173 protein-coding genes and 6 pseudogenes (1 of these 179 running past the window's edge) are annotated in these 177,087 nt (G+C 70.6%); 96 read left to right on the top strand and 83 right to left on the bottom strand.

Features of this window, described 5'->3' with window-relative positions; translation table 11 throughout:
* Positions 1–307: 307 nt before the first annotated feature.
* Both AB0B45_RS11100 and AB0B45_RS11095 read right to left on the bottom strand, forming a co-directional pair.
* Positions 308–886, bottom strand: coding sequence for a hypothetical protein (locus AB0B45_RS11100; RefSeq protein ID WP_358128360.1), 579 nt, complete (start codon positions 884–886; stop codon positions 308–310).
* 62 nt (positions 887–948) lie between these two features.
* Positions 949–2,148, bottom strand: coding sequence for an MFS transporter (locus AB0B45_RS11095; RefSeq protein WP_358128358.1), 1,200 nt, complete (start codon positions 2,146–2,148; stop codon positions 949–951).
* Between the two features lie 59 nt (positions 2,149–2,207).
* Between AB0B45_RS11095 and AB0B45_RS11090 the strand changes: the two genes are divergently transcribed.
* The 4 genes from AB0B45_RS11090 to AB0B45_RS11075 all read left to right on the top strand — a co-directional run bounded on the left by AB0B45_RS11090 (position 2,208) and on the right by AB0B45_RS11075 (position 3,929).
* Entirely contained in the window at positions 2,208–2,822 is a 615-nt protein-coding gene (locus AB0B45_RS11090; RefSeq protein ID WP_358128356.1) for a helix-turn-helix domain-containing protein, read from the top strand.
* A gap of 66 nt (positions 2,823–2,888) precedes the next feature.
* Positions 2,889–3,020, top strand: coding sequence for a hypothetical protein (locus tag AB0B45_RS11085; protein WP_358128354.1), 132 nt, complete (start codon positions 2,889–2,891; stop codon positions 3,018–3,020).
* Positions 3,021–3,041: 21 nt separating this feature from the next.
* Positions 3,042–3,581, top strand: coding sequence for a YrhB domain-containing protein (locus AB0B45_RS11080; protein WP_358128352.1), 540 nt, complete (start codon positions 3,042–3,044; stop codon positions 3,579–3,581).
* Positions 3,582–3,698: 117 nt separating this feature from the next.
* The gene (locus AB0B45_RS11075; protein WP_358128350.1) at positions 3,699–3,929 is read left to right on the top strand and encodes a hypothetical protein; all 231 of its coding nucleotides are present in this window, start codon (positions 3,699–3,701) and stop codon (positions 3,927–3,929) included.
* Between the two features lie 80 nt (positions 3,930–4,009).
* Here AB0B45_RS11075 and AB0B45_RS11070 read toward each other — a convergent pair.
* Positions 4,010–4,114 (bottom strand): annotated as a pseudogene (locus AB0B45_RS11070) (IS5/IS1182 family transposase); the annotation flags it as partial.
* Positions 4,115–4,356: 242 nt separating this feature from the next.
* On the opposite strand from AB0B45_RS11070, the gene AB0B45_RS11065 reads away from it, so the two are divergent.
* The 3 genes from AB0B45_RS11065 to AB0B45_RS11055 all read left to right on the top strand — a co-directional run bounded on the left by AB0B45_RS11065 (position 4,357) and on the right by AB0B45_RS11055 (position 7,124).
* On the top strand, positions 4,357–5,334 hold the full coding sequence (locus AB0B45_RS11065; RefSeq protein ID WP_358128348.1) for an AraC family transcriptional regulator: 978 nt from the start codon (positions 4,357–4,359) through the stop codon (positions 5,332–5,334).
* A gap of 96 nt (positions 5,335–5,430) precedes the next feature.
* The gene (locus AB0B45_RS11060; RefSeq protein ID WP_358128346.1) at positions 5,431–6,654 is read left to right on the top strand and encodes a styrene monooxygenase/indole monooxygenase family protein; all 1,224 of its coding nucleotides are present in this window, start codon (positions 5,431–5,433) and stop codon (positions 6,652–6,654) included.
* Positions 6,651–7,124 (top strand): flavin reductase family protein, encoded by a 474-nt coding sequence (locus AB0B45_RS11055; protein WP_358128344.1) that lies wholly within the window; start codon positions 6,651–6,653, stop codon positions 7,122–7,124. The genes AB0B45_RS11060 and AB0B45_RS11055 overlap by 4 nt, the downstream gene beginning before the upstream one ends.
* 271 nt (positions 7,125–7,395) lie before the next feature.
* Here the strand turns inward: AB0B45_RS11055 and AB0B45_RS11050 are convergent, their stop codons facing one another.
* On the bottom strand, positions 7,396–7,545 hold the full coding sequence (locus tag AB0B45_RS11050) for a hypothetical protein (protein ID WP_358128341.1): 150 nt from the start codon (positions 7,543–7,545) through the stop codon (positions 7,396–7,398).
* 45 nt (positions 7,546–7,590) lie between these two features.
* On the opposite strand from AB0B45_RS11050, the gene AB0B45_RS11045 reads away from it, so the two are divergent.
* A complete protein-coding gene (locus AB0B45_RS11045; RefSeq protein WP_358128339.1) occupies positions 7,591–7,845 on the top strand; it encodes a hypothetical protein in 255 nt (84 codons plus the stop codon).
* Positions 7,846–8,005: 160 nt separating this feature from the next.
* Here the strand turns inward: AB0B45_RS11045 and AB0B45_RS11040 are convergent, their stop codons facing one another.
* The 3 genes from AB0B45_RS11040 to AB0B45_RS11030 all read right to left on the bottom strand — a co-directional run bounded on the left by AB0B45_RS11040 (position 8,006) and on the right by AB0B45_RS11030 (position 9,291).
* Positions 8,006–8,146 carry a hypothetical protein gene (locus AB0B45_RS11040; protein ID WP_358128337.1) on the bottom strand — a complete coding sequence of 47 codons (141 nt, stop codon included), beginning with the start codon at positions 8,144–8,146 and terminating at the stop codon, positions 8,006–8,008.
* A gap of 7 nt (positions 8,147–8,153) precedes the next feature.
* Positions 8,154–8,483, bottom strand: a complete 330-nt coding sequence (locus tag AB0B45_RS11035) for a cupin domain-containing protein (protein WP_358128335.1) — start codon at positions 8,481–8,483, stop codon at positions 8,154–8,156.
* Positions 8,484–8,862: 379 nt separating this feature from the next.
* Entirely contained in the window at positions 8,863–9,291 is a 429-nt protein-coding gene (locus AB0B45_RS11030; RefSeq protein WP_358128333.1) for a MarR family transcriptional regulator, read from the bottom strand.
* A 396-nt stretch (positions 9,292–9,687) separates the two neighbouring features.
* On the opposite strand from AB0B45_RS11030, the gene AB0B45_RS11025 reads away from it, so the two are divergent.
* The 4 genes from AB0B45_RS11025 to AB0B45_RS11010 all read left to right on the top strand — a co-directional run bounded on the left by AB0B45_RS11025 (position 9,688) and on the right by AB0B45_RS11010 (position 15,675).
* A complete protein-coding gene (locus AB0B45_RS11025; protein ID WP_358128331.1) occupies positions 9,688–10,359 on the top strand; it encodes a DUF4097 family beta strand repeat-containing protein in 672 nt (223 codons plus the stop codon).
* Between the two features lie 245 nt (positions 10,360–10,604).
* Positions 10,605–12,284 (top strand): alkaline phosphatase D family protein, encoded by a 1,680-nt coding sequence (locus tag AB0B45_RS11020; protein ID WP_358128329.1) that lies wholly within the window; start codon positions 10,605–10,607, stop codon positions 12,282–12,284.
* 193 nt (positions 12,285–12,477) lie between these two features.
* Positions 12,478–14,115, top strand: a complete 1,638-nt coding sequence (locus AB0B45_RS11015) for a LuxR C-terminal-related transcriptional regulator (protein ID WP_358128328.1) — start codon at positions 12,478–12,480, stop codon at positions 14,113–14,115.
* A gap of 126 nt (positions 14,116–14,241) precedes the next feature.
* The gene (locus tag AB0B45_RS11010) at positions 14,242–15,675 is read left to right on the top strand and encodes an FAD-binding oxidoreductase (protein WP_358128327.1); all 1,434 of its coding nucleotides are present in this window, start codon (positions 14,242–14,244) and stop codon (positions 15,673–15,675) included.
* 51 nt (positions 15,676–15,726) lie between these two features.
* Here AB0B45_RS11010 and AB0B45_RS11005 read toward each other — a convergent pair whose 3' ends face one another.
* Both AB0B45_RS11005 and AB0B45_RS11000 read right to left on the bottom strand, forming a co-directional pair.
* Positions 15,727–16,164 carry a hemerythrin domain-containing protein gene (locus tag AB0B45_RS11005; RefSeq protein ID WP_358128326.1) on the bottom strand — a complete coding sequence of 146 codons (438 nt, stop codon included), beginning with the start codon at positions 16,162–16,164 and terminating at the stop codon, positions 15,727–15,729.
* Positions 16,161–17,510 (bottom strand): MFS transporter, encoded by a 1,350-nt coding sequence (locus AB0B45_RS11000; protein WP_358128324.1) that lies wholly within the window; start codon positions 17,508–17,510, stop codon positions 16,161–16,163. Before AB0B45_RS11000 ends, AB0B45_RS11005 begins: the two co-directional genes overlap by 4 nt.
* 22 nt (positions 17,511–17,532) lie before the next feature.
* Between AB0B45_RS11000 and AB0B45_RS10995 the strand changes: the two genes are divergently transcribed.
* Positions 17,533–18,204 (top strand): helix-turn-helix domain-containing protein, encoded by a 672-nt coding sequence (locus AB0B45_RS10995; protein WP_358128322.1) that lies wholly within the window; start codon positions 17,533–17,535, stop codon positions 18,202–18,204.
* Positions 18,205–18,345: 141 nt separating this feature from the next.
* Here AB0B45_RS10995 and AB0B45_RS10990 read toward each other — a convergent pair whose 3' ends face one another.
* The 3 genes from AB0B45_RS10990 to AB0B45_RS10980 form a co-directional block, all read right to left on the bottom strand.
* Positions 18,346–19,845 carry an ATP-binding protein gene (locus AB0B45_RS10990; RefSeq protein WP_358128320.1) on the bottom strand — a complete coding sequence of 500 codons (1,500 nt, stop codon included), beginning with the start codon at positions 19,843–19,845 and terminating at the stop codon, positions 18,346–18,348.
* Positions 19,846–20,121: 276 nt separating this feature from the next.
* Positions 20,122–20,442 (bottom strand): hypothetical protein, encoded by a 321-nt coding sequence (locus tag AB0B45_RS10985; RefSeq protein ID WP_358128318.1) that lies wholly within the window; start codon positions 20,440–20,442, stop codon positions 20,122–20,124.
* A 99-nt stretch (positions 20,443–20,541) separates the two neighbouring features.
* Positions 20,542–21,171, bottom strand: coding sequence for a GNAT family N-acetyltransferase (locus AB0B45_RS10980; protein ID WP_358128316.1), 630 nt, complete (start codon positions 21,169–21,171; stop codon positions 20,542–20,544).
* 562 nt (positions 21,172–21,733) lie between these two features.
* Here AB0B45_RS10980 and AB0B45_RS10975 point away from each other — a divergent pair.
* Positions 21,734–23,716, top strand: coding sequence for a tetratricopeptide repeat protein (locus tag AB0B45_RS10975; protein WP_358128314.1), 1,983 nt, complete (start codon positions 21,734–21,736; stop codon positions 23,714–23,716).
* Positions 23,717–23,987: 271 nt separating this feature from the next.
* Positions 23,988–25,793 carry a protein kinase gene (locus AB0B45_RS10970; RefSeq protein ID WP_358128313.1) on the top strand — a complete coding sequence of 602 codons (1,806 nt, stop codon included), beginning with the start codon at positions 23,988–23,990 and terminating at the stop codon, positions 25,791–25,793.
* An 84-nt stretch (positions 25,794–25,877) separates the two neighbouring features.
* Here the strand turns inward: AB0B45_RS10970 and AB0B45_RS10965 are convergent, their stop codons facing one another.
* Entirely contained in the window at positions 25,878–26,480 is a 603-nt protein-coding gene (locus tag AB0B45_RS10965) for a TetR family transcriptional regulator (protein ID WP_358128311.1), read from the bottom strand.
* 57 nt (positions 26,481–26,537) lie between these two features.
* On the opposite strand from AB0B45_RS10965, the gene AB0B45_RS10960 reads away from it, so the two are divergent.
* On the top strand, positions 26,538–27,437 hold the full coding sequence (locus AB0B45_RS10960; protein WP_358128310.1) for a hypothetical protein: 900 nt from the start codon (positions 26,538–26,540) through the stop codon (positions 27,435–27,437).
* Positions 27,434–28,666: a methyltransferase gene (locus tag AB0B45_RS10955; RefSeq protein ID WP_358128308.1), complete on the top strand. Its 1,233-nt coding sequence runs from the start codon at positions 27,434–27,436 to the stop codon at positions 28,664–28,666. The genes AB0B45_RS10960 and AB0B45_RS10955 overlap by 4 nt, the downstream gene beginning before the upstream one ends.
* Before the next feature lie 7 nt (positions 28,667–28,673).
* Here AB0B45_RS10955 and AB0B45_RS10950 read toward each other — a convergent pair whose 3' ends face one another.
* From AB0B45_RS10950 to AB0B45_RS10930, 5 genes are all read right to left on the bottom strand, one after another.
* Positions 28,674–29,294 carry a methyltransferase domain-containing protein gene (locus AB0B45_RS10950; RefSeq protein WP_358128306.1) on the bottom strand — a complete coding sequence of 207 codons (621 nt, stop codon included), beginning with the start codon at positions 29,292–29,294 and terminating at the stop codon, positions 28,674–28,676.
* 15 nt (positions 29,295–29,309) lie between these two features.
* Positions 29,310–29,831 carry a hypothetical protein gene (locus tag AB0B45_RS10945; protein WP_358128304.1) on the bottom strand — a complete coding sequence of 174 codons (522 nt, stop codon included), beginning with the start codon at positions 29,829–29,831 and terminating at the stop codon, positions 29,310–29,312.
* A gap of 90 nt (positions 29,832–29,921) precedes the next feature.
* A complete protein-coding gene (locus AB0B45_RS10940) occupies positions 29,922–30,149 on the bottom strand; it encodes a hypothetical protein (RefSeq protein ID WP_358128302.1) in 228 nt (75 codons plus the stop codon).
* 366 nt (positions 30,150–30,515) lie between these two features.
* Positions 30,516–31,619 (bottom strand): glycoside hydrolase family 16 protein, encoded by a 1,104-nt coding sequence (locus AB0B45_RS10935; protein WP_358128300.1) that lies wholly within the window; start codon positions 31,617–31,619, stop codon positions 30,516–30,518.
* 819 nt (positions 31,620–32,438) lie between these two features.
* A complete protein-coding gene (locus tag AB0B45_RS10930) occupies positions 32,439–33,050 on the bottom strand; it encodes a TetR/AcrR family transcriptional regulator (RefSeq protein ID WP_358128298.1) in 612 nt (203 codons plus the stop codon).
* Between AB0B45_RS10930 and AB0B45_RS10925 the strand changes: the two genes are divergently transcribed.
* From AB0B45_RS10925 to AB0B45_RS10900, 6 genes are all read left to right on the top strand, one after another.
* Positions 33,025–33,543, top strand: coding sequence for an SRPBCC family protein (locus tag AB0B45_RS10925; RefSeq protein ID WP_358128296.1), 519 nt, complete (start codon positions 33,025–33,027; stop codon positions 33,541–33,543). The two genes, AB0B45_RS10930 and AB0B45_RS10925, sit on opposite strands and share 26 nt — an antisense overlap.
* Positions 33,544–34,002: 459 nt before the next feature.
* Positions 34,003–35,208 (top strand): hypothetical protein, encoded by a 1,206-nt coding sequence (locus tag AB0B45_RS10920; RefSeq protein ID WP_358128295.1) that lies wholly within the window; start codon positions 34,003–34,005, stop codon positions 35,206–35,208.
* A gap of 25 nt (positions 35,209–35,233) precedes the next feature.
* Positions 35,234–37,018 carry a hypothetical protein gene (locus AB0B45_RS10915; protein ID WP_358128294.1) on the top strand — a complete coding sequence of 595 codons (1,785 nt, stop codon included), beginning with the start codon at positions 35,234–35,236 and terminating at the stop codon, positions 37,016–37,018.
* A 14-nt stretch (positions 37,019–37,032) separates the two neighbouring features.
* Entirely contained in the window at positions 37,033–38,430 is a 1,398-nt protein-coding gene (locus AB0B45_RS10910; protein ID WP_358128292.1) for a hypothetical protein, read from the top strand.
* Positions 38,431–38,453: 23 nt separating this feature from the next.
* A complete protein-coding gene (locus AB0B45_RS10905; RefSeq protein WP_358128290.1) occupies positions 38,454–39,443 on the top strand; it encodes a MinD/ParA family protein in 990 nt (329 codons plus the stop codon).
* A gap of 11 nt (positions 39,444–39,454) precedes the next feature.
* Positions 39,455–40,150: a hypothetical protein gene (locus AB0B45_RS10900; RefSeq protein ID WP_358128288.1), complete on the top strand. Its 696-nt coding sequence runs from the start codon at positions 39,455–39,457 to the stop codon at positions 40,148–40,150.
* Positions 40,151–40,273: 123 nt separating this feature from the next.
* Here the strand turns inward: AB0B45_RS10900 and AB0B45_RS10895 are convergent, their stop codons facing one another.
* Together AB0B45_RS10895 and AB0B45_RS10890 are read right to left on the bottom strand one after the other, a co-directional pair.
* The gene (locus AB0B45_RS10895) at positions 40,274–40,603 is read right to left on the bottom strand and encodes a hypothetical protein (protein ID WP_358128286.1); all 330 of its coding nucleotides are present in this window, start codon (positions 40,601–40,603) and stop codon (positions 40,274–40,276) included.
* A gap of 24 nt (positions 40,604–40,627) precedes the next feature.
* A complete protein-coding gene (locus AB0B45_RS10890) occupies positions 40,628–41,458 on the bottom strand; it encodes a hypothetical protein (protein WP_358128284.1) in 831 nt (276 codons plus the stop codon).
* 105 nt (positions 41,459–41,563) lie between these two features.
* Between AB0B45_RS10890 and AB0B45_RS10885 the strand changes: the two genes are divergently transcribed.
* From AB0B45_RS10885 to AB0B45_RS10875, 3 genes are all read left to right on the top strand, one after another.
* Positions 41,564–42,304, top strand: a complete 741-nt coding sequence (locus tag AB0B45_RS10885; RefSeq protein WP_358128282.1) for a glycoside hydrolase family 16 protein — start codon at positions 41,564–41,566, stop codon at positions 42,302–42,304.
* 129 nt (positions 42,305–42,433) lie between these two features.
* On the top strand, positions 42,434–43,312 hold the full coding sequence (locus AB0B45_RS10880) for an alpha/beta hydrolase (protein ID WP_358128280.1): 879 nt from the start codon (positions 42,434–42,436) through the stop codon (positions 43,310–43,312).
* 314 nt (positions 43,313–43,626) lie between these two features.
* Complete coding sequence (locus tag AB0B45_RS10875; RefSeq protein ID WP_358128278.1) at positions 43,627–44,430, top strand: SAM-dependent methyltransferase; 804 nt, start codon at positions 43,627–43,629, stop codon at positions 44,428–44,430.
* Between the two features lie 48 nt (positions 44,431–44,478).
* On the opposite strand, the gene AB0B45_RS10870 is transcribed toward AB0B45_RS10875, so the two are convergent.
* Positions 44,479–44,688 (bottom strand): hypothetical protein, encoded by a 210-nt coding sequence (locus AB0B45_RS10870; RefSeq protein ID WP_358128276.1) that lies wholly within the window; start codon positions 44,686–44,688, stop codon positions 44,479–44,481.
* 325 nt (positions 44,689–45,013) lie between these two features.
* Positions 45,014–47,299, bottom strand: a complete 2,286-nt coding sequence (locus tag AB0B45_RS10865) for an excinuclease ABC subunit UvrA (RefSeq protein ID WP_358128384.1) — start codon at positions 47,297–47,299, stop codon at positions 45,014–45,016.
* A gap of 661 nt (positions 47,300–47,960) precedes the next feature.
* Here AB0B45_RS10865 and AB0B45_RS10860 point away from each other — a divergent pair.
* From AB0B45_RS10860 to AB0B45_RS10840, 5 genes are all read left to right on the top strand, one after another.
* Entirely contained in the window at positions 47,961–49,124 is a 1,164-nt protein-coding gene (locus AB0B45_RS10860; RefSeq protein WP_358128274.1) for an amidohydrolase, read from the top strand.
* Positions 49,125–49,382: 258 nt separating this feature from the next.
* Entirely contained in the window at positions 49,383–50,774 is a 1,392-nt protein-coding gene (locus AB0B45_RS10855) for a hypothetical protein (protein WP_358128273.1), read from the top strand.
* A 391-nt stretch (positions 50,775–51,165) separates the two neighbouring features.
* A complete protein-coding gene (locus AB0B45_RS10850; RefSeq protein WP_358128272.1) occupies positions 51,166–52,452 on the top strand; it encodes a PQQ-binding-like beta-propeller repeat protein in 1,287 nt (428 codons plus the stop codon).
* Between the two features lie 16 nt (positions 52,453–52,468).
* Positions 52,469–52,951 carry a metallophosphoesterase family protein gene (locus AB0B45_RS10845; protein ID WP_358128270.1) on the top strand — a complete coding sequence of 161 codons (483 nt, stop codon included), beginning with the start codon at positions 52,469–52,471 and terminating at the stop codon, positions 52,949–52,951.
* A 76-nt stretch (positions 52,952–53,027) separates the two neighbouring features.
* A complete protein-coding gene (locus tag AB0B45_RS10840; protein WP_358128268.1) occupies positions 53,028–53,786 on the top strand; it encodes an IclR family transcriptional regulator in 759 nt (252 codons plus the stop codon).
* Positions 53,787–53,840: 54 nt separating this feature from the next.
* Here the strand turns inward: AB0B45_RS10840 and AB0B45_RS10835 are convergent, their stop codons facing one another.
* The 4 genes from AB0B45_RS10835 to AB0B45_RS10820 are packed head-to-tail and all read right to left on the bottom strand — an operon-like array spanning position 53,841 to position 58,160.
* Entirely contained in the window at positions 53,841–54,659 is an 819-nt protein-coding gene (locus AB0B45_RS10835; protein ID WP_358128266.1) for a carbohydrate ABC transporter permease, read from the bottom strand.
* Positions 54,656–55,582, bottom strand: a complete 927-nt coding sequence (locus tag AB0B45_RS10830; protein ID WP_358128265.1) for a sugar ABC transporter permease — start codon at positions 55,580–55,582, stop codon at positions 54,656–54,658. The genes AB0B45_RS10835 and AB0B45_RS10830 overlap by 4 nt, the downstream gene beginning before the upstream one ends.
* Positions 55,579–56,874 (bottom strand): ABC transporter substrate-binding protein, encoded by a 1,296-nt coding sequence (locus AB0B45_RS10825; RefSeq protein WP_358128263.1) that lies wholly within the window; start codon positions 56,872–56,874, stop codon positions 55,579–55,581. The genes AB0B45_RS10830 and AB0B45_RS10825 overlap by 4 nt, the downstream gene beginning before the upstream one ends.
* Complete coding sequence (locus tag AB0B45_RS10820; protein ID WP_358128261.1) at positions 56,871–58,160, bottom strand: alpha-glucosidase/alpha-galactosidase; 1,290 nt, start codon at positions 58,158–58,160, stop codon at positions 56,871–56,873. The genes AB0B45_RS10825 and AB0B45_RS10820 overlap by 4 nt, the downstream gene beginning before the upstream one ends.
* A gap of 244 nt (positions 58,161–58,404) precedes the next feature.
* Here AB0B45_RS10820 and AB0B45_RS10815 point away from each other — a divergent pair, with 244 nt between their 5' ends.
* Complete coding sequence (locus AB0B45_RS10815; protein ID WP_358128259.1) at positions 58,405–59,400, top strand: endo alpha-1,4 polygalactosaminidase; 996 nt, start codon at positions 58,405–58,407, stop codon at positions 59,398–59,400.
* Positions 59,401–59,438: 38 nt separating this feature from the next.
* Here the strand turns inward: AB0B45_RS10815 and AB0B45_RS10810 are convergent, their stop codons facing one another.
* Genes AB0B45_RS10810 through AB0B45_RS10800 form a run of 3 tightly spaced genes read right to left on the bottom strand, consistent with a single transcriptional unit; the run spans position 59,439 to position 62,269 of the window.
* A complete protein-coding gene (locus tag AB0B45_RS10810; RefSeq protein WP_358128257.1) occupies positions 59,439–60,488 on the bottom strand; it encodes an amidohydrolase family protein in 1,050 nt (349 codons plus the stop codon).
* 12 nt (positions 60,489–60,500) lie between these two features.
* Complete coding sequence (locus tag AB0B45_RS10805) at positions 60,501–61,436, bottom strand: alcohol dehydrogenase catalytic domain-containing protein (protein WP_358128255.1); 936 nt, start codon at positions 61,434–61,436, stop codon at positions 60,501–60,503.
* Positions 61,433–62,269 carry a fumarylacetoacetate hydrolase family protein gene (locus AB0B45_RS10800; protein ID WP_358128253.1) on the bottom strand — a complete coding sequence of 279 codons (837 nt, stop codon included), beginning with the start codon at positions 62,267–62,269 and terminating at the stop codon, positions 61,433–61,435. The genes AB0B45_RS10805 and AB0B45_RS10800 overlap by 4 nt, the downstream gene beginning before the upstream one ends.
* 179 nt (positions 62,270–62,448) lie before the next feature.
* Between AB0B45_RS10800 and AB0B45_RS10795 the strand changes: the two genes are divergently transcribed.
* Together AB0B45_RS10795 and AB0B45_RS10790 are read left to right on the top strand one after the other, a co-directional pair.
* Entirely contained in the window at positions 62,449–63,531 is a 1,083-nt protein-coding gene (locus AB0B45_RS10795; protein WP_358128251.1) for an alanine racemase, read from the top strand.
* Positions 63,532–63,547: 16 nt separating this feature from the next.
* Positions 63,548–64,312 (top strand): SDR family NAD(P)-dependent oxidoreductase, encoded by a 765-nt coding sequence (locus AB0B45_RS10790; RefSeq protein ID WP_358128249.1) that lies wholly within the window; start codon positions 63,548–63,550, stop codon positions 64,310–64,312.
* Between the two features lie 55 nt (positions 64,313–64,367).
* On the opposite strand, the gene AB0B45_RS10785 is transcribed toward AB0B45_RS10790, so the two are convergent.
* Positions 64,368–64,526, bottom strand: coding sequence for a hypothetical protein (locus AB0B45_RS10785; RefSeq protein WP_358128247.1), 159 nt, complete (start codon positions 64,524–64,526; stop codon positions 64,368–64,370).
* Between the two features lie 192 nt (positions 64,527–64,718).
* Between AB0B45_RS10785 and AB0B45_RS10780 the strand changes: the two genes are divergently transcribed.
* Positions 64,719–65,753: a nitronate monooxygenase gene (locus AB0B45_RS10780; protein ID WP_358128245.1), complete on the top strand. Its 1,035-nt coding sequence runs from the start codon at positions 64,719–64,721 to the stop codon at positions 65,751–65,753.
* 35 nt (positions 65,754–65,788) lie between these two features.
* Complete coding sequence (locus tag AB0B45_RS10775) at positions 65,789–66,154, top strand: hypothetical protein (RefSeq protein WP_358128243.1); 366 nt, start codon at positions 65,789–65,791, stop codon at positions 66,152–66,154.
* A 12-nt stretch (positions 66,155–66,166) separates the two neighbouring features.
* Here AB0B45_RS10775 and AB0B45_RS10770 read toward each other — a convergent pair whose 3' ends face one another.
* On the bottom strand, positions 66,167–66,967 hold the full coding sequence (locus AB0B45_RS10770; protein WP_358128241.1) for a phytanoyl-CoA dioxygenase family protein: 801 nt from the start codon (positions 66,965–66,967) through the stop codon (positions 66,167–66,169).
* Between the two features lie 81 nt (positions 66,968–67,048).
* Between AB0B45_RS10770 and AB0B45_RS10765 the strand changes: the two genes are divergently transcribed.
* Positions 67,049–67,930, top strand: a complete 882-nt coding sequence (locus AB0B45_RS10765; RefSeq protein ID WP_358128239.1) for a helix-turn-helix domain-containing protein — start codon at positions 67,049–67,051, stop codon at positions 67,928–67,930.
* Positions 67,931–67,997: 67 nt separating this feature from the next.
* Positions 67,998–68,696 carry a carbonic anhydrase gene (locus tag AB0B45_RS10760; RefSeq protein WP_358128237.1) on the top strand — a complete coding sequence of 233 codons (699 nt, stop codon included), beginning with the start codon at positions 67,998–68,000 and terminating at the stop codon, positions 68,694–68,696.
* Positions 68,697–68,822: 126 nt separating this feature from the next.
* Here the strand turns inward: AB0B45_RS10760 and AB0B45_RS10755 are convergent, their stop codons facing one another.
* Positions 68,823–70,007: a transposase gene (locus tag AB0B45_RS10755; protein ID WP_358128235.1), complete on the bottom strand. Its 1,185-nt coding sequence runs from the start codon at positions 70,005–70,007 to the stop codon at positions 68,823–68,825.
* Positions 70,000–70,164 (bottom strand): annotated as a pseudogene (locus AB0B45_RS10750) (transposase); the annotation flags it as partial. The gene AB0B45_RS10755 and the pseudogene AB0B45_RS10750, both read right to left, overlap by 8 nt.
* A gap of 186 nt (positions 70,165–70,350) precedes the next feature.
* On the opposite strand from AB0B45_RS10750, the gene AB0B45_RS10745 reads away from it, so the two are divergent.
* From AB0B45_RS10745 to AB0B45_RS10715, 7 genes and pseudogenes are all read left to right on the top strand, one after another.
* The gene (locus tag AB0B45_RS10745) at positions 70,351–71,145 is read left to right on the top strand and encodes a maleylpyruvate isomerase family mycothiol-dependent enzyme (protein ID WP_358128233.1); all 795 of its coding nucleotides are present in this window, start codon (positions 70,351–70,353) and stop codon (positions 71,143–71,145) included.
* Between the two features lie 175 nt (positions 71,146–71,320).
* Positions 71,321–72,559: a right-handed parallel beta-helix repeat-containing protein gene (locus AB0B45_RS10740; protein ID WP_358128231.1), complete on the top strand. Its 1,239-nt coding sequence runs from the start codon at positions 71,321–71,323 to the stop codon at positions 72,557–72,559.
* 79 nt (positions 72,560–72,638) lie between these two features.
* Positions 72,639–73,502, top strand: a complete 864-nt coding sequence (locus tag AB0B45_RS10735; protein WP_358128229.1) for an SDR family oxidoreductase — start codon at positions 72,639–72,641, stop codon at positions 73,500–73,502.
* Between the two features lie 72 nt (positions 73,503–73,574).
* On the top strand, positions 73,575–74,393 hold the full coding sequence (locus AB0B45_RS10730; RefSeq protein WP_358128227.1) for an N-acetylmuramoyl-L-alanine amidase: 819 nt from the start codon (positions 73,575–73,577) through the stop codon (positions 74,391–74,393).
* Between the two features lie 51 nt (positions 74,394–74,444).
* The gene (locus tag AB0B45_RS10725) at positions 74,445–75,896 is read left to right on the top strand and encodes an alpha/beta fold hydrolase (RefSeq protein WP_358128225.1); all 1,452 of its coding nucleotides are present in this window, start codon (positions 74,445–74,447) and stop codon (positions 75,894–75,896) included.
* A 7-nt stretch (positions 75,897–75,903) separates the two neighbouring features.
* Positions 75,904–76,974 (top strand): histidine kinase, encoded by a 1,071-nt coding sequence (locus AB0B45_RS10720; protein ID WP_358128223.1) that lies wholly within the window; start codon positions 75,904–75,906, stop codon positions 76,972–76,974.
* Positions 76,971–77,629, top strand: a pseudogene (locus AB0B45_RS10715) (response regulator transcription factor). Before AB0B45_RS10720 ends, AB0B45_RS10715 begins: the two are co-directional and overlap by 4 nt.
* Here the strand turns inward: AB0B45_RS10715 and AB0B45_RS10710 are convergent.
* A complete protein-coding gene (locus tag AB0B45_RS10710; protein WP_358128221.1) occupies positions 77,607–78,053 on the bottom strand; it encodes a MerR family transcriptional regulator in 447 nt (148 codons plus the stop codon). The pseudogene AB0B45_RS10715 and the gene AB0B45_RS10710 sit on opposite strands and share 23 nt — an antisense overlap.
* A gap of 28 nt (positions 78,054–78,081) precedes the next feature.
* Here AB0B45_RS10710 and AB0B45_RS10705 point away from each other — a divergent pair, with 28 nt between their 5' ends.
* The 8 genes from AB0B45_RS10705 (at position 78,082) to AB0B45_RS10670 (ending at position 85,251) form a co-directional block, all read left to right on the top strand.
* Positions 78,082–79,023 carry an NAD(P)/FAD-dependent oxidoreductase gene (locus tag AB0B45_RS10705; RefSeq protein WP_358128219.1) on the top strand — a complete coding sequence of 314 codons (942 nt, stop codon included), beginning with the start codon at positions 78,082–78,084 and terminating at the stop codon, positions 79,021–79,023.
* A 5-nt stretch (positions 79,024–79,028) separates the two neighbouring features.
* Positions 79,029–80,420, top strand: a complete 1,392-nt coding sequence (locus AB0B45_RS10700) for a DHA2 family efflux MFS transporter permease subunit (protein ID WP_358128217.1) — start codon at positions 79,029–79,031, stop codon at positions 80,418–80,420.
* 81 nt (positions 80,421–80,501) lie between these two features.
* Positions 80,502–80,861, top strand: a complete 360-nt coding sequence (locus AB0B45_RS10695) for a cupin domain-containing protein (protein ID WP_358128215.1) — start codon at positions 80,502–80,504, stop codon at positions 80,859–80,861.
* Positions 80,862–81,122: 261 nt separating this feature from the next.
* Positions 81,123–81,731, top strand: coding sequence for a hypothetical protein (locus AB0B45_RS10690; protein ID WP_358128213.1), 609 nt, complete (start codon positions 81,123–81,125; stop codon positions 81,729–81,731).
* A 147-nt stretch (positions 81,732–81,878) separates the two neighbouring features.
* Positions 81,879–82,439, top strand: coding sequence for a CGNR zinc finger domain-containing protein (locus AB0B45_RS10685; protein WP_358128211.1), 561 nt, complete (start codon positions 81,879–81,881; stop codon positions 82,437–82,439).
* A 79-nt stretch (positions 82,440–82,518) separates the two neighbouring features.
* Positions 82,519–82,965, top strand: a complete 447-nt coding sequence (locus AB0B45_RS10680; RefSeq protein WP_358128209.1) for a VOC family protein — start codon at positions 82,519–82,521, stop codon at positions 82,963–82,965.
* A gap of 3 nt (positions 82,966–82,968) precedes the next feature.
* Positions 82,969–83,850, top strand: coding sequence for a pyridoxamine 5'-phosphate oxidase family protein (locus tag AB0B45_RS10675; protein WP_358128207.1), 882 nt, complete (start codon positions 82,969–82,971; stop codon positions 83,848–83,850).
* Positions 83,851–83,946: 96 nt separating this feature from the next.
* Positions 83,947–85,251 (top strand): amidohydrolase family protein, encoded by a 1,305-nt coding sequence (locus AB0B45_RS10670; RefSeq protein WP_358128205.1) that lies wholly within the window; start codon positions 83,947–83,949, stop codon positions 85,249–85,251.
* 63 nt (positions 85,252–85,314) lie between these two features.
* On the opposite strand, the gene AB0B45_RS10665 is transcribed toward AB0B45_RS10670, so the two are convergent.
* From AB0B45_RS10665 to AB0B45_RS10650, 4 genes are all read right to left on the bottom strand, one after another.
* Entirely contained in the window at positions 85,315–85,920 is a 606-nt protein-coding gene (locus AB0B45_RS10665; RefSeq protein WP_358128203.1) for a copper resistance protein CopC, read from the bottom strand.
* Entirely contained in the window at positions 85,917–87,194 is a 1,278-nt protein-coding gene (locus AB0B45_RS10660; protein WP_358128202.1) for a Dyp-type peroxidase, read from the bottom strand. The genes AB0B45_RS10665 and AB0B45_RS10660 overlap by 4 nt, the downstream gene beginning before the upstream one ends.
* The gene (locus tag AB0B45_RS10655) at positions 87,187–87,738 is read right to left on the bottom strand and encodes a copper chaperone PCu(A)C (RefSeq protein ID WP_358128200.1); all 552 of its coding nucleotides are present in this window, start codon (positions 87,736–87,738) and stop codon (positions 87,187–87,189) included. Before AB0B45_RS10655 ends, AB0B45_RS10660 begins: the two co-directional genes overlap by 8 nt.
* A 105-nt stretch (positions 87,739–87,843) precedes the next feature.
* The gene (locus AB0B45_RS10650; protein WP_358128198.1) at positions 87,844–88,404 is read right to left on the bottom strand and encodes an MFS transporter; all 561 of its coding nucleotides are present in this window, start codon (positions 88,402–88,404) and stop codon (positions 87,844–87,846) included.
* Between the two features lie 97 nt (positions 88,405–88,501).
* Between AB0B45_RS10650 and AB0B45_RS10645 the strand changes: the two genes are divergently transcribed.
* Entirely contained in the window at positions 88,502–89,431 is a 930-nt protein-coding gene (locus AB0B45_RS10645; RefSeq protein ID WP_358128196.1) for a helix-turn-helix domain-containing GNAT family N-acetyltransferase, read from the top strand.
* A gap of 288 nt (positions 89,432–89,719) precedes the next feature.
* Here the strand turns inward: AB0B45_RS10645 and AB0B45_RS10640 are convergent, their stop codons facing one another.
* The 3 genes from AB0B45_RS10640 to AB0B45_RS10630 form a co-directional block, all read right to left on the bottom strand.
* A complete protein-coding gene (locus tag AB0B45_RS10640; RefSeq protein WP_358128194.1) occupies positions 89,720–91,207 on the bottom strand; it encodes an MFS transporter in 1,488 nt (495 codons plus the stop codon).
* A gap of 31 nt (positions 91,208–91,238) precedes the next feature.
* Entirely contained in the window at positions 91,239–91,715 is a 477-nt protein-coding gene (locus AB0B45_RS10635; protein ID WP_358128192.1) for a hypothetical protein, read from the bottom strand.
* Between the two features lie 88 nt (positions 91,716–91,803).
* Positions 91,804–92,349, bottom strand: coding sequence for a hypothetical protein (locus tag AB0B45_RS10630; protein ID WP_358128191.1), 546 nt, complete (start codon positions 92,347–92,349; stop codon positions 91,804–91,806).
* A 93-nt stretch (positions 92,350–92,442) separates the two neighbouring features.
* On the opposite strand from AB0B45_RS10630, the gene AB0B45_RS10625 reads away from it, so the two are divergent.
* Positions 92,443–93,084 carry a response regulator transcription factor gene (locus AB0B45_RS10625; protein WP_358128190.1) on the top strand — a complete coding sequence of 214 codons (642 nt, stop codon included), beginning with the start codon at positions 92,443–92,445 and terminating at the stop codon, positions 93,082–93,084.
* A gap of 154 nt (positions 93,085–93,238) precedes the next feature.
* Here AB0B45_RS10625 and AB0B45_RS10620 read toward each other — a convergent pair whose 3' ends face one another.
* Positions 93,239–94,885: a GAF domain-containing protein gene (locus AB0B45_RS10620; protein ID WP_358128382.1), complete on the bottom strand. Its 1,647-nt coding sequence runs from the start codon at positions 94,883–94,885 to the stop codon at positions 93,239–93,241.
* A gap of 77 nt (positions 94,886–94,962) precedes the next feature.
* Positions 94,963–95,475 (bottom strand): hypothetical protein, encoded by a 513-nt coding sequence (locus AB0B45_RS10615; RefSeq protein WP_358128188.1) that lies wholly within the window; start codon positions 95,473–95,475, stop codon positions 94,963–94,965.
* A gap of 332 nt (positions 95,476–95,807) precedes the next feature.
* On the opposite strand from AB0B45_RS10615, the gene AB0B45_RS10610 reads away from it, so the two are divergent.
* The gene (locus AB0B45_RS10610; protein ID WP_358128380.1) at positions 95,808–96,080 is read left to right on the top strand and encodes a pyridoxamine 5'-phosphate oxidase family protein; all 273 of its coding nucleotides are present in this window, start codon (positions 95,808–95,810) and stop codon (positions 96,078–96,080) included.
* Between the two features lie 57 nt (positions 96,081–96,137).
* Here AB0B45_RS10610 and AB0B45_RS10605 read toward each other — a convergent pair whose 3' ends face one another.
* The 6 genes from AB0B45_RS10605 to AB0B45_RS10580 all read right to left on the bottom strand — a co-directional run bounded on the left by AB0B45_RS10605 (position 96,138) and on the right by AB0B45_RS10580 (position 100,915).
* Complete coding sequence (locus tag AB0B45_RS10605) at positions 96,138–96,782, bottom strand: L-2-amino-thiazoline-4-carboxylic acid hydrolase (protein ID WP_358128186.1); 645 nt, start codon at positions 96,780–96,782, stop codon at positions 96,138–96,140.
* A 99-nt stretch (positions 96,783–96,881) separates the two neighbouring features.
* Positions 96,882–97,823, bottom strand: a complete 942-nt coding sequence (locus tag AB0B45_RS10600) for an asparaginase (protein WP_358128185.1) — start codon at positions 97,821–97,823, stop codon at positions 96,882–96,884.
* On the bottom strand, positions 97,816–98,610 hold the full coding sequence (locus AB0B45_RS10595) for an amino acid ABC transporter permease (protein WP_358128183.1): 795 nt from the start codon (positions 98,608–98,610) through the stop codon (positions 97,816–97,818). Before AB0B45_RS10595 ends, AB0B45_RS10600 begins: the two co-directional genes overlap by 8 nt.
* On the bottom strand, positions 98,607–99,251 hold the full coding sequence (locus AB0B45_RS10590; protein WP_358128181.1) for an amino acid ABC transporter permease: 645 nt from the start codon (positions 99,249–99,251) through the stop codon (positions 98,607–98,609). The genes AB0B45_RS10595 and AB0B45_RS10590 overlap by 4 nt, the downstream gene beginning before the upstream one ends.
* Positions 99,251–100,168, bottom strand: a complete 918-nt coding sequence (locus tag AB0B45_RS10585; protein WP_358128179.1) for a glutamate ABC transporter substrate-binding protein — start codon at positions 100,166–100,168, stop codon at positions 99,251–99,253. Before AB0B45_RS10585 ends, AB0B45_RS10590 begins: the two co-directional genes overlap by 1 nt.
* Before the next feature lie 18 nt (positions 100,169–100,186).
* On the bottom strand, positions 100,187–100,915 hold the full coding sequence (locus tag AB0B45_RS10580; protein ID WP_358128177.1) for an amino acid ABC transporter ATP-binding protein: 729 nt from the start codon (positions 100,913–100,915) through the stop codon (positions 100,187–100,189).
* Between the two features lie 153 nt (positions 100,916–101,068).
* On the opposite strand from AB0B45_RS10580, the gene AB0B45_RS10575 reads away from it, so the two are divergent.
* Complete coding sequence (locus AB0B45_RS10575) at positions 101,069–102,208, top strand: ROK family transcriptional regulator (RefSeq protein ID WP_358128175.1); 1,140 nt, start codon at positions 101,069–101,071, stop codon at positions 102,206–102,208.
* A gap of 145 nt (positions 102,209–102,353) precedes the next feature.
* Positions 102,354–104,456: an NAD-dependent DNA ligase LigA gene (gene ligA, locus AB0B45_RS10570; RefSeq protein ID WP_358128173.1), complete on the top strand. Its 2,103-nt coding sequence runs from the start codon at positions 102,354–102,356 to the stop codon at positions 104,454–104,456.
* Between the two features lie 4 nt (positions 104,457–104,460).
* Here the strand turns inward: ligA and AB0B45_RS10565 are convergent, their stop codons facing one another.
* Both AB0B45_RS10565 and AB0B45_RS10560 read right to left on the bottom strand, forming a co-directional pair.
* Positions 104,461–104,709 carry an SCO4226 family nickel-binding protein gene (locus AB0B45_RS10565; protein ID WP_358128171.1) on the bottom strand — a complete coding sequence of 83 codons (249 nt, stop codon included), beginning with the start codon at positions 104,707–104,709 and terminating at the stop codon, positions 104,461–104,463.
* Positions 104,710–105,177: 468 nt separating this feature from the next.
* Positions 105,178–105,876: a helix-turn-helix domain-containing protein gene (locus AB0B45_RS10560; protein ID WP_358128170.1), complete on the bottom strand. Its 699-nt coding sequence runs from the start codon at positions 105,874–105,876 to the stop codon at positions 105,178–105,180.
* A gap of 150 nt (positions 105,877–106,026) precedes the next feature.
* On the opposite strand from AB0B45_RS10560, the gene AB0B45_RS10555 reads away from it, so the two are divergent.
* The 3 genes from AB0B45_RS10555 (at position 106,027) to AB0B45_RS10545 (ending at position 109,542) form a co-directional block, all read left to right on the top strand.
* The gene (locus tag AB0B45_RS10555; protein ID WP_358128168.1) at positions 106,027–107,397 is read left to right on the top strand and encodes an FAD-binding oxidoreductase; all 1,371 of its coding nucleotides are present in this window, start codon (positions 106,027–106,029) and stop codon (positions 107,395–107,397) included.
* 179 nt (positions 107,398–107,576) lie between these two features.
* Positions 107,577–108,749, top strand: a complete 1,173-nt coding sequence (locus AB0B45_RS10550) for an acyltransferase (protein WP_358128166.1) — start codon at positions 107,577–107,579, stop codon at positions 108,747–108,749.
* 256 nt (positions 108,750–109,005) lie between these two features.
* Entirely contained in the window at positions 109,006–109,542 is a 537-nt protein-coding gene (locus AB0B45_RS10545) for a toxin-antitoxin system HicB family antitoxin (protein ID WP_358128165.1), read from the top strand.
* Between the two features lie 112 nt (positions 109,543–109,654).
* Here AB0B45_RS10545 and AB0B45_RS10540 read toward each other — a convergent pair whose 3' ends face one another.
* Positions 109,655–110,056, bottom strand: a complete 402-nt coding sequence (locus AB0B45_RS10540) for a helix-turn-helix domain-containing protein (protein WP_358128163.1) — start codon at positions 110,054–110,056, stop codon at positions 109,655–109,657.
* Positions 110,057–110,428: 372 nt separating this feature from the next.
* Here AB0B45_RS10540 and AB0B45_RS10535 point away from each other — a divergent pair, with 372 nt between their 5' ends.
* The 4 genes from AB0B45_RS10535 (at position 110,429) to AB0B45_RS10520 (ending at position 114,521) form a co-directional block, all read left to right on the top strand.
* The gene (locus AB0B45_RS10535; RefSeq protein ID WP_358128162.1) at positions 110,429–110,845 is read left to right on the top strand and encodes a YciI family protein; all 417 of its coding nucleotides are present in this window, start codon (positions 110,429–110,431) and stop codon (positions 110,843–110,845) included.
* A gap of 114 nt (positions 110,846–110,959) precedes the next feature.
* Entirely contained in the window at positions 110,960–112,105 is a 1,146-nt protein-coding gene (locus AB0B45_RS10530) for a DUF6596 domain-containing protein (protein WP_358128160.1), read from the top strand.
* A gap of 31 nt (positions 112,106–112,136) precedes the next feature.
* Positions 112,137–112,676: an ABATE domain-containing protein gene (locus AB0B45_RS10525; RefSeq protein WP_358128158.1), complete on the top strand. Its 540-nt coding sequence runs from the start codon at positions 112,137–112,139 to the stop codon at positions 112,674–112,676.
* A gap of 117 nt (positions 112,677–112,793) precedes the next feature.
* Complete coding sequence (locus AB0B45_RS10520) at positions 112,794–114,521, top strand: thiamine pyrophosphate-dependent enzyme (RefSeq protein WP_358128156.1); 1,728 nt, start codon at positions 112,794–112,796, stop codon at positions 114,519–114,521.
* Between the two features lie 24 nt (positions 114,522–114,545).
* On the opposite strand, the gene AB0B45_RS10515 is transcribed toward AB0B45_RS10520, so the two are convergent.
* Positions 114,546–115,115 (bottom strand): TetR/AcrR family transcriptional regulator, encoded by a 570-nt coding sequence (locus AB0B45_RS10515; protein WP_358128154.1) that lies wholly within the window; start codon positions 115,113–115,115, stop codon positions 114,546–114,548.
* A gap of 57 nt (positions 115,116–115,172) precedes the next feature.
* Between AB0B45_RS10515 and AB0B45_RS10510 the strand changes: the two genes are divergently transcribed.
* Both AB0B45_RS10510 and AB0B45_RS10505 read left to right on the top strand, forming a co-directional pair.
* Entirely contained in the window at positions 115,173–116,099 is a 927-nt protein-coding gene (locus AB0B45_RS10510) for an ATP-binding cassette domain-containing protein (RefSeq protein WP_358128152.1), read from the top strand.
* A complete protein-coding gene (locus AB0B45_RS10505; protein WP_358128150.1) occupies positions 116,096–116,878 on the top strand; it encodes an ABC transporter permease in 783 nt (260 codons plus the stop codon). The genes AB0B45_RS10510 and AB0B45_RS10505 overlap by 4 nt, the downstream gene beginning before the upstream one ends.
* 45 nt (positions 116,879–116,923) lie before the next feature.
* On the opposite strand, the gene AB0B45_RS10500 is transcribed toward AB0B45_RS10505, so the two are convergent.
* Positions 116,924–118,267: an APC family permease gene (locus tag AB0B45_RS10500; RefSeq protein WP_358128148.1), complete on the bottom strand. Its 1,344-nt coding sequence runs from the start codon at positions 118,265–118,267 to the stop codon at positions 116,924–116,926.
* A 64-nt stretch (positions 118,268–118,331) separates the two neighbouring features.
* Between AB0B45_RS10500 and AB0B45_RS10495 the strand changes: the two genes are divergently transcribed.
* Positions 118,332–119,183 (top strand): LLM class flavin-dependent oxidoreductase, encoded by an 852-nt coding sequence (locus tag AB0B45_RS10495; protein WP_358128146.1) that lies wholly within the window; start codon positions 118,332–118,334, stop codon positions 119,181–119,183.
* On the opposite strand, the gene add is transcribed toward AB0B45_RS10495, so the two are convergent.
* Together add and AB0B45_RS10485 are read right to left on the bottom strand one after the other, a co-directional pair.
* Positions 119,152–120,093 carry an adenosine deaminase gene (add, locus tag AB0B45_RS10490; RefSeq protein ID WP_358128144.1) on the bottom strand — a complete coding sequence of 314 codons (942 nt, stop codon included), beginning with the start codon at positions 120,091–120,093 and terminating at the stop codon, positions 119,152–119,154. The two genes, AB0B45_RS10495 and add, sit on opposite strands and share 32 nt — an antisense overlap.
* Before the next feature lie 79 nt (positions 120,094–120,172).
* Positions 120,173–121,087: pseudogene (locus AB0B45_RS10485) on the bottom strand (RNA polymerase sigma factor); the annotation flags it as partial.
* A gap of 127 nt (positions 121,088–121,214) precedes the next feature.
* Here AB0B45_RS10485 and AB0B45_RS10480 point away from each other — a divergent pair.
* Entirely contained in the window at positions 121,215–121,835 is a 621-nt protein-coding gene (locus AB0B45_RS10480) for a helix-turn-helix domain-containing protein (RefSeq protein ID WP_358128142.1), read from the top strand.
* A 73-nt stretch (positions 121,836–121,908) separates the two neighbouring features.
* Here AB0B45_RS10480 and AB0B45_RS10475 read toward each other — a convergent pair whose 3' ends face one another.
* Positions 121,909–122,961 carry a winged helix DNA-binding domain-containing protein gene (locus AB0B45_RS10475; protein ID WP_358128140.1) on the bottom strand — a complete coding sequence of 351 codons (1,053 nt, stop codon included), beginning with the start codon at positions 122,959–122,961 and terminating at the stop codon, positions 121,909–121,911.
* A 10-nt stretch (positions 122,962–122,971) separates the two neighbouring features.
* A complete protein-coding gene (locus AB0B45_RS10470; RefSeq protein ID WP_358128138.1) occupies positions 122,972–124,393 on the bottom strand; it encodes a wax ester/triacylglycerol synthase family O-acyltransferase in 1,422 nt (473 codons plus the stop codon).
* Positions 124,394–124,433: 40 nt separating this feature from the next.
* On the opposite strand from AB0B45_RS10470, the gene AB0B45_RS10465 reads away from it, so the two are divergent.
* Both AB0B45_RS10465 and AB0B45_RS10460 read left to right on the top strand, forming a co-directional pair.
* On the top strand, positions 124,434–126,080 hold the full coding sequence (locus AB0B45_RS10465) for an acetolactate synthase large subunit (RefSeq protein WP_358128136.1): 1,647 nt from the start codon (positions 124,434–124,436) through the stop codon (positions 126,078–126,080).
* On the top strand, positions 126,080–127,069 hold the full coding sequence (locus tag AB0B45_RS10460) for a tyrosine-type recombinase/integrase (protein WP_358128135.1): 990 nt from the start codon (positions 126,080–126,082) through the stop codon (positions 127,067–127,069). Before AB0B45_RS10465 ends, AB0B45_RS10460 begins: the two co-directional genes overlap by 1 nt.
* A gap of 27 nt (positions 127,070–127,096) precedes the next feature.
* Here the strand turns inward: AB0B45_RS10460 and AB0B45_RS10455 are convergent, their stop codons facing one another.
* The 5 genes from AB0B45_RS10455 to AB0B45_RS10435 all read right to left on the bottom strand — a co-directional run bounded on the left by AB0B45_RS10455 (position 127,097) and on the right by AB0B45_RS10435 (position 131,316).
* Positions 127,097–127,681, bottom strand: a complete 585-nt coding sequence (locus tag AB0B45_RS10455) for a helix-turn-helix domain-containing protein (protein ID WP_358128133.1) — start codon at positions 127,679–127,681, stop codon at positions 127,097–127,099.
* A gap of 212 nt (positions 127,682–127,893) precedes the next feature.
* The gene (locus AB0B45_RS10450) at positions 127,894–128,730 is read right to left on the bottom strand and encodes a class I SAM-dependent methyltransferase (RefSeq protein WP_358128132.1); all 837 of its coding nucleotides are present in this window, start codon (positions 128,728–128,730) and stop codon (positions 127,894–127,896) included.
* 14 nt (positions 128,731–128,744) lie between these two features.
* The gene (locus tag AB0B45_RS10445; protein ID WP_358128130.1) at positions 128,745–129,230 is read right to left on the bottom strand and encodes a helix-turn-helix domain-containing protein; all 486 of its coding nucleotides are present in this window, start codon (positions 129,228–129,230) and stop codon (positions 128,745–128,747) included.
* A gap of 110 nt (positions 129,231–129,340) precedes the next feature.
* Positions 129,341–131,020 (bottom strand): CDGSH iron-sulfur domain-containing protein, encoded by a 1,680-nt coding sequence (locus AB0B45_RS10440; protein WP_358128128.1) that lies wholly within the window; start codon positions 131,018–131,020, stop codon positions 129,341–129,343.
* Entirely contained in the window at positions 131,017–131,316 is a 300-nt protein-coding gene (locus AB0B45_RS10435; protein ID WP_358128126.1) for an antibiotic biosynthesis monooxygenase family protein, read from the bottom strand. Before AB0B45_RS10435 ends, AB0B45_RS10440 begins: the two co-directional genes overlap by 4 nt.
* A gap of 79 nt (positions 131,317–131,395) precedes the next feature.
* Here AB0B45_RS10435 and AB0B45_RS10430 point away from each other — a divergent pair, with 79 nt between their 5' ends.
* The gene (locus AB0B45_RS10430; RefSeq protein ID WP_358128124.1) at positions 131,396–131,968 is read left to right on the top strand and encodes a TetR/AcrR family transcriptional regulator; all 573 of its coding nucleotides are present in this window, start codon (positions 131,396–131,398) and stop codon (positions 131,966–131,968) included.
* A gap of 145 nt (positions 131,969–132,113) precedes the next feature.
* On the opposite strand, the gene AB0B45_RS10425 is transcribed toward AB0B45_RS10430, so the two are convergent.
* The 9 genes from AB0B45_RS10425 to AB0B45_RS10385 all read right to left on the bottom strand — a co-directional run bounded on the left by AB0B45_RS10425 (position 132,114) and on the right by AB0B45_RS10385 (position 141,283).
* Positions 132,114–133,424, bottom strand: coding sequence for a hypothetical protein (locus tag AB0B45_RS10425; protein ID WP_358128123.1), 1,311 nt, complete (start codon positions 133,422–133,424; stop codon positions 132,114–132,116).
* A 259-nt stretch (positions 133,425–133,683) separates the two neighbouring features.
* Positions 133,684–135,210 carry a carboxylesterase family protein gene (locus AB0B45_RS10420; RefSeq protein ID WP_358128121.1) on the bottom strand — a complete coding sequence of 509 codons (1,527 nt, stop codon included), beginning with the start codon at positions 135,208–135,210 and terminating at the stop codon, positions 133,684–133,686.
* A gap of 178 nt (positions 135,211–135,388) precedes the next feature.
* Complete coding sequence (locus tag AB0B45_RS10415; RefSeq protein WP_358128119.1) at positions 135,389–136,165, bottom strand: MauE/DoxX family redox-associated membrane protein; 777 nt, start codon at positions 136,163–136,165, stop codon at positions 135,389–135,391.
* A gap of 9 nt (positions 136,166–136,174) precedes the next feature.
* On the bottom strand, positions 136,175–136,771 hold the full coding sequence (locus AB0B45_RS10410) for a cell wall protein (protein ID WP_358128117.1): 597 nt from the start codon (positions 136,769–136,771) through the stop codon (positions 136,175–136,177).
* Positions 136,772–136,781: 10 nt separating this feature from the next.
* Complete coding sequence (locus AB0B45_RS10405) at positions 136,782–137,231, bottom strand: hypothetical protein (protein WP_358128116.1); 450 nt, start codon at positions 137,229–137,231, stop codon at positions 136,782–136,784.
* Between the two features lie 130 nt (positions 137,232–137,361).
* On the bottom strand, positions 137,362–138,303 hold the full coding sequence (locus tag AB0B45_RS10400) for an ROK family protein (protein WP_358128115.1): 942 nt from the start codon (positions 138,301–138,303) through the stop codon (positions 137,362–137,364).
* Complete coding sequence (locus AB0B45_RS10395; protein WP_358128113.1) at positions 138,300–139,478, bottom strand: sugar ABC transporter permease; 1,179 nt, start codon at positions 139,476–139,478, stop codon at positions 138,300–138,302. Before AB0B45_RS10395 ends, AB0B45_RS10400 begins: the two co-directional genes overlap by 4 nt.
* Positions 139,475–140,194, bottom strand: coding sequence for an ATP-binding cassette domain-containing protein (locus tag AB0B45_RS10390; protein ID WP_358128112.1), 720 nt, complete (start codon positions 140,192–140,194; stop codon positions 139,475–139,477). Before AB0B45_RS10390 ends, AB0B45_RS10395 begins: the two co-directional genes overlap by 4 nt.
* The gene (locus tag AB0B45_RS10385) at positions 140,195–141,283 is read right to left on the bottom strand and encodes a substrate-binding domain-containing protein (protein ID WP_358128110.1); all 1,089 of its coding nucleotides are present in this window, start codon (positions 141,281–141,283) and stop codon (positions 140,195–140,197) included.
* 113 nt (positions 141,284–141,396) lie between these two features.
* On the opposite strand from AB0B45_RS10385, the gene AB0B45_RS10380 reads away from it, so the two are divergent.
* The 5 genes from AB0B45_RS10380 to AB0B45_RS10360 all read left to right on the top strand — a co-directional run bounded on the left by AB0B45_RS10380 (position 141,397) and on the right by AB0B45_RS10360 (position 147,178).
* Entirely contained in the window at positions 141,397–142,560 is a 1,164-nt protein-coding gene (locus AB0B45_RS10380) for an ROK family transcriptional regulator (protein WP_358128108.1), read from the top strand.
* A gap of 83 nt (positions 142,561–142,643) precedes the next feature.
* Positions 142,644–143,165, top strand: coding sequence for a SigE family RNA polymerase sigma factor (locus tag AB0B45_RS10375; RefSeq protein WP_358128106.1), 522 nt, complete (start codon positions 142,644–142,646; stop codon positions 143,163–143,165).
* On the top strand, positions 143,162–144,394 hold the full coding sequence (locus AB0B45_RS10370; protein ID WP_358128104.1) for a WD40 repeat domain-containing protein: 1,233 nt from the start codon (positions 143,162–143,164) through the stop codon (positions 144,392–144,394). The genes AB0B45_RS10375 and AB0B45_RS10370 overlap by 4 nt, the downstream gene beginning before the upstream one ends.
* A 461-nt stretch (positions 144,395–144,855) precedes the next feature.
* A complete protein-coding gene (locus tag AB0B45_RS10365) occupies positions 144,856–145,509 on the top strand; it encodes a lysophospholipid acyltransferase family protein (RefSeq protein WP_358128103.1) in 654 nt (217 codons plus the stop codon).
* A 49-nt stretch (positions 145,510–145,558) separates the two neighbouring features.
* Positions 145,559–147,178, top strand: coding sequence for a penicillin-binding transpeptidase domain-containing protein (locus AB0B45_RS10360; RefSeq protein WP_358128101.1), 1,620 nt, complete (start codon positions 145,559–145,561; stop codon positions 147,176–147,178).
* A gap of 40 nt (positions 147,179–147,218) precedes the next feature.
* Here the strand turns inward: AB0B45_RS10360 and AB0B45_RS10355 are convergent.
* Positions 147,219–147,410 (bottom strand): annotated as a pseudogene (locus tag AB0B45_RS10355) (DNA-3-methyladenine glycosylase I); the annotation flags it as partial.
* Positions 147,407–147,907, bottom strand: coding sequence for a helix-turn-helix domain-containing protein (locus AB0B45_RS10350; RefSeq protein WP_358128099.1), 501 nt, complete (start codon positions 147,905–147,907; stop codon positions 147,407–147,409). The pseudogene AB0B45_RS10355 and the gene AB0B45_RS10350, both read right to left, overlap by 4 nt.
* A gap of 111 nt (positions 147,908–148,018) precedes the next feature.
* Here AB0B45_RS10350 and AB0B45_RS10345 point away from each other — a divergent pair, with 111 nt between their 5' ends.
* On the top strand, positions 148,019–148,846 hold the full coding sequence (locus AB0B45_RS10345; RefSeq protein ID WP_358128097.1) for an SDR family oxidoreductase: 828 nt from the start codon (positions 148,019–148,021) through the stop codon (positions 148,844–148,846).
* A 200-nt stretch (positions 148,847–149,046) separates the two neighbouring features.
* Here AB0B45_RS10345 and AB0B45_RS10340 read toward each other — a convergent pair whose 3' ends face one another.
* A complete protein-coding gene (locus tag AB0B45_RS10340) occupies positions 149,047–149,925 on the bottom strand; it encodes an alpha/beta hydrolase (protein WP_358128096.1) in 879 nt (292 codons plus the stop codon).
* Between the two features lie 152 nt (positions 149,926–150,077).
* Between AB0B45_RS10340 and AB0B45_RS10335 the strand changes: the two genes are divergently transcribed.
* A complete protein-coding gene (locus AB0B45_RS10335) occupies positions 150,078–153,335 on the top strand; it encodes a BTAD domain-containing putative transcriptional regulator (protein ID WP_358128094.1) in 3,258 nt (1,085 codons plus the stop codon).
* Between the two features lie 39 nt (positions 153,336–153,374).
* Here the strand turns inward: AB0B45_RS10335 and AB0B45_RS10330 are convergent, their stop codons facing one another.
* Positions 153,375–153,662 (bottom strand): DUF3040 domain-containing protein, encoded by a 288-nt coding sequence (locus tag AB0B45_RS10330; RefSeq protein ID WP_358128092.1) that lies wholly within the window; start codon positions 153,660–153,662, stop codon positions 153,375–153,377.
* Between the two features lie 132 nt (positions 153,663–153,794).
* Between AB0B45_RS10330 and AB0B45_RS10325 the strand changes: the two genes are divergently transcribed.
* From AB0B45_RS10325 to AB0B45_RS10310, 4 genes are all read left to right on the top strand, one after another.
* A complete protein-coding gene (locus AB0B45_RS10325; protein WP_358128090.1) occupies positions 153,795–155,813 on the top strand; it encodes an Rv2578c family radical SAM protein in 2,019 nt (672 codons plus the stop codon).
* Between the two features lie 88 nt (positions 155,814–155,901).
* Positions 155,902–156,024 (top strand): hypothetical protein, encoded by a 123-nt coding sequence (locus tag AB0B45_RS10320; RefSeq protein ID WP_358128088.1) that lies wholly within the window; start codon positions 155,902–155,904, stop codon positions 156,022–156,024.
* Positions 156,025–156,099: 75 nt separating this feature from the next.
* Positions 156,100–159,171 (top strand): PDZ domain-containing protein, encoded by a 3,072-nt coding sequence (locus tag AB0B45_RS10315; RefSeq protein ID WP_358128086.1) that lies wholly within the window; start codon positions 156,100–156,102, stop codon positions 159,169–159,171.
* A gap of 120 nt (positions 159,172–159,291) precedes the next feature.
* Positions 159,292–160,647 carry a glycosyltransferase family 4 protein gene (locus AB0B45_RS10310; RefSeq protein WP_358128085.1) on the top strand — a complete coding sequence of 452 codons (1,356 nt, stop codon included), beginning with the start codon at positions 159,292–159,294 and terminating at the stop codon, positions 160,645–160,647.
* A 29-nt stretch (positions 160,648–160,676) separates the two neighbouring features.
* On the opposite strand, the gene AB0B45_RS10305 is transcribed toward AB0B45_RS10310, so the two are convergent.
* From AB0B45_RS10305 to crcB (AB0B45_RS10295), 3 genes are read right to left on the bottom strand one after another with little or no spacing between them, the layout of a single operon-like run.
* Complete coding sequence (locus AB0B45_RS10305) at positions 160,677–161,579, bottom strand: trypsin-like peptidase domain-containing protein (protein WP_358128083.1); 903 nt, start codon at positions 161,577–161,579, stop codon at positions 160,677–160,679.
* Between the two features lie 46 nt (positions 161,580–161,625).
* Positions 161,626–161,985, bottom strand: a complete 360-nt coding sequence (gene crcB / locus AB0B45_RS10300) for a fluoride efflux transporter CrcB (protein ID WP_358128081.1) — start codon at positions 161,983–161,985, stop codon at positions 161,626–161,628.
* Between the two features lie 43 nt (positions 161,986–162,028).
* Entirely contained in the window at positions 162,029–162,454 is a 426-nt protein-coding gene (gene crcB, locus AB0B45_RS10295) for a fluoride efflux transporter CrcB (RefSeq protein ID WP_358128079.1), read from the bottom strand.
* A 248-nt stretch (positions 162,455–162,702) separates the two neighbouring features.
* Between crcB (AB0B45_RS10295) and AB0B45_RS10290 the strand changes: the two genes are divergently transcribed.
* On the top strand, positions 162,703–163,449 hold the full coding sequence (locus AB0B45_RS10290) for an HNH endonuclease family protein (protein ID WP_358128077.1): 747 nt from the start codon (positions 162,703–162,705) through the stop codon (positions 163,447–163,449).
* Here AB0B45_RS10290 and AB0B45_RS10285 read toward each other — a convergent pair.
* Complete coding sequence (locus AB0B45_RS10285) at positions 163,412–164,230, bottom strand: GDSL-type esterase/lipase family protein (protein ID WP_358128076.1); 819 nt, start codon at positions 164,228–164,230, stop codon at positions 163,412–163,414. The two genes, AB0B45_RS10290 and AB0B45_RS10285, sit on opposite strands and share 38 nt — an antisense overlap.
* Positions 164,231–164,406: 176 nt before the next feature.
* Between AB0B45_RS10285 and AB0B45_RS10280 the strand changes: the two genes are divergently transcribed.
* A complete protein-coding gene (locus AB0B45_RS10280) occupies positions 164,407–165,624 on the top strand; it encodes an isochorismate synthase (protein WP_358128074.1) in 1,218 nt (405 codons plus the stop codon).
* Positions 165,625–165,629: 5 nt separating this feature from the next.
* On the opposite strand, the gene AB0B45_RS10275 is transcribed toward AB0B45_RS10280, so the two are convergent.
* Both AB0B45_RS10275 and AB0B45_RS10270 read right to left on the bottom strand, forming a co-directional pair.
* The gene (locus AB0B45_RS10275) at positions 165,630–166,253 is read right to left on the bottom strand and encodes a YigZ family protein (RefSeq protein WP_358128072.1); all 624 of its coding nucleotides are present in this window, start codon (positions 166,251–166,253) and stop codon (positions 165,630–165,632) included.
* A gap of 39 nt (positions 166,254–166,292) precedes the next feature.
* Positions 166,293–166,616 carry a cupin domain-containing protein gene (locus AB0B45_RS10270; RefSeq protein ID WP_358128071.1) on the bottom strand — a complete coding sequence of 108 codons (324 nt, stop codon included), beginning with the start codon at positions 166,614–166,616 and terminating at the stop codon, positions 166,293–166,295.
* 71 nt (positions 166,617–166,687) lie between these two features.
* On the opposite strand from AB0B45_RS10270, the gene AB0B45_RS10265 reads away from it, so the two are divergent.
* From AB0B45_RS10265 to AB0B45_RS10215, 11 genes and pseudogenes are all read left to right on the top strand, one after another.
* Entirely contained in the window at positions 166,688–167,635 is a 948-nt protein-coding gene (locus AB0B45_RS10265; RefSeq protein ID WP_358128069.1) for a helix-turn-helix domain-containing protein, read from the top strand.
* 19 nt (positions 167,636–167,654) lie between these two features.
* Positions 167,655–167,831: a hypothetical protein gene (locus AB0B45_RS10260; RefSeq protein ID WP_358128067.1), complete on the top strand. Its 177-nt coding sequence runs from the start codon at positions 167,655–167,657 to the stop codon at positions 167,829–167,831.
* Positions 167,832–167,934: 103 nt separating this feature from the next.
* Positions 167,935–168,078 (top strand): annotated as a pseudogene (locus AB0B45_RS10255) (helix-turn-helix transcriptional regulator); the annotation flags it as partial.
* Positions 168,079–168,199: 121 nt separating this feature from the next.
* Positions 168,200–168,412, top strand: coding sequence for a hypothetical protein (locus AB0B45_RS10250; protein ID WP_358128378.1), 213 nt, complete (start codon positions 168,200–168,202; stop codon positions 168,410–168,412).
* Positions 168,409–169,101 (top strand): ABC transporter ATP-binding protein, encoded by a 693-nt coding sequence (locus AB0B45_RS10245; protein WP_358128376.1) that lies wholly within the window; start codon positions 168,409–168,411, stop codon positions 169,099–169,101. The genes AB0B45_RS10250 and AB0B45_RS10245 overlap by 4 nt, the downstream gene beginning before the upstream one ends.
* Complete coding sequence (locus AB0B45_RS10240; RefSeq protein ID WP_358128065.1) at positions 169,098–171,593, top strand: FtsX-like permease family protein; 2,496 nt, start codon at positions 169,098–169,100, stop codon at positions 171,591–171,593. The genes AB0B45_RS10245 and AB0B45_RS10240 overlap by 4 nt, the downstream gene beginning before the upstream one ends.
* A gap of 1,035 nt (positions 171,594–172,628) precedes the next feature.
* Positions 172,629–172,967, top strand: coding sequence for a YciI family protein (locus tag AB0B45_RS10235; protein WP_358128063.1), 339 nt, complete (start codon positions 172,629–172,631; stop codon positions 172,965–172,967).
* Positions 172,968–172,985: 18 nt separating this feature from the next.
* Positions 172,986–174,194, top strand: coding sequence for a sigma-70 family RNA polymerase sigma factor (locus AB0B45_RS10230; RefSeq protein WP_358128061.1), 1,209 nt, complete (start codon positions 172,986–172,988; stop codon positions 174,192–174,194).
* Positions 174,195–174,200: 6 nt separating this feature from the next.
* Entirely contained in the window at positions 174,201–174,863 is a 663-nt protein-coding gene (locus tag AB0B45_RS10225) for an alpha/beta hydrolase (RefSeq protein ID WP_358128374.1), read from the top strand.
* A gap of 21 nt (positions 174,864–174,884) precedes the next feature.
* The gene (locus AB0B45_RS10220; protein WP_358128059.1) at positions 174,885–175,454 is read left to right on the top strand and encodes a TetR/AcrR family transcriptional regulator; all 570 of its coding nucleotides are present in this window, start codon (positions 174,885–174,887) and stop codon (positions 175,452–175,454) included.
* Positions 175,451–175,981 carry a hypothetical protein gene (locus AB0B45_RS10215; RefSeq protein WP_358128057.1) on the top strand — a complete coding sequence of 177 codons (531 nt, stop codon included), beginning with the start codon at positions 175,451–175,453 and terminating at the stop codon, positions 175,979–175,981. The genes AB0B45_RS10220 and AB0B45_RS10215 overlap by 4 nt, the downstream gene beginning before the upstream one ends.
* Before the next feature lie 6 nt (positions 175,982–175,987).
* Here AB0B45_RS10215 and AB0B45_RS10210 read toward each other — a convergent pair whose 3' ends face one another.
* A protein-coding gene (locus AB0B45_RS10210; protein WP_358128055.1) for a hypothetical protein crosses the window boundary here: on the bottom strand, positions 175,988–177,087 show its 3' portion. Its footprint extends 181 nt past the window's final position; only the last 1,100 of its 1,281 coding nucleotides appear in the window; the start codon falls outside the window, past its right edge; it ends in the stop codon at positions 175,988–175,990.

Raw genomic sequence — 177,087 nt, 5'->3', positions numbered from 1 at the left:
TAACCGGCAAGATCGAGCTTCCAGTCTGCCCCCCCTGTGACGGAGCGCTTCAATCGGCGGATGTGCGCTTGAGTTGGCGAGCCCCGCGCGCTGCCAGCGCGCATTCAGGAGACGGCGGGAGACTGTTTCGGTGGCTCGATCTGCCCCATCTTCCCTGGTGGTGGCGATGCTAGACCGTTCATCGGCGTCTCCAGCAGCGGCAGATTCGCGTGGGCTGCGGCGCGTTGCAGGTGATGAAGGATGCGTTCCTTCTCGCTCAGCGCCCGCCAGCCCGCCCCATCCAACGGTCCAGTGAAGAGGCGTGGGGTCATTCGTCGTCTAGATCTGTCAGCTCCACGATCGGTGCGATCTGCAGTGGTGTCGCGGCCCTGCCGGCGATCTCGCGCCCTTGATTCAGTGTGTAGTCAAGCTGCCTGGCCAGGAGTGGGAGGGTCGCCGGAGGTAGATACGCATCAGCGCCGGCGTCGAGCAGGCGTCGGACCGGGCCGTGGTACTGAACTCCGAGCTCGTGGTCCTCGATTTCGGTGACGATGACGCGAGCTTTCGGGAACATCGATCGAAGCCCTCCGATCAGTTGCGGGCTGCCTGGAGGTACCAGCAGCACATCGGCTGTTCTGGGGGCTGCGCGCAGGTCGAGCACTACGTAGTCCGCCCCGAGCTGTGTCGATAGCGCAACCCGAGCCTTCTTCGACAGTGCCATCGCGGTGACCACGACTGTCACGCTCTCGTGGGCCCTCGGTGCTTGATCGGTGGCCTCATCCGACGCGCCGCGATCGACGACGGCGCCTTGGACCACGTCGACGGTGCTGGAGATTGTCGCTATCGACGCGCCGTCACGCGTGATGACCACGTTCTCACCGGGCCCGAGGGCGTCGATGAGCGCCACGACGTCTTCAGGGAGGCGGGTCACGTCGATTCGCTTGGTGGAACGCGGGGCCCGTCTGCGGATCATGCCTGAGACACGCGGGGAGCGGCCGCGCGCAACGCGGGCGAGAACGTGGCCGCAACACAACACAGTGCCAGGCACGCCGACAACCCAAGGATGGCCGGTACAGCTCCCGCGTACTGGGTGAGCAGGCCGCCAAGCAGCGGGGCGAGCGGGGTGGCGCCGGAGAAGGCGAGCATGAGCACCCCGTGAATGCGGCCTTGCAGGTGATCGGGAGTGGCGCGGGCGATCTCGACCCCCAGCGCGACGTTCAGCGCGGGCGCGGCCAGCATGGCGAGGAACAGGACCGCGGGAGCCCAGTACGAGCCCAGGGGAAGCACCACAAGCGGCAGAGCGGCTGCCACGGACCAGGTGCCCACGAGGAGGAGCCGTCCGATGGGCAGGACTCGCATGAGCCGGGCCGAGATCAACGACCCCGCCAGGCCGCCCGCGCCCAGGGCCGCCATCACCAGGCCCACGTCGACCGGGGTGCCGACCATCACGATGATCGGCAGCTTTATGGCAGTGACCAGCAGGTTGACCGCGATTGCCAGACCGCCGGCCGCCCTGAGCAGGTGCTGGCCCCACAACCAGCGGAACGCCTCGCCGATGCCCTCACGCATGCTCTGCCGTACGGCAGGCGTCTCGGGACGTCTGGGTACCCGCGCGAACACGGTGCAGACGAACGACACCAGATAGGTCACGGCGTCCACGAGGAAGGGGATCGCGCGGCCGAGGGAGAACAGCAGGCCACCCAGCGCCGGACCGGCCAGACCGGCGGCGCGCTGGCGGGCCTGTTCCTGGGCGTAGGCGGTGGGCAGCTGTTCGCTCGGCACCAGCGCGCGGATCGAGGCGCCATGCGCGGGCCAGAAGAGGGAGCCTGCCAAGCCGTTGACTACGGCGACCGCCAGCAGGTGGGGCATGGTCAGCGAGCCGGCCAGCAGAGCGAGGCCCAGGCTCGCCATGGTGGCGACCCGGACCAGGTCGGCACCCAGGAGGATGCGCCTGCGGTCCCATCGGTCCACGAGTGCCCCGGCGGGCAGGCCGAAGATGGTCTCGGCGGCCATGGCGACCGCGCCGACCAGGCCCGCCTGGGTGGGCGAGCCGGTCATGGCCAGCACGACCAGGGGAAAGGCCAGCCAGGAGAGAGTCGAGCCAAGCTCCGAGGCGGCCGAGCCCACCCAGAACATTTGGAATCGCAGGTTCTTCCTCAACGGTCGCATGGTTCGACAAGGTAACTTGTACAAGAAGTCTTATACAAGCTCTCTGGTAGGATCTCTCTGTGGAGGAGACTCGGCGACACCACCTCGGACCCGGGGAAGTGGGCACGCTCAAGGCGCTGTCCCACCCGACGCGCGTCCGGCTGCTCCTCGCGGTCTCGGAGATCGGACCCGCCACCGTGGGCATGCTGGCCGAGCGGGTGGGCGAGGCGGTGGGCGGGGTCAGCTACCACCTGCAGCAGCTCGCCAAGTACGGACTGGTGGCCGAGGTGCCGGAGCTGGCGCGCGACAAGCGCGAGCGGTGGTGGCGTTTCGCGCACGTCAGCGGCCTGTCGATGGCGGCCTCGGAGTTCGCCGACGACCCGGTGGGGCAGCTCACCCAGCGGGCCGCCCTGCTCGCGTGGACCGAAGCCACCGCCGAACGGATGCGGCAAGCGGTGGAGACCATGCACACCCTGCCGCAGGAGTGGTGGAACGCAACACAGCCCGGCATGCGCGGCCCGCTGCGGCTGACCGCGGAAGAGCTCGGCCAGCTTTGCGACGAGTTGGGCGCGGTGATCGACCGCTGGCTCCAGCACAGCAAGTCCGCCGCCGACCAGGAGGGCCGGTGGCGGGTCCACCTCCCCATCCACCCGCTGGTCTCACCCGAACATCCACACGGGGACGAGAGCTCCTAGTGCGCCAGTGAACTTCGCGAGTTGAGGGTGACGACCCAGCGGTCAAGACCCCCGACTCGCACAGTTATGGAAGAACGCCGAGTCGGCTACGTGCTGGCCATCGCTGCCAACCGCCGAGCCAGGCTGGAGAGGATCGAGCTGAGCGCCGCCCGGATGGCCGCCCAGCACTGGCACCGCTACAGCGCCGGAGCCGGTTGACCTATGGTGAATGATGCGATCGTGATCTCCAAGGAACGCGCCGTCGAGCTCGTCGAGTCCTACCTGGCCACAGAGCGGCTGACGTGGTCATGGAGGGGGCCGGCCCCCGAGCTGGCCGTCTACCACGTGGAGGAACACTCGGTCGGCTGGCTCGCCTTCTGGAACACGGTGGAGTACGCCCGCACCGGAGGCGTGCGCAACAACCTCATGGGCGGCGGCCATTGCCTGGTGGACCGGCACGACGGGAGCATCCACTACATCCCCGACGCCTGGTGGTCGGAAGAGGGCTGGGAGGAGCACTACCTCCTGCACACCAAAGGCATAAGACCGCCTGATCCACTGGCCTCCGCTGTTCGCGCGCTCGTCCACTCCGCCGGCGTCGTGGCCGCGATGAGCCACCTGCGCAAGCAGGCCCCGCGACTGAGCTTGCAGGAAGCAAAGGCCTACGTCACGACCGTTCGGGACGGTGCCGAACCACCTCAAGAGCTGGCAAGCCTTACCCGGAAGGAGCCGAAGTGGCCGCCTCTGCCCATCGAAACGCTGGCTGGTCCGGTCCAGTAGAGGTCTGGCTGAGGGGTCGAGGAGACCGTGTTGCTGATCCACGTCGGGTAAGTCGGCCCCGGGCCGGTGGGTGCGCATGCTGAAACGGTCGCCGACGGTCCCACGAAGGCGCCGGTGGTGGCAGCCGCGCAGCAGCTCCTGGACGAGTGGCTGAATTCGCTGCCCGGCTGGCGGTTCGCCGACATCGCGATTGCCCCGTTCGCCGTGGAGATCGACGGCACACTGTTCGACCTGGTCCGCGAGTGCCATGGGGAATATCCCGACGGCGAGGAGCGGGACGACTGGGCCGAGTTCTACCCGAACCGGCTCGGGTTCGGCGCGCCATGGGACGGCTCGTACGACACGTGAGGGGACCTGCGGTTGCGTCAGCCGACGGCGCGTGAGAGCAGCCGGGGGCCTGGCCGGGTTGCCGGGTGGCCCCGGGTGTGTCGGCGAACCATGATGCCGATCATTGCCCAGCGGATCATGGTCTCTGAGCGGGCCTGGCTGGTCTCGTAGTCCCGGGCGAGGCGGCGGTGGGCGGTGAGCCACGAGACGGCGGGCACCCTCGCGGTCCTGGACGCTCGCGGCGACCACATGGACCGCGTGCGTTGGCGTTGGGAGTCTTCAGCACGGGGACGGGGATGGGCGGAACTCCCCGTCGCCGAGCGTTCACGATCCGCCCCCACCCCGCCGACCAACAAGCTTGAGCGGTCCCGTCAGAACGTCGAGGCCTGGCGTTCGGTGTGCGTCTTTTTACCTGGAACGCCGGCACGCCGACCGGGGACCATCTGCTGTGCTTCTCAGCAACCGACCGGTATTCGCCAGCACCGACCTCGACGAGGTACGCGACGAGGTGGCCAAGGTGTTCTGCCCGCACCGGCTGGACCTGGCAGGAAGCGAGGTCCCGCTGTCGGCCCAGTTCAACTCCGTCCAGTTCGGATCGGTCCGCGTCAGCTACCTCGACTACGGGGCAGACGTCCGCATCGAGCCGGGCGACCTGGGCACGTTCTTCCTCTTCATGCTCCCCCTCGCCGGCCGCAGCCTGATCAGGGGCGGCGGCACGGAGATCGTCTCCACGCCGTCCACGGCCGCGCTGCCCTCACCGGAGCGCCACCTCGACATGCGCTGGGCGGCGGGCTGCCCCCAGCTGCTGGTCAAGTTCGAGCGCAGCTCGATAGAGCGCTCGCTGGAGCAGATGCTGGGCGAGCCACTCGACCGGCCGCTCATCTTCGATCTCGGTGTGGACCTGGCCGCGGGCTGGGCCAGGGCCTGGCGAAGCATGGTCGACCTGATCGTCCGGGAGGCCGAGCACGACGACGGGCTGGCCGTCCAGCCGCTGGCCGTCGCGCATCTGGAGAACGCGCTGGTCACCTCGCTGCTCACCATGCAGCCGTCCAACTACCTGGAGCGGCTGAGCGTCCCCCGCCCACCCGCGCTGCCGAAGGTGGTGCGCCGGGCCATGGAGTTCATCGAGGAGCACGCCCATCTCCCGCTCACCACGGACGACGTCGCCAGGGCCGTGGCGGTCAGCGGCCGCTCACTCCAGGAGGGTTTCCGCGCATATCTCGGGCTCACACCGATGGCCCACCTCAGACAGGTACGGCTGACACGCGTGCACGAGGAGCTCGCGGCCGGGGACCCCGCCCGGGTCACGGTCACGACGGTGGCGGCCCGCTGGGGCTTCCTGCACCAGGGGCGGTTCGCCGCGCTGTATCGCCGGCGATTCGGGCGGAGCCCTTCGGAGACGCTGCGGTTCGCGCCAGGTGGATGAGATCCGCGCTCAGCGGATGGCTCGGCCGGCGGGCCTGCCCTACCTTCGAGTCAGGCGCCGATCGAACACCACCACCTGACAGAGGGAACATCCACCATGCGCAGCATTCTCGTCGTCGGCGCCGGCCAGGCCGGACTGCACCTGGCCATCGGCCTCCTCCAGAACGGCTACGACGTCACCGTCGTGTCCAACCGCACGGCCGAGTCCCTGAGGGATGGCCGGGTGATGTCCGGCCAGGCCATGTTCGGCACCGCCCAGGCGCACGAGCGCGCCCTCGGCCTGGACTGGTGGGCCGATATCTGCCCGCCCATCGAGGGCATCGAGCTGTCGGTGCCCGGCCCCGAAGGCGGCAAGGCGATCGGCTGGTCCGCCCGGCTGCACACCCCGGCGCTCTCGGTCGACCAGCGGATGAAGATGCCGGCCTGGCTGGCCGAGGTCGAACGGCTCGGCGGCAAGGTCGTCATCCATGACGCGACGGCCGAGGACCTCGAGCGCTACGCCGCCCGCCACGACCTGGTCCTGGTCTCCGCCGGCAAGGGACAGATCGCCTCGCTCTTCCGGCGGGACGCGGCCCGCTCGCCCTACGGCAGCCCGCAGCGTGCGCTCGCGCTCCTCTACGTCAACGGGCTGCGGCCGCGCCCCGAACACTCGGCCGTCTGCTTCAACCTCCTGCCCGGCCTCGGCGAGTACTTCGTCTTCCCCGCGCTGACCCACACCGGCCCCTGCGAGATCATGGTGTTCGAGGGAACGCCGGGCGGCCCGATGGACTGCTGGGGCGGCTTGGACGGCCCCGGCGCGCACCTGGACCAGGCCCGCCGGCTCCTGGCGGACTTCCTCCCCTGGGAGGCCGAACGCTGCACAGGGATCGAGCTCACCGACGCCAACGCCGTGCTGACCGGCCGCTTCGCCCCCACGGTGCGTCACCCCGTCGCCGTCCTGCCCTCGGGCGCGCCCGTGCTGGGCGTCGCCGACGTGGTGGTGCTCAACGACCCCATCACCGGGCAAGGCAGCAACAACGCCGCCAAGTGCGCGGCGGTCTACCTCCAGGCGATCCTGGAGCGCGGCGGCCGGCCGTTCGACGCCGTGTGGATGCAGCAGACCTTCGACCGGTTCTGGGCGCAGGCCCGGCATGTCACCAGCTGGACCAACGCCCTGCTCGCACCGGCCGAGCCGCACCATCTGGCGCTCCTGGGCGCGGCCGGCCGGATCCCGGACATCGCCTCCCGCTTCGTCAACGGCTTCGACGACCCGGCCGACTACGCCGAATGGTTCATGGACGGCGCCCTGGCCCAGGCCTATCTCGACCGGGTCGCGGCATGAGGTCGCTGCGTGACGCCTTCGGGCAGTTCGCCACCGGGGTGGCGGTCGTCACCACGGTGGCTGACGGCGAGCGGGCCGGGGTGACGGTCAACTCCTTCACCTCGGTCTCGCTCGACCCTCCGCTGGTGCTCTGGTGCCTGTCGGACCGGGCCCCCAGCGCGCCGCTGTTCCTGCGGGCGGGGCGCTTCGCGGTCAACGTGCTGGCCGCGGGGCAGGGCGAGCTGTCCCGGCGCTTCGCCACGCCCGCGCCCGACAAGTTCGCCGGGGTGGAGCTGCTCGACCACCCGTTGCCGATGCTGACCGGCGCCCTGGCGGGTTTCGCCTGCCGTACGGTCTCGACCTTCGGCGGCGGTGACCATCACATCTTCGTCGGCGAGGTGGAACGCTACCAGCGCGCAGGAGGGGACCCACTGGTCTTCCACTCCGGCCGCTACCGCGAACTGGCCCGCCCGGCGATCGTGGCCGGGTGATTGCTCGGCCGGGAGTCCTGGTGGCCGTTCTCGGCGGGACTCGTGGCGCGGGCGGTCACGTCCGCGCCGCGGGGAGGGGCAGCGTCAGGCCGACCTTGACCGGACGCATTTCACGGTGCTGGTGGTGAAGCGGCGGACGTTGGCGTTGTCGAAGAACGTCCGCGCGCTTTGACAGGCGAGGCGGCGTGCCGCCAGCTCGCGGTGCGGGCGCGGCATCGGCGAGAACTTCGCGCGGCTCGCGTTCGGCGCCGGCGGCCCATTCGACCGGGCGTCAGGACGGCGGGTCCTCGGAGGCAGGCATCGTGAAGAATCTCAGGAACACCGGCCGCGCGCCGGGCGACGCGTCGTCCGGCGCGCGGCGGAATCTGGACAGCAGTTCCATGTACGCCTCGAAGAACTCGTCGATTTCTTCCCGGTTCAAGTGAGTGAGCCCGCGCGACGCCTTCGCCCACTCGCCGTACCGCAGATGGTCTCTGAAGAAGCGGTCGAGGGCCGCCCCATAACGGCCGATCCGGCGGGACTCGTCTTCCACGCCCCGGGACCGGCGGGAGTCGAGGCGTCGCTGGCCGTAAAGGTTCCCGGCGACAAGATCCGGCTGCGGGTCACCGATGTGAGCCCGAATCCCAGTGAGATGTCCGCACTTCCCGGCTTCATCACGCCACCGGATTGGCTGTTCCTCGGCGACACCAAGATCTCCGTCACCAAGGCCTACGCCATTTGACGATGGGGCAAGGTCGGTCCGGCGAATCGCCGGGCGGACCGATTGCCGCAGGGCAGCCCACCCCGGCGGGACGTGCGGATTTGGCTGCCAATCGTGAATGTCACTATTGCCGAAGAAGTACTGCTGCTCGCCCACGAGGAGACCACGGGCGACACGCGCGTCAGGAGAAGTCCGCCAGCCGGCCTTCCTGTCCACTGTCGGGGAGGCGGAACCGGTAGCCGTCGCCGTCCGCGACTGTCTTGGCGCCGTCCAGTGCCTGCACCAGGCGGCGCAGCCTCGGGTGGGGCGAGGCGACAAACAAAGCACTGCTAGGACTGAGGGATTCCGGTGTATGCGGGGGCGAAGAAAACCAACACCACCAGGTCCTCGGTGATGTCGTGGAACCGGTGCTCCTCGCGGGCTGGGATGAAAAGCGTGGTGCCGGGACCGACCTCGATGGTGCAGCCGCCTGCGGTGAAGGAGCCACGCCCGCTCGTCACAACATAGATCTCATCTTCGTTGTGCGGTGACTGCCCGTCTATCGCGCCGGCCGGGATGGAATACGTCCCGAAGCTGAGCGCGGGCACCTGCAGGTGCTCGGCGTAGTGAGCTGATCCGTCCGCCGCGGGTTCGAACCGGCCACTGTAGATGATCTCCATGGCTCGCCATTATCCCGTGGCGGATCCTTTCGTTGGCTCGCGGGTCACGGAGCGGGCTGTGTCAGGCGAGCAGGGCTTGACGCTCAGGTGCTCGGGCGCCCGGCGACCAGGTCTTGCACCGTGTGCTTGAAGCGCTCCACCGGCTCGCGGATCTTATTCTCTCGCCGCTCGGCGCGGCGCAGCTTGCGCGGTCCGTCCTTGTAGCGCCGGCGCGCCCACGGCGGGCTTCGATCCTCATCGAGCGGTGGCTGCCCATACCCGCGCAGGTCCGCCGGACCCCTCCCCCTGTGCGATTCCGTCATGCTGCGGATGCCGTGGGGCGGCAGGGCGTGGGCAGGCAAGCGCACCCAGGATCTCGTTGGTCAGCTGCCGGTGACCGCTATGGCTGGTCACCGATGTGACAGGCGCGTTGGAGTTGCCTTTGGTACAGCAGGCGCGAGCGGCGGAGGAAACCCGCCAGGAGTTCCAGCTCGGCGGTGCTGTACTCCCGCATGAGGGCGGGGCCTTCGGTCACGAACGGCCCATACAGCTCCCACGTCTTCTCACGTGCGGTGTCGGTCAGGCGGATCAGGGCCTTGCGGCGGTCGGTGGGGTCAGGGGAACGGGTCAGATAACCCAGTCGCTGCAGGCGGTCCAGCATCGCGGTCACGCTGCCGGTGGCCAGGCCGAGCGCCGGCCCCAGACGGCTCGGCGTCAGTTCGCCGTGCTTGCTGAGCAGTTCCAGACATCGCAGGTCGGTGCGGTTGACGCCGAGCACGGCCGCGGCTGCCTCGTCGTAGGCGTCGACGGCCGCCTGCAGCACCTGCATCTCCTCGGCGACCGCGCGGCTGAGCTCATCCCAAGTTTCTCTTGACATTCGAGCCTCTCGACGATCAAACTAAATTCATCTTGTCAATCAAGATACATGATTTTCGAGAGGATCTGCTATGTAGACAACGGGCATCTTGAGGAGTGACTTTCCTCGGGGAGCGGCTTGCCGTGATGACGTTAGCCTTTTCGTCTTCGGCCTCCCTCGAGCCGCGCGACGTCGACGGGAATGACTCCCGGTCGACGTCATTCGAGATCAGTCGTCAGCCTCGTCCCCCGGAAGCGACCCCACCCACGCATCCACGTGTACGTCCGGGATGAGTAAGGGTGATCCCCGATGCCGCTCACGGTGGCTCACGGAAGCATTGAGGGCATGAGGACAAGAGGTGTGGGCGCTGTGGGCGCACTAGCGGTCGGCGCGGTCGTGTTGACGGGTTGCGGGGTCGTCGGGTTCGGCGGGGCCACGGAGAAGAAGACCGAGTCCTATGAGGTCACCGACAAGGTCGTCGGGTTGAGGGTGAAGGGCGAAGCGGGCGATGTCGTGGTCAACGAGAGCGACAGGGCCGGAATCAAGGTCACGGAGAACCTGAACTGGCGCGACACCAGGCCCGAGCCTTCGCACGAGGTGAAGGGTGACGTCCTTGAGCTGTCCTACGACTGCAAGAGAACGTTCGACAACTGCTGGATCGACTACACCATCGAGGTTCCCAAGGGTGTGAAGGTCAAGGTCGACACCGGCGCCGGTGACATCACGCTGCGCTCGCTGACCGGCGAGATCGAGGCCACCACGGGCGCGGGCGACATCGGCGCCAGCGGCCTCATGGGCAAGCGGCTCTTCGCCGAGACCGGCGCCGGTGAGCTCGATCTGAAGTTCGGCAGTGCGCCGGACAGCGTCGAGTTGGAGACGGGCGCGGGGGACGCCACGCTGCACCTCCCGCAGGGCCCCTACAACGTGACCACCGACACCGGTGTGGGCAGCGCCGAGGTGAAGGTGACCGACGATGCCGGCGCGCCGCGCAAGATCGTGGTCTCCTCCGGTGTCGGCGACGTGAAGATTCTGCCTCTTTGACCAGGCGGATGATTCGTGCGACGACCTCTCTCGCCGTAGACGACGCCGACCCGACCAGCGGGTCCGTGCCGAGGAAGCCTCACGGCAGCCCGCTCGACGGCTGTCGTGTGCCAGATCCCGGGACCGGCCGTCGTATCGCCAGGCTCGTCGCGCCCGCCAGCGTCGTGATCATTTAGCACGAATTCATGACATTACAAGATCTTGATCACTTCTGACTCCTGTGGTCATGGTGGAGTGGGCACCCCATGATCGACAGGAGCTGGCGCATGAACGGGTTCAGCCGACGAGGATTTCTCACAGCGACGCTGGTCGCGGGCTCGGCCGCCGCGATTCCAGGATGGGCAGGCTCCGGTACGGCAATGGCGGCGAGCACCCCCTTCACCCTGGGCGTCGCGTCAGGCGATCCGGCGCCTGACGGAGTCGTGTTATGGACCAGGCTGGCTCCTGACCCGCTCGCCGTGGACGGCCGCGGCGGCATGCCGGAGGTCACCGTACCCGTGCAATGGCAGGTCGCCGCCGACGATGGGTTCCGGCGAGTCGTCCGCGAAGGGACCAGCCGGGCCAGGCCGGAGCGAGGGCACAGCGTGCACGTCGAGCTGGAGGGGCTGCGCCCGGGAAGGGAGTACTTCTACCGGTTCCGCGCGGGCGGCGAGATCAGCCCCGTCGGCAGGACCAAGACCGCGCCTCCACCGGGGGCGGACGTCGACCGTCTGGCGTTCGCCTTCGTCTCGTGCCAGAACTGGTACGAAGGCTTCTACACCGCCTACCGGCACCTGGCGCAGGAGGACCTGGATGTCCTCTTCCACCTCGGCGACTACATCTACGAGTACGGCGTCGGAGCAAGCGGCGGAGTGCGTGGCATCGCCCTGCCCGAGCAGTACCTGAAGGAGACCTTCACCCTCACCGAGTACCGCAACCGGCATGCCCTCTACCGGACCGATCCCGACCTGCAGGCCGCTCACGCGGCGTTCCCCTGGATGGTCACGGTCGACGATCACGATGTGGAGAACAACTGGGCCAGGGACATCTCGCAGGTCGACACCGAGCCCGACCAGGATCCGCAGGTGTTCATGCAACGGCGGGCCGCCGCCTTCCAGGCCTACTACGAGCATCTGCCGCTGCGCCGTACCTCCATGCCGTGGGGGCCGGACATGCGGCTCTACCGGCGGGCGTCGTTCGGCAGGCTGGCCGCCTTCCACGTGCTCGACACCCGCCAGTACCGCGACGACCAGCCGTGCGGCGACGGAGAGCGCGTCGGCTGCGCCGAGCGGCTGGACCCGAACCGCACCATGCTCGGCGCCCGGCAGGAGGAGTGGCTCCTGAACGGCATGGCGCGCTCCCGCACGACGTGGAACCTGCTGGCCCAGCAGCTCCTCATGGCGCCGCTCGACCACGACGCCAGCCCTGACGTGCAGTCGTTCGGCATGGACCTGTGGGACGGGTACGCCGCTGCCCGCGACCGGCTGCTGACCGGGATGGTGGAGCGCGACGTGCGCAATCCCGTGGTGCTGTCCGGTGACATCCACCGCAGCCTGGCGGCCGAGCTCAAGACCGACTTCGACGATCCGGCCTCGCCTGTCATGGGCGTCGAGTTCGCCGGGACCTCGATCTCCTCCGGCAAGGACGGCGCCGACCAGGACCGGCTCGGGCAGACGTTCCTCGCCGCCAACCCGCACCTGAAGTTCCACAACGTCCAGCGCGGGTACGTGCGCGTCACGGCGACCCCGCGGGAGCTCGCCGTTGACTACCGGGTCGTGCCCTACGTTTCGCGACCTGGCGCGCCCATCGCCACGCGCGCCTCCTTCGCGGTGGAGGCCGGAAGGCCGGGTCTGCACCAGACGGCGGACAATCCCCCGACCGGCGCCATGACCATCCCCGACGTGGCCGGCGAGCTCGACCATCTCGCCGAACAACCGAAGCGCTGAGCGAGGCCGAAGACCGGTTCCCGCGCGACCTGTCCCTTGCCCGTGGCGGTCTCGGCCACAGGCAAGGGACCCGCAGCGGTTTGCTGGGGCCGGCTTGGAGGTCTCCAGCGTGCCGAGCCGGCGGACATGGGATGGTGGTGTTGACCCGGACGCACAGAAGCGAGGGAAGGTCCGGGTGTCCGGGGGGACCGCGATGACGACGGCTGGCATCCTCGATCGGGCGCGAGAGTCGTTCGACCGCCAGGCGTGGGCGGACGCCTTCGCCCTCTTGTCGGCGGCGGACCGGGAGTCGCCGCTCCAGCTGGAAGATCTCAAGCGGCTCGCCACGGCCGCCTATCTGGTCGGCAGGGACGCCGACAGCACCGACGTCTGGGCACGCGCCTATCACGAGTCGCTTCACCTGGGCGATGCGGCGCAAGCCGTGAGGTGTGCGTTCTGGCTAGGCTTCCAACTGCTGAACAAGGGCGACCTGGCCCGCGGCGGCGGCTGGGTCGCCCGGGGTCAGCGGCTGCTCGACGACGATCTGCGGGACTGCGTGGAGCAGGGGTATCTGCTGTATTGGGCCGCGTTGCGGCGCATCTTCGGCGGCGACCCGGCGAGCGCGCACGTCACCTTCGGCAGGGCAGCGGAGATCGGCGAGCGCTTCCGCGACCCGGATCTGGTGACCCTCGCCCGGCTCGGCCAGGGCCGGGCCCTGATCCGGCTGGGGGAAACCGTCCCTGGTGTGGCATTGCTCGATGAGGTCATGGTCGCCGTCACGGCCGGTGGGGTGTCCGCGGTCATCGCAGGGGACGTCTACTGCACGGTGATCGAGGGATGCCAGGAGGCATTCGATCTGCGCCGGGCGCAGGAGTGGACGGCGGCGCTGAGCCACTGGTGCTCCTCCCAGCCGGAGCTGGTCCTCTACCGAGGGCAGTGCCTGGTGCACCGCGCCGAGATCATGCAGGCGCACGGCGCATGGCCGGACGCCATGGAGGAGGCTCGGCGGGCGTGCGACCTGCTATCACAGCCGACTCGCCAGCCGGCCGTCGGTGCGGCCTGGTATCTGCAGGCCGAGCTGCACCGGCTGCGGGGCGAGTTCGTGAAGGCCGAGGAGGCGTACCGCCAGGCCAACCAACTGGGGCGAGAGCCGCAGCCCGGCCTGGCGCTGCTGCGACTGGTTCAGGGGGATGTCGATGCCGCGCGGGGGGCGATCCGCCGCCTGGTGGCCGAGGCGCGGGACCGCGTGACCCGCTCCCAGCTGCTCGCCGCGCACGTCGAGATCATGCTTGCCGCGGGTGACGTGGAGGCGGCCGGCGTCGCAGCCGATGAGCTGCGGACGCTCGCCGCCGACGTGGACATGCCGTTCCTGCACGCCGTCGCCGCGCATGCGACGGGAGCCGTCTTCGTCGGCGAGGGCGAAGGGCAGGCCGCCCTGGAGGCGTTGCGACGTGCGTGGACGGCCTGGCACGAGCTCGACGCGCCGTACGAGGGCGCTCGTGCCCGGGTGCTCATGGGGTTGGCCTGCCGGCAGCTCGGTGACGAGGACGGCGCGGCCATGGAGCTGGACGCGGCGCGCTGGGTCTTCCAGGAGCTCGGGGCCGTGCCCGACGTGGCCCGCGTGGAGGCGTTGTCCCGGAAGGCGGCCGCCAGGGCGGTGAGCACGCTGACCGTGCGCGAGGCGCAGGTGCTCCGCCTCGTGGCGGCGGGCAAGACCAACCGGGCGATCGCCGCGGACCTGTTCCTCAGCGAGAAGACGGTGGCTCGCCACGTGAGCAACATCTTCACCAAGGTCGGGGTCTCGTCCCGGTCGGCGGCCACCGCGTATGCCTACGAGCACGGCCTCGTCTGATACGCAGAAATACCCACGCGCCGGCGTACATGATCCTGCCGATGCGTCGTGTCGGGCCCCTCCCCTAGCGTGACGGTCGAGGGCGGCCGCGGCCTTCATGACGGCTATCGGGAAAGGAGCCCGCTGGTGACCACGAGAACCATCGACGTCGCCGGGCTGGAGGGCGGACGCGTCACCCTCTCCCTGGAGCAACTCGACGACCTCGCCGCGCGCGTGCAGGGTCCGCTGTTGCGCGCGGGCGAGGAGGGCTGGGACGACGCGGTCGCGATCTGGAACGGCATGATGGCAAGGACCCCCGCGCTCGTCGTGCAGCCGACCTCGGCCCACGATGTCGCCGCGGCCGTCAAGTTCGCGCGCGAACACGGGCTGCTGCTCAGCATCAAGGGCGGAGGACACAACATCGCGGGGACGTCTCTCGCCGAGGACGGCCTGGTCCTCGATCTGTCCCGCATGCGAGAGGTCACGGTCGATCCCGACGCCGGACTCGCGCATGTCGGGCCAGGATGCAGGCTGGCCGACGTCGACCGGGCGACACAGCAGTACGGGCTGGCGACCGTGCTCGGCTTCATCTCCGAGGTCGGCGTCGCCGGTCTGACGCTCGGCGGCGGCTTGGGCTACCTCACCCGTCGCTTCGGCTGGGCCGTCGACAACCTCGATGAGGTCGAGATCGTCTGTGCGGACAGCGAGATCCGCACCGCCGGCCGGAACGAGAACGCTGACCTCTTCTGGGCGCTCCGCGGAGCCGGTGCCAACCTCGGCGCCGTCACCCGGTTCACCTTCCGCCTGCACCAGGTCGGCCCGACCGTCTACGGCGGGCTCATCGCCTGGCCCTTCGAACGGGCCGACGAGATCCTCCCGGCGTACCGGACGATCACCGCCGAGGCCCCCAGGGAGCTGGCGGTGTGGCTCATCCTCCTCCGCGCCCCGCCTGCGCCCTTCGTGCCCGTGGAATGGCGCGGCAAGCGAATCTGTGGCATGGCCGTGTGTTACAGCGGCGATCTGGAGGACGTGGGTGAGGTGCTCGCGCCGATCCGGGCACTGGGCGATCCCATCGTGGATCTGCTTTCCGAGCAGCCCTACACCCACCTGCAGTCCTACCTCGACGAGGGCGAGCCCAAGGGCAGCCACTACTACTGGAAGACCGAGTACGTCGCGGAGCTGAGCGACGAGCTCCTCTCGACCGCCCTGGACTTGTTCGCCGAGTGCCCGATCCCTGGGGCGGAGGTGGGTGTGCTCCACCTCGCCGGAGCTCTGAACGAGCACGCCGCGGACGACGGAGCCGTGGGCAACCGGGACGCACGCTACGTCATCGGGGTCAATGGGATGTGGGAGCAGAACGAACCAGACGCGGACACCTTCCGGCAATGGATCCGCCACGCGTGGAAGCGGCTCCGGCCCTTCTCCACCGGCGGCAACTACATCAACTTCCAGACCGCCGACGAGGACGAGCAGCGTGTCCGGGCGACGTACGGCACCAACTTCGACCGGCTCGTCCGGGTCAAGACGGCCTACGACCCCGGCAACCTGTTCCGCGTGAACCGCAACATCCCACCGGCCTGACCGGGCCGCGCGCCAGGGTGTCCCGTGGATCACGCCGATGCGGGACGGCCCCTACAGGTCCTCCGGCATGTCGATCATCTCGTTGAGCAGGGGCACGAGTTGCTCCTCCTCGTAATCCAGGTGCGCCTCCAGTTCCCCGGCCAGCCGGTCGAGTTCGACCCCGAGGTCGGCCGGGTCGCCGGCGTCGAGCAGGGTCCTGATCTGGGCCAGGATGCGCCCCACCACCTGATGTTCGCTGCGTAGCCGGGTGAGCACTCCGGCCAGTTCGGGGTGCAGGCCGTCCAGGTGGGGGAAGAGCACGTCGTCCTCCCCTGTGTGATGGGCGTGCAGTGCCTCGCAGAAGGTCAGGCAGTGCTCCCGGAGGCCGGGGCCCAACCTGGAGGTACGCCGCAGGTCCGCGAGGTCGCGGCGGAAGCCTTCGTGCAGCTTCACCAGCTCGTCACCCCACGCGATCAACCGCTGGCCGGTCGCGCCGGCTTCGTGTGTCATGTCAACTCCTCCGCCAGTAGACCCGGAACCCGGGCCAGAAAACCGTGCGCATAGCCGAAGACCGCTGAGATCAGGGCCGCGACCGCTGAGGCCCCGAAGCTCCATCCCGCCCCTGCGCTGGACAGCACGGCCGCGGTCACCGCTCCCGCCAGACTGCTTCCGATGACTCTGACCAGTGCGTTCACGCCTCCGGCTGCCGCCGTCTTGGCCGGTTCGACGTGTTCGACCGCCATCGTGCCGAGCGCCGCGTAACCGAGGCCGATGCCCACGCCGAGGACGGCCGCGGCGCCGTACAGGTCGAAGGGGCTCCGGTGCGAGATGCTCAGCCACAGCGCGGCCGTGGCCACCAGCGAGGACCCGGTGCCGACCAGTGACGACGCCGAGAACCGGCGCATCAGGCGGCCGGCGAGCAGCGAGACCATCAGCATCAGCAGCGCCGTCGGCAGCAGGTACAAGCCGACCTGGAGCACCGAGGCGCCCAGCGCGCGTTGGGTCACGGACGACAGCGTGGTGATGGCGCCGAACAGCGCGAAACCGAGCAGCAGCGACGCCACCGTCGCGCCCGCCGTCCCCCGGTGCAGCAGCATCGGGATCTCGATCAGCGGCGCCGCGGTACGGCGAGCCGTCAGCACCCAGACGACGGACAGCACGACGCCTCCCGCCAACAGTCCCAGGGTGGGCGATGAGGTCCAGCCCCAAGCCGCTCCCTTGCTGACGGCCAGCAGCAGGCAGACCAGCCAGCCGGCCACCAGGGCCGCGCCCGCGAAGTCGGGACGGCCGCCGTGTGCGGGGCGGAGAGATTCGGGGACGAAGAGGGCGACCAAGGCGAAGCCGGCGGCGCCGAGCCCGGCCAGTATCCAGAACAACGCCTGGTAGGTGCCGCCGACCAGACCAGCGAGGATCATGCCTGCGCCGCTGCCGACCCCCATCATGGCGCTGAGCACGCCGATGGCCGTGGGCAGCCGGTCACGTGGCACGCCTTGCCTGGCGATGCCCATGGCCAAGGGCAGCAGGGGTGCGGCCATGCCTTGCAGCACCCGGCCGGCGATGAACAGGGGAAGCGTGGTGGCCACGGCGCTGAGCAGCGACCCGGCCACCAGCAGGCCGAGCGCGGCCAGGGCCACGAGGCGCCTGCCGTACAGGTCGCCGAGGCGGGACAGCAGGGGGATGGCGACCGCTCCGGAGAGCAGCGCGGCGGTGAGGGTCCAGGAGGCGGAGGTGAGCGGCACGTGGAGCTGCTGTTGCAGCACGGGAAGCAGCGGCACCACCGCGGTCATCTGCAGGGTTGCCACAACAACGGCGAACGCGAGTACGCCGACGGCCGCCCAGGGCGACTTTTCGTACATGTATAGAAAGTAGCATGGCAGGATGCCGGCACGTACGGGGCGGCCCCCCAAGATCTCCAGAGCGGACATCGTGTCCGCGGCCCACCGCATCATCGACGAGGAGGGCACGCCAGGCTTGACCATGCGCAGGCTGGCCCGCGAGGTGGGCGCCACGCCTATGGCCCTGTACCACCATGTGCACGACAAGGACGAGCTGCTCCAGCTGCTCCTCGACGATTACGCGACCGGCCTGCCGAGACCCGAGCTGCCCGACGAGTCCGGCGACCCGGGCGAGCGCGTGGTGGCCGCCGCCGTCGCCATGCGTGAGGCGCTGATCGGCGTCCCGTGGATCGTCGAGGTGCTCAGAGCCGATGACCTGATGTCCGTCCATGCGCTGTGGTATCCGGAAACGATCATCGATGCGGCCGTACGTGCCGGGCTGACCCCGGAAGCGGCCGTGGACCTGTACCGGATCATCTGGCACTACACGGCGGGCGAGATCACCGCGCGGGCGGCCGCGGCGCGTCGGCGCGAGGGCGGCAGGCCGACCTATCGCGGCCAGGTGTTCGCGAACCTCGATGCGACGCGGCTACCGCGCCTGGCCGCGCTGGGCGAACACTGGGAGGAGTTGACCGCCCGCGACACCTACGGCAAAGGCGTGCGGGCGATCGTCCACGGCCTGCTGACCTCCGTACCCCCGGATGTCCGACCGTGACACAGTGCCGGCCGGCCGCCCGGGAGGAGCGGGCCGGATTCCGGCGGTAGCTGTGCGTCGGGTGCTCGGCGAGCACGCGCCGCCGGCCAAGCGGAGGGTGAGCGGAGTGCGAGGCCTGCGCGTGCGAGCAGGCCGCTTCGGTCAGGGCCCGTCGAATCGGACGGAGACAGTGCTTGAGTAGGCGCCTGCCGAGATGCCCGGGGCGGGTTCAGCGAACATCGCCAGGTCGGCGTCGTCCTCCTCCGTGTCGTGGACCCGCTCTCCCGAACCGAGCAGCGCCCTGGTCAGCGCCTCGCGCTCGTCGAGCATCCCGTCCAGGGCCCGGCTGAGGTGCTCGCCGGTGAGCACGGTGATCGACTCGGTGTCGTGGAGGGCGGTGAGCACCGCCCGGCGCAGCAGCTCCTTGAAGAACGACGCGGTCGCGCCCTCGGTCCTGGCCACGATCGGCTCCAGGTCGGCCTCCAGCCGCATGTCGCGCGCGTACAGGCGAAGCAGGGCGGCGCGGCCGGCCGCGTCGGGCTTGGGGACCCGTACGGCCAGGTCCACCCGTCCGGGGCGGTCGGCCAGGGCCCGCTCCAGCACGTCGGCGCGGTTGGTCGTGAGCACGAACGTGACGTCGGCGTCGGCCCCCACCCCGTCCATCGCGTCGAGCAACGCGAACAGCAGGGGGTTGCCGTCGTCGGTGTAGGAGCGGTCGCGGGCGACCAGGTCGACGTCCTCCAGGATGAGGATCGCCGGTTGCAGCCGCCTGGCCAGGCCCGCCGCCTGGGTGACGTACCTGATCGCCGAGCCGGTCATCACGATCACGGTGCAGTCGCGCATCCGGCCCATCAGGTAGCGGACGGTGTGGGTCTTGCCGGTGCCGGGCGGGCCGTGCAGCAGCAGGCCGCGCTTGAGGTGCTGGCCGTGCTCGCGCAGCCGTCCGGCGTGCTCGCCGATGTCGACGATGTGCCGCTCGATCGTGGCCAGCACGCCGTCCGGCAGGATGACCTGGTCCGCGGGCAGGTCCGGTCTGGGCAGGAACGTCACCAGGTCGTTGCCGCGGTGCTCGCTCCACTCGAATGACAGGATCTGCCCCCGGTAGATGTCGTGCTCGCGCATGCGCTGCTCGATGTCGTCGCGGGTGCGCGTGGCGATCGACCGATCCGTGGCCAGCACGACGACGTGGCACTGCGGGGACATGTGCTCCTGCGGGCCGCGCAGCCCGATCACCACCGGCGCGCCGTCGGGCGAGCGAGCGAGGATCAGGCCGAGCGAGATGACCTCGGTGGTCTCGTCGGGCCCGACCGCCGCCGTGGCGTAGTCGACCGCGCCGGGCTCGAACCGCTCCCAGCCGCGCGCCGCGCTGGCCAGCATGTTGACGAAGTCCTCGTGCTCGCGGCCTTGGCCTGCGATGCCGAACCACTCGGCCTCCGGGCCGTGCGCCGCCAGGTAGGCGTCCACGCCGCGCTGGAGGTTGACGTGTTCCCAGGCGGGGAAGCTCGCGAGCACGTTGACGATGTTCTTGAGCTCGCATCCGAGATGGCCGGTGACCCGCGCCACCAACTCGGGCGTCTCCCTCGCCTGGCTGATCTCGTGATGGGCGTCCTTCAAGAGCTCTTCGAGAGCCCGCGCCAGCCCCCTGGCGTCGGTGAGATCCATGGACCCCACAGTGGCAGAACTCTTGCGCACATTCCTGCTGATTTCTCCCCTCCAGCCCGGACCCGGTTCTCCCTGTGTCGTGACAGGCGTCTCTGGCGGCAGTCCCGCACGCACCGGCTGCCGACCATCCCCACCCGGCCCGCCCGGTGGGCGAGGTTGAGGAGGGCGGTCAGCGCGCCATGGCCGATCGCCAGCCTGCCGGCCGACTTCTGACCGCCCGCGGTCGCCGCGGTTGGCCCGCCGACTCACCTGGAGTTCACCGGGCCCGCCGAAGAATCAGCAGTACTTCGCCTTCCTGACGCTTCCGATGGCGGTGGGGGCAGTGATCCGCGCCGTGACCCCGTGACGGATCTCCCGGCACAACGGGTCCGGCCCGAAGGCGATGTCGAGTGTCACGAGGTCCGTGCTGCCGCAGTTGAGGACGTCCGCCCAGGACTTCTGGTTGGTCGTGCCCTTGGCCGTGATGTGAAGGCCGGACTTCCCGGTGCACGGGGCACTGCTCGCGCCCGCCGAAGCCGCGGTGGTTCCGGCTCCCAGCCCCCCGACGATGAGGGCTCCGACGAGAAGTGTGCCCGCCGTACGCTTTCTGATCGACATCTATCCCCTTTTCTGACTTACTGTGAAAGATCACTTTCGGCGGCATTGTAAGGGGTTGTCGACACGCGGCGCCGAAGAACGGAGCAGGGACGGACGCCCTCAGAAGTCGATCCGCATGACGGCTCGCCTGAGTGTGGGCCTGCTGACCTCGGTGAACCCCGCGGCAGCGAAGACGCTGCGGCTGCCGACATGAAGCTCGCCCCAGGTGATCTCCTTCCCCGGCTGCGTGATCATGGGGTAGCCCTCGATGGCGCGGGCGCCCCGTTCCCGTGCGAAGCCGACAGCGGCGCGTGCGAGCGCACGGCTGACCCCGCGCCGGCGGAAACCCGTGCGCGTGACGAAGCACGTCACGGCCCAGACACCGTCGTCGCTCCTGTCTTCCTCGCGTCCGATCCACGGAACGCGGGTACGCAACAGTTTCACGTAGGCGGTGCGCGGCTCGACCGCGCACCAGCCCACAGGCCGGCCGTCGAGGTAGGCCACCAGCCCGCTCGTCGTGCCCGACTCCGGGTGCCCGCAGTCGGTCTGCTCGCGCAGCCGGTGGGCGCGCTCCTCATCGGCCACCGAGCGCCACTGGGAGTCCGGAATCTTGTACCGCTGGCAGTAGCACCGTGCCGCGTGGCACCTGACGCTGCCGAGGACAGCGTCCAGGTCTTCCCAGAGCGCTTCGTTGGCGGGGACGATCGCGATCGGCGCTGCCAGGAGGACCTGCTCCTTGTCCGACGTCATGGTGGGCAGGCTACGTTCCGTTCCGGACGATCCACTTCCGGAATCGAGCTCGAAGCCGCCGCACGCTTTCCTGGGTACGGCACTCCCAGGAAACCGGCGGCCTTCTTCACCCTGGGCGACCTGGACAGACTCGGAGCCGTCAGCGGCGGGGGAAGACAGCGACAAGGCTCCCGGTTGGGGGATCGGATCTTGGTCGATTGCTGTCCTACCGGGTGCCTCTCCTCATGTCACCCTCGACTCTCCCCGACCCACCGTGACCAGCACCATCGCGATGGAAAAGGCTCATTAAGTAGAGCCGCAATGACGGGAGTCGCCTTGCAGGCACGGGGCGGCGTCAGCCGACTATGAGATCGCCTGTTTGCGAACAGTTCATTGGGGGCGTTGGCAAAATCTCGGGATGAACCATCTCCCGTTTTGTCGCTTGTGGGGCGCCTATCCGCCTGGTATGTCGTGGGATAGGCACCATGGCGGCATGGGGATTCAATATGCGGTCCACGCTGACCCGGGTTCGACTGGCCGCCGATTGGCACCGGCATGGTCTCGTCGAGCAATCGTTTGGTGTATGGGGCTCTTGTCCGTCTCCTTGTTCGCTCACAAGTTCTCGCAACCTCATGTTCTTATGGGAATACATCAATTCGGCTCCTATAATGAGGGTGTCTATTTTGGTTCGGCTCTGCGGCTGGTCGACGGCTACTTTCCCTATCGGGACTTCACGCTTCTTCATCCTCCGGGCCTGACATTGATATTGGCGCCTGTTGCGGCGTTGAGCCAGGTCGTCGGCGAGCAGTCGGCGTTGGCGATTGCCCGTCTCCTGTCGGCCGGGGCAGCGGTGGCGGTCGTCGTGCTGGGTACACTGGTCGTGCGATTCCGTGGCCGTGTGGCCATGCTGACGGCTGGTGTCGTCTTGGCCTGTTCCCCGCGAACATCCGATGTCGCGACCACGGTCGAACTTGAGCCGTATTACGTCTTCCTCTGCATGCTCGGCGCGTTCGCCTTGTTCGGCTCGACCGGAGATCTCACGGTAAGTCGGCGCCGGACGTTTGCGGGCGGCCTGGCGTTCGGGTTGGCCTGTACGGTCAAGGTCTGGGCCTTCGCCCCGGCCATCGCCGTGCTGGGCGTCTATGCGATGTCCTGCTTGGCGCGCAAGCAATGGTGGCGTGCCAGGTTGCTGCTCGGGGGAATCGCGGCCGGTATCGTCGTTCCCATCCTCCCGTTCTTTGCTCTGGCCCCGAAGACATTCGTGCATGATGTCATCGCCGTCCAGCTGGCCAGGGATCCCAAAGGGTGGAATGAGCTGTCCATCGGCGCCAGGTTCCCTTGGATGACGGGCCTGGCCGCGCCGCCTGAACTGAATGTGCCATCTGTTGTGGCCGTCGGCTTGGTCCTGGCTCTAGTTGTGGCGGCCGTTGTCAGTTATGCGACGGTCGGCGGCCGTGTTCCGGTGGACTGGTTCGTCCTCACCGCCGCCATCGCGACGGTCACCGGAGCATGCGTGCCGCGCCAGTTCTTTGGCACCAGCTACGGCTATCTCCCCGGCGTGTTTCTCGCCCTGCTGCTCGGCGTGGTCGTCGGCCGGCTCACCCGTGCGGTGCCGCCGGGCCTCCTGGACGAGAGAGTCGACGTGAGGCTTCTGAGGTACATGGCGATGGCGGGTTTCTTGTTCATCACATACATCGGCAGCCTGACACAGGCATCTTATTCTCGACATTTCATTTCCCACTACGTCGACTTCGGAAAAGAACTCGCCTCCTATATTCAGCCAGACGCATGCGTGGTGTCCGATGGCACCGCCACGCCTCTGATAGTGGCCGATCGCCTCACGGGACGCCGCTGTCCCGCGACAATAGACGTCTTCGGGCAATGGCTCTCGGCAGACCCCGCTCATCCGCCATCCAGCGAGGGGCCGTTCAACCAGAAGCTCGTCAGCACCTGGGAGACTTCCATGCGACAGGCCGACTACCTCATCCTCGCCTCACCGCACACCACCTTCGTGCCTTGGACGCCTCAGCTAGACTCGTATTTCCGGTCGAACTACACACTGCTTTACACCGCTCCCCATGCCTTCCTTTTCCGGCGAACGACCGAACTCGACCCCGGCCGCCTTCCCTCCGGCGCCGCAGATCGCCTGGTCTGGACAGGGATCGCCGCCCAGCAGGCCGGCAACACAAAGGACGCGATGACCGAGTACGAAGGCGCAGCGCGAATAGACCCCCGCAACAAATTTGCGCACTTCAACATGGGCACCATACATCAGCAGAACGGGGCCACCACCAGCGCGGAGCGTGAATACGCGCAAGCACTCACCATTGATCCGCGATTCGGTGGAGCACTCTATAATATGGGCGTTCTGCTTTCGGAAAGGAAGCGAGCGAAAGCGATCTCGTACTTTCTGCGTTATCTGAAAATCGACCCGGACCACGCTGCGGCGAACCACAACCTTGGCAAGCTGCTCATAAGCCGGGGCGACGTCCACAGAGGCCGAGCCTTTCTCCGCAGGGCGATCCGCTCAAACCCGACGCTTCAGCATTCAGAGCCGTCCCGTTGAGCCTTTGCCAGTAACGATCGGTGGCGCTGCGTAGCGGTCCTGGGTTGTGCCCGGCACACCGGCCGCGCTCCCTGCCCGGGGGCGAGACACGTGGTCGAAGCCGAGCGGGCGAGACAGGGTGAACTCGCGGCGCAGTTGCTCCTCGTCGGCGAGCTTCGCGTGCGAGAACACCGACATCGGATGCGAACCGAGCCGGGAGCACCGGGTCGCGCGCGGGAGTTCTGCCGGTGTCGGCGTGGTGGTTGGCGTAGGAATGGGATAGAAACTCCGAGTGATCCCGATCAACGACGACGATCCCCGCCAGATCGGTCCGTACCGCATCGCGGGCCGACTGGGAGCGGGCGGCATGGGGGTGGTGTACGCCGGGATCGGCCCGGACGGTGTCCGGATCGCGGTCAAGCTCGTCCACGCCTCCTTGGCAGGGGACCCGGAGTTCCGGGCGAGGTTCGCGCGGGAGATCTCCGTTCTCCGGCGCGTGCGAGGTGTGTGCACCGCGCGGATCCTCGAGTCCGACGCGAACTCGGTGCGCCCGTGGCTGGCCGCCGAATACGTGCCAGGCCCGACGCTGGAGGATTACGTCCAGACGAACGGCCCTCTCCAGGGCGACCAGTGGTTCGGACTCGTGGCGGGGCTGGCGGAGGCGCTGGTCTCCATTCACGCCGTGGACGTCGTCCACCGCGACATCAAGCCCTCCAACGTGATCCTCTCCCCGAGCGGCCCCAAACTCGTGGACTTCGGGATCGCGCGAGCACTCGACGGGACGTCCGTGACCCGGTCAGGGACCCTCATCGGGACTCCCGGCTGGGTGAGCCCAGAGGAGTACCGCAACGCCCCCGCCGGACCGGCCGCCGACGTCTACGGCTGGGGCATGCTCGCCACGTGCGCGGCCACGGGCGAGCCGCCGTACGGCATGGGCCGCCCCGAGGTCCTCGCGCTGAGGGTCCTCAACGACCCGGTGGACACCTCGGCGGTCCCCGGGCCTCTGCGCGATCTGGTCGACAGGGCGCTGGCCAAGGATCCGTTATCCCGGCCCTCCACGCGGGAGGTCCTGGCAGCCGTGTCCGAGGCGTGGCGGATCGGCGGGGTCGACGAGCTGACGGCGCGGCTCGATCGCACGTGGGCGCTTCCCGTCGAGGACGTCCCGTGGCCGAGCCGCGGTAGCGGTCGCCGGATCGCGGCAGCGTACGTCGCGGCCGCGGTCGTTCTGGGCGTGGGGGCGGCCGCCGTCCTCCGTCTCCTGCCGGAGACGGCCGAGCCGGCCGCGCGCCCCACCTTCGCCGCGATGGCGAAGACGTCCAGCCCGCCGAAGTCCGCGAGCGAATCCCTCACCCCCGTGCCCGACACCTCGCCACCCGAAACGTCGTCGCCCGAAACGTCGTCGCCCGACACCTCGTCACCCGACACCCCGTCGTCCGCGACCACCTCGACGTCATCGTCGACTCCTGCGCAGCCCGAGCTGCCGCGGACGCCCACCGAACTCGCCGCCGCCGTCGACCTGGCGCTCGACGCCACCCCCTCGGCGAGTTTCTCGTACGAGGGCGGCTTCACCCAGAGCAACGCCGGCGCGAGGGCGACCGGCCGCGCGGTGAACAGCGCCCACGCGGACGACCTCGACATGCGCGTCGTGGCCGGCGACGAGTTGAGGGCCCACTACTACGTCGTCCTCCAGGGCGCCGACCTCTACCCCGGCGATAAGCAGCTGTCGAACCTGCAACCGGCCAGCCCCGAATGGGTCGCCCTGATGATCGCGGGCACCGCCGGACCGTCGGTCATCCGCGAGGTGGTGGCCAACTCCACGCGGATGAAGCGGAAGGGACGCGCCTACTCGGGAACCATGGCCATCGACAAGACGAGCGGGCTCCTCCGCGACCTCCTGAGCTCCTGGATGGGCGGAGACGTCGCGGAGACGAGCCCCCGCTCGTACCTCACCTACAGTCTCTCCATCGACTCGGACGGCCGGCCGGAGAGGTTCCGCCTCGTCTGGTGCGTCCCCACCGGCGACAGCGGCATCTACAAGTCCGAGTTCACCACTACCTACAGCGACTGGCAGTCCAGCGGTCGGATCGACAAACCGTAGCCGGTCACCGGGCACAGACCTGAGTGCGGCGAGCCCGAGCCCGTGGTCTGCTCTCCCGCCACGAGACCCGTGTGGGTGGCACGGTCAGCCGCGGCGGCGCGGGAGCCGTACCGTCAGCAGTTTGGCTCGCGGGGCCACCCGGCCTGCCAGGTCGAACAGCGCCTCGGTGCGGGTGCGATCGGCGTCGAGGTGGGTGAAGAGGTTCACCCCCAGGTAGAACGTGATCGAGGCATAGGCCAGTTCGCGCGGCGGCAGGAGCTTGGCCAGCGGTGAGCCGCCGATCACCCGCTCCAGCGTGGCCTCGACGAAGTCGATCCACGGGTCGGTGCGCTTGACGATCTCCGCGCGCAGCTCCGGCTTGGCGACGCTCGCGCCGACCATCTCCGACACCATCGTGATGTGCCCGCCCTCCAGGTCGGCGCGGTAGATCTCGGTGGCGACCGCCACGAGCTCCTCCAACGTGCGGACCTGCGCCACCTTCTCCTGGTAGGCGGCCATGCGCGCCTCGGCCGAGCGGTCGAAGGCGGCCAGCAGGAGCTGGTCGACGCCGCCGAAGTGATAGAAGACCAGCGCCGAGTTGACGCCCGCCGCCCTGGCGATCGTGCGGGCGCTGGTGCCCACGTACCCCTCCTCGCGCAGCGTCCGCGCGGCGGCCTCGATGAGGCGGTCCCTCGTCTCCTGTGTCATGATCCTTCATCATACGGTTTAATCGAGTGATTAAACCGGTCGATTAAGGAGGAGGATATGGAAGAGAAGTGGGCCAAGAGGGTCCTGGCCGGGGTCCTCGTCGCGCTGTTCGCCGGGCTGCTGGCCTACAAGGTGCTGCAGGCAGGTCACCTGGAGCAGACGGCGGTGTTCTACGTGGGCATCCCCGCCGTCATCGCCATCACCGTCGTGCTCGTGGCGCGGCCGAGGTCGGCGACCGGGATGATCATGGCTGTGCTCACCGTCGCCCTTGCGCTGGCCGGCCCGCTGCTCGGCGAGGGCATCGTCTGCCTGCTGTTCGCCGCGCCGCTGTTCTACCTCGTCGGCGCGCTGATCGGCCTGTTCATCGACCATGTCGGCAAGCGGTCCAAGGGGCTGAACGCGATCGCGGTGCCGTTGCTGCTGCTCGTGGCCGTCGAGGGCGCGGGCGAGGCCACGTCGATACCGCGTGTGGAGCGGGTGAGCGCGACGCGAATCGCCATGGGAGACCTGGAGCTGTCTCTTGCCTCGGTGCCGGACTTCCAGCCGTATGAGTCGGCGTTCCTGCGACTCGGTTTTCCCAAGCCGCTCCAGGCCATGGGAGTGGGGCTCGAGCCGGGGGCCACCCGTGAGATCACCTTCGACCCGCGCAGGTCGCTGGGCATCGGAGCGCCGGCCGAGCCGCGTGCGATGACGCTTCGAGTCAAGGAACGGGCGCCGGGAAGGGTGGTGTTCGAGGTGGTCAGGGACACCACGCTGGCGCGCTGGCTGGAGCTGCGCGAAGCCGAGTTCGCCTGGTCGGCCGGGCGTCTGACGGTGTCGCTGAGCTACCGCAGGACCTTCGACCCCTCCTGGTACTTCGGCCCGCTGCAGCGCTACGCGGTCACCCGGGCCGCCGACTACCTCGCCGCCACCTTCGCCGCTTCCGCCGCAGGACGGCACGCCGGTGGCGCCTCGTGAGCGCCGCGCTGATCCGCGCTCTGGGCCTGATGGCACCGCTGCTCGCAGTCGTCCTCGCCGCCGTCCTACAGCGCCGCCTCGACGAGCGCCGGATCGCCGCAGCACTGCTGGCCACAGGGTGGAACCTTCTGGTGCTGGCGGTGGTCAACCTGGTCGGCTGGTGGAGTTTCCACGCCGAGGGTGGGGTGGTGGCGGGGATTCCCGTGGACCTGTTGCTCGGCTGGGCGCTGCTGTGGGGAGCGCTGCCCGCGCTGGCCTTCCCGCTCGCGCCCGTGCCACTCATCGCCGCCGCTCTGGCTTGGCTCGATCTCGCGCTCATGCCACTGGCCGAACCGGTGGTCGTGCTCGGGCCGCAGTGGCTCACGGGCGAGGCGGTGGCGGTCGCCCTCGCACTGGTGCCTGGGCTGCTCATCGCGCGCTGGACCGTCCTGGGCAGCCGCCTCGGGGCGCGAGCCGTGTTCCAGGTGCTGCTGGCAGCCGGACTCGGGGTTCTGCTGCCGGTCGCCGTCCTCGAGGCGTGGCGGCAGCCGGGGTGGATGCTGGCGCTCATGGTGCAGGCGCTCGCCGTACCTGGAGTGCTCGGGCTCGCCGCGGTGCGCGAGTTCGCGGTGTCCGGCGGAGGCACTCCGCTGCCGTACGACCCGCCACGCCACCTGGTGACCGGCGGCCCCTACGCCTACGTCCGCAACCCGATGCAGGTGGCGATGACCGCAGGCTATCTGCTGCTTTCCCTGCTCGACATGCGCCTGCTCGGCGGGGCGGCGATCTCGTTCGCGTACGGCGCTGGCCTGGCCGCCTGGCACGAGGGCGACCAGCTCGACCGGCGGTTCGGCCAGGCGTGGCGCGACTACCGCGCCCGGGTGCGCCCGTGGGCGCCCAGGCTTCGACCGGCCATGCCGCCCGCGAGGGTCTACGTCGCCGCCGGCTGCGGCCAGTGCAGCCAGGTGGGCGCGTGGATCGAGCGGCACCGGCCGGTAGGGCTCGACGTGGTCCCTGCCGAGGGACATCCGGCCGGCCTGCGGCGGATCACCTACGAGCGGCTCGGCGGCCCGGACGCCCAGGGCGTGGCGGCGATCGCGCACGTGCTGACCCATATCCACCTCGGCTGGGCGCTGGTGGGCTGGCTTCTCCTGCTGCCGGGAGTCCGGGGGTTCGCTCAGCTGTGCGTGGACGCGCTGGGAGGGGGACCTCGAGATCTGCACGGTGTGCCGCTAAGTGGGCGCGGGTGAGGGGAGGTCAGCGGCGTCGGGCCCAGAACAGGGCGTGCCCACCGTCGCCTTCGGGCACGAACTCTTCCTGCTCGACGGTCAGGCCGGCTTGAGTGATCCAGGACCTGTTCGTGGCGGCGTCCGCGTGGCTCCACCACATCGCGGTCCCGCCGCCCAGCCAGTCCTCATCGACGCCGGTCCAGGCCTGATGTCCAGTGGTCCCCAGGAACCAACCGCCGGGTCGCAGCCATCCGGCGATCTTCTCCAGCAGCGGAAGCTGTTCCTCGAGCGGGATGTGGATGAGTGCGTACAAGGAGACGACCGCATCGAAGGAGCCCGGCCCGAAGTCCACAGCCGTGGCGTCGGCGCGGATGAAGTCGGCCTGCGGGACGAGCTCCCTGGCCCTGCGTATCTGCACCTCACTGATGTCGACGCCGGTGACCCGGTGGCCTGCGGCCGTCAGCGCGCGGGCGACGGGAACCCCGCTTCCGCACCCGAGATCCAGCACGGCGCCTCCGGGTGGGATACGGCCGCGCAGTGCGCTGATCCACGGCTGGTACTTCGTCTCGGCGGCATACGCCTGGTCGTAGCGAAGGGAGAGCGCGTCGTAGCCACGCCGGACGAGGTCTTTGGGATCTTCGATGTCCACGTCAGCGCAGGCTAGTCATCCACGTTGAGAGGCCGCGAACGGTTTTCTCCACCGCCCGGTCAGGCCGGCGGATACCTTGCGACCATGAGCGAAGGGGAATCGAACCGGAACGCCGTCGTCATTCCCGGTGGGATGTACGGACCGCAGGCAGGGTTGCTCGCCTACGCGAGCGAGACAGCCGCCGATCTTCGTGGTCAGCCGCGCCGCCACGTCGGCCTGCCACTCCGGAGGGCGCGTGGCCGGCACGCGGACCACGGTCGCCAGGTGGGGCGAAGGTCCTTGCCAGCGTTCCCGCGGCAGTTCGAGGTCGCGGCGGGTCAGCCAGGCGGCCGCGGCGGCCGGGCCCGCGATCGTGCCCGCGCCCGCGCCCGCGACCAGCAGCGGCGCCCTGTACTCGGCGAGCGCGTCCTCCGTCTCCCAGCGGGCCTCCATCCACATCGTCTCCAGGTCCCATGCGGACCACTCGGCGACGTCCGCGTCGCCCCCGTATTCGGCGATCCAGCTCTCCTGGGCCGTACGCGTGGCGTTGTCGCGCATCTCCTTGAAGAAAGCTCAGCGCGATCTCCCGGTGGGCCAGCGCCTCGGTCTCGCGCTCGGTGATGAGGTCACGCACCTCTTGCCAGGCGCTCATCGGGCGACCTCCAGGGCGGCGTCCGCCAGGTCGTAGCCGGCGCGGGCCGTACCCACCGGCATCCCCGTTGGCTCCAGCTCGCACGCGGTCGACGCCGCGCTGTCGGCGGTCAGGCCGTACAGTCGCGGGGTCTTGGTGAAGCAGTCGGACGTCGGTGATCCCAGACGTCCGTTCACGAGCGTCGAGGGCGCGACGTAGTTGTACGCCTGCGTCGCAGTTGTCATGCGCGGGACACTAGAGATCATTACCGACAGAATCGGGCGGCCTTCCCGAGCCGGCGGGCAAGAGTGGCGGCTATCGGCCCGCGCCCATGTGCGGCAGCGCCAAGGGGCCGACGCCGCCCTGCCGCGACATCTGCCGGAGTCATCACCGACGCCGAGGATCCGCCCCCGGTGAGGACTCGTCGGGGTGGGCGTGGCGGCAGGCCGTTTGCGCTCTGGAGCCGGTGGACGCGGGTGGCCGTGCCAAGCGGCTCGCGCAGGGTGCCGTCCGCGACGGACCCGTCACTCTGGAAGCGGATCGCCCCGACCACTCGGCCCAGGCCCAGAGCGGAGCGCTCCGGATCTGGGCCTGGGCCGGAGCTTCGATCGTCAGGCCAGAGGCTTCTGGTAGACCCGCACGTAGTCCACGAGGAGCTTGGCGGGGAACACCGTGCTGCTGTCCGGGTCGCCGACCCAGCCGTCTCCGCCGCCCACGGCCAGGTTCAGGATCATGGCGTGCGCGTGGCGGAACGACATGCCCCAGGCGGCGCCCACCTGAGCCGCGGTCATCGTACGGGTGACCACTCCGTCGATCGACCACTTGATGTAGCCGGTGGCGCTCGCGTCCCAGTCCACCGCGTAGGTGTGCCAGTCGTCGATGGTCTCGCCGTTCGGCAGCGTCGTGCTGTCACCCACGTTGATGTCGGGAAGTCCGCCGTGCGCGTGCTGCTCGACGAGGGTGGGATAGTTGCCGAGCGCCTCCATCACGTCGATCTCGCCGCTGGCCGGCCAATCGACCTGCGCGTTGTTCCCGCCGACCGTCCAGAACGCGGGCCAGAGACCCTTGCCGAGCGGGAGCTTCATCCGCGCCTCGAGGTGGCCGCCCGCCTGCTGCCAGGACGGCAGGCCCTCGTTGCCTTCCCAGTCGAGCATGGTCAGCCTGGCCGTGGCGTACCGGCAGTCTTCCGTCCCACACTTGGCCCCGGGGGTGACCGCACGGTCAGCGGTGATCACGAGGTTTCCCTGGCCGTCGAGCTTGGCGTGGTCCAGCTTGTACTCGGCGATGGTGCCGGTGCAGGCCTGGTGCCAGCAGGGGTCGTTGAACCACGTCGTCTTGCTGAGCCCGGTGTTCGGGCCCGCTCCCGCCGTACCCGTGAAGTCCTGGTTGAACGTCACCGGATTGGCCGAGACGGTGAACGTCTTACGCGGCGTCAGTTCCTTCCAGACGTCGTTGGCCAGGTAGGCGACGAAGTAGGTGTAGGTGCCCGCGGCGTAGGCCCTCGGGTCGGTCGTGAACGTGGTCGCGGTCGGCGAGAGCGTGGTCTCGATCGCGCCGGGGAAGTCGACGATCTGACCGGCGGAGTCGCGCACCGCGATCGTGAGCGCCTGGACGGCGAGCGTCTGCGACGCGCGGACCTTCGCGGTGGCGGTCATCGGACGGCTGGCCGTGGGCGAGGCGACGCTGAGGGACAGCGCGTCCACGGTCACGGTCACCGCAGCCGAGGCTGGTGTCGCGCTCAAGGCCGCCACGGTCAACACGGTGGTGGCGATCAGAGCACGGAGGATTTTGCGCAAGTACGGTCTCCCGTTCCGCTGGATGGGCGGGGCCACGCAGAAACGATCAACAGTGTGAGCGCGCGGATTGCTTTCGGTCAAGGCCCTAATAAGCATTCATGAGCAGTACATCGGGTATTAAAGAATCTACGGTCGGGGCCGTAATCGAGAAGTGACAGAGCGGTGCGCGGCGGGCTGCCGGTAGAGCAAGCCAGACAAAAGGGACTTGCAAGTCGCTTCAGCTAGAAAACTACAAATAACACCACAAACCCGGAGAGCTGCGAATCCAACGGGCGCCGAGATCACAGCCACGATCGTGACAGCGTCGCCGCTCGCTGACCCCAATCCCACGACGGACAAGGAGACTACATTGACCGACGCCCAGGAACTGCAGAACCCGCCACTGCGGGCCCTTCGCATAGGCGCCCTGCCGCTCAGCCAGACAGGGGATCTGCTCGTCAGCCTGATGATCAGCGGTATCTGCGCTCTGGCCAAGCTGGGCCGCTTGATACAACCTCTGACCGGACCACCGAGGAACCCCGCCCGCCGCCCGCTTCCGGTATGGCGCCCCTCTCCGTCGTGCACGTCCTCCTTGTCGTGGCCCTCAGAGCCACCGCGATCCTCCAGGACTTCCGACCTGCCCCTCTGACACGTCACCGTCTCCACCGCTCGGGCGGTTCGGCCCGTCGTCTTGGAGCGCGGGCCCAACACGTGGCCTTCGTGACCCCGCTTCGTGACCCCGCGCAGGCCACGGAATCGTCATTGGTCGCGCACGTTGAGGGCGCGGATGGCGTGGTCGACCCACGTGGACAGAAACAGGTCAGGGTCGAGGTCCCCAGGCACGTGCCCGATGAGGATTCTCAGGAGCGGGTAGTAGGTCAGCGACGAGATCAACACAGTGGCGGTCGCCTCCGGGTCGGCGACTTGGACCGTGCCGAGTTCACGCTGAGCGCTGATCCACCGGGCGCACTCCTGGTAGAGGCTCGCGATCACGCCCTGCCACATCTGCTCGAAGAGCTCAGGGAACCCGGTGAACTCCCGCAGCATGATCCGGATCAGATCCCGGTCGCCGTCGATCACGCTCCACACGGTGGACGCCATCAGGTGCAGGGCTTCGCGCGGGTCGGCCGGGGCCTGTGCGACAGTCTCCCTGTTCCGGTGGGTCATCGTTTCCAGGTTGCGCCGGACGGCCGCCTCCAGCAGCGCCTTCTTCGAGGGGAAGTGCTTGTAGAGCGCGCCGGACCCCGCGGTCAACCCGCAGGCGACCTGGATGTCGGCCACCGAGGTCGCATCGTATCCCCTGGTCGCGAACAGTCGGACGGCTTCCTTGAGTATGCGTTCACGGGTGACGCCCGGGGTGGTTCTCGCCATAGAAAGAGATTACTCTCTTTCCATGGTTCAGGTTGTCGTGGAACAGGTCATCCGCTGCAAGCCGGAAGAGTTTCTCGAGTTCGTGATGGACGCCGAAGGGTATTCGACGGTCGACGACAAGATCGGGCCGATCGACTGGGTGCGCCGTACCGGTGACGTCACCGAGTTCAAGTTCCGGTCGGCACTGCCGGGGATTCCGGGCCCCGCGCCGAAGGTGGTCTCCCAGATGCGGCTCACGCCGGGCGAGCGCGTCGACGTCAGGTACGCGCCGTTGCCGCAGAACAAGGTGAATCATCGGCTGTCGAGGTTCAGGGCGAGTTTCGTCGCCGAACCGGTCGACGGCGGCACCAAGGTGACGCGGACGATATCGATCGACTTCGCACCCTTCATCCGATGGCTGCTGGAACCGATCCTGCGACGCACCCTTCCCCCGGACGTCGAGAAGGAGGTCAGCAGGGCGAAGGCGCATCTTGAGGGAAGGCACGAAAGGTGACGTCAACGGCCTGAGCGGGCGGAGTCCGTACCGAGACCGCGACCGGCTGGGGGCGGAAGACCGGGTTCGTCGGGATGGTTCGCGGGTGTTGGGGTTTTTGGTCGGGCGTTTATTGCTTGTTGATCTCGCGTGTTTGAGTGTTCGACGCGTCATTGATCTCCATGCCACCGCAAGCCCGGCGTCGTGGCCGTCGAAGGCGCACATCAGCCCTGCATACGCCGCGTCGGATGACCTATAACCCGCTGTAAGGGTCCAGTCAAGGTCTCAAATTATACTTTTTCGTTCCTCTATAGAGAAATGCCGAAATGTCGTTCTAATACGATCCGGAAAGTTCAATTACTACATTTATGACCCTTGAAAGGACGGGCCGTAAGTCTAATATCGGGGTTTGTGTCCCATGATCCATCGGACTTACCAGATAAGCAGGTCTGGCCGACCGGCCACTCCGATGACACAGCCATGACCTCTCCCATCCCTCCGCTGGCAAGGCACAGGTCGCAGCCGCAGCCGCCGGAGGAGTGGGAGCCCGAACGGCTGTCCGCCGGTCCATGGCGGTTGATCATTCGTGCGGGGACCGTATTCGTCGTGCTGGCCGCGGTGGGGATCGGGCTCGGCGCGATTCGATCTTCGCAGGCGCCCTCGCCGAGCATGGCCGCACCCATGGCCACCGCATCGGCGATGGCGCCTCCTCAGGGATCGCCGCAGGCCGGGGCGGCCGGCCAGCCGGTCACGCCGGTGACGCCCGCGAGCCCGGTCACTCCTGCGGCTTCGGCCGCCCCGTCGCGAGGGGACGGGGCGAGGCCGGCGGTCACCGCCCAAGAGGCGAAGCGGGTTCACGATCGCTTCCAGCACGAGCTGTCGGCGGCCCAGCTCGACCTGGACGACAAGGCCGTCGGCGAGCTCGAGCAGGGGCTCGCCCTGGAGATGACCAAGGCGAGCTTCCAGACGGCCAGGATGCAGGACGCCGAGGTGGCGGCCGGGATCTGGCCGGGCACCAAGGTGTGGGTGCCGCGCCGTACGGATGACGCGGGCGACTGGTTCGTGGCCGCCATGCACGAGCCGGGCGTGGCCCGCGTGACCGACCTGCTGGTCAAGACCGAGAAGGGGTGGCGGCTCGCGGCGTCGACCGCCGACACCCGCGACCCCGCGCCCGAGCTGCCGGCCATCGCGGTCGACGCCGACGGCTACGCCAAGAGCCTGGACGAGTTCACCTCGGGCCTGCGCGGAACGCCCAAGCAGGTCGCGCTCGCGCACCTGAGGAGCCTGGAACGAGCCACCAAGGACGACCGGTTCGCCGAAGGACCGTGGACGTCGACAGCCGTACGGCTGTGGCAGCGCGAACGCGCCCAGCTCCGCAAGGCCGGCTGGGACCTGAAGCTGTCGTACCGCCTGAACGGCAAGGTGCGGGCGCTCAGGACCGTCGACGGCGGCGCGCTGGTCTGGTACTCCGCCCGCTCCACCGAGGTGCGTACGGCGCAGCGGCCAGGCACCACGGTGACGCTGAAGGGTTCGGCCGCCGTCCGCACCGCCAACCGCCCGTTCGCCCAGACGGCGAGCGCGACCTACGGGCGGATGTACCTGGCACACGTCCCGCCGATCGGCTCCACCGAGCCCATCAGGGTCATGGGCGACTGGACAGACGTACTGGAGAGCCACGGCACCTGACGAACCACCGGATAAGAGGAGCACCATGACGACATCCCCACGCAGACCTTCCAGGTCAACGGTCGTCACGACAGCACTCACGATCGGCGTGTTCGGCGCCGGGGCAGGACTGGGCAGTTTCCTCCATAATCGCAACGCTCAACCACAGGCCGAGGTCCTCCGCCTGGCCGCGGGAACCTACCAGCTGGACGAACAGGTCGCCGCGTCGTCCTCCGACGCGCTTACCGCCCGCTCGCTCACCGGCGCGGACGAGGGCAGCACGCTGTCGGGCGGTTCAGGTGGCCCGCCGCTGTGCCTGGCGGCCACCGTCGACTGGCTGGCGGTCCAGGGTGCCGGCGAGGCGTGCGCGTCCATCCCCCTGCTGGGCAAGGGGACGACCTCACCTCCTCTTCTCCGCCCGGGGAACCCGGCCGAGCGGTCGACGCCGTCGGAGAAGCCGCAGGAGCCGAAGAAATCGGACAGGCCGGATCCCGCCCCCAAGAGGAGCGATCCGCCGGAGCCCACGCGGATGAACGAGCCGCGGCCCACGGTGCACCAGCCTGCGCCGCAGCCTCCGGCCAGGGACCGGGACGACTCCCCCGCCCCCAGGAAGACCGATCCTCCCGCGCCCAAGAAGAGCGACCCTCCCGCGACGAAGAAGAGCGAGCCCGAGGGGAACGGGAAGTCAGAGGACGGCAAGAAGGAGACGGAGAAGAAGGCCGACACCCCGGCCACCGCCTTACCCAAGGGCACGCTGCGGGCCGTCGAGCCGAACGCCCAGCGGGTGCCCAGCGGCCCGCCCCTCCAGCCGGTCCACCCCCGGCCCGCTGACCAGAACCAGCCCGACCAGAACCCTCCGGGTCAACGCATCCCGAGCCAGAACCCGAGCGGCCAGAACCGGCCTGGCCAGCCGCGCCAGAACCCGACCGTCAACCCGCCGGACCAGGTCCCCACGGCCAGGCAGCCGGCTCCCCGGGTCCCGTCCACCGGCCCGACGGCTCGGCAGCCCGTACCACGGGTTCCCACCACGGGTCCGACGGTTCGACAGCCCACGCCCCGGGTTCCCACAGCCCCGCCTCCTGGCAGGAACCCCACCGACGACCGGCAGTGCCTGGTGACCGGCCCGGACGGGAGCGCGCTTCGACCGGCCGTGGCAGGCGGGATCGCCCCCGGCTGCGAGGATCCCGCCCAGACCGCGTTGCCGACGGCGAGATCCGCCCCGCCGACCTTCAGATCCGTGCCGCCGACCGTCAAGTCCAGCCCGAAGGCCACCCCGATAGCCACGGCGAAGGCCACCGGCAAGCCCTCCCAGCCGTCCATGCCGACGTCGCTACGCCCGGCCGTCACCCCGAACCGCCCGACGAGGGTCACCGGCACCTCGGGCCCGCGCGTCTCCGACGGCACCACCCTGCGCCCCGCCACCCCCGAGGGCGAGAGCCTGCCGATCTTCCAGGATCCCGAGCTCATGCGGCGCGCCGAGGAGGCCCTCGGCCTCGACGGGACGAGGACCTACACCGACGCCAACGGCGAGTGGGACCTCACCATCGCCCCGCCCGGCACCCCCGAGTGCCGCGACTACAGCAAGCAGCAACTCCAGGCGATGGGCGTCTCCGCCGGCTCGCCCGCCAACCTGCCGCGTGACTCGTGCCTGTGGCCCGCCTTCATCCGCTGGCTGTACGCCGAGCCGGCCCCGGGCGAGGTGAGCAACTGGACCAAGTTCACCGGCCTGCCGGACCGGAACCTGCAACTCGTGGTGGTCGATCCGAACAGGGGCAGCGTCCCGTCCCCCGAGACCTCGCCGGGCGTTGTCGAGCCGGACACGGGGCCATGAGCTCTCTTCACGACATGGGAAGTGCCATCCTCGGACCTGACAGGGCTGCCGCGTGGGTGCGCGAGCACGGCGGCCACCTCATGGACTACGCCGTCTACCGGCTGGGCGAGGCCGCCGCGCCCGCCGCCGTCGCCGCCGCGCTCGGCGCGTCGCACTGGCGTGCCGTACCGGAGAACGTCTCCGAGCGCGGCCTGCTGTTCGCGGCGCTGCGCCGCGTGTGCCTGGCCGACCCGTCCTGCGGGGACGGCTACCACCCGGGCACGGGGCCCGGCCTGCCCGACACGGAGCTGATGGAGCGGGCGTGGGCGCTGGTCGATCCGCTGGGCGTGGAAGCGCTGCTGCTGATGTTCCGGCACGAGCTGACCCTCGCCGACCTGTCCCTCGTCCTTGGCCTGCCGGAGGCGGAGGCGCACCGGCTGGTCACCAGGACGCAGGATCTCATCGAGACGCTGGTGAGCGCGCTGGACGCGCTCTCTCGCGGCAGGCCGACCTGCGACGCGCTCGTCCCGCTGGTGGACGCGGCCTTCCCCGCCGGATCGGACGTGGCGCGCTCCGAGCTGCTCAATCACATGATCGAGTGCTCGGCGTGCAACCGGCCGTTCAACATCCACTACACCGTCCCGCAGATGATCGACCAGGTGCCGGTGGCCCCGCTCAGCGTCGCGCGGCGGGAGGAACTGCTGGCGCTGCTGCCTGCCGTACCCGATCCGGCTCCTCCCGCGGTGCCGCGCCAGGCCGCTCCCCACGAGCCCGCAGCGGACCTCGACGTGCGCCCGCCCGCCATCCCGACGCCGGGCCAGGACACGCCGCTGTTCAACGCGCTGGCGTCCGTGGTGTGGGCCCGTGAGGTCCTCTCCCCCACCGACCAGATTCACCTCCCGTCGATCGCGCAGGTGATCCAGGACGGTCCCGTCGAGGCAGGCCCGCCGCCTGCCGCCAGGCCAAGGTCCAGGCTGCCCGAGGCGCTGGCCGCCGCGGGGGCGCGCACCCGCAGTACCGCGGTCAAGGTCGCCATCATGCTCGTCGCCGGTACGGCTGGCATGATCACCGGCCTACAGGTCCTCGGGCCCACGCAGGACCCGCCGCCCGAGACCACGTTCACTCCCTCGGCGAGCCGCGACGTCCTCACTGGACGGCTGACGCTGCCCCCGTCGGTCTCGCTGGACGAGTTCGGCAGGGGAACGATCACGCTGAACCTTCCCGGCGAGCCGGTGAGCTGGCGGATCACCGCGCCCGGCCTGGCCGTCACGCCGTCGTCCGGCACCTCGGGCGATGGCGACCCTGCCGTGATCCAGGTGCGGGCGCTGCGCTTTCGCCACTGGTGCGGTGACCCGTCCCCGGCGGAGGCCGTCCTGACCGTCCAGGGACCCGCCGACTCGCTCACCACCCGCGTTCGCTGGAACACCTGCTGACCCCTTGTGAAAGGACCCTTGCCATGACGGAAACCCCTTCCAGGCTGCAGAAGCCGGCGACCCAGCCGGAGCAGTTCGACCAGTCCATCCCGCTCACGGCCGAACGACTGCTGACCAACCGGCGGCCCGAGCCCGCTGCCGGCTGGCGGCGCCTGGTCTGGCAGCTGTCAGGGCGCAGGTACATCCCTGCCGAGTCGTCGGCCGAGGTCGAACGCCGCAGGCTGATCGCGCAGGCGCAGACCCCGGTGGCCAGCGGGCACCACAGGATCGCGGTCATGAGCCTGAAGGGGGGCGTGGGCAAGACCACGACCACGGCCGCGCTGGGCAACACGCTCGCCTCGCTGAGGGGCGACAGGGTCATCGCCATCGACGCCAACCCCGACAGGGGCACGCTGGGGCTGAAGGTCAAGTCGGAGACCGCCGCGACCATCCGCACGTTGCTGGCCGAGGCCGAGCACATCGTGAGGTACGCCGACGCGCGCGCCTTCACCTCGCAGTCGCCTGCGCGGCTGGAGGTGCTCGCCTCCGACACCGATCCGGCCGTGAGCGAGGCGTTCGACGCCGACGACTACAGGACGGTCGCCGGGCTGATCGAGCGCTACTACTCCATCTGCATCACCGACTGCGGCACCGGTCTGCTGCACGGCGCGATGGGCGCGACGCTGGACATGGCCGACCAGATCGTGCTGGTCAGCCTGGTGGCGGTGGACGGCGCGAACTCGGCGGCGGCCACGCTCGACTGGCTCACCGCGCACGGGCACGCCGACCTGGTGAAGAACGCCATCGTGGTGCTGAACGCCGTCGAGGAGCGCTGCGACGTCGACGTGGACCTGCTGGAGCAGCACTTCAGCGCCCGGTGCAAGACCGTGATCCGCGTGCCGTACGACCCGCACCTGAAGGAGGGCGCCGAGGTCGACCTGCTGCGGCTGCGGCCCACCACCGCCGGAGCCTACCTGCGTCTGGCCGCCGCGGCGGGGCAGGCTTTCAGCCTGCGGCCCGACAGGGGTCACTAGTGTCGCCTGTGATGGAGGACCCGGCCCTGCGCTGGGATCTGGGTCCGGTACGGCGCCGCCACCGGGTCCGCCGGGTGGCGATCGCGGTGGCCGCGGTGCTCGCGGTGGCCGTCGCCGCCTGGATCCTGCGTCCGGGCTCGGACACCGAGCCCGTGACCCTCGCCGAGCCCGCGGGGTACCAGGGCGCGGCGGGCTTCCCCATCGGCTTCCCGCACACCGAACTGGGCGCCGCCTCGGCCGCCGCCGCGACCCTGGAGGCGGCGTGGACGCTCGACGAGGCCCAGGCCATGGCCGCGGCACAGCTGTACGCGGCGCCCGAGCAGCAGCAGGCGGCCCGTGCGGGCGCCGCGAGCGCGACCAAGGGCTGGCGGCGCACCCTCGGCCTGCCTGAGGAGGGCTCGCTGCCCGCGGGCGCGGCCATGAGATCGAGCACGGTCGGCATCCGCTGGCAGGAACGCGCTGAGGACCAGATCCTCGTCTCGGTCCTCGTCCAGGTGACGGCGACCAAGGGCGACGCGGGCCCGCTGTACTCCAGCCCCTACGCCATGAACCTGCTCATGACCTGGCACCCCACCCTGCGCGGCGGCGACTGGGTCAACACCCCTGACACCCGCCCTGTCGCCGCGCCTCCCGCCGCCGCGCCGGGCTCCCCCCAGTTCACCGCGGCGGGCTGGCGGCCCATCGCCCACACCGACCCCGCCCAGTGAGTCCAGGAGATCCCCGCTCATGACCCCAAGCCGCCCCTCCCGGCGCCTTTCCTTCGCCTCCGGCCTGCTGCTGGCCTGCGTGTCCCTGGTGGGTGGCGGAGCGCTCGCCCAGCCATGGATCTCTCACGCCGACATCGAGCCCTCCTCACCCGAAGGGGGCGCCTCGACGTTCGCGCCCAGCTCGGAGCCCGTGCCCGAACCCGCACCCGAGCCCGCTCCCGAGCCGACGCAGGAGCCGACCGCCGAGCCGACGCAGGAGCCCACGGAGGAACCGACCGCCGAGCCGCGCCGCGCGCCGAGGGACGAGCCCACGCGGGAGCCCACCGAGGCGCCGACCGAGGCGCCGACCGACCCCGCGACCGAGGCTCCCACCGATGCTCCCACCGAGACCCCCACCGCGTCGGCGCCGCCGTCGCCCAGGAGGACTCCCGCCACCGCCAGGCCCGCGCCCAAGTCCGAGCCGAAGCCCGTACCCTCTCAACGGCCGGCGCCGAGCGAGAAGCCGACCGCCACCGAAGCCACGAAGCTGGACGTCCCCCTCCCGTCGCCCATCAAGATCACGTTGCCCAAGCCGCGGACCAGCACCGTCCCCAAGCCGAAGCCCACGAGCAGCACCGCGCCGAAGCCGAGGACCTCCACCAGCGCCGCCCCCCAGCCGTCGGCCTCCACCAGCGCGGCGCCCAAACCCTCGGTTCCGACCAGCGCCGCGCCCAAGCCCTCGGTTCCCACGAGCCCCGCGCCCAGTCGCGCCCCCGTCAAGCCCACGGTCCCCACGCCCCCGGTGGCCAGGATCCCGGTGGCCAGGACCCCGGCCGAGCCCGCCGTCCGTCCCAGCGCCTCCGTCAGGCCGCCGTCGGCCGGCCCGGTCAAGGTCTCGTCCCCCGCCCAGGAGCCGTCGCCGCTGCCGATCGCGACGGCGGACGCGAGCCCTCTGCCCTCAGCCCCGCCCACGGCCGGCGCTCCGTTCGTCAGGCCCACGGCCGCCACCGGGCACGCCGTCGACAGCGGCGTCGCGCCCGCCCCCGCTCCGGCCGAGCCCCAGTCGCTCGCGCTCAACCCGCTCAACGCACTCACCACCCGGACCGTCCTGCCGCTGCCCGCGCTCGCGCCGCCCGTCGCCGCGTCCACCGGGCAGACCTGCCTCGCCCAGGACAGCGCCGCGTGCTGGAGCCTGTCACCGTGGCGCGGCAGCACCCCCGGCATCGGAACCGGAGCGTTCGAGTGGGCCTTCGTGCCGCCTGCCGCCGCCCAGCCGTACACAGGGGGCGCCCCCGCCGGAGCGCCCGCCGCCCAGTCACAGGTCGTCATCGGCGCGTCACCCGGAAGAGCCGCCGCGCAGACCGTCGCCGGGCCTACGATGTGCTGGGTTTTCGGGCCCGCGGCCGGCTGCGCCAGGGCAGAAGGGGGTGCCCCGTGAGCTCCAGGCTGCGTTCTCGCGTCGCCGTCGTCGGGCTGGTGACGCTGCTGTGCTGGAGCACGTCCGGATTCGTCGGCGTCGCGACGGCCGCCCCCTGCGCGCAGGTCGCCGACCAGCGCGGGTGGGGGCAGCCCGTGTGGTGCGCCGAGTTCGAGGACTACCTCGACCCGAACGAGTGGGCCGTCTACGACTCGCCCGGCCACGCGGGCAACGGCCGCCGCTCACCCGGCCAGCTGTTCCTCGGCGACGGCTCGCTGTTCCTGTACGGCACGGCCGACGGCACCACCGCGGGGCTCGCGGCCAGGTACACGCAGCTGTACGGACGCTGGGAAGCGCGCATCCGCCTGTATCCGGGCGCAGGCTCCTACCATCCCGTCGCGCTGCTGTGGCCGGCGGGCGGAGGGGGCGGCGTGGCGCCCAACGGGGGTGAGGAGATCGACTTCCTCGAGGTCATCGACGACCCGGGGCGGCAGCGCCCGAACTTCTTCATGCACACCCCCTCGGGGCGCGAAGAGGCGCACGCGAACCTGGACATGACCACCTGGCACACCTACGCGGTGGAGAACTCCCCCGAGGGTGTGGTCGGCTACATCGACGGCCAGGAGTGGTTCAGGTCCGCCATCGCGGCCGTCACCCCGATGTCGGCGTGCCTGCAGCTCGACTGGTTCCCCGGCGAGGGCAGCGCAGGCGAGGCGTGGATGGAGGTCGACTACCTCCGCATCTACGCGCTGACGTGAAGGTCATGACCTGAGCGGCGCGAGCGGTCCGGCGTGGAGCGAGGCCGGTGCGACCCGGCCCGCCCCGCCGGCGGCATCGGGGCCCGACCCCGCACGGGGACTGTCGGAGGCGGATGGCAGGCTGGGTTGATGGACCTACAGATCGCCGGCTTCGACGAACGGCCGATCCTGGTGGACGGCAGGGCCCTACACGTCGCCTCGGGCGGGGACGGGCCGCCGCTGCTGTTGCTGCACGGGTTCCCGCAGACCCATTTGGCCTGGCGGAAGGTCGCGCCCGCGCTGGCCGACGGGTTCCGCGTCGTCTGCCCCGACCTTCCCGGGTACGGCGCGAGCGACGGCCTCGACGGCGGATACGAGGGCTATGCCAAGCGCGCCACCGCCGCGACCATGGTCGCGCTCATGCGGCAGCTCGGACATGAGCGGTTCAGCCTGGTCGGCCACGACCGCGGCGCGCTGGTCGCCTTCCGCGCCGCACTCGACCACCCGGAGGCCATCGCCCATCTCGGCGTGATCGACGTCGTCCCGACGGTGGACATGTGGGAGTCGCTGAACGGGACCGGCGGCGTGTTCGCCTTCCATCTGTACTTCCTCGCCCAGCTCACCGACGTGCCCGAACGGATGATCGGCGCCGATCCCGACGCCTTCTTCGGCCACTTCTTCGACACGTGGGCCGACGATCCCGCCACGATCGAGCCCGGCGTCCGTGAGGCGTACCTGGCCTCGTTCCGGTCGAAGGAGGCCATCCACGCCGTCTGTCAGGACTACCGGGCCAGCGCGTTCGTCGACGCCGTCCATGACGCCGGGGACCGTGAGGCGGGCAGGCGGATCCAGGCGCCCACGCTGGCGATCTGGCAGGACCCGGGCGCGATGGTCCTTCCGTTCGACCCGGAGGCCGTGTGGCGGGGCTGGACGACCGAGCTGCGGACTCTCTGCCTGACCGGCGGGCACTTCCTGCCCGAGGCGCAACCCGAGGCGGTCGCCACGGTGATCAGAAGCCTGATCGGCTGATTCGGGACCTCCCGTCGCGTCTCCCGCTGCCCTCGTCGATCGGCCGGGACGACAGGACGCCCTGCCCGTGACTCCCCTCCACGCTGCCGTCGTTCATCGGCTGCGACGCCAGGACGCCCCCTGCGAGGTCTCGTCCAGCGGGGCCGTCAATCAGGCAGGAGGCAGACGTCGTGCGTTCGGCGTCCACGCGCGGCGAACGACGGGCGAACAGTTCGGAAATGTCGGCTACAGACTGACTTACCTCGCCAGATCACGCATTTACCACCTTTTCGCGCTTTATGATGATCGTTATTGCCCCGCGAGGAGGAACCCCTGTGGCGAAGCAGCCGGATGAGTGGAACAACGCGATCGACACGACCAGGCCGAGCATCGCCAGGGCCTACGACGTCGTCCTCAACGGCAAGGACAACTTCGAGGTCGACCGTGAGTTCGTCGCCGAGATCGTGAAGGTCGTCCCGGAGATCTACGACGTCGCCACCTACAACCGGCAGATCCTCGGCCGTGGTGTGCGGTTCATGGTCGACCAGGGCATCACGCAGTTCATCGACCTCGGCTCCGGTCTGCCGACGGTGGAGAACACCCACCAGGTGGCGCAGCGGGCCGACCCCAAGTCGCACGTCGTCTACGTTGACAACGACCCGATGGTGCTCGCCCACGGCAGGGCGTTGCTGGCGGAGAACGAGCGCACCGCGGTCGTCACCTCCGACCTGCGCGATCCGAAGGCCATCCTCGCTGATCCGGCCGTCCACCGGCTCATCGACTTCGACCGGCCGGTGGGCGTGATGCTGGTCGGCATCCTCCACCACCTGCACGACGATGAGGACCCTCGCGGGATCCTCGAGGCCTACATGGCAGCGGTCCCTTCGGGAAGCTACCTGTTCGTCACGCACTTCTGCGCCTCGAGCCAGGATTCGCGGGACGCGGAGAAGAAGTTCCTCGCGCTCCTCGGGACCGGCCGGTTCCGGACCGTCGAGGAGATCACCTCCTTCTTCGACGGATTCGAACTGGTCGAGCCGGGCGTGGTGCCGCTGCCGCTGTGGCGCCCCGACCAGGCCGTCCCGTCGGACCTGACGGTGGGCCACCGGCTGATGTACGGCGGCATCGCCCGCAAGCCGTAAGACCCCCGGCGGGTCGTGGAGGTCTAGGGGCGGTGGGGTCGTGGGGGTCTAGCGGAAGGCGTCCGCGTGTTCCTCCGCCCACGAGCGGAACGTGCGCGCGGGCCGTCCGAGCAGCCGTTCGACGGTGTCGGTGACTCGCTCGGGCGAGTCCACGAACGCCTTCCACGCCGCCAGTCTCGCCTCCACGAACGCCGCGTTCCCCCACGCCGCCGTCAGCTCCGCGCGCGCCGTCTCCAGCGGCGGCTCCTCCCACCGCACCTCGCGCCCACACGACGCGCTTGGCGTGCCCGGCGATCGCGTCCACGACGGCGGGTTCCACCGGGATACCCGGCCACATCAGGTACACGCTGTCCACGTCACGCAGCGCGGGCTCCAGCGTGTCCGGGGACGACAGGTCACCGCGCACCGCCGTCACGCCGTGGGGAAGCGCGGCCTTGCCGCTAGAACCTCAACCGCAGTCGAGGTCAACCGGGGCACATCCCGACTCCGCGGTGCGGGAGCGGGCCTGAGGCGGAAGCGGGGACCTGGGACGGGGTGGTTGCTCCCGGTGCGGCGAGGGCGTCGTCGGGAGCAACCTCGGCCGTCAGCCGACGTACCCGCGGAGGTGTTCGGCCGTCAGTGACGTGCCCGTCCCCACCAGGTCGGACGGCGGGCCAGAGAACACGACCTGTCCGCCGTCGTGGCCCGCTCCTGGGCCCAGGTCGATGATCCAGTCGGCGTGAGCCATCACCGCCTGGTGGTGCTCGATGACGATGACGGTGTTCCCGTCGTCCACCAGCCGGTCGAGCAGTTCCAGCAGCTGGTCCACGTCCGCGAGGTGGAGCCCCGTCGTCGGCTCGTCCAGCACGTACGTCGTGCCGTTCTTCGCCATGTGGATCGCGAGCTTGAGCCGCTGCCGTTCGCCGCCGGACAGTGTGGTGAGCGGCTGTCCGAGGCCGAGGTAGCCGAGACCGACCGCCGAGAGGCGGTCGAGGATGGTCCTGGCCTGGCCGGTGGTGAAGAACGCGGCGGCCTCCGTCACGGACATGCCGAGGACCTCGCTGATGTTCTTGCCGCGCAGCCGGTAGTTCAGCACCTCGGGCGTGAACCGCTTGCCCTCGCACTCCTCGCACACCGACGCCACCTCGGCCATCATGGCCAGGTCGGTGTAGATGAGGCCGATGCCCTTGCAGGCCGGGCACGCGCCTTCGGAGTTGGCGCTGAACAGGCCTGGCTTCACGCCGTTGGCCTTGGCGAAGGCCGTCCTGATCGGGTCGAGCACTCCCGTGTAGGTGGCCGGGTTGCTGCGGCGGGAGCCGCGGATCGCCGACTGGTCGGCGACGATCACGCCGTCACGCCCCGCGACGTAGCCGTGGATCAGGGAGCTCTTGCCGGATCCGGCGACGCCGGTGACGACGGTGAGCACGCCGAGGGGGATGTCGACGCTCACGTCCCGCAGGTTGTGCAACGTGGCGCCCTCGATCGACAGCTGCCCGGTCGGCTGGCGCACCTTCTCCCGGAGGCTCACCCGGTGGTCGAGGTAGCGGCCCGTCAGGGTGCCGGAGGCGCGCAGGCCGTCCAGGTCACCGGCGTAGCAGATGCGGCCGCCTGCCGTACCGGCGCCTGGACCGAGGTCGACGACGTGGTCGGCGATCACGATCGTCTCCGGCTTGTGCTCGACGACCAGGACGGTGTTGCCCTTGTCGCGCAGTCTGAGCAGCAGGCCGTTCATGCGCTGGATGTCGTGCGGGTGCAGCCCCGCCGTCGGCTCGTCGAAGACGTACGTGACGTCGGTCAGGCTCGAGGTGAGATGACGGACCATCCGCACGCGCTGCGCCTCGCCGCCGGACAGGGTGCCGGACTCGCGGTCGAGGCTCAGGTAGCCGAGGCCGATCTCGACCAGCGAGTCGAGCGTTTCGAGGAGGGTGGTGAGCAGCGGCCCGACCGCCGGGTTCTCGATGCCCCGGACGAACTCGGCCAGGTCGTTGATCTGCATGGCCGAGCACCGCGTGATGCCGTGGCCGTTGATCATCGCGGATCTCGCCGCCGCGTTCAGCCGGGTGCCGCCGCAGGCGGGGCAGCCGGTGAGCTTGACCGCCCGATCGGCGAACGCGCGCGCCTGCGACTGCATCGAGTCGCGGTCCTTGGCCAGGTAGAGCCGCCTGACCTTGGTGACGAGCCCCTCGTAGGTGAGGTTGTTCGAGCCGATCTTGACCTTGGTGGCGGGCTTGTGGAGGAAGTCCTCCCACTGCTCGGGGGTGTAGTCCTGGAGCTTGAGGTCGGGGTCGAAGAAGCCGGAATGGGCCATCAGCTGCCAGTACCAGGTGTCGACCGCGAACCCGGGCACCTTGATCGCCCCGTCGTTCAGCGACCGCTCCCTGTCGACCAGCTCGTCGATGTCGATGTCGGAGACCTTGCCGAGCCCCTCGCACTCGGGGCACATGCCCTCGGCCCTGTTGAAGCTGAAGGCGAAGGGCGGGCCGACGTGAGGGACGCCGATCCGGCTGAACATGATCCGCAGCATGGTGTGGGCGTCGGTTGCGGTGCCCACGGTCGAACGCGCGTTGACGCCCATCCGCTCCTGGTCGACGATGATCGCCGCGCTCAGATTGTGCAGCGAGTCGACGTCGGGCCGGTTGAGGCTCGGCATGAAGTTCTGGATGAACGCCGTGTAGGTCTCGTTGATCAGCCGTCGTGACTCCGCGGCGATCGTGTCGAAGACCAGCGAGGACTTGCCCGAGCCTGAAACGCCGGTGAAGACGCTGAGTCGCCGTTTGGGCAGATCGAGGGAGACGCCCGTCAGGTTGTTCTCCCTGGCACCACGGACCTGGATGAGGTCGTGGCTGTCCGCGGCGGCGTGCGCCGATCCGCGGAGGTCGTGGTGCCGGATGTCGTTTGCCTGCTGGCTGGAAACCACGGGAACCTTTCCATACGAGTGACAGTCTCTACGAACGGCCGTACGGCGACGCTGGAGCCGGAGGCCCGCCATGCCATGCGCCGCAGCACGAAGGGCGCCGTCACGAACCCGGCGATCAGACCTCCGCGGAGCACGTCGGCCAAGCCGTACCGCATCCGGAGGTCATGGGCGTCGTTGACAGGCTCGCGCCCGTCGTCGCTTTCGCCGACATCCGTGCCTTCAAGTTTCTCATTGAAGCGTCCGTGAAGACTTTTCTGATCGACCCGCAGCTCATGAGGGGGACGGCGGCCGATAAGCTTCAACCGCACGTGCAAGCTGTGCGTGGAGGGCGGAAGCATCCTGCCGCCCACCCCTCGCTCACCTTCCGGCTATCGCAGGTTCCACGAGGGGCACCGCACGGCGCTGGTGACCTACCGGACGCCGGCCAAGGGCTACTGGTGGGACACGCCGGGCCGAGCTGATCCAGCGGGCGACGGCCATGCTCGAAGGCTCCGGTCACCTGCACCACTACCTGGCCGATCAGCAGCCGTCCTCGTGACCGTCGAGGTCTCGCGCCCCGGCCAGAGAACACCGGACTGGCAGCAGCTCCCCTGGAGGCCGAGACTTCCGCAAACGAGGAAACTAGGGTGCTGGCATGACCGAAGTCCTCCTCCGCGGCGGCCGTCCATGGGGCCTGGAAGGGCCGGCCGACGTGCTGGTCCGCGACGGCGTGATCGCCGGGGTCGGCGCGGGCGCCGACGCGTCGCGGGCGCGCGTGGTCGACGTCTCGGGTCAGCTGGTGCTGCCCGGTCTCGTCGAGGCGCACTGCCACCTCGACAAGACCCTGTACGGCGGGCCGTGGATTCCCCACTCGGCCGACGACACGCTGGCCGGGCGCATGTCCAACGACCTCGGTCGCAGAGCCGAGCTGGGGGTGCCGAGCGTCGAGCGCGTCATCGCGCTGCTGGAGCGGATGAGCGCCTTCGGCACCACGCACGTGCGCACCCACACCGACGTCGACCCCGCGGTCGGGCTGCGCGGCGTCGAGGCGGTACGGCAGGCGGCCGAGACGCTGAGCGGCCGTCTCAGCGTGACGCAGGTCGCCTTCCCCCAGCACGGCCTGCTGACCAACCCCGGCACCGCCGACCTGCTCGAGGAGGCGCTCAAGAGCGGCGTCGAGGCGATCGGCGGTCTCGATCCCGCCGGCATCGACCGCGATCCCGTCCGTCACCTCGACGCCGTCTTCGAGCTCGCCGAGGCGTACGGCGCGCACATCGACATCCACCTGCACGACGGCGGGTCGCTGGGCATGTGGGAGCTCGAGCTGATCGCCGAGCGCACCGCGGTGACCGGACTGGGCGGCCGGGTTACGGTCAGCCACGCCTACGCCATGGGCCAGGCCGACGAGGCCCGGCAGAGCCGCCTGGCCGAGAAGCTGGCGGCGGCGGGTGTGGCGATCGCGACGGCGGCCGTCTACAGCTTTCCCGTCCCGGCCGTGAAGGTGCTCCGCGCGGCCGGGGTCACGGTCGCGTGCGGTCACGACGGCATCCGCGATCTGTGGGGACCGTACGGCTCGGGCGACATGCTGGAGCGCGCGATGCACCTGGCCTACCGGAGCACGTTCAGGCGGGACGAGGACATCGAGCTCGCGCTGGAGGCGGCGACGTACGGCGGGGCCCGCGCGCTCGGCCTGTCCGGTTACGGCCTGGCTGTCGGCGACAGGGCGGACCTGGTCGTGGTTCCCGCGGGCGGAGCGGCGGAGGCGGTCGTCGTCCACCCGCCGCGCACGCTGGTGATGAAGGAGGGCGTGATCCTCTGACCCCTGCGAGGGCGCCCCTGTAACCGCTGGTACGATTTTCGCCTTTCATGACCTACCAGCTCTAACGGGGCAATTGTGACGACGGGGCCCGGTTTTCACCAGCAGTATCCGACGCAGCCGCCGCCGTGGCAGCAAGGACAGTCGCACCCAGGCCAGCCACACCCAGGCCCATGGCCGCCGGGGCCGCCGCACCAGGGCCAGTGGCACCAGCCTCCCCCTCCCTCGCCGCCACCGCCCCGACGCAGGACCGGGCTGTGGGTGACGCTGGGCGTCCTGTCGCTGGTCCTGGTGATCGCCGCCGGGGCTGGAGTGGGACTGGTTCTGCGGGACCGCGCTTCCACGGCGGCGCTCGACCCGGCCCCGACCGGAGCGGCAGGCGAGGGGCAGGCCAGCCCAGGGCCGAGCGGCCAAGGCCAGGACCCCAACGCCGTCGTGGTCACCGACGAGGAGATCGCCGCGCTGCTCAAGACGCACGGCGAAGCGCTGAACTCGGGCGACGCCAAGGCGTTCACCTCGATCTTCGACCGGGGGAACGCCACCCTCGTCCGCGACCAGGCCAGGCTCTTCGCCAACCTGCGCAAGATGCCGTTGAGCCAGATGTCCTACGAGACGCTGCGCCGCAACGGCCGCGCCGAGGACAACTTCGGGCGCGGTGTGACGTTCACCCAGGACGTCGCGTTCGTACACCGGTTCACCGGCATCGACCTGAAGCCGGTGTCGGAGTGGTACCGCTGGACGATCCGGAAGGCCTCGGCCGACGCGCCCCTGGTCGTCACCAAGGTGGCCGGCGCGCCGCCGTCGATCACGGGCGGCGAGGGCTCCAAGACCGTGTACTACCCGGGCCCGTGGGACATCTGGCCCGACGTCGCCGTGGTGAAGGCGGGCACCAGCGTCGTCCTCGCCAGGCCCGAGGACGCCGCGCTCGCCAAGCGCATCGCGCCGACCGTCGCCGAGGCCACCACCACCGACCTGGACTTCTGGCGGCGCAACGGCCCACCGGACGCGGCGGTGCCGATCGGGTTCGTGGTCGCGCTGGCCAAGGGCCAGGCGCAGCTGGGCAGCCTGTTCCGCAAGGAGAAGGCGCACGAGGCGGGCGTGTCGATCCCGATGCCCAGCTGGGGCTCGGGCGGCAGCATCAGGATCGGCGGCAGCAGGATCGTGCTCGACACCACCTCGTCCTTCTTCGCCGACACGGCGGGCATCAGGGAGGTCAGCCAGCACGAGATCGCCCACTCCCTGGTGGCGAGCCTCGACAGCGCCGAGTTCTCACTGTTCGGCAAGCCCAACTGGGTCGTCGAGGGCTTCGCCGACTACGTCGCCACGCGGCACCAGCGCGTCGCCCAGGTGCGCCGCTACCAGCAGGGCAGGGCCTACCTGGCGGGACGGCTGGCCAGGCCGTTCGACGGCCGGCTGCCCGACAACGTGTTCTGGGAGTATAAGAACCTGATCAACGCCCACTACTTCATGGGCAACCTCGCCATGCGCTTCATCGCCGAGAAGTACGGCGAGCGCGAGGTGGCAGAGGGCGTGGCCGCGGCGTACAAGGCGCGGGGCGACGACAGCGAGGCGGCGCTGTTCGAGGCGCTCGGTGTGAGCAAGGCGGAGTTCGAGCGGGAGTGGGCGGCCTTCGTCCGCCGGCAGCTGGCGTGATGGGGGAACGCGGATGACCGATCAGCACAACGGACAGCAGTACGGCGGACAGCCCCCGTACGGCCCTCCGAACCAGGCGCCACCCCCATACGGCCCGCCTGTCTACGGGCCACCGCCGAACCAGGCGCAAACCCCATACGGCCAGCCCAGTGGACCGGCAGGCTCGCCCGGCGGACCGGCAGGTCAGCCCAGTGGACCGGCGGGCCGGCCCGCCTACGGACCGGCAGGCGGGCCCTCTTACGGCCCTCCCAGTGGACCGGCGGGTCCGCCTTCCTATGGACCGCCTCCAGGGCCCGCCGGTCAGTGGAACCCGCAGCCGCCCTACCCACCTGGCCCGACCTACCCCCGTCAACAGCCGCCGCGGAACAAGGGCCGCACCGCGCTGTTGGTCGTGCTCGGCCTCGTGGTGCTGCTGGCCGTGGGCACGGGCACCGCGTGGTTCGTGGCCACCACGGGCCCGGGGTCCGGGCGGGCGACCGCTCAGGGCAACGCGCAGACCGGCGACGCGCAGGCGCTCGGCCAGTGGGCGGTCCCGCTGACCAACGCCGACAGCACCGACTTCACCACAGGCCTGGCCTTCGCCGCCTGGCTGACCGACACCACGATCATCCGGGCCCAGAAGGACGGCCTGCTCGCCTACGACCTCAAGAGCGGCAAGCGGGCTTGGGGGGTGCCCTCCCCTGACGAGCAGCTGTGCGGGGCCACCGCCGAGCTGGCGGCGGGTAAGGCCGCGGTCGCGTACGGCAGCGCCAGCCTGTGCGACCACCTGGCAGGGGTGGACGCGGCCAAGGGCCGGCTCACCTGGAAGATCGACATCCCGGCGGAGAAGTCCAGCCTGTCCAACACGCTCACCGCGCCGCAGGTGATGGGCGCGGGCGACATGGTGGTGGTGTCGGTGGACGAGACGGTGTACGGCTATCGCCTGTCCGACGGCGCCAAGCGGTGGACCGCCGCGCCGCCCGAAGGCTGCCACCTCGAGGACGCCCACGCGGCCGCCGCCCGGGTGGTCGCGATCTACGACTGCGCGTTCGCCGGCACCCCGAACCGCGTCGAGGTGCTGGACCCGCACAGCGGCAAGCCGGTCAGGCGGTACCCGATGGGCGAGCTCGGTCTCGGCCCCTCTGTCCTGTCGGCCGAGCCCGTCATCGTCCACGTGGAGCGCGGGGGCGAGGACACGTTCGTCGCCTTCGACGAGCAGGGCCGCAAGGTCGAGGTCAAGGCCGGCCATGTGGACATGCTGACCATGAACAAGGTCGCGATGTTCGACGGCATGGCCGAGGAGCACCGCTACGCCGTCCACGGGGACCGGTTGTATCTGGCGTCGTTCCCCGAGAACGTGCCGAACGAGCTGCGCTCGCGCAACACGGCGCTGGCCTTCGACCTCAGGACGGGCAAGCGGCTGTGGGAGTCGTCGGGCACCAACGCCACCAAGCTCACCTACGTCCGCGCCGACGACAAGGGGCTGCTGGCGCTGGAGGTGGGCGACCGGCGGGACCTGGCTCCCCGGCTGGTGCGGCTCGACGCGGCCTCGGGCAAGGCGACCCCCGTGGCGACGCTGCCGCAGGAGTTCGGCACCGAGGGCGACAACGCCAAGGTGTTCGAGCGCGACGGCGGCGTCCTCATCGTGCCGTGGACTTCGGTGGCCACGAAGAACGCGGTCACCTATTTCGGCGGCTGACGGGTATGGGCAGCTCATGAACGTCGTGGTGCTGTCCGACACGCACGCGCCGCGCCGCTGGAAGTCGTGCCCGCCGCCGGTGGCCGACCGGCTGCGCGGCGCGGACGCGATCCTGCACGCCGGAGACGTGTGCGTGCCCTCCGTGCTGGACGAGCTGGCCGCGTTCGCGCCCGTGCACGTGGTCAAGGGCAACAACGACGGTCCTGACGTGCCGGCGCCGGAGATCCTGGAGCTGACCCTCGACGGTCTCAGGGTGGGCATGATCCACGACAGCGGCCCCGCCAAGGGCAGGCTCGGGCGGATGCGCAGGCTGTTCCCTGAGGCCGACCTCGTCGTGTTCGGGCATTCGCACATCCCGCTGGACGAGTCGGGCGAGGGGCTGCGCATCTTCAACCCCGGTTCGCCCACCGACCGGCGCCGCCAGCCGTACGGCACGATCGGGGTGCTGACCATCGAGCGGGGCGTGCTGAAGGAGGCGAGGATCGTCGCCGTGACGTGAGGTAGGAGAATACGGAACGCGCCAAGTTCCGCATTACGCGATAGCATTCCACAAAGCGGAACATGAGGAGAGTGCAGTGGCTGAGGCCCAGTCCCCCGTCGGCAGTGTCGATCGCGCCCTGCTCATCCTGCAGGAGATCGGAAAACACAGCAGGGGCGTTACGCTCGACGAGCTCGCCACCAGGCTCGGCCTCCCCAAGAGCTCGCTCCACCGCCTGCTCGGCGCGCTCAAGCATCGCGGGTTCGCCGCCCAGCCAGAGCCCGGCGGCCCCTACTTCCTCGGCACCGAGATGCTGGCGACGGCCTTCAGGTTCTACGAGACGATGGACCTGCGCACGCTGGTGCGGCCGCTGCTGCTGCGGCTGAGCGAGGAGTTCACCGAGACCGTGCACATGGCCATGCTCGACGGCAGCGAGGTCGTCTACCTCGACAAGGTCGAGGCGGTGCGGTCGATCACGATGACCTCGGTCGTGGGCGGCCGCAACGCGGCCCACTGCACAGGCGTCGGCAAGGCGCTGCTGGCCTGGACGTATCCGACCGACGAGGCGATCAAGGCGTGGGCCGACAGGTACGGCCCGCTGTCGGCCAGGACGCGCAACACGATCACGAATCCCGCGAAGCTGGCCACCCACCTCGACCAGGTACGGCAGCGCGGCTACGCGCTCGACCTGGAGGAGAACGAGCACGGCGTGCGGTGCGTGGCCGCCCCCGTCTTCATGGGCAGGACCGCGCCCGTCGCCGCGGTGAGCGTGACGGCGATCAAGGACCGCATGTCACCCGCCAGGATGGAAGAGGTGGGCAACGCCCTGAAGCGGGCGGTGGCGGAGCAGATGTGAGCGTCCGGCGGGGAGCGCGCGGATCTCCCCGCCGGACGGCCGGCGCCCGGCCCGTCAGCCCTTGACCGCGCCGGTCAGCGCCTGGACGAACCGGCGCTGGCCGAAGAGGAACACCGCGAGCACCGGCAGGGTCGTGAGCACCGTCCCCGCCATGATCGCCGGCCAGTCGGCGCGGTGCTGGCCCTGGAAGGTCGTCAGCCCCACCTGGACCGTGTAGTTGTCCTCCGAGTTGATCGCCACCAGCGGCCAGAACAGGTCGTTCCATGCCGTGATGAACGTGATGACGGCCAGCGCCGCCAGGGCGGGCCTGGCCACCGGCAGCACCACCCGGTAGAACACCGCGACGCGCGAGCAGCCGTCGATGCGCGCGGCCTCCTCCAGCTCCTTGGGGAACGACTGGAAGAAGGAGGTCATCAGGTAGATGCCGACCGCCGAGCTGAGCTGCGGCACGATCAGCGCGCCCAGCGTGTCGGTGAGCCCCACCTTGTTGAAGATCAGGAAGGTCGGGATCACCGTCAGCTGGAACGGGATCAGCGCGGTGGCGATGACCAGGACCAGGACCAGCTTGGAGCCGACGAACCTGATCCTGGCGAACGCGTAGCCCGCCATGCTGCACAGCACGACCTGGGCCAGCACGATCGCCCCCGAGACGACGACGCTGTTGACGAACCAGCGCAGGAAGTTCGAGCGCTCGATGACCGTGCGGTAGCCGCCCAGGTCGATGCCCTCCGGCCAGATCGCCGGCGGGAACCTGTTGAGCTCGGCCTGGGTCATCACCGAGCTGAGCACCAGCCAGACGAACGGCAGCAGGACCACCGCCGACATGGGCGCCAGCACCAGGTGCCACTTGCTGGGCAGGCGGAGGCGTCTCATGCCGTGGCTCCCCTCCGCCGCGCGACCAGCAGGCCCACGACGATCAGCAGCAGGGTTCCGGCGAACAGCACGTACGCCACGGCCGCGCCGTACCCGGCGGTGGAGTAGGTGAAGGCGAGCTGCCAGACGTAGTAGACGATGGTCACGGTCGCGTTGGCGGGGCCGCCCTTCGTCGTGGTCATGACCAGGTCGAAGAACTGCAGCGCGTCGATCACGCCCCAGACCGCCAGGAAGATCGTCATCGGGCGCACCGACGGCACGATGATGTGCCTGAACGTGGTCCACCGCCCCGCGCCGTCGATCGAGGCGGCCTCCATCACCTCCTTGCTGATCTCCTGGATCGCGGCCAGGTAGATCACCACAGAGAACCCGAAGCGCGTCCAGAAGAAGATCAGCGTCAGGACGAACATCGCCTGCGAGGGGCTGCTGAGCAGCCCCTGGATGGGCAGCCCCAGCTTGGCGAGCAGCCCGTTGGCCAGGCCGAAGTCGCGGTCGAAGATGAAGCCCATGAGCAGGCCTGTGGCGGTGGCCGAGACGATGTAGGGCACGAGGAAACAGGTCCGGTAGAACCCGATGCCGCGTACCTTCCTGTTCAGCAGCACCGCGACCAGCAGGCCCGCGATCAGCGATGTGGGGATGTAGAGCACCAGCAGCAGCCCGGTGTTCCGCAGGGCCTGGAAGAACACCGGGTCCTCGAGCAGCGCCCGGTAGTTGTCGAGCCCGACGTTGCGCCCTGGCGTCATCAGGTCGGAGTCGGTGAACGACAGCGCCAGGGCCCATGCCATGGGCACCAGCGAGAACCCCAGGATGACCAGCGTCGCCGGTCCCGCGAAGGACCAGCCCGCGATGTTGTCGCCGAGCTTCCTACGGTCTTTCGGGCGCCTGCGCGCGCGGGTGGATGCGCTGAGCGCGGTGCTGCTCATGATCCCGGTACGGCCAGCGCCGCGTCCGACTTGGCGACGGCCTCGTCGAGTGCCGTCTTCGCGTCGCTCTTGCCGAGCAGGGTCTGCGCGATGGCCTCGGCCACGAAGGCGGACACCCTCGGGTATCTGGTGGTCGCCGGCCTGACCCGCTTGGCGTTGGCCAGGTTGGCCGAGATCACGTCGATGCCCCGGTACTTGTCGAGGTAGTCCTGGTAGCCGGGCAGTTTGGTGATCGACTCCCTGATCGGCAGCGAGCCCGTGTCACTCATCCACACCAGCTGCTGCTGGGCGGCCGTCAGCCAGGCCAGGAACGTGGCCGAAGCCTTGACCCTGCGCTCGTCGTGGTCGAAGACCACCCAGTTGTCGGGCCCAGAGATGGTCTCGTGGTTGCCGTTCGTGCCCGGCAGCGGCGAGACGCCGTAGTCGACCTTGGCCGCCTGCAGGTCGGGCAGCACCCACGGTCCCGACAGGAACAGGCCGAGCCGTCCAGACTCGAACAGCTTCTGGCCCTTCTCCGAAGGGCTGGAGTCGAGGTAGACGGACTTGTCGTCGACCGCCATGCCGCGCAGCCTGCCGAGTGCCTGCTGACCCGCCGCGGAGTTGAAGACCGCCTTCTTGTTGTCGGGCCCGAGGATCTCGCCGCCGGCCTGCCAGACCATCGGCCACAGACCCCAGACCGCCTCCTCGCCGCCGCTGATCGGCCAGGTGGTGCCGAAGACGCCGTCCTTGGCGTTGGTGGCCTGCTTGGCCATGGCCCTGAAGTCGTCCCAGGTCCAGCCCGCCTTGGGCGGCTGGACGCCGGCCTTGGCCAGCACCTTCTTGTTGTAGAGGACGACCATGTTGTCGACCACGGCGGGGAAGCCGATGACCTTGCCTTGGATGGTGACGGCCTCGCGCTCGTTGGCCCAGAAGTCGTCCCACTGGACGGCCGGGTCCTTGACGAACTCCGCGAGGTCGGCCGTCTTCGGGTTCCTGGCGATGTTGGGCGCCCACGAGCCGTAGAGGTAGGCGATGTCCGGGTAGGCGTCGGAGGTGAGCGCCGCGGTGATCTTGGGCAGCATGCCGTCGGCCGTGGCTCCGCCGGACTCGGTGTTGACCCTGATGTCCGGGTGGCTCCGGTTGAACTGGTCGACCAGCTTCTCGATCGACTTGGCGGAGGCGTCCTCCTGGCCGTGCCAGATGGTGATCTCGACGGGTCCGCCCGCCGGCTGCTCGTCCCGCGTGTCGCCACCACCCCCGCAGCCGGTGGCGACAAGGGTGACGACCGCGGCGGCGGCCAGCGCGCGCCTCATCGGACACCCTCGGGAAGCAGATCGCCGTGGGCCGCGATCATCTCGTCGACGAGGTCGTGGATCTGCTGGAGCGTGAGCGTCGCCGAAGCGTTGGGATCGAGCATGGCGGCATGGTAGACGTGATCGCGGCGGCCTTCGAGCGCCGCCCTCACGGTCAGGTCGCCCACGTTCAGGAACGTCCTGTTCAGCGCGGCCAGCTGGGGCGGCAGCTCGCCGATCCTGGTCGGGTGCATGCCCGACCTGTCCACCAGGCACGGCACCTCGACGCACGCGTCGGCGGGCAGGTTGGCGATCAGCCCGTCGTTGCGCACGTTGCCGTGGACGACTCTCGAGGTGCCGGTCTCGATGGAGTGGATGACCTCGGAGGCCAGCTCCATGGCGGGCTCGATCTCGACGCCTTCCCCCGCGGCCAGCCTGCGCCTGGTCTCCTCGTAGGTGTCGAGGTTCTCCTCCGACCAGCGCAGGTAGATCTCGACCGGGATGCGGAAGTGCTCGACCTGGTCGTCGTGGTGCAGGAACCAGGGCAGGTACTCCGAGCCGTGCTCGCTGGACTCGGTGGGGAAGTAGCCGAAGCGGCGGTACATCTCCACCCTGACGGTCCTGCGCAACTCGGGGTCGCCGGCGATGACCTCGTCGAGCGCCGGGTACAGGTTCTGGCCCTTGTGCTCGAACTTGAGCACGAACGCCTGGTGGTTGGCGCCCGCCGTGACGAACGAGACCTCCTCCTCCGGCATGCCCACCAGGGAGGCCAGCCTGGCCTGAGTGTCGCGGACGGAGTGGCAGAGGCCGACGACGTTCTTGAAGGGCGTTCCCTGGTAGACGGCACGGGGGATCATCGCCATCGGATTGGTGTAGTTGAGCAGCAGCGCGTCCGGCGCCAGCTCGGCCAGGTCGTTGCCCAGGCCCACCATCACCGGAATGGTGCGAAGCGCCCGGAAGATGCCACCGATACCGAGAGTGTCGGCTATCGTCTGGCGCAGGCCGTAGCGACGGGGGATCTCGAAGTCGAAACGGGTGGCGGCGTACCCGCCTACGGCGATCTCGTTGATCACGTAGTCGGCGCCGTCCACGGCGGCTCGGCGGTCGAGGTGCGCCTCCACCTTGGCGCCAAGCCCGAGCTCCGTGACCATCCAGCCGGCCATGGCCTCGGCCGTGGCCAGCCGCTCGGGGTCGATATCGTGCAGAACCAGGGTCGATTCCCCGAGCTCCGGAAATGTCAGGATGTCGGAGAGGACGTTCTTGGTGAACTCGACGCTGCCGGCGCCGATGAAGACGATGCGTGCCATGGGGTTCCCTCCACAGAGCACGGCGGGCGAGGGGGCCCACTGCGTGCGGTGAGTATAGCCACCCATCCGCGATACAGACTAGAGTTCCGCTAGGCGGAAAGATCTAGTGTCCGCGGAGGAGTGACGCTGTTCATCCGTTTTGCGGAATTCTCGACATCAAGAGGAAGGTTGACAACCTCCGATCTTGCCCGATTTCCTTAATGGCGGAATATCATTCCGCGATATGGAATAGAAGGAGAGTGCGTTGGTTAGTCTCCGATCGATCTACACTCGGTTGACCGCGGTCACGGCGTTACTGCCGGTCGCCGCGCTCGGCCTCACGGCGTCCGCCGAGGCCGCCACCACGACAGCCGCCCCCGGCACCGCCAAGGGCTCCGGGGCGTCGGCGAGCGCGGCGATCTGGCGCCCGCCGGTGCAGAGCCGCTGGCAGTACCAGCTCCAGGGCAACGCGGCCTTCGCCTCGACCGGCGGCATCAACGTCAACATCTGCGAGGTCCCGCAGACCGGCGGCGCCTGCGTGCGGCCGACCGTCTTCGACATCGACCTGTACGTCGACGCCGAGATCGCGGGCAACAACACCACGCTCAACACCGCGGGCGTCAACGCCATCCACGCCAAGGGCGCCAAGGCCATCTGCTACATCGACGCGGGGTCGATCGAGGAGTTCAGGCCCGACTACCAGGAGTTCGTCGACTGGCACAAGAGCCACGGCAACTCCCTGCTGGGCAACCCGTTCAGCGAGGAGTTCCCGAACGAGCGCTGGGCCAACATCAACAACGACAAGGGTCAGCGTGACTTCCTCCTGAAGATGATGGAGCCCCGCGTCGACAAGTGCGTCCAGGCAGGGTTCGACGGGGTCGAGTTCGACGTCGTGCACGCCCACGAGGAGGGCAAGCAGGTCACGGGCTGGGACATCAGCCCGGCGACCCAGCTGATCTACAACAAGGCCCTGGCCGAGATCGCCCACAGGAAGGGTCTGTCCGTCGCGCTGAAGAACGACCTCAGCCAGATCGACGACCTGGTGTCGGTCTTCGACTACGCCGTCAACGAGGAGTGCTTCCAGTTCAAGGAGTGCGGCGACCTGTCGGCCTTCGTCAGCGCGGGCAAGCCGGTCTTCCAGGTGGAGTACAAGACCTCGCCCTCGAGCTTCTGCACCAAGGCGAACCAGCTCAAGTTCAACTCCATCAAGAAGGCGACCGACTACTCGCTGCACGACAAGCCGTACAAGCCGTGTAAGTGAGCGGGCGCGGTGGCCCTGCCGCGCGCGGGGCCACCCGTTCACGCCAGCCTCGGCACGAGTCTGAGCGCGTTGCCGGCGTAGACCTGCCCGAGCACGTCGTCGGGCAGGTCGAGCCCGCTGATGGTCCAGCGTCCCATCAGCGGCGGGTCCTCCGTCGAGTGGGCGAAGGCCTCGTCGGCGGTCTCCATGAAGCGAAAGTGGATGCGGTACACGTCGGGGTCGGGCGGGATCTCGTCGGTCCCGAACAGCACGCGGTCCGGGTGACGCAGCACCAGCTCGCGCGTCGCGCGCGGGGCGCGCCCCAGTTCGGCGAGGCGGGCGGCGATGTCGATGTGGAAGTTGGGGTAGCGGTCGAGCATGCCGCCGACCCAGCCGAGGTTCTCCGGCCAGCATCCCGCGTGGACGCCGATCACGGTCGTCGCCGGATGGGCGGCGACCATCGCCTCCATCGCCTCCATCAGCCGCTCGAATCGGGGGAACTCCGGCCCCGAGAACGCCCAGTCGGGGCGGGCCATCAGCTGCTCGACCCGCTCGTTGCGCTCGTCGATCGGCTGGAAGAACGCGACGGGGTCGGCGGTGTGCAGGGCGATCGGGATGCCGAGCTCCCCCGCCGCGGCCCACAGCGGCGCGAGCCGTTCGTCGTCGAGCATGACCAGCTCGCCGCGGTGGTCGCGGCGGCGAAGGCCGACGTCCTTCCACACCTTGAGCCCTGCCGCGCCCTCGGCCACCGAGGCCCGCAGCTGCGCGGCCAGCCGCTCGCCGAAGCCGGATCCCGGCTCGGCGGTCCGCGACCAGTCGACGTGGCAGAACGTGGCGAACCGGCCTGGATGGGCGGCATCGTAACGTTCCAGATTCGCGGCGAGCTCCCTGCCCCAGCGGCCGTCGAGGTTGACCATGCCCCGCAGGTTGAGCTCGTCCATCGTCTCCAGCAGCGCGGGCACGTCCTTGACCATCCAGTCGCCGTCGTCGGTGAGCCAGCGGCCGAGGTGGATGTGCGCGTCCACGGCGGGCACGCGGGCCCGGTCGACGAGATGGACCGGCACGGTGAGCTGGGAGATCGGCCGGTACTGGGAGAGGGAGATGTCCACGGCTGCCTCGGTTCAGGGGGTGAGCAGGGCCTTGACGGGAACAGTGTGACCGTTCATCAAGGTGGTGAAGACCACCGCTCCCTCGATCAACGGGAAGGTGTCGACCCAGCTGAGGTCCCAGCCGCCGACCAGCTCGGCGGCCGTGGCGAAGTCCGCGTCGGTGTAGGCGAACGAGCCGAGCACCCGCTTCTCGCCGCGCACGAGCGCCGCGGCGTCGAAGCCCGCGACGTCGTCGGCCAGGCCCAGCCACACCGCGACCCCGCCAGGCCGCAGCAGCGCGACCGACTGTTCGTGGGTGACGGCGGCGCCCACCGCGTCGAAGATCACGTCGTACTCGCCGGTCAGCTCCGCCACGGCGGCGTCCGCGCCGAGGCGGGCCGCGATCGCGCGGCGGCTCTCCGAGCGGTCGGCCACCTCGATCCTGGCGGCCTTGCCCGAGAGGGCGACCTGCAGGCAGGCGAGACCGATCGCGCCCGCGCCGATGACCCCCACGCGGGCTCCGGCGGGAGCTCCGGCCAACCACCACGCGTGCACCGCGTTCGCCGCGGGCTCCACGATGCCCGCCGCCGTCCAGTCCAGCTTCGTGGGCAGCGCCGTGACGGCCGCGGCGGGCACGGCCACGCGCTCGGCGAAACCGCCCGGCCGGTGCACGCCGACGATCCGCCGGTTCCTGCACACGTTGCGCAACCCCATCGCGCACACGTCGCACGTGCCGCACGACAGGATCGGGTTGACGACCACCTGCGTCCCGTCGTCCGTACGGCCGGCGAACTCGTGCCCCATCACCAGCGGCGGCACCCTGAAGCCGGGCGTCCTGACCCCGTGCAGCTCGCTGCCGCAGATGCCCGAGGTGACCACGTGAACGAGGACCTCGCCTTCACCGACCTCCGGCTCGGCCACGTCGAGGATCTCGACGACGCCGGGGCCGGTGAACACCAATGCCTTCAACGCGGGCCTCCTGCCACGGGGTTGCTCAACGTGCCGATGCCTTCGACGCCCACCTCGACGGTGTCGCCGGGACGCAGGGACCTGCGCGGGTCCATGAACTCGCCGCAACCCCACGGGGTGCCTGTCAGCACGACGTCACCGGGTTCGAGGGTGAAGGCGCGCGAGCAGTAGGCCAGCAGTTCGGCGACGCCGAACAGCATCTCGGCCGTGCTCGAGTCCTGCACGGTCTCGCCGTTGACGGCCGTCCACAGCCGCAGCGCCTGCGGGTCGCCCAGCTCGTCGGGGGTCACGATGGCGGGGCCGAGCGGGCAGAAGGTGTCCAGGCTCTTGCCGCGCGTCCACTGGCCGTCGGCGAACTGCAGGTCGCGGGCCGAGACGTCGTTGGCCACGGTGTATCCGGCCACCCCCGCCAGCGCCCGCGACGGGCTCGCGTGGCGCAGCGGCGTCCCGATGACGGCCGCCAGTTCGACCTCCCAGTCCACCCGCTCGGTCAGGTCGGCGTCGATGACGATGGGCTCACCTGGACCGATGACGCTGGAGGGGAACTTGGCGAACATCAGCGGACGCTCGGGCCTGTCCATCCCCGCCTCACGGATGTGGTCGAGGTAGTTGAGCCCGATCGCCACGATCTTTCCCGGTTTCAGCGGCGCCACGGGCATCGCTCCCGCGAGGGGCCTGGCGGCCGAGACCGCCAGGCGCCCGAACTCCTCGGGCCCCTCGGCCAGGACCGCCTTCAGTGGGGTGCCGGGGGGAACGTCCAACGCGTACCAGAGTCCCTCACGCTCCGTCGCGGCGAAACGTGTCTCGCCGACTCGCACGGTGCCGAGTCTCATTGGGTGCTCCTAATTCCGCAATACAGAATGCTGTTCCGAATCAGCGCAAGAACACCAGCATGTGGTGCGGCTGTCAAGAGGCTTCCGCAGCCACCACTGGATTCCGTATAACGGAATGCTGGTACGCTATGCGGAATTGGTGCTACTTTCGTGGGAACTTCGAGAGGGGCGGTCCATCGATGTACCCCGAGATCGACACTCCCGCGCTCGTCATCGACCTCGACGTGGTCAGAACCAACGTGACGGAGATGGCCAAGGTGGCGGCGCGCAACGGCGTCAGGCTCCGGCCGCACATCAAGACCCACAAGATGCCCGAGCTGGCCAGGATGCAGCTCGAGGCGGGGGCGAGCGGCATCACCTGCGCCAAGCTGGGCGAGGCCGAGATCATGGCCGACGCGGGGATCGACGACATCCTGCTGGCCTTTCCCATCTGGGGCGAGCCGAAGCTGCGCCGCCTGGCCGCGCTGCGCGAGCGCGCCAGGGTGCGGGTCAGCCTCGACTCCCCCGAGGTCGCCGCGGGGCTCGGCCGTCTGGGCGGGCCGCCCGTGGAGGTGCTGGTGGAGGTCGACACCGGCCAGCACCGCCTGGGCCGCCCGCCGGGCCGGCCCACGGCCGACCTGGTCGCCGAGATCGCCGCGATCCCCGGCGTCGAGGTCGTGGGGCTGCTCACGCTGGCCGGCCACGCCTACCACTCCCGCACCGCCGAGGAACTGGCCGAAACCTCCCGCCGCGAGGGCGCGGACCTGGTGGCCACCGCCGAGCTGTGCGCCCGCGACGGCATCGAGCTGCGCGAGATCAGCGTCGGCTCCACGCCCACCGCCAGGCACGTCGCGGGGGTGGCGGGCGTGACCGAGATCAGGCCGGGCACCTACATCTTCAACGACGCCTCGATGATGCGCCTGGGCGTGGCGAGCGAGGCGACCACGGCCGCCCGCGTGCTGGCCACCGTCATCGCCCGGCCCACGCCCGAGCGCGTGGTGTTCGACGCGGGGACCAAGTGCCTCACCTCCGACGGCAGCGGCTCGCCCGACTGGATCAGGGTCGCGGGCGTGCCGTACGCGCACATGGAGTTCCTGAACGAGGAGCACGCGGTCGCCCATCTGGAGCCGGGTCACCACGGCGAGCTGCCCGTGGGGACGCGGGCGCTGCTCATCCCGAGCCACGCCTGCTCCGTCGTCAACCTCTTCGACGTCGTCCACGGCGTCGAAGAGGGACAGGTCATCACCGAGCTACGCGTCGCGGCCCGCGGCGCGGTGCGTTGAAAGCGGGGACACACCCATGCGCGGACTCGCCGGCAAGCGAGTGTTGATCAGCGGCGGCAGCAGCGGCATCGGCGCCGCCACGGCCCGCAGGTTCCTCGAGGAAGGCGCCAGGGTCGTGCTCGGCGGGCTCGACGAGGCCGAGGTCGAGGCGACCGTGTCCGAGCTGTCCTCGCTGGGCGAGGTGAGCGGCCTGTCGGGCGACGTCCGCGCGGAGGCCGACGTGGCCCGGCTGGTGGAGGGCGCGATCGCCGCGATGGGCGGCGTCGACGTCCTGATCAACAACGCCGGTACGGCATGGCGCGAGCCGTTCCTGGAGATCACCCCCGGCCACTGGGACCAGATCATCGCGGTGAACCTGCGCGGCATGTTCCTCGTCGCCCAGGCCGTGGCCCGCCACCTGGTGGAGCGCGGCGAGGGCGGCGTCATCCTGAACATGTCCTCCACCAACGGCCTGGGCGGCGAGGCGGACTACGCCCACTACAACGCCTCCAAGGGCGGCGTGCTGCTGCTCACCAGGACCATGGCCGTCGAGCTCGGCAAGCACGGCATCCGGGTGAACGCGCTGTGCCCCGGCTACATCGCGACGCCGCTCAACTCGGCGATCTCGGCCGAGCTCGCCGACGACTTCGTCTCGTCATACGAGCGCGACCACATCCCGCTCGGCCGCGCGGGGCTCGCGGAGGAGGTCGCGGCGGGATACGCCTTCCTGGCCTCCGACGACGCGGCCTTCATCCACGGCACCGAGCTGGTCATCGACGGCGGGCAGCTGGCGATCATGTGATCTCCGGCCGACGGGAGCGTCGTCGTGCCGTTGCGCGCCTGGCGGCACGACACGGTCACGCCGTTGTCACCGCACCCGAGTGACCCTGGCCTGCCGTCCCGGTGACGCGGTTGGGGTCGCCCGCCGGGATCCAGGCCGTGTCGGCGTCGAGGCCGAGCGAGCCGACGCCGTGGGTGAGCGCCTCGCCGGAGGCGATGAGGGTCGCGGACGCCACCGTCGTGGCGGATATCCGCTGGTCGTGGGCACTATTGAGGCATGAGCACACAGAAAGTCGCGGTCATCACCGGCGCTTCCCCGATGCCCCCCAGAGACCCATGAAGCCCTCGTCGGCGCGGTGGCCATGAAGCCGGCCACGGACGGACCCCTGTCCAGCCGGCCCACCACCCACGTCGGGAGTTGAGAGCGGATGCCCACCGCACTCGCCAGTGCCCTCGGACTCGACCTTCCAGTGATCGCCGCGCCGATGGCAGGCGGCCCAGGCACCCCGGCGCTCGTCAGCGCGGCGGCCCGCGCCGGCGGCCTCGGATTCCTGGCCGCCGGATACAAGACACCGCAGGCTCTCACCGACGAGATCGTCGCGGTCGCCGGGGTGTCCGTGCCGTTCGGCGTCAATCTCTTCGTCCCCAACCCGGTGCCGGTCGACCTCGCGGCGTTCCGCCGCTACGCCGGCCTCGTCGCCGCCGAGGCCGCCCGCTACGGCATCGCGCTCGACACCGCCACGCCGGTCGAGGACGACGACCATTGGCACGACAAACTCGACGTCCTGCGCGCCCACCCCGTGCCCGTCGTGAGCTTCACCTTCGGCATTCCGAGCCGTGGCGACCTCGCCGTGCTGCGAGCCACCGGGGCGCTGCTCGTGCAGACGGTCACCACCGTCGACGAGGCCAAGGCCGCGGCCGACGCCGGTGTCGACGCGCTGGCGGTACAGGCCGCGGCGGCCGGAGGCCACTCCGGCACCCTCACCCCGACGCGGCCGCTCGCCGACATCCCGATCACCGACCTCGTCGCCGCGGTCCTGCGCGCGGTCGACCTGCCGGTGATCGCCGCCGGCGGCCTGGCGACCGCGGACGACGTCGCCGCCACGATCCGGGCCGGGGCTGACGCCGTCGCCATCGGCACCGTCCTGCTGCGCAGCGACGAGGCCGGCGGCTCGGCCACCCACAAGGCCGCGCTCGCCGACCCGGCCAGGACGGGCACGGTGCTGACGCACGCGTTCACCGGACGGCCCGCGCGGGCGCTGCGAAACGAGTTCACCGCCCGGTACAGCGAGCTCGCCCCCTACGGCTACCCGGCCCTGCACCACCTGACCAGCGGCATGCGCAGAGCCGCCGCGGCGGCCGGCGACCCGGAACGCGTCCATCTGTGGGCCGGTACGGGATTCAGGCACGCCACCGACGAGCCCGCGGCCACGATCATGACCCGGCTGGCCGCTCGGCTCTGACCCACCCGTCCACACGTCCAGCAACGGAGACCACCATGACAGGCACCGAGGTTGAGATCCTCCGAACCGTTCTCGATCAGTGGAAGTCCGGCGTCGACGCCCACGACCCGAAGCGCGTCGCGTCGAACTTCACCGACGACGCGATCTTCCAGGGCCTGCGCCCGTACAGCGTCGGTCCGGAGGGCGTGGCCGCGTACTACGACGCGCAGCAGGTCGGCCTGACCGCCGAGTACGACATCCTGGAGACCCGGCGCCTCGCCGACGATCTGGTCCTCGGCTACCTCAGCGTCGACTTCTCCTTCACCGACCGGCCGACGCTGACGGTGAATCTCAGCGTGATCGTGCGCCGGATCGGCGACGCCTGGCTCATCAGCCACTACCAGGTGTCCCGGCTGGGCTGACCCCGCGCCTGATCAGTGCGGTCCTGCGGGCCCTTCGGTGCCGCACGGGCCGCCGCCCACCGCCTCCGCGAAGAAGACCCGCTCGCCCCCGATGGTGAGCGTCGGGTAGTAGGAGGAGATCCGCTCGGTGGAGGCGCCGACGTAGTGGCAGATGAAGCTACGGCGGAAGCGGTCGGCCGTCGAGTTGGGCTCGGAGCCGTGGACGAGGTTGCCGTTGAAGAACAGCACGTCGCCCGGCTCCATGTCGACAGGCACCCGCGCCAGCCCGGGTGGGGGCGGGACGTACTCCCTGGTGAAGGAGAGGCCGGGATCGGCCTCCTCGGGGCAGAACAGGTCCATCAGGTGGGTGCCCGGCACCACCTCGAGGCCGCCGTTGGCCCTGTCGATGGTGTCGAGCGCGATCCACGCGGCCACGCACGTGCCCGGCTCGACCCGCAGGTAGAAGTTGTCCTGGTGCAAGGCCTGGCCGCGAGCGCCCGGCGGCTTGAAGTAGAACATGCTCTGGGCTGCCACCGGCTCCTCGCCGAGGATCCGGCCGACGATCGCCGCGAGCCTGGAGTCGAGCAGGTAGCGCAGGGCCAGATCGTTGACCTGGTGGGGATGCATGACACGGGGGTAGTCGCGCAGGATGTCGTAAGGACCTCCCGGATCCTGCGGTCCGGGGGTGAAGTGTCCCGGGATCGGCCCTGCCGCGTGCAGAGCCATGAACTCCTCCCGCAGTTCGGCGGCCTCGTCGGCGGTGAGCAGGCCCCGCACCACGGCGAAGCCCGCCTCGTGGAAGGCCTTGACCTGGGGCTCCTCGAAGGTCTGCACGATAGGTTCTCTCCCTCATTCGGCTGTTTCCCAAGCTAGGAGACCGAACCGGTGGAAGGTATGCCTGCGACGGCTGAGGACATGTCCGTTCCTGCCGCCGACCTGGTGATCGTCGGGCACTTCGACCAGCCGCCCGGCTACGCCGTGCGCCGCGGGGCGGGCGCGCCGAGCTGGCTGCTGATGTGGACACAGGCGGGAGCGGGACACGTCGAGCAGGGCGAGGCGGCTTTCACGGTCGGCCAGGGAGACCTGATCGTGCTGGGCTCCATGACAGGCCACCACTACCGGGTCGCCGCCGAGGCGAGCCACTGGGCGTTCTGGTGGGTGCACTTCCAGCCGCGGCCGTCCTGGCTGACCTGGCTGAGCCCGTACGCGCGGGGCTCGCGCTGCCACCTGGTCCGAGGGGTGTCCGAGGCGGTGCACGAGCGGCTCGACGGCGCCTTCCGCCGGGCGAACGCCGACGCCCGCCGGCCGGGCCACGGCGCGCCGCCCGCGGTCACGCGGCAGCCGTTTCGGCCCGCCGTGGCCGCGGCGCCGCAGGCGCGCGAGCTCGTCCTCAACGCCGTCGAGGAGGCGCTCCTGCTGGCGACCGCCTCGGCGGCGGGTCCCGACAAGGGCCGCGACCCGCGGATCCGGCAGGTCGAGGCGCTCATCGCAGCCGAGCCCGACGCCCCGCACACCGTGGCATCGCTGGCCGGGTCGGTGGCGCTGTCGCCGTCGCGGTTCGCCCACCTGTTCGCGCAGCAGACCGGCAGGGCGCCCATGCAGGCCGTCAGGGAGGCGCGCGTACGGCACGCCGCCCGCCTGCTGGAGGTGACCGACATGGACGTCGGCCAGGTCGCCACCGCCGCGGGCTTCGCCAGCCCGTTCCACTTCAGCAGGACCTTCCGCAGGCACTACGGGCTCTCGCCCCGCCAGTACCGCTCCCGCCTGCGCGTTGATCCACAGGCTCCGATGCCGTAACTCCCCACTTGCCGCCTGTGTCGGAATTCACCATGAAATAAGTCAATAAATCGGCATAATCGCAGCCATGAAGTCCAAGATCGTTAATCGTCGCATGCTCCTCCACACCGCCGGTCTGGTGGCCGGCGGCCTCCTGGCGGGCGCGGGATCCGCGTATGGCGCCGCCAGGCCGTCCGGGTCGGCCACCCGCCCCGTCACCCCCGACGAGGCCTGGGCCACCCTGCGGGAGGGCAACAGGCGCTGGGTCGCCGACGCCGCGATCCACCCGCACCAGGATCTCGCCAGGCGCACCGAGGTCGCCGAGAAGCAGAATCCCTACGCGGTGGTCGTCTCCTGCATCGACTCCCGCGTCCCCCCTGAGCTCGTCTTCGACGCGGGGATCGGCGATGTGTTCACCGTCCGCAGCGCCGCCCAGACGATCGATCCGCTGGTGACCGGCGCCATCGAGTACGGGCCCGTGGAACTGGCCACTCCCCTGATCGTCGTCATGGGCCACCAGCGCTGCGGCGCGGTGACGGCCGCCGCGCACGCCTTACACGAGGGCATCACGCTGCCCGGCGAGCTGCGGCGCATTGTCGAGGCGCTGCGCCCCGCCTACGACCGCGCCCACGGGGACGTGGACAAGATGATCAGGATCAACACCCTCGACACGGTCGCGAAGCTCAAGGCCGACAAGCTCCTGGCCCCCCGCGTCACCCGGAAACGGCTCAAGATCATTGGCGCCTACTACTCCCTCGACACCGGCCAGGTCACCCGCCTCGTCTAGCCGTACCCACCCCTGCGGCTCGCGGCGGGGCCGCGCGCGAGCCGCGCCCTCCTCCTGATTGGAGGTCTCGCGAGATGACACAGTGAGGCCGTGACTCCTCCGCTCCCTGAAGGGAGCGGCTTCTCGCTAAGCCGCTTCCACAGCCTGGCGAAGGGCAAGCCCTGCCCTGAGAATGTTCGTGGCCGCGTTCACGTCGGCGTGCGCGGTATGCCCGCACGCCGTACAGGCGAACTCGGCCTGGGTGGGGCGGTTCTCCCTCGCGCAGTGCCCGCAACGCGCACATGTGCGGGAGGTGTTGGCGGGGTTCACTGCGATCAGCTCTCGACCGGCGCTTTCAGCCTTGTGCGCGAGGACCGTAAGGAACACCCCCCAACCCGCGTCGAGAATGCTCCGGTTGAGGCCGGACTTGGCGGCGACCATCCGGCCGGGCTGTTCGAGGGTGCCGGCAGCGGAGCGGGTCATGTTGGTGATCGGCAGGTCTTCGTGGACGATCACGTCGTAGTCGCGCACCAGTGTCAGGGCGGCCTTGTGCGCGCCGTCCCATCGCTGCCGTCGCACCTTCGCGTGCAGGGCGGCCATCTGCGCCACGGCCTTGCGGCGTCGTTCGGAGCCGCGTTTCTTGCGGGCCAGGGCCTGCTGGGCGGCGGCCAGCCGTCCGGCGGAGGCGGACATGGAGCGCGGGTTGGCCAGATGCTCGCCGTCGCTGGTGGTGACCAGCGACGCCACACCCATGTCGATCCCGGCCACCACGCCGGTCGCCGGGAGCGGCTGCGCGGGCACGCCCTCGCACGACAAGATTACGTACCAGCGGGAGCCCTCCCGCTTCACGCTGATCGTTTTCACGGTGCCCCGGACCGGGCGGTGCTGGTGCACGCGTACGTGTCCGATGCCCTGCAACCGTACGTAGGTGGTGGTGGGGCGCTCGGGCTGGGAGTCCCAGCGGCAGCCGTCGCCGTCTTTGGGCCACTCCACCGTGTCGAACCACCCGCGCCCCTTGAAACGAGGGAAGCCCGGCGTGCGGCCCTCGCGGACCCGCTTGAAGAACGCCGCGTACGCCTTGTCCAGGCGGCGCAGGGTGGCCTGCTGGGAGGAGAACGACCAGCGCGCCTGCCCGTCGGGGTCGTCGGCGCGGATGTGCTTCAACTCGCCGGACTGCTCGCCATACCGGATCGTGACGCCCGCCCTGGCGTATGCGGTGCGGCGGTGCTCCAAGGCCGCGTTGTAGAGCTGCCGGTGCTCTTCCAGACACGCGGCCAGCGCGACCGTCTGCTTGACGGTGGGACGCAGCGGAAACTTGAACGACCTACGCACGGCGACCTGCTCTGGGTCGCTCGTGCTGCGTCTCGATGTAGCTCTGCACCGTCTCGGCCGACACCGCGCCGACCGTGGCCACGAAGGAGGACCGTGACCACAGCGTGGGCAGTTGGGAGCGCAGGTGCGCGAACTCGGCGCGCAGGTGGTGGGAGGTGTCGTAGGCCGCGCCGGGGGAGGTGCGCACCTGACGAGTCACGCGATCATTTAACACCGTCATGTATCTAACAACTCAGAGAACGGAGATTCTGATGCGCGGACCTGGCAGGTCAGAGCACGCTCGAGCCTTGACGGCCCTCCCGCTCCCGATTCCCCCGTATGACGGTCCCCTCGGGAGGATCTGATGGACCATCTTCCGCACTTCCGTCGCGAGATCCTCGCCTTCGAAACCGCGGCCCGCAAGGCGGCCGAGGCCGAGACGGCGCCCATCGTGCCTTCGTGCCCCGAGTGGTCGATGTCCGATCTGATCGGACACCTGGGCTGGGTGCACCGGTTCGTGGCCCACATCATCACCGAACGGCTCCAGGAGCCGCCGCAGGCGCTGGACCCCGAGCTCCTCGACCTCCCCGAGGACCTGCGCGGCTGGCAGGGCCCAGGGCAGGAGCCGACACGGGGACCGGTGCCGCCGAGCCTGATCGAGTGGTTCGGGAGCGGCGCCTTCGCCCTGGAGTCGGCGTTCAGGAAGACCGGCCACGACGAGCGGGTGTGGACGTGGTCGCCCGACCGGACCACGGGGTTCTGGCTGCGGATGCAGACCATCGAGGCGGCCGTCCACCGCTGGGACGCCGAGGGCGCGGTCGGCACCGCCCAGCCGATCGACGCCGACCTCGCCGCCGACGCCGTCGTCCAGAGCATCACCGTGATGGCGCCCTACCGGCGAGCCGTGAAACAGGCCCCGCCCGGATCGGGCGAGCGGTTCAGGTTCCGCCAGAGCGACGGCATGGGCGACTGGACGGCGGGCTTCCACGGCGACGACGTCCGGCTCGCCGAAGGCGGCGAACCCGGCGACGTCGAGCTGACCGGCACCGCTTCGGACCTGATGTTGTTCCTCTGGAAGCGGATCCCGCCCGAGCGGCTCGAGGTGAGGGGTGAGCGGGAGGCCCTCGACCGCTACTTCACCCTGGTCCCCGCCGTGTGACCGGAATTCGCCTGATCGCGCCCGGCGCAGCAGCCCGCGGTTTCCCCCAAAAAGATCACTAAGCCTGGCGGATCATGCCAGGATGCTCGCTGCGGGGGCATGCGGGAACAAGGTCGTCACGCATGGCCGTGTCATGCCCCCGGATCACTTCGCTGAGCCATAAGGGGGACAATTCGTGCTGCATTTAAGAAGCCGGCTGGCCGTGGGCGCCGCCGCGCTGGCCTTGACCGCCACCGGCGTCACGATCCTCATGCCGGTGGGCGCCGCGTCCGCCGCCAGGGTCGACGCCACCTGCGCCAACACTCTCGACGACGCCAAGACGCTGCAGGCCGCGATCGACTCCTCCAAGGAGGGCGACGAGGTCGTCATCAAGGGACAGTGCCTGATCAACGCGACGATCAGCCTGCCGGGCAAGCGCACCTACCGAGGCGACGCCAAGGCCGCCACGGTGATCAAGCAGGCCGACGGCGCCAACCTGCCCGCCCTGCTCGCCTCCGAGGGGTGGGTCAAGAACGTCGAGTTCAGCGACGAGACGCTGCGCGTGGAGAAGCTCACGATCGACGGCAACCGCGACACCAACACCGGCACCGTGGGCCTGATGCTGCGTTCGTGGAACGCCCGGATCATCGACATCGACGTGTACGGCGCGCCGTCCGACGGCATCCGCATCAGCAATCCGTCCAAGGACGGCGTGATGCTGCGCAACACGATGGTCAACAGCATCATCAGCGACGTCTACATCGCCGGCGCCGCGGAGTCGGGCCTCAGGGTCGTCGACCCGGGCAACTCCGTCACCGACTGGACGCTCACCCGCTCGTGGATCGGCTTCAGCGGCGCGAACGCCATCCAGACCGACAACGCGGCCGGCTGGACCTTCAGCGACCTGCACCTGTACGCGACGCCCAAGCACGCGATCGACGCCCACCGCTGTTTCGGCACCTCGATCCACAACAACTACATCGAGGACTTCGGCGCCGAGCACAAGGCGAACGAGACCTACTACGGCATCCGCTGCGACCTGCAGGGCGAGGCCAACACCACCATCAGCGCCAACAGGATCCACAAGTTCCTGCCGCCGCCGAACGGGCTGGCGAGCGGGCTGGCGGAGCTGACGAAGGCGTGGAAGCAGGGCATGGCGCCGCCGGAGCGCAAGCACACCGTCACCGGCCCCCTCCCGCCTGACGTCAACTTCGTCTACCTGGCGCTCGACGGCGTCAACTACGGCAAGGGGCACGCCGCCGTCACCGGCAACACCATCCTCGGCCACGGCACCCGGCGCGAGACGGGCATGCTGTTCACCAAGGGCGAAGGTGAGGGCGAGTCGATGTCCGTCGCCTCCTCGGGCAACCTCATCGACGACATCGGGATCCCGCGCAAGGTCGGACCCGGCGCGAGGCTCACCAGGGGTTACTGACCCCCGGCGGCACGGTGCCCGCCGCGGGCACCGTGCCGCCCCGCCGTTAGAGCCGCCCTGAGCCGGGCAAGCGCAGGACATGCCAGAAGAATCCAACGCCACACCGCCCGCGCAGAGCCAGCCGTACCCGGGACACAGTGAGCGAATGTCGCCCGAGCCGCGCGACGAGATGCGCGACTACGAGGGCCGCGGCCTGTTGCGCGACAAGCGGACCCTGATCACCGGAGGGGACTCGGGCATCGGGCGGGCCGTCGCCGTCGCGTTCGCCAAGGAGGGGGCCGACGTCGCGATCGCCTACCTCAGCGAGCACGAGGACGCCAACCACACCAGGAAGCTGGTGGAGGCGGCAGGCCGGCGGTGCGTGCTGCTGCCCGGCGACCTCGCCGACGCCGACCACTGCGTCGCGGTGGTCGAGCAGGCGGTGGCCGAGTTCGGCGGGCTGGACGTGGTCGTGAACAACGTGGCCTACCAGGCGCCGGTCGAGTCGCTGGAGGAACTCACCGACGAGCAGTGGGAGCACACGTTCGCGGTCAACATCCACAGCTACTTCCGCGTCACCAAGGCGGCGCTGCCGCACCTGGGCGAGGGCAGCGCGATCGTCAACACCTCCTCCGTCAACGGCCTGCGCGGGAACAAGACGCTCATCGACTACGCCGCGACCAAGGGCGCGGTCAACGCCTTCACCCAGTCGATGGCCCAGAACCTCATGGAGCGGCGCATCAGGGTCAACGCGGTCGCGCCAGGCCCGGTCTGGACGCCGCTGATCCCCGCGACGATGCCGGAGGAGCGCGTGGAGAACTTCGGCAAGCAGGCGCCGATGAAGCGGGCGGCCGACCCCGACGAGATCGCGCCCTCCTACGTGTTCTTCGCCGCCGAGCGGCTCTCCTCCTACTACAGCGGCGAGATCCTGGCACCGATCGGCGGCGAGACGCTGCCGGGGTGACCACCCGGGATCTACACAATCGAGAAGCACGCCAGACCAGAACGCGCAGGTCAAGCCGGTACGGTACGAGTCATGCGCGCCCGAAGAGCGGCCTCGGTGGTGCTCGCCGCGCTGGTGGCGCTCGCCACCGCGTGTGGCGGCGCGTCCTCGTCCGCCCAGCAGCAGCCGACCACCGTCCGACGGCAGCCGACCACGGCGACCCCGCCGCTGTCGCCCTCGCCACGGCCGATGCTGGCGGGCAAGGTGGTGACGATCGACCCGGGACACAACGGGGGTAACGCCGCCCATCCTGAGGTGATCAACCGGCCGGTCGACATCATCACGGGGCGCAAGCCGTGCAACACGACGGGGACCCAGACCGCCGCCGGCTACACCGAGCACGCCTTCACCTGGGACGTGGCGCGCAGGCTCACTCCGATCCTGCGGAAGATGGGCGTCGAGGTGGTGCTGACCAGGCCGAACGACTCGGGCGTTGGACCGTGCATCAACGTGCGCGCGGCCATCGGGAACAAGGCCGAGGCGGACGCGGTGGTGTCGATCCACGCCGACGGGGCCACCGCGAACGGCCACGGCTTCCACGTGATCCTTCCTGGCCTGGTGCCGGGGCACACCAACGCGATCATCGACCCGTCCAGGCGGCTGGGGCTCGCCGTCCGCGACGCCTACACGCGGGGCACGGGCCTGCCGTTCGCCACCTATGTCGGCAGGCAAGGCCTCGACACCCGCACCGACCTCGGCGGGCTCAACCTGTCGACCCGCCCCGCCGTCTTCGTCGAGTGCGGCAACATGGGCAACCGCGGCGACGCGGCCAAGCTGTCGGATCCTGCCTTCCGCCAGCGCATCGCCGTCTCCCTGGCCGACGGGCTGAGGAAATACCTCGACGGGCAGTGATATGCCGTACGGCAGATGCGCCGGCGGCCCGGCCCACGCCAGGTTCGTCCCATGGGAATCATCACCAGGACACTCGCCGCCCTCGCCGTGGCCTCGACGATGGCGGCCGCGCCCCCTTCTTCCCCCCAGGCCTTGACGTGGAAGGAGTGCGGCGACGGCATGGACTGCGCCAAGCTGACCGTGCCGATCGACTGGAACCGGCCCGACGGGCCGACGACCAAGGTGGACCTCGCCAGGCTGCCCGCCCGCGACCCCTCACGCAGGCTCGGCTCGCTCGTGGTCAACACCGGCGCCGGTTCGACCATCCAGCCCGTACGCACCATGCCCGCGGTGGTGTCGGAGCTGACCACCTGGTTCGACGTGATCCTGATCGACCCCAGGGGCTTGGGCGACAAGGACAGTCCCACCTCCGTGGAATGTCCGATCGCGGGCCCCGGCTTGACCGGGCTGGTCCTGCGGCAGGACGAGAAGAGCTGGCGCGCGCACGCCCGCGCGAGGGCCGCCGCCGACGCCTCGTGCCGCGAGGCCATGGGCGCCGCCTACACCGGCCTGACCTCCTGGCAGGTCGCCCACGACATCGAGGCGCTGCGGGCCGCGCTCGGCGAGGACAGGCTGCGCTACCTCGGCAACTCCTACGGCACCGTGTTCGGCCAGGCCTACATGGAGCTGTTCCCCGCCAAGGTCGGCAGGATGGTGCTCGACGGTGTCGCCGACCACACCCAGCCATCGCTGGAACGATGGCTGACGCACAACGCGCTCACTGAGGAGCGGCAGCTGCGCCGCTTCCGCGACTGGTGCGAGGCAGGGTGCGCGCTCGGCGACGATGACGCGATCGAGGTGTTCGACGACCTGCTGGCGCGCGCCCGCCGCGCTCCCCTGCCCGCCGGCAAGCGGACCGTGAACGAGAGGGAGTTCCTCGTCGCGGTGCAGGGTTCCCTCGCGCCACCGATCTGGCCGAAGCTCGCGGCCGCGCTCCGCGAGGCAGCCGACGGCGACGCCTCGAAGCTGGCGGCGCTCCTGCCCGAGCCTCCTCCGAGGTCCCCCGGGTACCCCATGGGAGCGCTGCTGTGTCACGACTTCATGCCGCGCGTGCCCGCCTACCGCGCCTTCCTGGCCATCGAGTCGCGCCTGCGGGCCGCCGCGCCGCGGATCGGCTGGGTGCAGGGCCGCTTCCAGATCGCCCGCTGCCTCGGCATGGGCAAGGATCCCGCCTACCCGCCGCACCCGCTGCGGGCCGAGGGCGTGCCGCCCGTGCTGATCGCCATCGGCGACCACGACGACAACACGCCCAACCTCGCAGCCGAGCACATGGCCGTGCAACTGCCCAACGCTCGTGTGATCAGGCACGGCGACGGCCACGCCGCCTACCTCATGCAGGGCGTGCGGGCTCTCGGCGACACCTGCCTGCGCCGACACGTCCACGACTACCTGACCGAGGGGACCCTGCCACCTCGCCAGGCGCGCTGCCCCGGCGACCTCATGGCTAGGATCCCTCGGGGGTGACGAGGTCATGATCGCTGCCTGGCGGGCCCTGCCCGTGCTCGTCCAGGATGCCGTGGTGGCGGCGCTGACGGCGCTGGTGATAGCGGGTGTTCCGCTGCTGGACTCCACCGTGGCCGACCTGGATCGGGTCACGCTCCTGTGGCTCGCGCTGGTCTTCGGGGTGTGCGCGCCGCTGACCCTGCGCCGCAGGTTTCCGATGACGGCGGCGCTCGCCTCAGCCGGGGTGGTGCTGCTCGCGACCGCGCTGCGCCAGCCGCAGGTCGGGGTGTGGGTCACGCTCGCGGCGTTCGGCTCGGCCGCCTACCACCGCGACCGGGTGACCTGCTGGCTGGTCGTGTTCGACTTCATGCTGGACGGGTTCCCGCCGCACCTGTCCCAGTCGATCATATCGGTGGCCGCGGGGCTCGCGCCGGTCGCGCTCGGCCATGCCCTGCGGCTGAACCACGACAGGGCGTGGCAGCAGGCGCGGGTGGAGCGGGCAGAGGAGCGGGCCAGGATCGCCCGCGACGTCCACGACGTGGTGGGCCACCACCTCAGCGCGATCAGGCTGCAGGCCGTGGGGGCGCGCAGGGCCGCCCCCGCCGACGCCGGCCACGCGCTGGAGTCGATCGCGGAGATCTCGGCGACCGCGCTGGGCGAGACCAGGCGCCTGCTCGGCCTGCTGCGCGACGACGGCACCGAGCACGGCACCGACCTCGGCGCGCTGGCGGCCCGGCTGTCGGGGCAGGGACTGCGCGTCCGGCTGGAGGGCGGCTCCGTGATCGACCAGGCGCCGTTGCCGCTGCGGCACGGCGTGTACCGGATCGTGCAGGAGTCGCTGACCAACGTCATACGGCATTCGGGCGGGTCGAAGGCCGTCGTGCGGATCGCCAGGAGCGCCGGCGGCGTGTGCGTCGTCGTCGAGGACGAGGGGCGGACGGCCTCGGCCTCCGCCGTACGGGAGGGCAGCGGGTTGCGGGGGATGCGGGAGCGGGCCGCGCAGCTGGGCGGCACGCTGACCGCGGGCCCACGCGAGCCGCACGGCTGGAGGGTCACCGCCGGCTTCCCTCTGGACCGCGACGGGAGGAGGATCGGGTGAACATCCGGGTGATCGTCGCCGATGACCAGGCGCCCGCCAGGGAGGGGCTGCGGCTGCTGCTGTCGTCCGAGCCCGGCATGGAGGTGGTGGCGGCGGCCCGCGACGGGTTCGAGGTGGTGGAGATGGCCAGGCGGCACGGGCCGACGTGGTGCTCACCGACATCCGCATGCCCCGCATGGACGGCTTGGGCGCGATCCGCGACCTGCTCGCCCTCGACCCCGCGCCTGCCGTGGTGGCGCTGACGACGTTCGACCTGGACGAGTACCTGTTCGGCGCGCTGCAGGCGGGCGCGGTCGGGTTCCTGCTGAAGGAGAGCGATCCCGGCCTGATCCTCGACGCGGTCAGGGTCGCCCACGAGGGGCAGGGACTGGTCGACCCTCAGGTGACGCCGCGCCTGCTGCACCGCTTCGCGGCCACCTCGCCGCGGCCCGCGGGCAGGGAACTGGCCGCGTTGACGCCGCGTGAGACCGACGTGCTGCGCCGGTTGGCCGCGGGCGACAGCAACGCCGAGATCGCCGCGGCCCTGGTCATCGCGCCCGGCACGGTCAAGGTCCACGTCGAGCGGATCCTGGCCAAGCTCGGGCTGCGCACCCGCGTGCAGGCGGCCGTCTACGCCCACCGGCACGGGCTGGTCACCTGGGCGGATCCGCCCTGACCACGCACGTGTTCCCGCCCGGCTGCTTCAGGCCCGCCGTGCTCTCTGCGACGCGCAGGTAGCCGGGGCAGCGGGTGAAGTCCTCGGCCGTGCACTGCATGATGTGCTCGATCAGCGCCTTGGACGCGGCGATCTCCCGCAGCCGTTGCTCCAGCTCCGCGTGGTGCCGCTCGAGGATCTGCCTGCGTTCGGCGCCGCCCGTGACGTTGAGGATCTCCCCCACCTGCTCCAGGCTCATGCCTGCCGCCTTCGCCCGGATGATCGTCAAGACCCGGACGATGTGGTCGCGGGTGTAGAGGCGCCTGCCGTTCACCCTGGTGGCGGGGGTCAGCAGGCCCATGGCCTCCCAGTGGCGCAGCACGTGCGGAGCCAGATCGAACCTCTCGGCCAGCTCGCCGATGCGCATCGAACCACTTGACTTCATGTTGACATTAACTTGCAGACTTTGGCGTATGTCAAACACTTTCGATGTCGTCATCGTCGGCGGCGGGCCCGCGGGCATGGCCGCCGCGCTGACCCTGGGCCGGGCCCACCGCTCGGTGCTGCTGCTCGACGCCGGTCAGGGCCGCAACTCCCCCGCCGAGGCCGTGCACAACTTTCTGACCAGGGACGGCACGCCCCCCTCCCGGCTGCGCGAGCTCGGCCGCCGGGAGCTGTCGGCCTACCCGAGCGTCCAGGTGCGCGAGGAGAGCGTGGCCGACGTCCAGCAGGGCTTCCTGCTCCTGCTTTCGGGCGGCGGTACGGCCCTGGCCCGGCGGCTGCTGCTGGCCACCGGGCTGGCCGACGACCTGCCTGGTCCGCGCGGGGTCGAGGCGCTCTGGGGCCGCTCGGCCTTCCACTGCCCCTACTGCCACGGCTACGAGTGCACCGGCAAGCAGGTCGCGGTGCTCGGCGCCGATCCTCCCCGGGTACGGCTCGCGCTGCAGCTGAGCCGCTTCGCCGGCGACGTCGCGCTCTGCACCGACGGCAGGCCGCTCGATCCCGAGGTGCGCGAGAGGCTTGAGGCGAACGGCGTGACCGTGCGCTGCGAGGCCGTCACCAGGCTGGAGGCGACGGGCGACCGGCTCGAGGAGATCGTCTTCGAGAGCGGACCACCGCTCGCGCGGCAGGCGGCGTTCGTCGTCAACGTGCCGCGCCAGCGCTCGGACCTGGCCGCCCGCCTGGGCTGCGCGGCCTTCCCCGACGGGTGCGTCGAGGTCGACGAGTTCGGCAGGACCAGCGTGCCGGGCGTGTACGCGGCGGGCGACATGGCGCGGCGGGCCACCGTACCCGTGCCGATGGCCGCCGTCGTCGCCGCCGCGGCAAGCGGGACCGTCGCCGGGGCGGTCATCGACCAGGACCTGCTCGGCGAGGACTTCGACCTCCCCGACCCGTTCGCGCGAGCGAAGGGCTGAGCCCCGTGACCACAGAAGTCGCCACGTCCACCCCCACGCGGGTGCCGCTGGCCACCGCGGGCCTGCTCATCGGCATGCTGCTGTCGGTGCTTGACCAGACGGTGGTGGCCATCGCGCTGCCCGACATCGCCGCCGACCTCGGCGGCATGGACGCGATCGGCTGGATCGTCACCTCCTACGTGCTCGCCTCGACCACGACGGGCGCGCTCTACGGCCGCTTCAGCGACAGGTTCGGCCGTCGCGCGGTCTTCGTCACCGCGGTCGCCGTCTTCGTCGCGGGATCGATGCTGTGCGGCCTGGCGCAGACGATGCCCCAGCTGGTGGCCGCCCGAACACTGCAGGGCATCGGCGCGGGCGCGCTGTTCGTGCTGCCGACGATCGCGCTGTCGGAGCTGTATCCGCTGCGCCTGCGCGGCAGGGTCCAGGGCCTGACCGGCGGCGTGTTCGCGCTGGCCAGCGTGGGCGGCCCGCTGGCCGGCGGCGCGCTCACCGACGCCGCGGGCTGGCGCTGGATCTTCTTCATCAACCTGCCCCTCGGCCTGCTCAGCATCGCGCTGGTCGCGCTCGCCCTGCGGCTGCCTGCGACCGGCGGGGGCGGCAGGCTCGACGTCGCCGGCTCCGCGATGCTGGCGGGCGCGACGGTGAGCCTGCTGCTGGTGGCCGAATGGGGCGGCCGCGTCCACGCGTGGACCTCCGGCGTGATCCTGGCGCTGACCGGGGCATTCGCCGTGCTGCTGACGCTGTTCGTGCGATGGGAACGGCGGGCGGCGGACCCGCTGCTTCCGCCGCGGCTGTTCGCCGACCCGGCGCTGCGCGTCGTGCTGCCCGCCACGGCGCTGCTCGGGGCGTTGCTCGGCGGATCGATCGTCTACCTGCCCACCTACCTGCAGTCGGCCTACGGCATGAGCGCCACGCAGGCGGGCCTGGCGCTCAACCCGTACGTCATCACGTTCATGGCTGTCTCCTCGCTGGCGGGTGGCCGCGTCGCCGGGCGCTTCAAGCCGTACCTGATCGCCGGGTCGGTGGTCGTGGTGGCGGGGTTCGCGCTGCTGAGCGGGCTCGACCCGGGCAGGCCGTACGTGCTGGTGGCCGTGGCGCTGGGAGTGCTCGGGGTGGGGTTCGGGCTGCTGATGCAGAACCTGGTCGTCGTCGCGCAGAACGCGGCCGCGGCCGAGGACCTGGCGGCCGCCACCTCCGCCGCGGTGTCCGTGCGCGGGCTCGGCATGTCACTCGGCGTCGCGGTCTTCGGCAGCCTGCTCACCCGGCAGATCGACGGCCGCGCCCCGAGCGCCGCGGCGACGGCCGCGGCCATCCCCGAGGTTCTGGTGTGGGGCGTGCCCGTGGCCGTGGTGCTGGTGGCGCTGATGGCCGCGCTGCCGCGCTCGCCCAGCCCGTAGGGCGGCCTTGTCGGCCCAGCTCACGGCCTTGTAGGGGGCAGACCCCGGTGCGAGACTGAAGCCGACGGAAGGGGGGACGTCATGATCGAGGTCAAGAGCATCGGCAAGCCGGACGAACGCCGTGACTTTCCGAACGGCCACCTGGAGGTATGCAACCTCACCGGCCTGACCTTCGGCATGGCCACGTTCGAGCCCGGATGGCGCTGGTCGGAGTCGGTCAAGCCCATCGCGGGCACCGACTCGTGCCAGGTCTATCACAACGGATTCGTCGTCTCCGGCAGGCTCCGCATCCGCATGGACGACGGCAGCGAGGCGGAGGTGGGCCCGGACGACATCTTCGTCTGCCGGCCCGGCCACGACGCCTGGGTGGTCGGCGACGAGCCGTGCGTGGTCTACGACTTCGCGGGCGGCGCCGCGGAATACGCCAAGTCGACGGGCTGACCGCCCAGCGGCCACGCGGCTCGGCACCACGCTCCGGCCGCCGTCCTGGGGGCGCTTCGCTCATCGGGCCATGGGCCTGCCCGCTCGCGCAGGAGCGTGCTCGGGCAGGCGGGACCATGGCCCTGCGATGCCGGCGACGGCGAGCGGCGCCCCCGCCAACGTTGGTGTTTTCTCTGCCATTGCTTGTCCCAACCCCGCTCGACCAGGGGGGACGACCACCGTAGCCTCGGACATCGGGGGGCGCTGAAGGAGGACGGCATCATGTTCATCCAGGTCATCAAGGGGCGTATCGCCGATGCCGGCCAGCTGCGCGCCGCGCTCGACCGGTGGGTCGACGAGCTGTCCGCGGGCGCGCCCGGCTGGCTCGGCACGACCGCGGGCGTCACCGACGACGGCACGTTCGTCAACCTGGCCCGCTTCGAGTCCGAGGAGGCGGCCCGCGCCAACAGCGGGCGGCCCGAGCAGCACCAGTGGTGGATGGAGACGTCCAAGCTGCTCAGCGGCGACGTCGTCTTCCACGACTCAGGCGAGGTCGTCTCCTTCCTGGGCGGCGGGTCCGACGAGGCGGGGTTCGTGCAGGTCATCGAGGGCAGGACGCGCGACGTGAACCGGATGCGGGAGCTCAACGACCTGTACGAGGCGCAGTTCGAGGACTTCCGCTCCGACGTCCTCGGCGGCGTCGCGGCGCTGTACGGCGACGGCGCGTTCACCCAGGCGATCTACTTCACCTCCGAGGCGGCCGCGCGCGAGGGCGAGCGCAAGCAGCCCCCCGCCGAGCTGAAGGCGCTCTTCGACGAGGAGATGGCGCTGTACGAGGGCGACCTGGTCTTCTACGACCTGCGCGACCCCTGGCTGCTCTCCCCGCGCTGAGGCCGGTCAGCGCCCTCCGCCACCAGCCCGTCGTACGACGGCACGACGTCGTCCACCAGCAGCGTGCCGTCGCATGCCGTGCTGCCTGGCGGGGTCGGCCGCTTCCTGCCGCCGGGCGCGGTGGCCCCTGCCCACTAGCCTGGAATGATGCTCGCCCTCGACTTCGTCAGCACCCTGCGCGCGGGGCGCGGCGGCCCCATCGACTCCCTCGCCGACCCCGACGCGCTCACCGCGTGGGCCCGCTCGCGCGCCGAGCTCGGCCTGGACCCGGACTTCACGGCCACGCCCGAGCAGTGGCGCCAGGTCGTGGAGCTGCGGCTGGCGGTCAGGGCGCTGTTCGCCAAGGCCGTCGCGCCCGGCCCGCCCAGCGCGGCCGACGCGGCCCGGCTGCCGCCCTTCGATCAGGCGCTCACCAGGGTGAACGCGGCCGCGCTCGCCGTACCCACCGCACCCAGGCTCGTCTGGAACGACGCTCCCACGCTCACGCGCGTGCCCGTGGGACCCGCCGCGGCGACGTTGTGCGCGCGCCTGGCGCAGGCGGCCATGGAGTTCCTGGCCGGACCCGAGGTCGCCGAGCTGCGCACCTGCCCCGCGCCCCGATGCGTGCTGTATTTCGTCAAGGAGCACCCGCGCCAGGAATGGTGCTCGACCGGCTGCGGCAACAGGGCCAGGGCCGCCCGCCACTACCGCGCCCACAAGGGCGAATGACGCACGCCACACATTTCTAACGGCACAGGCAATCAAACTCCGTTATATTCGTCGTATCGAACCTGACGGAGGAGTGAGCATGCCCGCTTTCCAGACCGGCCACGTCGGCCTCAACGTCACCGACCTCGACAAGTCGGCCGCCTTCTACCAGCGCGTGTTCGGCTTCGAGATCAGCCGCAGATCTCAGGAGGACGGCAAGGAGTTCGCCTTCCTCGCCCAGGACGGCACGCTGACCCTCACCCTGTGGCGGCAGAGCGAAGGCCGCTTCGCCACCGCGCGGCCCGGCCTGCACCACCTGTCGTTCCAGGTCGAGAGCCTGCGGGAGGTACGGCGGGCCGAGGCCGAGCTGCGCGAGCTCGGCGCCACCATCCACCACGGCGGCATCGTCCCCCACGGCGAGGGCGCCACCTCGGGCGGGGTGTTCTTCGAGGACCCCGACGGCATCCGCCTGGAGATCTACGCACCCGACGGCGCGGGCGACCGGCCCGCCCCCACCGGCTCGGCCCCCACCTGCGGATTCTTCTAGACCGTGGAACACCGCGGAGAGACCGCCGTCCAGCGCAGGGCCGGCGTGGCGCGTCCTGGAACGTGGGGATCGGCCAGGACCAGGCCCGAGATCCCCGGCGTGGCCGCCGACTTCCTGCGCCGCCGGCGCCTGCTGGTCATCGGGGCCGCCGACGCCCACGGCCGGATGTGGGCCGGCGCGCTGACCGGGCCGGAAGGATTCGCCGAACCGCTGGACGAGCGGCGCATCATGGTCGGCGCGCTCCCAGGACCCGGAGACCCGCTGGAGGGGGCTTTCGAGACCGAGCACGAGATCGGCCTGATCGCCATCGAGCCCGCCACCAGGCGCAGGATGCGCGTCAACGGCACCGCCCACGCGGCGGGCGCCGGCCTGCTCGTGCACACCGACCAGGTCTACGCCAACTGCCCCAAGTACATCCAGGCCAGAACGATCATCCCGGGACCCGGTGGCGCCGCCCACGTCGCCCCCGCGGCTCGCGCCACCGACGCCCTCGACGCGAGGCAGAGGGAGTGGATCTCCCGCGCGGACACCTTCTTCGTCGCCACCCACGCCGAAGGGCTCGGCGCGGACGTCTCCCATCGCGGCGGCAACCCCGGATTCGTCACCGTGGCGGACGAACGGCACCTGGCCTGGCCTGACTACGTGGGCAACTCGATGTACATGACGCTGGGCAATCTAGAGCTCGACCCGGCCTGCGGGCTGCTGTTCCTCGACTGGGACAGCGGCGACGCGCTGCACGTGACGGGGCGGGCGCGCGTGGAGTGGGGGACGGAGCGGGTGGTTCGCTTCGAGGTGGACGGCGTGCTGGAGATCACCGGGGCCACGCCTCTGCGCTGGGAGTTCGGCGGCTACTCCAAGCACAACCCGCCGACCGCCGTGACCTGACCCGGGCTTCGCCGTCCGGGTCCAGCCGGCAGGCGGATGCGGCGGGCCGTTCCCTGTGGTTAGCGTGGGAGCACAGCGATCAAGGAGGCTTGCTTCGTGTGCGACTCCCATCTGCCCGCATCCGCCGAACCCTCGGCCACCCGTCCTGAACCCGCCGGACCTGACGTCGCCGGACTGGATGTTTCGGACCGATCCACCGCCTCGGCCGGCCGGCCGCCGTACGCCATCGCCGGGGTGAGGATCTTCGACGGGAAGGCGACACTCGGCCTCGGCCACGTCGTCATAGCCGACGGACGGATCGTCGAGGTGTCCACGAGCGGGCGCGTCCCCTCCGGCATGCCCGTGCACGACGGCGGCGGCGCCACCCTCCTGCCCGGCCTCATCGACGCCCACATGCACTACCTGGGCCCGCCCCGCACGGACGGACCCAGGTTCGGCGTCACCACCGAGATCAGCCTGGTCGACGACCCTGCCACCCAGCAGGACAAGGAGCGCCTGCGCCGTTCCTACGCGCCGACCCCGCTGCCGTCCCTGTGGTCGGCCGGCTGGTGGGCCACCGTACCGGGAGGCTGGGGCAGCGACGGCGCGCCGAACGTGCCGGTCCTGCGCCCCGGCGACGATCCGGCCGCGTTCGTGGCCGACCGGCTGGCCGAAGGATCCGACATCATCAAGCTCGCGCTGGAGGACGTGGGACTGGACGGCAAGCCCATCCCCGTCCTGTCGGCCGCCCAGATCAACGGCCTGGTGGCGGCCGCCACCCGCGCCCGCGTGCCCAGCGTCGCGCACGTGTCGAAGGTGTCCCTGGCCACGACCGCCCTCGAGGCAGGCATCACCGGCCTGGCCCACGTCCCCGTCGACGTCGAGGTGGATCCGGCCTTCCTGGAGCTGGCCCGAAGCAGCGGCGCGTTCGTCACCCCGACCCTGACGCTCATGGGCGCCCTCTCGGACGCGGACGACCCCGCGCGCGCCGCCGTCATCACCGACCCGCGCGTGGCCCCGTACCTGTCGCGGGGACAGCGTGACCTGCTCGCCGCCCCGTGGGGCTTCGAGGACAGGGGAAGGCTCGAGTCCGCCGCGCGCAACGTCGCCGCCCTGCACAGGGCCGGGGTGCCGATCGTCGCGGGCACCGACAGCGGGGTCCCCGGCGTCGCACACGGCGTGAGCCTGATCGTCGAACTGGAGCTGCTGGTCGGCGCGGGCCTGTCCCCCTCGGCCGCGCTCACCGCCGCCACCTCAGCGCCCGCCGACGCCTACGGCCTGCCGGGGCGCGGCAGGATCGGTCCCGGCCACCGCGCCGACCTCGTGCTCGTCAACGGTGACCCGACCCGCGACATCACCGCGATGCGCGACGTGGCGGCCGTCTGGCGGAACGGCACCCGCGTCGACCGCGCCGCCACCTGACCACCCGCCGCCTGGGTGGGCGCTTCACCTCCCGCGAGGGGAACGCCCACCCGGCGGACGGGCTCACTCGTCCTGGCCCGGCTCCTTCCTGCCGCGCCTGACCAGCAGCAGACCGGCGCCCGCCACCGCCAGGACGGCCGCCGTCGCCCACAACCACGCCGGCACGCCCTGCGCGGCCGGATCAGCGGCCTCGGTGCCCGCCACCGGCGCCGAAGGCCGCGGCGCGGCACTGCTCGGCGCGGCACTGCTCGGCGCGGTTGCGGGGGCCGTGGACGGCTCCGGCGTCGGAGTGGCCGACGCGGCCCCCTTCACCGTGAAGGGGATCTCCCCCTCGATCGGGTGACCGTCGGAGGAGACCACCCGCCACCCGATGACGTACCGGCCCGCCCGCAGCGGCTGCGGCACCGCCGCCGTGACCACGGGGCCGTCCACCTCAGGCTTGCCGACGGCGACGGCCGAGCCGCCACCGTCGTGCAGCACGACTGCGGGCAACCGCACCCGTGCGTTGAACTCCAGCTTGATCTCCTCCACCGCCGACACCACGGCGTCCTTGGCGGGCGAGCTGCTCTTGAGCTGGTCGTGGGCCAGCGCCTGCGGGGCGCCGTACACGACGAACAACCAGCAGACGGCCAGCACCAGCAGGCTCCTGGGAGCGGATCTCTTGATCATGACAGCAGGCTCTCCCCTATCCAGCCGTCGGGCCCGCAGCCCGGCGGTACGGCGAAGACCGCCGAACCTGTCGGCGTCGTCCACTCGTTCAGCAGGTCCGCCTCGGCCAGCCGCTCCTGGACGGGCACGAACTGGCGGGTGATGTCGGCCTGATAGGAGGCGAACAGCAGCCCGGAGTCCGTCTTGCCGTCGGCGGCCACGCCCTCGTCGTAGTTGTAGACCCTGCGCATGATCCGCAGGTTCGGGTCGGCGACGCGGGCCCGGCGGATGTGGGCGTACTCGGAGATGACGGGAAAGCCGGTGGCGGTGAGCTTGGCGAAGTCCGGCTCGTCGTGCTCACGCCCGCCGGTCAGCGGAGCGCCGTCGGCCAACCGGCGGCCCACCGTGAACTCTTTGGCCACGACGTCGGCGGCGTCCCATCTCTCCATCTCGGCCCTGATCCGCCGCAGCACCAGCGTCGTGCCGCCGCTCAGCCAGCCGCCCTGTTCCCGGACCCAGACCGCCCGATCGAACTCCGGTGTGCCCGGCACGGGATTGACGGTCCCGTCGAGCTGACCCATGACGTTGCGCTGGGTCATGCCCGGCTGCTGCGTGTGCGCGGCCCGCCGGAACCCTCGCTGGGTCCAGCGGACCCGCGTGAACGACCTGGCGTCCTTGATGACCATCCGCAGCGCGTGGGTGACGGTCAGCGGATCGTCGGCGCAGATCTGGACGAGCAGGTCGCCGCCGCTCCAGCGCTTCTCCAACTTGTCGATCTTGAAGGCGGGCAGTGGGGCGACCGACGCGGGCCGCCGCTTCTCCCGCCCGACCGCGGTGAACAGGCCGGGCCCGAAGCCGAAGGTGACGGTCAGCCTCGCCGGCAGCGCCGCCAGTTCGGGCTCGGTGTCGGCGAGCGCCGCACGCCCCTGGGTCAGCCGGCGGGCGTCGTCGGTCAGCAGCCGCATCATCCGGGACACCTCCTCCCGGCCGACGCCCTCCCGCAGTTCCAGGCCGACGAACACGGCGTGCGCCTGCGGCGCGGTCGCGACGCCCGCCTGGTGCGGTCCGTGGAACGGCTCGACCGCGCTGCCGTCGGCCGGCGCCTTAACCGCACCCGGGGCCGACGCGCTCCGGCTGGCGGGCGGCGTGCTCCCGTTGGCGGGCGGCTTGCCGCGGGTGGCGGGGAGGGTGCTCGAAGCGGCGGGCCCTGCGGGCCCGACGACGGCCGTCACCGCCGCCGCGGCCCCTCCCGCGAACAACCGGCGGCGACCGACGGCCGGGAGCGGCTCAGCCATCGCTGCCGCTCATGTCCATGCCCGGCTGGTAGTTCTCCTTGGCCCCCGCGAAGTCCTTGCCCATCGCGGTGAAGGCGAACGTGCCGCCGCCGTCGAGGACCAGCGTGAACGACACCTCCGCACCCGGCTTCACCTCTTCGGTGACGCCCATGAGCATGATGTGGTCGCCGCCCGGCTTCAGCACGTGGGAGCCGTTGGCGGGGATCACGAACCCGCCCTTCTTCGGCTGCATCACCATCTTCCCCTTGGACTCCACGACCTCGTGCAGCTCCACCTTGGGAGACAGCGGGCTGCTGCCCGAGACGACGGTGACGGCCTTGCCCGAGTTGTTGACCAGGGTGCCGAAAGCGGCCGTCATCCCCTTCTTGGTGGTCTTGATCCACGGGTCGGTGATGGTGAGCGCGGCCGAGGCGGCCGACGGCTCGGCGGCCGACGTGGCCGCGGCCTGACTGGAAGTGGGATCGGCCGTCTCCTGGGAACCGCAGGCGGCCGTGCCCGCCAAGGCGGCCACGCTGACGACGGCGAGAATGACGCGCGAGAACATGAAAAGCCCTTCTTCCGGCTGAGCCGGTTACTGGTGCCACGGCACTGATTCGACTCGGCGCCCATCGCGTGAACGCCGAAGAAGCGCTGACGCTCGAAGAGGAGGTCAGGCGGAAACGGTGCGAATGACGCCAGGAGGGCCGCGTCTGTCCATGTCGTGGCCCAGCAGGATCCGGCGAAGGATCACCGGTCGCTCGGCCGGCGCGAGGATGACCGTACGGGCCGCGGGGTCGACGAACGCCAGCAACGCGAAGAGCAGGCGTACGGTCAGCCGCCTGAGCAGCGCCCACAGAGCCGCCTCGCCATGAGACAGCCACAGCGCCGTCAACCCGACCGCCCACCCGTGCGCGACCAGCATGGCGAGCCCCGGCACCAGCCCCGAATGGCCGTGCCCGTGCGCGACGGCCACCGGCTCGACGGCGTGGGCCGCCGAGAACAGCACGTGCAGCACCGCCTGCGAGGCGGCCAGCGTCGCGACGATCACGCCGAGCGACCGCTCCCGCCCCGCCAGCGCCTGAGCGGGCAGGAACGACAGCAGCAGCGCCACCAGCACGGACGGCACCGAGACCGAGCCGCCGGCGAAGGTGTGGGCGGCGATGCCGAGCAGGACCGAGACCGCGGCGAAGGCGGCGGCCCGCAGAGCTCGTAGCGGCATCGTGGCTGACATGGCGCCGCCATCATCGCACGATGCCCCGCCGCCGCCCAAAGCGGCTTCTTCCAGGCACCCCAGGTCTCCCATGCGGTTCTCTGACTATAGTCAGAGAATGGAGGAGCAGATGGTGCGACAGGTCAGAAGCTTCAACAGGACCGTGGCCCAGCGGATCGGCGCCCTCAATGAGGAGTTTCTCGGCCGCGACCGCGCCATCGGCCAAGCCCGCCTGCTGTGGGAGATCGGCCACGACGGCGGCGACGTCCGCGAACTGCGCACCAGACTCGAACTCGACTCGGGCTACCTGAGCCGCCTGCTGCGCGCCCTCCAGACCGACGGCCTCGTCACGGTCGAGGCGAGCCCCGACGACGCCCGCGTCCGCGTCGTACGCCTCACCGAGACAGGCCGCGCCGAACGCGACCTGCTCGACCGCCGATCAGACGAGCTGGCCCTGTCCCTGCTCACCCCCCTCACCCCCGACCAGCGCCGACGCCTCGTCACCGCGATGGCAGAGACCGAACGGCTGCTGACCGCCGCCATGATCACGATCGAAGCCTGCGACCCACGCGACTCCCGCGCCACGTTCTGCCTGCGCGCCTACTTCGACGAGCTCGCCCGCCGGTTCGACCACGGCTTCGACCCCGCCCTCAGCGTCCCCGCCGGCGCGGACGAACTCACCGAACCGGCAGGACTGCTCCTGGTCGCCTCCTTCCCCCGAGGGCCGGTCGGCTGCGGTGCGCTCAAGTTCCATCCCGGCGCTCCCGCCGAGATCAAACGCATGTGGGTGGCTCCCGAAGCACGCGGCATGGGGCTGGGCCGCCGCCTGCTCACCGAACTGGAGCGCAGGGCGGCCGCCCACGGCGTCCGCACCCTCAGGCTGGAGACCAACCGCGCCCTCACCGAAGCGATCGCCATGTACCGCTCAGCCGGCTACGAGGAGGTCCCGGCCTTCAACGACGAGCCCTACGCCCACCACTGGTTCGAGAAGCGGCTCACCTGGACACCCGCACCTCCGCCGAATCGGTGGACGGAACGGCGGCTCTGACACATGGTTGGGAACGGCGGCAAACCCCGCCGAAACGCCCGAACGGAGGATCATGCCCCACACGATCGCCGCCCTCGCGCTGCTCGCCTCGACCCTGACAGGAGGAGGCCTTTCCCCCGCCACTGTCACCGCGGCCCCGAATCTGCGCGCCTGCCAGACGTGATCCTTCCGACCGAGCTGGTCGTGCGCGAGTCGGCCTGACCCCGTCACCAGCACCCTCGCCCCTTGTCCACAGCGGGACGCCGAGTGCCCGGACGCGGCGGCGTCCGGGCACGGAGGTGGTGACGCTCAGGAGGCGACCTTACTCTCGTCCGCGGTGGGAGCGGGTGACTCCGCCGCGGGAGCCGTACGGCGCAGCACGGTCAGCGCGAGGGCCCCGGCCAGCAGGCAGCAGACGGCCCCGACCCACGAGCCGAGCGACATCGCGGAGCCGAAGGCGTCGCGAGCGGCGGCGAGGAGTCCCGGATCGCCCAGCAGCACCGCCTGGCCGATCGACTCGCGGGCCGCGGCGGGCGCGGACTGCGGCATCTGGGCGGTGTAGACCCCGGCGAGCACGCTACCGAGGACGGCGATGCTGAGCGCCATGCCGACCTGCTGCACGGTGTCGTTCAGCGCGGAACCCGCGCCGGCCCGCTCGACGGGCACCGCACCCATCAGCGTGGAGTAGACGGCGGGTCCCGCCAGGCCGCCTCCCGCCCCCATGACCAGCATCGAGGCGACCAGCGACCAGTAGCCGCCGGTCGTGGCGAGCCCCACGAAGGAGGCCGCCATCACCACCATGCCCGCCACGATCAGCGTCCTGTTGGCGACCTTCTGGCCGAGCGCCACGCCGACGTAGTTGAAGACCGTGGCGGCGATCGCGTACGGCAGCAGCCCCAGACCCGCCTGCGTGGCCCCGAAACCGAGCACGAACTGCAGGTACTGGGTGAGCATCAGCATCACCGCGCCGATGCCGAACGACATGAGCAGGATCGAGAACGACGCCCCGTTGAACTCGCGGCTCCTGAACAGCTCCAGCGGCAGCATCGGGTGCGGTGTCCTGCGCTCCCAGACAACGAAGATCGCGAGGGTGACGGCGGCGACCACCGCCACGAGCACGTTGACGCCCTGGTGGGGCGCCTCGATCACGACGTAGACGAGCGCGGTCAGCCCGACCGTCGACAGCAGCACGCCGATCGGGTCGAGCCTGCGCGCGGGACCGCGCCGTTCGGGCATGAGCACGTAGGCGGCCACGATCGCGATCACCGCGACGGGGATGTTGAGCAGGAACACCGACGCCCACGAGAAGCGCTCGATCAGGAAGCCGCCGAGCGTGGGCCCGCCGATCACGCCGACCGTCGCCACGACGCTCCACGCGGCCATGGCCTTGCGCCGTTCGTCCTCCTCGAACGTGGTGATCAGGATGGACAGCGTCGATGGCATCAACATGGCGCCACCGACGCCCATGAAGGCGCGGGCGGCGATCAGCTGCCATGGTTCCGACGCCAGTGTGGCCAGCAGCGACGCGCCGCCGAACAGGGCCAGGCCAATCACGAGGAAGCGGCGTCTGCCGTACCGGTCGGACAGGTTGCCCGTGGTGAGCAGGAGACCCGCGTAGACGAGCACGTAGGCGTTGAGGATCCACTGGATGTCGGAGGGGGTGGCGCCGAGGTCGGTCATCAGAGAGGGGATGGCGACGTTGAGCACGGTGGTGTCGATGACCAGCACCAGCAGGCTCAGGCAGAGGACGACGAGCACCCACCAGCGGCGGGGGTCTCGTCCAGCGTGTGCGGACACGTTCAGATCCTTTTCGTGAGACATATCGGGGTCAGCGCACCCAGCCGGTGTGGCGTCGGCCTCCGCCCTCGGGGTCGAGCGCCGTGGTGGCCGCCCTGACGAGCCAGGCGTTGGCGGACAGCCCTTCGCCGCTCGCGGCCGCCTCGATGCGGTGCTTGAGCGGGTCGGGAACGCGCAGGGAGATCCGCGAGGGGCCGCCCTCGTCGGTGTCGGGCCCGCCGAGGCCGGTCATGGGGACCGGCCTCGGCGGGGCCGGCTCGGCCTGGTGGCCAGGCGACACGACGAAGGCGGGATCGCGGCCGCGCAGCCGCATCTCGACCGAGCCTGGCGCGAGGTCGCGGGTGATCTCGTCGGAGGCCTTCGACAGCGCCTCGAGAAGGACGAGTCTGGCGGCGGAGTCCAGCGGGGCGAGGAGGTGCTCGGCGAGCGCGCGGGCGTCCTCGTCACCCGTTTCGGCGGCGACGGCGAGCTCCTGGTGGAGCCGGTCGATGTATGGCGCGAGATCCATGGCACCACTATGGCGTCATTATGGCGCCATAGCAAGTCCGGTTTGGGGCAGCATGGTGCCAGGCGTGGCCCAGCTGGGAAGACGCGGGTCAGGAAGCCCAGAACTCCGGGTAGTACCGCGGGCAGACGCAGTGCCGGCTGTCCTGCGGCGGATCGACGACGCGCGCCGCGACAGGGGCGAGCAGGCGCTCGATCACCTTGGCGCTCTCGACGGTGGCGTCGGTGACCTCGTAGACGTCCCGCTCGTCGTTGAGGCTCAGGCTCAGCGTCTCGGCGGCCGACCAGACGTGGGCGGGCCGACCCGCGATCAGCACGTGTCCCGGCTGCGCGAAGTGGGGGAAGCGCGGCATGGGCGGGACGAAGGCGGCGAACTCGGCGGCGGAGTACCCCACGCCCTCCACCGGCCGCGGGTTGTCGGCGGGCAGCCGTACGGCGGCGAGCCCGAGAGCGGACATCACCGCCAGCAGGTCGGCCTCCGTCTCGGTGCGCAGGCTGACCAGCAGCCTGTCGCCGTCGTTGGCGTGCCCTCCGTAGGCGCGGCAGAAGCGGAAGTAGGCGAGCGACGTGGCCCAGGCGCGCAGCTCGGCGGGCGAGTGGCGGCCGTGGAGGTACTCCAGCCAGCGATCCCGCTCCATCGTCGGATGGTATCCGCCGCCGCGCCCCCGCCGGGCGCGAGTCCGGGACTTTGGTCCCTACCAGGGCGGACGAAGGAGCGTTAGCGTCGGACCATGATTCGCGTGTTCCTCCTCGACGACCACGAGGTGGTACGGCGGGGCGTCGCCGCCCTGCTGGAGTCGGAGGACGACATCGAGGTGATCGGCGAGGCGGGTACCGCCGCGTCGGCCATCGCCCGCATCCCCGCCCTCCGTCCGGACGTGGCGGTGCTGGACGTGCGCCTGCCCGACGGCAACGGCGTGGACGTCTGCCGCGAGGTCCGTTCCGCGTTGCCCGAACTGCAGTGCCTGATGCTCACCTCCTACGCCGACGACGACGCGCTGTTCCAGGCGGTCATGGCGGGGGCCGCCGGTTACGTGCTCAAGCAGATCCACGGCTCCGACCTGGTCGGCGCGGTCCGCACGGTGGCGGGCGGACAGTCGCTGCTCGATCCGCAGACGACCGCGGCGATGCTGCACCGGCTGCGCGAGCAGTCCGACAGGAAGGACCCGCTGCGTTCGCTGTCGGAACAGGAACGCCACATCCTGGAGCTGATCGGCGAGGGGCTGACCAACCGGCAGATCGGCGAGCGGCTCCACCTGGCGGAGAAGACGGTGAAGAACTACGTCTCCAACCTGCTGGGCAAGCTGAACATGCAGCGTCGCACCCAGGTGGCGGCCATGGCCGCCAGGATGAAGGCGAACCGACGGCGATGACGGGTCAGGCCGTCGACGGTTCAGGCCCGGTCGCGTGCCGTACACGACGAGGCGGAGCTGGCGCGGCCGGCCGAGCTGCCGCTACGACCTTGGGCGCCGGGCGACAGGGATCACTACGTCGTGGTGCGGATCGACCAGGTGTCGGGGCGCAGGATCACAGCGGCACCCGCCAGCGGAGCCGCGTCCCTGCGTTGACGGGCTTCTCCAGCTCCATGGAGCCGCCGAGCTGAACGGCCCGGTCCTCGATGTTGCGCAGGCCGCTGCGGCGTCCGCTCGCGCCCGCCCCCACCCCGTCGTCCTCCACCACGAGCGTGAGCACGCCGTCGGCCACCTCCACGGAGACCTCCGCCTTCGTCGCCTTGGCGTGGCGGACCACGTTGGACAGGGCCTCGCGCAGCACCGCCATCAGGTGGTCGGCGACCGGCTCGGGGACCTGGTGGTCGAGCGCGCCCTCCATGCGCAGGCCCGGCATGAACCCGAGGTGCGCGCGGGCCCCCTCCACGAGATCGACGATGCGGGCGCGCAGGCTCGGCGAATCGGACTCGCGCGGCCCCTGAAGGGCGAAGATGGTCGAACGGATCTGCCTGATCGTCTCGTCCAGCTCGTCGATGGCGTGCTGGACCCGGTCGGCCGCCTCGGGACGATCGACCAGCCGCACCGCGCCCATCAGCGTCATCGCGACGGCGAAGAGCCGCTGGATGACCACGTCGTGCAGGTCCTTGGCGATGCGGTCGCGGTCCTCGAGCAGGCTCAGCCGCTCGGCGTCCTTGCGCGCCTCGGCGAGCTCGATCGCGAGTGCGGCCTGCCCGGAGAAGGCGTCGAGCATCTCCACGTCCGCGCCGGTGAACGGCATCCTGCCGGGATGCCTGAACAGCGCCAGCACGCCGCGCACCGACGGCGCGGCGCCCAGCGGCACCAGCAGTCCAGGCTCGTCGGGGCAGGAGGCGTTCCGCATGCTCGTCTCCACCCGTGAATCGCCGCCGGCGAACACGGCACCGACGGCGCTCCCCTCCAGCGGGTAGAGGGTCCCGCACAGGTTGTCGGCGTGCTCGCCCTCGGCCACCACCACCGTCAGCGCCTCGCCCGACGCGTCCGGCAGGAGGACCGTGGCCACGTCGGCGTCGGTCATCCTGCAGGCGCTGCCGGCCAGCATGCGCAGCACATCGCGCGGCTCGGCCCCGGACAGCAGGCTGGTGGTGATCTCCGAGGAGGCCTGCAGCCAGGTCTCCCTGCGGCGCGTCTCCTCATACAGCCTGGCGTTCTCCACCGCGACCCCCGCAGCGGTGGCCAGCGCGACGACGATCGCCTCGTCCTCCTCGTCGAACTCGCCGCCACCTCGCTTCTCGGTCAGGTACAGGTTGCCGAACACCTCGTCGCGGACCCTGACAGGCACCCCGAGGAAGGTGCCCATCGGCGGATGGCCGGGCGGGAAGCCGTACGACTCGGGATGGGTGGAGATCCGGCCGAGGCGTAGCGGCCGCGCGTCCTTGATCAGCAGCCCGAGCAGGCCGAGGCCGTGCGGCCAGTGCTCGATCCTGGCGATCTCCTCCTCGCTCAACCCCACCGGGATGAACTGCAGCAGCGTGCGCTCCTCCCCCACCACGCCGAGCGCGCCGTAACTGGCGTCCACGAGCTCGGTCGCCGTCTCGACGATCCTGCGCAGCATGGTCTCCAGGTCCAGGTCGCTGCCCACCGACACCACCGCGTCCAGGAGGGCGTGCACCCTGTCACGGGTCGCCAGCACGGCGTCGAGCCGCACCTGGAGCTCCGCGAGCAGTTCGTCGAGCCGCATGCTCGGCATCAGCGGGTTGGACACATCTCGAAGTTTTCCACTGGTAGGGCAAAACGCCCACCTCAGGGCGGTGGATGTTTGTTGGTCTACTTCAGGTACGGCTTGCTGACCAGTCTGCCCAGGCCAAGGGTGTCCCCCGCGTTGGCCATGGCCAGGCCGGCCAGGCCGGCCAGCACGATCGTGTAGACGATGTGCTCGTTCACGAGCGGATCGCCGGCGAGGGGCAGTTCGGCCGCCCACATGAGCACCAGCGTGATCCCGCCCGCCACGGCCGCCGCCCTGGTGGCGACGCCGAGCACGAGGCAGACCCCGAACCCGAGCAGGCCCAGCATGAACAGCCCGTCCACCCAGGGCTGCCCCGCCAGGACCGCCAGGTCGCCGCCCCGCAGGAAGCGGGAGGTGGGGCTGCCGCCGTAGATCCACGCGCGGTTCGCCGGGGTGGTGAAGCCCAGCCCGAAGGTCTGGTCCACGTACGCCCACAGGAACAGCCAGCCGATGGAGATGCGGGCGATCGCCCAGACGTAGTCGACGGGCCTGGATGGCCGCTCCTCGGAGTCGGCGTCCTCGCACTCGCGGGGAGTGCTGTCGGTCGTGACCATGTTGTCCTTCCTTGTGCTGTCTCGCCAGTACAAGGCATCGACCGCTCGGCCCGTCAGTGCCGTACGGCCCGCGTGACCAGGGACTTTGGTCCTTGTTCGAGGACCTCAGGCAGCTGACCGCGTACGCCGAGGGCCTCGAGCGCGCCCGTCACTGCGGTCAGGGCCGAAGGTCCCTTCGATGGAGGTCCAACGGCCGTGGCGCGCCCGCGGGAGGGGTTCGTAGCGTCGAGCCGTACCGGATGACGAGGAGGAGCCCATGACCAGCGACCTTGGCCGCAGGGTCCGCCACCACCGCGAACGGCTCGGCCTGACCACCGACCAGGAACTACCGGCTGGACGGCGGGGCGATCGTCTTCCGCACCGCGTACGGCGGGCCGATGGACGAGGATCTGCGCACCGGGCTCGAGGGCGTCGAGCGGAAGGTCGGGTTCGAGGTGGACAGGATCGACGAGGCGATGCGGGAGGGATGGAGCGTGCTCGTCCAGGGCCCCGCCCACCACGACACCACGGGCCCCGACGTGCGGCCCTGGGCAGGCGGCGACCGGACGCTCTACGTCAGGATCGTCCCCGCTGAGATCACCGGCCGCCGCATCGTCGCCTCGTGACGTGGCAGAAGGACGGGCGGTGAAGCCGGGGCCGCCCGGCTTCACCGCCCACCCGCGTCACCTGGTGCGGTGGAAGTGGAACGGGCAGTGGTCGCCGCCCAACCCGATCGTGGTCTCACGGGTGAAGGCGAACCCGTCGCGAGCGGGGTCGATGGCGTCGATCCAGCTGTTGTCGAACGCGCACAACGCGGGAGTCAGCTCCGGCGCGCCCTGCCGTGAGAGGTAGTCGTGGTATCCGCAGCGGCGCACGTCCGTGTGGAAGCGCTGATCGTCGTCGACGGGGTGCTCGAAGGTGAACAACGCGCCGAACGCCTCGCTCTCCCTGCCGCGCGAGATCGCGACCATCACCGCGAACGGGTCGGGTGCCGCGTCGAGCGCGGCCCTTGTTCCCGCCTTGACGTCCTCGGCGAACGGTTCGACGAACGCCGAGGACAGCCACTCGATCAGCGGCTGTCCCGAGGCGACGCCCGCCGCGCCGAGCACGCGGTAGGCGGCCAGCACGGCGGAGGTGTAGCGGAGGTTGTAGCGGGCGGGCTCGTCCGGCAGGTCGGTCTCGGCGGCCTCCAGCTCGGCCTGCAGGGCCCGCATGCGCGAGACCAGCTCGGCGGGGGCGTCGGCGGCTCGCGCCTCGAGGTCGGTCTTGATCCGGTCGAAGAAGGCCTCGACGATCGCGCGGCTCTCGTGGTCGTAGTCGATGTGCAAGGGTCGGTCCTTTCGGAGTAAGCGGTCCGCTCGGGCATACCGAACAGACCAGCGCACTCCACCGACCGACCGGCGCTGGGAACTATGACGTCCCCCAACCTACACCGCGTGGATCTCCCCCACGGACACTCCGCCGCCCAGCACCGCGATCCTGGCGAAGGCGTCGGCGCCGGACACGTCGCTGCCCATGCGGCGCAGCACCGACAGCGCGATCGCCGTCGTCGCCCTGGGGCTGCCGTCGATGACCTTGACGGCGGCCGTGTGTCCCGACTCCAGCGCCGCGACGAGGACGCCCTCGGCGCCGCCCTTCACGACCGCTCCAGGGATCGCCCGCATGAGCTCGGTGTTCTGGTGCCCGGTGCCGCCGACGTACTCGGGGTGCTCGCGCATCGCGTCGGCGACCTGCCTGGGCGCGCTGCCCGGCGCCGCGAGCACGAGCGCCTGCACGGCCCTGGCCAGCCCCTTCAGCGACAGCCCGAACAGCGGCGCGCCGCATCCGTCGACGGCCACGGCGGCGGCCTTCTCCCCCGACAGCTCCTCCACGACGGCTCTCACCTGGAGCTGGATCGGGTGGTGCTGCTCCAAGTAGGAGGCGACGTCCCAGCCGTTGGCGACGGCGGCGGCGAGCATCGCGGCGTGCTTGCCCGAGCAGTTCATCCGCTCCGGCGTTCTGGCGAGCCCTTCGCGGATCAGCCGGTGGCGGGTGGCCTCGTCCTCCGGCCAGTCCTCGGGGCAGCGCAGGTCGCCGGGGCCGAGGCCGTACTCCTCGAGGAGTTCGGCGACCAGCCGTACGTGGAAGTCCTCGCCGGTGTGGCTGCCGGCGGCGATGGCCAGGCGGGGGCCCGGCAGGGCCGCGCCCGCCAGCAGGCAGGCCAGCGCCTGGAACGGCTTGGCCGACGAGCGGGGCAGGACAGGGGCGTCCAAGGGGCCGAGCGCGACCTCGGCAGCGCCGTCGGGGCCGAGGCCGACGGCGCTGCCGTAGTGGACGCTCTCGACGAAGCCCGAGCGGACGACCTCGGCGAGGGTGGCGAATTCAGGCACGGGCTTTGCTCCTTTGCTCCAGCACCCTGGCGAGCTTGGACAGCGAGGCGTTGACCACGAGGTAGATCAGGGCCACCACCACGTAGGTCTGGATGAGCAGGCCGTTGTAGGCGGCCAGGACCTTGCCCGAGTACAGCAGCTCGCCGTAGCTGACCACGAAGCCGAGCGAGGTGTCCTTGAGCAGGCCGACGGACTGGCTGACGATCGAGGGCAGCACCCTGCGGGCGGCCTGCGGCAGCACGATCATCCGCATGGTCTGGACACGGGTGAGCCCGACGGCCAGGCCCGCCTCGGTCTGCCCGCGTTCGACGGACAGGATGCCCGCGCGGAAGATCTCGGCGAAGGCGGCCGCGTTCGAGACGGTCAGCGGCACCACGAGCTTCCAGAACAGCGGCAGGTCGAGGCCGTACTTGGGCAGCGCGAACAGCACGACGTACACCAGCAGCAGCGCGGGGATGACCCGCACCACCTCGATGTAGGCGGCCGAGGGCAGCCGCACCCAGCGCCGCTCGGACAGCCGGCCGAGGCCGAGCAGCAGGCCGAGCGCCATGGACAGCGCCGCGGCGACGACGGCGGCCATCGCGGTGGACGACAGCCCGTCCAGCAGATAGCGCCACATGGGCCAGGTGGCGTACGGCTGCCAGCGCTCGTAGGCCAGCTGCCCGTTGGCGGCGAACTGGCGGACAGCGAACGCGACGAGCGCCAGGGCGGCCAGGACGCCCACGACGGTGGCGATGCGGATCCTGCGCCTGGCGCGCGGTCCTGGCTCGTCGAACAGCACGCTCATCTGACCATCACCAGCCGCCGCTCAAGACGTCCTGTCACGAAGCCGACGCCGGAGGCGATGAGCGCGTACATCAGGCCCACGCCGACGAAGATCGGGATGGGCTGGGCCTCTACGAGGTTGATCCTTTTCGCCTCTTCGGTCAGGTCGACCACGCTGATCGCGCCGGCCAGCAGGGTGTTCATGGTGAGCGCGATGATGATGTTGCCGAGCGGCTGCACGACCGTGCGCAGCGCCTGGGGCAGGATGACGTGCCACAGCGACTGCCTGAATGTCAGCCCGAGGGCCCTGGCCGCCTCCCCCTGGCCCTTGCCGACCGCGTTGACGCCCGAGCGCAGCGCCTCGGCGATGTAGGCCGCCTCGTAGACCGAGATCACCACGATCGCGGTCACCAGCGGCTCCGCCTTGATCCCGATCTCGGGCAGGCCGAAGAAGGCGAGCACGAGCAGGACCAGCAGGGGAAGGTTCTGGAACGCCTCCACGTAGGCGGTGCCGAGGGCGCGCAGCACGCCCACCGGGCTCACCCGCATGGCGGTGATCAGCACCCCGAGCACCGCCGCGCCGAGGAACGACGCGACGGTGAGCTGGAGCGTCACGACCAGTCCCTGCCACAGCTCGGGCAGGTAGTCCAGCAGGACGGACATCAGGAACCCGGCACCGAGCCGATCTGCGGCGGGGCGGGGGCCTCGCCCTGGACGACGGTGCCGATGGAGTTCTTCCACGCCTGCTGCCAGACGCCGGCGCTCTGCGTCTTCTTCAGCCAGTCGTTGACGAACGTCTTGAACTGGTCGTCGCCGTGCTTGAGGCCGATGCCGTACGGGTCCTGGGTGAAGGGGTTGCCGATCACCTGGATGGACGGGTCCTTCTGCGCGTTGGCGATCAGCAGCGTCTCGTCCTGCACGTAGGCGACGCCGCGGTCCTGCTTGAGCGCCTGCATGCACTCGGGGTCGCTGCCGAAGGTGACGATCTCGGCCTGCGGGGCGAGCTTCTTGATCGCGGGGATGGCCGGGGTGTTGGCGCCCGCGATGACCTTCTTGCCGTTGAGGTCCTCGGGCTTGGCGATGCCCGTGGTGCCCTTCTTGACGGCGATCGTGAGGCCGGAGGTGTAGTACGGTCCCGCGAACGCCACCTGCTCGGCCCGCTCCGGCGTGATCGTGTACGTCTGGAAGACGACGTCGACGGTGCCGTTGCCGAGCAGCGCCTCGCGCGTCTCCGAGGCCGAGTTGACGATCTTCACCTTCGGCTCGCCGATGATGTACTTGGCCAGCGCCTTGCCCATGTCGGCGTCGAAGCCCTCGACCTGGCCGCTGACCGGGTTCTGCTGGGACAGCAGCGGGGCGTCGAGCGAGCCGCCGACGATGAGCTCGCCGCGCTTCTTGATCCTCTCCATCGTCGAGCCGGGCAGGATCGCGGCCGCGTCGGCGACCGGGGCCTTGGCGAGCAGCTCGCCCGCGGCGGGCTTCGCCTCTCCTGGTACGGCGGGGCTGCCTGTTGACTCCGTGCTGGAACAGGCGGCGAGGCCGAGCAGCGACACGGCGACGACAGCGACCATCTTCTTCATGGGCACCATCCCTTGCGTTCAGTGAGTGAGTACCTTGGCCAGGAAGTCCCTGGCCCGGTCCGTCTGGGGATCGTCGAAGAAGGCCGCGGGAGCGCCCTGCTCGACGATCTGGCCGTCGGCCATGAACACCACGCGATCGGCCGCCCTGCGGGCGAAGCCCATCTCGTGGGTGACGACGACCATGGTCATCCCGTCGGCGGCGAGGCCGGTCATGACGTCCAGCACCTCGCCCACCATCTCGGGATCGAGCGCGGAGGTCGGCTCGTCGAACAGCATCACCTTGGGCCGCATGGCCAGCGCGCGGGCGATGGCCGCCCGCTGCTGCTGGCCGCCGGACAGCCGTCCGGGCAGCTTGCCCGCCTGCTCTCCGATGCCGACGCGGTCGAGCAGCTCGCGGGCGGTCCTCTCGGCCTCGGTACGGCCGGCGCCGCGGACCTTCATCGGGGCGAGCGTGATGTTCTCCAGCACGGTCTTGTGCTGGAAGAGGTTGAAGGACTGGAAGACCATGCCGACGTTGGCGCGCAGCCTCGCCAGCTCGCGGCCCTCCAGCGGGGCGGGCGCCCCATCGATGACGATCTCGCCCTCCTGCGCCGCCTCCAGCCTGTTGAGGCATCGGCACAGCGTGGACTTGCCCGACCCCGAGGGGCCGATCACCACGACGACCTCACCGCGCGCGACGTCAAGATCGATGTCGCGCAGCACGTGGTGCCGGCCGAACCATTTGTTCAGCCCTCGAACCCGAATCATCCGACCCTCCCACTGTCACGGCGCCACTCTGATCTTGGGGGTAGATGCCGTGACACTTCCTTCGATATCGAAGATAAAGCGGACCGTAATGGATGATTTCGCGATAAGTCAACACGTTGTCGTACGAAGGTAAAGCGTGGTATTCATCTGCTCATGTCTGGCAAAGAGCGGCTGCCCGTGACGGGTGCGCAGGGGGGACTGCTGAGGCTCGTCGCCACCGGCCAGGCCGAGTCGCGCGCCGATCTGGCGCGGCTTTCCGGCCTGGCCGCCTCCAGCGTCTCGCTGCGGGTGGAGGAACTGCTCGAGGCCGGGCTACTGGTCGAGGAGGGCTCTGGCACCTCGCGCGGCGGGCGCAGGCCGCGCAGGCTGCGGCTGGCGCCGAGCGCGGGACTGCTGGCGGTCTCCGACCTCGGTTCCCATCACGTACGGCTCGGCCTGCTCGACCTGAGCGGGACGCCGCTCGCCGTACAGGAGAGGGCGTGTGACATCTCGGCGGGGCCCGAAGCGGTGCTCGACTGGATGGCCGACGCCTTCGACGACCTCCTGCGCACGCACGCCCCCTCGGGCATGCCGCTGCGCGGCGTCTGCACCGGCATCCCCGGGCCCGTGGATCCGGCATCGGGACGCGTCGTCGGCCCCTCCCGCATGCCGGGGTGGAACAACTACCCCGTCGCCGACCATCTGGGCACCCGCTACGACCTGCCGGTCCTGGTGGAGAACGACGCCAACCTCATGGCGGTCGGCGAGGCCCGCTCGTGGCCAGGCTCGGACAACCTCATGGTTCTCAAGGCCGGCACCGGCATAGGGTGCGGCGTGATCGTCAACGGTCAGCTGCACAGGGGCAGGGGCGCGGCGGGCGACATCAGCCACGTCAGGGTGCGCACCGACTCCTCGGTCATGTGCTCGTGCGGCCACCCCGACTGCCTGGAGGCGTACGCCAGCGGCGCCGCGCTCATGTCGGCGCTGGCCGAGGCGGGGATCGTGGTGGACAGACCGGCCGACATCATCGGCCTGGTGAGCGACGCCGTACCTGAGGCGACCAGTCTGGTGCGCGCGGCGGGACGGCTGATCGGTGAGGTCCTCACGGTGCTCGTCAACTTCTTCAACCCTGACGTGATCGCCGTCGGGGGCAGCCTGTCGGCGGCCGAGCCGCTGATCGCGGCGATCAGGGCGGCGGTGTACGAGCGCTGCCTGCCACTGGCCACCCGCGACCTGGAGATCGCTCCCGCGCGGGCGGGCAAGGACGTGGCGCTGCTGGGGGCCGGCGCCCTCCTCCTCGACGCCGTCCTCTGACCCCCGGTCCAGACGCGCACCTCCCCGACGCCCCTCTTCGCCACCCCTGCCCACGCGCGCACCCCCGCGACGCCCTCTTCGCCACCGCAGCTCAGGGCCCCTTCCGGGGTCCGGAATTGTCGGTGCCGACCGGCATGATGGGTTCATGAGCGACGCGCCCCCGATCACCGTCCTGGCCGACCAGGCCGCCTACGCCGAAGCGGTCCAGCTGGCGGTCGACGCCTCGGCCGCCTACTACGCCGACGGCACCTCCACGCTTGACGACGACGCCTACGACCGGCTGGCGCGCGGCATCGCCGCCTACGAGGAGGCCCACCCCGACCAGGTGCTGCCGACCTCGCCGACGGGCAAGGTGGCGGGCGGCGCGGTGGTCGGCGACGTCCCGCACACCGTGCCGATGCTCTCCCTCGACAACGTCTTCGACGCCGGGAAGCTGGCCGACTGGGCCGCCTCGGTGGAGCGCAGGCTCGGCCGTCCGGTCACCGTGTGGAGCGTCGAGCCCAAGCTCGACGGCCTCGCGATCTCCGCGCGTTACCGGCGTGGCCGCCTGGCGCAGCTGGTCACCCGCGGCGACGGCACCGCGGGTGAGGACGTCTCCCACGCCATCGGCACCGTCGTCGGGCTGCCCGACCGGCTGGCCGAGGAGGTCACGGTGGAGCTGCGCGGCGAGGTGATGATGACGGCCGAGCAGTTCGACGCCGCCTGCGCCAAGCGCCGCGCCCACGACGGCACCACCTTCGCCAACCCGCGCAGCGCGGCCGCGGGCACGCTGCGCGCCCAGGACCGGCCCTACACCTGCGAGCTGACGTTCTTCGGGTACGGCGCGCTCCCTCTGCCGCCCGACGAGGACTCCGCGCTCGCGACGCGGCTGCGCGAGCTGCCGCACAGCGAGATCATGGAATGGGTGGCGGCGCAGGGCGTTCAGACCACCGCTGCCACGCCCGTCGCCGGGATCGTGGCGACCACGATCGAGCAGGTGCACGAGCGCGTCGAGCAGATCGCCGCCGTCCGCGCCGAGCTGCCCTTCGGCATCGACGGCATCGTCATCAAGTGCGACCTGGCCGCCGACCAGGCCCAGGCGGGGTTCGGCTCGCGCGCGCCGCGCTGGGCGATCGCCTACAAGCTGCCCGCCACCGAGAAGATCACCAAGCTGCTCGCCGTGGAGTGGAACACGGGGCGCACGGGCGTCATCGCCCCGCGTGCCGTCCTGAAGCCCATCGAGCTCGACGGGAGCACCGTCACCTACGCGACCCTGCACAACGCCGCCGACATCACCCGCCGCGGGCTCATGCTCGGTGACAGCGTGGTCGTCTACAAGGCGGGCGACGTGATTCCCAGGGTCGAGTCCCCCGTGGTGCACCTGCGCACCGGCGACGAGCGGCCGATCGACATCCCGCAGGCCTGTCCGTTGTGCGGCGACGCGATCGACAGCAGCCAGGAGCGCTGGCGGTGCGTGCGCGGGCGCGCGTGCAACGCGATCGCCTCCATCGGCTACGCCGCGGGCCGCGACCAGCTCGACATCGAGGGGCTGGCCGACAACCGCATCCAGCAGCTGCTCGACGCCGGGCTCATCACCGACTTCGCCGACCTGTTCTTCCTGACCCGCGAGCAGGTGCTGGGGCTGGAGCGCATGGGCGAGGTCAGCACCGACAACCTGCTGGCGGCGCTCGATCGGGCCAAGGGCCAGCCGTTGAGCAGGGTGTTCACCGCGCTCGGCGTGCGCGGCACGGGCCGTGCGATGAGCCGGCGCATCGCCCGCCACTTCGGCACGATGGAGGCCGTGCGCGCGGCCGACTCGGCGGCGATCCAGGCGGTGGAGGGCATCGGCGCGGAGAAGGCCCCCGTCGTGGTCGCCGAGCTGATCGAGCTCGGCCCGCTCATCGACAAGCTGGTCAAGGCGGGTGTGAACATGACGGAGCCGGGCGGGGCCGCCGCCGCTGCCGGCGCTGCTTCGGGCACCGCTCCCGGCACGGATCCGGGCGACGCATCGGCGGCCGAGCTGCCGCTGGCCGGGATGTCCGTCGTGGTCACCGGCGCGATGAGCGGACCGCTCGAGTCGCTGTCGCGCAACGAGATGAACGAGCTGATCGAGCGCGCGGGAGGGAAGGCGTCCTCCAGCGTGTCGGCGAAGACATCGCTGCTGGTGGCGGGCGAGAAGGCGGGCTCCAAGCGGGCCAAGGCGGAGAGCCTGGGCGTCAGGATCGCGACTCCTGACGAGTTCGCCGCCCTGGTCAGCGCGCTTCTCTGAGCGGTCAGGCGGTCAGCGGCACCGCGTGGATCTCGTCGGCCGGGTGACCTGCCCGCTGGTGTATGCGCTGGACGGCTTCCGCGTCTGGGGCCTCCGACAGGCAGTAGACCAGGCCCTCGGCCGGGTCGGCCCACGCGTGCTCGAAGATCACCCCCTCCTCCGCCTGTATCGCGAGGTCGGCTGCGTGTGCTTCCTGCAGCTGCTGGTCGGTGATGCCCATCATGCCGTGATGGACGTCCATGAACTTCGCCATGGCTTCCTCCTCAGACGGCTGACCTGCCGTAACGTCCAGCCTAGATCGGGCGCCGAACATCGGTCACCCCAAAGCTTGCCCAAATAGAACCGGCCACCCTCCTCCTTCGGCTCCCGGCGGAGAACTACACGATCTTGCCCTCATGGCGGGAGGAGGGCGGGTAGGTTGGGGCGGGTGTCCACCGCCATTTCCGCCGTGTCGCCCCAGAAGGCCCCACGGGTGAGCAGGCTCGCCTGGTTGGACGCCCTGCGCGGCATCGGGGCGATCGCGGTGGTGGCCGAGCACCTGCCTTGAGTGAACTGCACCGGCCGTGCAATCTCCATCGACGTCAGGTGGCGCTCCTCGACCTGGTCAGCGAATCGGCGCCTCGGGTGCTGGCGACCTTCGGCGACATCGGGGCGGCGATGGATGCGGCCGTGGGGACCCGGGCGCGGTGCGGTGCCGCAATGGGAGGGTGTGTCGAGGATGTCAGGCTGCTGAGCTCGCCGCGGTCCGGGAGACCGGCTTGATGTGAGCGAAGGCGCTGCGGGCGTTCCAGGTGGGGAACGCTCGTACGAGCCACGAGGGACCATGGAGTTGGATGCGGCGGTCGCGGGTGGCTTCGGCCCAGGTGAGCTGGCCGGCGTGCCATTTGACGAAGGCTTCGGCTTCCGCCGTGATGTAGAGGTCCTCATCGAGGCCGGGGTACGTCTTGCAGATCTCGGTGTCCCCGTGCTCGATCAGCAGCCAGAACCGCTCGGGGCGCCGGCCGCCGGTGAAGTCGAAGCGGATGACGATGCGTCGAGCCGGGAGCCGGTCTCGGCGGAGCATGTTGCACATCGACCATAGAGCCACAAAGGGATCGAGATGCTCAGGGGCGATCTCGAGCCAGTGGGCACCCCACTCACCGAGCGATTGGCAGACCTTGAAGAGGTCGTGACCGGCGGGCGTGAGCCCGTAGCGGCGCCCGCGCCCGTCGAGCTTGGGTGCCGACTCGACGATGCCGAACCGTTCGAGCTGCTTGAGCCGCTGCGAGAGCAGGGTGCGAGAGAGCCCGGGCGCGCCCTCCAGGATCTCACTGAAGCTTCCGCAGCCTAGGTACAGGTTGCGGATGATCAGCGGCGTCCAGCGCTCGGCGAAGATCTCGGCGCCGCGGGCGATGGGGCAGTACTGGCCGTAGGTCCGCACAACACCAGTGTCACGCGCCCGACATCGGCTGTGAAGTCCAGATTGTTGACTTCACAGCCGCGGTCCACGGTGGTGCGATGAGGCCGTCGAGAGAAAAGGACGACACCGACCACCGAGCAAGTCGGCCGCCTGAGCGAGGAGGTAACCACGATGGAGATCGACGGGTTCCGGGGCCAGCTGATCACCGCTGACCACGCCGACTACGACACCGCCCGTGCCGTGTGGAACGGCGCCGTCGACCGGCGCCCCCGGCTGATCGCCCGATGCAGCGGGACCGCCGACGTGGCCGCGGCCGTGCGCTTCGCCCGCGAACACGACCTGGAGATCGCCGTTCGGGGCGGGGGCCACAACGTGGCCGGCACCGCGGTGTGCGACGACGGGATCGTCATCGACCTCTCGGCGATGCGCGCCGTGGGGGTCGACCCCGCCGGCCGCACCGCCCTGGTGCAGGGTGGTGCGCTGTGGGGCGACGTCGACCACGAGACACAGGCACACGGCCTGGCCACCACCGGCGGCATCGTGGGCCACACCGGTGTCGCCGGGCTCACCCTCGGCGCCGGCATCGGCTTCCTCATGCGCAAACACGGGCTCACCGTCGACAACCTGCTGGCCGCCGAGGTGGTCACCGCCGAGGGCGGCATCGTCCGGGCGTCCTCCGACGAACACCCCGATCTGTTCTGGGCGCTGCGAGGCGGCGGCGGCAACTTCGGCGTCATCACCTCGTTCCTGTTCGCGCTGCACCCCGTCGGCCCGACCGTGATGGCCGGACCCGTCTTCTGGGCGGCCGGCGACACCACCGACGTGCTGCGCTTCTACCGGGACTTCACCGCCGAAGCGCCCGACGAGCTCGGCACCGTCGTCAGGCTCGGCACCGTCCCCCCGCTGCCGGTCATCCCTGAGGACCTGCACTGGCGGCCGGCCGTCGCCGTCGCCTGCTGCTACGCCGGTGCCGTCGAGGACGGCGAGCGTGCGGTGCGGGCCCTCCGCCGGTTCAGGTCGCCGCTCGTGGACCTGCTCGCACCCACTCCGTACGTCGCCTTCCAGGGCGGCTTCGACGACACTGTCCTCCACGGGTGGCACTACTACTGGAAGGCCACGGACCTCACCGGCCTCTCCGACGACGCCATCGCCGTCATCGCCGATCACGCCTACACCGCCACCTCGCCCCGGTCGTACTCGGCGATGTTCCACATGGGTGGCGCCGTCGCCCGAGTCCCCCACGATGCCACCGCCTACGCCGGTCGCGATGTGGCCCACAACATCATCGTCGACGCCGTGTGGCTCCCTGACGAGTCCGGCGAGCACGCCGCGGCCGAGACCGCGTGGGCGCGGCGGTTCCTTCAAGCCCTCCAACCACACCGCGCCGAAAGCGTCTACGTCAACTTCCTTGACTCCGACGACGACACCAGCCGCGTTCGAGAGGCCTATGGCGACCACATCTACCGGCGACTCGCGGAGGTCAAGGCCAAGTACGACCCCGACAACGCCTTCCACCACAACAAGAACATCCGTCCCGCTTGAGCGGGGGCCGGCCAACATCGAACGGGGAGCCGTTTCCTGACGTCCCCGGCCCAGGTCGGGCGCCGAACATCGGTCGCCCAAAGCTTGCCCAGATAGAACCGGCCGCCCTCCTCCTTCGGCGGCGGGAATCGACACGATCTTGCCCTCATGGCGGGAGGAGGGCGGGTAGGTTGGGGCGGGTGTCCACCGCCATTTCCGCCGTGTCGCCCCAGAAGGCCCCACGGGTGAGCAGGCTCGCCTGGTTGGACGCCCTGCGCGGCATCGGGGCGATCGCGGTGGTGGCCGAGCACCTGCCGTGGGTGCTGCCGCCGCTCCGGCCGTACTGGTTCAGCCTCGGCATCTACGGTGTGATGGTGTTCTTCCTGGTCAGCGGCTACATCATTCCGGCCTCGCTGGAACGGCGGGGCGACCTGCGCGCCTTCTGGATCAGCAGGGTCTTCCGCCTCTACCCGCTCTACCTCGGCGTCTGCGTGCTGATGGTCGCGCTGTCGTGGTGGGTGCCGCTCCGCGAGGAGGTGCCGCGCGACGGTTCGGCGGTCGCCTCTCATCTGACGATGCTGCTCGACGTGCTCAACACGGGCGGCGTGGCCGACACCATGTGGACACTCTCCTACGAGATGGTCTTCTACCTGCTGGTGACCGCGCTGTTCGTGCTGAGGCTGCACAAGCGCAGCGGGCCGGTCGCCATGCTCTTCGGCGCCGCCTCGGTGGTGGCGGGGGCGGCGCTGGCCGCCTCCCCGCTGGCGGGCGGGTGGCTCGCCTACGCGTCGGGCGCGGTGTTCGTGACGGGGCTCGCGTGCGTGATCTCGGGCAGGTTCCGTACGGCCGCCGCGTGCGCGCTGGGGGTGATGGCGCTGGCTCTGCCGGTGGTGAGCGGCCGGATCCCGTGGCTGGGCCTCACGATCTTGGCCGTGATGTTCACTGGGACGGCGGTCCATCGCTGGGAGCGCGGTGCGGGCACGCTCTGGCCGGTGGCGGCGGCCGCGGCACTGGTGGTGTTGGCGCCCGTCTGGGCGATTCAGGCCGGATGGTGGTGGGTGGAGCCCCGTGTGTGGATCACTACAGTCGGGGCGGCGGGCCTCACGTTCGCCGGCGCCATGGCGTGGCGGGATCGGCCGATACCGCGGGTGCTGACGTGGCTGGGCCTGATCAGCTACTCGCTCTACCTGGTGCACCACCCGCTGTTCACGTTCGTCCACGAGGCGATCGGAGGCATGGGCAGGTCGCCGCTGGTCGTCCAGATCGCGGTGGCGGTGGCGGCCGTGGCCGCGAGCATCCTGGCCAGCGCGTTGACTTACCGCTTCATTGAGCGCCCGATGCAGTCGCTCGGCCGCCGTCTCGCCCGCTCCTGAGGTTTCCCGACGAGGAGGACGCGTCGGCGTGGCGAACATTCGTGCGACGTACTCCTGCCGTCTGGAGTATCGGACCCGGCCGCTTCAGGCGTCGGCGTGACCGAGGATCACGTCTGGCCGTCCGACGTGGTGGCCCCCGGAGCTACGCCGAGCTTCTGCGCTGGCGGGTGTGGACGCAGGTGAGCGAGCCGATGGCGCACGTGGAGGGCGCGGCCGTCAGCTTGCCATGATGCCAGGTTGACGCCATAGTGGCGTCATGGATCTCGCGCCTTACGTCGACTATCTGCGCCAGGAGCTGGCGGCCGCCGCGGAGGTCGGCGGCGAGGAAGCCCGCGCGCTCGCCGAGCGTCTCACCGGACCGTTGGAGTCCGCGACCAGGCTCGCCTTGTTGGAGGCGCTGTCGAAGGCGGCCGACGAGATCACCCGCGACCTCGCGCCCGGCTCGGTCGACGTCCGTCTGCGTGGTCGTGACCCCGACTTCGTCGTCAGGGCGCCGTTCGACGAGTCGGCCGAGGAGAGCTTCGACTCCGCTCCGGCGTCCGCGGGCGTGGTCAGGCCGCCCGCTCCCCCGCTGCCGCAGGAGGGTGACGAGGGCGGCACCTCGCGCATCAACTTCCGGCTGCCTGAGCACCTCAAGGCCAGGGTCGAGGAGGCCGCGGGCAAGGAGAGCCTGTCGGTGAACGCCTGGCTCGTCCGGGCCGTCGCCGCCACCCTCAACCCCGACGACAGCCGCCGCGGCGACCGTCGAGGGAGCACCACATCGGGACGGCGCTACACCGGGTGGGTCCGCTAACCCTGGCCGCCACCGTCACCGGCTGGGTCCGTTGACCCGGCGCGCACCATCACCGGCTGGTCCGTTGACCCGGCCGCCGCCATCGAACGCGCTCCCATACAACGCAACGTGGTCAGGGGGCCCGGCAGCCGTCGCCGGTGGTCCTGAATCGGGCACGGTAGGCCACGGCAGGCACGCCCAGTTCGCGGACGAAGGCTCTGCGCATCGTTTCGGGTGAGCCGAACCCCGACCGGCGGGCGACCACGTCGAGTGGCTGGTCACCTGTCTCCAGCAGGTTCTTGGCCCGCTCCATGCGGGCCTGCTCGACGTATCGGCCGGGCGTGGTGCCGAGTTCCTGGCGGAAGAGCCTGGTCAGCTGGTGCACGCTGACGCCTGCCCGGCCTGCCATCGCCTTGAGGCCGTGGTCGCCCGCCGGGTCGAGGATGACGGCGTCGAGCGCCGTCCTGAGCGACTCGCAGCGCGGGGCGGGCGGGTTCAGGCGGACGCTGAACTGGGACTGGCCGGGCCGCTGCATGAAGACGACCAGGCGTGCCCCACCATGATCTCTCTCCTTTCGTCAGCGGTCACCAGTCATCAAGTCCTGTAGCGCTCCGATCGATGGCTGCGGTTCTGGACGTCCCTCCCTCGGATCCGGCCACGCGGGTCAGCGCCCGGACCGCGGCCGCGCCCTCCCGCCGGGACCAGGCGAACCGCGACGCCGCGGAGGAGCTCGGAGCCCGGCCCGGCCGCCCGGGCCGTCGCGGTGATCGCGGGGGCGATGGGCCGAAAGCTTGTGACGTGCGTCACATTCACCGATCGTTCGTGGCAAGGTGTCAACGTGGGGTGCGGCGGCTCCGACGTCTCCGGTGAAGGCGCCGAGGGGAACCGTAGGAGAGAAGAGGACACGATGAAGTACATGATCATGCTGTACGCCTCGCAGCAGGACTACGACGCCATGGCGGAGAGCGCGGCGGACCCGTCGCCCTCGGACGGCGAGGACTTCGCGGCGATGGGCGCGTTCATGGAGCAGTGGAACAAGGAGCTGGTCGAGTCGGGCGAGTTCGTCGACGCCCGCGGCCTGGCCGCCCCCGTGCACACCAGGCGGGTCCATGTGCGCGACGGCGCCCCTGTCGTGACCGACGGGCCGTACCCTGAGACCGCCGAGGTCCTCGCCGGTTACACGATCGTCGAGTGCGAGAGCTTCGACAGGGCCACCGAGATCGCCGCGCGGCTGACCAAGTGTCCCGGCCCCAAGGAGATGCGGGCCAGGGCGAAGGCGGACGTGCGGCTGATCGTCGAGGAGCGCGGCGATCTGGAAGGGTGATCCACCTGATGGCCGAGGACCACGTCGAGGACCTGTTGCGCCGGCTGGCGCCGCAGGTCCTCGGCGCGCTGGTCCGGGCACTTCGACACCGCGGAGGACGCCGTCCAGGAGGCCATGATCGCGGCCTCCAGGCAGTGGCAGGGCGTGGGGGTGCCGGACAACCCGCGCGCGTGGCTGATCACGGTCGCTTCGCGGCGGCTGACCGATCTGCTGCGCAGCGAGCAGGCGCGCCGGCGTCGCGAGGACACCGTGGCCATGTGGACGACGCGGGAGGACCGGATGACGCCCGCGGCCGACCGGCCGCCGTCCGACTCCGACGACACGCTCATCCTGCTGTTCATGTGCTGCCATCCCGCGCTTTCGCCCGCGCTGCAGATCGCGCTCACCCTGCGCACGGTCGGCAGCCTGACCACGGCGGAGATCGCCCGCGCCTTCCTCGTGCCGGAGACGACCATGGCGGCGCGAATCAGCAGGGCCAAGCAGCGGATCAGGGCGAGCGGCGTTCCGTTCCGCGTGCCGGCCGAGCCCGAGCGCGCCGAACGGCTCGTCGCCGTGCTGCACGTCCTCTACCTGATCTTCACCGAGGGGTATACGAGCACCTCGGGCGGCAGCCTGTACCGGAGCGAGCTGGCGGCGGAGGCGATCAGGCTCGCCAGGATCGTCCACGCGCTGCCGCCGCGCGACGGCGAGGTGGCGGGGCTGCTCGCGCTCATGTTGCTCACCGACGCGCGCCGACCGGCGAGGACGGGTCGCGACGGGGCGCTGATCCCGCTGGCGGAGCAGGATCGCGGGCTCTGGAGGGCGGAGTACGTCGAGGAGGGCATGGCGTTGATCTCCGAGGTGTTGCCGCGGGGGCCGGCTGGGCCGTACCAGTTGCAGGCGGCGATCGCGGCCGTCCATGACGAGGCGGCGACGGCGGAGGAGACGGACTGGCCGCAGATCGTGGCGCTGTACGAGCTGCTGATGCGGATCTCCGACAACCCGATGGTGGCGTTGAACCACGTGGTGGCGGTGGCGATGGCAGGGGATGTCAGGACGGGGCTGTCGCTGTTGTCGCGGGTGGAGGCTGATCCGCGGATCGCCGGGCACCACCGGGTGCCGGCGGTGCGGGGGCATCTGCTGGAGATGGCCGGTGATGAAGGGGCGGCGAGGGAGTCGTACCTGGTGGCGGCGCGGCGCACCGGCAGCCTGCCCGAACAGCGCTACCTCAACGCGAGGGCGTCCCGCCTGAAGGAGCCGGCCGATCACGAAGGCTTCTAATGTGCTAGCGACGCTATGTAGCATTAGAAGCATGCTCACTGGAGAGCCGCTGGCGCTCGATCTGATCAACACCCGTCCCCTCGACACCGACCTGATCGCCACTCCCGAGCTGCTCAGGCGATGGCTCGACGTCGAAGCCGACAGGCTGCCGGGCCTGGAGGGCGCGTTGTCGGAGGACGACCTGGCCGCCGTGCACGCCGTACGCGATCATGCGGCCGCCGCCGTCCACGCGCTGCTGAACGGAGAACGGCCCGCGGAGGCGGCGCTGCGCGGCCTCAACGACGCACAGCGCGCCGCGCCCGCTGTCAGGGAGCTGAGCTGGGACGGAGCCGCGATCACCGCGGCAGAGGTCCGGACCGGCTCGCTGGGAGTACGGCTGGCCGCCATCCTCGCCGAGGCCACGGCCGACCTGCTGGCCGACCAGGCGAGCGGGAAGATCCGCCAGTGCGAGGCCCACGACTGCGTGATGCTGTTCCTGCCCGCCCACCCCAGGCGGCGCTGGTGCTCGGCCGCGCTGTGCGGCAACAGGGCCAGGGTCGCGCGCCACTACCGGCGCCACAGGACGGCGTGAAGCTCGCCGGATGAAACCCCCGCACGCCGGGGAGACCCGAACCGCGGGTCAGCGCGGCACGACTGGGTTCGCATGTCGGGGTAGGGGGTGGTGCGGAGCAGGAAGAGAGGTGTGCCGATGAGCCGCACCGTAGCGGATGATCTCGTGGAAGTGCTGGTCCGAGCGGGGGTCACCCGCGTCTATGGGCTGGTGGGTGACAGCCTCAACGCCTTCAGCGACGCCGTCAGGCGCAGCGACACCCTGGAGTGGGTGCACGTGCACCACGAGGAGGGCGCGGCCTTCGCCGCCTCCGCCGAGGCCCAACTGACCGGACGGCTGGCGGTGTGCGCGGGAAGCTGCGGCCCAGGTAACACGCACCTGATCCAGGGCGTCATGGACGCGCATCGTTCGGGCGCGCCCGTCCTGGTCCTGGCCTCGCACATCGCCTCCACCCAGATCGGCACGAGCTTCTTCCAGGAGACCAAGCCCGAGCTGCTGTTCGGGCAGGCCAGCCACTACTGCGAGCTCGTCTCGCGGCCCTCCCAGCTGGCCCGTACGGCGAGGACCGCCATCCAGAACGCGATCGGCAAGGGCGGGGCGGCCGTGCTGGTGCTGCCGGGCGACGTGCTCAGCGACGAGTCGGCCGGCGAACCCCCCGCCGGCGCGCTGGTCGCGGGCCGCCCCAAGCCGGTGCCCGGCGCCGCGGAGGTCGCCGAGCTGGCCGAGCGGATCAACGGCGCAGGCAAGGTGACGATCTTCGCGGGCATCGGCTGCGCCGAGGCGCGCCAGGAGGTGCTGCGGCTGGCGGCATGGCTGGAGGCGCCCATCGGCCACACGCTGCGCGGCAAGGACGTCATGCAGTACGACAACCCCTACGACGTGGGCATGACGGGGCTGCTCGGCTACGGCGCCTGCTATCGGGCGCTGCACGAGGCCGATCTCGTGCTGCTGCTGGGCACCGACTTCCCGTACGACGACTTCCTGCCCACCCGCGACAACGTGCAGGTCGACATCGACCCGTCCAGGCTCGGCCGCAGGGCACCGATCAGTCAGGGCATCGCCGCCGACGTGGGCCACACGATCAGGGCGCTGATGCCGCTGCTGCGCGAGAAGACCGACAGGTCGTTCCTGGACGGCATGCTGCGCGAGCACGAGCGCGCCGTCAGGCGGGGCCTCGACTCCTACACCCATGACGTCGACGACCTGGTGCCGATCCATCCCGAGTACCTCGCGGCCCTGGTCGACGAGCTGGCCGCCGACGACGCGATCTTCACCGCCGACACCGGCATGTGCTGCACGTGGGCGGCCAGGTATCTCACGCCCAACGGCCGGCGACGGCTGATCGGCTCCTTCGTGCACGGGTCGATGGCCAACGCGCTGCCGATGGCGGTCGGCGCGCAGATCGCCCATCCGGGCAGGCAGGTGGTGTCGCTGTCGGGCGACGGCGGCCTGGCGATGCTCATGGGCGAGTTGCTCACCGTGAAGACGCACCGGCTGCCGGTCAAGGTCGTGGTCTTCAACAACTCCAGTCTGGCGATGGTCAGGCTGGAGATGATGGTGGCGGGCGCCCCGCCGTTCGGGACGGACCACGACATGGTCGACTACGCCGCCATCGCGGCGGGCGCCGGGTTCTTCACCAGGAGGGTCACCGAGCCGGGCGAGCTGCGCGAGGCGGTCGGAAAGGTGTTCGCGCACGAAGGGCCCGCGCTGCTCGACGTCGTCACGACCGCCGACGCGCTCGAGGTGCCGTCGCATCTCACGGTGGCCGAGGCGCGGGGGTTCGCGCTGTCCCTCGGCAAGATCGTCCTGAACGGCGGGGTCGGCGAGGCGTGGCGGCTGGCCCGCACGAACCTGCGCCACCTCTGAGCGCCGAACCGAAGACCCGGGCCCTCAGGTCACCATCCCGTTCTCGAAGGTACGGATCACCGTGGCGGTGACGCCGTGGCGGGGCAGTTCGCCCTTCTCGGCCGCCTCCCAGCCGGAGTAGGTCAGCGACCAGATCACGGTCTGGATCCACTCGGGAGTGGACGCGCGGTCGAAGACGCCCTCCTCCTGGCCGCGCTTGATCAGGTCGATCGTGGTCGGCACCGACATGTCGGGCACGAAGCTGTCGGTGAACTCCTCCAGCACGCGCGGGTCGCCGAACAGGAACGCCAGCCGGTCGCCGACGTCGACCATGGCCGCGAGGAGGCGTCGCATGGCCTCGAGCGCGGGCCCCTGGTCGATCGCGGCCTCGCGGACCGAATCCTCCACCGCGCGGAAGGAGTCGACGATGGCGGCCTCCATCAGCTCGCTCCTGTCGGCGAAGTAGCGGTGCAGCGTGCTGCGCCCGACCTGGGCCGCCTCGGCGATGTCGGCCAGCGTCGCCTTGCGGTCGCGGGCGAGCGTGGAGGCGGCCGCCGCCAGGATCGCGCGGCGCGTGCGGCCACGGGTTCCGGACTCAGAGGTGGAACTGCTCACTCCCAAACTCTAACATAGGGGTTTGACTTTGAGACATTGAAGTCCCATTCTGAAGCAATGAACTCCTATTCACTTCTGGCCGAAGGGCTGTCCAAGCGCTTCGGCGGCACCCATGCACTCGACGGGCTGGACCTCGCCGTGCGGGAAGGGACGGCCTGCGGGCTGCTCGGACCCAACGGCGCGGGCAAGACCACCGCCGTGCGCGTTCTGTCCACGCTGCTGCGGGCCGACGGAGGCAGGGCCACGGTCGCCGGATTCGACGTGGCCACCCAGCCGGCGAAGGTCCGCCAGGTCATCGGCCTGGCCTCGCAGGAGCCCGCCGTCGACGAGATCCTGACCGGCAGGGAGAACCTGGTGATGTGGGGCAGGCTCTACCATCTCGGCCTCCGGCGGGCCAGGCACAGGGCCGAGGAGCTGCTGGAGCAGTTCGGGCTGACCGAGGCGGCGGACAAGCGGATCAAGCACTACTCCGGCGGTATGCGCCGCCGCCTCGACCTGGCCGCCACCTTCATCCAGGCGCCGCGCGTGCTCTTCCTCGACGAGCCGACGACGGGCCTCGACCCCCGCAACCGCAACGAGGTGTGGCAGGCCATCCGCACCCTGGTGGTGAACGGCAGCACGGTGCTGCTCACCACCCAGTACCTGGACGAGGCCGACCAGCTGGCCGACCAGATCGTGGTGCTGCGCCAGGGCAGGGTGATCGCCGACGACACGCCCGAGCGGCTGAAGTCCTCGATCGGCGGCGACCAGCTCGACCTGGTGTTGCGCGACTCGAAGGACCTGCGGGAGGCGAGCGACATCCTGGCCGCGTTCGGCCCGCCCGTGTCCGATCCCGACACCCGCAGGCTGTCCGCGCCGGTCGCCGACCGCATGCACGCCCTCGGCCAGGTCATGCGCGCGCTGGAGGCCAAGGGCATCGGGGTCGAGGACGTGGCACTGCGCCGCCCCACGCTCGACGAGGTGTTCCTGAAGGTGACGGCATGACCCACGTGTTCTCCGACGCCTGGGTGATCGCCAGGGCGTACCTGCTGCACTGGGTGCGCAACCCGACCGCCATCCTCTCGGGGCTGCTGTACCCGATCGTGATGGTGCTGCTGTTCGGCTATGTCTTCGGCAGCGCGATGGCCGTCGCGGGCGCGGGCGACAACTACAGGGAGTACCTGATGCCCGGCATGTTCGGCCAGACGATGGCCGTCGGCATCACGTCCACGCTGATCATCGTCACCACCCAGGCCGCCAAGGGCGTCACCGACAGGTACCGCTCGATGCCGGTCTCTCAGACGGGTGTGGTGCTCGGGCGGGCCATCTCCGACATGGTCGGCTCAGTGCTGGAGCTGACCATCCTCATCGCGTGCGGCGTGGCGGTCGGCTGGAGCTGGCACAACGGCCCGCTCAACGCGCTGGCCGCGGTGGGCCTGCTGCTGCTCCTGCGCTTCTCGCTCATCTGGGTGGGCATCTTCGCCGGGCTCAAGCTCAGCCCCGAGGCGGCGGGAGCCTCATGGATGATCATGCTGCCGCTCACCATGGTCGCCAACACGTTCGTCTCCCCCGCGCAGATGCCGGGGTGGATGGGCTTGCTCGCCGAGTGGAATCCGCTGTCGGCCACGGTCGCCGCCTGCCGTGAGCTGTTCGGCAACCAGGGGCTCGCGGGCGGTTCGTGGGCGTCGGAGCACGCACTGCTGCTGGCCGTGGCCTGGCCGGTGGCGATCACGCTGGTCTTCCTGCCGCTGTCGGCGCGCGCCTACAGGCGGCTGAGCCGCTGACCGGCGGGCCGTGCCGTACAGGGGATGTACGGCACGGCCGCCGGATCAGGCGCTCTCGCCCTCGTCCTGCCGCTGGTTGCGGGTGAAAGCCCAGTTGACCAGCCACAGCAGGATGCCGATGCCGAGCAGGACGCCCGCCGTGATGTACACGGTGCCCGGCCGGCCGGTCAACGGACTGGCCAGCACGACCGCCATGACCGCGCCGATCACGGGAAGCACCGTGGGCGCCCGGTAGTGCTCGTGGTCGACCCCCTCCCTGCGCAGCACCAGCACCGCGACGTTCACCACGGCGAAGACGCACAGCAGCAGGAAGGCCGTGGTCTCGCCCAGCCCCGAGATCTCGCCGGTGGAGATGAGGCCGATGGCCAGCGCGGTGGTGAACACGATCCCGACGATGGGGGTACGGCGGCGCGGGTCCACCAGGCCGAGCGAGCGCGGCACGACCCGCTCGTTGGCCAGGCCGTACACCAGGCGCGAGGCCATCATCATGTTGATCAGCGCGGAGTTGGCCACCGCGCAGATCGCGATCGCGGCGAACAGCTGCGGCGGGAAGCCCAGGCCGCCCGCCTTGACCACCTCGAGCAGCGGCCCGTCGGAGGCCTTCAGGACGCGGTAGTCGACAAGCAGCGAGGAGGTGAGCGCGACCAGGATGTAGACGGTGCTGGTGATGGCCACGCCCAGGAAGATCGCGCGCGGGAAGTTGCGCGCCGGGTCCTGGGTCTCCTCCGCCATGTTCACCGAGTCCTCGAACCCGACGAAGGCGAAGAACGCCAGCGCGGTGCTGCCCAGCAGGGCCAGCAGCAGCCCGCCGGAGTCCTCGGTGCTGATCTGCGTCAGGCGCGACGGTTCTCCCGCGCCCGTCGCGACCGCGTAGACGCCGATCAGGATGATGATGAGCAGGCCGGTCAGCTCGATCAGGGTGAAGACGATGTTGGTCTTGACCGACTCCGACACGCCCCGGTAGTTCAGCGCCGCCACGGCGACGATGAAGACGATCCCGACCACGACCGAGGGCAGGCTGACGAACTCCTGCAGGTACCTGCCGCCGATGGCGCGGGCCGCGGCGCTGGCCGAGGTGAGGCCCGAGCACATGACCGCGAAGGCCACCATGAAGGTGAGGAACGGCTTCTTGAAGGCCAGCTGGGTGTAGAGGGCGGCGCCGGCCGCCCTGGGGTACTTGGTGACGAGCTCGACGTAGGACATGGCCGTGAACAGCGCGATCACGAAGCCGATGAGGAACGGGATCCACAGCGCTCCGCCGACTCTTCCCGCGACCGATCCGGTGAGGGCGTAGACGCCGGTGCCGAGGATGTCGCCGATGATGAACAAGATCAGCAGCTTTGGTCCGATGGCGCGTTTCAGTGACACCTGTGCGGGGGGCGTTGTCATGTGGATGCCGTGCCCATCTCTGTCGATGTTGACACCCGCCAGTAATGTTGATACATCAACAACCATGGAATTCGGACTGAACATCCCCGCCGACGCCCGCCCAGGCGACGACCCCGTCAGCGCCGCCGTACGCGCGGAGGAGCTCGGCTTCGACTTCGTCTCCACCAGCGACCACCCGTGCGGGACCGCCCCGAGCTTCGAGACGTGGACGCTGCTGTCGTGGATCGCCGCCTCGACCTCGCGGATCAGGATCGCCACGAGGGTGCTCGGCGTGCCGTACAGGCCGCCCGCGATGGTGGCCAAGATGGCGGAGACGTTCGACCGGCTGTCGGGCGGCCGGTTGATCCTCGGGCTCGGTGGCGGCCACTCCGACGAGGAGTTCAGGGCGTTCGGACTGCGCGTGCCCACGACGAGGGAGAAGATCGACGGCCTCGAGGAGGCGATCCACGTCACCAGGGGGCTGTGGGAGCGGCCCGCCTTCACCTTCGAGGGCAAGCTCTTCCACACCGACACGGCCGACCTGGAGCCCAAGCCGTCGCGGCGCATCCCGATCTGGCTCGGCACGTTCGGGCCCCGGGCACTGGAGCTGACGGGACGGCTGGCCGACGGCTGGATCCCCTCGCTGGGCTTCGCGCCGCCCGAGCAGGCCGTCGTCATGCGCGAGAAGGTGCTGGCCGCCGCCGAGAAGGCCGGACGGCCCGCGCCCACGTGCGCCTACCACGTCGTGGTGCACGTCGGCGAGGATCTGGGCCGGCCCGGCATGGTCTCGGGACATCCCGAGGCGGTCGCCGAGCGGCTGGCGGGCTTCGTCGCGATGGGGTTCACCACGCTCAGCCTCGCCCCGGCCGGTCCTGGCGATCAGGCCGGGCGGCTGGCGAGCGAGGTCATCCCGCTGGTGCGGAAAGCCAAGCGCTGATCCCCTTCAGCAGCTCGGCCTTCAGCTCCTCGGGGGCGAACGACGCGGTGACGGAGGCCGCGGCCAGCTCGGCGAGCGTCTCGTCGCTGTCACGCGCGTCGGCGTACTCCTTCAGCAGCGAGGTCTCTCCGTCGGTGTTGAGGGTGACGACCAGGCCCTCCCGCCTCAGGCGGGGCAGCGGGTGCTCGGCGCGCGACGGCACGATGCCGAGCAGGACATTGGAGAACGGGCACACCTCCAGCGGCACGCGGCGCTCGCGCAGCTCGGCCACCAGGGCGGGGTCTTCGAGCACGCGGATGCCGTGGCCGATCCGCTCGGCGTGGCCCACGTCGAGCGCCTCGCGGACGCTGTCGGGCCCCGCGGTCTCCCCTGCGTGGTGCACCAGGTGCAGCCCCGCCTCCCTGGCGACCTCCAGCACGTCGGCGAAGGGCGTCAGCGGGTACGTCTCGTCTCCCGCGAGCCCGATGGCGATGACCTCGTCGTGGGCGGCGGCCAGCTTCAGCGTCTGCCACAGGCGCTCCGCCGGGCGGCGGCGGGAGTGGTCGAGGATGAGCCGGCACCTGATGCCGTGCTCGGCCTCGCCCTCCGCCAGCCCTTCGAGGACGGCCAGCAGCGGCATCTCCAGGTCGCCGAGCCGTTCGCCGTGGGAGGCGGCGGTGAAGGTGACCTCGGCGTAGCGGGTGCCCTGGGCGGCCTCGTCGGCGCAGAACTCGCGGGCGATCCTGCGGAAGTGTTCGGGAGTGCGCAGGGCGCCGCGCACCCGCGCGTTGTGGTCGGCGAACTGGCGGAATCCGGTGAAGACATCGGGGCGCGGCGTCTGGACCCCGAGCTCTCGCAGGGTGGCAGGGCGGACCGTGCTCTCCAGATGAACGTGCAGGTGGGCCTTGGGCAGCCGCGCGATGTCTCTCACTGGCCTGATCCTACGGAGGTCACGTCCCCCGTCACATCTCCTTTTCCCGGGTACGGCTTTGTCCGGTACGGCGGGCCGCTCAGTTGAGGTAGTCGCGCAGCGCCTCGGCGCGGGAAGGGTGGCGCAGCTTCGACATCGTCTTGGCCTCGATCTGCCTGATGCGCTCCCTCGTCACGCCGTAGACCTTGCCGATCTCGTCCAGCGTCATCGGCTGGCCGTCGGTCAGGCCGTACCGCATCGTGATCACCCCCGCCTCCCGCTCGGAGAGGCTGTCGAGGATCTGGAACAGCTGGCTCCGCATGAGCGTGAACGACACCTGCTCGGCCGGCGAGGGCGACTCGGAGTCCTCGATGAGGTCGCCCAGTTCGCTGTCGCCCTCCTCCCCCAGCGGCGTGTGCAGGGAGATCGGCTCGCGGGCGTAGCGCTGCACCTCCGCGACCTTGACGGGGTCCATCTCCACCTCGGCGGCGATCTCCTCGGGCGTCGGCTCGCGGCCGAGGTCGGCCAGCAGCCGCCGCTGCGTGGAGGACACCTTGTTGATCACCTCGACCATGTGCACGGGGATGCGGATGGTCCGCGACTGGTCGGCCATCGCCCTGGTGATGGCCTGCTTGATCCACCAGGTCGCGTAGGTGGAGAACTTGAATCCGAGCGTGTAGTCGAACTTCTCGATGGTGCGGATCAGACCGAGGTTGCCCTCCTGGATCAGGTCGAGGAAGAGCATGCCGCGCCCGGTGTAGCGCTTGGCGATCGAGACGACGAGGCGAAGGTTGGCCTCCAGCATGCGCTGCTTGGCCAGCGCCCCGTCCTCGGCGATCCACTCGAGGTCGGCACGCAGTTCGGCGGGCAGGTCTGGCTGGGTGTCGAGGCGCTCTCGGGCGAACAGCCCCGCCTCGATCCGCTTGGCCAGGTCGATCTCCTGCTCGGCGCTGAGCAGGGGGACCTTGCCGATCTGCTTGAGGTAGTCCTTGACGGTGTCGCGTGTTGCTACGGCCTCGTCCATCAGGGTCGCGGTCATTCGTTCCTTTCCAAACTTAGTACGGACATAAGATTAGAGTTGACCATGGTTAGTGTCAACCTAAAATAATGTCGAACCTAAAAATTTGTGAGAGGGTGTGCCCATGAGCATCGACACGTTGGGTTTGAGGGAACAGAAGAAGCGAGAGACCAGGCTGGCCATCTCTGACCACGCTACCCGCCTGTTCGTGGAGCATGGGTTCGAGCGGACCACGATTTCCGACATCGCCGCAGCGTCCAGGGTCGCGAAGATGACGGTGACGAACTACTTCCCCCGCAAGGAGGACATGGCGCTCGACCACCACGAGGAGTTCGTGGCCTCGCTGGCGGAGACCGTCAGGGAGCGGGCGCGAGGGGAGTCGGCGCTGGCGGCGCTGCGCCGGGTGTTCCTGGCCGCGGTGGAGCGACGCGACCCCGTGATCGGGTTCACCGGCGAGCCGTTCGCGCGCATGATCGCCGACAGCCCCACCCTGGTCGCCCGGCTGCGCGACCTGCACGAACAGCGGGAAGAAGCGCTGGCGGCCGAGCTGGGAGGAGACCTCGGGGCGAAGGCCGCCGCGGCGGCGCTCGCGGGCGTCCATCGGGTGCTGTTCAACGAGTTGATGCGGCGCACGCTGGGACACGAGGACGCCGACACCGTCGCCGCCGCGCTGGAGGAGTCGGCGACGACGGCCTTCGACCTGCTGGAGCCGTCGCTCGGCGGCTACGCGGTACGCGAGAGGTAGCCCCGCCGACCACCCTCCACGGCCAGGGGGAGAGAGCGAGAAGCAGGCCGGCGGACAAGGGACAGGGTCGGATCTACGCGGAGATCCGGATCTCCGCGTCCGGCTGCCCGGCGAAGGCGAGCATCCGGCTCGCCTCGGACCTGACCTCTGAGGGGAGCTCGCGGAAGGGCTTGATCTCCAGGCCCGTTCTGGTCAGCCACCACATGCCGGCCACGAACCCGTCGACCAGGATGACCGGGTTGGTGATCGCGCCGACGCACACCAGCTTGCGGTGCTCGTCGGCCATCAGGCGGGTGCGGTCGTCGTAGGCGAGGACGAGGTTGTCGAAGTACGGCAGGAACCGCACGGGGGCGGGGGCGTCCTCAGGGGTGAGCTCCGCGCCGGGCAGGTCGTAGAGGTCGCGGCCTTCCTCGTCGGTGTAGCGGCGCAGCGGCATGCGCTCCACGACCTCGCGCAGCCTGGTCAGGCCCGACCACATCTGGATGTCCTTGGCGCTTGCCGGGCCGAAGGCGGCCAGGTACCGCTCGATCATCGTCTCCACGTCGAATTCCGCCGACAGCGGGGCGCCGATCCACTCCTCGGCGAGCGTGAACGGCGTGGCGCCGCCCCTGCCCCAGATGCCGTTGGGCGGGGTGTGCACGAGGGGCAGCAGCGCCTGGGCCGACCAGCCGAGCGCGAGCGGCTCCACCTCGGGCCAGCGCTCGGCCAGCCGGTCGCGCAGCTGGGGGCGGGTCAGGGTGCGGCCCTTGAGGTGTGCGTGGGCGAGCGCGGCCAGTTCGTCGAGGTCGACGCCGCCGGTCGCCCTACCGAAGGCGGCCTGGCGGGAGCGGGCGAGGCAGGCCTGCATGATCGGGCGAAGCCACAGGTAGTCGTCGGCGGCGGTCAGGTGCTGGGTGCCGCGCAGCAGCGAGCCGCGCACGACGTGCCTGCCGTACAGGAGGTCGGACAGGTCGTCCTGAGTGAAGCTCGACAGGCGCGACCACAGGCCGAAGTAGGGCGCGTTGATCTCCTGGCCCTGCACCGCCACCAGCCTGCGGATCGCCTCGATCGGCGACATCTCCGCGCGGCGCAGCAGGAGCTGGCGGTCGAGGGCGGTGCGGTTGAGAGTCCTGCGCGTCAGCTTCATGGTGGCGACGCTACGGTCTATCGCGGAAGACTTCGTTCCTCAATTCGTCGAGTGCGTCGCGGAGCCTGTCGGTGATCTCCCAGGCGTCGGGGATCATGGCGCGGTCGGTGACCACGCCGATGTCGAGCGAGCCGTCGTAGGAGAAGCAGGTGATGTTGACGCCGCCGCTCACGTCGGTGATCACCGAGACCGGGTAGTGCGTCAGCAGCCGCGCCCCGCACACGTACAGCGGGAACTGCGGCCCAGGCACATTGGAGATCGCCACGTTGATGGGCGGCGCGGTCTGCCCGACCAGGCCGAACGCCGATCGGGAGGCCAGGCCCATGAGGGCGGCGGGCATCGACTCGCTGAACTCCCTCAGCCAGCGGGCGGGGGCCAGGGAGAAGCGCTCCTTGATCCGGCTCATCGACTCCTGGACCTGCTCCAGCCGGGCCACGGGGTCCTCGACGTGGACGGCCAGCGGCGCCGTCATGATCGCGACCTGGTTGCCGGGGCCGCGCTCGCGCAGCGAGAACGGCACGCCCGCCACCAGCGGCCCGTCAGGCACCCCGCCGTGCGCGGCCAGCCATCCGCGCAGCCCGCCCGCGCAGACCGCCATCACCACGTCGTTGACCGTCACCCCGAACGCCTTGCGCACCTCCTTGATCTCCTCCAGCGGCAGCGACACGAACGCGAAGCGCCGGTGCGCGGAGATCGGGCCGCTGAACGGGGTGCGCGGCGCGGGCAGGGCGGGCAGTCCCGGCGCGTCGCCCGTGCCCGCGACCCTGCGGGCGAGTCCCGAGACCAGCTCCACGCCCGGCACCTTCGACACCACCGGGATCTCGTCGAGATGCGGCACGGCTCGGGCCGCGAACTTCACCGCCTGCGCGGGGTTGGCGGCGAGCCTGGTCAGCGCCCTGCCCACCATCGCGGTCCGGCTCGGCGCCGGGTCGTCGGACTCGGGCTCGGCCTCGGGCGGCGGCGCGGGCACCGGGGTCAGGTCGAGCAGGGCGGCCAGCACGTCCGCGCCGCCGACGCCGTCGACCGCGGCGTGGTGGATCTTGGTGTAGAGGCCCATGCGGCCACCCGACAGGCCGTGGATCAGGTAGATCTCCCACAGTGGCCGGTTGCGGTCGAGCCTGCGGGCGTGCAGCCGGGAGACCTGCTCGGCCAACTGCCTGTCGTCGCCCGGCGGGGGCAGCCCGATCTCCCTGACGTGGTAGTCGAGGTCGAGATCGTCCTCGCGCACCCAGTACGGATGGTCGAGGCCGAACGGCACCGGCGCCAGCTTGCGCCGCATCGCCGCCACGTGCGGGAGCCGCTGTGTCAGCAGCTCCTGCAGGTCGCTTCTGTTGATGTCGCCGTCCAGGATGGCCAACCCCGCGATGTTGGCGACGTTCGTCGCGGTCTCGAAGTTGAGGAACTGCGCGTCGAGTGCGGTGAGCTGCGCCATACCTGGAAATTTACTGCGCTTTGGGGTTGCTGCAGAGACCATGAGTAGCACGGCTGCCAAGTTGCTGGTCCGGGCGCTGGAGGCGGAGGGCGTGAAGTACGTCTTCGGCATCCCGGGTGAGGAAAACATCCATTTCGTCGACGCGTTGAACGACTCCTCGATCCGCTATGTCCTCGTCCGCCACGAGCAGGGCGCGGCCTTCATGGCGGAGATCTACGGCAGGCTGACGGGCAAGGCGGGCGTCGCCTCCGCGACGCTCGGCCCCGGCGCCATCAACCTGCAGCTGGGCGTCGCCGACGCCACCACGAACAGCACTCCCGTGGTCGCCATCTCCGCGCAGGTGGGCCTGGACCGCATCTACAAGGAGTCGCACCAGATCGTGGACCTGGTGTCGTTGTTCAGGCCGATCACGAAGTGGTCGGAGCTGGTGCCCACCGCGGCCGCGGTCCCCGAGATGCTGCGCAAGGCCTTCAAGACCGCCCAGACCGAGCGGCCCGGAGCGGTGTACCTGGCGATCCCCGAGGACGTGGAGAAGGCCGAGGTCCCCGACGACGTCGGGCCGCTGCCGGTGAACGTGGTGCGCCCGGTCGACCCGTCCTCCGCGCAGATCGCCCGCGCGGCCGACCTGCTGGCCACGGCCAGTCGTCCGGTCGTGCTGGCGGGGCACGGCGCCACGAGGGCGGGCGCCCGCGACGCGCTGGTCCACTTCTCCGAACGGCTCGGCCTGCCGGTGGCGACCACCTTCAACGGCAAGGGCGTCTTCCCCGACGACCACCGGCACGCGCTCGGCGCGTTCGGGTTCATGCGCCACGATCACGTGAACTTCGCCTTCGACGAGGCGGACGTGCTGATCAGCGTGGGGTACGAGCTGCAGGAGTTCGACCCCGTGAAGATCAACCCGGATCGGTCGAAAAAGATCATCCACATTCACCAGTTCCCCGCCGAGGTAGACGACCACTACCCGGTGGCGGTCGGCGTCCAGGGTGACATCTCCAGGTCGCTGCACGCCCTCGGCGAGGCCGTGCACCGGCGCTTCACGCTCAGCCCGACGGTGGAGAAGGTGCGGCGGCTGATCAGGGAGGAGTTCGAGCAGGGGCGGGCCGAGGAGGGCTTCCCGCTGACGCCGCGCAGGATCGTCGCCGACATCAGGCAGGCGATGGGGCGCGACGACATCGTGCTGGCCGACACGGGCGCGGTGAAGATGTGGATGTCGCGCATGTACCCGACCTACGAGCCGAACACGATGCTGGTCTCCAACGGGCTGTCGTCCATGGGGTTCGCGGTGCCCGGCGCGATCGCCGCCAAGCTCGCCTTCCCTTCGCGCAGGGTGCTGGCCGCCACGGGTGACGGCGCGTTCCTGATGAACTCCCAGGAGCTGGAGACCGCGGTGCGCGAGCGGGTGCCGATCACGGTGCTGATCTGGGAGGACGACGCCTACGGGCTCATCGACTGGAAGATGGGGCTCGAGCTGGGGCGCAGCTCCAACATCGCGTTCGGCAACCCCGACTTCGTGAAGTACGCCGAGAGCTTCGGAGCCAGGGGCTACCGGGTGGGCTCGGCCGACGAGCTGCTGCCGACGCTGCGCGAGGCGCTGGACGGCGAGGGCGTGTCCGTGGTCGCCGTCCCCGTGGACTACTCGGCCAACCTGGCGCTGACCGAGTCGCTCGCGGGCCTAAGATCGGCTTGATGGACGCGCCTGCCGTAGTCACCGATGGTCCGCAGCCGCCCGCGCCTGCCGTACGGCCGGCGAGCGACCCCTACCACGTCTACCTCGACTCCCTGGCCAGCGCGGAGTCGAGGCGGACGATGCGGGGCTGCCTCGACCGCATCGCGCGGGTGCTGACGGGCGACGAGGCGGTCACCGGCGCGGGGATGCCGTGGCACCTGCTGCGCTACGAGCACACCGTGCGGATCAGGACCGTGCTCACCGAGCAGGGCTGGTCGCCCGCCTACGTCAACAAGCATCTGGTGGCCTTGCGGCGGGTGCTGAAGGAGGCCTGGCGGCTGGGCCAGACCAGCGCCGAGGACTACGCCAGGGCCGCCGACCTGGCCCCCGTCACGCACACCAGGCTGCCCGCGGGCCAGCACGTGCCGCCCGAGGTGGTGGGGGCGGCGCTGTCGGCCTGCGACGACTCCCCCGCCGGACGGCGTGACGCGGCGCTCATCGCGGCCCTCTACTCCACCGGCTGCAGGCGGGCCGAGGTCGCGGGGCTCGCCCTGGCCGACTACGACCCGGCCGCCCGCTCGCTGCGGGTGCGGGGCAAGCGCGACAAGGAACGGCTGGTCTACCTGACGAGCGACGCGATCGGCCTGCTGGAGCGGTGGCTGGCCGTACGCGGGCGGGCCGCGGGGGCGCTGTTCTGCCCCATCAGCAGGTCAGGGCGGCTGCGGACCCGCGAAGAGCGGCCCGTGCCGCTGACCGGGCAGGGCATCGCCGACATCCTGGCGCGCAGGCTCGGCGAGGCGGGGGCGGGCAAGCGGACCGCGCACGACTTCCGCAGGACGTTCATCGGCGAACTGCTGGACGCGGGGGTGGACCTGGCGACGGCGCAGGCGCTGGTGGGTCACTCCTCCCCCGCGACGACCGCCCGCTACGACCGGCGGCCCGAGAACACCCGCAGGGAGGCCGTCGACCGGCTCAGGCTGCCCAAGGCCCGGCCCCTCACGTTCAACTGAAGGGGACCCCGGTCGTCCAGGCGCTCGTCACTCCTCGGGGACGCTGGGATGGACGGCGACCACGATGCGGTGCTCGCGCCCTCCCTCGGCCTGCTCGTCGTGGTACTTCGACACCAGCGTGGTGACCGCGTTCGCCAACTCCTCGGCGAAGGCGGCCCGATCGGCCGCCGAGGAGAAGCGCACCGTCCCGTCGATGGCGAACGTCGCCACGCGCTTCTGGGCCTTGGCCGCGCCGGTGATGAGGACGCCGACGTCGCGCACCAGCCGGGAGGCGACGGCCAGCAGCCAGCGGGCCGACAGCCGGTCGGGCGCGCGCGACGGATCGGGCTGCACGGCCCCGAGCGCGGCGGGCGAGATAACGTAGGAGGCGGCGGTGGCGCGCATGACGCGCTCGATGGCGTTGCCCTTGCGCCGCTCCTCCATCAGCTCGACCAGGCCGTGCTGCTCCAGGGTGCGCAGGTGGTAGTTGACCTTCTGCCGGGGCAGGCCGACCTTGGCGGCCAGCATGGTGGCCGAGCCCGGCTCGGCCAGCTCGGCCAGCAACCGGGCCCTGATCGGGTCCAGCGAGATCTCGGCCGCGGCCGGATCCTCGATCACTGCGACGTCGAACATACCTCTACGGTCGCACCGACAATTCACTTTGTCAAAGCAGACGAGCTTTGTCGGTGAACCCTTCACCGCCCTCCAGGCGGATCACCACCCAGGACGGCCCCGGCAGCCCCGACGACAGTGCCTGCGTCGCCGGATGACCCAGAGACGCGGATGACGCGAAAGGCTCGTCGACGTCGCAGGCGGCCATGCTGCGGGGTGAGTCATCGGCGTGATCAGGGCACGGGGAAGCGGTAGCACAGAACGCGGGCGCCCTGCCGGGAGAGGGCGTCGCTGCGCGCCATCAGCCGGGTGAGCGCGCGCAGCGGCTGCGGGAAGGACGCGACCTCGGGCGCGCGGGAGAGAAGCTGCTCGCCCGCCAGCGTGAGCCCGGCGCCCCAGCCCTCGGGTTCCCGCGCGTCGTCGAAGCCCTCGGCCCCGCGGATCCCGAGCGCCTTCATGGCCGGATGGAAGCGCATCGACCAGGCGGCGAAGCGCGTATAGCCGTTCAGCGCGAGCATGCCTTCAGGGAAGTGGCCGGTCAGACGACGAATCATGGCCTGGAACGTCGCGCCGGGCAGGAAGGGCAGCACCCCCTCGGCCACGATCATGGCCGGTCTGCCGCCTGGAATCGCGTCCCGCCAGCCCGGCTCGGCGAGGTCGGCGGCGACCGGGTGGATGCGGTCGCCGTGCGGGATCACCTTGGCGCGCAGGCCGATGACGTCGGGCAGGTCGATGTCGTACCAGTCGACGCCCTCGGGCCGCTCGCAGCGGAAGGCCCTGGTGTCCAGGCCGCAGCCGAGGTCGAGCACCACTCCGTGGGGATGGGCCGCGCAGAACGCGTTGACCGCCTCGTCAAGCTTTCTGGCGCGCAACGCCGTACCCGAGATGAGGCTGGGCGAGGACTTGATCCTGGTGAAGTCGTAGTCGAGCCGCCGCGCCAGGTCGTCCGACATCGTGTCGCGCAGGATCGAGGCTGGAAGCCGGCTGTCGAGGGCCCGGCAGTACAGGGTGAGAAAGAGCGTTTCCTGGATCGGCGGGAACGTCGGCACGGAGGTGAGGGACAGTGACATGACGCGGCGATCTCCTATGTGCTAGTTATTTCAGTTATGACTGAAATAACTAGCACAGTCAACCGGCCATGTGACGGCGGAGACGATGGAACGGGTGAGCCCGTGCTCAGCCCGCGCCGATCCCGTCGAGGACGCGCTCGAGGTCCGTAGGCGAACTGCTCGGCGAAGCTCGGGTGCCGCGCCTCCAGGACCTGCCTGGCGAAGTGAGGGTAGGTTCCGCCGGCGACGACCTCGCGGATGTACGGCGCCACGCCCGCGCGCCACATCAGGTCGAGCAGCTCGTCGCGGTTCTTGATGTAGCGGTACAGCGAGGTCGTGCCCGAGCCCAGCTCGGCCGCCACCCTGCGCATCGACAGGGCGTCGAGCCCCTCGGCGTCGGCAGGGTCAGCTCGTCGGCTGCGGGCCCTCGGCGAGAGAGCGCAGCGTGCGTGTGGATCACGGCTCCAGGGCGGGTCGGGTGCGACGTCGAGGGCGGGCCGCGTGGGGCTTCCGTTTCTCACGGACGGCCCACGTGAACGGCCCTCCCCCGACGCCGTCGAGAGGATGTGACGGCCCGGCGCCGGGCGATGCTCGCCTGATCGCTCGGCGGGCCACGGGAATCAGCGCTCGGTCAGGGCGAGGTTCCTTCGGCGATCCAGCGGGCGAAGAGGTCGACGTGCTCGGCGGGCCAGGCGCCGTCGCAGGGCATGCTGCCCTTGCGGAGCCGCGCCAGGATGGCGTCGGCGTGCCGTACGACGTCTTCGTGGGACCACAGGTCGAAGGCGAAGCTCATCGACCTGCGGTCCATCTCGCGGAACAGCGGCTTGATGTGGTCGGCGAAGCCGACGGCCTCGTCCGATGCGGGGATCTGCACCTCTGTCCTTTCGACGGGCGGGGCGAGGGCGGAGACGCGGGAGCCTGGTCTGGCCTCGCACACCCACCACCACTGCGGTACCGGCATGTGCGGCGGCGGGGTCGCGCCGGGCTGGGAGTTCTCCACCGCGATCCTGGAGCCCCATTCGACGTAGGCGGCGAACGCGGCGCGGAACTCGGGGTCGGTGGGCAGTCCGGCGTCGTCGGCGGCCCGGCTGATGAGCTGCGCCCAGCGGGATCGCCACTGTTCGGTCAGCGCCTTGCCGGCGTGCTCGGCGACCATGTGGTCGTAGCCGCCGTACTGCTCCGTGTAGAGCTTGGGTCCGCCGAAGGTCTCGGCGAGCCAGGCGGCGACGCGCTGGGGATGGTCCGGCGACATCCTGGCGAACAGCGGCCCGAGCAGGTCGTCATGCGGGACGTACTTCTCGTAGAAGATGCGTGTCATCCGCGTCAGCGCGGGCAGCCCGCCGGCCCACTCGAAGAGCGTGGGCTCCTCGGAGAGAGGCGGGTCGGTGAAGCCGACGTGCCAGTGCATGCCGCTGCAGATCGGCTTGTTCCGCGATTGTCCGCACCGGCACAGGCTGTAGTGCTCCCTGGAGGCGTCGCCGTCGAGCGGGATGCCGCCGGTGACCCGGTACGGGCCGTCCTTGGACACCTCGATCGCGGATTCGCGTCGGGGGGCGGGGGCCGTCCGGCCGTCGACCGCGTGGCCGAGAGCGCCGGACGGGCAGGCCCGTACGGCGCGCAGGATCTCATCCGCCCGGCCGCCGCTGGGCGCCACGAACGGTTCCTCGGCCACCCGGAACACGGTGGGCAGCCGGTCCGTGCAGAAGCCCGAGTGCGCGCAGATGCCGCGGTTGTCCAGCACGGTGACCTGCACGCCCTCGTAGGAGTCCTGGCGGTCGGGCACCCGGGCGGGATCCTTCTCCCCCTTGAACCCGACGCGGGCATGACTGCCGTCGCACAGCGGCTTGACGGCGGACTGGCCGCATCGGCACAGGGCCATCTGCGGAAACGTCTGGATCGGCTCGCCCAGCCAGTTGGTGATCTTCGTGGCGTTGGTGACCAGGTACGGCCCGTCGACCGCGACGTCGATCCGCGTCTCCAGATCACCCTGGATGCCGGCCAGCTCCGCGATCCTGGCCGTCATCGAGTCGGCGTCCTCGGCGAACAGGCAGGCCAGGTGCTGTAACGCGGCCGTCGCCTCGATCAGACCGTCCGGAGCTCCGGGCCTGGCACGAAGCCTCGTGGCGTCCTTGGCCAGCTCCCACAGCCGGTCCGCGGGCGAGCCGGTCTCGGTGACCTCCGGCTCCGGCCCTTCTTCGCTCTCGGCGACGGCGGCGGCCAGCGGCCGGACCACGATCTCGGCCAGCGGCTCGCCGGGCGCCAGATCCCGGTTGAGCAGGCGGGCCCGTGCCAGCAGTGCGGCCGTGCTCATCGCGCTCCGAACAGAGCCGTGTAGTGCTTCATCTCCTCGATCTGCGAGAAGAAGGGCTTCACCGCGGTGAAGAACTCGCCGAAGCGGGCGCTGCGCCGGAAACCCTGCTCGTGCCCCTCCACCGAGTCCCATTCGATCCGAACGGTGTAGTGCTCGGGCTCCTCGACACCTCGGGCGATCTCGTAGGCAAGGCAGTGCGGGTCGTCGTCGAGAACGCTCGACGCCGCCTTGTACGCCTGCTCGAACTCCTCTGCCCGGTCGGATGGAACGGTATAGCGGATGTACTCGATGACCACGATAGAACCTCTTCAGTACTGTGGTGCGAGACGAACTTTCATTACATTACAGCATTGTAATGAAACTAGGGGCTGGATCATGACACGAAGGACCGGGCGAGCGCGGGACACCTCCATCGACGACCGGATCCTGGCCGTCGCCCGGCGGCATCTGTCGGCGCACGGGTACGAGCGGATGTCGCTGGCCGCCGTCGCGCAGGAGGCGGGCACCACCCGTCCCGCCCTGTACCGCCGCTGGCCGGGCAAGGCCGAGCTCGCCGCCGCGGCGGTGGCGAGCATGGGAGAGGAGGAGCAGGCGAGCACGCCGGAGGATCCCTACGCCGCCCTGGTCGCCGAACTGGCCGACTTCGAGCGCGGCGTCTCCCGGCCCGGCCGGCTCTCGCTCGCCGGCAGCATGCTCCAGGACACCACCCAGCCCGAGGTGCTGGCCCGATACCGCGCCCGCGTCGTCGCCCCGCGACGCCGCCGGATCCTGGGCGTCCTCCAGACCGCGAGAGAGAGCGGCCTCATCGACGCCGACGCCGACCTGGAGGTGGCCGTCACCATGTGCACTGGAAGCTGGTACGGCCGCGCGCTCGCGGAGTCCACTCCGCCGCCTCGCTGGCCGGAGCGGACCGCGGCCCTCGTCTGGCGCGCTCTCGGCGGCCGCTGAACCGGCCGCGGACGTCCACGGGACGGGCCACAGGAACCGCGCCCGCTCTCCGGGTCGGGCCGGGACGATGGCCGCGCGTCGCATGGACGATCATCGCGTCACCCAGGGGAGCCGGTGGCGGCCGGCTCCCCTTCGACGCGGTGGATCAGTACTCGAAGGCCCCCGCTTCGATGGCGCCGTCCTTGCCCACGGTGACTCCGGCCAGGTCGAGGTCGTTGTACTTGGTGACACCGAGCCCGATGGCCGGGCTGCCTGCGCGCAGCCGCAGCGGATTGGCGGGGTCGAACAGCGGGTCCTTGCGGACGTTGTTCGACCCGGCCGACATCTGGTACTGGCCGCCGAAGAAGACGTTGTGGTGGTTGTCGGTGAAACCCGCGTCGGCGTAGCCGCTCTTCTTCGCGGCGACGACGACGTTCTGCGCCAGCGACAGGTGCTCGTTGGTGCAGCTCGCGTCGCAGACGACGCCTTCGGCCTGCGCGTTCGGCAGGTTGATCGAGTTGTTGCGGAAGACCGTGCCGAACACCGGCCCGTTGCCCTCGATGCGGCCGTCGTCGTGCCGCGGCCCGCGGGTGATCAGGCCCGCCCTGCCCTTGGAGCCGTAGATCGCGTTGTACTCGAAGACGTTGCCGGAGGTACCGTCGGGGTCGTTGGTGCTGCCGTCCTCGTTGGTGGAGGTCCCGAGCTCGGTGAAGGTGTCGTTGTCCAGCGCGACGTTGTGGTGGACGCGGTTGCGCGAGCCGAGGAAGATCTCCACCGCCGCGCCGTCCAGCTCGTAGTCGTAGCTGAAGGTGATGGAGCCCTTGATGGTGTTCCAGCCGATGTTGGAGTCGTCGCCCTGCACCAGGATCGCGAAGGCGCCCGAGTCGTCGTTGGGGTCCTGCTCCCGGGGGGTGAGCGTGCTCATGTGGTTGTTGTTCACGAAGTCGTTGCCGGTCACCGCGGTGTACTTGGCGGAGGTCTCGATATACACGCCGGCGGCCGCGCCGGTGATGTAGTTCTTCTCGATCACGTTGTCGTTGCCGGTGACCTTGACCCCGGCCCAGGAACACCGCCCGGCGTCCTGGTCGACGCCGATCTGCAGGTTGTAGACCTCGAGGTAGCTGCCCTGGAGGTGGACGCACGCCTCGGAGTCGCCCTTGACGATCGGCCTGGCGCCGGTGCCGTAGGCGTCGACGACGATCGGGGTGGTCGAGTCGCCCGACTCCGTGATGGACAGCTGCCCCGACCAGGAGCCGCCCCGCCGCAGCAGCAGCTTGGCTCCGGGGGGCAGCACCGCGGCGGAGGCCTTGGCCAGGGTCTTCCATGCGGTGGTCTGGGAGGTGCCCGCGGCCGCGTCGTTGCCGCTGACGCTGTCGAGGTAGTACACAGGGGCGGCGGCCGCTGACGCGGTGCCCGCCCCGAGTCCCGCGGTCGCGAGAGCGAGTGCCACCGCACCCGCCGCGAATGTCCTTAACACTGACTTCCTCACCTCACAACGAAGATCAACTGGGCTTGCGGCAATCACATTAATCGAGGGGATGCCCGATTGACAGAGGAAGATGGGAGCGCTCCCACTTGCATCGGTCCATCATCACCCGAGGGCCGTACGGCGCCGCCGAAGCGGCCGTCAGGCCTCGAAGGCGCCGCGGCACGCGGCGCCCGCGAGCCCGCTGGAGGCGAGGAATTGGGTGCCCAGGTCGACGCCCTGGGCACCCGGCCCTCACCCGGCTCCCGCGCTACTTCCAGAAGCCCAGCCGGTGTTCGGCGGCGTAGTCGATCGGCCGGATCGCGCCCGGTGCGAGCGACTGCGTGCCTCGGCCGAGCCGCCGCCACGCGGGCAGCCCGGGTCCGTTGGGCGAGCCGGTACGGGCGAAGTTCGTCCAGTAGCCGATCATCTGCTCCGACAGCTTCTGCTGGGCGGGGCTCAGCAGCGCCTTCTTCTCAGGGAAGAGGTACGGCAGGTCGCCGGCGTGGAAGGCGCCCCAGTCGAAGTCCGCCTCCAGCGGCAGGAACATCGGCGCCTTACGGTCGGCGAACTCATAGCCGTAGACGGGAGCGTGTCTGGCCAGCAGCGTGTTCTGCTCGTGCGTCCCCCGCGCCCAGAGCCGGTCCGTCATCACGGCCGCCCACGCCAGGCTGGGAGAGGCGTAGGAGGAGAGCGGATACTCGCGCATGACCCGTCCCGCGTCGTCGCCGAACGCTTCCTTGATCAGCGTGCCGTACTGCTCGGCGGTGACCGGCTTGCCTGCCACGTCGTAGGACATCCCGACGAAGATCCGGTGCTCGTCGCGCGTGGCGCCCGCCAGCACGGGCAGCCGGTGGAAGCGGCCCTCGCGGATCGCCTTCGAGGGCAGTTCGGGCAGCACCCGGTTGCCGTAGGCGTACACCTGGAAGGCGTTCATGATCTGCGGCACCTCGAGGATCTTCTTCACCGGAAGCGCGCGCAGGCATGCCAGGTCGGCGCAGCCGAGTTTCTCGGCGTACACCTGGCCCACCGCCTCGGCGTCCTTGGCGCTGCGCCAGGCGAACGTCGGGGCGGCCGGCAGGCCGGGGACCATGCTGCCGGCCGGCATGTCCATCATCGTCTCGCCGCTCTGCATGGCGACTCGCTGGAACAACCCCTCCGCGCCGGGGGAGGTGAGATGGCCGCCGATGGCCAGAGCGCCGAAGGAGACGCCGAACGCGGTGACGTTCGACGGGTCACCGCCGAAGGCCCGCGCGTTGCGCTTCACCCAGCGCAGCGCCTCCTGCTGGTCCTGCAGGCCGTACGTGCCGGAGTTCTTCAGGCCCGGGTAGCCGAACCCGCTGAACACGCCGAGGCGGTAGTTGATCGTCACGACCACCACGCCGCGGGAGGCGAGCTTGCGCGCGTCGGAGAAGTGGCCCGCGCCAACCGCGCCGTCGCCGTGGATCCACACCATGACCGGGCGCTTGCCGCCCGGCTCGCTCGGGGTGGTGACGTTGAGGACCAGGCAGTCCTCGTTCGTGCTGGAGATCGGGGCGTAGACGGAGCCGACCTGGGGGCACATGGCGCCCGGCTTGGTCGCGTCCTTGACACCGGTCCAGCTCTTCGCGGGTCTGGGGCTCTCCCACCGGCCCGCGGTGGCGTAGGGGATCCCCTGGAAGAGCCGGTGCTGGCCGGTCACCACGCCGCGCACGGCTCCCGTGTCGGTCCTGACGACCGCGGGATCCGGTGGCCGCCGCTCCGTGACGTGGCCCGTGAGCAGGCCGGCGGCCGCGAGTGTCGCAAGAAGGATTCGCATGCCTCCACGCTGCTGGATCCGCCCTCAGGTCAGAAGGTCCATCGATCCACGATGACCCAGGACGAGAATCCCGGTCCTGCGGGCGCGCGCGGTGCCCCATGCCGGGTCTGCGCCGACGTGGGCGTGGGGCGCCGCGACGCGCCGACGGAGTCATGCCCCGCCTGGCGCCGCCGGGGTCTCAGGCGAGTGCGGGTTCCTCGACGAGGGCGACGCGGACGGCCGTGGGGTCGTCGCCGGAGAGCGGGATGGCGAAGATCGCCGTCCGGTCGCCTGCCGCGTAGCTCGCGAACCGATGGACGTCCTCGTCCCACACGTCCTGGACGTCCGAGGTCAGGTGCGCGGAGGCCGTGCAGTACGCGGGGCTGAGGTAGAGCAGGCGCAGCGAGGCCTCCAGCGGGACCTCCCGCGGAGACGGTACGGCCAGCGGCTTGCGCAGCCGTACGAGGAGTTGGCGCAGGGGCCGCAGCCAGTGGCGGTCCAGCTCGGGCGACAGGCCGAGAAGGACGACGGCTTCCGCCGCTCCCAGGAGGACGAGCGGGGTGTCGGGCCGGAGCGGCGTCGCCCAGACGGCGGTGACGCTCATGGCGAGCAGCAGGCCCGCGCGGGTGAAGGCGCGCCAGTTCACGGGCTGGGAGTGCGCGCCGAGGCAGCCGCAGGAGGACGTGGGTGTGGCCAGGGAGGAGTAGGTGAGGTAGGCGAGGAATCCGGTGGAGAGCGCGGCGGCGGCCGTACCCTCCACGGGTAAGGCAGGCGGCGCCAGCAGTGCCGCCGCCACGACCAGTTCCACCAGGCCGACGAGCCGGAGCGTCGGGATCGCGCGCGCCGAGCCGACCAGCCGGGCCAGGGCGGTCTGCCCGGCCTGCGATCGCATCCGCCGGTCCAGGAGTTTCAGCAGGGCCGCCCACACGAGGAAGGCGGCGATCACGTACGGCTGCAGCGCGGCGATCCCTTGCATGTGTCGCTCCTAGTGAGGGGAGAAGACGGTGGCGATGTCGACCTCGTTGGTGTCCGGCCGCCAGGCGCCCAGGATCTGCACGTGCTGACCGACGCGCAGCATGGAGAGGTCCGCGGTGGGCGGCGCGTCCGAGTGGATGGCGACCGACCTACCGGGCACGACGTGGCAGAGGACCTCCTTGCCGTTGTGGTCGAGGTGGATCTTCTCGCTGGTGATGTTCTGGACGTGGCCCTTGATGTTGACGATGTTGAGCCACACCGACTCGGCGGCGAGCACCCCGTCCGGCATGCGCACGCCTCTGGCGTAGAGCCCGTCACCGGGCTTGGCCTGGTCGAAGCCGACCGGGCCGAGCTTCCAGAGGCTCGTGCCGTCGACGACCCTGATGTTGTGGAACACCAGGTTCGAGCCCATGACGAGAAGGACGTTGTCCTTGATGGAACGGATCCGGCCCTCGGCGAAGTCGGGGTCGGGGGCTCCTGGCTCGGCCTGTGGCGCCGTGGCGCCGAAGGCCGCCTCGGCGCCGAGCGATCCCAGCGCGGTCGCGGCGACGACGCCGGCGCCGCCCCCGAGCACGGCTGACTTGAGCATCTGCCTTCTGGTGGTCATCCTCAGCCCCTCAGGCGGTCGAGATCTCGCACGGACGCAGCCCGGTGGAGAGGCTGGCGATCTTGCTGTAGGCCGCCGGGGTGAGGTCGATCAGGCGGTTGCTGGCGCAGGTCGAGCCGCAGCAGCTGCGCTCGCCGCAGAACAGGTCCGTCTGCGGGCCGCAGTCGGCGATGGCGGTGACGACGCTGGCGCCGCTGCACAGCGCCGTGGTCTTGTGGCGGAAGCCGCAGGTCCGCCGGGAGAGGGAGTCTCCGCACCTGTCCGGGCGGGTGATCGCCCAGCAGGCGTCGGAGGTGTTGGGCCATGCGTGCTGCATGCTGCCCGAGTTGCAGGTACCGCAGGCTCCTCTGCCGGTCGTGCTGCACGGGCCCCAGGCCGTCCCGCAGCAGAACCACGAGACTTCCCCGAGAACGGGGCCGAGTAAGTCGATGGGCGGGTCGGTGGGCTTGCTGCGCGCCATGCGCGTCCTCCTAAGGGTGGGCTTCTGGCGGTCCCCCGATGAAGGTGCAGCTGGTAATGAAACTTTCCGACTTGATCTATGAGTACCATGTAAGGAAGTTTCGTCAATGCCCAAATCCGGCCCGCCGGGATCATCCTCCTCGCACGGGAGGTGCCTCCGCCGCGGCGCGGGCCAGGGCGAGGGCGCCGAGCAGCGGGGCGTCGTCGGCGAACCCGGCCGGCCTGACCTCGGGCGGGAAGGGCACCACCCGGCGCAGCTCGGCCTCCAGGCGGGGCAGGATGAGGTCGGCCGCGCCCATCATGCCGCCGCCGACCACCAGGCGTTCAGGGTCGAGGGCGACGCAGAGGTTGGCCACGCTCATGGCGAGCGTGGCGAGCATCTCCTCCACCAGCTCGGCGGCGTCGAGCCGCCCGAACGGCTCGGCGTCGCGGTCGGGCGTCCCGATGCCGGCCAGCCCGAACAGACCGGCCGCGGTGACGGGGCGGCCGAGCTCGGCCGAACCCCTGCTGGCCAGCGCCCCGCCGGAGACGCGTTCCTCCAGGGGCGCGCGTCCCTGGGCGAAGGCCGGCTCGCCCGGGACCACCAGCTGGTAGCCGATCTCGCCGGCCGCGCCGTGCGCGCCCGCGACGACCCGCCCGCCGACCACCAGCGCCGCCGCCAGCCCGGTGCCCAGATTCAGGTAGACGCCCGTGGAGACGCCGCGCAGCGCGCCCCACCGCAACTCGGCCGCGGCGGCCGCGTTGACGTCGTTGTCGATCGCCACCGGTGTCCCGCCGTACGCGTGGCCCAGCAGCCTGGGCAGCTCCAGCCCGTCCCAGCCCGGCACGTTGGGCGCGAGCCGTACGCGGCCGTCCCTGATCACCCCGCACGTCGAGAACCCCACCGCGATGGGGGACCCGGCGAGGTCCCGCGCGGTCGCGAGCACGTGTTCCAGCAGATGGGCGCCGAGTGGCGAGCCGTTCAGCGCGTCGATCTCCAGGCGGACCCGCTCGGTGAGCTCCGGGCCGTCGGAGTCGGACAGGCCGATGGCGACCTTGGTTCCGCCCACGTCGATGCCGAGCACGCGGGTCACCGGGCGTTGCCCCTGCGCGCCATGGAGTCGATCGCCACCGCCAGGGCCAGCACCCCCGCCGTCACCATGAACCGCACCGAGGAGTCCACGTTCAGCAGCAGCATCCCGTTGGTGATCGACTGGATGACCAGGATGCCGAGCAGGGCCGCGTACGGCCGGCCGCGCCCTCCGAACAGCGACGTCCCGCCGATCACCGCCGCCGCGATCGCCATCAGCAGGATGTCGCTACCGCCCGAGGCCTGGTTGACCGCCGACAGCCTGCTCGCCGCCAGGATGCCGCCGAACCCGGCCAGCACCGAGGCGAGCACGAACGCCAGCACCCTGATGCGCGTCACGTTGATGCCCGCCCGCCTGGCCGCCTCGGCGTTGCCGCCCACGGCGTACATCCACCGGCCGAACACCGTGTGCCTGAGCACCAGGTCGAGCGCGACGACCAGGGCGCCGAAGATGACGAGCAGCAGCGGCACGCCGCGATCGGCGGACAGCACCGCGACCGCCGCCGCGAGCGCCACGGCCAGCCCGGCGATCTTCACCACCGTCCATGGGAGCGGCGCGGCAGGCAGCGCGGCCGCCATGCGGGCGCGCCTGGCGATCAGACCGGCGGCCGCGTAGCCGCCGACCAGCACCGCCACCAGCGTCCAGGCCAGCCACGGCGGCAGCCAGGTGTCGCTCAGCCGGGAGACGAACCCGTCGAACGGCAGATTGATCGTGCCGCCCCTGCCGAGCAGGTACAGCAGCAGGCCCTGCCAGCCGATCAGCCCCGCCAGCGTCACCACGAACGAGGGCATCCTGAGCTTGGTGTGCATGAGCCCGTGGAGCAGCCCGATCGCGAGCGCCGCCCCCAGCGCCACCGCGATGGCCGCCATCGGGTTCCAGCCCTGCTTGACGTACAGGATCGTCATCACGACGGCGCACAGGCCGCTGACCGAGCCGGCCGACAGGTCGATCTCGCCGAGCAGCAGCACCATGATGATGCCGAGTGAGATCGTCCCCGTGGCCGCGAGCTGCAGCGCCAGGTTGGTGAGGTTCTCCGCCGACAGGAAGTGCTCGTTGAGCGTCCCGAAGACGATGGCGATCGCGAGCAGCCCGCCCACCACGGGCCAGGCTCCGAGATCGCCCCTGCGCAGCAGCCCGCCGGGGGCGAACGGCTTGCGGGCGAGCGTGTCGGTGCTCATGAGGAGGCTCCCGTGATCGCGGCGACGATGTCTTCCTGTGTGGCCTCGGCCGTGACGAACTCGCCGGCGTTGCGGCCGAGCCGCAGCACCACCACCCGGTCGCTCACCGCGCACACGTCGGCCAGGTTGTGCGAGATGACCAGGACCGCGAGCCCCCGCTCCCTCAGCCGTCTGATCAGGGACAGCACCTGCGCGGTCTGCTCCACGCCGAGCGCGGCGGTCGGTTCGTCCAGGATGACCAGGCGCGGCTCGCCGACCAGCGCCCTGGCGATCGCCACCGACTGCCGCTGGCCGCCCGAGAGCGCGGCGACCTGCACCCTGATGTCCTTGATCCGCACGTCGAGCGAGGTCAGCAGGTCGCGCGCGGTGCGTTCCATCTTCAGGTGGCTGAGCACCGACCAGCGGCGCCGCTCGGCGCCGAGGAACAGGTTGGCGACCACGTCGAGGTTCTCGCAGAGCGCGAGGTCCTGGTACACGGTCGACACGCCGAGCGCCTGGGCGACGCGCGGGGTGGCGACGCGGACCGGGCGGCCGTCCACGGTGATCGTGCCCGCGTCCGGGGTGACGACCCCGGCGATGGCCTTGACCAGCGTGGACTTGCCCGCCCCGTTGTCGCCCATGAGCGCGACGACCTCGCCCGGGCGCAGGTCGAGGTGCACCCCGTCGAGCGCCTGGACCGCGCCGTAGGCCTTGGAGATACCGGTGACGGTGAGCATCTACTGGAGTCCCGCCTTCGCGCAGGCGTCCTTGACCTCTGCCGTGCAGATCTCCCCGACCTTGTAGAAGCCGTCCTTCACGATCGTGTCCTTGATCTTGTCCTTGGTGACGGCGATCGGGTCGAGGAGGAAGGCCGGGATGTCGGCGGTGCCGTTGTTCACCTTGGCCGGCGCCGCGGGCCCCTGGCCCTTGGTGAGCGCGACGGCCAACTCGGCGGACTTCTCCGCCTCCGCCCTGATGTTCAGGTAGATGGTCATGTACTGCTCGCCGGTGAGGATGCGCTGGACCGCGGCCAGCTCGGCGTCCTGTCCGGTGATCGGCGGGAGCTCGGTGTAGCCCGCGCGCTTCATCGCCGCGATGGCGCCGCCGGCCATGCCGTCGTTGGCCGACAGCACGCCCACGATCTTGTCCCGGCCGAGGGCGGTGATCGCCTGCTCCATCTCCTGCTGGGCCTTGTCAGGGCTCCAGTCGGGGGTGTCGAACTCGCGGCCCACCTTGACCTTGCCGTCGAGGACGTTGTGCGCCCCCTTCTTGTAGTCGGCCGAGCTCGGGTCGGTGGTCGCGCCGTGGATCATCACGATCTCGCCCTTGTTTGCCGTCCCCTTGGCCGTGAGCGCGTCGAGCAGCGCCTGGCCCTGCATCTCGCCGACCCTGACGTTGTTGAAGGAGACGAAGTAGTCGTAGCCGATACCGGAGATCAGCCGGTCGTAGGCGATCACCGGCACCTTCTTCTGCTTGGCCTGGTTCACCAGCGGGGCCACCGCGGCGGCGTCGACCGCGTCGAGGACGAGCACGTCGGCGCCCTGGGTGAGCGCGGCCTCGACCTGCTGCTGCTGTTTGGCCGCGTCCTGGTCGGCGTTGCTGTAAAGGATCTTGCAGGTGGCACAGAGCTCCTTGACCTTGGCCTCGAACAGCGGCCGGTCGAAGGCTTCGTACCTGGTGGTCTTCGATTCGGGGAGGAAGAGCGCGATGGTCGCGGCTTCCTCGGTCTTCGGTGCGGCCGCGGCGTCACCGCTGCCGGTATTCGCGCCACAGGCGGCGGCCAGCAGGACCGCCGCGACGGGGATCGCTCGCCATGATCGTTGCATTGGTCATCATCCTCTCGGTGTCCCCCGAGGTGTCTCCCTAGTAAGAAAGGTTATTTACTACCATGGGAGTTGGCTAGCCTTTCGTTGGAGATCACTGAAGAGGAGGGCCGGAATTGCGGCGCGATCTGGGTAACCCCCGGCTGCTGCGGGTGATGAACGAGCGCAGGCTGCTCGACCGGCTGCACGATCACGGACCCGCCTCCCGCGCGGACCTGGCCAAGGTGACCGGCCTGTCCAAGCCCACGGTGTCGGCGGCGCTGGCGGGCCTGGAGGAGGACGGACTGGTCCATCTGGTCGGCGAGGTGTCGGGCAGGCCGGGGCCGGTGACCTCCCTGTACGACATGAACGCGAGGTCGGCCTACGTCGCGGGCGTCGACATCGGACGCGACTGGATCAGGGTGGCCCTCGCCGACCTGCGCGGCTCCTTCGTCGGCAGGCGCGATGGGCGCAACCTGGCCAGGAGCACCGCCGACCTGGCGCTGCAGGTCCGCGAGCTGGCGCTGGCCGCCGCCGACGACGCCGAGGTGCGCTGGCCGCAGGTCGCCTGCGTCGTCGTCGGCAGCCCAGGCGTCTACGACCCGGTGGGCGGGCGGCTGGAGTTCGCGCCGAACCTGCCGGGCGCGGACCTGGTCGCGCGGATCAGGGCGGCGCTGGAGCTCGACCCGGTCATCGAGAACGACATCAACCTGGCCACGGTGGGCGAGCACGCCTACGGCATGGGCAAGGGGAAGGCGAACTTCGCGCTGGTCTCGATCGGCACCGGCGTGGGCATGGGCATCGTGGTCAACGGCGAGCTGTACGTCGGGGCGCGCGGCGCTGCGGGAGAGGTGTCCTACCTGCCCGTTCCTGAGGATGTCGGCTCCGACCGCGAGGCGTTCGAACACGGCTCGACCGAGTCGGTGGCGTCCGCGCCCGGCGTGGTGCGGGCCGCGCGGGTCGCGGGGCTCCGGATGGAGACCGCCAAGGAGATCTTCGCCGCGGCGGCGCGCGGCGACGCGGTGGCGCGCGAGGTGGTCGAGGCGGAGGGACGGCGCATCGGCGGGCTGGTCGTCACCGTGGCCGCGATCCTCGACCCCGAGATCATCGTGCTCACCGGCGGCGTCGGGCGCAACCTCGAGCTGCTCGGGAGGGGCATCGAGCGGCGGATCGGCGAGCTGGGACCGCTGCGCCCCCAGGTCGTGGCGAGCACGCTGGGCGACAGCGGCGTCCTGCTCGGCGCCGTCGCCCGCGCGCGCCACAGGGCCTGGGATCTGATCTTCGAGGCCCGGCGCGGCTGAGGACGAACTCGGTCCACGAGACCGGCATAGCACCGACACCCGGTGAGCGTCTCTAGGACGACAACCGAACTGTGGAGGTGATCGTGGACGCCGCAGCAGAGCGACGTTTCCGCGACTTCGTGGCGGCGCGCTCCCCCGCGCTGATGCGCCTGGCCTTCCTGCTGACCGGTGGGGACCAGCACGCGGCGGAGGACCTGCTCCAGAGCGCGCTGGCCAAGACGGTCGCCAGGTGGCGCACGGTGGAGGAGCCGGAGGCCTACGTGCGCCAGGTGATGTACCGCGACCAGGTGTCCCTGTGGCGGCGGGCAGGGAGCAGGCGGGAGACCGCGGTCGCGCAGCCGCCGGACTGGGCCGTCCAGGACGCCACCCACGCCGTCGACGCGCGCATCGTCGTACGGCGTGCCCTGGCCAGGCTCACGCGGCGGCAGCGGGCCGTGCTGGTCCTGCGCTACTTCGAGGACCTCCCGGAGGCGGAGGTGGCGGCGGTGCTCGGCTGCTCGGTGGGGACCGTGCGCAGCACCGCCCATCGGTCGCTGGCCAGGCTCAGGACCCTCGCGCCCGAGCTGGCCGAGCCGTACAACATGATCGGGGAGGCGATGGCATGACGATCGACGATGTCGTGAGGGAGACCCTCGGCCAGTGGGGGGACGAGGCACGAGTGCCCGAGGGGCTCGCCGACCGGGCGCTCGGCAGGCGCAGGCGGAACCGGATCAGGACGTTCGCGGTGATCGCAGGGGCCACCGCGGCCGTCGTGGCGGCCGCCATGACCGTTCCAGCCGCGCTCCACGGGGGCGGCGGCGAGACCAGCGTGCTCCTCGCGGGCAGAGGGTTGACCGCCGACGGCCCGGCCATCGTGCTCCCTGAGCCCGGGGAGCTGTCGGCCGACCCTGACGCCTCCCCGCCCACCAAGCTGATAGCGACCCCTGAGGTCGCCATGTACGCCTACTTCGTCTGGGACCACGAGAAGATCTCCGACAAGCGGCAGATCGTCAAGCAGACGTGGTACCTCTACAACCCCGCCACGGCGACCTACGAGAAGACTCCATGGGCCGTGGTCGACGTCGCCCCCGGCGGATACGTCGCGGTGCTGGAGGAGCAGCAGGCCCGCAGGGTCGGCGTGCTGAGCCCGGACGGTCAGGTGAAGTGGGTCGACCTGGAACGGCCCGTCTCCTCTGTCGAGTGGTCTCCCGATGGGGGCAGGCTGCTGCTGTCCAGCTACGCCTCGAACCCCAACGAGCAGGGCGTGATCGACGAGAGCGGGTCGTCGGACGTCGTCCCCGCCCCCCGCACGGGCTTCACGGTCGTGGACCTGGCCGACGGTCAGGCCTCCTTCCACCCGCTGGCCTCGGGTGACGACATCCCCTGGCGCAACGACCTGCGCTGGAGCGACGACGGGACGCTGATCTGGGAGCAGAACAGCTCGGAGTCGCTCACCAAGCGGTTCTACGACCTGGAGGGCAGGCCGCACGAGGCCCCGCCGAAGGTGGCCGAGAGCCACGAGGAGGCAGGGCTGTCGCCGAGCGGCCGGTCGCTGGCGTCGGACGCCCCCGACAAGAGCGCGGTGGTGGCGCTGGCGGACGTGGCCACGGGGAGCGTCACGCAGCTCAAGCCCGTCGCGGGCCACTGGATCGAGCAGTCCGTCGCCTGGTCGGGCGATGACAAGGTGATCACCTGGGCCTGCGAGCTCAAGGGCATGGACGGCTGCCAGGGCAGCGAGTTCCGCAACCGCCTGCTGCTGGTCGACGCCGACGGCGGCCGGGCGGTGCCGCTCACCGGGTTCAGGGAGAACAGCCAGCAGCCGGGCTCGTGGGAGCCGCTCTTCGCCCGCCGCTGAGGCGTGCGGGAGGCCACCTACGAGCAGTGGACGCGCGGTGAAGGTCGATGACGTGGTTGTCTCCACTCCGGGCGGCACCCGGTCGGCACTGAATTCCCTTCCCGTTATGCCAAAGCCGTATCGAGGGCGGCGACCTGCGCTTTTCCCGCTTCGCGCGGCCCCGGGGAGGCCGATCGTGACTGACTCTTGGGGCTGGATGGAATAGCGACCACCGGATGTCCGTTAGAGTCGACAAGGCCGCTGTGGTCTGTGTCCCCCGGGCCGCAAATTACCGCCTTCACGGAATACCGTTCGGCTGGAGCCGTGTTGTGCATCTCGCCGAGGAGGCGACCGCCACAGCGGCCTTGATCGTCACGACGGCGCCCCACCCACCGGGTGGGGCGCCGTCGTCGTGCGAGGACCTAGGGTGGCGCGTGGCGCATTAGGGTTGGCTTCGCCGTCCACACGACCCAGGAGAGCCGTTGCTGTACCAGATGGTGAAGTTCGTCGCCGCGCCGATGGCGCACGTGATGTGGCGCCCGCACATCTCCGGCGCCTACCACGTCCCGGCCAAGGGCCCCGCCATCCTGGCGGCCAACCACCTCGCGGTGATCGACTCCTTCCTGCTGCCCGCTCTCCTGCCGCGCCACGTGACCTTCGCCGCCAAGAGCGAGTACTTCTCCGGCAACCCGCTCTCCCAATGGTTCATGCGCCTGGGCGGCAGCCTGCCGACCGACCGCGAGACCGCCACGGCCGCGCAGGCCATGCTCGACGGGGCGGCCGAGCTGCTGGAGCGGGGCGAGCTGTTCGGGATCCATCCGGAGGGCACCCGCTCCCCCGACGGCCGCCTCTACCGCGGCAAGATCGGCGTCGCGTGGCTGGCGCTGAAGACGGGCGCCCCTGTCCTGCCCGTGGCGCTGTCGGGCACGGAGAAGGTGCTGCCGACCGGCGCCAAAGTGCCGCGCTTCGCGAAGATCGGCATTAAGATCGGCGCGCCGATGACGTTCGAGGGCGACTACAGGAACGCCCGTGACCGGCGCAGGGTCACCGACGAGATCATGGTGGAGATCCAGAAGCTGTCGGGGCAGGAGTACGTCGCCGCTTACGCCGCGAGCGTCAAGGCTGGCATGTCGTGAATCGCCGCCGCTAAGCTCGGGGGCCAATCGAGGACATGGGGGATGACTCGTGGCGCGTGGCCGTACGATCGCGATCGTTTCGGGAGTCACGGTGCTGGCGGTGGGGGCCGCGGCGGGCGGCGCGTACTGGCTGCTGCACACCCGCGGCTCTCCTGAGGAGACCGCCAGGCGCTTCGCGGCGGCCTGGCAGGCCGACGACACGCTGAAGATGATGGCCGAGCTGGCCGCGCCGCAGTCGCTGGCCGCCTACGACCAGCAGCGCAAGGGCCTGAACGTGGAGCGCGCGACGATCGTCCTCGGGAAGGTCGTCGACCACGGCGACGACAGGGCCACGGCCGACTACACCGCCACGCTCGCGCTGAAGAACATCGGCGACTGGTCCTACACCGGGCAGATCGACCTCAAGGTCGCCGACCGCGCGTGGAAGGTCGACTGGTCGCCCAAGACGGTGCACCCCTCCATGACCGGCACCGCCGCCTTCAAGCTGAAGACCGACTGGCCGCAGCGGGGCGCCATCACCGACTCCTCCGGCGAGCGCATCGACACGGGGTCGGTCGGCGGCTCGGTGCAGCAGCTGGTCGGCTTCCTCGACAAGGCCACCGCCAAGGACGTCGCCAAGCTCGGCCCCTCCTACAAGGAGGGCGACGCGATCGGCCGCGGCGGCCTGCAGGAGAACTTCCAGAAGCGGCTGGCCGGCACCCCCGCCACCAAGATCCTTCTCGGCGACAAGGTCCTCACGACGATCAAGGGCGCGGCCGGCAAGCCGCTGGAGACCACGCTCGACCCGCAGGTGCAGGCCGCGGCCGTCGCCGCCGTCCGCGACCTGCCCAAGCCCACCTCCCTGGTCGCGGTACGGCACGGCACGGGCGAGATCCTCGCCGTCGTCAACAACCGCGGCGGCTTCAACAGGGCGCTCGACGGCCGCTACCCGCCCGGCTCGACGTTCAAGGCCGTCACCGCGCTCGGCCTGCTGTCGGAGGGCGTCTCCCCCACCGAGCGGGTGAGCTGCCCCAAGTTCGCCACCATCGGCGGGCTGAAGGTGCGCAACTCCGAGCACGCCGAGTACGGCTCGCTCACCTTCTCCGACTCCTTCGCCTACTCCTGCAACACCACCATCGCCCCGATGGCCGCCGAGCGGCTCGGCTCCGACAAGCTGCTGAAGGCCGCGGAGATGGTGGGCTTCAACCAGCCCCTCGCCATCGGCGTCCCCGCGGCCAAGGCCAGCTTCCCCAAGGCCCAGTCCGACGCCGAGCTCGCCGCCGAATCCTTCGGCCAGGCGAGGATCACCGCCAGCCCGCTGGTCATGGCCTCGGTGGCGGCCGCGCTGGCCGACGGCACCTGGCGACCGCCGACGCTGGTGCCCGACCTGAAGCAGAAGGCGGCGGAGGTGAAGCTGCCGGACGGCGTGGCCGAGAACCTGCGCGCGATGATGGAGGCCGTGGTGACCAAGGGCACCGCCAAGGCGGCGGGCCTGCCCGAGGGCACTCGCGGCAAGACCGGCACCGCCGAGTACGGCACCGGCCCCGAGCTGCCCTCCCACGCGTGGTTCATGGGCTACAGGGGCGAGGTGGCCTTCGCGGTGGTCGTGGAGGGCGGTGGCGGCGGCGGCAAGGTCGCCGCGCCCGTCGCGGCGTCTTTCCTGCGGGGGCTGACCTCCTCGCTGCCCTGATCCGCCAGGCCCGCCCCGATGTGCTATCGCTTGGCGGGGCATCGAGGGCCTTGCGGTAGTTCTCCCGTTTGCTGAGCACCGTCGACCGTGACAGGCCCGCCTGGGTGCCTTCGAGCAGCAGGAGCTCGAACAGGTGGGCGTCGTCGTGTGAGGGCCGGCCCCACTCCTCGTCGTGGTAGGCGGCCATGAGCGCGGACGACCGCGCCCACGGGCAGCGCTGATCGGTGCTCATGGCCGCTCCTTTACATCGCGGGGGTAGCGGGTGCGCATGGCCCGGCCCGCGGCGGGGCCCGAGGTGTAGACGAAGGCCTCGCTGTCGTCGAGCCTCCTGCCCGTGGCGGCGTCGACGACGACGGGCTCCACCTCCTCGCCCGTCGCGGCGTCGACCAGGATCATGCTGCGCTGGTCGGGGGCCAGGCGCGCATTGCCCCACGCGGCCAGCGCGACGATGACGGGGCGCAGCGAGCGGCCGAGGTCGGTCAGGACGTACTCGTGGCGCGCCGGGTTGGTCTGGTACGGCCTGCGCTCCAGCAGCCTGTCGCCGACCAGCGCCTTCAGCCTGGTGGTGAGCATGCTGGAGGAGATGCCGAGGTTCTCCTGGAACTGGTCGAAGCGGGTGTAGCCGTCGAAGCAGTCGTGGAGGATCAGCAGCGTCCACCACTCTCCGACGTGCGCCACGGTCGTCGACAGCGGGCACTCCCTGTCTTCGAGTCTGATCCGGCTCGCCATGTGCCGTCCTCCACCCAGTGACTGCTAGAGTCGAAGTTACTTGCTTCTATTTTAGCAGTCAGTCGACCGGGGCGCTCCACCGCCCCCGATCGCACAGAACGGACACCTCGCATGTCCACCTCGCTTCACGACGACCAGCCAGCCCCCTCAGGAAACCCGCCCGTCCCTGGCGAGAACCTGGCGGGCAGGCGGGCGCTGGTCACCGGCGGGACCAAGGGCGCGGGCCTGGCCATCGCCCGGCGGCTGGCCCAGGCGGGCGCCACGGTCATGGTGACCGCCCGTGGCAGGCCCGCGGACGCCGATCCCGAGCTGTTCGTCGCCGCCGACGTCGCCACGCCGGAAGGCGCGGCCACCGTCGTCGGCCAGGCGCTGGACCGCCTCGGCGGCATCGACGTCCTCGTCAACAACGTCGGCGGCTCCGACGCGCCCGCGGGCGGGTTCGCCGCGCTCACCGAGGAGGACTGGCTCGCCGAGCTCAACGTCAACCTGCTGGCCGCCGTGCGGCTGGACCGCGGCCTGCTGCCCGGGATGATCGAACGGGGTTCCGGCGCGATCGTGCACGTCAGCTCGATCCAGCGCCGGATGCCGCTGTTCAACGGCACGCTCGCCTACGCCGCCGCCAAGGCGGCGCTGACCACCTACAGCAAGGGGCTGGCCAATGAGGTCGCCCCGCACGGCGTCCGCGTCAACAGCGTGGCGCCCGGCTTCGTCCGGACGAGCGCGGCCGACGACCTGGTCGAACGCATCGCCGCAGAGGCCGGCATCGGCAGGGAGGAGGCGCTGCGGCGGCTCATGGACTCGCTCGGCGGGATCCCGCTCGGCCGTCCCGACCGGCCGGAGGAGGTGGCCGAACTCGTCGCCTTCCTCGTTTCCGACCGGGCCTCGGCGATCGTCGGGGCCGAGCACGTCATCGACGGCGGCACCGTCCCCACGGTGTGACCTTCCACAAGGCCCCATGAACGACATCCACCCCGCCGCGTCGCCCGAGTCGATCACCCGATACCTGGCGGCACACCGCGCGTAGGACGTGAGCGGGCGGCTTCAGGAGGACGCGCCACCTGGAACCCCCGCGAGGGACGCGAGCCGGGGCAGGGGTCGATGCCCGGCAGGTGGTCGCCGGGAGCTCAAGCCGTACATCCTCACCTGGTCATCAGGTCGCGCAGCGCCTTGACCACGTCGGCGGGCGCCTCCTCGGCCATGAAGTGCCCGCAGGACACCGTACGGTGGACCAGGTCGGGGGCCCACGCCCGCCATAGCGCCTCGGCGTCGAAGCCCAGCGCGGCGCCCCAGTCCTGCTGCAGCACGGTCACCGGCATCCGCAGCCGGTTCCCGGCCTCCCGGTCCGCGGTGTCGTGCTCGATGTCTACGGACGCCGACGCGCGGTAGTCCGCGACGATCGACGTGACCGCCTCACGGGAAGCGGCCAGGTAGGCCGCGCGGACGTCGGCGGGGATCGCGTCCTGGTCCCTGGTCCAGACGTCCAGGAAGTGGCCGAAGAACGCGTCGGCGCTGTTGCCGATCATCAGTTCGGGCAGGCCTGGCCGCTGAGCCATCAGGAAGAGGTGGAACCCGACGGCGGCCGAGGCACCCCGCATGACCTCCCACGTGTCCAGGGTCGGCAGCACGTCCAGGGACGCCAGGTGGGTGACGGCGTCCGGGTGGTCGAGACCGGCCCTGATGGCGACCAGCGCTCCCCTGTCGTGCCCGGCCAGCGCGAACCGCTCGTGTCCGAAGGCCTTCGCGACCGCCACGACGTCGGCGGCCATGGCGCGCTTGGCGTAGGTCTGCCCGTCGTGGTCGGCGGGCTTGTCGCTGTCACCGTAGCCGCGCAGGTCGGGCACGATCACGGTGTGGTCGGCGGCCAAATCGGCGGCCACGTGCCGCCACATGAGATGCGTCTGAGGGAAGCCGTGCAGCAGCACGATCGGGCGGCCCGAGCCGCCGACGGCCACGTTGACCGCCACTCCCTCGGCGACGGGGACGCGCTGGTAGTCGAATCCGGTGATCCTCGGTGCCACGGTGAAGCCCTTCTCAAGTCGGTTCCGGCCTGTACGGTGACCGGCTGCCACGAGCGTGCCAGCCGCGAATCAGCAACCGATCAGCACGCGCTGACCAGGGCGTTGTTGTCCACCGGCCGGGCTAGAGTCTGTGCCGGGAGGTGATCCGGCCGGTGGTGACGTTCGGCGTGCTCGGGCCACTGGTGGCCGAGGGCGGGCACGGACCGGTCCGGCTGCGGGGTCCACGGCACCGGGCGGTGCTGGCCCGGCTGTTGATCGCCAGGCGGCGGGTGGTCCCTGTCCGGCTGCTCGTGGACGATCTGTGGGAGGACCCGCCTCCGGGCGCGGTCGGCGCGATCCAGACATTCGTCGCCGCGTTGCGCCAGGCCATCGAGCCGGACCGGCCACCGAGGACACCCGCCCGCCTGCTGGTGACCGAGGCCCCCGGCTACGCGCTGCGGGCCGCGCCCGACGCGGTGGACGCCTGGCGGTTCGAGTCGGCGCTGACCGAGGCAGGGGAACTGCTGGCGGCCGGGCGATCCGGGGAGACGCTGACCAGGCTGGACACCGCGCTCACCCTGTGGCGGGGGCCCGCCTACTCGGAGTTCGCCGAGGAGCACTGGGCCCGTGGCGAGATCACCCGCCTGCACGAGCTGCGACTGCTCGCCGTGGAGCGGCGCGCGGAGGCGGCGCTCGCGCTGGGGCGGGCCGCCGCCGTGGCCGCCGACCTGCTGGCTCACGTGGCGGACCACCCGTGGCGCGAGCACGCCTGGCGGTTGCTAGCGCTCGCCCTGTATCGGGCGGGCAGGCAGGGCGACGCCCTTGACGCCCTGCGCAGGGCCAGGGCGGCCCTGGTCTCCGACCTCGGCGTGGACCCAGGGCCCGAGCTGCGGCAACTGGAGGCGGACATCCTCGCCCATGCCCCCGGGCTCACCGCGCCGGTTCCTGGCCCGCCGCCCGTACGCGCCGAACCGGCCGAGGCCCCGGTCCGTCCCCTGCTGGTCGGGCGCGAGTCCGAACTCGCACAGCTGACCTCGGCCGCGGCGACCGTACTGGCCGGGCGCAGGCTCGGGCTGGCCCTGGTGTCCGGCGACGCGGGCGCGGGCAAGACCGCCCTCGCCGAGGCGCTGACCGCGACCTTGGCGGACCGGGGCTGGACCACGGCATGGGGCCGCAACCCCGAGCACGAGGGGGCGCCCGCCGCCTGGCCGTGGACCCAGATCCTCAGCAGGCTCACCGAGGCGGGCCATCCTCAGGCCCCGGCGACGAACGGTCCGCCGACCGGCCCTGACGACCCCGCGGCGGCCCGGTTCCTGGTGCACCGCGCTGTCATGTCCTATCTCGGCGGTGTGGCCGGGCGTGGCCCGCTGTTGCTGGTCCTCGACGACCTGCACCGGTCGGGCGAGGAGACGCTGGCGCTGCTCACCACACTGGTCACCGAGCCCGTGGCCCAGCCAATGCTGATCGTGGGGACGTTCAGGACCACCGAGATCTCCTCCGGGCTCGCCGAACTGCTCGGCCGCGCGGCTCGCGCCGAGCCCGCCAGGGTCTACCTCGGCGGGCTGCCGGAGACGGCGGTGGCCGACCTGGTCCGCGCGACCGCTCACCGGGACGTGGCCGAGGACACCGTGCGGGTGATCCACGAACGCAGCGGCGGCAACCCATTCTTCGTGCGTGAGCTGGCCCGGCTGTTCGACACCGAGGGGGGCACGGCGCTGTCCGCCGTACCGGCTGGAGTCCGGGACGTCATCCGGCACCGGCTCGCGGCCCTGCCCGAGGCCACTCGCACGGTCCTGCGGCAGGCCGCGGTGATCGGCAGGGACGTCGATCTCGATCTGCTGATCCCGTTGGCGGGCGACGAGGACCTCGTCCTGGACACGGTGGACTCCGCGCTGCTCATGGGGTTCCTGGTCGAGTGCGGGCCGGACCGGTCGCGGTTCGCGCACGCCCTGGTACGGGACACCCTGTACGAGGAGGTGTCCATGGCGCGCAGGGCGCGCTGGCACGCCACGGTCGCCGAGACCGTCGAACGGCTGCGGCCCGCGGACGTGGCGACCCTCGCGCACCACTTCCTGCTGGCGGACAGCCGGTCGGCGGCGGCCCGCGCGGCCCGCTACGCGGGGGCGGCGGCCGAGCAGGCGGAACGCCGGTTCGCGCCACGCGAGGCCGTCCGGCTGTGGCGGGCGGCGATCGCCGCGCACGACCGTTCGGCCGCCGGTGACGTGCGGATCAGGCTGGAACTGGTCATGGGCCTGGTGCGGGCACTCGCGGTGACCGGTGACCTGGAGAGCGCCAGGAGGCACCGCGCCGACGCGATCACCGTGGCCGAGGAACTCGGTGACCCCGAGCTGACCGCCAGGGTGATCGGGGCGTTCGACGTGCCGGGAATCTGGACGGCGAACGACGACCCCACGATGGCCGAACAGGTCGTCGCGGTCACCGAACGCACGCTCACCGCCCTGCCGGACCACCTGACCGCCGAACGTGGACGCCTGCTGAGCACGCTCGCCATGGAACTGCGCGGCACCGGATCCGCGCGGGGCCCCGAGGCGGCAGGGGAAGCGGAGTCCATCGCCCGTCGCCTGGGTGATCCGGCGTTGCTGGCGTTCGCCCTGAACGGGCGGTTCATGCACACCTTCGGCCGCGCCGGGCTCGCGCGGGAACGCGCCGCGATCGGCAGAGAACTGGTCGCGCTGGCCGCCGAACACGACCTGGTGACGTTCGAGGTGCTCGGCCACCTCATCCTGATCCAGGCGCACGCGGCGCCGGCCGAGTTCGACACGGCCGACGAGCACGCGGCGGCGGCCGACCGGCTCGCCGAACGCCACGAGCTCCCGCTGGTCGGGGTGTTCACCGACTGGTACGCGGCGCTCCGGCTGGCGGCGGCCGGGCGCACCGTGGAGGCCGAGACCGGATACCGGACCGCGGCGGCCCGGCTCGGCGGCACCGGCATGTGGGGCATGGAGAAGGGAATCCTGCAGCTTGCCCTGCTGTGCCTGCGCATCCAGGAACGCCGACCGGCCGAAGTGGACCTGGGCGCGGACTGGGGGCCCTACCTGGACTGGGTACGGCCGCTCGGCCTGCTCACCGCCGGCGATCACGCGGGGGCACTGGTCGCGGCACAGGCCGTGCCGGAGTCGCCCCACGACCTGCTCTACGAGGCGCGGACCTGCCTGACGGCGATGACCGCCATCGGCGTGCGGGACCGGCCGACGATGGAGCGGGTCTACGCCGACCTGCTGCCCGCCGCCGGGGAACTCGCCGGTGCGGGCAGCGGCCTGCTCACCCTTGGCCCCGTGGCAGGCTACCTCGGCCGCCTCGCCACCGCTCTGGGCCGGTCGGCGGAGGCCCGGGAGCACCACCGCCAGGCGGCGGTGGTCGCCGAGAAGGCCGCACCGCTTCGCCGTCCTCCGGCGCCGTCCGCACGCTAGAACGCGGGCACGGCGGCCTCGTGACGCAGGACCAGCACACTAGAAGGCCAGCGCGGCAGCCTCGTGACGCAGGACCAGCACGAGCAGCGTGGCCACCAGGGTGGCGATCAGCAGCCAGCTGATCACGATGATGATGGTCGAGCGGCGCGGGCGTTGCTTGGGGAGCTGCTCGCCGTTGGCCTTGGCTGCGCGGCGGCGCTCGGACTCCTCGCCGCGCCGTACGCGGTCGTTGAACGACTCCAGCCGCGCGACGAGTCGCGGATCCTCGTCGACGAGGTGGCGCTCGATCTGTGCGAGCATCCGCTCCTCGTCCTGCGACCAGGCCATAGAGCACCTCCGAACGCAAGCTCCGTGTCCCGTTTCCTGCCCAACCGTGAAGATCATTATCCGTTCCAAGGGCTGCGAATTACAGCCTCTTTCCAGTTGCGATCATTATCGAATGCGCGTTCTAATCATGTCATGCGCTGGGACAACCTGCGTCTGACCGACGCCGGCGACGACGATTCCGCCGTGCCGCTGTTCGCTCGCGGCGCGGTGGCCCGCACCTTCGACACCCCCGAGTTCAAGGGGATGACGTTCTACGAGATCCAGGCGAAATCCATCATCAACAAGGTCCCGGCGGCCAGCCGGGTTCCCTTCTCGTACACCATCAACCCCTACAGGGGATGCAGCCACTCCTGCACCTACTGCCTGGTGGGCGACACTCCCGTGCTCATGGCCGACGGGGACACCAAGCCCATCGCCGACCTGCGGCCAGGCGACCTGATCATCGGTACGGCGGAGACCGGCGGGGTACGGCGCTACGTCGTCACCGAGGTCCTCGCCCACTGGCCGACTGTCAAGCCCGCCTACCGGATCACCCTCGCCGACGGCACCACCTTGGTGGCCAGCGGCGACCACCGCTTCCTCGCCGCCGCGCGCCGAGGCCGGCGCCACGTGGCCACGGACGACCGGACCCACGTGGCCACGAACGACCTGGGACACGTGGCCACGGACGGCTCGCGCCACACGGCCACGAACGACCCGACACACGACGCCACAGACCGCTCGCGCCGCACGGCCACGAACGACCCGACCCATGACGGCACGGACGGCTGGCGCCACGTGGCCGCGAACGGCGCCCGGCCAGTCCTCACCAGCGAGGACACCCTGGTCGGCATGGGGCGCTTCGCCGAGCCGCCGAAGCGGGACGACGACTACCGTCGCGGCCACTTGGCGGCGATGGGGCGCGACGCCGGGAGACCGGGAGGCCGCGAAGAACCGACGGCGGGCGTGGGAGCGACGAACGGCCAGGAGAGGGCAGCCGGTCCCTGGATCGCGGAGGGGACCGCTGGTTCGCGGGTCGCGGAGGGGGCGGGGATTCCCTCGCGTGAATGGGCCAAGGGGTTTCTGGCGGGCGCCTTCGACAGGCACGGCCCCGGGCTCGGGTTCAGCGGTGGCGACAGCGGGTTGATCACACGCTGCCTGGATGAGCTCGGTCTCATGCTCGGCGGCGGGCCCGGCGAGCGGCTGCGCTTCCTTCACACCGTCGGCCCCACGAGCGCGTGGGAGCCCGGCCTCGAGGGCGCGGGTGTGACGACCACGGCCGATCTGCGGGTGGTGTCGATCGAGCCGCTGGGTGTCGATCTGCCGATGTACGACATCACGACCGGTACCGGCGACTTCATCGCCGACGGGGTCGTGTCGCACAACTGCTTCGCCCGTAAGACCCACGAATACCTCGACCTCGACGCGGGTCACGACTTCGACTCCAAGATCGTGGTGAAGGTCAACGCCGCCGAACTGGCCCGCAAGGAGCTGGCCGCGCCGCGCTGGGGCGGCGAGCACGTGGCGATGGGCACCAACGTCGACTGCTACCAGCGCGCCGAGGGCCGCTACCGGCTGATGCCCGGCATCCTGTCGGCGCTGACCGAGGCGGCCAACCCCTTCTCCATCCTCACCAAGGGCACGCTCATCCTGCGCGACCTGCCGCTGCTGGTGGAGGCGGCGCGGGTGACCGAGGTGAGCGGGGCGGTGTCGGTGGGCTTCCTCGACGAGGGGCTCTGGCGGGCGGTGGAGCCCGGAACTCCCAACCCGAGGCGGCGGCTGGAGGTGTGCAGGCGGCTCAACGACAGCGGCATCGCCTGCGGTGTGCTGATGGCGCCGATCCTGCCCTACCTGTCCGACGCGCCGGAGCAGTTGGAGGAGACGGTCGGCCAGATCGCGGCGGCGGGCGCGACCCACGTCTCGCCGATCGTGCTGCACCTGCGCCCGGGGGCGCGCGAGTGGTTCCTCGGTTGGCTCTCGCGCGAGCATCCGCGCCTGGTTCCGCGCTACCTGGAGCTGTACGGCAGGGGCGCCTACGCGCCCAAGGCCTACCAGGACAGGGTGTCGGCGCACGTCAGACAGCTGGCCGAGCATTTCGGGATCGGGCGCTCCCCCGGCTGGCGGATAAAGCCGGACAAGGCACCCGAGCCAGAGCAACTGTCCCTTTTGTGAGATTAACTAGCCATTTGGGTACTAACGCCGGTGATGCCCGAATAATGGGCGATACGACGTGAGTAAGAGCAGTCGGGGGTAAAGAGCAATGGCAGAGCCGCGCAAGAAACCCGCCGCCAAGACCGGCAAGGCGAAGAAGGCGACCATCAAGGCCACACGGGCGTCGAAGAACGCCAAACGCGAGGCCAACAAGAAAACGGAAGGCCAGTAGTTTCCGCCCGCCACGACGGTGCGATCATGATCAGGCAGCCGGGCGCCCGCCCGGCTGCCTGATCACGGAGCGATCATGACGGCCTACCTGCGTTTCCCAGCGATCTTCAAAGACGTCGTCGTCTTCGCCGCCGAGGACGACCTGTGGATGGTCCCCGCCCAGGGAGGCAGGGCCTTCCGGCTGACGGCGGGGCTGGCCGAGGCCGGCTACCCGCGCTTCTCTCCGCGCGGCGACCAGCTCGCCTTCGTCGGCAGGGAGGAGGGCCCGGAGGAGGTCTACGTCATGCCCGCGGGCGGCGGGGCGGCCAGGCGGGTCACCTTCCACGGCGCGCGCTGCACGGTCACGGGCTGGGACCCGCACGACAGGGTGCTGTACGCCAGCGACGGCCAGCAGCCGTTCGAGGGGCAGAAGTGGCTGCACAGGGTACGGCCCGGCGGGATGCCGGAGCGGCTGCCGTACGGGCCCGCCACCAGCATCAGCCACGGACCGCGGGACATGATCGTGCTGGGCCGCAACACCGCCGACCCTGCGAGGTGGAAGCGCTACAGGGGCGGCACGGTCGGCGACCTGTGGATCGACCCGACCGGGCAGGGCGACTGGCGGCGGCTGATCAGCCTGCCGGGCAACCTGGCCTCGCCGTGCTGGAGCGGCGAGCGGGTCTGCTTCCTGTCCGACCACGAGGGCACCGGCAACGTCTACTCCTGCGCGCCCGACGGCTCCGACCTGCGCAAGCACACCCATCACCGCGACTACTACGCGCGCAACCTGTCCAGCGACGGTCACACGCTCGTCTACCACGCGGCGGGCGACCTCTACGTCCTGGAGCCGGAGGGTGAGGCCAGGCAGGTGGAGGTGCTGCTGGCCAGCTCCCGCACCCAGCGCAACAGGCGCTTCGTCGATGCCGCCGACTACCTCGACAGCGCGAGCCCGAGCCCGGACGGCAGCGCGCTGGCCATCACCACCCGCGGCAAGGCCTACACCTTCGCCGGCTGGGAGGGGCCCGTCCACCAGCATGGGAAGGTCGACGGCGCCCGTTACCGCTTCCTCACCTGGTCCAGCGGGGGCGGACTGGTGGCCGCGGTCAGCGACGACGGCGACCGCGAGGTACTCGTCCTGCTCGACGGCAGGAGCCAGACCCGCCTCGACGAGCTGGACACCGGACGCGTCACAGACCTCGTCGCCGCGCCCGCCGGCGAGCTGATCGCGCTGACCAACCACCGCCACGAGCTCCACGTCGTCGACCTCGCCCAGCGCACCACCACACTCGTCGAAGTCAACCAGCACGCCGCGATCGAGGACCCCGCCTGGTCGCCCGACGGCCGCTGGCTCGCCTACACCTCGCCCACCAGCGCCCAGCACACCGCCATCAAGCTGCACCACGTGCCCTCGGGCCGCACGGTGGCCGCCACCCAGCCTGTGCTCAAGGACTTCGGTCCCGCCTTCGATCCCGGGGGCGACTACCTCTACTTCATCGGCCAGCGCGTCTTCAACCCCGTCTACGACGCGCTGCAGTTCGACCTCGGCTTCCCTCTCGGCACCAGGCCCTACGCCATCGCCCTGCGCGACGACGTGCCCTCGCCGTTCGTGCCCCGGCCACGGCCGCTCTCCGCGAAGGAGGACGACGAGGACGAGGAGGACGGCGACGAGCCCGGCGAGCTGGTCGTGGACGTCGAGCGCCTGCCGTACCGGATCACCTCCTTTCCGCTGCCCGAGGGCCGCTACGAGCGGCTGGCGGGGCTCAAGGGCAAGGTGCTGATCCTGTCCAGCCCGATCGAGGCCGACGACGGCACGCTGCACCTGTTCGACTTCGACAAGCAGAAGAACGAGACCTTCGCCGAGGACGTCAGCGACTTCGTGCTGGCCGCCGACCACAAGAGCCTGCTGTACCGCGCGGGCGACCGGCTGCGGCTGCTCAAGGCGACCGAGGTCCCCGACGACGACGAGGGGCACTCCAGGCGGAGCGGATGGATCGACCTGTCCCGCGTCAAGGTCTCCCTGAGCCCCGAGGCCGAGTGGCGGCAGATGTTCCGCGAGGCGTGGCGACTGCAGCGGGAGAACTTCTGGTCCGCCGACATGGCGGGGCTCGACTGGCAGGCCGTCTACGACCGCTACCTGCCGCTGGTCGACCGCGTCACCACCCGGGGCGAGTTCTCCGACCTGCTGTGGGAGCTACAGGGTGAGCTGGGCACCAGCCATGCTTACGAGAGCGGCGGCGAGTACCGGCCCGGCCCCGACTACACCCAGGGCAAGCTCGGCGTGGACTGGGACTACCACGACGGCGCCTACGTCATCGGCCACATCGTCCACGGCGACCCGTGGGATCCGCAGGCCACCTCGCCGCTCAACAGGCTCGGTGTCGACGTACGGCAGGGCGACGCGCTCCTGGCCGTCAACGGCATCCCCGTCGGCGAGACCATGACCCCCAACCAGGCGCTGGTCAACCAGGCAGGCCAGGAGGTGGAGCTCACGCTCGCCAGGCAGGGCCGTACCTTCACCGCGACCGTCCGCGCCATCGCCGACGAGCAGCCCGGCCGCTACCGCGACTGGGTCAACCTCAACCGCGCCCGCTGTCACCACCGCAGCGCGGGCCGCGTCGGCTACGTCCACATCCCCGACATGGGCACCGCGGGCTTCGGCGAGTTCCACCGCGCCTACCTGGCCGAGTATGACCGCCAGGCCCTCATCGTGGATGTCAGGTTCAACGCGGGAGGCAACGTCTCCGCGCTCCTGCTCGACAAGCTCGCCCGCCGCCGCCTCGGCTACGAGCATCCGCGCCACGGCGACCCCGAGCCCTATCCGCCGGAGTCGCCGCGCGGCCCGCTGGTGGCCATCACCAACGAGTGGGCGGGTTCCGACGGCGACATCTTCAGCCACACCTTCAAGCTGCTCGGCCTCGGCCCGCTGATCGGCAAGCGCACGTGGGGCGGCGTCATCGGCATCTGGCCCCGCCACCGCCTGGCCGACGGCACGCTCACCACCCAGCCGGAATATTCCTTCACCTTCATCGAAGGAGACAGGAGGGTAGAGAATTATGGAACAGATCCGGACCTAGAGGTCGATATCACCCCACAGGACTATGCCCGGGGGATCGACACGCAACTAGAGAAAGCCATCGATCTCGCGATGGAACGGATCTTTCACAGCTGATGTTCAGAGTTTGCAACCTTCCACCTCATTGGAGCGTCTAAAGGGCGAAAGCGGGGGAACGCGCCACGGGGACAGACAAGCGCGTGAGCCCGGAGGCGTACGAGAAGGGGACTCTCACAGGTGCGTGCACTGGCAGGCAAGGGCAAGGCGGCCGTCTACCGGCTGCTCGAGGCCAACAACCGCAGGCGCGAACGCGCCGCGCCACCCCCGTCCACGCACCAGATCAGGATCCTGCTCCTGCACGCGTACGGCATGGGCGGCACCATCAGGACGGTCTTCAACCTGGCCAGCTACCTGGCCTCCACCGGGCACGACGTGGAGATCGTCTCCATCCTCAAGGAGGCGGAGGAGCCGTTCTTCCCCATCGACCCGAGGGTGAAGTTCCGCTTCCTCGACGACAGGCTCGTGCCGCGGACCGGCCTGCGCGGCCGGCTGTCGAAGATGCCGAGCAAGCTCATCCCGCCGCAGGAGGCGGCCTACCACCGCTTCAACGTGTGGACCGACGTGCAGCTCGCCAGATGGATCCGCTCGGTGGACACCGGCGTCATCATGGCCACCAGGCCGGGGCTCAACCTTGCCCTCGCCCAGCTGGCCCTGCCGAGCGTCATCACGATCGGCCAGGAGCACGTGGCCCTGCAGGGCCAGCCGGAGGAGGTGCAGGCGCTCATCAAGCGCCGCTACCGCAACTTCGACGCGCTGGTCACCCTCACCAAGGCCGACCTGCGCGACTACCGCGAGACGCTGCGGCGCAAGCCCAGGAAGCTGGCCCGCATCCCCAACGCCGTGCCGCCCATGACGGGCCAGATCTCCAAGCTGGAGAACAAGGTCGTGGTCGCCGTCGGCAGGATGACCAGGCTCAAGGGCTTCCACCGCCTGATCACCGCGTGGGAGACCGTGGCCGCCGCCCACCCCGACTGGACCCTGCGCATCTTCGGCGCCGGACCGCAGGAGGACAACCTGCGCGCCCAGATCGTCGAGGCGGGGCTGCAGGACAAGGTCGAGCTGCCGGGGCCCACCAACGACGTCGGCGCCGAACTGGAGAGGGCCTCGATCTTCGCGCTCAGCTCCCGACACGAGGGCTTCCCCATGACCATCCTGGAGGCCATGGCCAAGGGGCTGGCGATCGTCAGCTTCAACAGCCCGCACGGCCCCAAGGAGATGATCACCAACGAGGTCGACGGGCTGCTGGTCAAACCGCGCACCAACGCCAACCTCGCCGCCGCCCTCATCCGCGTCATCGAGGACGAGGAGCTGCGCCACCGGCTGGCCGAGGGCGCTCTGGCCACCGCCGCCACCTACGACGTGGAGTCGATCGGCGCCAAGTGGGACGCCTTGCTGGAGGAACTGCTGGCCCGCCGCAACGGCACCTACGTCAAGCCGGCTCCCGCCGTACCGGCTCAGACCGCGGAATCCGCGGAATCCGCCCAGGCCGCGGAGTCCACGCAGGCCGGCGCATCCGCTCAGGCCGGCGCATAACGCTCAGGCCGGCGAACCGGTTCCGGCCCTCAGACCGTCTCCAGCTCGACCGGTTCAGCGATGACATCCACCAGCGCGCCGTTGCGGAACACCGTGATCGGCAACGGCCGCCCGATCGCCTCGGCGAACATCAGCCGCTGAAGGCTCTGCGCGTCACCCACGGGGCTGCGTCCGGCGCTCAACACCAGGTCGCCGGGCCGCAGCCCCGCCCGCGCCGCGGGTGAGCCCGACACCACTTCCATCACCCGCAGGGCCTGCCGTTGCCCCGTCCGCGCCCGCAGCGCCTCGGGCAGCGGCGCGGGCGAGGTCACCAGCCCGAGGAAGGCGCGGCGCACCCTGCCGTCACTGATGAGCGCGGCGATGATCGACCGCGTGGTGGAGTTCATGGGTACGGCCAGGCCCACCCCGACCCCCGCCACGGCCGTGTTGATGCCCACCACCCTGGCCTGCGAGTCGGCCAGCGCCCCGCCGGAGTTGCCGGGATTGAGCGCGGCGTCGGTCTGGATGACGTCCTCGATGAGCCGCCCGCCCACCGGCAGCGACCGGCCGAGCCCCGAGACCACGCCCGCGGTCACCGAACCCGCCAGGCCCAGCGGGTTGCCCACCGCCACCACGAGCTGGCCCACCACCAGGCCGTCGCTGTCGCCCAGAGCGGCGGGAGGCGGCGTCGCCACCTGCGCCCTGATCACCGCCAGATCCGAGAGCGGATCGCGGCCCACCAGCACGAAGTCACCGGCCGAGCCGTCGCCGAAGGCCACGGTCCCCGCCCTGGATGAGCCCACCACGTGCGCGTTCGTCAGCAGGAACCCGTCGGCGGTGAACACGACCGCCGAGCCGCTGCCCCTGCCCGCGCGCACGCTGGCCACCTTCGGCATCAGCTCGGCGGCGACGGAGGAGACGGCGCGGGAGTAGGCGTCGAGGGGATCGGACATACGAGACCTCCCGAGTGAATTACACGATTACACGGTAACTCGTGCTTCACCCGATTGCGATCGCCATCGCCCCACCGACCACCGCGGCCCCCAGCCCCGCCAGGACGCTGACGACCACGTTGGCCACCGCCTGCGGGCGCATCCCCTCCTCGGCCAGCCGTACCGTCTCGTACCCCATCGTCGACCAGGTCGTCAGCGCGCCACAGAAACCCGTGCCCGCCAGGGCCATCACCCCCGACGACACCTGCGCCGCCGCCAGGAAACCGAGCACCGCGGACCCCGCGACGTTCACCGCGAGCGTCCCCCACGGGAAGGCCGACGTGTGCCGTGCCTGCACCCATCGGTCCGCGAGATAACGCAGCGGCGCGCCCACCGCGGCCCCCACCGCCACCAGCAGCACGCTCACCGCACCACCACCCACGCCGGCCGGACGCCCGCGCGCAGGCCGCTCATCTGAGCACCGCCTGCGCCAGGCGGATCCCCACCAGCACCGCCGTCACCGCCGTGAGCACCGTGGCCACCAGATAGACCAGCGCCACGACGACGGCGCCCGAGGCGATCAACCGGTGCGCTTCCACCACATACGTCGAGAACGTGGTGAACCCGCCCAGCACCCCCACGCCCAGCAGCGGACGCGTCAGCGGATGCACACCCGGCCGTTCGGTCACCACGACCATGAGGGCCCCGATCAACAGGCACCCCAGCACGTTTATCGCGAACGTCGTCCAGGGGAACCCGCCCGCCGCCGAGGGAAACGCCACTCCCAGCCCGTACCGTGCCAGCGCCCCCGCCATCCCGCCCACGGCGATCGCCGCCGGCACCCGCCATCGCGGCGGCCCCGCCTTGTCACCGAGCCCGGGGTCGTTCGGCCCCATCCCACACCTCCCGCACACTCTCGCCGCCACCCGGGGAAGTCCGCTCTCGTCACAAGCCGACGCCCGCGAGCTCCCATCCTCGCCGCCGGGGCCCCTCGCACCACCCGAGACGGCCCCCCCTCACCTCATCACCCGCCACATCTCTCACGTCATCACCCGCTTCATCCCGAGACCGCCGCTCCTGTGTCAAATCCCGGTGAAGTGGGAATTTACTCAGCCTGTGCCCATGGATGGCCGGGAGGCGCCACTTGAGCACTCGGGACGCGGTCGCCGTGCTGGCCGCCGCCGTACTCGTCGCCGCGCTTCTGGGCAGGCACCCCGGTCAACCCGGGCAACCGGCCACGGCCGCGGCCATCCCGCTCGACAACCCCGACGGCACCCGCCCAGGCCTGGCCCCCATCACCCGCGAGGGCGACAGGACCGACGCCAGAAACCTCATCAGCCGGTTACGTGTCAGGGGCATGGGCCCCAAGACCGGCTACAGCCGCGGCCGCTACGGCGACAACTGGGCCGACACCGCCGCCGACCTGCCGTACGCGGGCAACGGCTGCCGTACCCGCGACGACCTGCTCGCCCGCGACGGCCACGACCTGTCCTACCGCAAGGGCTCCTCCTGCGACGTCGTCGCGCTCAACCTCGACGACCCCTATACCGGGCGCACCATCGTCTGGCGCAAGAAACGCGCCGACGACATCCAGGTCGACCACGTCGTCCCGCTGTCCTACGGCTGGCGCATGGGCGCCGCCCGCTGGCCGGCCGCCAAACGGCTGCGTTTCGCCAACGACCCGCTCAACCTGCTGCCCGTCGACGGCGACACCAACGAGGCCAAGGGCGGTTCGGGCCCGGCCTCGTGGCTGCCGCCCCAGCGCCGCGTCCGCTGCGCCTATGCCGTCCGCTTCGCCCAGGTCGTGCTGAGGTACGGCCTGGCAGTCACCAGAGCCGACAAGGCCACCATGCTCAGAGTGTGTCGTCAGACCAGTCGAACCCGTTCTTGAACGTGATGTCGGACAGCACCCGCTGCCCGTCGGCGTTCGGATGGAAGTAGTCCCACCTGCTCACCAGATCCAGCGCGAACGGATAGGAGAACACCGCTCCCCCGTCCGTACGGCACTGCGGGCCGTACGCCTCGCACGCCCGCTCCCACTCGTCGTTGAACTCCATCACCCTGGCCCGCACGTGCGCCCGCCGCCGCACATCGGCCCGCTTGGTCGACGTCGGGTTGGCGAGCATCGTCTGGCAGATCCTTCCCAGCCCCCAGAACGTCCGCGCGAGCGCGTTGTCCTTGCCCACCCTCCACAACCTGCGCAGGTCGGGGATGCTCGCCACGAACACCCGCGCCTGCGGCAGTTCCGCGCGCAGCCTGCCCAGCGCCGCCTGCACCCGCTGCCTGAAGACGGCGACGGGCGTCATCGCCTCCTCCGTGCGCACGCACGCGTCCTGGGCGCCCAGCAGGATCGTCACGTATCCGGCCTTGGCCGCGATCGCCTTGTCCACCTGGCCCATCAGGTCGGCGCTGGTCGAGCCTGGCGAGGCGAAGTTGCGGTTGTGGCCCCGCAGCGCCGGGCCGCGCTCGGCCAGCCGTACGTAATGACTGCGCACCTGCGCGTTGTCGCCCGCCGACCACGAGCGCGACGTGCACGAGACGTACCAGCCGCAGGCGTTGAACCCCGCGCTCACCGAATCGCCCAGCGCCGCCATCACCTCGGGGACCGGCTCCGCTGCCACAGGCCCGGACCCGGAGACCAGAATCACAGCGGCGAGGACACGAAGGATCATGGTCACCAAGGTAGGGATCGCCGCCAGGCCAGGCCACGACCCGAACCCACTTCCTATCGAGGCTTGACACAACCAGGTTGAGCCCTATACCACTGGGTGTCCGAATTTTCCCCCAAGGCAGGGCATGATGGGGGGCCTGAATCGAACACGTTCAGTTCCGGCATAGCATGTCTTGAGTGAGTGTCGCGCTCGGAATAACCCGCCCTCTGCCGGTTCGCACCATCCCGATCGGGGACCCCGGCAATCTGCTCTCCAGGCTGCCCTCCACCACCCCCTACGCGTGGATCCGGCACGGCGAGGGCCTCGCCGGATGGGGCGAAGCCGCCAAGGTCACGGTGCCCCCGGGCCCCGACCGCTTCGCATGGGCACGCCAGTGGCTCGCCTCCGTCTTCGGCGACGCCCACACCCGCGGCGGCATCGGCCCCGTCGCCTTCGGCACCTTCACCTTCGACGAGAACTCACCCGGCTCGACCCTCGTCATCCCCCGGACCGTGCTGGCCCGGCGCGGAGGGCAGGCCTGGGTCACCACCATCGGCGAGCCGGAACCCATGGAGCCGCCCACCCCCATCACCGACCCGGGGCGCATCAGCTACGGCGACGGCAGCCTCACCGCGCCCGCGTGGGAGACCATCGTCGCCCGCGCCTCCCAGCGCATCCGCGAGGGCGAGCTGGAGAAGGTCGTGCTCGCCCGCGACCTCACCGCCACCGCGCAGCGCCCCATCGACGTCCGCCTGCTGCTCACCCGCCTGGCCGACCGCTATCCCGACTGCTACACCTTCTCCGTGGCCGGACTCGTCGGCGCCACCCCCGAACTGCTCATCCGCCGCACCGGCCAGCAGATCGAATCACTCGTCCTCGCCGGCACCACCACCCGCGGAACCAACCCCGCCGACGACATCGCCCGCGGCGCGGCCCTGTTCGCCTCCAAGAAGGACCGGCACGAGCACGAGTGCGCCATCTCCTCCGTCCGGGAGGCGCTCACCCCGCTGGCCGCCAGGCTCAACGTGCCCGACGAGCCGGAGCTCCTGGTCCTGCCCAACCTCCAGCACCTGGCCAGCCACGTCACCGGCACCCTCGCCGACGGCGCGTCCGTCCTCGACGTCGTCGCCGCCATGCACCCCACCGCCGCCGTCGGCGGCACCCCCACCGCCACCGCCATCAGACTCATCCGCGAGCTCGAAGGCATGGACCGGGCCGGCTACGCGGGCCCCGTCGGCTGGATCGACGCACACGGCGACGGCGAATGGGGCATCGCGCTGCGCTCGGGCATCGTCGAAGGCCGTCGCGCCCGCCTGTTCGCCGGCTGCGGCATCATGGGCACCTCCGACCCCGCCAGCGAGCTCGCCGAGGCGCAGACCAAGTTCCGCGTCATGCAGTACGCGCTGGAGGGCTGAGCCCCTCACTCCTCGGGAACGTGGATGGCCGACTCCACCGCGACCACGGCCCTGCCCGCGGTCAGCGTGGCCACCCAGTCGGTGAAGGAGGCCGCCTGGTCCTCCCCCACCGCCACGGAGAACGACACCTCGGCCCCGTAGCCGACCTCGCGCACCGGATACGCCGACGCGCGAAGGTCGTTCTCCAGCCGCCCTGCCTGCTCGTGGCCGGCCGACACCCGCACGAGCCTGGCGGGCACCATCCGCACGGGCTCCACCCTGTCGAGGGTCTCGGTCACGGCCGAGCCGTACGCCCTGACCAGGCCGCCCGCGCCGAGCAGCACGCCGCCGAAGTAGCGCGTCACCACCGCGACCACGTCGTTGAAGCCGCGCCCCACGAGCGCCTGCACCATCGGCGTGCCGGCGGTGCCGCCCGGCTCGCCGTCGTCGTCGCCCTTCTGCAGCCGCTGGCCGATGACGTAGGCGGTGCAGTTGTGGGTGGCGCCAGGGTGCAGCTTGCGCCGCTCGGCGATGAACTCCGCGGCCGCTTCCACGCTCTCCGCCGGCGCCATCGCGCAGATGAACCGTGACCTCTTGACCTCGGTCTCGTGCTCGGCGCGGGTTCTCAGGGTGAGGTAGGGAAGGGCCACCGGCTCAGGCTAGCGCCCCGGCCCTGGCTCGCGACCGGGTCAGGCGGGCGGGATGCTGATGCCGAGCATCCGGGCGCCCGTCTCCGTGCGCGGCCGGTGCGTGCTGCCAGGCCCGAACACCACGTAGCTGCCGGGGCCGAGCCGGTGCCCGTTGTCGATGAACTCCCCCGACACCACGTAGTAGCGTTCCTCCCCCTCGTGGAGGTCCACCTCCGGCCATTCGGTCCCCGGCGCGAAGTCGTACATCCAGCCGCGGGCTCGCTCGGTGGCCGGCAGCCGCCGCCTGACGATCCCAGGGACGACCTCGACGGCCTCCACCTCGTCCACGTGCAGCACCCGCATGTCATTGTCCGTGTGATCCATGCCGTCCATCCTCTCGGCCCCCGCTCCCCCGGCCCAGCGTCTGGATTGACACCTTGAGGTACTTTCCTGCCATGGGCCTTCACCGGGTCGTCGCGCTCGTCCTCCCCCCGCAGTCCACCTTCGAGCTGGCCTGCGCCGCCGAGGTGTTCGGGGTGCGGCGGCCGGGCCTGCCCGTCCACTACGACTTCGGCGTCTGCGCCGAGCGCCCCGGGCCCGTGCCGACCCTGGCCGGCTACGACATGCACGTGGCCGCGGGCCTGGCGGCACTGGACACCGCGGACACCGTCGTCGTCCCCGGCTGGCAGCGGCCCTGCGACCCTGTCTCCGCGGACGTCGTCGAGGCCCTCCTGCGGGCGCACGGGCGCGGGGCGCGGATCGTCTCGATCTGCTCGGGCGCCTTCCTGCTGGCCCAGGCCGGACTGCTCGACCATCGCAGGGCCACCACCCACTGGCGGATGGCCGCCGAGCTCGCGGCCCGCTTCCCCCTGGTCGAGGTCGACTCCGACATCCTGTACGTCGACCTGGGCGACATCGCCACCAGCGCGGGCACCGCCGCGGGCATCGACCTGTGCCTGCAACTGGTCCGCGCCGACCACGGCGCCGCCTACGCCGCGCAGGTGGCCAGGCACATGATCATGCCGCCGCACAGGGAGGGCGGGCAGCTGCAGTACGCCGCGACGAGCGTCACCGGCAGGGTCCCCGACTCGCTGGCACCCGTCCTCGACTGGGCGGCGGAACGGCTGCACGAGCCGCTCACGGTGGACGACCTGGCGGCCAGGGCGGGGATCTCCTCGCGCACCCTGGCCAGGAGGTTCGCCGAGCAGCTCGGCGCCAGCCCCGGCAGGTGGCTGCTCTCCCGTCGCGTGGCGGCGGCGCAGGCGCTGCTTGAGGAGACCGACCTGCCGGTCGAGACGATCGCGGCGCGGGTCGGCCTGTCGTCGGCGACGAACCTGCGAAGGCGCTTCCACGACGCCCTGCGCACCACTCCCGCCGCCTACCGCCGCTCCTTCCGCTGGTGACCGCCTCCTCACGTTGGCAGTGGCGACAAGGCGTGGCTCAGGCCCAGCCGTACCGACGCGACCGACACCGGCAACCTGGCGGGCCGGCTTCCGCGGCAACATCATCGAGACCGGCGCCGAGTCCTACCGGCCGGCCCAGGCCCGCGCCCAGGCCACCGCCTCCACCACCGCGAAGAAGGCCGCCGCCGGCAGCTGAGCATTGGCCTCTGTCACCTGTTGCAGGCGGCGGACCGGGCGTCCTGTGCAAATACGACGAATCCCCTTGAGAAGCACATACTGCGTATGCATACTTAGTATCCATGTCGCTCAGGCATGGGCTGCTCGCCCTGCTCAGCAGGGGGCCCCGGCATGGCTACCAATTGCGGGTGGAATTCGAGGCGTCGACTGGGGCGACCTGGCCGCTCAACATCGGCCAGGTCTACACGACGCTGTCCCGCATGGAGCGCGACGGCCTGGTCGAGCCGGGCGAGTCGGACGAGCAGGGCCGGGTCGTCTACACGATGGTTCAGCACCCCCGTCGTCCAGTCCGACCGGCCGCGGGACGAGCTGATCATCAAGCTGGCCATGGCCGTCGCCGCCAAGGAGGTGGACGTCGCCGAGGTCATCCGCAAGCAGCGTACTGCGACCATGCGCACCCTCCAGCAGCTGACCAGGGCCAAGCGCGCTGCCACGGAAGGCGCAGCCCAGCGGCTCGTGCTCGATTCCATGATCTTCCAGGCCGAGGCCGAGCAACGGTGGCTGGACCACTGCGAGGCCGTTCTCAAGGAGGAAAGATGACGGTCGTACGGCTGGCAGAGGTGGCCAGAGTCCATGGCGAAGGGGCGACAGCCGTACACGCTCTGAAGGGCGTGAACCTCGAGGTGGACTCGGGAGAGCTGGTCGCGGTCATGGGCCCGTCAGGGTCCGGCAAGTCGACCCTGCTCAACCTCGCGGGCGGGCTCGACCGGCCCACCTCAGGGACGGTGCACATTGACGAGCAAGACCTCGCCACCGTGCGCGACCTGGCGGCGCTGCGGCGCCGCAGCGCCGGCTACGTCTTCCAGGACCTCAACCCCATCCCGTCGCTGACGGCGGCCGAGAACGTCATGCTGCCGCGCGAGCTCGACGGCGTGCGGTCACGCCTCGCCCGCGAGGAGGCCATGGCAGTGCTGGCGGAGATCGACGTGGAATACCTGGCCGACCGCTTCCCCGACGAGCTGTCCGGCGGCCAGCGCCAGCGGGTCGCGATCGCCCGCGCCTTGGTCGGCGAGCGGCGCCTGCTGCTGGCCGACGAACCAACCGGCGCGCTCGACACGCGAACCGGCGACGAGATCCTGCAATTAGTACGCGCCCGCTGTGACGCGGGCGCGGCGGTCCTGCTCGTCACCCACGAGCCGCGCTACGCCGCCTGGGCCGATCGTGTGGTGTTCCTCCGCGACGGGATGATCACGGATTCCACGAACGTGTCGCTGGTGAGCGCCCGATGAGCGCCGCTCTCGCCGCGCTGCGCATCGCCCGCCGGAACGCGTGGCGTTCCCGGGGACGAAGCGCGCTCATCATGGTGATGATCGGCTTGCCCGTCTTGGTGATCACGGCGATTCTCACCCTCATCATGACCATGAACGTCACTCCGCAGGAGGGACTGGTGGCCGAGCTCGGCGCGGCCGACGCCCGCCTCATGCAGATACCCGAGGGTACGGTGCTCCGCCAGGGGCCGAACGGGGCGAGCTGGGGCCCGGGCGGCGACGGAGCGGCCGTGCCCAGGCTCGGCACCGCCGAGGTGGCGGCACTGCTCGGGCCGGGCGCCCGGTTGATCCCCTTCAGTACCGGGGTGCTCCGGCTGGGCGACGAGCGGGTCGAGGCGCTGGAGACCGACCTGCGCGATCCCCTTACCAGGGGGGTGCTGACGTTGAGTGAGGGCAGGTTTCCCTCCGCCCGGGAGGTGGCGGTGACACCGGCGTTCGGCCTGCGGCCCGGCGATCTCCTGCGGCCATCCGGTGCGGCGCCGTTGACGGTGGTGGGCGTGGTCGAGCACCCGCACCGGCCGTCGCTTCGAGAGGTCGTGGGGCCGGATCTCCCGCTGGCGCAGTCGGGTGACCTCTGGTCTCCGGGCGAGTACGGCACCGGATGGCTCGCCGACACCGCGAAGCCCGTGTCCTGGGCCGACGTGCCCGCGCTGAACCAGGCCGGCCTGTTCGCAACCTCCCGCGCCGTGATCACGGACCCGCGCACCCCGGTTCGTGCCTCAGCCTTCGACGTCCAGGGCACGGTCGGGATCGGCGCCATGGTGATCATGGTGGTGCTGGAGACCGTGCTGCTGGCTGGGCCCGCCTTCGCGGTCGGGCTCCGGAGACGGCGCCGGGAGCTGGCCGAGATCGCGGCGCAGGGCGGCTCTGCCGGGCACCTGCGGACGATCGTGCTGGCCGACGGGCTGGTCCTCGGAGGTGTGGCCACCCTCGTGGCGACGGTGCTGGGCATCGGGGCCGGAGCGCTGGGCGCCCAGGCCGTGGCGCGCTGGGGAGGGCAGGTCGGCCCGCCGGAGATACCGTGGTGGCCGGTTCTGGGCGTCGCCGCGCTGGGCCTGCTCACCGGGCTCGTGGCAGCGCTGGTGCCTGCCGTACAAGCGGGTCGGCAGAACACCGCGGCCGTGCTGGCCGGCCGCGCGCCCGCGGCCGCCGATCGGCCGGGATGGCCCCTGGTGGGGGTCGTGCTGGTGCTGGCAGGACTGGCGGCGACCGTGGTGGCGCGCCGCCAGTCGGGCTCGGCGTGGGTGCTCGCCTCCGCGGTGCTGGTCCTGCTCGGGCTGGTGGTGTTGACGCCGTGGCTGGTCGGCTACACGGGACGGCTGGCCACGCGGCTGCGCCTCCCGCTGCGGATGTCCGTCCGCGACGCGGTCCGCCACCGATCCCGGACGGCGAGCGCCGTGGCGGCCGTCATGGCGGTCACGGCCACGGTCGTGGCGGTGGGCATCGGCGCCCACAGCGAATACCTGGACCGGCGCGACGCCTACACCTCGGCGCGCCCGACCGGCATGCTGGCGATCTGGGGCGGCACCATGGCCGACGCGACCTGGAACAAGCTGCGCGCCGAAACGGCCCGCCAGCTGCCGGGCGTGCCGCTGACCGCCGGCTACCAAGCGAAGGACGCCCAAGGCCACCGCTACGCGTTGCGGTACACGGTGCGATGGAACGGGACACGGACGCGTCGCACGGCGGCCATCGGCGACCAGGCTCTGCTCAGGCTCCTGCAAGGGCGCCACGACCCGCAGGCAGCCGCGGCGCTGGCGAGCGGCAAGGCCGTGGTGTTCGACGCGGCCGCGCTGCGGGACGGCAAGCTGGCGCTGCGGGCGAGCTCCACGTCCGGCCCCCCGCGCAAACTCGACGTGCCCGCGGTGCTTGCCACACCCGCCGACAAGCACCAGGGCGGTGCCCTGCTCCCGCGCGCCCTGGTCGAGCAGGCCGGCTTCTCGACGGCGGAGCGCCAGCTCTACGCCATGCACCGGCCGTCAGCCGACTCGACACTGTGGCGCGATCTCTCCAAGGTGACCTCCCGTGTCACGATCGCCTCCGAGGAGGGCTATCGCAACGTGCCCGACCCCGGCTTGTGGGGCTGGCTCGTCGGCGCTCTCGTCCTCGTCGTCGGCGGCACGCTGGCCGCCACCCGCCTGGCAGCCGCCGACATGCGGCCCGAGCGGGCGACGATGATGGCCATCGGCGCCCCGCCCGGGACGTTGCGGCTGGTCGTGGCCGGCCAGGCCCTCTACATCTCCTGGCTCGGCGCGCTGGTGGGGTTGTTCGCCGGAATGGTGACGGGCGTGGCGCTGAGCCGGCCGATGACGACGCACGGCGCAGGAGATCCCGCCACGATCGCCATACCGTGGCCGTTCGTGATCGCCGTGGTGGTGGGGCTGCCCGTTCTGGCAACTGTGGCGGCGCTGATCACCCGGACCAGACTGCCCGTCACCCGCCGGCTCCTATGACACGGATCGGACAGCGCGCGCTCGTCGACGGCTCGCCGGTCGGGGCCGTGATCACCCGATGAGGCCGGAAGCTTCGAGATCGCCCACGGGATCGTGGATCTCGTCACGCGGGGACGACCGGGCTGGTGTGATCGGAGCTCATGCGGGGAGCGGCCACCGGCATGGGAGGCGAAGGGATTCGCGTACCCACAGCCGGTCAGTGGAGATCGACGTGCGCCCGTCGCGCCATTTGGAGCTCAGTCGAGAGTCACCGCTCTTGGTCGAGAAATAGCAGGCTCCGAATGTATGCCGAGGGGAGGTGGTCTCCGCGCAGGAGATACCCGGCGAACCCTGCAATCACGGCGCTGCCGACTAGAAGCTGCTTGAGCATATGAATTCCCCGATTGATCTCGATCTGTTAAACCAGCCTTACCGCTCGAAGGCTGCCCGCTAGCTAGTAGACCTCCCTTTAGCGCCACGGACAATCGAATGGCGACAAAGGAGGATTAATCCCTCATCAACGCATTCTACGAGTGTCGAATCCGGCATTTAGGATATAAAAGATGAATATGAACATATTTCATCGTGGGCCCCTGGCGAAGTAGCTTGGAGGGCCCGAGTGACGCCTGCCCCTACACCATGCAATGGTCGCGTTCGGCGCGTCGACGGGTCGGACCGCGGTAAAGGTTTCCTTCTCTTGGGGGCATATGGCGGGAGCTTTATCATGCGGGGTCACGTTGATGGTGATCGCGCTGATAGAAAGAGGTGCGTGATCACCTTCTCCGGTTGATCAGTCTGTGAAGCGGGGTGCTCGGATCATCTACTCGGGCACCCCCCTTTACCGGATGCGATTCAGCTGACGGCCATCCGTTATTGTGCGTCCAGCGCCTGGCCGGACATCTTTCAGAGGTTGACGGTGACCCCGTACGCGCTCCCCTCGCGATGGTCCCGATGGTCGCCGTCCTCCTCGCGGGTGCGGGGAAGGGCGGAATCACCCCGCGCGACCTGCGCCGAGGACCACCCGAGGCGGGCGGGCCCCAACATAAGCTCGGCATCGTGAAGTATGTGCTGATGATCGGTTCGGACGCCTCGGCGCCGCCTGAAGTCCTCGACGCCCAGCGGGAGGCGGGCTGCGGCGGCTGGAGTGAGGAGATGGAGGCGCGGGGCGTGGTGCGTGGTGGGGCGGGGCTGCGGCCCAGCTCCGAGGCCACGACCGTGCGCGTTCGCGAGGGCCGTGTGCTGCGGTCGGACGGGCCGTTCGCGGAGACCAAGGAGCAGATCGGCGGCTTCGTCATCATCGAGTGCGCCGATCTGGACGAGGCCATCGAGATCGCCGCCAAGCACCCGTCGGCCCGCTTCGGGCAGATCGAGATCAGGCCCGTCTGGGAGCCATGACGGAGCCATGACACTGCCATGACCGGGACGGACGCCGCGGCGCGAAAGGCCACGATCGAGGCCGTCTTCCGCGCCGAATGGGGGCAGGTCGTCGCCACCCTCATCCGGGTGACGGGCGACTGGGATCTGGCGGAGGAGTGCGCCCAGGAGGCCTTCGCCACGGCCATGGAGCGCTGGCCAGGGGAAGGCGTCCCCGACAGGCCCGGCGCGTGGCTGACCGTGACCGCCCGTAACCGGGCCACCGACCGGCTGCGCAGGCAGGCCGTCGGCGCAGCCAAGCTCCGCGAGCTGGCCGCGACCGCGCCGGGGCCGCAGCCCGAGGTGGACGACTTCCCCGACGACAGGCTGCGGCTGATGTTCACCTGCTGCCATCCTGCACTGCCCTTCGAAGCGCAGGTCGCGCTCACCCTGCGCAGCCTGGCGGGGCTCGGCACCGAGGAGATCGCCCGCGCCTTCCTGGTGCCGGAGTCCACGATGTCGCAGCGCCTCGTCAGGGCCAAGCGCCGGATCCGCGAGGCGGCGATCCCGTTCGCCGTGCCGTCCCCCGATCTGCTGCCCGAACGGCTCGAGGCCGTCCTGGGCGTGCTGTACCTGCTGTTCAACCAGGGCTACACCGCGCACGGGCTGTGCGACGAGGCCATCGGTCTGGCCAGGTTGCTGGCCAGGCTCATGCCAGAGGAGCCCGAGGCGGGCGGGCTGCTGGCGCTGATGCTGCTGCACGACGCGAGGCGGGCGGCCAGGCTCGACGACGAGGGCGTGCTCGTCACGCTCGACCGCCAGGACCGCGGGCTGTGGGATCGCCCCCAGATCGAGGAGGGGGTCGCCGTCCTCGACGCGTGCCTGGCGCGCGGCCGCCCCGGGCCGTACCAGTTGCAGGCCGCCATCGCGGCCTGTCACGCCACCGCGGCCGGCGCCGACGAGACGGACTGGCGGCAGATCCTCCTGCTGTACGGCACGCTGGCGCGCGTGCTTCCCTCCCCCGTGGTGGAGCTCAACAGGGCGGTGGCGCTCGCCATGGTCGAGGGCCCGCGGGCGGGACTCGACCTGGTCGACACGCTCACCGGCCTGGACGGTTACCACCTGCTGCCGGCCACCCGCGCCGACCTGCTGCGCCGCCTCGGCAGGCGGGCCGAGGCCGCGGAGGCCTACCGGCGGGCGATCGAGCTGGCGGGTGAGGAGGCCGACCGCCGCTACCTGCGCGGGCGGCTGGCGGAGATCTCCGGCTGACGGCTCATCAGGTACGACCCGCGCGACTCCGGCCTGTCGACCGCCTATCCCGCGCAGGCCCCGCCGTACACGCTGAGGGACCTCGTCGCCGACGCGGCGGCCCTGCCCGCGGCGTTCGGCGCGAGCAGGGCGCACGCGGTCGGCCTCTCCACGGGCGGCTGGGTCGCTCAGCTGCTCGCGCTGGACCACCCCACCCTCGTCGCCTCGCTCACGCTGGTCGCCACCAGACCCACCGCGCCCGGACCTGCCGACCCCGACCTGCCCGAGCACGCCGAGCGGGTCATGGCCCGCGTCATGAACGGTCCCGACTGGTCGGATCGCGGGGCGGTGGTCGAGCATCTGGTCGGTTTCGAGCGGATCATGGCGGGCGAGAGCGCCTTCGACGAGGTCGCGGCCAGGCGGCGCGCCGAGCGCCATCGGGATCCGCACGCCGCCTCCGTCAACCTGGCCTTCATCGATCACGGCGAGCGGTGGCGCGAGCGGCTGGGTGAGATCCGCGTGCCCACGCTGGTCGTCCACGGCAGCGCCGACCCGTTCTTCCCGCTCGGCAACGGCGAGGCGCTGGCCAGGGAGATCCCGTCGGCCAGCCTACTGACCGTGGAAGGCGCGGGTCACGAGCTGCCCCGCCGGGCATGGGAGGCGATCTCTGCCCACTTGAAGAATGACTGACCGGTCATTCATAATCCACTCATGCCCAAGAGAGTCGACCGGGCCGCGCGCCGCGAGGAGATCCTGGCGGCCGCGGTGCGGGTGTTCGCGCGTAAGGGCTTCGCCGCCTCGCGCATCGACGACGTCGCCGCCGAGGCGGGCATCGCCAAAGGCAGCGTCTACCTCTACTTCGACAGCCGCGACGCCCTGCTGAGTGCCGCCTTCGAGTCCTACGCCGCCCTCTCCGCCGACGTGCTCGCCGACCTGGGGCAGGGCCCCGCGCTGGACAGGCTCGCGACGCTGGTGCGGCGGGTCGTCGCGATGCTGGCCGCCCACCCCGACCACGCCCGCGTCCTGGTGGATCTGTGGGCGTCGGGGCCGCCGCTCGACATGGCCGCCGTCTACCACGACTACCGCGCGGTGATCGAGGACCTGCTGCGGCAGGCGGGCGAGGAGGGCGCCCTGCGCGCGGGCATCGGCCCCGAGCACGCCGTGGTCGTCGTCGCCGCCATCGAGGGCTGCCTGCTGCAGTGGCTCGTCGACCCCAAGCTGCCGCTCGCCGGCCTGGCCGGACCCGTCATCGACATCTGCGTGGAAGGAATCAGGGAATGACGCTCACCGAACGCCTGATCGCCCCCGGCGCCACCCGGGGCGAGGCCGTGCTGTCGTTCGGCACCGCGTTCGCGGGCTGCGCGCTCTCGGTGGCGCTCGGGTCGGCCGCGGGCCTGCCGCCGCTCGCCGTCGTGGTGATCGCCGTCGTCGCCTTCGACCTGTACGGCGGAGCCGTCGTCAACGCCACCCACGCCGCCAAGCTCTGGTTCCACCGGCAGGGCCGTACGGCCAGGCACCACCTGGGCTTCGTGGCGATCCACGTGCAGCCGTTCGTCCTGGCCTGGGCGGTGCCGGGATTCACCTGGACGGCCGCGGCCGTGATCTACGCCTCCGCGCTGGCGGCGGCGCTGGTGGTGACGGCGGTTCCGCTGCCTCTGCGCAGGCCCGCCGCCTTCGCCGCCACCGCGCTCGCGCTCGTCTGGACCACCGCGATGGTGGCCGTGCCCGGCGCGCTGGCCTGGTTCGCCCCCGTCCTGCTGATCAAGCTGCTGCTCGCCCACCTGCTGCCCGAGGAGGCGGCGCGGTGATCGCCGTCACGCCTCGCTGATCGCCTCGATCCTGGCCAGGTGGCCGGTCTCCAGCGCGGCCCACAGGAAACCGTCGGCCCCCACGGCGATGCCGTGCGGCTCCGACGCGGGTGTGGGCAGTTCGTAGGTGGTGATGTGTCCTTCGGCCGTGACGCGGCCGACGCGGTTGCCGCCCCACTCGGTGAACCAGCAGGCGCCGTCGGGGCCCAGGGTGATCGCGTGCGGGCGGGCCGCCCTGTCGGGCAGCGGGAACTCGGTGATGTCACCGTCGACGGTGATCCTGCCGATCTGCCCCGCGCCGATCTCGACGAACCACAGCGCGCCGTCGCCGCCCGCGGTGATGCCCACGGGCGCCGCGGCCTCGGTTGGCAGCGGGTGGACGTCGATCCGGCCGTCCATCGTGATACGGCCGATGGCGTTGGCCTGGTTCATCGCGAACCACATCGCGCCGTCGGCACCGGCGGCGATCGCCGAGGGGAAGGCCCCCGGCGTCGGCAGCGGGTACTCGGTCACCTTGCCGTCGGTGGTGATCCGCCCGACCAGGCCGGCGTTGGTCCCGGTGAACCACAGCGCGCCGTCGGGGCCCTGCGCGATCCCGAACGGCCCCGCCTCGGCGGTGGGCAGCGCGAAGGAGCGGGCCTCGCCCTTGACGGTGATCCTGCCGATCGCGTGCCCTTGATACTCGGTGAACCACAGCGCGCCGTCCGGGCCCTGCGTGATCACCGTCGGTCCTGCCCCGACCGGGTAGGTCGTGACGACGCCGTCGGCCGCCCTGCGACCGATCGCACCCTGACCGACGAGCGTGAACCACAGCGCGTCGTCGGGTCCTGTGGTGATCGCGTACGGCCCTGCGGCGGGGACCGCGAACTCCCTGACCGGATCGGCGATCCACGCGGCGGCCCTGGCGACCATGGACGCCCGATCCTGGAGGGCCTCCACGCGAACGCTACCCCCGGCGATCGCGGGGGCGGTCGCGGGGGTGTCGGCACCGGCCGTGAGGATCAGGAGGGGCGGGAGGTCGGCAGGCGGCGGGGAGACCTCGGGGGGTGAGAGCAGGACCACCCCCGCAGGCGACGCGGCGAGCAGCGGGAGCGCCTCCAGCGCGA

Source organism: Nonomuraea sp. NPDC049152 (assembly GCF_040648355.1).
In the GTDB taxonomy this organism is placed as follows: Bacteria; Actinomycetota; Actinomycetes; order Streptosporangiales; family Streptosporangiaceae; genus Nonomuraea.
This window is presented reverse-complemented; position numbering and strand designations above follow the sequence as displayed.

Coding starts and splice junctions, on each gene's coding strand:
- AB0B45_RS11095 (WP_358128358.1), bottom strand. CDS start 2,148: ATGCGACCGTTGAGGAAGAACCTGCGATTCCAAATGTTCTGGGTGGGC.
- AB0B45_RS11085 (WP_358128354.1), top strand. CDS start 2,889: ATGGAAGAACGCCGAGTCGGCTACGTGCTGGCCATCGCTGCCAACCGC.
- AB0B45_RS11060 (WP_358128346.1), top strand. CDS start 5,431: ATGCGCAGCATTCTCGTCGTCGGCGCCGGCCAGGCCGGACTGCACCTG.
- AB0B45_RS11055 (WP_358128344.1), top strand. CDS start 6,651: ATGAGGTCGCTGCGTGACGCCTTCGGGCAGTTCGCCACCGGGGTGGCG.
- AB0B45_RS11045 (WP_358128339.1), top strand. CDS start 7,591: ATGGTCTCTGAAGAAGCGGTCGAGGGCCGCCCCATAACGGCCGATCCG.
- AB0B45_RS11035 (WP_358128335.1), bottom strand. CDS start 8,483: ATGGAGATCATCTACAGTGGCCGGTTCGAACCCGCGGCGGACGGATCA.
- AB0B45_RS11030 (WP_358128333.1), bottom strand. CDS start 9,291: ATGCAGGTGCTGCAGGCGGCCGTCGACGCCTACGACGAGGCAGCCGCG.
- AB0B45_RS11020 (WP_358128329.1), top strand. CDS start 10,605: ATGATCGACAGGAGCTGGCGCATGAACGGGTTCAGCCGACGAGGATTT.
- AB0B45_RS11015 (WP_358128328.1), top strand. CDS start 12,478: ATGACGACGGCTGGCATCCTCGATCGGGCGCGAGAGTCGTTCGACCGC.
- AB0B45_RS11005 (WP_358128326.1), bottom strand. CDS start 16,164: ATGACACACGAAGCCGGCGCGACCGGCCAGCGGTTGATCGCGTGGGGT.
- AB0B45_RS11000 (WP_358128324.1), bottom strand. CDS start 17,510: ATGTACGAAAAGTCGCCCTGGGCGGCCGTCGGCGTACTCGCGTTCGCC.
- AB0B45_RS10995 (WP_358128322.1), top strand. CDS start 17,533: ATGCCGGCACGTACGGGGCGGCCCCCCAAGATCTCCAGAGCGGACATC.
- AB0B45_RS10990 (WP_358128320.1), bottom strand. CDS start 19,845: ATGGATCTCACCGACGCCAGGGGGCTGGCGCGGGCTCTCGAAGAGCTC.
- AB0B45_RS10985 (WP_358128318.1), bottom strand. CDS start 20,442: ATGTCGATCAGAAAGCGTACGGCGGGCACACTTCTCGTCGGAGCCCTC.
- AB0B45_RS10980 (WP_358128316.1), bottom strand. CDS start 21,171: ATGACGTCGGACAAGGAGCAGGTCCTCCTGGCAGCGCCGATCGCGATC.
- AB0B45_RS10975 (WP_358128314.1), top strand. CDS start 21,734: ATGGGGCTCTTGTCCGTCTCCTTGTTCGCTCACAAGTTCTCGCAACCT.
- AB0B45_RS10965 (WP_358128311.1), bottom strand. CDS start 26,480: ATGACACAGGAGACGAGGGACCGCCTCATCGAGGCCGCCGCGCGGACG.
- AB0B45_RS10960 (WP_358128310.1), top strand. CDS start 26,538: ATGGAAGAGAAGTGGGCCAAGAGGGTCCTGGCCGGGGTCCTCGTCGCG.
- AB0B45_RS10945 (WP_358128304.1), bottom strand. CDS start 29,831: ATGCGCGACAACGCCACGCGTACGGCCCAGGAGAGCTGGATCGCCGAA.
- AB0B45_RS10940 (WP_358128302.1), bottom strand. CDS start 30,149: ATGACAACTGCGACGCAGGCGTACAACTACGTCGCGCCCTCGACGCTC.
- AB0B45_RS10930 (WP_358128298.1), bottom strand. CDS start 33,050: ATGGCGAGAACCACCCCGGGCGTCACCCGTGAACGCATACTCAAGGAA.
- AB0B45_RS10920 (WP_358128295.1), top strand. CDS start 34,003: ATGACCTCTCCCATCCCTCCGCTGGCAAGGCACAGGTCGCAGCCGCAG.
- AB0B45_RS10915 (WP_358128294.1), top strand. CDS start 35,234: ATGACGACATCCCCACGCAGACCTTCCAGGTCAACGGTCGTCACGACA.
- AB0B45_RS10910 (WP_358128292.1), top strand. CDS start 37,033: ATGGGAAGTGCCATCCTCGGACCTGACAGGGCTGCCGCGTGGGTGCGC.
- AB0B45_RS10905 (WP_358128290.1), top strand. CDS start 38,454: ATGACGGAAACCCCTTCCAGGCTGCAGAAGCCGGCGACCCAGCCGGAG.
- AB0B45_RS10900 (WP_358128288.1), top strand. CDS start 39,455: ATGGAGGACCCGGCCCTGCGCTGGGATCTGGGTCCGGTACGGCGCCGC.
- AB0B45_RS10890 (WP_358128284.1), bottom strand. CDS start 41,458: ATGACGACCTGTGACTGGGCGGCGGGCGCTCCGGCGGGGGCGCCCCCT.
- AB0B45_RS10880 (WP_358128280.1), top strand. CDS start 42,434: ATGGACCTACAGATCGCCGGCTTCGACGAACGGCCGATCCTGGTGGAC.
- AB0B45_RS10860 (WP_358128274.1), top strand. CDS start 47,961: ATGACCGAAGTCCTCCTCCGCGGCGGCCGTCCATGGGGCCTGGAAGGG.
- AB0B45_RS10845 (WP_358128270.1), top strand. CDS start 52,469: ATGAACGTCGTGGTGCTGTCCGACACGCACGCGCCGCGCCGCTGGAAG.
- AB0B45_RS10835 (WP_358128266.1), bottom strand. CDS start 54,659: ATGAGACGCCTCCGCCTGCCCAGCAAGTGGCACCTGGTGCTGGCGCCC.
- AB0B45_RS10830 (WP_358128265.1), bottom strand. CDS start 55,582: ATGAGCAGCACCGCGCTCAGCGCATCCACCCGCGCGCGCAGGCGCCCG.
- AB0B45_RS10825 (WP_358128263.1), bottom strand. CDS start 56,874: ATGAGGCGCGCGCTGGCCGCCGCCGCGGTCGTCACCCTTGTCGCCACC.
- AB0B45_RS10820 (WP_358128261.1), bottom strand. CDS start 58,160: ATGGCACGCATCGTCTTCATCGGCGCCGGCAGCGTCGAGTTCACCAAG.
- AB0B45_RS10800 (WP_358128253.1), bottom strand. CDS start 62,269: ATGAGACTCGGCACCGTGCGAGTCGGCGAGACACGTTTCGCCGCGACG.
- AB0B45_RS10795 (WP_358128251.1), top strand. CDS start 62,449: ATGTACCCCGAGATCGACACTCCCGCGCTCGTCATCGACCTCGACGTG.
- AB0B45_RS10790 (WP_358128249.1), top strand. CDS start 63,548: ATGCGCGGACTCGCCGGCAAGCGAGTGTTGATCAGCGGCGGCAGCAGC.
- AB0B45_RS10780 (WP_358128245.1), top strand. CDS start 64,719: ATGCCCACCGCACTCGCCAGTGCCCTCGGACTCGACCTTCCAGTGATC.
- AB0B45_RS10775 (WP_358128243.1), top strand. CDS start 65,789: ATGACAGGCACCGAGGTTGAGATCCTCCGAACCGTTCTCGATCAGTGG.
- AB0B45_RS10765 (WP_358128239.1), top strand. CDS start 67,049: ATGTCCGTTCCTGCCGCCGACCTGGTGATCGTCGGGCACTTCGACCAG.
- AB0B45_RS10760 (WP_358128237.1), top strand. CDS start 67,998: ATGAAGTCCAAGATCGTTAATCGTCGCATGCTCCTCCACACCGCCGGT.
- AB0B45_RS10745 (WP_358128233.1), top strand. CDS start 70,351: ATGGACCATCTTCCGCACTTCCGTCGCGAGATCCTCGCCTTCGAAACC.
- AB0B45_RS10735 (WP_358128229.1), top strand. CDS start 72,639: ATGCCAGAAGAATCCAACGCCACACCGCCCGCGCAGAGCCAGCCGTAC.
- AB0B45_RS10730 (WP_358128227.1), top strand. CDS start 73,575: ATGCGCGCCCGAAGAGCGGCCTCGGTGGTGCTCGCCGCGCTGGTGGCG.
- AB0B45_RS10725 (WP_358128225.1), top strand. CDS start 74,445: ATGGGAATCATCACCAGGACACTCGCCGCCCTCGCCGTGGCCTCGACG.
- AB0B45_RS10720 (WP_358128223.1), top strand. CDS start 75,904: ATGATCGCTGCCTGGCGGGCCCTGCCCGTGCTCGTCCAGGATGCCGTG.
- AB0B45_RS10710 (WP_358128221.1), bottom strand. CDS start 78,053: ATGAAGTCAAGTGGTTCGATGCGCATCGGCGAGCTGGCCGAGAGGTTC.
- AB0B45_RS10705 (WP_358128219.1), top strand. CDS start 78,082: ATGTCAAACACTTTCGATGTCGTCATCGTCGGCGGCGGGCCCGCGGGC.
- AB0B45_RS10695 (WP_358128215.1), top strand. CDS start 80,502: ATGATCGAGGTCAAGAGCATCGGCAAGCCGGACGAACGCCGTGACTTT.
- AB0B45_RS10690 (WP_358128213.1), top strand. CDS start 81,123: ATGTTCATCCAGGTCATCAAGGGGCGTATCGCCGATGCCGGCCAGCTG.
- AB0B45_RS10685 (WP_358128211.1), top strand. CDS start 81,879: ATGCTCGCCCTCGACTTCGTCAGCACCCTGCGCGCGGGGCGCGGCGGC.
- AB0B45_RS10680 (WP_358128209.1), top strand. CDS start 82,519: ATGCCCGCTTTCCAGACCGGCCACGTCGGCCTCAACGTCACCGACCTC.
- AB0B45_RS10665 (WP_358128203.1), bottom strand. CDS start 85,920: ATGATCAAGAGATCCGCTCCCAGGAGCCTGCTGGTGCTGGCCGTCTGC.
- AB0B45_RS10660 (WP_358128202.1), bottom strand. CDS start 87,194: ATGGCTGAGCCGCTCCCGGCCGTCGGTCGCCGCCGGTTGTTCGCGGGA.
- AB0B45_RS10655 (WP_358128200.1), bottom strand. CDS start 87,738: ATGTTCTCGCGCGTCATTCTCGCCGTCGTCAGCGTGGCCGCCTTGGCG.
- AB0B45_RS10650 (WP_358128198.1), bottom strand. CDS start 88,404: ATGTCAGCCACGATGCCGCTACGAGCTCTGCGGGCCGCCGCCTTCGCC.
- AB0B45_RS10645 (WP_358128196.1), top strand. CDS start 88,502: ATGGAGGAGCAGATGGTGCGACAGGTCAGAAGCTTCAACAGGACCGTG.
- AB0B45_RS10635 (WP_358128192.1), bottom strand. CDS start 91,715: ATGGATCTCGCGCCATACATCGACCGGCTCCACCAGGAGCTCGCCGTC.
- AB0B45_RS10630 (WP_358128191.1), bottom strand. CDS start 92,349: ATGGAGCGGGATCGCTGGCTGGAGTACCTCCACGGCCGCCACTCGCCC.
- AB0B45_RS10625 (WP_358128190.1), top strand. CDS start 92,443: ATGATTCGCGTGTTCCTCCTCGACGACCACGAGGTGGTACGGCGGGGC.
- AB0B45_RS10620 (WP_358128382.1), bottom strand. CDS start 94,885: ATGCCGAGCATGCGGCTCGACGAACTGCTCGCGGAGCTCCAGGTGCGG.
- AB0B45_RS10615 (WP_358128188.1), bottom strand. CDS start 95,475: ATGGTCACGACCGACAGCACTCCCCGCGAGTGCGAGGACGCCGACTCC.
- AB0B45_RS10595 (WP_358128183.1), bottom strand. CDS start 98,610: ATGAGCGTGCTGTTCGACGAGCCAGGACCGCGCGCCAGGCGCAGGATC.
- AB0B45_RS10590 (WP_358128181.1), bottom strand. CDS start 99,251: ATGTCCGTCCTGCTGGACTACCTGCCCGAGCTGTGGCAGGGACTGGTC.
- AB0B45_RS10585 (WP_358128179.1), bottom strand. CDS start 100,168: ATGAAGAAGATGGTCGCTGTCGTCGCCGTGTCGCTGCTCGGCCTCGCC.
- AB0B45_RS10580 (WP_358128177.1), bottom strand. CDS start 100,915: ATGATTCGGGTTCGAGGGCTGAACAAATGGTTCGGCCGGCACCACGTG.
- AB0B45_RS10575 (WP_358128175.1), top strand. CDS start 101,069: ATGTCTGGCAAAGAGCGGCTGCCCGTGACGGGTGCGCAGGGGGGACTG.
- ligA (WP_358128173.1), top strand. CDS start 102,354: ATGAGCGACGCGCCCCCGATCACCGTCCTGGCCGACCAGGCCGCCTAC.
- AB0B45_RS10565 (WP_358128171.1), bottom strand. CDS start 104,709: ATGGCGAAGTTCATGGACGTCCATCACGGCATGATGGGCATCACCGAC.
- AB0B45_RS10555 (WP_358128168.1), top strand. CDS start 106,027: ATGGAGATCGACGGGTTCCGGGGCCAGCTGATCACCGCTGACCACGCC.
- AB0B45_RS10545 (WP_358128165.1), top strand. CDS start 109,006: ATGGATCTCGCGCCTTACGTCGACTATCTGCGCCAGGAGCTGGCGGCC.
- AB0B45_RS10540 (WP_358128163.1), bottom strand. CDS start 110,056: ATGCAGCGGCCCGGCCAGTCCCAGTTCAGCGTCCGCCTGAACCCGCCC.
- AB0B45_RS10535 (WP_358128162.1), top strand. CDS start 110,429: ATGAAGTACATGATCATGCTGTACGCCTCGCAGCAGGACTACGACGCC.
- AB0B45_RS10530 (WP_358128160.1), top strand. CDS start 110,960: ATGATCGCGGCCTCCAGGCAGTGGCAGGGCGTGGGGGTGCCGGACAAC.
- AB0B45_RS10525 (WP_358128158.1), top strand. CDS start 112,137: ATGCTCACTGGAGAGCCGCTGGCGCTCGATCTGATCAACACCCGTCCC.
- AB0B45_RS10520 (WP_358128156.1), top strand. CDS start 112,794: ATGAGCCGCACCGTAGCGGATGATCTCGTGGAAGTGCTGGTCCGAGCG.
- AB0B45_RS10510 (WP_358128152.1), top strand. CDS start 115,173: ATGAACTCCTATTCACTTCTGGCCGAAGGGCTGTCCAAGCGCTTCGGC.
- AB0B45_RS10505 (WP_358128150.1), top strand. CDS start 116,096: ATGACCCACGTGTTCTCCGACGCCTGGGTGATCGCCAGGGCGTACCTG.
- AB0B45_RS10500 (WP_358128148.1), bottom strand. CDS start 118,267: ATGACAACGCCCCCCGCACAGGTGTCACTGAAACGCGCCATCGGACCA.
- AB0B45_RS10495 (WP_358128146.1), top strand. CDS start 118,332: ATGGAATTCGGACTGAACATCCCCGCCGACGCCCGCCCAGGCGACGAC.
- AB0B45_RS10480 (WP_358128142.1), top strand. CDS start 121,215: ATGAGCATCGACACGTTGGGTTTGAGGGAACAGAAGAAGCGAGAGACC.
- AB0B45_RS10475 (WP_358128140.1), bottom strand. CDS start 122,961: ATGAAGCTGACGCGCAGGACTCTCAACCGCACCGCCCTCGACCGCCAG.
- AB0B45_RS10470 (WP_358128138.1), bottom strand. CDS start 124,393: ATGGCGCAGCTCACCGCACTCGACGCGCAGTTCCTCAACTTCGAGACC.
- AB0B45_RS10465 (WP_358128136.1), top strand. CDS start 124,434: ATGAGTAGCACGGCTGCCAAGTTGCTGGTCCGGGCGCTGGAGGCGGAG.
- AB0B45_RS10460 (WP_358128135.1), top strand. CDS start 126,080: ATGGACGCGCCTGCCGTAGTCACCGATGGTCCGCAGCCGCCCGCGCCT.
- AB0B45_RS10455 (WP_358128133.1), bottom strand. CDS start 127,681: ATGTTCGACGTCGCAGTGATCGAGGATCCGGCCGCGGCCGAGATCTCG.
- AB0B45_RS10450 (WP_358128132.1), bottom strand. CDS start 128,730: ATGTCACTGTCCCTCACCTCCGTGCCGACGTTCCCGCCGATCCAGGAA.
- AB0B45_RS10440 (WP_358128128.1), bottom strand. CDS start 131,020: ATGAGCACGGCCGCACTGCTGGCACGGGCCCGCCTGCTCAACCGGGAT.
- AB0B45_RS10430 (WP_358128124.1), top strand. CDS start 131,396: ATGACACGAAGGACCGGGCGAGCGCGGGACACCTCCATCGACGACCGG.
- AB0B45_RS10420 (WP_358128121.1), bottom strand. CDS start 135,210: ATGCGAATCCTTCTTGCGACACTCGCGGCCGCCGGCCTGCTCACGGGC.
- AB0B45_RS10415 (WP_358128119.1), bottom strand. CDS start 136,165: ATGCAAGGGATCGCCGCGCTGCAGCCGTACGTGATCGCCGCCTTCCTC.
- AB0B45_RS10410 (WP_358128117.1), bottom strand. CDS start 136,771: ATGACCACCAGAAGGCAGATGCTCAAGTCAGCCGTGCTCGGGGGCGGC.
- AB0B45_RS10405 (WP_358128116.1), bottom strand. CDS start 137,231: ATGGCGCGCAGCAAGCCCACCGACCCGCCCATCGACTTACTCGGCCCC.
- AB0B45_RS10395 (WP_358128113.1), bottom strand. CDS start 139,478: ATGAGCACCGACACGCTCGCCCGCAAGCCGTTCGCCCCCGGCGGGCTG.
- AB0B45_RS10390 (WP_358128112.1), bottom strand. CDS start 140,194: ATGCTCACCGTCACCGGTATCTCCAAGGCCTACGGCGCGGTCCAGGCG.
- AB0B45_RS10385 (WP_358128110.1), bottom strand. CDS start 141,283: ATGCAACGATCATGGCGAGCGATCCCCGTCGCGGCGGTCCTGCTGGCC.
- AB0B45_RS10370 (WP_358128104.1), top strand. CDS start 143,162: ATGACGATCGACGATGTCGTGAGGGAGACCCTCGGCCAGTGGGGGGAC.
- AB0B45_RS10350 (WP_358128099.1), bottom strand. CDS start 147,907: ATGGCGAGCCGGATCAGACTCGAAGACAGGGAGTGCCCGCTGTCGACG.
- AB0B45_RS10345 (WP_358128097.1), top strand. CDS start 148,019: ATGTCCACCTCGCTTCACGACGACCAGCCAGCCCCCTCAGGAAACCCG.
- AB0B45_RS10330 (WP_358128092.1), bottom strand. CDS start 153,662: ATGGCCTGGTCGCAGGACGAGGAGCGGATGCTCGCACAGATCGAGCGC.
- AB0B45_RS10325 (WP_358128090.1), top strand. CDS start 153,795: ATGCGCTGGGACAACCTGCGTCTGACCGACGCCGGCGACGACGATTCC.
- AB0B45_RS10320 (WP_358128088.1), top strand. CDS start 155,902: ATGGCAGAGCCGCGCAAGAAACCCGCCGCCAAGACCGGCAAGGCGAAG.
- AB0B45_RS10315 (WP_358128086.1), top strand. CDS start 156,100: ATGACGGCCTACCTGCGTTTCCCAGCGATCTTCAAAGACGTCGTCGTC.
- AB0B45_RS10305 (WP_358128083.1), bottom strand. CDS start 161,579: ATGTCCGATCCCCTCGACGCCTACTCCCGCGCCGTCTCCTCCGTCGCC.
- crcB (WP_358128079.1), bottom strand. CDS start 162,454: ATGGGGCCGAACGACCCCGGGCTCGGTGACAAGGCGGGGCCGCCGCGA.
- AB0B45_RS10285 (WP_358128076.1), bottom strand. CDS start 164,230: ATGATCCTTCGTGTCCTCGCCGCTGTGATTCTGGTCTCCGGGTCCGGG.
- AB0B45_RS10270 (WP_358128071.1), bottom strand. CDS start 166,616: ATGGATCACACGGACAATGACATGCGGGTGCTGCACGTGGACGAGGTG.
- AB0B45_RS10265 (WP_358128069.1), top strand. CDS start 166,688: ATGGGCCTTCACCGGGTCGTCGCGCTCGTCCTCCCCCCGCAGTCCACC.
- AB0B45_RS10250 (WP_358128378.1), top strand. CDS start 168,200: ATGGCCGTCGCCGCCAAGGAGGTGGACGTCGCCGAGGTCATCCGCAAG.
- AB0B45_RS10245 (WP_358128376.1), top strand. CDS start 168,409: ATGACGGTCGTACGGCTGGCAGAGGTGGCCAGAGTCCATGGCGAAGGG.
- AB0B45_RS10240 (WP_358128065.1), top strand. CDS start 169,098: ATGAGCGCCGCTCTCGCCGCGCTGCGCATCGCCCGCCGGAACGCGTGG.
- AB0B45_RS10230 (WP_358128061.1), top strand. CDS start 172,986: ATGACCGGGACGGACGCCGCGGCGCGAAAGGCCACGATCGAGGCCGTC.
- AB0B45_RS10220 (WP_358128059.1), top strand. CDS start 174,885: ATGCCCAAGAGAGTCGACCGGGCCGCGCGCCGCGAGGAGATCCTGGCG.
- AB0B45_RS10215 (WP_358128057.1), top strand. CDS start 175,451: ATGACGCTCACCGAACGCCTGATCGCCCCCGGCGCCACCCGGGGCGAG.